Here is a 230686-nt window from a genome sequence, read left to right as displayed (position 1 = left end):
CAGCGATTGGCTGTTCAGCGAATAATCGAAGAAGTGAGAAAAAATGGTGACGAAGCGGTACGGTCTTTCACGAAGCAATTTGACGGTGTCTCTATTGAACAACCACTTGTGACGGAGGATGAAAAGACAAAAGCCTACGAACGTTTGGACCCGGAGATGATCCAAATCATCCAAACGGCGATCCGGAATATTCGAACATACCACGAGCGTCAGCTAACGTCCTCTTGGTTTTATCACCAAAAGGACGGCTCAATGCTAGGTCAGAAAGTAACACCGCTCGATGCGGTCGGTGTATATGTCCCAGGCGGAACGGCCGCCTATCCATCATCTGTTTTAATGAATGTGATCCCGGCACTTGTAGCAGGCGTTGAGCGAATTGTTCTTGTGACACCGCCAGGAAAAGACGGTCGTCTGTCTGACGCTGTACTAGTAGCAGCGAAGGAGCTGGGCATTTCAGAAATGTACAAAATGGGTGGTGCTCAGGCGATAGCTGCTCTTGCATATGGAACGGACAGTATCCAGCCTGTTGATAAAATCACCGGTCCAGGAAACATTTATGTAGCACTTGCCAAACGGGAAGTATTTGGTCAAGTAGACATTGATATGATTGCGGGCCCAAGTGAAATTGCTGTTTTAGCAGATGAAACGGCAACTGCACATGAGGTGGCAGCTGATTTGCTTTCACAGGCAGAGCATGATGCGTTGGCATCTAGTATTTTGGTGACACCATCTAAAGGATTGGCTGAAGCAGTGCAAGCAGAGGTGCAAGCGCAGCTGGACACTTTGCCAAGAAAATCAATCGCAGCACAATCTATTCAAGACCATGGTTATATTTATGTAACAGAATCTTTGGATCGTGCAGTTGATATCGTGAACCAGTTAGCCCCAGAGCATTTAGAAGTGCTGACTGCGTATCCAGAATCACTACTTGGTCAAATCAAGCATGCTGGAGCGATTTTCTTAGGGCGTTACAGCCCAGAGCCGGTAGGGGATTACTTCGCAGGACCGAACCATGTGCTGCCAACAAACGGGACAGCAAGATTCTCCAGTCCGCTTGGCGTCACGGATTTCCAAAAGAAAACGAGCATCATTTCATATAGCAAAGAAGCTTTTGAAACACATAGCGAAAGCATTGCAGCTTTTGCAAGATTAGAAGGGCTTGAAGCACATGCAAGATCGATTGAAGCGAGAAAGCGGGAGGAATCAGAATGAGACAGGCGGAAACAGCGAGACAGACAAATGAAACGAACATTTCGTTAGCGCTAGAGATTGATGGTGAAGGAAAAGCAGATATTCAAACAGATGTCCCTTTTATGACGCATATGCTCGACTTATTCACAAAGCACGGGCACTTTAACTTAACTGTAGATGCAAAAGGAGACACAGATGTCGATGATCACCACACAACAGAAGATATTGGCATCGTGCTTGGGCAGATGTTTAAAGAAGCGCTCGGTGATAAGAAAGGAATTAAGCGCTACGGCTCTAGTTTTGTTCCAATGGATGAAACACTCGCCCAAGTCGTCGTGGATTTAAGCAATCGTCCTCATTTGGAAATGAGAGCCGATTTCCCTAGTCAGAAGGTCGGCACCTTTGATACGGAGCTGGTTCATGAGTTTCTTTGGAAATTTGCCCTTGAAGCACGAATCAATCTTCATGTGATCGTTCACTATGGAACCAATACCCACCATATGATTGAAGCCATTTTTAAAGCGATGGCACGCGCCTTAGATGAAGCAACAACCATTGATCCGCGTGTGAAAGGGATTCCGTCGACAAAGGGGATGCTCTAATGATTGGCGTCATTGACTATGGAATGGGGAATTTGTTTAGCGTATCAAAAGCACTGGAACGAGCAGGGGCTTCTTATATCGTGTCTTCTGAAGTAGAGGAGCTGAAAAAGGCAGATGCGTATATTTTGCCAGGCGTCGGTTCGTTTCGTGATGCGATGCAGCTGTTAAGAGAGACAGGACTTGAGGCGTTTATCCACCAAGTCGTGCAGGAAGGAAAGCTGTTATTTGGCATTTGCCTAGGCATGCAGTTGTTGTTTGAAGAAAGTGAAGAAGCAGGTAAAACAAAAGGGTTAGGCCTTTTAAAAGGGCGTGTCGTTCTTTTGAAGGATCGTGATTCGGATGGACAAAGGCTGAAGGTGCCTCATATGGGCTGGAATGAGCTCACATTTCATCAGCCGTCACCATTATTTGACGGTGTGCCGGAAGGATTTGCATACTTTGTTCACTCTTATTATGTGAGCGGCATGAATCCAGAAGATCTATTGGCAAGTGCGCCCTATGGCGTTCAAGTACCTGCTGTTGTTGGGAAGGGGAATGTGTTTGGAACGCAGTTTCACCCTGAAAAAAGCAGTACAACAGGAATGGCACTGCTGAAACAGTTTATTCAATTAGCAAACGAACAGAGGGTGAGCAAATGAGTGATTTTACATTATATCCAGCAATTGATATGAGAAATGGCAAATGTGTACGACTTGTGCAAGGAGACTATGACCAAGAAACCATTTATGGAGATTCACCGTTAGACATGGCGAGACGGTTTGCAAATGAAGGAGCGAAATGGATACATCTCGTTGATTTAGATGGCGCAAAAGCAGGAAAACGCGTGAATCACGAGCATGTGCTGGCGATTGCTTCCTCATTAGATGTGAATGTCCAAATTGGCGGCGGCATTCGGACAGAAGAAGATGTTGCATTTTATTTAAACAATGGCGTATCGAGAGTCATTCTTGGCAGTTCAGCGGTGTCAAACCCGATTTTTGTGAAAAAAATGCTGGCGCAATATGGAGAGAAAATTGCCATTGGCATTGATGCACGAAACGGTTTTGTATCGACTGAAGGCTGGCTTGAAACGTCGGAAGTGAAGGCGGAGGAACTCGGTAAGGAACTGGCAAAGGAAGGCGCAGAGGTCTTCATTTTCACGGATATTCAAATGGATGGCATGCTGTCTGGTCCAAATGTGGAAAGTACGGTTCGATTAGCAGAAGCAACTGGCAAACAAGTCATTGCCTCAGGTGGTGTCAGTGCAGTAGGTGATCTGCAAAAGCTATCAGCACAAAAGCAGACAGGTGTGTCTGGTGCAATCATTGGCAAGGCGCTGTACACAAAGCAATTTACTTTAGCAGAAGCGTTTGAAGGGCTTGACAGCATATGATGACAAAACGAATCATTCCATGTCTTGATGTAAAGGAAGGGCGTGTGGTCAAAGGGATCCAATTTCTAGGGTTGAAGGATGCTGGTGATCCGGTCGAATTAGCGCAGATCTATGACGAGGAAGGTGCGGATGAACTCGTCTTTCTTGATATATCTGCCTCTCATGAAGGCCGAAAAACAATGGTGGATGTGGTCAAACAAGTGGCATCCACTCTCGCTATCCCATTCACGGTGGGCGGCGGGATTAACCATCTTGATGATATGAAGCGTATATTAAGAGCGGGGGCAGACAAGGTGTCTGTGAACACAGCGGCTGTTTTAAGACCGGAGCTAATAACAGAAGGAGCCGACTTTTTTGGTTCACAGTGTATAGTTGTTGCGATTGACGCGAAATACGATGAAGAGAAACAAGCATACATGGTCTATACGCACGGAGGACGCCGTCAAACGGATTTAGAAGTGAGTGACTGGGCGAAAGAAGCCGTGCGAAGAGGAGCAGGCGAGATCTTGCTGACTAGCATGGATGCCGATGGTGAGAAAACGGGCTTTGAGCATCGTTTGACGAGGCTTGTATCAGAAGCAGTCACAGTGCCAGTTATTGCTTCAGGAGGTGCTGGCAATGCGCAGCATATGCTGGAGGCTTTTACAAAAGGTGAAGCTGATGCCGCACTCGCAGCCTCTATTTTCCATTATAAAGAAACCTCCATTCAAGAAGTGAAGACATATTTGAAAGAACACGGGGTGAAGGTAAGATGAAACAGGCAAACGAATTAATCTTTAATGATGCAGGTCTCATTCCTGCCATTGTACAGGATGCTCAAAGCAAGGAAGTTCTTACTTTGGCGTATATGAATCAAGAATCCTATGAAAAAACATTAGAGACAGGGGAAACATGGTTTTTTAGCAGATCGAGAAATGAGCTTTGGCACAAAGGAGCTACATCTGGACACACCCAGCGTGTTACATCTATTCGCTATGACTGTGATCAAGATGCCCTGCTTGTTCTAGTGACACCAAGCGGCCCAGCCTGCCATACAGGCAGCTATAGCTGTTTTTCAGAAGATGGCGTGAAACAGCCAAGGGGAGAACAAGACCGCTTTGCCATTTTAAATGAACTGGAACAGGTCATTGCGAAACGGCAGATGGAAATGCCAGAAGGAGCTTATACGACCTATCTTTTTGAAAAAGGAGTCGACAAAATCCTGAAAAAGGTAGGGGAAGAAGCTTCTGAAGTGATCATTGCGGCGAAGAACCGTGATCAAGAAGAATTGAAATGGGAAACAGCAGATCTCCTGTATCACCTTCTTGTGTTATTACGTGAACAGCAGCTGCCTCTTGATGATGTATTAAAGGTATTGAAAAAGCGCCATCAAGGGGAATGAAAAGCTGGGGGTATCCCCGGCTTTTTGCTTTTAAATGAAAAACAAATCCTTCCTTTCCTTTTGTTCTATGTGACGACTCATGAAGTATGTTATACTACACACGGTACACTGTTCGAAATGGAGGGTATCGGTGAGTAAATACACTTCTCAAAATAATCACACACAAGTCGTCCAGCTATTCCAAGATGGGCATTACTTTTTTCATAAAGGTCTAAAAGCATATAGAGAAAGAAATCTGTCTAGGGCAAGTAAGCTGATACAGCGGGCCATCGTACTTGAGCCTGAAAATGTAGAAATGCTGTCGCAGCTTGCCATTATTTATACTGAAATGGGTCATTACCAACAATCAAATGAACTGCTTGATTTTATCCTTGAACACTTGGATGAGAATATGTCAGAGTGTCACTACTTTAAAGCCAATAATTATGCGAATCTCGGTTTATTTCAAGAGGCATATAGATGCGCCACTGCTTATGCTGCGCTGGAAGAAGACGGGGAATTTGCAGATGAAAATGACGATCTCCTCGATCTGCTTGATATGAGTGACGATGTTGATGAAGATTTCCCTTATGATCAGGATGATCTGATTGTAAAGCAGGATCAAGCCAACCATTTGCTAGAAAGCGGCAGGCTGGATGAAGCAATCGAGATGCTGGAACAGATGATTGTTGAGTATCCAGAGTTTTGGTCAGCGTATAATAATCTCGCTTTGGCCTATTTTTATTCTGGCCAAATCGATCAGGCAAAAGAAATGTTGAACCGGGTCCTTCATGAAAATCCCGGTAATCTGCATGCCCTTTGTAATCAGCTTGTTTTCTATCATTATGAAAAAGAAGAAGAAAAGGTCAATCTGTTAGCGAAGCAATTAACGCACGTGTATCCAATATTAAGTGAACAGCGTTATAAGCTTGGCGCAACATTTGCCCTTGTTGGAGAATTTGAATGGGCATTTAAATGGCTTTATTCTTTGTATAAAACAGGTTTCCAAGGTGATAGTACGTTTTTATACTGGCTGGCAAGTGCAGCCTATTATACGGGCCACAAAACGCTGGCGCAAACCGTCTGGGATAAGATGGTGGAAGAAGATATTGATGCAGATGAAATCAAGCCGTGGCAAGATAAACCAGAGGAGTCTGAGCCAATGGTTTCAATTGAGGAACGACTCACTGCCTACTATGTCAGCAAACAAAAAGGTGAACGTGACGTCTTGCAATCTGTTCTTGATTCCCGCGCTGCGAAAACGGCCTTTGAACAGCAGTTTATTGAGTTACTTTTATTTGAAGATCAAATGGAAGAACGATCGTTTTCAGAAGATGCGGTCTTCACAAAACAGGCGGCATCAGCTTTGGAAGAAGCGGTGCAGCCTGATAGCCACATGCCATATTTTTGGTTATTCCATATTATTCAGCAAGCACGCGCTTCAGGCGTAGAGAAGAAAAATGCCATTGCATGGGCAGCAGCTTCTTATTATCTATGGATGAATGAACAAGAAGAATCAGCTGTCAGCAAAAAAGAGATCGCAGCTTCTTTTCAGATCAGCGTTCAAACGCTGTCAAAATATGAGAATATTATTTGTGCGTTCATGGTTTGAATAGGTAAATAGATTCAGATAACAGCAGCATGGCCGAAAAGGTCATGCTTTTTTCTTGGATAAAAAGGTGGGATTTGCTAGGATTTGGCGAAGTATGACAATCTCGACATCTATTTGAAACATAAATGTAATAAAAATATTAGCTCATTTTGTCGATGTGTCATGTATAATGAAACTCGTGGATTAAAACAAAGACATATATTTAAATATTTTACTATACATAATGCAACACCTAGTGATAGAAACAATCTGGTCAACATCTGACTGAATCATCAGGAAGAAAGACACAGGAAGCACAGATTGGTCGCAGAGAATTTGCTGCTTTCTCATGTCGCTTGGGAAATTGTCAAAGGAGGAACTATACGTGAAAAAGTTTATTACTTTCGGTTTAGCTTCGGTGATTGGAGCGAGCGGTTTATTTATTCCATTTACTCATGAAGCAAATGCACAGAACTTTGAACAAAAGAAACAAGAACTAGACAGCAAGCAGTCAGAGGTAAACAAGAATCTTCAAAAGAAAAAAGAAGAGCTTTCAAAGCTTGAGGCAAAACAAGAGGCACTTGCGCTAAAGCTAAAAGAAATTGACGAAAAAGCTTTAAAAACAAGTGATCAAATCGAAGAAAAACAAAAAGAAAACGAAAAAACAAAAAAAGAAATCAAAGCACTGAAAAAAGAAATTGCTGATACAGAAAAACGTATCGAAGAAAGAAACGAATTCTTGAAAAAGCGTGTACGTGCGCTTCAAGAAAGCGGTGGTTCTACGAAATACATAGATGTATTACTAGGAGCAAAAAGCTTTAGCGATTTCATCAGCCGTGCAGGTGCTGTATCTACATTAATCAACGCAGACAGCGAAATCATTAAAGAACAAGAAAGAGACAAAGCAGAATTACAACAGTCTGAAAACGAATTAAATACAAAGCTTGAAGATGTTCAAAAGACGCTTGCAAAGCTTGAAACACTTCAAACAGACTTAAATAAACAGCTTGATGAGAAAGACAAGCTATTCAAGCAAGTGAAAAAGCAAAAAGGAAGTGCCTCTTCTCAAATCAGCGAGTTAAACACTGAGGCAAACAGCATTGCATCTGAAAAAGACGCAACAATCGCTGCTCAAAAACAAGCTGAAAAAGAAGCAAGAGAAGCTGCTCAAAAAGCAAAAGAAGAAAAAGCACAAAAACAACAGCAGCGTCAAGCTAGTGTTCAAGCAGAAGACAACAGCTCTAATAACGACAGCGGTTCTTCTTCAAATAACAGTGGATCTTCAAATAACAATAGCAGCAGTTCACCAAGCAAAAAGCCATCTTCTGGCGGTGGATCACCTGTCAGCAATAATGTAGGCGGAATCGAAGGTGCAATCAGCACGGGTTCTACGATTGTAGGACAATCTCCATATAAATGGGGCGGCGGCAGATCACAAGCCGATATTGACGCACGTCGTTTTGACTGTTCTTCATTCGTTCGCTGGGCATTTGCATCAGCAGGCATCAACCTTGGACCAGTTGGCGGTACAACAACAGATACGCTTGTAGGTAAAGGAAGAGCTGTAAGTGCATCTGACATGAAACGCGGAGACCTTGTGTTCTTTGATACGTATAAAGTAAATGGACACGTTGGTATTTACTTAGGAAACGGTACATTCTTGAACGATAATAGCTCTCGCGGTGTTTCAGTTGACTCTATGAGCAACGTTTACTGGAAAAAAGCATTCAATGGCGTTGTAAGAAGAGTCGTTGAATAAATCATTACTTACTATATAACCGTAAACAGGCTTCCTTAAACAGCAGTTTAAGGAAGCTTTTTCTTTTTTTGAAGATATGAGCAAATGATTCGCTTATTACCCGCAGATTTAATAGGATATGGGTAAGGAATAAAAGCTAAGAGTGGAAATGATGCTCTCTGTCATGAATGGAAGCATCACCCAAGGGCATTCTAATAAGAAATGCTAGCAGCAATTGAAGAGGGAGTGACAGTTGTGTCAGAAGAAAAAATCTACGATACGATCATCATTGGAGCGGGTCCTGCCGGAATGACAGCCGCTGTTTATACATCACGGGGAAATCTTTCAACACTGATGATTGAAAGAGGAATTCCAGGCGGCCAAATGGCGAATACGGAAGATGTCGAGAACTATCCGGGCTTTGAAAGCATCTTAGGGCCGGAACTTTCAAATAAAATGTTTGAGCATGCAAAGAAATTCGGTGCCGAGTATGCGTATGGCGATATTAAAGAAATTGTAGATGGTGAAGAGTACAAAACCGTCAAAGCTGGTTCAAAAGAATACAAAGGACGCTCTGTCATTATTGCGGCAGGTGCTGAATACAAAAAAATCGGTGCACCAGGCGAAAAAGAACTTGGCGGCCGCGGCGTATCATACTGCGCGGTATGTGACGGTGCCTTCTTTAAAAACAAAGAGCTTGTCGTGATTGGCGGAGGAGACTCAGCAGTAGAAGAGGGTGTTTACCTCACTCGCTTTGCATCTAAAGTCACTATTGTCCATAGACGCGACAAACTGCGTGCCCAAAGCATCTTACAAGCACGTGCATTTGATAATGAAAAAATCGACTTTATGTGGAACAAAACCGTTAAAGAAATCAATGAAGAGAACGGGAAAGTCGGCAGTGTGACATTAATTGATACCGTGACAGGTGAGGAAGAAGACTTCAAAACAGATGGCGTCTTTATCTACATCGGTATGCTGCCGCTGTCTAAACCATTTGAAAATCTAGGGATTACAAATGCAGAGGGCTACATTGAGACGAACGAAAGAATGGAAACAAAAGTTGAAGGAATCTTCGCAGCTGGAGACATTCGTGAGAAAACCCTTCGTCAAATCGTCACAGCAACAGGTGATGGAAGTATTGCAGCACAGAGTGCACAGCATTATGTAGAAGAGCTTGCTGAAAAGCTAAAAGCAATGAAATAAACAGCTGTCGTAAATCCTTAATATTGCGTCACGGGCTTTTAACTGGAATGTAACACGGGTGAAACAATTATCCGTTATGATGAAACTAGTAATTGACCCCCTTTTATAAGGAATACATGTTTGGCACGGATGTGAATCCGTGTCCTTTTTTTTGCTTAAAATCAGAAATTCACGAGATGTTCACAAATGACGCATGGAGAACCGTTAGATGTTGTAAAATAAAGAATAGAGAAAGTGCCCGTCACCATATTCATACGAAAACCTGTCTGTTTTCAGTGAAGAACGGGCATGTTCATTGTGGGAGTCATGATGAACCTGTATAATAAGAAAAAGACATAAAAGAGTAGGTGACAGCTGATGCAACGAGTAACCAATTGTGTGCTGCATCACGATGATCAAGTTCTCTTGCTGCAAAAGCCAAGACGAGGCTGGTGGGTAGCACCTGGCGGCAAAATGGAGAGCGGAGAATCGGTCAAGGATTCAGTCGTTCGAGAATTTAGAGAAGAAACAGGCATTTATATTTTAAATCCGCAGCTAAAAGGCGTGTTTACCTTTATCATAAAAGAAGGCGATCAAATCGTTCAAGAGTGGATGATGTTCACCTTTATGGCAGATTCCTTTACAGGAAAAAACGTATCAGAGTCGGAGGAAGGCATTTTAAAATGGCATGATGTAAAAGATGTGCCCAGCTTGCCGATGGCTCCAGGAGATTCCCATATTCTTGACTTCATGTTGAAAGGGAAAGGACTTCTCCACGGCACTTTTACGTATACACCAGATTTTGAGCTGATTGCTTATCGATTAGATCCTCAAGGAGACTAATAAATGAACCGTTTTCATAAAGAAGGAGAGGGAGCAGGCATGAATACGCACAAACAAGATGATATTCAGCTTGTGATTATTACAGGGATGTCAGGTGCGGGGAAAACCGTTGCCATCCAAAGCTTTGAAGACTTAGGTTACTTTTGTGTGGATAACTTACCGCCATCACTTTTACCGAAGTTTCTAGAGCTCATGAAGGAATCCAATTCAAAGATGAGCAAGGTGGCCCTTGTGATGGATTTGCGCGGACGCGAATTCTTTGATAGCTTAATTGCTGCCTTAGATGAGATGAGTGATATCGGCTGGATCACACCAAGGATTCTATTTTTAGATGCAAACGATAAGGTGCTTGTCTCAAGATATAAAGAAACGAGACGTTCTCATCCCCTTGCGACTACAGGTTTGCCGCTCGAAGGAATTGAAATGGAACGCGATCTGTTAGAAGAGTTAAAAGGCCGGGCTCAAATGATTTTTGATACATCGGATTTAAAACCCAAACAGCTTCGAGAAAAAATTGTTGCACACTTTGCCACGAGCCAAGGGCAGGTGTTTACAGTGAATGTGATGTCCTTCGGTTTTAAATACGGTCTGCCGATTGATGCTGATCTTGTATTTGATGTGAGATTTCTGCCGAATCCTTACTATATTGAGAGCATGCGTCCACAGACTGGAAACGATGAAGAAGTACGCTCCTATGTCATGAAGTGGAGTGAAACGCAAAAGTTCACAGAGAAATTAATCGACCTTCTCAGCTTTATGCTACCGTCCTATAAACGAGAAGGAAAAAGCCAACTTGTTATTGCCATTGGCTGTACAGGCGGACAGCATCGATCAGTGACGCTAGCGAACTACTTATCGGAGTATTTTAAAAATGACTACTATACACATGTCACTCACCGGGACATTGAAAAGAGAAGCAGAAAATAGATGACGACACTACCAAAGGTTGTCATTCTTGGCGGAGGCACTGGCTTATCTGTTTTACTTAGAGGATTAAAGACAAAGCCAGTGGACATTACCGCCATTGTGACGGTAGCTGATGATGGAGGCAGCTCAGGCAGACTGCGACATGATTTGAATATTCCGCCTCCAGGCGATATTCGAAATGTACTTGCGGCACTCTCTGATGTCGAACCGCTTGTAGAAGATTTATTTCAGCACCGTTTTAATAAAGGGAATGACTTAACAGGCCACTCTCTCGGCAACCTCATTCTTGCGGCTATGACGAATATAACCGGTGATTTTTTTCATGCCGTCACAGAAATGAGCAAGGTCTTAAATGTGAGAGGAAAAGTATTGCCAGCAGCGAATTCAAGTGTTGTTCTTCATGCGGAATTAGAAAATGGGCAAGTGGTAACAGGAGAATCAAAAATCCCAACCTATGGTGAGCGAATTAAACGAGTGTTCCTCACACCCGATACGATTGAGCCGCTCCCAGAATCGATTCAAGTCATTCGTGAAGCCGACTTGATCGTCCTTGGACCTGGCAGCTTGTATACAAGTATCTTGCCAAACTTGCTTGTACCGCATATTGGCGAAGAAGTGATTCGTTCTAAGGCGAAGAAAGTTTATATTTGCAATGTCATGACACAGCCGGGGGAAACGCTTTCCTACAGTGCAGCTGATCATGTGCAGGCATTAAACGATCATATGGACCGACCATTTATCGATACGATATTTGTGAACAATAAAGAAATTCCAGAAGAAATCAAAGCAAAATATGCAGAAGAACAGGCGCAGCCTGTACAATTCGACACAGATGTACTCAAAGCCATGGGACTAGAAGTCATCCCTGGGGAAATCATTACATATGACCAGCATGTGATTCGTCATGATACGTTGAAAGTAGCCGCGCTGCTTGTCGATCTGCTGCATCAGAAAAAATAGGAATGGGGGTGGCAAGGATGTCATTTGCATCCGAAACAAAAAAAGAGCTGACTAATCTGGAAGTGAAGGACTGCTGCACAAAAGCAGAGCTTTCTGCCCTCATCCGTATGAACGGTTCATTATCTTTTTCTAATCGAAAATTGATTTTAGATATACAGACAGAGAACGCAGCCATTGCAAGACGTATTTATACCCTTTTGAAAAAGAAATACGATGTGACTGTCGAGCTGCTCGTTCGTAAAAAAATGAGATTAAAAAAGAATAATGTGTATATTGTCAGACTGGTAGAACGAGCGAAAACCATTTTAGAGGATCTAAAGATATTAGGTGAACAATTTGTATTTGAACGCAACATTTCAGAAGAACTTGTGAAGAAAAGATGCTGCAAGCGTTCCTATATGAGAGGTGCTTTTTTAGCAGGAGGTTCTGTGAATAATCCAGAAACCTCTTCGTATCACCTTGAGATTTTTTCACTATACAAAGAACATAATGATGCCCTATGTGAGCTCATGAATCAATTCCATCTTAACAGTAAAACACTTGAACGCAAAAAAGGCTTTATCACATACATGAAGGAAGCGGAGAAAATTACGGAATTCTTAAGTGTTGTGGGTGCTCATAACTCATTGCTTCGTTTTGAAGATGTGCGCATCGTCCGAGATATGAGGAATTCAGTGAACCGGCTCGTCAATTGTGAAACAGCAAACTTGAATAAAACGATCGGTGCCTCACTGCGCCAGGTTGAAAATATTCAATTCATTGACGAAAAGATTGGACTAGACGCCCTGCCAGATAAGCTGCGTGAAATTGCGCAACTGCGTATTGACTACCAAGAAGTCACACTAAAGGAACTTGGCGAAATGGTGGAAAGCGGCAAGATCAGCAAATCAGGCATTAATCACCGTTTAAGAAAGCTAGATCAAATTGCAGAACAATTAAGAAACGGACAAGCTGTTACACTCAAATAGGGAAATAAAAAAGGGAGGCAGATCATATGGTGGAAAAAACGGTCACAATTCAGCTGAAAACGGGTTTGCAGGCACGTCCGGCTGCTTTGTTCGTTCAAGAAGCCAATCGTTTTGGTGCTGATATTTTTCTAGAGAAAGATGGGAAAAAGGTCAATGCGAAGAGTATTATGGGACTGATGAGTCTTGCGATTAGCTCTGGGGTCACCGTCAAACTAATAGCTGATGGAGCAGATGAACAAGAAGCCATCGATGCGTTAACGGATTTTATCAATCAAGAAAACTGAGTCTCTTTCAAGGGCTCAGTTTTTTTAGGAGGGAAAGCTGTGATTCAATCAGCCTTTTTACAGAAAATTGGATATGAAGCCGCGTCCATTACGTTTGATCAATTGCCAGATTTACTAAGGAAGATGGCTTATACCTTTCCTTTTGAAAATAGATCTGTGGTGGGTAAACACGCCTATGCTTTGGATCAAGAAGGTTTGAAGCATCATCTTCTGGAAGGCAGCAGAGGTGGGCTTTGCTATGACCTCAATCCGCTCTTATATTATGTCTTAAAAGAGGCAGGTCTCGCCGTAAAGCTCGTTCAAGGGACCGTATATAACAAAGAAGCAGAGAAGTGGGCACTGGATGGGACGCATGTAGCCATCGTCCTTCAACATCACCATGAGTGCTACCTCATTGATGCAGGATTTGGTGTGAATTTACCCCTTCAGCCCGTCCCTTTTACAGGTGAATGGGTGGAAGCACCGTCCCTTCGTTTTCACGTGAACGCAGAGGAAACAGAAAAAGGAACCCATCTACTCCAATTGGATAGGGGAGCAGGTGCTGAAACAGGTTATGCTTTCACATTAAAAGAAGTCGGTGAAGATACACTTGTGCAATTGCGGCATGAGATTTATGAAAATGAAGCCTCTCCTTTTAACAAAAGGCTGCTTGCATCCAAACTGACACCAACAGGTCGTGTGATCGTGACAGAGGATCATGTCACAATACATGAACAGGAAGAAGTATCGAAGAAATCACTCTCACAACCGTTTGAGGAGTACGTACAAAAACTGCTTCCGTAAACAATATGAAAAAAGACAGCCCTTTTGACTTAGGGCTGTCTTTTTCATTGATTAACGAATCCTCGTAAATGTCGCATAGTGATCGGTTGTTTTATAAATGAGCCAGTCACTTGAATACACAAGGCGGTCAGCATTACGGAAACCAGAGACGTAGTTGATGTCGGCTTCACGCCATGTACGGCCACTAGCGGATGGAAGGCGTCCCTCCCGATTAGAGAATACGTCTCCACCGATGCTTTTGCCCGGTGCGACTTCAGCTAAATTTCCCTTTGATGCCACCCATCCGAGGGCGCTCGCTTGTGATTTGGTGATGTAATTATCAGGTAGTCGTTTATAGCGGATTAAGTAATCTGCTACACCATCAAAGGTATTAATGACGGCAAGGGTACGAAGGTCTGGTGCAAGCTGTACGGAAGCAGTCTCATTTGTGGCTGTTGGTGTAAGTGGTGTTTCTGCATGGACTTGCTGCGGGATAAATCCAGAAAACAGAATGGCAGCAATCAGAGCGAACAGAGTAAAAATCGAACTTATTTTTTTCATCTTGATCCTCCTCAAAAGGAAATAGGATGCCGTCCTCTTGATGCTTGTCTACCTCATATTATAGCACCGGCATATGAAGAGAATGTAAAGAATCAGGAGATTGGAAAAAATGAGGCTTTTTGACCTACTGTCTCTAGATGACGTAAACAAAAAGACGCAGTTCCCTGCGCCTTTTTTCAATTAAGATGAGGCAAGCTCCTTCACAATATCAACAGGGGCTTTGCCGTCAATTCCATGAAGCACATTATGAATGGCTCGTTTCAGCATAAGATCTCTTGTCGTTTCAGTAGCGGAACCGATATGCGGGGCAAGCGTGACATTGTCCATCTCTTTGAAAGGATGATCTTCCTGAAGCGGTTCTTGCTCATACACATCCAGACCAGCTCCTTTAATCCACCCTTCCTGCAGTGCTTGAATGAGGCTTTTCTCATCGACGGTTTTTCCGCGGGAGATGTTCACGAATAAAGCTGTCGGCTTCATTAATTTCAATTCCCGCTCTCCTATCATATGGTACGTCTCATCCGTCAGTGGTGTGATTAACACAATGATATCAGCTTGCTTCAGCAAGTCATCCAGTGCACAATATACAGCGCCATATGCCGATTCGGCTTTCTCGTTCCGGCTCCGGTTGTGATAGAGGACGTTCATATCAAAACCATGAGCGGCTCGTTTGGCTACTTGCTCACCGATTCGTCCCATCCCAATGATCCCAAGCGTTTGATGATGGACGTCAATGCCGAATATATCTTCCTCTTGAACAAATTTTGTCCATTTTCCCTTGCGGATAAAACGATCAAGCTCGGCAATTCTCCTCGCAGAAGAGAGAATGAGCGAAAAGGCAAGATCAGCAACGGTATGATCGAGTGTATAAGGCGTGTGCGTACCAATCACGCCTCTTTGTCTCATGGCTTCTAGATCAAAATTGTCATAACCGACTGAATTATTGCTCACCACCTTGAGTTGGGGTGCATGATCTAATAAATCTTGATCAATTTACGTGCCAGATGTTAAAAGGCCATCAGCCTTCTGCAGCTTCTCAAATAATAGATCTCTTGGGATCGGGTCCTTTGACTGCCATACCTCGTATGTACAATGTGCCTTTAGCATGTCTTCAAAAGCGGCAGGTAAGGGTTTGGCGACAAAAATATGTGGTTTCATCATCAACTCGCTCCTTTCATATGGTCATCTTTCTCTTTTTATTATAAAGCAACCATTTTGGCAGTACACGTTTGAATATGAGCTGCTCAATATTTAATATACTGAAATAACGGAAAAGGAGAGATTTTTATAGTGAAAGAGTAAATGACATGGCCATCTGATGTCTTTTTACGATGTAGAAAAACGAGTGATTAGTAGATGAGTCATAGAAAAACGCTAGATGTTTCGAGAGATAATCTGACAAACTGGAAAAAAGATCGAGACTTTTTGATAGAAAATTTATTATATTTGCAGTGTATTAAACGGGATGGTCATTTTCTACTAAACCATTTCATCGTCTTTTGGTGAAATGAAAGCCATTGTTTGAAAGCAAAAGCCGCCTCTCCCCTGTGCTGAAGCGGAACAAAGAGCAAAATAGAGAAAATGCTTACATATTCTCTCATCGTTTTCTCATTTTTTTCTTTTTTTTCTATCATTTTTCTTCTCTATGCTTGAGAACACACAAGGGAAAAGGAGGCCAGGTAAGGCGTTACAATCACTTAAAAAAGATAGGAGATGACAGGATGGGATCAACATTAGAACAGATTCTTCAGCACAATGAAGACTTTGTGAAAGAGAGACAGTATGAGCCTTTCAAGACGGGAAAATTTCCTGAGAAGAAATTGGTTATATTAACTTGTATGGACACACGCCTGTTGGAATTATTACCCCAATCCATGGGGCTTCGTAACGGTGATGCGAAAATCATTAAAAATGCAGGAGCCATCGTCACACATCCATTTGGCAGTGTCATGCGGAGTATTTTACTAGCCATTTATGAGCTGAAAGCAGAGGAAGTATGCATTGTCGGACATCATGAATGCGGAATGGCAGGCCTTGCGGCAGACCCTTTACTTGAAAAGGCAAAAGCACGGGGAATTGAGGAAAAGTGTTTGAGCATTGTGAAAAGCGCAGGTGTCGATTTAAAGGGCTGGCTGACAGGCTTTGATTCAGTGGAAGAGAGCGTATCTCAAAGTGTGAAATTAGTCAAAGAGCACCCGCTCATGCCAAGTGATGTAGCTGTTCATGGACTAGTGATTCATCCGGCAACAGGAAAGCTGGATGTCGTTATAAAAGATAAACAGATTGACCCGCAATATACCTAAATCATCTACACATACTTGAAGGAGGCCAACACATACCATGCGTTTTTATGGAAGATTTGAAGGTTATGATTCATCAAAGTTTAGACGCGATTTAATCGCTGGGCTTGTCGTGGGCGTTGTGGCAATTCCTTTAGGCATGGCTTTTGCCATTGCATCTGGTGTCGGACCAGAATATGGATTATACACAGTCATCGTTGCCGGCATTTTGATTTCATTGTTTGGTGGTTCAAAGTATCAGATCGGCGGACCGACCGGGGCATTTGTTCCAATTTTATTCGGGATCGTCAGCCAGTACGGTATCGAAAACTTACTCATTGCTGGTTTTATGGCAGGCTGTATGCTTGTATTATTCGGAATATTCAAACTAGGAAAGCTCATGAAATTTATTCCTCGTCCGGTTATCATCGGCTTTACTGCTGGCATTGCTGTCATTATTTTTTCAGGACAGATTGCCAACTTCCTCGGATTAAAGGGTGTTGAAAAGCATGAAAGCTTTTTCCTCAATATGAGAGAAATCGTGGTCCATCTCGGTACCGCAAACAGTCTCGCCATTCTCACAGCGATTGTTGGGCTCATCGTGATTTTGGCGGCACAAAAATACATTCCCAAAATACCTGGTGCTCTATTAGGTCTACTCGTTTCAACATTTATAGCTGTTCTCTTTTTTCAAGGACAAGTTGAAACCATCGGCTCTGCATATGGCGAAATCCCTCGTCAGCTGCCAACTTTCGCTTTCCCTGAATTAACGATTGAAAAAATAATTTATCTGCTGCCGCCGGCTATTGTCATTGCGCTTTTGGGCGGCGTGGAGTCCATCTTGTCAGCTATGGTTGCTGATAATATGAAAGGCTCAAAGCATGACAGCAATAAAGAACTCGTCGGGCAAGGAATTGCCAATATGGCGGCGCCGCTTTTCGGAGGGATTCCAGCGACTGGAGCGATTGCTCGTACGGCAACAAACATTAAAAATGGTGGAGCAAGCCCCATTTCAGGAGTCGTGCATGGTGTCGTCGTCTTGCTCATCTTAATGTTATTTGCACCACATGCATCGATGATTCCGCTTGCTGCCATGGCACCGATTTTGATGTTTGTGGCGTGGAATATGAGTGAGAAAAAAGAGTTTATCAATATTGTCAAAGTGAAAAATGCGGATTCCCTTGTGCTTGTCGTGACCTTCCTGCTGACGGTCATCGGTGATTTGATTATTGGGGTGACTGCAGGTCTCACTTTAGCGTTTATCGCCTTTATCAAAAAAATGAGCCAGACAACAAATATCCACACAAATGTCGCTGTTCCTCAAATCGAAACGGCGGCTGCCTTAGAAAGGGAGACCGATCAGAAAGGGATTAGTATGTATTCGATTGAAGGGCCACTCTTTTTCGGTACAACCGATTCATTGGAAAATTCGATTTTGGATCATGTTCAGACAAAGCCGAAAACACTCATTTTGCTTATGAACAAAGTGAATTATATGGACACCTCAGCAGAAGCGGTTCTGATGAACATTTCCAATCGATTAAAGCATCACAATGGAAAATTGATGATTGTAGGGCTTCAATCACAGCCAAAAGAGCTTTTACATCGTACCGGTCTTTTCCATCACATTGGAAAGCAGCATTTCTTTGAACGAACGGATGATATTTCACCACAGCAGCTATAAAAGGATAAAAAAGCACGTGACATGTCGGTCACGTGCTTTTTACCTGCTCTTTTTCACTAGAAAACCGTTGTGTGAGTTTCTGTTGATGGGAAGAGAAGATCTCTTCTACTGTTACATTATAGAGATCAGCTAGAACTAGTAGATTTCCTAAGACATCCCCCATTTCTTCAATAAGGTCCTTTCTTAACGCGGTGTCCTCCTGTGTTTTCTCATCAGGTCGATCGCGTCCAATTTCGACCGCCCTGACTGCGCGAGCGAGTTCTCCTGTTTCTTCCATCAGGAAACCTAACCTGATAAACGGCCCGTATTCTGTCCAATTTCTCATTTTGTAGAAATCTTTGATCCATTTTTCCATTTCAGTTGTTTGCATTCTCTTTATACAGCTCCTTATATGGTGTTCACCTTCTAATTTTACACTATATATAGATGGAGTGGCTGTTTCTTTACAATGAATTATAGTAGAATGAGTGGGTGAAGAAATCATAGAGAGAGATGGAGCTGTTTTGATGAAAACGATTTGTGTGTTTGCTGGTTCGAATCCAGGTGTGAATGACATCTACAAACAAAAAGCTGTCGAGCTAGGGGCTTATATGGCAGAGCAAGGAATCCGTCTTGTATACGGTGGCTCACGAATTGGCTTAATGGGCGCTATAGCGGATGAGGTATTAAAAAACGGCGGGCAAGTGATCGGAGTCATGCCAAAAGGGCTTTTTAGAGGAGAGGTTGTGCATCAAGAGCTCACTGAACTCATTGAAGTCAAAGGAATGCATGAACGAAAAGCGAAAATGAGCGAGCTGGCCGATGGGTTTATTGCCATGCCAGGTGGTTTTGGTACATATGAAGAATTATTTGAGGTGCTATGCTGGGCGCAAATTGGCATCCATCAAAAGCCAATCGGATTGTATCATGTGAATCAGTATTTCAAACCGCTCCTCGACATGGTGACGTTCAGTGTACAGGAAGGTTTTTCGAATGAATCACACCTTCAATTGTTGCATGCCTCTGGAGAACCGGAAGAATTGATTTCACAGATGGCTTCCTATCAAACGCCGTCTCTTCAGCAGAAATGGACGGAGCTGTCTTAAAACAGATGCATAACAAAAAACCGCCTGTTCAAAGAGCAGACGGTTTGTTTTGTGATTATTTTTGTTCTTCTGAATTACGGGTCAAGACTTTGTCAATGAGTCCGTATTGAAGTGCTTCTTCCGCTGTTTTGAAGTTGTCACGATCTGTATCGCGCTCAATGACTTCAATTGGCTGACCAGTACGTTCAGCAAGTACTTGGTTCAGTTTATCGCGTAAAGAAAGGATTCGTTTTGCCGCAATTTCAATTTCTGTTGCTTGACCTTGCGCACCACCTAGTGGTTGGTGAATCATCACTTCACTATTTGGAAGGGCATAACGCTTACCTTTTTCACCAGCAGCAAGCAGGAACGCACCCATAGATGCAGCCATACCAATACAAATAGTTGATACCTTTGGTTTAATAAATTGCATCGTATCGTAAATGGCCATACCAGCTGTGATCGAACCGCCAGGGCTGTTAATGTAGATAGAGATATCTTTTTCTGGATCCTCGGCTTCTAAGAAGAGAAGCTGTGATACGATGGAGTTGGCAACATTGTCATCGATCGCAGAACCAAGCATGATAATACGGTCTTTTAAAAGACGAGAATAAATGTCGTAAGCTCTTTCCCCACGATTTGTTTGCTCAATGACTGTAGGTATTAAATTCATAATGTTCCTCCTTCACCTTTTAGGTAAGTATGTAATTCAATGATACATTTTTGGTCAATAAAGGTCAAACAAAACGCTGACCTAAAATCAAATACCCCTATCCATTTTCCCCAAAACTCTTCCACTTCAAACCATCATATGAGTATATGTATGGGAATGAAGAAAATGCATCGAAAGGGATAGCGATTAATCATTGCTTTCTTGCAGCATTTCCCTTATAATTTGATATGCTGACGTTCAAAAAACATATCGTGCGCTCGTAGCTCAGTTGGATAGAGCGGTGGTTTCCGGTACCACGTCTGCCGGGGGTTCGAATCCCTCCGAGCGCGTCTATAGGATCCGATAGGATTCGATTTATCATTTGTGAAAAAGCTAAAAACCCTTTGAAATAAAGGGTTTTTAGCTTTTTTTATGTGCGTGGAATTAAAAGTGAGTAAACGATAATGTTACGTTTTATACAAATTTTCCATTTGTGGATCTTTTGAGATGTGGAGAAAAGTAAGAAGCTGTCATGACAACATCCTTGTATGACAGAAAAAACGCCTTTGATGGGAAAGGTGTTTTATGAAAAGTTAAGTATACCGATTAGTCAAATTCCAAGAAAGGAAACAGGTTATGGCTTTGAAAGGGAAGTAAATCTTCATTATGAAAATGAAATCGGCGGAAAGGTTGCGCCTTCATTTGATTTTGAAGTTCCGACGAATATGGTCGATAGTTATTTGACATACAAGAAAAACGGAAACCGTTCTTTAGTTGAAATGGAAGAAACGAAGCACAGCAGTGAAATGAAGGGCGAAACATCAGTGTATGACATTACGTACGAGCTTCCACACATAAACGTTGAGCGTCACACAGGTCACCTTTTTGATGATGAACAGGTCGAGAAAAAAGACAAAAGAATCACGTATGATCTTATGAATGGGGGACGTAAGTTTTATAGCCCTATTTGGTCTTACATTGGGAAGTATGACATGAAACTCAAATCACAGCCTATTGGTGTGAATCTCGTTATGGTGGATGTGCAACAGCAATTAGAGCTATACGCTCATATGTATGCCCATATGGATTCAGAAACGAAAGAATATGACGAGGTTCTTTTGAAGCCAGTGTATGCAGATGATCCATTTCCGAATGGTTTGCCAGAGGGATGGACAAAAGAGGACATGGAATGGATAAAAAACAAATAACAGAGAGGAGATCGGGTTTTTAAAAAGGTATGTTGCATACATTACATGAAGGGATGTATTATATAGTAACTATATACAAAGTAAATGAGTTGCAACTATAGCAGTAGGCATACAACAAGTGTTATATTTATTTGGGTATGAAGATTTTTTTAGCTTTAGAAGGTATCCATAATTAAGATGTTATAAGGTTTAAGGTAAAGGTGAAATTAACATCTAAATGAGGTCAATAAAAAGAGTTATAGTGAAGGTATTTTGATTTTGAATGAGGAATACTTGATATTTAATATACACTAAAGGTGTGTTGAAAATTGATTATTTATGTTAAAGGAAATATTTTTGAAAGCCCTGCACAAGTTTTGGTTAATACAGTAAATACAGTAGGTGTTATGGGAAAAGGGATAGCTAAACAGTTTAAAGATATTTATCCTGAGATGTTTGAGCAATATCAAACTTTTTGCGAGAATAAAGATTTAGATATAGGGAAATTGTGGATTTATAAATCAAATCACAAATGGGTTTTAAATTTCCCTACAAAAAAGCATTGGAGATCGCCTTCAAAATTAGAATATATTGAGGCAGGATTACAAAAATTTGTTTCAACATATGAAGAAAAAGGTATAACATCTATTTCATTTCCACTCTTGGGGTGTGGCAATGGTGGATTGGACTGGGAAAATGATGTAAAGCCTTTAATGGAGCGTTATCTAAGACCACTTCCGATAGAAGTTTATATCCATCTATCAGATAACAATAAATCAAAGCCCGAACATAAAGAAATTCTTGAGACTAAGAAATGGTTACAAGGTATGCCAAAGTTTCTTAGTTATAGTGAAGTATGGGATGATTTACAGAATAGCGTTAATTTTGATCCTGATTTGAAAGTCAGAGGGGAAATGTGGCATGTATTCATGGATGAGATAAATGTCTTGAATGAGCTAGAAGAGGCAGAAAAGTCACCATGTATTATTTTGCAAACACAAGAAGTGAGGTATTTTTTAATACCTTATCATATTAAAGAGGTGTGGAGACTACTTAGAAAAGTAGGGTTTTGTTCAAAAAAAGATTTGCCAGAGGGTTTGCATGACTATGGTGGGGTCGTTTTGAACCTGTTAAATAGATTAGATTATATTGAACCTGTTGAAATAGCATTTAAATTTAGTGATGATGATGATTTTGTTAATGGAATACGAGTTATCCAACATAAAATGAAGGTTGGTTTTCAAAATAAAGAGGGGGAAACCGTAGTTGGCAAAGAATAAATCTGAATTCGCTCAAGTAATCGACGACCTAATTACTGGTAAAATACAAACTGGGTTACCTTCTCCGAAAATGAGTAGAATCCCTAAATATGTATATCATTTTACTGATATAGGGAATGCTGTAAATATTCTTAAGGAAGGGTTTATCTACTCGAGAAACTCAGCAATAAAAAAATCAATAATGAAGGTTGATAATGCAAGTGCAACAGTAATTCAAAATACAGAAAATAATCGCAAGGATTATGTGAGATTTTATTTTAGACCAAAAACACCAACTCAATATAGAAATGAGGGTGTGAGGGCTATTAATCAGATAAGTTCCGAATTAAAAGCTCATTGTCCGGTTCCGGTGTTTTTTTTGTTTGATAGTTATTCGATGCTCACCTTAGAGAATTCTTTTTTCACTTATGGTAATTTTGCTAATTACGATACTAAAATTTATAATGATTCCCTTTCTTTTAGAAATATGCCATTTAATTCTGTATATCATGAGAGTTACTATGATTCATCTGTTTATCCGGATATGATTAAATTTCACAGACATGCTGAACTAATTGTACCTGATAAATGCGATCTTACTTTTCTAAAGCGAATTGTTTGTAGAAGTGAGGCTGAAAAAGAGACATTTATTAATCTTTTAGATGAATCGTTAAAGTCAAAATTTAAACATCATATAATTGTAGATACTAAAGGATGGTTTTTTAATTCCACATGGACATTTATAGAAAGAGTAAATATGACAAGTGATAGGGTTACATTTAGTTTCAATGTTAATAAAGAAATGCCAGCTTTTAGTGCTAAATTTTATTTAAAAGATTTAGACAGTAATCAATTTGAAACATGGAGTCAAATTGATTATAGACCTATTGAATCTCAAACTCTTACTTTCTCTAAACCTTATAAACTTTATTCTACAATACTTACATTAGACGATCATATTGTTTACAAAGGGAATTACACGTCATCAGATTCTATTCCTTATTAAATACTATAGTCTGATTCGGTTCAAATGAAAACCCACAATTTTTGTGATTGTGGATTTTCATTATGAGAAAATTCCTTTTTTTCTAAAAAGTTTTTAACAATATTTAGTGTCGGTAATAATGATTTAAAGTGAAAATAGAAATATTTTTTGCACAAATTTTGCACGAGATAATATCAAAATATTGCTATAACAGTAATTAAAGACATAAACTATACGTTCTCCGAGCCCGTCTATAGTATCCGATAGGATTCGATTGATCATTTATGAAAGAAGCTGAAAACCCGTTGAAATAAAGGGTTTTTTTGTTTTTTATGAGTGGTGTTGTGTGAGTAAATTGAGAGGAACTCTTCACTATGTATCAGCATTTAAGTGAAGTAGTTCATTTTGTATCGAAAAACACAGATTACAATTGTTAAAAAGACAAATTTTCTTTATGATAGCGATCAAGTAAAGTTTAATTGGTGTAAAATCATTGCATCAACAATATTCTCAAAGCTTGTTCAACTAAAAGGGCAGAATTCCTTAATAAGGAGGCACTAATGAATTGTGAAAGTGTTTTACATCAAATTGAAGTAGCTGTTAAAACATTGATAAAAATAGTAAGTCAATTAGAAGAAGCTGATTTACAAAAAAGACCAACACCTCATAAGCAGTCTATCGGAGAGTTGCTGGAACACATTGCGATCATTTGTGAAGCTGACTGGCGTATTGCAAATGAGGCGACCCAAGAAGAGATGGAAACATTTTATGCTAATGTATCATATAAAACTGTAAAGTCGATAGAAAAAGGCTTAATGACTAATTTCCATTCATTAAAAAATAATTATATGAAATTATCGGACACAGAACTACTGTCTCGTACCACTTCCTATTGGGGTGTGACATATACAAGGTATGAATGGTTGTTAGAGATATTAGCACATGTTTATCATCATAGGGGACAATTACATGCTATGCTTGTTCACTGTTACAATCAAGACCCCAAAATTTTAATGTTTGAATGATGTTCTTCGACTAAAGGGTGTTTTTTCGTAAGAAGCACCGAATCCTGATATCACAGGCAGTGGTGTATGGAAGAAAAATAAAGCAGTAAAACAAGGACATGTTCTAACCTATTCAATCAAAGAATTTATCTATGCTGATCCAATCTCAATTGAAAAACAGTCTGCTGCGTTTAAACAAATGCTGCTCAAAAATTAATAGAAAAAAGACAAAGCACTTAAAAAGGAGGCTTTGTCTTTTTTTCTGCTATCCTCTTAAAAATACTAGCCCTAAGACTCATTTATCCCCTTTTCAGGCGTATTTGTTGAGCCTGATCACTGTATAAGATTAACATGGAAGGGAATTGACAATAAGGAGAGGATTCTTGTGGCGAAGGTTTTAATGATTACGTTCCCAGCTGAAGGACATGTGAACCCAATGTTAGGGATGATTAGAGCATTTGTTGATCGAGGTGATGAAGTGCATGTGGTCACAACTGAACATTATCAAAAACGGATCAAACGCTTAGGCGCTCACATACATATACATCCAGATTATATACGGACATTAAGTGTGGAGGAAGACGATTTGGAGTCCATGCAGCCATTTTTTCATGCCATGCTACAAACGTCATTAGACATTTTAGAAGTGGTGGAAACTCTTTCTCAACAGCATTCATTTGATTTGGTCTATTTTGATATGTTTGGAGCAGGTGAGCTTGTGCGGGATTACTTACAGATTCCAGGCATCGGTTCGAATCCTTCTTTTGTGCTGCAGGAGGCGCATTTTGATACACCTCTATACAGAAAAGATGAGAAGGCGGCTCATCTGTTAGAAGAAATACATGAACGTTTTGGCGTTCAGCCAAAGCATTTGATGCAATTCATGAAAAACCGCGGCGAACTGAATATGGTGTATACAAGTGAATATTTTCAGCCGTCTGTTGATGCATTGGATGATTCGTTTGTTTTCATTGGACCGAGTTTTCTAAAACGTGCTGACCAGCACGATTTCCCTTTAGAAGCGCTTGAGCGGGAGAAGGTTGTCTTTATTTCAATGGGAACGGTTCTTGGAGATACTGAAGCATTCTTTAATATGTGTATTGATGCCTTTGCCGACTTTGATGGAAAAGTGATTCTCGCAACTGGTGAAAAAATCGACATGTCTCTCCTAAAAGAAGCGCCATCTCATTTTCTCATCGAGCCTTATGTGCCGCAGCTTGAAGTCCTTGAACTGACAGATGTGTTTGTGACCCACGGCGGGATGAACAGTGTCAATGAAGGTATTCATTATCATGTTCCAATGGTTGTCATCCCGGTTGACAAAGATCAGCCGATGGTGGCAAAAAGACTGACGGATCTCTCTGCTGCTCGTGCACTCGATAAAGACCAGCTGACAGCAAGGCAGTTGAGAGATACTGTAGAGAGTGTACTCGGAAGTGACACATACCGTGCTGGGATTGAAAAGATTGAAGAAAGTTTCCAAACAGCAGGTGGAACAGAAAAAGCATTACGTGTCATTGATCAGTTTATGCAAGCGAAACAGATGCAATAGGTAAGGTGTTTACCCAAGGTGGCCAGCCTGTCTCAATAGGAAACCTACTTGACAAAAAATAACCAATCTTTTATCGTATACGTAATAAACGACGGAAGGGTGACCCAATGCAATGAAGTACTAATCCTATGACCTGTAAGCAAAATGAAAGAACGAAGGCAGTGAGCAAACGATATGTGTTGCTATGTTTGCTGCGTTTTCATTTTTTAGCTTCGGAATAGGATGGTACAGCTTGGGAATCAAAGATTGAAGTGATGGATACGGGGGATATGTGTGCTCATTTGATGAACCGCATGTCATTCTGTATCGATACGCTTATTTTTGTACACCATTTTGCCTCCTATTCTGAGAATGGGAGGCTTTTTCATGTCTCCTGATACGAAAGGAGAGGGTTGGATGTTACTGAGAGCCCACCAATTAAAAGTATTTCGAAAGGATCGTTTGTTATTTGATATAGAGGAGCTTGCCATTCATCAAGGGGACCGAATCGGCCTTGTAGGGACAAATGGCAGTGGGAAAACGACATTGCTTCATGTACTAGCGGGGAGGGAAAAACCAGACAGCGGCACATTTGCACACACTACAACTTGTACGCTGCTTCCTCAACTAAAGACAGGAGAGGGCAGACAAAGTGGCGGAGAGATGACTCAAGCTTATATTGAGAGAGCTTTAAGCCGGCCTTCTGCCCTTTTATTAGCCGATGAACCGACGACTCATTTAGATACGGAGCATATTGAGTGGCTAGAAGAAAAGCTTCGTCATCATCAAGGTGCTCTGATTGTCGTCTCGCATGACCGTGCTTTTTTAGATGCGTTATGTACAGACATTTGGGAATTGGAAGATGGGAAGCTCAAACTATACAAAGGCAACTACAGCGATTTTGCCCGACAAAAAGAACTCGAACATCGCCAGCACGTGGAGGCGTACGAGGTGTATACCCAAAAGAAAAAACAGTTAGAACATGCACTGCAAAAGAAAATGAAAAAAGCCGACAAAGCGACAAAGCCATCTCCAAAGCTGAAATCCTCGGGGCCTAAAATTGCAAAGCCTTATTATGCAAACAAGCAAAAAAAGCTTCAAAAAACAGCCAAATCTATTGAAACAAGAATGGAGAAATTAGAAAAGGTGGAGAAGGTAAAGGAAGTCCAGCCTCTTCAAATGACGCAGCACACCATGAAGGAAGTGGCAAGCCGCTCCATTTTTCGTGTCGAACATGTAGATGGCATGGCAGGAGATAAAGTCCTTTGGAAAAAGGCGAATGTTGAAGTGAGAGGCGGAGACAAAGTCGCGATCATTGGGAAGAATGGGAGCGGTAAAACGACATTTCTCCGAATGCTTGTAAACGGACATCCCGGGATTTTTTGTTCAGAAGCCGTGAAGATTGGTTATTTCAGCCAAGATCTTTCAGGACTGAATCTAGATGAATCGATCTTACAAAATGCACTGGAACAGGCGATTCAAGATGAGACGATCGTTCGCACCGTTTTAGCGAGACTTGGGTTTCGGGGAGACGATGTGTATAAGCTGACGAACGTATTAAGCGGCGGGGAACGGGTGAAGACGATGCTTGCAAAGTTGCTCGTCAGTGATGCCAATGTTCTGATGCTTGATGAACCGACGAACTTTTTAGACCTTGCGGCAGTAGAAGCGCTTGAAGGACTTTTAAAAGATTACCCGGGCACGATTGTGTTTGTCTCCCACGACAGGAGGCTCATTGAGCAGGTGGCTACTCGTATTCTTCATGTGCACGAGGGTACCATTGAACGCTTTGATGGCACCTATGAAGAATATAAACAAAAGGAAGAAAAGCCAGCTGCTACAAAGAAAGAAGAAGAGCTCCTGCTGATTGATATGCAGCTGTCTGAAGTGCTCAGTCGTTTAAGCATCGAGCCTTCTCGTGAGCTTGAAGAGACGTTTCAAGCATTGTTAAAAAGAAAGAAGTTGTTAGAGTCATAAAAAAAAGCCCCTGTGTTTACTGCACAGGGGTCTGTTCGTTTCGTTCTTTTTTCAATTGTTCAAGTTCGCTGACTGTGACAAGCTGGTAGCCTTGTTTGGTGAGTTCATGTATGATCTTCACTGCTGCTCGAGCAGAGCTGTCATAAATATCGTGCATGAGTACGGTTTTGCCATCTGCTGCATGTGAGAGAACATGTTTTGTGATCTGTTGGCTGTTGCGAATTTTCCAGTCTTCAGGATCGACATCCCACAATGAAACGTTCATGCCCACCGCTTGATTGATGTCGGAATTTGTTCCTCCATATGGCGGTCTAAAGTGCGTAGGAGTATAACCGCTGGCCTTTTCAATCAGCTTCTGCGTGTCTTTTACTTGTTTGACCGCTTCTTTTAGAGGGAGTCTCGTTAATAAAGGATGGTTATATGAATGGTTTCCGATCTCATTTCCGCCCTTTAAAATGTCGGCAAGCATCCCAGGATAATACTGAACCCTGCTTCCTAATACAAAAAAGGTGGCGTGTCCTTTATTTTCCTTCAGCGCTGCTAAAATGGTTGAAGTTGTGGCTGGGTTTGGACCATCATCAAATGTGAGTGCAATGGCTTTTTTATTCGGATCAAGCTTTGGCTTTTGCGGCAGCTTGACGGCTTTTCTTTTTGGATTCGGTTCTTTGATTTCATTCTGATTTTTGGTCTTATTCATATATTCCGGCTTCAAGATATCTTTTAGCAACGTCTTTTTGATCGCCAGCGTTTGCGGACCTAAGTCCTTTGCGGCTACTTGAGAAGCTGGGAAATAGAACTCTATATATTTCTCTTTTAAGGCGAATTGACTGAAGTTTTGATCAGTAGGGGCTGTTCCTTTTTGAAGGAGTGATAGATCCTTAGACAAGGTTTTATCTTTTTTAAGCTCCGTGTATGTAATATAGGATAATTTTTTCAAATAGTCCTTTTTTGGTTGAAATAAATCTTTTGTGTCAAGAAAGTCTTTTTTCTGAAAATCGAAATTGATTGTGACGTGATGAGTGGTCCCATTTTGCTGACCTGTATACGTGTAGGTCGTAAAATAAATGGCCGCAGATTGTTTTGCATAGTGCACCATGTCATAGTCAATATTCAGTTCAAACCGTTTGTTTTCATCAATGTCCTTTGCTTCACTAAATGTCTTTTTGAAATGCTCTAATGCTGAATTCGCATAGCTTTGAATCTTGTCATCTAGCTTTTTTTGATGAAAAAGTGGATAGTTCACCGCATATCTCATAAACTTCCCGTCATTTACAAGAGTGACAATTTCAACATTTTTATAATTCGTATCCTGCTTCACATTTTTCTTCTCTGTACCGCTTGCTTGCTGATTTTGAAAGAATGCAACTGCTCCAATGACGATGGCAAGCGCAAATAGGATGATACTCCATTTTCCCTTTACTGACACAACTTTCAATTCTCCTCTCATGACGGGTCATTCTTTATTTCTTTGACATCTGTTTGTAATATTTTTATAACAATTGACTTACTTTTGTAATTTTAGGGGATTTTCATGCGGAATGTCAACTATTTTCCTATTAAAATACTGTAAAAATTGATAGGTCTTTCAGAACGAGAAAAAGCAGAAGGAAAGAATTCTCTTATTTGCCGTCTACCAATACCTTCAATAATTAAAAAAATGAGCCGTACATTGATTTTTCAGAGGCTGACGGCTATAATTTTGATGATTATGATTCTCATTTTCAAACTGACTTTTAATGAAGAAAAGGATGACACCGATTTTGCCGGATAAGCGAACATCTCAACAAAAACGATCATCACCTATTTTGTTCTTTTTATTGTTTTTTCTCGCTGTCATTGGTTTATTGGCGGCTATGTTTTTGGCTGTTTCCTACGGTGCAAAGTCATTGTCTTTGCAAACGGTCTGGACAGCTGTGTTTGACTATCAGTCTCATGTGACAGAGCAGCAGATCATTCATGAATTAAGGCTTCCTCGTGTGCTAGGAGCGGCGCTTGTTGGAGCGGCGTTTGCTGTGGCAGGTGCGCTCATGCAAGGCATTACAAGAAATCCGCTGGCAGATGCGGGGATATTAGGCATTAACGGCGGTGCGATGTTTGTAGTCGCTCTCTGTTTTGCTTTTTTTCCAGGAATGCCTTATTCGGCATTGATGTTATTTTCTTTTTTTGGTGCCGTTCTCAGTACACTGCTGATCTTTGCCATTGGGGCGGCTGGCGGCGTGCTGACCCCACTTCGGCTCACTGTAGCTGGAGCTGTTGTTGCCGCATTGCTGCATGCGCTAAGCTCAGGTATCGCCATTTACTTTGATCTCAGTCAGGATCTGGCTTTTTGGTATGCAGGGGGTGTGGCAGGTGTCAAATGGCCGCAGCTGATGATCCTTGCTCCAGTCATTCTCATTGTCATCGTTTGGGCGATGTTATTAGGACGATCCCTCTCGTTATTATCACTTGGTGAAGATGTAGCTGCGAATTTAGGGGTGAAAACCCGGCAAGTGCGAATACTAGGTATGGCAGCTGCGGTTCTGTTGGCAGGCGTTTCTGTATCGGCGGTTGGGTCTATTGGGTTTGTCGGGCTTGTCATTCCGCATATTGCACGAAAGCTGGTTGGGGTCAATTATCGTTTCGTCATTCCGATGTCAGCGATTTTAGGCGCAATGCTTCTCGTCTTCGCTGATCTTGCCAGCCGGACAGTAAATCCGCCAAGAGAGCTTGCCATTGGCGTCATGGTGGCACTTGTTGGTGTTCCTTTCTTCTTATATATTGCCAGAAAAGAAGGGAGGAACCTGTCATGAAAGAGAAACGGCGTGCTCTTGTCGTGACAGCCGTTTTGCTTTGTCTGAGTGCGGCTGTCGTGCTGTATAGTTTAAATACCGGCACGCTGAAACTCAGTCCTCTCGTTGTCGTCAAAACGTTATTTGGCTTTGGAGATTTCCAAAGTGAGACGGTGCTGTTTGATTATCGTCTGCCTCGAATCGTCGTGACGATACTAGCTGGAATAGGTCTAGGCATCGCAGGTGGTATTTTGCAGAGTTTATCCCGCAATCCACTGGCCGATCCTGGGATTATTGGTCTGAATGCAGGAGCCGCATTCGGCTTAATCATCTTTGTGACGTATTTTCACGTACTAGAAGGAAATCCATCTTTACTCATTCCGCTCTTTACGTTTGGTGGAGGTCTGCTTGCGGCAGCAGTCATCGTTCTTCTTGCGTACGACAGGCATGAAGGGCTTGTGCCTATCCGGCTGATCCTTGTTGGAATTGCCGTAGCTGCGGGGTTTAGTGCATTGACGTTATATTTGTCATTGAAACTGGATGAAGATACATACACCTTCGCTTCAAGGTGGCTTGTGGGAAATGTATGGGGAAGAGACTGGATTCATGTGCTTGCGCTCCTACCTTGGATCGTATGTCTTGTCCCGCTTACGCTCATGCAGTCCAGCACACTCAATGCGTTAACGTTAGGTGATGCCGTCGCCTCAAGTGTAGGAGTACGTGTAGAGCGCAAACGACTTTTTCTTCTCACCTTAGCTGTTGGTCTAGCGAGTGCAAGTGTATCGATGACAGGCGGAATTGGTTTTATTGGCCTTGTTGCACCTCATTTGGCGAGGCGTCTTGTCGGCTCACTGCACCAATATTTTTTACCAGTGAGCGCCTTGCTTGGATTGTTGATTTTGGTCAGTGCTGATACACTCGGACGTTCCATATTTGCCCCAAATGCCATCCCAGCGGGTGTGGTTGTGGCTTTTATCGGAGCACCTTATTTTCTCTATTTACTAACAAAAACAAAATAAGAAAGAGGAACTCATCATGAAAAAAGTACTTGTGTTTGGTTTAACGCTCTGTTTCTTGATTCTGGCCGCTTGTGGTCAACAGGAAACAAAGAAGACAACAAATCAAGATGAAAACGGAACACCTAAGATTGCGTCCTTGTCGATTCATTTAACAAATGACTTATTAGCACTCGGGATAAAACCTGCTGGCTCTGTTGTAGGGGGAGACTTAAAAGATTTCCTTCCACATGCGAAAAAGCAGCTTAGCCAAACGAAAAAGCTGGGCATCGCAGCAGATCCTGATATGGAGTCATTGCTTGCTTTAAAACCAGATGTCATTTACGTCGATGAAGAACTGGCTGGACAAGACTTATCAAAATACAAGAAAATCGCCAAAACCGAAGTGTTTAATTTAAATGATGGCACATGGCGTGATCATTTGAAAAAAATCGGCAAGCTCGTCAATAAAGAAAAAGAAGCCGATCAATATATTAAGGACTACAATCAAGAAGCAAAAGAAGTCAAATCACTCATCCAGAAAAAGATTGGAAATGGAAAAGTGATGGCGATTCGTGTAACAGCAAAAGAGCTTCGAGTATTTAGTATGAAACGTCCGATGGGGCCAATTTTATACGATGATTTAGGACTGACACCTGTAGATGGTGTGAAAAAACTGGACAGCAAACGTCCATTTGAAGTCATTTCTCAAGAAGTGCTTCCTGACTTTGATGCAGATGCTATTTTTGTCGTCGTGAACCGTGATGATAAGGCGCAGCAGGCATTCAAACAGTTAGAGCAGACGCCGATTTGGAAAGGCCTAAAAGCCGTGAAGAAAAACCAAGTGTATCCGATTGCCGATCAGCCATGGTTAGATTATTCAGCTCTAGGCAACAAAATGGCAATGGATGAAGCAAAAAAGATGTTCTCTAAATAAACAGCACATAAATCAAGGCATCATTCCGCATCTAGGAATGATGTCTCTTTTTTTGATTCGTTCTTCTATTCATTCGCTTTTTGCATACATATGAGAGGGAACGAGCAGTATCGCCCGTATGAAAGGATAAGGGGAGGGGTTACAGTTGAAGGTTCAAAAAATTAGTGCAGGCACTATTGCGAGGCTTGTGCTGCTTTTATTGGCACTTGTGAACAGCGCTCTCACTGCTGCAGGAAAAAGCCCAATTCCAATTGATGAAGAAGGTGTGCAGCAATTCATTACGTTAGCCTTTCTTGGCATCACATCACTATGGGCCTATTGGAAGAACAATGATATTACGAAAAAAGCACGAACCAAAAAAGAAGAATAACAGAAAACAGAGCCTTTTCATGCAAAAAGGCTCTCAGCATGTAGAAAAACCCTCGCATTCGGTGTCAGTCCTGCGCGCTGGTGCTCACGAATGTCGAATTCGCTCCTAGACTGCAAAGGTTTTCTATCACGCTGAAAAGAAGACAAAGGGCTAAAATAAGTTCATTTTAGCCCTTTGTCCATAAACTGAAAAGAGCCTTTTCATATAAAAAGGCTCTATTTCATCGAAGCGACAAGCGCCTCTCCCCGCAAATTGGTTTGATCTCAGTGGCTTACGCCCGGTGTTCTCCTATATTGGTAAGAAACGCTTTCACTTCCTCGATGGTTAAGCCAATGGCCTTTGCTTCACTCATGAGACGCTTCCATTCTGACATATTTGAGTCGGTCAGCTTTCTATGATGGACATGTAACGTCTTTCCTTCCTGCTCCTTTCTGTAGGTTTGGAGCAGCTGATACAGTTCTTCTTTAGGCATGCCAGATTGGACGGCATGAACGATATGATCCCGCCACTCCTGTTCACCGCCCTCAGCGTAATGAAACATCATCGTTTCTGCATCAAACAGCTCTTGTAAATCAATGTCTAGTGATGAGGATACCTTTTTTAAAAACTGGACAGATGGATTACGATGGACACCACGCTCAATTTTACTCAAATACGATTTAGAGACATGGGCATCTTCAGCCAGCTGCTGGATTGAGTATCCTTTCCTCTTTCGGTAAATGCGTATCACCTTTCCTATCATTCGATATATGATCTCCCTTCTCCCCGGCGAATCGTTCTGCGACCTTTTCGTTCATTATAAGAAATAAATTGTTCTTTATAAAATTCAAAAACGTAAGAAACAGGAAGTAAACAAAAGAAAACGAACGATTTCGTTCTTTAAAAAGAACTATAAGACCTATTATGACATTTTTCTTTGCGGGTATTATCTTTTATAATCCAATCATTAACAAAAGGAAACCATATATAACCTTTTTATGATGAAATCGGGAGGTATCTATGAATGAGAATATAGGTTTTAAGCAGCTGTTTTCTGTCATAAAAGAGAAAATGGCCCTTCTGATCCTGATTGTCCTGATCGTAACGGGCATTTCAGCCTACTATCAGTTCTATGTCTCGACTCCTGTATATCAGGCAACCACTCAAATTCTTGTTCATAAACGAAGCAGTGATGCACAAGCGAATTTAAACGATATTCAGATGAACCTTCAATATACACGTACCTTTCAAGTCCTATTAAAAAGTCCAATCGTTATTGAAAAAGTAAAAGAAACACTCAATCTTACAGAATCGGCGGAAGGATTAAAACACAAAATTGCCACAAGTACAGAAAATGAGTCAGAGGTCATAAATATTTCTGTACAAGATGAGGACCGAGCGAAGGCAGTAGCCATTGCGAATACAGCCACAGAGGTGCTGCAAGAAGAAATCAAAAAAACCATGAATATGGATCGCATTAATGTTTTGTCTGAAGCCAAGCTGTCCAACACGATACTGATGAACTCACGTAAATTCGTTCACATCGTTCTGGCACTAGGCGCCTCTGTATTAGGGGGAATGACACTCATTTTCTTAATGAATTTACTCGATGATACGGTGAAACGAACACATCAAATAAGAGAAGAGATCGGATTGCCGTCGCTCGGCAGTGTCTATCAGATGCAGGCAGACAGGAGGGCAAAAAAAGACAAGCAGTCCGTCATAACGGGAGGACAGAACATTGATTTTTAAGAGGAAAAAACGAGAAAAAAGAGATTTATCCTGTATTTCTGTATTAAATCCTCACTCTGTCATTGCGGAACAATTCCGAACGATCCGAACGAACATCGAATTCACGTCGATTCAAACGAGGCTGAAGTCGATATTGGTCACATCCTCCTTGCCGAAGGAAGGAAAATCATTTACGGCTGCAAACTTGGCAGCTGTTTTTGCACAGCAGAAAAAACGGGTTTTGCTCATGGATGCTGATTTACGTAAACCAGCCATTCATGAATATTTTGATCTGAGTCCGCACACCGGATTGACCAATGTGCTATTAAATAATTGCAGTTTGGAAGAAGCCATTTTGCCTACACCGATTGAGCATTTAGAGCTGCTTCCGAGTGGGACCATTCCACCGAATCCCGCTGAGCTGCTTTCCTCCTCTGTGATGAAGCAGCTATTTTACGAGATTGAGCAGCAGTATGACATGGTGATTGTTGATTCCACACCGCTTCTGCCTGTAGCCGATGCCAAAATATTAGCAAACCGGACGGATGGAAGCATTCTTGTGGTTTTAAGCGGTAAAACGAAGATTGCCGCTGTGAAGAAATCAAAAGAAGTATTAGAGGGTACGACAGGGAAACTGCTTGGGGCGATGCTAAATGGCAAGAAAGTGAAAAAGGGAAGGCACTATATGTATTAAAGAGATTGATAGGTGATGTCTCCTAATCTTTAACAACGGAGGCACTCGATCCTGCTGTGGGCATGACATATGCCTTAGATGCTCGTCATCGGTAGTGGGATGTGAGGACGGGTTTGATGCCCATTTTACGTAAGAATAGTGATGTTTTAAAAAGGGGGAGGAGCGTTGACTTACGCCCAAAGATTATCAATCATCGTGGCACTAGACTCATATCTCATTTTAGTTGCCGTCTTTTTTGGCTTTCAATTTGTCCAAGAGGCAGCGTTAACCGTATATACATTTGAAATGCTCGTCATTTCTTCGCTCAGTCTACTGATCGGGCACCATTTGTTTTCGTATATTTTTCACGTGTACAAGCAAGTATGGGCTTATACAGGGGTTAGAGAGCTATTTTCTTTAATGAAGACTTTTGCGTGTTCATTTTTATTTTCCATGACGATGCTGTACATTTTTGTGCAGACATGGCCATTTCGCTTTTTATTTATTGTCTGGCTTTTCCATGTGTTATTCATCGGTGCATCACGAATGGCATCCAGGCTGTTTCATGATGGTGCCAAGCGGTTTCAAGTTGAAAAGGAGCGGGCACTAATCATTGGCGCTGGATCAGCCGGGACCATTATCGTTCGTCAGCTTCAGCAGTCGAGTGATGTACATATTGAGCCGGTCGCTTTCATTGATGATGACAAAACAAAGCATAAGCTTGAAATTATGGGGCTGCCTGTTCTTGGGGGAAAAGAACATATTCAAACGGCTGTTGCGATGATGGATATTCAAAAAATCATTATCGCTATTCCATCCAAAAGCAGTCACACATTAAAAGGACTATATAAGGAATGTGTAGCGACTGGAATCAAAACACAGATTATGCCGGAAATGGAACAGATTTTAAAAGGAACCCATGCGCTGAATCAATTGCGGGATGTACAGCCAGAGGATTTGCTTGGAAGAGAGCCGATTCAATTAGATACAAGCCGTCTATCCGTTCACCTAAAAGGAAAAACGATTATGGTGACAGGAGCTGGCGGGTCTATCGGGTCAGAAATCTGTCGTCAAATTTGTGTATTTTCCCCTCGGGCGATTGTGCTTGTGGGACATGGAGAATTTAGCATTCATTCTATTTTACTAGAGCTGAAAGAATTGTATGGAGACAGCATTAGTCTATATCCACAAATTGCGGATATTCAAGATAAACAAAAAATGAGTGAAATCGTTGGTCATTTTCAGCCGGATATGATTTATCATGCCGCTGCGCATAAACATGTCCCGCTCATGGAAATCAGCCCGAAAGAAGCGGTGAAAAACAATATTATCGGGACAAAAAATGTGGCAGAAGCTGCACATGAGCACGGAGTTGAAACATTTGTCCTCATCTCATCTGACAAAGCGGTCAACCCTGCCAATGTGATGGGAGCGACAAAGCGGTTTGCTGAAATGGTGATTATGCAAATGGGGGCAAGCAGTGAAACGAAATTTGTCGCCGTCCGGTTTGGGAATGTACTCGGAAGCAGGGGGAGCGTTATTCCGATCTTTAAAAAACAAATTGAAAGAGGCGGGCCAGTGACCGTCACGCACCCAGCCATGACAAGATATTTTATGACGATACCAGAAGCATCAAGGCTTGTTATTCAAGCTGGTGCACTAGCAGAAGGAAGGCAGATTTTTGTTTTAGATATGGGGGAGCCAGTCAAAATTGTCGACCTCGCAGAAAACCTCATTCACCTCTCAGGCTACACCACAGATCAGATTCCAATCACATTTACGGGGATTCGTCCCGGAGAGAAAATGTACGAGGAGCTACTCAACCAGCATGAAAAAGCACAGGAGCAAATTTTCCCGAAAATCCATATCGGCCATGCCTTGGATGGAGATCCGTATGTGCTGAACCGCTTTATTCACGAATTTAACATGATGAGTGACGATCAATTAAGACAGGCCTTGTTTGCCGCCATTGAGTCGCATGATGTATTGCCTGAACCGATGCAACGAGAGGAGGAGCCACTTGCTAATGAAGAAAAAAGTCTTGTTTTGCGCAACGGTTGATTATCATTTTAAGGCATTCCATCTCCCGTATTTCAGATGGTTTCAGGAACAAGGATGGGAAGTGCATACAGCGGCAAATGGCCAGCTGGAACTGCCATATGTGGATCAAGCGCATTCCATTCCGATTCAGCGTTCCCCTTTTCATTTGCACAACCGGCTTGCTTATGTGGAGCTGAAAAAGCTGTTAGAAAAAGAGCATTATCAGTTCATCCATTGTCACACACCGATGGGGAGTGTCATTGGCAGGCTAGCGGCCAAAGGGACGCGCAAAAAAGGGACGAAAGTTTTTTACACAGCGCATGGGTTTCACTTTTGGAAGGGGGCACCGCTTCAAAATTGGCTGCTTTATTATCCAGTTGAGAGGTGGCTCGTTCAATATACGGATGCACTCATCACCATTAATGGAGAAGACTATGAAAGAGCCGATCGTCTGTCAAAAGAGAAGGCGGCTGTGCATTATGTTCCCGGTATGGGTGTCGATATGAAGCGATTTGCACCAGTTGATGACAAAGAAAAAGACCGCCTTCGTAAAGCATATGGTTTTACCACGCAAGATTTTATCGTGCTGTGTGCTGGTGAATTAAATGACAATAAAAATCAAGGAATGCTCATCAAAGCTTGCGCGCAGGTGTATCGGAATATACCATATGTGAAAATTGTATTTGCTGGAGAAGGGACAAGTCGGTCGTCCTATGAAAAGTTGGTCTGTCAGCTGAATCTTGAGGAACATGTACAGTTTGCGGGATTTTGCAAACACATCGAAGATTGGATGCATCTGAGCGATGTCTGTGTATCAACCAGCTTGAGAGAAGGACTTGGGATGAATCTTCTTGAAGCGATGTCTGCTGAAAAGCCGGTGATTGCAACAGAAAATAGAGGGCATTGTGAGCTTGTCAAACATGGAGTGAACGGCTTTTTAGTCAAACCGCATGATGTGAATGGTTTAGCCGTTTATTTACAGCAGCTCTATCATAAAAAGGACCAGCTTCACCTAATGGGGAAAGCGGGACGTTCTATGGCTCACGCATTTGCACAGGAGCAGACGGTAAGTGCAATGGAGGAAATTTACACAACGTATATGGACCAAAAAGAGAAGGTGATGTGAGCATGCGTCAGCCGAAAGTATCGATTATCATGGGTGTTTACAATTGCCAAGAGACAGTAGAAGAAAGCATTGAATCGATTCTTCGTCAAACCTATGAAAACTGGGAGCTCATCATATGTGATGATGCATCAACAGATGGCACCTATGAAAAAGTGCTGCACTATACCATGCGTGATCCAGATAGAATTCGCCTCATTCAAAACGAACACAATCAAAGACTTGCCGCCAGTTTAAATCGTTGTCTCACTGAAGCGAATGGAGAACTGATTGCAAGACAGGATGGCGACGATATATCAGTGTCTACACGATTAGAAAAACAGGTTCATTTCCTCGAAGCACATCCAGAATATGATGTGGTTGGGACGGCGATGACGGTGTTTGATGAGTCAGGGGCGAAGGGCGTTCGAGCACTTGTCTCAGAGCCTGATCGAAGGGTGCTAGCAAGAGGAACGCCTTTTTGTCATGGGACGATTATGATGAGAGCGTCTGCCTACAAGGCTTTAAATGGCTATCGTTCTGTAAAAACAACTAGACGGATGGAAGATATCGATCTTTGGATTCGTTTTTTTGCTACGGGGAGAAAAGGCTTTAATCTGCAAGAGCCCTTATACCTTGTAAGGGAGGATGAAGCGGCCTTTCAGCGCCGGAAATTCCGATATTCAATGGACAATGCCTGGCTTGTGTTAAAAGCATGCAAGCAATTAAAATTGTCGCCGTTTGATTATCTCTTTGCGCTTAAGCCTGTCATCCGTGCCTGTATGTCACCAAAGATCATGAGGTTTTATCATCAGCGGAAACTTGGAGGATCTATGGTGAAAAGGAGGACGATTCGGGATGAGTGAGCCAAAGCGTGTACTTCATGTTGTGGGCGGAATGAACAGAGGCGGAGCAGAAACGATGATCATGAATATCTATCGTGCAATCGACCGGAATGTTCTTCAATTTGATTTCATTACCCACCGGGAGGATGTCTGTGATTACGATGAGGAAATTCGTCAGCTTGGCGGGCGGATTTTTTATGTCCCAAGTATTGGAGCGTCCTCTCCATGGACGTTTGTCAAAACGTTGACGAAGACGATTAAGCAAACGGGACCTTATCAGGCGGTGCATGCACATACAGATTTTCAAACGGGCTTTTCTGCCCTTGCTGCGAAACTGGCAGGTGTGAAGATACGCATTTGCCATTCACATAATACGGCTTGGAAACAGTCTCCTAGCCGGGTTGATCATTTGTTGCTCAAAGGATTTCGTCAATTGATCTTTGCCTTTTCTACGCAGCTCGTTGCATGCGGTGAAGATGCCGGTGCCTTTTTATTTGGACAAAAAAGAATGCACGATGGACGAGTGAACATTTTACCAAATGGGATTGATTTGGACCTTTTTTTTCAGTTGGAGCCAGAAGCGAAGGTGAAGATGAAAAAAGACCTCCATCTTCACGAGAGAAAACTGATCATTGGACATATTGGCCGATTTCATGAGCAGAAAAACCATGTTTTTTTCATCGAATTAGCGCAGACACTGAAAAAACAAGGGGTCTCCTTTCAGCTAGTTCTCATCGGAGATGGGCCGCTACGGCCAGTGGTTGAATCGTATGCAGTGAAAGCAGGATTAATGGAAGACATTGTGTTTACGGGCGTTGTCTCAGAGGTTCCGCAGTATATGGAAGCATTTGATGTGTTTGTGATGCCGTCTTTGTTTGAAGGTCTTCCTCTCGTATTAGTGGAAGCGCAAGCATCTGGACTCCCATGTGTGATTTCAGATCATATCACAAAGGAAGTCGATTTAGGTTGTGGGCTTGTGAAACGGAAATCCTTGCAAGATTCAGCACATGAGTGGATGAAAGCCATACTAGAAGCCTACCATGCAGATCCTCCTCTTCAGGAGACGATTATTTCTCAGCTTGGCCTTAGAGGATTTGATGTAAAACAGAACATCACCCGTGTGATGAATGTGTATGGATTGTAAGGAAGGATTGGCAGATGGCGGTTTATTTGGTGAACATGATCATGGTCTATTTATGGTCGAGCTTTGCTGCATTTTATGGCAGACGTGATGATACCATACAAAGCGGCTGGCGGCCGAACAAGCTTCTGGTGTTTTTTCCATTTTTATTTCTTTGTATTGTGGCGGGCATACGCTACAAAGTAGGAACTGATTTTGTAACCTATGGACAAATGTATGAGTTCTCCGTCAACTATGACAAGCCTTGGCATATTTTCGGATTCGGTGTAGACAAGGCCGCCACTGATCCGGGCTTTACATTGATCTTATGGATGCTCAATCAACTGTCACATGAGCCGCAAATCATGTATATCACAGTTGGGATCATCACCTATTTTTTTATTATCAAAACACTTGTGCGATATGGACGGCCATTTGAGCTTAGTATGCTGCTATTTCTCGGTACATTTCATTATTACGCTTCGTTTAATGGCATGCGGCAGTATATGGTGGCAGCGATTCTTTTTTATGCCATCCAGTTTGTCATCAAAGGTCAGTGGAAATGGTATTTTCCGCTCGTACTTGTATGCGCGCTATTTCATTCCTCGGCACTCATTATGATTCCAGTCTATTTCATCGTCAGAACAAAGGCGTGGTCTTGGATGATGCTTGTGTTATGTATGATTTTTCTAGGCTTAACTGCTCTGTATGACCGCTTTGTCTCCGTGTTTGTGGTGATGCTGCAAGGGAGTTCTTATGGTCATTACGAGGAGTGGCTGACAACGAATACGAATGGAATGAATGTGACGAAAATTGGTGTCTTGATTTTGCCGTTATTGCTTGCGTTCTTTTGTCGAAAACGACTTCGTGAGCTGACCCCAGAGAGTGATTATATTGTGAATTTTTGCTTGCTTGGATTTTTGTTTGGCATCCTTGCAACGAAGGATGTCATTTATGCAAGATTTCATATTTACTTTGGTCTGTATCAGCTCATTTTACTACCTTATTTCACACGGATTTTTGATCAGCGAACCAATTTCTTTATGTATATCGGAATTGCGGTTTGCTATATTTTGTACAGCATTATGCTGATGCCGTTTGATTCTTCTGTTTTACCGTACCGAACGATTTTTACAAAGTAGATTTGAAGAAAGGTGGGGCTTGCTGTCATGCCAGCTATCAGTCTATTGGTCGCAGTCTATAACACTAGTCAATATGTGGAGCAGTGTCTTCAATCGATTGCAGACCAAAGCTTTTCAGATATAGAGGTCATCCTCATTAACGATGGATCTACCGATCACAGTGGAGACATCCTTGAAGCGTTTGCTGCGCGTGATGAGCGATTTCGGGTGATTCACCAAACCAATCAAGGGCTGGGAGCGGTGAGGAACAGGGGCATAGAAGAAGCAACAGGAACGTATCTTGCCTTTGTTGATTCAGACGATGTTCTCGCTCCTCAATACTGTGAGGCTTTATATCAAAAAGCCGAAAACACCGGTGCTGATCTTGTTGTCAGTGAATATTGGATTCAATTTGAACAGTCAAAACGGATCATACCGACGACGCTGTTAGCTCAACAGGAAGCCGATAAGACAAGTTTAATAGAATCGTTATTACATGGTGAGATCACGGGATTCTCATGGAATAAGCTGTATCGGCGGGCGTTTATCGAAAAGCATCATATCCGTTTTCCGTTGAGAGGTGAGCTTGAGAATATTGAAGATCAATATGTCACGCTGCGCTGTTTTTCTTTATCACGTGTCATTGCCTTTGTTCATGAGCCGCTTTATTATTACCGGGTTCATTTGTCATCCATTGTCCAGCGATATCAAAAGCAGTATTTTCAGCATGGACTGGCGTTTTATGACGCGCAGCGTTTGTTTTTAAAAGAGCATGATGAGCTGACACCATATGAGAAAGCTTTTTATTTTTTTATCGTGAATCATACGCTGCATTGTATGCTCAATGAATGGAAGAGCCAAAATTCCCTTTCCTTTCAAAAAAAGCTTGGTCATATGCGTGAAATGGTGACACATGAAGCTTTTCAGAAGGCTGTGAAACAAGTGGAACCATCGAAGCTGACTGTGCGAAAGCGAATGATCTTATTCCTTGCTAGGATGCAGTGGGTGTATCCGCTCTCTGCCGCAGCTTCAAGCTATCAAAAATGGATTGAATATCAAACGAGAAAATCGGGGTGATGAGTGTGACATTGCAGCAATTAAAAGCACATGCCGCAGAGTGGCTGCTCTTAAAGGTCAAGTATCCACTTCAATATAGGTTGAGCCGCCAAAGACTGCCAGAGCTGCGTCATCAGAAGAAAATCATTCTCACGCTGCTACCGGCACATGACAACTTAGGTGATCATGCGATTGCCTATGCCAGCTGCTGTTTTCTACAAAAGCACTTTCCAGACTATCAAATCATAGAAGTAGACATGCAGGAGATGTATCGTCTAGCACGTCCGCTGAAGCACGCGCGGCACCCAGAGGACATTGTCTGTATCATCGGCGGGGGCAACATGGGCGATTTATATCGATATGAAGAATGGACAAGACAATTTATCATGAACGCCTTTAAGTCCTATCCTGTTATTCAGCTGCCCGCTACTGCTCATTTTACAGAAACAAAGAGAGGGAAAAGAGAAGAACGCCGCGCTATTCAAGCATATCAGCAACACCCGAGGCTTCTCTTGATGGCAAGAGATCAAACCACCTATCAATGGATGAAGAAGCATTTTCCTAATAAAGAGGTGTGGAAACAGCCTGATATGGTTCTGACATTAGACGAAACATCAAAGAGTCAAACCCGTAAAGGAGTGCTGTTTTGTCTGCGTGAGGATAAGGAGGCGTATCTCACGAAAGAGAAACGAGAACAACTGCAGGAGCATATCAAAGAAACGTATGATCAAGTTGGTTTTATCACAACGACCATTGGTAAGCGAGTGAATCGAACGACTCGTTTAGAGGAATTATCCACGCTATGGACGCAGTTGAGACAGGCACAAGTCGTCGTGACAGATCGACTGCATGGCATGATCTTTTGTGCGATCACACATACACCGTGTGTTGTCATCAGGTCGTTTGATCATAAAGTCATGGAAGGATATGAATGGGTAGAGCACTTGCCGTTTATGACCCTTTTGAAGGAACCAACGGAGGAAGCGGTGAAAAAGGCCATTCATCAGCATATGAAAACAAGCGGACAAAAGGGAGAGGAAGTTGGATGAAGGCCCTTAAACACTGCGTGAAATCACCATGAACCGTGCGTTTCTTTACAATGTCAGTGCAAATGTGATGACGTTTTTCTTGATGATGCTGATGTCTGTTTGTTTAACGCCTTACATTGTTCATACACTTGGAGTGGAAGCGTTTGGTCTGATTCATCTGACTCAAAATATGATCAATTATTTATCGGTCATTACGGCTTCATTAAGTGCTGTGGTGGTGCGTTTTTTTTCTGTTGCGGCTCATAAAGGAGAGATGGAACAAGCGCAGCGCTATCTCGCTTCCTATTTTGTCAGTTCTCTTTTTTTATCCATCTGTCTTTTTTTACTTTGTCTATTCATGTCTCAGCAGCTGGTTGACTGGCTTCATGTGCCTGCTCATCTTGCAAAAGATACACAGATCGCCTTTGTGTTAGGGGGTCTTTTATTTATGCTCAATTTCGTCATGTCTGGTATTGGGGCGGCACCGTTTTATGCGAACAAATTATATGTGTCGAGTGTTGGACAGGCCATTCAGATGTTTGGCAGGGCGCTTGTGATTGTACTGTTATTTACTGTGACGACACCAGCCATTTGGCATATTCCGCTTGCAGCCGTTATGGGGAGTTTCGCCGCTTTGGGAATGGGTCTCTATTATTTTAAGAAACTCATTCCTTGGTTTTCGTTTAAGTGGCGGTACGTTTCTTTATCTTCAAGTCTCACGCTGGTTCGATCAGGGGTGTGGCATTCATTTGAGCAAATGGGCATTTTGTTGTTTTTACAAATCGATTTATTGATGACCAACTTACTGATTGGGGCAGAAGCGACTGGACAGTATGCCGCCATTTTACAATTTCCATTATTATTGCGCACCCTTGCAGGGACACTTGCGGTTGTGTTTGCGCCAACGATCACAAAATTATATTCAAATCAAGACGAGCAGGGGCTCATTCAATACGCCGCCAATGCCATGAAATGGAGTGGTTTATTTGTGGCATTCCCCGCGGCTCTGTTAGGAGGTCTTGCCGGTCCGCTCATGCTGTTATGGCTTGGACCAGCCTTTGAGGAACTGAAATGGCTGCTGATAATTCATGCGGCTTATTTGTGTTTCACGTTGATGTTTTTACCGCTGACCTATGTACCGACTGCCTTTAACCGATTTAAAGTGCCGGCGGTTGTGACACTCATATTAGGCGGTTCCAATGTCCTGTTAGCCTATGGACTGACTCACCTACTTCAGCTTGGGTTATATGGCATTGCATCAGCAGGGGCCGTTGTTTTATTGATGAAAAATATCGTCTTTCTCCCATTGTATACAGCCAAGATCACGAAACAGAAAAGCACCATCTTTTACAAACATACAGTCGTTCCGCTGTTTGGGGCTCTGTTCATATGGGGGATCTGTGCCGGTATTCAGGCTGTGTATGATGTGACGAGATGGTGGGAGCTATTTTGTATTGGCGGAATATGTTTCGTTCTCTACTTAGGCTATTTGTATCAATTTGCAGGAACAAAACAAGAGCGGATACAGCTCATGCGTAAGGTGAAACAAGCTGCTATTGAACGATCTGTCTCTCGCTAGTGTGGAAAGGAGAAGCAATGATGAAAAGAATAATAGATGTGGTCGTGGCTTTGACCCTGCTCATCGCAGGCAGCCCCCTTTTCCTTCTCATCTATGGACTCATTCGGTGGAAAATCGGAGCGCCTGTGGTGTTTCGACAAGAACGGCCTGGTCTGTACGGACAGCCGTTTATGCTTTATAAATTTCGGACGATGACCGAGGAACGCGATGAACATGGCGTACTGCTTCCAGACCATCTTCGATTAACAAAAACCGGCGCCTTTATTCGTAAGCTCAGTCTTGATGAATTGCCGCAGCTTGTCAATGTACTCAAAGGGGAAATCAGTCTCGTTGGACCAAGACCGCTTTTAATGGAGTATTTACAAATGTACACAGAGGAGCAAGCGAAGCGTCATCTTGTGAAGCCTGGTATCACTGGATGGGCCCAGGTGAATGGGAGGAATACTCTCTCTTGGGAGGAGAAATTCACCTATGACCTCTGGTATGTAGAGCATCAATCGTTTTGGCTCGATATGAAAATCTTATGGATGACCTTGCTGAAAGTCATCAAAACAGAAGGGGTGCAGCAGCCAAATCATGCAACAGCTGAAAAATTCAAAGGAACCGATACGTAAAGAGCAGCCCATTGGCTTAATAGGGGCTGGCGGACACAGTAAGGTCATTCAGGAGTTGATTTTTTTGCATCCTGATTACTCATTGTGTGCTGTATTAGACGATCGATTTGAGGAGGCTGACACTCGAACCGGCATTCTGTATGGTCCGATTTCTATGAGTCAAAAGGTAAGAGATGAAATACCTGATATGCAATGGCTGATTGCCATTGGGCAAAACGAAATCAGACAGAGGATCAAAGAACGTCTCGCATTTGAAGAGAGGGCATTTGCCACACTGATTCATCCAGAGGCAGTTGTGAGCTCGTCAACGAAGGTTGGCCGAGGAACGGTTGTGATGGCAAGGGCTGTTGTGCAAGCAGATGCAGTAATTGGTGAGCATGCCATTATCAACACCGGTTCTATCGTGGAGCATGACTGCTTTCTCGAATCCTTTACGCACCTATCCCCGGGAGCCGTGCTCACCGGCTGTGTCTCTGTGCGAGAGGGTGCTCATATTGGAGCTGGGGCTGCTGTCATACCTGGCAGAACCATTGGAAGCTGGGCAGTGATCGGCGCAGGAGCGGCAGTGACCCGAGATATACATGATCAGAAAGTCGCCGTAGGCGTTCCTGCAATTGAGATCAAAGGTCGAAGAGAAGGTGGGAAATCATGAGAGACAGGAAACGAATCTACTTATCTCCTCCTCATATGAGTGGAAAAGAACAGAAGAAAATAGAGGAGGCATTTAAAAGCAATTGGATTGCACCATTAGGACCGCTTGTAAATGAATTTGAGCAAGTGGTCGCGGATTATGCAGGCGTGAAGAGTGGAGCAGCATTGTCTTCAGGAACAGCAGCCATTCACCTTGCCTTAAAACTCATTGGCGTTCAAAAGGGAGATATGGTCTTTTGTTCCACTCTCACATTTGTTGCCAGTGCAAATCCTATTTTATATGAACAAGCGACGCCTGTTTTTATTGATTCAGAAAAAGAGACATGGAATATGTGTCCGCTGGCGTTAGAGAAAGCCTTCGCTGAAACAAAACGACTTGGGAAAAGACCCCGTGCGGTTATTGTCGTTCATTTATACGGACAAAGTGCGAAAATGGATGAAATCATAGCGGTGTGTGAGGCATATGATGTGCCAATCATTGAAGATGCAGCTGAATCGTTAGGCAGTATATATAAAGGAAGAAAAAGCGGTTCAATGGGCAGGTTCGGTGTGTACTCTTTTAACGGAAATAAAATCATTACAACATCAGGAGGCGGAATGCTTGTCAGTGATGATGAAGCAACCATCGACCGCTGCCGATTTCTCGCGTCACAGGCAAGAGAACATGCCCTACACTATGAACATCAAGAGGAGGGATATAACTATCGGATGAGCAACCTACTCGCAGGTGTAGGAATTGCACAAATGGAAGTGTTAGAGGAGCGTGTTCAGCAAAAACGCCGCATTTTCGAGCGTTATCAAGATGCTTTAGCCGATATTGAAGGCCTTCAATTTATGCCAGAATATCAAGAAACCACATCAAACCGCTGGCTGACCACATTCACCATTGATCATCATGTACAGATGTCTCCAGTGGAGATGATAGATGCTTTAGAACAAAAGCAGATCGAAGCAAGGCGTGTATGGAAGCCACTGCATCAGCAGCCGCTCTTTCATGGTTGTCCTTTTTATACAACAGCCGATGAAGTCCCTGCATCTGAGTTGTTATTTGAGACAGGTCTTTGCCTGCCATCTGGTACAAGCATGACAGACGCGGAACAGGAGCTTGTCATTGATACACTTTACAACGCCCTGCAAAAGAAAGCATTATCCTCCACATAGGCTGCTCGTTCATCAGCAGCCTGCCTCTCTTTTTATCAATCCCTTATTTTATGGAATCATCATGACCTATGGCTTACTGTAGGGCGGTCCGGCTTTTTGATGATGTACAAATCGAAGCTGGATCAAAAGCTTTTCCTGCATGAAAAACACCCTTTGCAATCATGAGAAAGGGTGTTGTTTTTCGTCCATTTATTCGCTTTCTTTTTTCACCTTTTGGTACGCTTCATCGAGATGCTGAATTCGCTTCAAGACAACAGCATTTTTCGTCAATTGGTCCTGCACAAGTGTAGAAACCACCGACCGATAATAAGCGTTCATGGCATGAATCTTGTCTTCATGTTGATTCATGGCAATGTGCTGTTTTAAGTTATCAATAAAGTATGGAACGGAAAAAAGTTCAGACATGGAAATCACTCCTATTTCGTATATACGGTCCGTCAATCTTCATGTAAAATGATGAGAGGGAGGGGAGACAATGAGCCTTAAACTGCAACAAGAACTAGTATTAAAGCAGGTACTCACGCAAGAACTCAGGCAGGCGATTACGCTGCTGCAATTGAATTGTGCAGAGCTGGGTGAGTATCTTGATCAGTTAGCGCTTGAGAACCCTCTGATTGAGCGGAAAGACACGGACAGCTATCAACCAGTTTATCATAAAAGAACGCAAGATCGAATGACAGAGCCGTATCGTACGCATCAAAAAGAAAGCCTGCAAATGTATTTAAAGAGACAGGCCATTGATTTGAATTTAAGTGAAAAGAATCAAAGGATTTTTCAATTCATGATTGAGTCCATTGATTCCAATGGCTATTTAAATGAATCGGTTGACCAAATGGCCGCTGTTTTAAAGGCTTCGGCAGAAGAAGTAGAGGCCGTTCTTCATCAGCTTCAATCATTAGAGCCTGCCGGTATTGGCGCTAGATCATTGCAAGAATGCATCCTGCTCCAGCTTAGACGAAAAAAGGATCGCTGGTATGAAGCAGAGCTGATCATCGAAGGGCATTTCTTTCTTTTCGCAAGGAAGGCTTGGAAGGAAATCGCAGCTAAAACAGGTATGCCGTTGAAAACCCTGCAAGCCATACAAGATGAGGTGTCGCTTCTCGAACCAAGACCAGGCCTTCATTTCTCTTATGAAGACCAGGATGTGTATATAGAACCAGATGTGTTGATTACAGCTGCGGGAGGTCACATCACATTCGAGCTGAACCAGCGTGCTTTTCCGGATATTGAAATGAATGAAGGGTATTTCGCCATGATTCAAGATCAAAAGCGGCATGAAGCATATGCATATTTAAAGGAAAAGCATCAGCAGTACAATTGGCTTGTTCAAGCGCTGAAGCAGAGAAAACAAACGATGACAAATGTCGTTCGTGAGATTATCTTACAACAGACTGATTTTTTCCTGACAGGGAAGCATAAAATGAAACCGCTTACGATGAAGCGGGTTGCAGATATATTACAAGTGCATGAGTCGACAGTGAGTCGAACAGTCAAAGGGAAAATGGTGCAGACTCCTTATGGGTTAATGGAAATGAAACAGTTTTTCCAAGCGAAACTAGAAGGGCATTCGCTTGAAGAAGCATCCAGCTACACAGTGAAGACCCACATTGCAGAGCTGATTGAATCAGAAAATAAGAAAAAACCGTATTCGGATCAGCAAATCATGACGCAGCTTCAGCAAACCTTTGGTATCCGCGTCTCTCGCAGAACCATTGCCAAATATCGTGAACAAATGAACCTTCCGTCTTCCACGCTGCGGAAGCGATATGATTAAAAAGAAGCACATGCCAGAAACAATGGCACGTGCTTCTTTTTTGATGAGTGAAAGAGTGATAGAAGATTTCTTGAGAATTGAAAAAAGGGAAGACGTGTGATCTGAATTTTGGGGTAAAGTATAAGATAGGGCATGAGGCGATAGGGTAGACAACAGTGATGAGGTGAGACCAATTGAAATATAAACAAATCAAAACAAAAAAAATATATGAAGAAATTGCGGACGCATTAGTCGAATCCATTCGAACGGGGGAGCTTCTTCCGGGCGAAAAATTAGACTCGGTTCAAGCACTTTCTGAAAACTTTCAAGTCAGCCGTTCCGCTGTGAGAGAGGCGCTGTCCGCTCTGAAAGCGATCGGATTAATAGAGATGAAGCAAGGAGAAGGCACATATGTGAAGCAGTTCGATCCTGAGCAGCTCACATTTTGTTTATCTCCTGCTTTTTTGATGAAGCAGCAGGATATCGTGCAGCTTCTAGAAGTGAGATCAATCATTGAATCAGGTGCTGTCAAAAAGGCAGCATTGCTGCGGACAGACGAGGACCTCCATCGACTGCATGATGCACTTGAACAAATGAAGCGTGCAGAAGCGCATAAAGAAATTGGTGAAGAGGCAGACCTTACATTTCATCTTGCCATCGCTAAAGCCTCAAAGAATCATTTACTGGCGGCGTTAATGAATCAGGTCTCATCCTTATTAATTGAAACGATGCGGGAAACGAGAAAAATCGTGTTATTTTCAAGAAAAGCGTCCATACGTCAGCTTTACAAAGACCATGAACGTATTTATCAAGCTGTCATGGACAAGCAGCCAGAAGAAGCGGAGAGGGCGATGCTTACACATTTGGAAAAAGTAGAACAACTTCTTGGTGATGTGCTGCAAGAACAGGAAGGAAAGCCAGATATTCAATAAGCTGTGCCGAAAAACGGCACAGCTCTATTATTGAAGAGAAATATGCAATTTTTTCATTCGATATTGCAGACTTTGCCTGCTCATGCCCAATATCTTTGCAGTCTGTGAAATATTGTCGTCCATTTTATTTAAGTAATGGACGATGTATTGTTTTTCAAATCGTTCCATTTGGGTTTGGAAATCAGTTGTATGATCTGAGCTCGTGTAGACAAACGTATCAGTTGCAGCTGATAGATTAAGCGGACTCATCTGCATGTGTTCACTAGGACGTCCTTCTCCTTGCTTGAAACGGAAATGGTAAGGAAGGTGATGCATGCTTAAGTATGTTTCGTCCATCATCATATTCATTCCAGCCTCAATCACATGCTCCAGTTCTCTTACATTGCCCGGCCAATGATACGTTTGGAACAGGGCAAGTACCTCTTCATCAGCCGCCTTCACATTCATTTGAAACAGTTCATTATATTTTTGAATAAAATGCATGACAAATGTGGGGATGTCTTCTTTTCGCTCAGAGAGTGGCGGGATAAACAAGGTGACAATGCCAAGCCGGTAAAATAAATCCTTTCGCATCCGTCCACCTGCGATCGCATCCACAGGGTCCTCATTCATATTAGCAATCACTCTCACATCAATGGCGATTTCCTTTGTACTGCCTAACCTTCTTACACGTTTCTCTTGCAAGACGCGCAATAGTTTTGCTTGAAGAGCTGGGTGTAATGAGTTGATCTCATCTAAAAGCAGTGTACCTCCTTGTGCTTGTTCGAATAGACCGGGCTGATCTGTTGCCCCTGTAAAAGCCCCTTTTTGTGTTCCAAAAAGCATACTTTCAATGAGGTTATCAGGCAGTGCTGCACAATTCTGCGTAATAAATGGTCCAGATGAACGGCTGCTGCCATTATGAATGCTTTGTGCAAATAGCTCTTTCCCCGTCCCTGTCTCACCAACAATCAGCACATAAGAAGAGGTACGTGTGGCTCGTTTCGCATGTTCAATCACTTCTAAAAAGGCAGGACTCTCCCCAATGATTGAATCAAATGTAAAGCGTGTGTTTCCTTTTTTCTTCATATTGTGATGAATGAGCCGTTCCAGTTTCGTGACATCATTCGAAATTTCAACCGCCCCTTGAATCAAACCGTCTCGAACGAGCGGGTATGTATGGTTAATCGTTGTGATTTCTTTTCCATTGTAGTTGTGATACGTCTGCTTTGCATGAACCGTCTGTTTCCCGGTTCGCAGCGCTTGGACAAGTGTACTGTGCATCTCATCCTGAAACACAAAGAGGTCTAAGACATTTTTATAAAGGACATCAGAACGTTTTAAAGATTCGATCTCCATCATTTTTTTGTTATAAACAATGGTATTGCCATTTTCATCAATGGCGTGAACCCCAACATCAATTAAATCGAGCATTTGTTTATATAGATCAATCTCATTTTCGAGCTTTGCGGTATGCTGATCTTTTTTCACTTGCGCCACCTCCAGACATTACCTCTATTTTACATGAAAAATTTTGCGGTTTCCTCTAAAAAAATTTGCATATGCAAAATTATTTTGCGTTAAAGATGAGCACAATCCTAGATACAGAGCGATCACTAAGTTGGCATGATCCTTGCATAATATAAGAGTGAAGATGAACCCAATCAAAAGAGGCAAGCATATAGAAGGAGGAATACACGATGACACAGACAAAAGCATTGATTCATCAAACAGAACAATACGGTGCGGCGAACTATCATCCGTTGCCAATTGTGATTTCAGAGGCTGAGGGAGTGTGGGTGACTGATCCTGAGGGCAACCGCTACATGGATATGCTCAGTGCATATTCTGCAGTGAACCAAGGACATCGCCATCCCCGCATTATTGAAGCGCTTAAAACACAAGCTGACCGCGTGACACTTACATCAAGGGCCTTCCATAATGATCAGCTTGGTCCATGGTATGAGAAGATCTGCAAATTAACGAATAAAGAGATGGCATTGCCGATGAATACGGGTGCCGAGGCTGTGGAAACGGCGATAAAGGCAGCGAGACGATGGGGCTATGATGTCAAGGGAATCGAAGAGAATCGGGCAGAAATTATTGCATGTACCGGGAATTTTCATGGTCGTACAATGACGGCTGTGTCACTTTCTTCGGAAGCAGAATATCAAAGAGGTTTCGGTCCGATGCTTCCAGGCATAAAGCTCATCCCTTATGGAGATATTGAGGCGTTACGCGAAGCGATCACTCCGCAAACAGCGGCTTTTCTCTTTGAACCGATTCAAGGAGAAGCGGGCATTGTCATGCCGCCTGAGGGCTTTATAAAAGAGGCAAAAGCGATCTGTGAGAAAGAACATGTGTTATTGATCGCAGATGAAATTCAAGTGGGATTAGCGCGGACCGGCAAGATGTTTGCATGCGACTGGGAAGACATTGAGCCGGATATGCTGATTCTTGGTAAAGCACTTGGCGGTGGGGTATTCCCGATCTCATGTGTTGTCGCAAACCGTGATATTTTAGGTGTATTTAATCCAGGGTCTCACGGGTCTACCTTCGGCGGGAATCCTCTTGCGTGCGCAGTATCACTTGCTGCACTAGATGTTTTAATCGACGAGAAGCTTGCCGAGCGCTCACTGGAGCTTGGGCAATATTTCAAAGACAAACTATCACGCATTCAAAGTCCTGTGATTAAGGAAGTACGCGGGCGTGGACTATTTATTGGGATGGAACTGACTGAGGCAGCTAGACCTTATTGTGAGAAGCTCAAGCAAGCAGGGCTGTTATGCAAAGAAACCCATGAGACAGTGATTCGATTTGCACCGCCGCTTACCATTTCAAAAGAAGACTTGGATTGGGCAATTGCTCATATCCAAGCGTTATTTCAAGCATAAATGATCAAGGGAGAAGCCTTCAAATTCTCCCTTTCTCTTTCAATGAACGGCGAATTTTGTCAAAGGTTGATGAATAGAAGAGTGAAAGTGGGGAAGCGGATTTGAAGCCAGAACAGCATAATGAACTAGAGCGTTCCATGAAAAGCAGACATCTTTTTATGATTGCCTTAGGCGGGGTTATCGGAACAGGCCTTTTCCTTGGGTCAGGACTCATTATTCATCAAGCAGGCCCAGGGGGAGCCATTCTTTCGTTTATCATCGGCGGGTTGCTCATGTATTTGGTCATGCTCTGTCTCGGTGAATTAGCAGTGGCGATGCCGACAGCTGGTTCCTTTCAAGAGTATGCCACGAAGTATATTGGTCCATCCACGGGCTTTATGATCGGCTGGCTCTATTGGTTTAGCTGGGCATGTACGATCGGACTTGAATTTACATCAGCAGGGATTCTACTCCAAAGGTGGTTTCCTGATATCCCAGTTTGGCTTTGGTGTCTTGCCTTTAGCGTCATCTTATTTGCCATCAATGCCATCTCAGCTCGCAGCTTTGCTGAAACCGAGTTTTGGTTTTCAGCCATCAAGGTTGCTGCGATCTTATTGTTTATTATCATTGGAATTGGCGCAATTTTCGGAATGATTCATTTGAAAGGTGGGGAACCTGCCCCCCTATTTCGCCATTTGACGGATCATGGCGGACTTTTTCCTAATGGTGTTTTTGCGATTTTATTAACCATGGTCACAGTCAATTTCTCCTTTCAAGGAACAGAGCTTGTAGGGATTGCAGCAGGGGAGAGTGAAAATCCAGAAAAAACACTCCCACGCTCTATTCGGAATATTATTTGGCGGACGATGGTCTTTTTTGTTTTATCGATTGCGGTTCTTGCAGCGCTTCTGCCATGGCAGACCGCCGGCGCGGTGGATAGTCCGTTTGTTGTGGTGTTGGACAAGGTCGGCATACCATACGCTGCAGATATCATGAATTTTATTATCATTACAGCCGTCTTATCTGTAGCGAACTCTGGATTATATGCATCATCACGTATGCTTTGGGCGCTTTCAAAAGACGGGAAAGGACCTGTTTTCACGAAAAAATTATCCAAACGTAAAATCCCGATCAATGCCTTATTGGTGACAATGGGTGTATCCGCTCTATCACTGCTCACGAGTGTTGTAGCACCAAAAACGGTATATGTCTGGCTCATATCCATTTCGGGTATGGTGCTTGTCGTGGTTTGGATGTCGATTTGTTTATCCCAATACTTCTTTAGGAGACAATTCATAAAAGAGGGCGGAGATGTAAAGGATCTTGTCTTCCGAACGCCTTTTTATCCATTTGTGCCATTAGCAGGCTTTATCGCATTTGGCATTGTTCTTATCAGTTTATTCTTTATTGAGGATCAGCGGATTGGTCTTTATTGCGGAGTTCCATTTATGGCCGCCTGCTACATCATTTACTACCTCAAGATTAAACCGAAGGAAGATGCGAAACGGTTTAATGAAGAGAAAGAAACGATACCGAAAACATAAGCAGGCGGCTTTTGACCGCCTGCACCTTTTCAAAGACAAATGCATTCAATATAGAAGAAAATAAATAGTTTGAAAAAAATAAAATAGCGGAAAGCTAGATGACAAGCAGGTTATCGGTCAAAATGTGTCTATTTTTTGTCTAAATGTGTTTGTAAGAGTTGAAAATGCAAGATTATCCTGTTAAAATAATTAAAGAAAGCAGGGATTGATTTTTTTTGGCTGTGGCGGGACGTTTTTTGTCACAGTGGGACGTTTTTAGTCCAACGTGAAAAGAAAGGGTCGTTAGCCATGAATCGTTTATTGGAAGCTCAAAAAAAATTATTACCAGATCTTCTCACAGTTATGCAAAAGCGCTACGACATTTTGCAGTACATCAGATTAGCTGAACCAATTGGTCGTAGAAGTCTTGCGACAAGTCTTGGTCTCAGTGAACGTATCTTAAGAGCTGAAGTTCAGTTCTTAAAGGAACAAAATCTGCTGGATGTCAAAACGAGCGGTATGATGCTGACGACTGAAGGTCATGCTTTGCTTGAAATGCTTGAAGGAATGATGAAGGACGTTTTAGGTTTAACCTTTTTGGAAAATACATTAAAGAGGAAATTAGGCCTGGAAGAAGTCATCATTGTTTCTGGTGACAGCGATGAATCCCCGTGGGTGAAGCAAGAAATGGGAAGAGCTGCTGTCCAATGTATGAAAAAAAGGTTTACTGGAAATAATATCGTCGCCGTCACTGGCGGAACGACGATGGAAGCTGTTGCCGAAATGATGACCCCTGATGCCAAAAATCGCGACATGATGTTTGTCCCTGCGAGAGGCGGTCTTGGGGAGAATGTAAAAAATCAGGCAAACACCATTTGTGCCCACATGGCTGAAAAAGCTTCCGGTACTTACAAACTGCTGTTTGTTCCAGGACAGCTGTCAGAAGGTGCTTACTCTTCCATTATTGAAGAGCCGTCTGTCAAAGAAGTGCTTCAAACGATTAAATCATCCACGATGCTTATTCATGGAATCGGTGAAGCAAAAACAATGGCGATGAGACGAAACACACCCGCTGAAGATTTAAAAAAGATTGATGAGCATGACGCAGTGACAGAGGCTTTTGGCTATTACTTTAATCGTGATGGCGAGGTCGTCCACAAAGTGCACTCCGTCGGCATGCAGCTAGATGATTTAGAAAGCATTCCACACATCATTGCTGTTGCAGGTGGATCATCAAAGGCTGGGGCCATTGAAGCTTATTTCAAAAAACCCCGCCGAACGGTTCTCGTCACAGACGAAGGAGCCGCAAAAGAGTTATTAAGGGAGTCAATAGATCCCTCAATATAAAACATTGTGACCTATAAAAGGAGGAAACATCATGGCAGTAAAAGTCGGTATTAACGGATTTGGACGTATTGGACGTAACGTATTTCGTGCAGCATTAAACAATCCTGAAGTTGAGGTAGTAGCGGTTAACGATCTAACAGACGCTAACATGCTTGCACACCTTTTACAATATGACTCTGTTCACGGAAAACTAGATGCAGAGGTTTCTGTAGACGGTACGAACTTAGTAGTGAACGGTAAAACAATCGAAGTATCAGCTGAGCGTGACCCTGCGAAATTAAGCTGGGGTAAACAAGGCGTAGAAATCGTTGTTGAATCTACTGGATTCTTCACAAAACGTGCAGACGCTGCTAAACACTTAGAAGCTGGCGCTAAAAAAGTCATCATCTCTGCTCCTGCTAACGAAGAAGATATCACAATCGTTATGGGTGTAAACGAAGACAAATACGATGCAGCTAGCCACGATGTCATCTCTAATGCATCTTGTACAACAAACTGCTTAGCTCCATTTGCAAAAGTACTTAACGATAAATTTGGTATCAAACGCGGTATGATGACAACTGTTCACTCATACACAAATGACCAACAAATTCTTGATCTTCCGCACAAAGACTACCGTCGTGCTCGTGCAGCTGCGGAAAACATCATCCCAACTTCTACAGGTGCTGCGAAAGCTGTTTCACTTGTATTGCCTGAACTTAAAGGTAAATTAAACGGTGGCGCTATGCGTGTTCCAACACCTAACGTTTCTTTAGTTGATCTTGTTGCTGAATTAAATCAAGATGTGACAGCTGAAGACGTAAATGCAGCACTTAAAGAAGCGGCTGAAGGAGAACTTAAAGGAATCCTAGGCTACAGCGAAGAGCCATTAGTATCTGGTGACTACAATGGTAATGCAAACTCTTCAACAATCGATGCTCTTTCTACAATGGTAATGGAAGGCAGCATGGTGAAAGTCATTTCTTGGTACGATAACGAGAGTGGATATTCTCACCGCGTTGTTGACCTTGCAGCTTACATTGCAAAACAAGGTCTTTAATTTCTCACACTGAAGGAACTCACTTGGTTCTTTCCTAGAGACACGATATAATGAAGACGGACAAGGGAAGGGGAAGCATCCCTTTCCCTTTTTCTCTGTATTTATCCGTTCTGCACGATTTCTCGTTTTGATGAGGGCAAAATGGGAAAAGGATAAAGAGAGACTTGTCCAATGCGTAAGGAAACCAGAATAAAGGAGGATCTCCTGACGAGCATGAATAAGAAATCAGTAAAAGACATTGACGTAAAAGGTAAAGTTGTGTTCTGCCGCGTAGATTTTAACGTTCCAATGAAGGACGGAAAAGTGACGGATGATACTCGTATTCGCGCAGCATTACCAACGATTGAGTATTTAACAGGACAAGGCGCAAAGGTACTACTAGCTAGTCATTTGGGTCGTCCTAAAGGTCAAGTTACTGAAGAACTGCGTCTGACACCTGTAGCAAAACGTCTGCAAGAGCTTCTTGGACAAGAAGTGAAAAAAGCAGATGAAGCTTACGGCGACAACGTGAAAAAGCAAATCTCTGACTTAAAAGAAGGAGATGTGCTAGTGCTTGAAAACGTTCGTTTCTATCCTGGTGAAGAAAAGAACGATCCTGAATTATCAAAAGCGTTTGCTGATTTAGCCGATGTGTATGTCAATGATGCGTTTGGTGCTGCACACCGTGCACATGCATCCACAGCTGGTATTGCAGCGTATCTTCCGGCTGTTTCAGGCTTCCTCATGCAAAAAGAGCTTGAGGTTCTAGGAAAAGCCATTTCAAACCCTGATCGCCCATTTACAGCGATTATCGGTGGCGCAAAAGTAAAGGATAAGATCGGTGTGATTGAAAGTCTTCTTGATAAAGTGGACAACCTGATCATCGGCGGCGGACTTGCTTATACATTTGTCAAAGCACTTGGCCACGAAGTAGGGAAATCTCTATTAGAAGAAGACAAAGTAGATTTAGCGAAATCCTTTATGGACCGTGCAAAAGAAAAAGGCGTGAACTTCCTGATTCCAACAGATGTTCTGGTAGCCGACGACTTTTCAAATGATGCGAATACAAGCATTGTGCCAATCTCTGAAATTCCAAGTGATCTAGAAGCACTTGATATTGGAACAGAGACAAGAGAGAAGTATGCTGATGTCATTAAAAACAGCAAACTTGTTGTCTGGAACGGACCAATGGGTGTATTTGAAATCGATGCATTCGCTAAAGGAACAAAAGCAATCGCAGAAGCACTGGCAGAAGCAAAAGATACATATTCTGTCATTGGCGGTGGAGATTCAGCAGCAGCTGTTGAGAAATTTGGTCTTGCCGATCAGATGAGCCATATTTCTACAGGCGGCGGCGCTTCACTTGAATTTATGGAAGGCAAAGAACTTCCAGGTGTGACTGCATTAAACGATAAATAAGACCAAAACTGCTATAAGGAAGTGTCAATCATGAGAAAACCAATTATAGCTGGGAACTGGAAGATGAACAAAACACTTGGTGAAGCTGTAAGCTTCGTTGAAGAAGTCAAGTCATCTATTCCATCTCCTGACAAAGTGGAATCTATTGTCTGTGCACCAGCCCTTTTCCTAGAAAAGCTGAACAGCCTTTCTAACGGAACAGACCTTAAAATTGGTGCGCAAAACATGCACTTTGAAGAAAACGGTGCATTCACTGGTGAAATCAGCCCTGCTGCGCTTAAAGATCTTGGCATCGGCTACTCAGTGATCGGTCATTCAGAGCGCCGCGAATTCTTCGCTGAAACAGATGAAACAGTGAACAAAAAAGCACATGCTGCATTCAAGCATGGCATCGTTCCAATCATCTGTGTAGGTGAAACGCTTGAAGAGCGTGAAGCAGGCAAAACAAACGAACTTGTCGCTGATCAAGTGAAGAAAGCACTAGCTGGTTTAACGAAGCAGCAAGTCGCTGAATCTGTGATTGCCTATGAGCCAATCTGGGCGATCGGTACAGGTAAATCTTCTACAGCAAAAGATGCAAACGATGTTTGTGCGCACATTCGCCAAACGGTTGCAAGCGAATTTGGTCAAGAAGCGGCAGACAGCCTTCGCATTCAGTATGGCGGAAGCGTGAAACCTGCGAATATTAAAGAATATATGGCAGAATCCGATATTGACGGTGCTTTGGTAGGCGGCGCAAGCTTAGAACCTCAGTCTTTCGTTCAATTATTGGAGGAAGGTCAATATGAGTAAGAAACCAGCTGCATTAATCATCTTAGATGGATTCGGTTTAAGAGGCGAAACAGTCGGTAACGCTGTTGCCCAAGCAAAGAAACCGAACTTCGACCGCTACTGGAACGAATTCCCGCATCAAACCTTAACGGCTTCAGGTGAGGCAGTGGGTCTCCCAGAAGGTCAAATGGGGAACTCTGAAGTTGGGCATTTGAACATCGGTGCAGGACGCATCGTGTACCAAAGCTTAACAAGAGTGAATGTTGCCATTCGTGATGGGGAATTTGAGAAAAACGAAACGTTCCTAGATGCAATGACTTATGCAAAAGAAAATGACAAGGCCCTTCATCTATTCGGTCTCTTGTCAGACGGCGGTGTGCATAGCCACATCCAGCATCTTTTTGCCTTGCTGAAACTAGCGAAAAAAGAAGGCTTAACAAAAGTATACATTCACGGCTTCTTAGACGGACGTGATGTTGGTCAGAAGACAGCGAAAGTGTACTTAAAGCAGCTTGAAGAACAAATCAAAGAAATCGGTGTCGGAGAAGTCGCAACACTTTCTGGACGCTATTACTCAATGGACCGTGACAAGCGCTGGGATCGTGTGGAGAAAGCATATCGCGCGATGGCGTATGGTGAAGGCCCAAGTTATCAAAACATCTATGATGTCGTTGATGACTCCTATGAAAATGGAATCTACGATGAGTTCGTTATTCCATCTGTCATTACGAGAGAAAATGGTGAGCCGGTAGCAAAAGTAAACGACGGTGACTCTGTGATTTTCTATAACTTCCGTCCAGACCGTGCGATTCAAATTTCAAACACATTCACAAATGAAGATTTCCGCTCGTTTGACCGCGGAGAAGCACATCCGAAGGATTTACACTTCGTCTGCTTCACACACTTCAGTGAAACGGTAGATGGCTATGTGGCTTTCAAACCAGTGAATTTGGATAACACAGTAGGAGAAGTACTTTCTCAAAATGGATTGAAGCAGCTGCGGATTGCTGAAACAGAGAAATATCCTCACGTGACGTTCTTTATGAGCGGTGGGCGTGAAGAAGAATTTCCTGGAGAAGACCGCATCTTAATCAATTCACCAGATGTCGCAACCTATGACCTCAAGCCAGAAATGAGCGCTTATGAGGTAAAGGATGCACTTGTTGCAGACATCAATGCGGACAAGCATGATGCGATCATTCTGAACTTTGCTAACCCAGATATGGTGGGTCATTCAGGTATGCTTGAGCCAACAATCAAAGCCATTGAAGCAGTAGATGAGTGCTTAGGAGCTGTAGTCGACGCAATCCTAGCAAAAGGCGGACATGCCATCATCACGGCAGACCACGGTAACGCAGACGTGCTCATTACCGAAGAAGGAAAGCCGCATACTGCACATACGACAAACCCTGTTCCAGTCATCGTAACGAAAAAAGGGGCGACGCTTAGAGAAGGCGGCATTTTAGCCGATCTATCTCCAACGCTTTTAGACTTACTTGGTCTTGAAAAACCAAAAGAGATGACAGGAACATCATTGATTCAAAAATAACAAATTGATTCAAAAGGAGAGAAATTAAACATGCCATACATTGTTGACGTATATGCACGCGAAGTATTAGACTCTCGCGGTAACCCAACAGTTGAAGTAGAAGTTTACACAGAATCTGGCGGCTTTGGCCGTGCGCTTGTTCCAAGTGGTGCTTCTACTGGTGAATATGAAGCAGTAGAACTACGTGACGGAGACAAAGACCGTTACCTTGGAAAAGGTGTTCTGACAGCTGTAAACAACGTAAACGAAATCATTGCACCAGAGCTTTTAGGCTTTGATGTCACTGAACAAGTAGCAATTGACAAAATGTTAATCGAGCTTGACGGAACTGAAAACAAAGGGAAATTAGGCGCAAACGCAATCCTTGGCGTATCTATCGCTGTAGCACGTGCGGCTGCTGATTTCTTACAAATTCCACTTTACCAATACCTTGGTGGATTCAACTCCAAAACGCTTCCAGTACCGATGATGAACATCGTCAACGGCGGAGAGCATGCGGATAACAACGTAGACATTCAAGAATTCATGATTATGCCTGTAGGTGCACCGAACTTCCGTGAAGCACTTCGCATGGGCGCTCAAATCTTCCATAGCCTGAAATCTGTATTAAGCGCGAAAGGCTTAAACACAGCTGTAGGTGACGAAGGTGGATTCGCTCCAAACCTTGGTTCTAACGAAGAAGCACTTCAAACAATCGTAGAAGCGATTGAAAAAGCTGGTTTCAAACCAGGTGAAGAAGTGAAACTTGCGATGGATGCTGCATCTTCTGAGTTCTATAACAAAGAAGACGGTAAATATCATTTATCAGGCGAAGGTGTTGTGAAAACATCTGCTGAAATGGTTGACTGGTATGAAGATATGGTATCGAAATACCCAATCATCTCGATCGAAGACGGCCTTGATGAAAACGACTGGGAAGGTCACAAACTATTAACTGAGCGTCTTGGCAGCAAGGTTCAGCTAGTAGGAGACGACTTGTTCGTAACAAATACGAAGAAGCTTTCTGAAGGAATCAAAAACGGCGTTGGTAACTCAATCCTCATCAAAGTAAACCAAATCGGTACATTAACTGAAACATTTGATGCAATCGAAATGGCGAAACGTGCAGGCTATACAGCTGTTATCTCTCACCGTTCTGGTGAAACAGAAGACAGCACAATTGCAGACATTGCAGTTGCAACAAACGCTGGACAAATCAAAACAGGTGCTCCGTCTCGTACGGACCGTGTGGCGAAATACAACCAATTACTTCGCATCGAAGATCAATTGGCTGAAACAGCTCAATACCACGGCATTGCTACATTCTACAACTTGAATAAGTAATGTAAAGCAACGCGCTGCGTGCGCTCTTTTGAAAAGAGCGTATCGCAGCGCTTTTTTTTGTTGAAATAAAGATGCAAAGCTGGCTCAAGCGAATTAGCTCTGCTTCCTTTGTCATATCCTATTTTTGTAAAAAATCATCCTTCAGTCAGAGGAGAAACGATGAGCTTGACGATTTATAAGCATTAAATCATGAAAACTCTACTAAAAATATGATCTGAATTGAACTTATGCTATTTGCATGGGGGGTATCATTTTACATATATTAGGGGGTGATGAGATGCTGAATCCTTTTAGCCTTCGTTTACCAGTAGGCGTGTACATGTATGTCCTTCACCTACTGGCGGCATATGATGAAAGGAAGCAACGAATTCTAACTTCTAAGAACGTACAGAAAAATGCATTTTGGATTTATGTCCTTGCCGCTATTTTAGGCATTGTGACAGTTGCCGCTTTGATTTGGGCATGCAAAACATTTGGAAAAGGCTCGAAATTTTTAGGAGAGTTCAAGTTTTTAGGCCTGTATATTAAAATCAAATGCGGCTTCTAACAAATGGTGAGAACAGATGCGGGGTCATCTGTTCTATCTGAAATAAATGGAGGGACATGATGCTGACATTACACTTAACAGAAAAAACGTATAGCCGCACCTTTTCTCTCCGCGATATTCAGTTAAATGTAGAGAAAGGACGTATGCTTCTGCTTTTGGGGCATAATGGTGCAGGAAAGACCACGATGATTCAGCCTATGTTTGGCCTGACACCATTTACGGGTTTTGTCTCTTTGCATGGTAAACAGCTGAATTTTCAATCCTCAGCACATATCTCCTTTTTGAAAGAACATGTTTCCTATATTCCTGATGATCATGCTTTGTTTGATTATTTAACGCCGAGAGAATATTTTCATTTACTCCAGCTTCCAGACAAACGAAATGGACCTCGAGAAGAGGCCTTCGTCGATCTTTTTGAGCTGAAACCTTATATGGATCAGCCAATTGCCCAGTTGTCTCATGGCAATCAAAAGAAAACCCAAATCATTTCACAGCTCCTTAGGCCTTGTGATTATTATGTATTCGACGAGCCTACAAATGGACTTGATCCAGATATGATGATCATCTTAAAAAAGGTGCTCATGAAGCTGAGAGATCAAGGTGCAGGCATTCTCATTTCTACCCATCATTTGGGCTTTGGCGAGACATTGTATGATCACCTCATGACCTTAAGAAACGGTGATATCAAGCTGGATATGTCACGTCAAGAAACAAACAAAACATTCCCTCATCAAAAGCACTTGAGGATATTTATAAAGAAGTGAATCAAGATTACTATATGCAGGTGGAGAGGTTGCTCAATGACTTGGACACGACACGTTCTTCATAAAATAGAATGGGGCATGCTCACAACTAAAATCAAGCAGCTCGGCAAAAAATATCCTTTGCAGCTTCTCGCCGCAGCCGTTTTTATGTTGCTGATCTACTCCATATACGTTGTCATGAGCCTCGTTTTTTTATGCAAGTAGGGGAGAACGAACCAGTTGCTTTATACCTTCAATTTGTGAAAATGACCCTGCTGCTTTTGGGAGCAGGTATTGTCTTTTCCCGTCATAAAATGAAGCGTCAAGAGTATCAGTTCTTCTTTTTGAATAGTGCGATGCAAAGTGTCTCATTTGTCCTTTGTGTGTATTTCTTTCCGGTGCTGTTTTGTTTCATCATGCTTGGTCTGCTTTTTTTACCCATCCTATTAGGGCTGATCATTAGCGGCGTTACACTATCTTTGTATTGGATCATTGTGGTAGGGATCACTTGCTGTGGATTGGCACTCTATACGCTTGCTTCTTGGATGCTGATACGCATTGGTGTGAGCCATTTTATATCAAAAACAAAAGAGCATTTACTGTTGCAAACGCTCGGATTTGTGACGCTTGGTGCTTTCGTGTTTCTCCTTTTTCAAAAAGCGGTTGAGATGATTCACGTATGGCCGTCTATCTATCTTGTATTTATGATGATCTTTCTATGTGCAGGGTGGTTTTGGCTGAAGGGCTTGGCGGCTTGTTATGTCAATCGGATGTTTTTGCAGCTAAAGGTAGAGGTGAAGTCGTTTTCTTACCAAAAAATCAGATCGGATTCTTCATTTTTCACACATCTGCGGCAGGAGCTTGTTTATTTTAGCCGATCAGCTGTGTTTAAAGAACAAGGTATTTTGTTCCTGTTTCTTGTCTGTTTCACAATAGGTCTTCCATTGATCTTTACTCCGGCAGAGACTGACTGGCTGTTTGCTTTTATTGTGCAGTTTGCCTTAAAGGAGATCCTTATTATGCTTCCTCTGATGATTGGCAGGGAATATCATCTCCAAAAAAAAAACCCATCTTTGATTTTGTGGTGATGATCGATTGGAAGCACGTGTCGATTGTCCATGAGAAATTTTCACGGCCGGGTTTTAATGTGATGGTGGCACTTGCAGGTCCTGTGTTTCCAGTGATCTGCTCGGGTGTGCTTTTCTTCATGTGGGGGCATCCATTGACGCATCCATTGCTGCTTTTTTCTTTATTAAATACAGTGATGCTGCATCCAGCTTGCCCAGACGGGAAAAATGTCATCGCCAGTTTAAAAGAGATGAAAGGAGAGAACTAAATGGTTAAAGTATTTCATTCGTTTTCTAGCGGCTTAACGCTTGCGATGCTTTATGTGTTTGCTGTGTTTATGACGCCAGTATTTTTAATGTTGCTAGAGGTTCATCATGTTGAATCAAGTCCAACTCTCTTTGGTATGCCATTTTATATCATGAAAATTGAACAGTATCAATTCAGCTCAGAGGCAACGCTCTTTGGGTGCGTGGTCTGTTTTTTAGCGGGTGCCGCTCTCTACTTCTTGATTCAATATGTGATTCATGCAGTGAAAAAGAGCAGAACATAAAAAAAGCAGGCTGAATGAAGTCAGTCTGCTTGAAGAACGAGTGACAACCGCACCATATCCATACATTGAATACCGTTCTCATAAATCGGTTCATCATAGTGCTTCAGAAAGAAATCGTGGTCGATAGACGCCATGCGAAAACCGCATTTTTGATAAAGGGCGAGCTGCTGAATACTAGAGTTGCCTGTGCCAATTTCAATTGTATGAAAGCCAGCTGCCTGGGCTTCTGAAATAGCATGGCGGATCAGCTGCTTCCCAATTCCTCTACCTTGCCATGACTCCTTCACGGCGACATTCATGATTTCCACTGTCTGCTGAGACAGAGGCGTCAGAACATACACACCAATCATGTCCTGTTTATGAAAAGCAACATAACAAGAACCAGATTGTACATAGGCAAGGACTTTTTCAGTTGAAGGGTCAGCTAATAGTAAAAGATCCATAGGAACAGATTGATCATGAGACAATGGCCGAATCTGTATCAAATCATTTCATCCTCTCTATTCTTTGATATACCCTTGTTTAACACCCCAATCATATTGATCCTGCACCCATTGAGAAGGAGGATGATGGGTGACATTTGGGTCTTTTTTGACAGTTGCTTTCCTTGTCGTTTGTGCTGCCTGCTTATTCGCTTGAGCCGTTGCTTTCGCTGCTGCCAGTTCTTTTTGAAGCTGGTCTATTTTCAATTCAAGCGCTTTACGTTGTTTGATTTCTTTTTGATGCGCCTTCTTTTCTTTCTTCAGCTTGTTTGTGACGGTGGACAATTCCTTTTTTTGACCATCCATTTCATCTTTCATATCCGTTCCTTCTGACTTTAATTGTGTCAGCTGCTCATCATTCTTTCTCATTTCTTGCTGGTGTTTATTCTCTGCTGCGGTGAGCGACTGCTGCTGCCACACAATCCAGCCAGTTGCACCTAGGATGATCACAGACAAGACAATGATCGTGATGTTTTTTTTCATGTTCTATTCCCCTTTCATTAGACCTCTATTATCATCGGTTAAAATAAACCAGGTTTTAACAGAACAAGGGAATATTCGCATCAGATTAGCAGACACTATGAAAAAAGGAGGGTGTCTGTTGATTTCCTTTATGATTCATGTCATTGTGTCACTATTTGCTGTCTCAAACCCCATTGGAAACGTGCCTCTTTTCATCACTTTAACAGAAGGCTACTCAGAAAAAGAACGATCCCAGACGGCCAAAAAAGCGATTGTTGTGTCTTTTATGATTTTGATTGCCTTTCTTTTGGCAGGCAGGCTCATTTTCAAATTGTTTGGCATTGATATCCATGCACTCCGTATCGCCGGAGGTATTTTTATTTTTGGTATCGCTTACAATTTGCTAAATGCAAAAGAATCACATGTTCAAAACCCTCATTCGGATGAAAAGGCAGAAAGCAAGGAGAAGGCTGATGTTTCGGTGACCCCACTCGCCATTCCGATCATTGCAGGACCTGGTACAATTGCGACCGTCATGAGCTTAACCCCAGGAAGCCACCAAGTAACGCTTCATCTGCTTGCAATTCTTATTGGCATTGTGGTCGTACTTGCCATGACCTATTATGCATTTCATTATTCAAGTTTCATTATGCGAAAAATGGGGAAAACAGAGATGAATGTCGTGACACGATTAATGGGATTGATTCTAGCTGTTGTGGCAGTTGAGATGATTGGTGCAGGGATCAAAGGGATGTTCCCAATGCTGATGTCATAAGTGTATATAAAAAAGCTGTTTTTTTCTACAAAATTGTAAAATAGAACAGCTTTTTTTAAGGTTTTGGCACATGTTGAAATACTTCTTCACTTTCAAAGAACTCAATTAAACGGCTAATCCAGTCATAATAATCGAGACTTTCCTTGATTTCTGAAAGAAGAAGATTGATTTTATCTACTGTTTCTTCTGGCAGGTCATCTTGTTCAAGCAGCTCCAGCAATTCCTTGCATGTCTTCTTATGTGCCTTGCGATTTTTGCTGACAACACGTGACCAATTGGCTGCAAACAATGAAATAAAGGTTTGATATTGATCTTGCTCAACGTCATATAAATCTTTGCGTATTCCTTTTTCATAAACCTTTTCAGCAATATTCAAATCAAGCATTTCTCGAACGACTTGACTCATTCTTGTTTTGCTCATGCCGGTCGCCTCTGAGAGCTCACCGAGCGTCATTGGTTTACGGTTCATATGAATGATACCAAGCACTCTACCCACTGTGGCAGAAAGACCAAAGGCATTCATGTTCTCGGCAGCTTTTTCAATATAATGATCCTGTGCTTTTTGAATGGCGCCTAACGCTTGCTTGTCCATTCCCCGCTTCATCCCTTCACGACTGACAATTTGTAACACAATATATCATATACCTGTTTGTTGATGAAAACAATAAATATTGAGTATTTGCTCGTAAGTTGGAGGAAAAAGGAGGGATCGGTACATATCAGGCCGTTAACTGAAAATTTTAAATAAATCTTATGCAATACAAACACATCGTAAACTTTTTATTTTATAAAGTTTGCACTATAATAAATAAGGTGTAAATTTTCTGAAAATATATATCCGACTAATTGGAGGTGTCTCATTTGCTGAAACTAGAGAATGTATCTAAGACGTATAAAGGCGGAAAAAAAGCTGTCAAAAATATTGATTTAGAAATAGCAAAAGGAGAATTTATTTGTTTTATTGGACCGAGTGGCTGTGGTAAAACGACAACCATGAAGATGATTAACCGACTGATTGAACCTTCCTCAGGAAACATATTCATCGAGGGAGAAAACATTATGAAAAAAGATCCAGTCCAATTAAGAAGAGAAATTGGTTATGTGATTCAGCAAATTGGACTGTTCCCTCATATGACCATCGCACAAAACATTTCCCTTGTGCCGAAGCTGCTGAAGTGGCCGGAAGAAAAACGAAAAGAACGAGCGCGTGAATTGCTCAAACTCGTCGACATGGGGCCGGAATACTTAGAGCGTTACCCGCATGAACTCAGTGGAGGACAGCAGCAGCGTATCGGCGTTCTTCGCGCACTCGCAGCAGAACCCCCTTTAATCCTGATGGATGAACCATTTGGAGCACTTGACCCAATTACAAGAGATTCATTGCAGGAAGAATTTAAGAAACTGCAAAAAACGTTAAATAAAACAATCGTATTTGTCACACATGACATGGATGAAGCGATTAAACTTGCAGACCGCATTGTCATTTTAAAAGATGGAGAGATTGTCCAAGTGGGCACGCCTGATGATATTTTACGTAATCCTGCGAACGAATTCGTAGAAGAATTCATCGGGAAAGAACGTCTACTTCAGTCAAACCCGAATATGGAACGTGTGGAACAAATGATGAACACGTCCCCAGTCACAATTACCGTCGAAAAAACATTGACAGATGCCATCTTTATTATGAGAGAAAAGCGGGTTGATTCTCTGCTTGTCGTTGATGAAAATCATGTGCTGAAAGGCTATATCGACATTGAAACCATCGATGCAAACCGCAGAAAAGCAGCCTTCGTTGGCGATATTTTAAATACAGAATTTTATACAGTACAAGAAGGTGCACTTCTTAGAGATACTGTCCGAAAGATCTTAATACGCGGCATTAAATATGTACCGGTTGTCGATGCAAAAGGGCACTTAAAAGGCATCGTCACACGTGCAAGTCTTGTAGATGTCGTATATGACTCTATTTGGGGAGAAGATACCCCGGAGGCTGTCACTGAAATGAACTAAGGGAGGTGTACACATGGATCAAATCATCGATTTTCTTGAGAAAAATGGTGGGGAACTCCTCACAAAAATGTGGGAGCATTTATACATTTCTTTAATTGCCGTTGTGTTAGGCATTATCGTGGCCGTTCCTTTAGGCGTCATTCTTACACGAATGAAAAGAGGCGCCGGTTTTGTCATCGGCGTCGTGAATATCTTTCAAACACTCCCTAGTTTAGCGATTCTTGCATTTTTTATTCCTATTTTGGGAGTTGGAAAAATACCTGCGATCGTTGCGCTATTTTTCTATTCCGTTTTGCCTATTTTAAGAAATACGTATGCCGGTGTTCAAGGTGTGAACAAAAACTTGCTTGAATCTGGAAAAGGAATTGGCATGACGACATGGGAACAAATTCGTCTTGTTGAACTGCCGCTTGCTGCTCCGGTCATTATGGCAGGTGTCAGAACCTCAACGATTTATTTAATTGGGTGGACAACACTTGCTGCTTTTATCGGTGGAGGCGGTCTTGGTGACTACATTTTAATTGGGCTTCAGCTTTACCAGCCGGAATACATTATTGCGGGTGCAATCCCTGTCACTATTTTAGCGGTCATCATTGACCTTACATTGATGAAGCTTGAGAAAAAAGTAACACCAGAAGGCTTAAAAGGATTGAAGGAAGTTTCATAAGGAGTTGGCTCATGTGAAGAATCGAAAAACAAAATGGATCAGTGCACTGCTTGTCGGATGCTTGCTATTCATAAGTGGCTGTTCACTTCCTGGACTAGCCGGCTCTTCAGGGAGCACGCTGCGAATCGGTGCACAAAACTTTACAGAATCAGAAATTATGGCCTATATGGTGGGAGACATCATTGAGCATTACACAGATAAAAAGACAACCATTGTGAAGAATTTAGGCTCAAATACGGTGCAGCAAAAAGCAATGGAAAACGGTGATGTCGACATTTCAGCAACACGATATACAGGCACGGATTTAACAAGTACGCTAGGAATGGATGCAGAAAAAGATCCAAAGCGTGCAATGGAAATCGTCCAGAAAGAATTCAAAAAACGCTATGATTACAAATGGTTTGATTCCTATGGGTTTGATAATACGTATGCCTTTGCTGTGACGCAGAAGATGGCGAAGGAAAACAACCTAGAAACAGTCTCTGATTTAAAAAAGAATGCCAAAAATTATCGCTTCGGTGTGGATAATATTTGGCTGAAAAAGAAAGGTGACGGTTACGAAGGGTTTGTGAAAACATACGGAATTGAATTTGGAAGCACTTTTCCGATGCAGATCGGGCTAGTCTATGACGCATTGAAAAATGAAAAAATGGATATTGTGCTTGCCTATTCAACAGATGGCCGGATCAAAGCGTATAATCTCAAAATCTTAAAAGATGATAAACGATTCTTCCCACCATACGATGCATCACCAGTTGTCCCTGAGAAAGTATTAAAAGAAAATCCAGGACTGGACAAGGTGATCAACAGGTTGATTGGAAAAATCGATACCGAACAAATGCAAGAGCTCAATTATCAAGTCGATGGAGAACTAAAAGAACCAGCGACTGTTGCGAGAGATTTTCTAAAGAAACACAATTACTTTGAGTAAGATTGGGAGGTGTCAGAGCTGATGGACACACTGCAGCAATTATGGGCGTATTATCAACAGAACGGTTCATATGTGTTAGAAGAATTTTACCGGCATTTCCTCATGTCAGCGTATGGGGTATTGTTTGCGGCAATTGTCGGAATACCAGTCGGCATCTTTGTGGCGCATTACCGCAAACTGAGCAATTGGGTGTTCGCAATAACCAATGTCATTCAAACCATTCCAGCGTTAGCGATGCTTTCTGTGTTGATGCTTGTATTAGGACTTGGTGCAAATACAGTCATCTTATCACTCTTTTTATATTCGCTTCTGCCGATTATCCGTAACACGTACACAGGTATTGTCAGCATTGAGCATGCCTATTTAGAATCGGGGAAAGCGATGGGCATGACGAAATGGCAAGTGCTGAGAATGGTTGAATTACCGCTTGCTTTATCTGTCATTATGGCTGGTTTAAGAACCGCACTTGTGATCGCAATCGGTATTACAGCGATTGGGACATTTGTTGGTGCTGGAGGACTTGGTGATATTATCATCAGAGGATCAAACGCGACAAACGGAACAGCCATTATTTTAGCAGGTGCTATTCCAACTGCGCTCATGGCCATTATTGCCGACCTTGTCATGGGCTGGCTTGAACGCTATTTAAGCCCAACCAACAAGAAAAAAGAAAGCAAGGCATTAGCTGAAAAAAACATGACATCCGCATAAATGCTTGAAAAGACAAAACCTCCTCTACATCTGTAGGGGAGGTTTTTTTATCATGATTAGGCGGCTCACATCAGGAGACATTTATGATTCAAGTGTGATCCATTCAGAGGACCACTTCGCAATTTCCTCAAAAACGGGTGCAAGTGAGCGCCCCATATCAGTTAATGAATACTCAATACGCACGGGTGTTTCAGCAAAAACCTCCCGTTTTACAATGCCTGCTGCTTCCAGCTCTTTTAATCTCTCAGATAAAACCCTTCCGCTTAAATTGGTCAGAGCTGCTTCAATTTCACTAAAGCGCTGTGAACCTGAGAGAAGCTGAAAAACAATCAGTGCCACCCAGCGTTTACTTAATAACTCAACTGCTTTTTCAAACCGCGGGCACATATCAGATTGATTCATCTTTCTTCACTCCAATCTGAACCCATTATACCGTAATTCTGTTAAAAATCGGCGCAAAAAGCTTGTCAATGATCAAAACATTTTACGATGACGAACGGCTGTTTAGTAGAAATAACAAATAGCGATTTAAATCCTCTATTTCATGTTTAGAAAGGGTGGACCATATGTCCCCATTAAATATTTCAAGATCATCAAGTTCATATTGCTCTGCTGCTTCTTTTATTTGGGTAAAAGCCGTTTCTTCTTCCTTTATGACATAGGCAGAAGATGCTTCTTCAATATACCCTGCAGCCTGCATCATGTCCTCATAAGGTACCTTTAATGCACCTGCTAGTTTTTTAATTGTAGGAGGTTTCGGAATGCCGCGTTTCCCGTTTTCAATCCGAGAAATACCAGCAGCGCTGACCTCTGAATACATCGCTAATTGGTTCACCGATAGTTTCCTTTTCTCACGTAATGCTCTTAAATATGCACCGAAGTTCATCAACTCAAAACCTCACATGGTTAAAGATTAGTTATCTCTAGTGTACTCGATTTGTTGACTATTGGCAATAAGTGTACCATGAAAATATTGACATTAGTTAATGGTGGATGTATCTTATGTTTATGCCCCGCTATTTGTTCGCCTTTTTTTGGTTAATGAGCGTGAGAAAGTATTGATTCAGCTGGCTGATGTCTTGTGCGGTGAGTGTTTCCCATTGGTCTCCATCGAAAATAGGGAGATGTTCTACATCCTTTTGAAGCGCCGTTTGATAGATTTTTAATATGGATTCATATTTCGGTTTCATTTCATGCACTTTTTCCTGTTCAATATAACCGGCAAGCAGCATTAAATCCTCATAAGGCACCTTCAAAGCGCGTGCTAATTTTTTTATGGTTAAAGGCTTTGGCACACCACGCTTTCCATTCTCAATCCGAGAAATACCGGCAGCGCTTACGCCTGAATACATGGCGAGTTGATTGACAGACATCTTTCTATTCTCTCTTAAAATGCGTAATTGTTCACCAAAGTGATTCATGTCATCGAACCTCACATTTCAGTATATGACTTATTTTAGTATGATCATTGACCAAAGGAAATAGAAAGGGCGTAAAAGTGTTGACATAAGTTAATGAATCCGAGAGATGTGAGAATCCTACATGTTGTACATATTGATCCTATAGGAGGTTGTAATGATGGTCGAAAAGATTCAGATCAGGCGGGCTTTTGTGATGCAGTATATGATCGAAAACGATATGTCTTTAAATCAGCTCGCAGATGAAATTGGCATCTCTCCTGCCACACTCAGCAGGGTATTGAATGGTCACCGGAAGCCAGGACAGCTTGTCATTGGCAAAATGATTCATTACTTTGATAAAAAATTTGAAGATTTATTTTACTATGAAGATGTTGACAAAAGTCAATGAATGAAATCATTGTTTGATCATTAAGGAGGCGGCTTCATTGAAAAGAACTGGAATGGTAAGACACATCGATTCGCTTGGCAGAATTGTTCTGCCTTCAGAAATGCGAAAGGTACTCAATATAAAAGAAGAGCAGCTGTTAGAAATTTTCATCGAAGATCAAACCATTATGCTGAAAAAATATGATGCAGATAAGAGCTGCTTATTAACTGGCCAAATAACGAAATACAACAAAAGCTATGGAAATGGTAACGTCGTGCTGAGTCCTGAAGGAGCTGAAAGGTTGTTAGTAGAATTAAAACAGCTCTTAAAAGAAGAAGCAACTCGCTAAAAACGCTTTTTAACCTCAAAAATTGCATATAAAAAATGCTGCATACAATCCATTGGAGCGAAATTGAATCAAAATGACATATAAAGTCGACAATATATAGGAAATCTTTATTTTGATGTTTCGTGACATGCACCTTGTTTTCATGTAAAATAAAGTTATGTGTACCAGTTTGTCTGGAGGTGTTTTCATGCACGCATTTGTTATCACATTACTCGTAATTGTCAGTATCGCACTTATCATCGTTGTATTATTACAATCAAGTAAAAGTGCAGGACTGTCAGGCGCTATTTCAGGTGGAGCCGAGCAGCTTTTCGGTAAGCAAAAAGCGAGAGGTCTTGACTTGATTCTTCACCGATTAACTGTCATTTTGTCAGTGCTTTTCTTCATCTTAACACTTGCATTGGCATATTTAGGCGTGTAGGCGCGAGTAACAGAAGGTCTGATCTTTTTTCAGACCTTTTTTTATTATCAGCACTCTTTTGTGTTTGTTTCATACATACAAGTGGAAAATATAAACCATATCAGAAGGAAAGGAAGTCACATCATGAAAGTTGTTACACCAAAACCATTTACGTTTAAAGGTGGAGAAAAGGCGGTGCTTCTTCTTCACGGTTTTACTGGGAATACAGCCGATGTTCGCATGCTTGGGCGTTATTTGAATGAAAGAGGCTATACATGCCATGCACCTCAATACAAAGGACACGGTGTACCGCCAGAGGAGCTTGTTCATACAGGTCCTACAGATTGGTGGAAAGATGTAGAAGAAGGCTATCAATTTTTAAAAGACGAAGGTTATGAGGAAATTGCGGTCTGCGGACTATCCCTCGGAGGAGTTTTTTCATTGAAATTAGGTTACACTGTACCTGTAAAGGGAATTGTACCTATGTGTGCACCTATGTACATAAAAAGTGAAGAAGTCATGTACCAGGGTGTACTAGATTATGCCCGTAACTATAAAAAATTCGAGGGTAAGTCAGAGGATCAAATTGAGCAAGAGATGGAAGAGTTCAAGAAAACACCAATGGGTACACTCAAGGCTCTTCAAGAACTCATTGCAGATGTCAGAAACAATGTTGACATGATTTATTCACCTACTTTTGTTGTTCAGGCACGTCATGATCATATGATTAATACAGACAGTGCAAACATTATTTATAACGAAGTAGAGACAGATGAAAAACATTTAAAGTGGTATGAAGAATCGGGCCATGTTATCACGCTTGATAAAGAGCGGGAGAAGGTTCATCAGGATGTATATGCATTCTTAGAATCACTCGATTGGTCAATTTAAATATATAGGGGGTTAGAGTGTGCAAAAAGAAGAATTTATGGATGAATTACTTGCGTTTATGCAAGAAGAGGCGTACAAACCATTAACGGTACAGGAATTAGAAGTCATGATGGAAATTACCAATCCAGATGATTATAAAGAGCTCGTCAAAGCACTTGTGATATTAGAGGATCAGGGGCTTATCGTCCGTACCCGCAGCGACCGCTATGGTGTACCGGAAAAAATGAACTTGGTCAAAGGAAAGCTGTCTGCTCATGCAAAAGGATTTGCATTTGTGACACCAGAAGAGTTTGGACAGGATGATATTTTCATTCCGCCAAATGAGCTAGGCACAGCAATGAATGGTGACACCGTCATGGTTCGTGTCAGCCACAAATCAAATGGCACCAAAAAAGAAGGAACGGTCATCCGTATTCTGGAGCGTAATACTCAGACGGTTGTCGGTACCTATACAGAAACGAAAAGCTTTGGTTTTGTCATTCCTGATGATAAAAAAATCACAAACGATATCTTCATTCCAAAATCCGCTAAAAACGGAGCGGTTGAAGGTCATAAAGTCGTTGTCACGCTGACAAGCTATCCAGAAGGAAGAATGAGCGCAGAGGGTGAAGTGACGGAAATTCTCGGTCACAAAAATGACCCTGGCATCGATATTTTATCGATTATTCATAAACACGGTCTACCAGGTGAGTTTCCGGAAGAAGCGCTCCAGCAGGCAGTAGACACACCTGAAACGATCGATGAAAAAGACTTAGAGGGCAGGCGTGATCTGCGCAATGAAACGATCGTGACGATTGACGGTGCAGATGCAAAGGACTTAGATGATGCGGTAACCGTGCAAAAGCTCGATGATGGCAAATATAAGCTCGGCGTGCACATTGCAGACGTTTCTCATTATGTTACAGAGAATTCGCCGATTGATCAGGAAGCCTATGAGCGCGGAACGAGTGTGTATCTTGTAGACCGCGTTATTCCAATGATTCCTCATCGCCTGTCAAATGGCATTTGCTCATTGAATCCGAAGGTTGATCGTCTCACACTCTCTTGTGAAATGATCATTGATCGTAGTGGGAAAGTCGTCAAACACGAAATTTTCCAAAGTGTGATCAAAACGACGGAAAGAATGACCTATTCCGATGTGAATAAGATTTTAGTTGACCAAGATGAAGAGCTTTTAGACAAATACGAGCCGTTAGTACCAATGTTCCAAGAGATGGAGAAGCTTGCAGAAATTCTGCGTGACAAGCGAATGGAGCGCGGAGCAGTCGACTTTGACTTCAAGGAAGCAAAAGTACTTGTAGATGATGAAGGCGCAGCGAAAGACGTAGTCATTCGTGAGCGTTCTGTTGCAGAGAAATTAATTGAAGAATTCATGCTGGTGGCAAACGAAACAGTTGCCGAGCATTTCCACTGGATGAATGTTCCGTTCATTTACCGAATTCACGAAGAACCAAATCCTGAGAAGCTTCAGCGCTTTTTAGAGTTCGTGACGACGTTTGGTTACATTGTGAAAGGGACGTCAACGAACATTCACCCGCGTGCACTTCAAAGTGTACTTGATGCCGTCCGTGATCAGCCGGAAGAAGTCGTGATTCAAACTGTGATGCTTCGCTCAATGAAACAGGCGAAGTATGATCCAGAAAGCATTGGCCATTTTGGATTATCAACGGAATTCTATACACACTTCACATCACCGATCCGCCGTTACCCGGATTTAATCGTGCATAGGCTGATCAGAACCTATTTAATAGAGAAAAAGACAGACGAAGCGACCCTTGAAAAATGGGGTCAATTGCTGCCAGAAATCGCAGATCATGCATCTACAATGGAGCGCCGCTCTGTTGATGCTGAGCGCGAAACAGATGACCTGAAAAAGGCAGAGTATATGCTTGATAAAATCGGTGAAGAGTTTGATGGTATGATTAGTTCCGTCACGAATTTCGGACTATTCGTTGAACTGCCGAATACGATAGAAGGTCTTGTCCATGTGAGCTACATGACTGACGACTACTATCGTTTTGATGAACAGCACTTTGCTATGATCGGTGAACGTACAGGGAATGTATATCGCATCGGTGACGAAATTACTGTCAAAGTGGTGAGTGTGAATAAAGATGAGCATTCCATTGATTTTGAAATCGTCGGGATGAAAGGCACTCGCCGTAAATCACCAAAAGACTTCAAGTTCAAAAAACGGACAGATCCACCCGCCAAAAAAGGACGCGGAGGTCAAAAGGCCTCTGGGGAAAAAGGCAAAGAGGATAAAGGCGGCGACTGGTTTACAGGTCGTAAAAAGAAGAAAAAGAAAAAACGCGTTTTTGATAACGCACCGAAACAAAAGCGCAAAAAGAAAAAGTAACGTGACAAAAAGCAAATAGGGCACCATGCTCTATTTGCTTTTTGACCACGTGGCAGCAGCATTGTCGAAAGCTGGATTGTTTGATAAAATAATCCGTACGATTTGGACCGTGTCTGTGTCAAAAGGAGGGTGTACGCCAATGCCAAAGGGAGAGGGAAAGGTTGTTTCCCAAAACAAAAAAGCCAATCATGATTATTTTATAGAAGAAACATACGAAGCCGGCCTTGTATTACAAGGAACTGAAATCAAATCCATTCGAGCAGGAAAAGTGAATTTAAAAGATTCCTTTGCCAAAATCGAACGAGGAGAAGTGTTTCTTCACAATATGCACGTGAGCCCATACGAGCAGGGGAACCGTTATAACCATGATCCGCTCAGAACGAGAAAGCTGCTTCTTCATCGCAAGCAAATCAGCAAATTGATTGGTGCGACAAAGGAAGAGGGCTACTCACTTGTTCCCATTAAACTCTATTTGAAAAATGGCTTTGCCAAAGTGCTAATTGGAGTCGGTAAAGGGAAGAAGAAATATGATAAACGTGAAGATCTGAAGAAAAAAGATGCGAAACGTGAAATCGAGCGAGCTTTCCGTGACCGGCAAAAGCAATTCTAGACGCATGCAGATGGCTTGCTGAGAGCGAAAGCATTATGCTACAATATGTTATGCAGTAAACAATCATCGTCGTCTTTTTACAGAAACCACCAGTTGTTTGGAGCGATGAGATTGTTATAATAGTCATATACGGAAGCAGTTAAGCGAAAGAACGTTTCCATCCCGTATATCCCTTTTACAAGGGGACGTTACGGATTCGACAGGGATGGTTCGAGCTTAGGCTGCGAGCCGAGAGGCGATCTCGTTAACACGCACCTAAATGTAACTGGCAAAACTAAAAGTTTTAACCAAAACTTAGCACTAGCTGCCTAATAAGCGCAGCGAGCTCTTCCTGACATCGCCTATGTGTCTGTGAGGAGCCCAATGAAGTAGGCTACGCTTACGTTTTCGTCTGAGGACGTAAGAAGAGATCCATCAGACTAGCTCTCCAAGCGCCCGTCAGCAGGCATGAGGATGAGTGAACACGAAATATGTTGACTACGCTCGTAGACGCTTAAGTAATCGATGTCTCTGGACGTGGGTTCGACTCCCACCGTCTCCATATGATTTTAAAAAAGTGTCAAAACCCATGTTAGATAGGGGTTTTGACACTTTTTAAATACGTGAAATTTTATAGTTGCAATGAACTTTTGCTATATGTTGCTGTTACAAATATTATAGGAATTCATAATTTAGTTTCAGTTGTTTATATATAAGTGAACTTCGTTCAAGAATAGCTTGATTAACAAAAGTTAAAAATTCACTCAGATTATTTTCATCTTTGGTACTAACTGTTCCTTTAAAGTGATTGCGCCAAAATTCTTTTGGTTCACTGGTTAAATCTTTTGGGTTTTCTAAAAAGCTCTGCAAAAAATTCTTCTCCACAAAATTAGGCCAAGTTTTAAAACTTAAAATCCACTTAGCAGATTCAATAATATATTTTTTATACTTAAAAGTGTTATTGTTCATTGTGTTTTCTAAAAAAATCTCAATAGAATCATTACTATTCATAAAATCATTTAAAATTACTTTAATATGGTTCAAAGTTAGATCCCAATAATCATAGGTAGATTTATAACGTTTGCTATTAAAAGGAGAAAACCAATTTTTATTATTTTTGATGGCGTATACAGGTATAAAATTACCTACTGTGTGTGTTAATTTTGCATAATCTTTAAACATAGGATTGGATAAATCATATGTCTCCTTATAAAAGGCTTTGTAAGGAGTTACAAATGAATTCATTGTTTCTCCATTTGCCTCAACAAAATCTGTTTGTTTAGTATTCCAGAATTCAAATTGATTTCCCCATAAGCGTTTGTATATTTCGAGGGTCAAAGGTAATCTATCACAATCAGATTGGGAACCATAAATGTTACCTTTATATAGAATAATATTTGCAATAGGGTTTTTTTCATCATATATTAAATTTCTTAAATCAAAAACCTCTCTTTTGAAATCATAATTTATAAATTCTTCTTCTGAAAGTTCCATTAATTCATTAAAAGTCATTCGTAAGTTCTCCTTTATGTCCACTCTTTATTTATTAGAAGATTATCTAACTTCATTTTTTAACCTCTTTATTATACTTTCATATACTTCATCTAATTCATTTCACACTTAGAATTTAAAAATTATGAAGCCATTCGGCAATGTAGCTTCTTTCTCAACTTTCAGAAGCCGTCGTATCTAGTGTCTGGAAGATAGATGCTTAGGTTGTTTCTTATAGAATTTTTTATTAGAAAATTAGGAAGAATACCTAAATATACCTATTTTTTAACCGATGATAATTTGTAGGGAAATATCACCAGATAATGTTAGGGGGACAATTTAGATAAAAGAAAAAAGTTCGAATAGACCCTACAAAGCATATGATGAAACAACTAAAGTAGTTGACGAATTAGAAAAAGTCTCAAAGGATAAGGAGTAATTCATAAAAATGAAAACAAACAAAAAGACAATCATATCAGTATTTCTTTTAGTATTTACATTGATGATGGGTACAGCATGCGGTAAAAATGAATCAGCAAACGGTTCATCATCAAACAAAGCAGCAGCAAAACAAGAAAAAATAGAAAAAATGACTGATAGCGAATATGCATCATGGTATAAGGGATATCTAAAACGGTTTGAAGAAAGAATTATGTCTTTTGTTTTATCGTTGGTTCCTTTAGACGAGGTTTACGATAAAGAATGGGCTAGTGATGTTGAGACAAAGATTGATAGTATGAGAGAATTACTCAACGATGCCAAAGACAAAGAAGTTAAAGTTCCTGATACGTATAAAAAAGTAAACGAGTACTTGGTGAAAGCGGATGACAAATTTGAATCACTTTTCAAAGATATCTTAAAAGTAATCAAGCGAGATAAAGTCAGTGATGATGATTTAAGTTTCATGAATTCTAGAATGAAAAAAGCTTTAGAAGAAGTGGATAATGCTAAAAAAGAGATGAGTAAAATGAAAGACAATAAAGCAAATGAAAAACAAAAAGATAAATCAAATTCATAATTAAGTAAAGAAAAAGACGTCTGCTTTACAAAGCTCAGTGGGTTTTAAGAATAACGAGTTTAGTTCACAAAGTAAGAAGGATGCTACATACTGTCATCCTTCTTACTTTTCATGTAAGTTCCTCGAGGAAAACGAACCAACCGAACAAACAAAGGACAAACCACAATCAACGCCATCATCATCAAAAGCCCATCCGACATGATCTCCACAAATGTTGTCTGAATCACATAAACCGCAATCAGCAGCAAATAACTCATTAAAAATAACAGCCCAGATCGTTTCTTCTGAAATGGCTTCTCTAAAAGAATCAGCATAAACAAACCTGTCATGATGATCAAAAAAGTCATCTCCTATCAAGCCTCCTTTTCATTCATCTCCACATTGTACAGATATTTCACTTGCAACAATATGCTTTATCCTTAAATTAAGTAAGAAGTAATGAATAGATGGGGCACCACGACTAGTAAAATGACGAACGCTTTCCAAAAAACCGCCAACCAAATCAAAATCACATCTTCCCATTTGAGACGTCCTCATATATAGTAAGATTAGACTAGTTCTAAATAACTGAAATTGGGGCGTTTACATGGATTCGATTGTTTTACATTTTATTGTGATCATGAGTGTTTCTGGCATTCTGTCCGTAATATTATCAATCATTGCTCATGCAAATCGCCATCGGTATATTGGCTGTCAATTGTTTATGTATATGTCTGGAGCAACTGCGATTTATATTTTTGGACATACATTTGAATTATTGGCGCGCACCCCTCAAGAAATTACATTTTGGGTTAGTTTTCAATACATAGGTCTTCCGTTTATTGCACCGTTCAGCCTGATGATTGTGCTGCAGTTTACTGGTTTCCATCAATATGTAACAAAGCGCCGCGTGCTTCTCTTCTTGTTGATTCCAATTTTAACCACCATTCTGGTGTTCACCAACTCTTTTCATTCACTCTTTTACCGAAGCATCACGATGAATACAGTAGACGGGTTTTTATTAGCTGATTTCACCATTGGTTATTGGTATATCATTCATGGGGTCTATACATTTGGCTGTTCTATGCTCGCTATTTTTATGCTGCTTTGGTTTTTACGTGTGAAGAAAGAATATTTGAAACAGGTGCTGATCTTGCTCGTTGGAATATTATTACCGATCACGACCTCTTTTATCTATTTATTAGGTGTCACGCCTTTTCACATTGACCCAGTACCAGTGGTGATGTTTTTAACCAACGCACTCTACTTATGGGCGATTATGTCTTTTCATCTCTTTAAGCTCTCTCCCATTGCGATGGAGCGTGTGTTTGAACATATGTCAGAAGGTGTTCTTCTATTGGATCGATACCGAACACTGATTGATTATAACCCTGCGGCTGCATTGATCATTCCTGTGCTCGCTAAAAAGGGAATCGGCTATAAAATCGATGATATATTCTCAGGGATCATCAAAGAGCCAGCGTTTATACAGTGGCTGCGTTCTCCGAAGGATCATTCACAGTATGATTTAATGTGGGAAAAAGAGCAGCCCTTCTATTATCATCTCACTGCTTCTTCTCTTTTTAATAGAAGAGGCGAAGTCGAGGGCAGGCAAATTGTGATCAGCGATGTTACGGAGCAGCGACTATTGCAGGAAGAGCTGGAGCGTCGAGCGTATATTGATGGTTTGACGAATATCTTCAATCGGTCTTCCTTTATTGAACGAACGCAGATGTTATTGGAAGAGGATGCGCAGGATACTGCGATATTGCTATTTGATATTGATTTCTTTAAACAAATCAATGATACGCATGGACATCATATTGGAGACGAGGCGTTGCGTCATGTTGTGTCCATTTGTCAGCAGCATTTGAAGATGGATGATTTATTTGGCCGATATGGTGGAGAAGAGTTCGCCATTTGTCTGCCGCATCATTCATTTGAAGAGGCATGTCATATTGCGGAACAGATGAGACATTCATTTGAAGTGAGTTTCTTTCAGACAGATGAGAAAAAAGTAAGAGTGACAGCAAGCTTTGGCGTCGCCCATACAGCGAATGATCCCTCTATATTAGAAACGCTTCTATTTGAGGCAGATCAAGCCTTGTATATGTCAAAACGCCAAGGACGTAATCGGATTTATGCATCAACTGGTTCGGACTATATGCTATACCAAAAGCAGGATCTTCCGCCTGCTTCTCATTGACTGTTGTCCTTCATTTAGATATGATAAACATAACATTTGAACGGTTTCCTAAAGGGGAGTAGCTTTTACGGTTTGGTCGTCATTACAGAAACATCCGTTGTTTCTCGGCCATTCCGGCATGAACATGTTAGCCAGACCTTTGCCTATCACACATGAGGCAAAGGTCTGGCTTTTTTTAAGGTCTTTTTGCATCTGTGTGGTTGGAAGCTGGACAAATGAGGGGTTTCAACATACAGATGAAAGGATGATGGATCTTGAAACAATATGTGATGGCGTTTCTATTTACCGGTACGTTTTTGTTAAGTGGATGTTCAGGACTGCTAGACCAAGTAAACGATACAACGACATATGTCACTGAGGCAAATGAGTATGTGACAGATATTCAGCAATTCACAGAGGATTTTCCACAGCTTGCGGAAGAAGCTGTACAAGATGCTGCCAAAAGAGCAGATTTGACGCAGCAGCTGGAATCATTGAAAGCAGACATTCAAGAATTTAATGAACTCACAGCCCCATCAATAGCAGAAGACCTGCATGCACAAATCATAGAGAAAAATAAAGTGCTGTCAGAGGAGATTCAAACCTATTTACAGCAATTGAAAATGGACAACTTCAATGCTGCAGCTATTTTAGAGGATCAACAAGGGCTCATGAAGCAGCTTCAGCAATCGGTCAACCTTTTGCAAGATATTGAACAACTAACAAACTAGGATAAGCAAACGGTGATCACAGCATATCTTTGCCTTTTCAGGTGAAGATATGCTTTAATTGAATGTAACACAAGTATGATAGAAAAAAGGTGATCAGATGACAGAACATGAAGAAAGACATATCGCTTCGCCTAGAGCTGAGAAGGAAAAAGAGCAATTAATCAATCGCTTAAAACGAGTGGAAGGTCAAGTGCGAGGGATTCAGCAAATGATTGAAAACGATCGTTACTGCATAGATGTCGTGAATCAAATTTCTGCTGTCAATGCAGCTTTAAAAAAAGTGAGTCTTCAATTAATGGAAAAGCATACACATCACTGCGTAGCGGATGCCATTAAGAGCGGTAATGGGGATGAAGCCATTGAGGAGTTAATGAATGTCTTCACGAAGCTGACAAAATCGTAGCAAAATGCAGATCATTTATGTTTACAATGATACCCTACTAGGGTATAGTAAAAATAGAAAATGATTGATGGAGGCGATGAGAAGTGGAACAAGCAACACTACAAGTGCAAGGCATGTCTTGCGGACATTGTGTGAAAGCAGTCGAAGGAAATGTAGGAGAATTAGCAGGTGTTGAATCTGTGAAAGTCCATTTAGATAAGGGTCAGGTGGAGGTTTCCTTTCACCCAGATCAAATCACGTTACACCAGATCTCTGATGTCATTGAAGAACAGGGATATGATGTCGTATAAAATGAGCATACGTGCTGCATAAGACAGCACGTATTTTTTTAAAAATAACAATACCCCCATGGAGTATGTGGAGAGGTGAGATAAATGAAAAAAGAAATTGATTTTCAAATTACGGGAATGACTTGCGCCGCCTGTGCAGGCCGCATTGAAAAGGGCTTGAACAGGTTGGAAGGTGTGGACGACGCCAGTGTGAACTTTGCGCTTGAAACATCCCACATTGTGTATGAAACAGAACAACTTACAGCAGAGGATCTAAAACAAAAAATTCAATCTCTTGGCTATGATGTGGTGATGGAGCAAGCCGAATTTGATATAGAGGGAATGACATGTGCGGCTTGTGCAAACCGAATTGAGAAAAAAGTCAACCGGATGGATGGTATTGATCAAGGATCAGTGAACTTTGCGCTTGAGTCACTTCAGGTGACATATCATCCAGGGAAAATATCTCCAAGTGACATAAAAGAGGCTGTGAAATCCATTGGGTATTCATTAATTGAACCAGCCGAAGAGCATGCAGAGGAAGGGAAAAAAGACCATCGCCAAGTAGCGATTGAGAAACAAACGGCACGCTTTTTGTTCTCGATGATTTTGTCATTGCCTCTTCTTTGGGCAATGGTCAGTCATTTTTCTTTCACATCGTTTATTTGGTTGCCAGAAGCGTTTATGAATCCATGGGTTCAGCTCGCATTAGCAGCGCCCGTCCAGTTCATTGTCGGCTGGCCTTTTTATGTAGGTGCTTATAAAGCGTTGAAAAATAAAAGTGCCAATATGGATGTCCTTGTGGCACTAGGGACATCTGCTGCTTTTTTCTATAGTTTATATGAAAGTATTCAATCAGCGGTTCAAGGCACACATGAAGCGGCCCTCTATTATGAAACGAGTGCTGTGCTGATTACGTTGATTGTGCTCGGAAAGTTAATGGAAGCAAGAGCGAAAGGGAGATCATCAGAAGCGATTCAAAAACTGATGGGCTTACAAGCGAAAGAAGCTGTGATAGAGCGAGATGGAAAAGAAATGACCGTTCCTATTTCTGAAGTGAAAGTGAATGATCTTGTGTTCGTCAAGCCAGGTGAAAAAGTCCCGGTAGACGGAGAAATCATCGAAGGAACAACAGCGATCGACGAATCGATGATTACAGGAGAAAGTCTGCCAGTTGATAAAACCACAGGAGATACAGTCATCGGGGCAACCATCAATAAAAATGGATTTGTGAAAGTGAAAGCAACAAAAGTAGGAAAAGAAACGGCTCTTTCACAAATCATTCGAGTCGTCGAACAAGCGCAAGGCTCAAAAGCACCAATTCAAAGAATGGCAGATCAAATTTCAGGGATATTTGTCCCCATTGTTGTAGGATTGGCTGTGCTCACTTTTCTGATTTGGTATATCTTTGTTGATCCAGGAAATGTGACATCTGCACTTGAAACCTTTATAGCGGTCATCGTCATCGCATGTCCTTGTGCGCTTGGTCTTGCTACACCGACCTCTATTATGGCAGGCAGCGGCCGGGCAGCTGAATCAGGGATTCTGTTTAAAGGCGGAGAGCATTTAGAGATAACCCAATCACTAGATACAGTAGTGCTAGATAAAACAGGGACTGTGACAAAAGGGGAGCCGAGTCTTACAGATGTGATTGCGTCTGCCAATTGGACAGAAGATACGCTGCTTCAGTTAGCAGGATCGGCAGAACAGCAGTCAGAGCATCCACTTGCCAGAGCGATCACAGAAGGCATGAAGAATCGGGGTCTCCAAGCGGTCGAGGTAGAAGCCTTTCAAGCAGATCCTGGTCATGGAATTGAAGCAAGAGCTGCAGGACATGAGCTTTTGATTGGCACACGGAAGCTCCTAAAGAAACATCATATCAGCTGCGAAGCACTAGAAGCAGTTGTGACTGAGCTTGAAGAACAAGGAAAAACGGCGATGCTCATTGCCATTGACGGCGAGCCAGCAGGTATTGTCGCCGTTGCTGATACAATCAAATCGTCTTCTTCTCAAGCGGTCGCTCGTCTCAAAGAGCAAGGGATTCACGTCGTGATGATGACAGGAGATAACAAACGCACAGCAGAAGCAATTGCGAGTGAGGCAGGCATAGATCATGTCATTGCTGAAGTTCTTCCAGAGGAAAAAGCGGCTCATATTGCAGCGCTTCAGAAACAAGGAAAAAAAGTGGCGATGGTTGGAGACGGCATCAATGATGCCCCTGCCCTTGCAACAGCAAATATCGGGATGGCTGTCGGAACAGGTACAGATGTTGCCATGGAAGCGGCAGATATTACGCTCATGACAGGAGATCTCCATGCCATTGCAGATGCACTTGAATTTAGCAGAAAAACGATGAGAAACATTAAACAGAATCTATTTTGGGCACTTGCTTACAATTGTATTGGCATACCAGTCGCCGCATTTGGGTTCCTGGCACCATGGCTTGCAGGAGCGGCAATGGCCTTTAGTTCTGTATCGGTTGTGCTGAACGCACTAAGATTACAGCGATTGAAACCTGTCAGAGAGGGTGTGGCAAAATGAAGCTGAATGTCAAATGGGTGTGGACGTTGAGTGCTGTGATTTATGTAGCCTTTGTACTGATAGGCTATGCGATTTATGTCGAACTTTCTCCTCTTCAAGAGCCGCCAGCTGATCATATGCAACATGAGACTCCATCAGAAGCGAAGTCCTCGCATTCGGTGTAAGTCCTGCGCTTCGGTGCTCGCCCTTTCTAGACTTCAATGGATTTCTATCACAAAGAGCTAACATAAAGTTCATTTTAGCTCTTCTCAACAACCTGAGACTTCGCCAAAAGCGAAGTCTTTTTTTAACAATTTTATGGAAAAACCCACCTTTTAAAAGATTTTTCATAAAAAATCCACTTCTTTTTGTTCCTTTTTGTCGTTTTTTGTAGGTTCATCGTTAAGATGCGATTAGGCAACAAAGAAAGCGTTATCAAAAAAAGGGGGTCCACGTATGAAAAAGTTAGGGTTAGCTTCTCAAATACTCATCGCACTTGTTTTGGGTGTTGTCGTAGGAGCACTATTTTATCAAAATGAAACCGTTATTAATGTGTTAACGCCGATTGGCGATATATTCATCCACTTAATTAAAATGATCGTTCTTCCAATTGTTATTGCTGCATTGATTGTAGCCGTTGCAGGTGTAGGCGATATGAAAACCATCGGAAGACTCGGTGGGAAAACGATTCTTTACTTCGAAATTGTGACAACGATTGCATTAGCAGTTGGACTGCTTGCAGCAAACGTTTTCCATCCTGGTACAGGAATTGATATGAGTAACATGGAGAAAGGCGATATCTCTAAATATGAAGAGACATCTAAGTCTTCTGCCGAAAAAGCTAGTTTCTCTGAAACGATTGTGCATCTTGTGCCAACAAACGTGTTCCAATCCATTGCAGAAGGTGATCTATTACCAACAATCTTCTTTACAGTGTTATTCGGATTAGGAATTGCAGCAGTTGGAGACAAAGGAAAACCAGTGTTAGGATTTTTTGAGGGCATCCTCGAAGCGATGTTCTGGGTGACCAATAAAGTGATGAAGTTTGCACCATTTGGTGTATTCGCGCTCATCAGTGTGACGGTGATCAAATTCGGGGTCGGAGCGCTTCTCCCGCTAGGTAAACTGGTACTTGTCGTTTACGGCACAATGGCATTCTTCGTTATTGTCGTACTTGGCATTATCGCAAAATTAGCTGGAACAAGCGTCTTTACACTATTTAGAGTGTTAAAAGAAGAAATCATTCTTGCATTCTCAACAGCAAGTTCAGAAGCTGTATTGCCTAGATTAATGGATAAAATGGAGAAGTTCGGCTGCCCGAAAGCGATCACGTCGTTCGTTATCCCAACAGGCTATACCTTTAACTTAGATGGAAGTGCCATCTATCAATCCATTGCCGCCATATTTGTTGCACAAATGTACGGCATGCCTCTTTCCATCTATGAGCAAATTACGTTACTATTAATCTTAATGCTCACATCAAAAGGAATGGCTGGTGTACCAGGTGCATCGATCGTTGTTGTGATCACAACACTTGGAGCAATGGGACTTCCACTTGAAGGACTTGCCTTCATCGTTGGGATCGACCGTATCCTTGACATGGTTCGTACAACTGTTAACGTATTTGGTAACTCACTTGCAGCCATTGTCATGTCTAAGTGGGAAAAAGTGTTTGATCAAGAGAAATCGAAGAAGTATATTGAGGAATTAAAACAACAAACAAAAGCAGCGTAAAAGGAGATCTTTTCAAATGACGAAGCTACAGGACAAGCAAGTTCGTATCGAACGAGACTTTCTAGGTGAAAAGGAAGTAGACACTCAAGCGTATTATGGAATTCAAACATTACGTGCAGTAGAGAACTTTCCAATTACTGGCTACCATGTTCATGAGGAACTCATCAAAGCATTAGGGATTGTCAAAAAGGCAGCCGCACTTGCAAATATGGATACAAAGCGACTATATGCTGGTCTTGGAGAAAAAATTGTTCAAGCCGCAGATGAGGTTATTGAAGGAAAATGGAACAATCAATTTATTGTCGATCCAATTCAAGGCGGGGCTGGCACTTCAATGAATATGAATGCCAATGAAGTCATTGCAAACAGAGCGCTTGAACTACTAGGAAAGGAAAAAGGCGCTTATACTGAGCTAAGTCCAAACACGCATGTGAACATGTCGCAGTCAACAAACGACGTTTTCCCAACAGCGATTCATATTTCAACATTGAATATGATTGAAAAACTACTTTATACGATGGAAAACATGCATCAAGTCATGACAGAAAAAGCGCAAGAATTCGATCATGTCATCAAAATGGGACGTACGCATCTTCAGGACGCTGTTCCAATCAGACTTGGTCAAGAGTTTAGTGCATATGCAAAGGTTCTTGCTCGTGATATTAAACGAATCAAGCAGTCTAGACAGCATTTATATGAAGTCAATATGGGCGCAACAGCAGTTGGAACAGGACTGAATGCTGATCCTAAATATATTCGCCAGGTAGTTGGTTATCTAGCTGACATTAGCGGATTGCCGTTAGTTGGAGCAGAAGATTTGGTCGATGCTACGCAAAATACAGATGCTTATACAGAAGTATCAGCTGCACTGAAAGTATGTATGATGAATATGTCCAAAATGGCAAACGATATTCGTTTGATGGCTTCAGGTCCTAGAGCAGGCTTTGGTGAGCTGCACTTGCCGCCGAGACAGCCAGGTTCATCTATCATGCCAGGGAAAGTCAACCCAGTGATGCCTGAGGTCATGAACCAAGTGGCATTCCAAGTCATTGGAAATGACCACACGATCTGCCTTGCATCAGAGGCTGGTCAGCTTGAACTGAACGTCATGGAGCCAGTTTTAATATTCAACTTACTACAGTCTCTCAGCATGATGAAAAATGTATTTGAATCCTTTGTCGATAACTGCTTGCGTGACCTAAAAGCAGATGAATCTAGATTAAAAGAATATGTAGAAAAGAGTGCCGGTGTCATGACGGCGGTCAATCCGCATATTGGTTATGAAGCTGCTGCACGAATTGCGAGAGAAGCGATTCTTACAGGCGTATCTGTACGTGAGCTTTGTCTGCAAAATGATGTGTTATCAGAGGAAGAGCTTGATGTCATCTTAAATCCTTTTGAAATGACGAAACCAGGTATTGCTGGTGCATCACTTTTAGAAAAGGATCGTTTAGAAGATTAAGCGGCATCATGAGAAGCGCACACCGACAAATGTCCGGTGTGCGTTTTTTCATGGACTGTTTGTTTTTCTGAAGCTCACATAGTATACTATCGTCAATTATTAGGGATGTGACTGCGTTTGAATCTACTGAAAAAATGGTTGAATACAGAGCCTTATTTAATTATCATGCTCATTGTTCTGACTCCGATTGGGGGAGAGCTGAAATTTTATCCATTTGAGGATAGCTTTCGGGTCAGCTTTGGAACCGTTGTCTTTTTCTTTATCCTGCTTCAAATGAAAAAATTCCCGGCATGGGCAAGCGGTATCATTGCGGGGGGATCAGTGTTTGCATTTCGGGTGCTTCTTGATACCGCTGTATCAGGCCACTTAGCGCTGGAAGAGGCCGTTTCTTTAAGATTTCCTTCCCTGCTGTATTACGTCGTCTATGGTACGCTTTTTTATGTATTACAGGTCAGACGTTTCCGTGATAAGCCTTGGCTCATTGGGGCGACAGGGATTATCATGGAACTATGTGCAAGTGTAGTCGAAATGATTGCACTCAGGGGAGCCATTGATGAAATTTTAACAGTGAGAACGCTGTTTCAACTATTTGTATTGGCGATTTTCAGAAGCTCTTTTGTATTGGCTTGTTATACGATGATTCGATTATACGAAGAACAGGCGAGAGAGCGCCAAATGAAGAAGGAAAAGGAACACCTGTTGATGCTGCTGTCAAATCTTTATACGGAATCTACATATTTTTATAAAACCCTTGCACATGCTGAGCACATTACAGCTACTTCATATCAATTGTATCAATCTCTGCATCATGCAAAGGATACGGAATCATTAGATTTGAAAAAACTCGGAAAAACAGCCCTGCAAATTGCAGGTGAGGTACACGAAATCAAAAAGGATAATCAGCGGATTTTTTCTGCCTTATCAAAACTGATTCATGAGGAAAACTTTCAGGAGTATGCAAGTCCTGCTCATATCGCTGGACTTGTGATCCGCATCCATGAAAATTACGCGGAATCTCTTAAAAAACACATCGTTTTTCATTATGATGAAGATGGGCAGCATCCCGCTTATCACGTGTATACCATTCTATCTTTATTAAATAACATTGTATCCAATGCCGTTGAAGCCATTCCGGTGAATGGAGAGGTATCACTATCCATTTCACGGAAAGAGAATGATGTGATTTTTCAAATCAGTGACAACGGGCCAGGCATTAAAGAGCGTAACCATCATGTGATCTTTAAACCGGGCTTCACTTTAAAATACGACCAAGCCGGGAACCCATCAAGCGGCATCGGTCTTTCCTATGTGAAAGACACAGCCGAGAAGCTTGGCGGAAGTGTTGAAATGAAGAGTATCCCAAATCAACAAACGATGTTCACTTTAACGATACCAATTGATCAAGTCAGCAGAAAAGAGGGGAATGGGAGATGAGATTTTTTATTGTTGATGATGATGAAGCTGTTCGTTCTTCACTGGCACAGCTCATTGAAGATGAAGAGCTTGGCATTGTGGCAGGGGAAGCAGAGGATGGTGCTGAAGTAACAGCGAGCTACTTAAATGATTTGCATATTGATATCTTGTGTATTGATCTTCTGATGCCTGAAAGGGACGGTCTTGAGACGATTCGAGCGATCAAGGATGAATTTCATGGGAAATATTTAATGCTGTCACAGGTAGAAACAAAGGAACTCATCGGCCAGGCATATACGCTCGGTGTCGAGTATTATGTGACAAAGCCGATCAATCGGGTAGAGGTCTTAAGTGTGCTCCATCTCATGATTGAACGACTGCATTTAGAGCACTCGATTGAAAATATTCAGCATTCGCTCAAATCGGTCATGCAGTTCCAGCAGCGCGGACAGACAAAAACGAAGCAGCGCGGGAAAAGTCTTGCAGAGGCAGGTCAGTTTTTGCTCGCGGAGCTTGGGATTGTCGGTGAAAAGGGGTCTAAGGATTTACTAGATATGATTCTTTTCACAGATCAGTATTTAGCGTTACATGCCGATCAGCACGACTCTTTTCCTTCATTAAAAGTGATTTTCACTGGCATTACAGAGGATAAATTAAACGAACCTTTTACATCAGCAGACATCGCAAGAGAAGCAAAAGCAGCGGAACAGCGGGTAAGACGTGCGATCAACCAATCATTGAAACACATCGCCTCGCTCGGGTTAACCGATTTTTCTCACCCAACCTTTGAAAACTATGCATCAAAATTTTTCGATTTTACCATTGTGCGTAAGAAAATGAGTGAACTCACAAAAGAGACAAGTGGAAGAGAAGAGCACACACGTATCAATGTGAAGAAATTTGTACAGGTGCTCTATTACGAGGCGAAACGTATTTTTATGGAAGATTAAAAAGACATGCTCTCTATAAGGAGGGCATGTCTTTTTTTGTGATGGATTGAAGATGCATCTGCAGCACGGAGCGCATGAGCTGAGGCGGTAAACGATGGGGCTGTACGATTCCATTCAATGCAAGCCCATTGATGACCGCATAAAGCCGCTCAGTTTCTAATAAAAGATCGATATGATCTAGCAGTAGCTCATCCTCGTTCAATTTCATTAAGCAAAATTGAACGGTTTGAAAAAGCTCGTCATACATCTTTGCATTGAGCGGTTGTAAATCTGGTTCAGTCAGTGCCTTGACTGTAAAAGCCTGCCACACCTCCATTTCAAATATTCGTTCTTCGTCTAGTGGAAGAACCTGCTCCAATAAAGTGAATACATTTTCCTCTGTTGAACCGTTTAATGGAAGCTTAGCAATTCGCTCCTTCACTCTTTCCTGAATTAAATTCATGGAGAATAGAAATAATTCTTGCTGTGTGGAAAAATAATGACGCATAGAGCCGGCTGAAATGCCAGCTTCTACGGCTATTTTTCGTACAGAAGCGCTTTCCAATCCCTCTTGTTTAATCACTCTCATAGCAGCTTGAGCGACCTTTTGTTTTTGTTTATGGTGATCGACGATTTTTGGCATACCTTGATTTTAGCACAGCTATTGTTTTTTTAACACAGTTGTGTTATTTTTTATTTAATACAATCGTATTAAAAAAGGATGTGGGGAAAATTGGTCGGTTTATTGATTGTGGCATGTGAAATTGGTTTTTGGCTGTTTATTCTAATGGGCTTAACACTGCGTTATGTGTTTAAACAGAAAAAATGGGGTGCTTTCTTTCTTGTCTGTACGCCGGTTTTAGATCTCATCCTTCTTGCGGCTACTTATATAGATTTAAAGCAAGGGGCTGTGGCGAGCGTCATTCACGGGCTTGCGGCTGTTTATATTGGTGTGAGTCTGGCCTTTGGACATCAAATGGTGAAATGGGCGGATGCTAAGTTTGCTTATCGTTTTGCAGGAGGCCCTAAGCCGAAGGGAAAACCAAAGTACGGGAAGGAGCGGTCTTTGTATGAAATGGTGGGCTGGACGCGTCATTTCATCTCTTATGTCATCGGAGCGGGGCTATTATATGGATTGACCTATCTCATCCAAGCACCAGAACGAACGGAATCTCTGATGCAGCTTGTCAGTGTGTGGGGGATGGTCTTAACCATTGATTTCATCATTAGCATCAGCTACGTCATTTGGCCGAAAAAACACCCGGAAAATATAGCAGGATGACAAAAAAGACAGGCGGATTTACTCCACCTGTCTTTTCTTATGATGACAGTCCTTTATAAATGGTGTCAATATTCCATTTCATCATCTTATAGTAGCTGTCCCCATCTTCACCTTCTTTGCCAATAGAATCCGTAAATACTTTCCCCTTAATCGGAACTCCGGTTTCCTCAGATAGGCTTTCAAGGCTGCGCTTATCTACACTTGTTTCAAGAAAAAGGGCAGGAACTTGATGGTCTTTGACAAAATGAATGATGCGCTTCATTTGTCCAGGTGTCCCTTCACTTTCTGTGTTGATCTCCCAAATGTAGCCGGCTTTCAGTCCGTACGCATCCGCAAAATATTTGAATGCCCCTTCGCTTGTGACAAGGAGTTTTTTGTCTTTTGGGAGTTGATCAAACTTGTCTTTTGCTTCATCGTGAAGCGTTTGAAGCTTTTTGATATAGGTTTCAGCATTTTTCTCGTAATCCTCTTTATGCTCAGGATCTGCTTGAATGAGCGCATCTCTGGCATTTTGCGCATAAAGAATCCCATTCTCGACATTCAGCCATGCGTGTGGGTCCTGCTGGCTTTCAAGCCCTTTTGAAGACAAATGCTTCACTTTGACACCTTTACTCAGTTCGGCTACAGGTGCATCATCCCCGTCCTTGCCGCTCGATTCAAGCAGTTTTTGAAACCAGCCATTCCCTGTTTCAAGGTTCAAGCCATTAGATAGAATAAGGTCTGCATCCGTCGTATACTGAACATCCTTTGGCAGTGGGTCAAATTCATGTGGGTCTGTACCAATGGGAACAATGCTGTGAATAGAGACATGCTGTCCTCCTACTTCCTTCACAATGTCATAAAGAATGGAGTAGGTCGTGACAACTTTTAATTTACCGTCATCTTTTCCGGAACTTTTTTGCTGAGTAGAACAGCCTGCGATGACCAAAAGGGCAATACATACTGCGGTCAAACGGATTGCTAATACCTTCTTCATATATGTCCTCCTTTTACATAGACGCTTCCTTTTTTAACTGTGTTCGTTTTCGCTTCGATTTTAAGGATCTCCACAATATCCCTTGTTTCGGTGAAAAGATAAAGGCACTGCCGAATAATATGGTCGCGACCAGCACAATGGAAGCACCAGACGACAAGTTATACGTAAAGCTGAGCCCAAGTCCTACGACGGCTGAAACTGCTCCAAAAAAAGCAGATAAATAAATCATGATCCATAGCCGGTCTGTCAATAAATAAGCGGTGGCAGCTGGTGTAATAAGCATTGCAACAACAAGAATAATACCTACAGTTTGCAGGGATGCCACGGTCACTAAGGTCAATAAGGTCATGAGGAAATAATGGATCATGCGATTCGGTAAACCGTAAACCGAAGAAATCACTGGATCAAATGAACTAATGAGCAGTTCTTTGTAGAAAACAATGACAGCCAGTAAAATGAAAATGCCGATGCCAAGCGTGATCCACATATCAGATGAACGAACGGCTAGTACGTTTCCAAACAAGATATGATATAAATCGCTGGAACTTTTCAAAAATGTAATCAAAATGATCCCAATGGAAAAAAAAGCAGTGAATACGATCCCGATGGCAGAATCATTTTTAATGCGGCTGTTTTGACTGACATATCCGATGCCGATGGCTGTAAGTACACCAGTTAGAACCGCACCAAAGAAAAAGTTAATGCCGAGCATATAAGAGATGGCGACACCTGGAAGTACAGCGTGTGAAATCGCATCTCCCATCAAAGCCATTCCCCGTAAAATGATAAAGCAGCCAATGACGCCGCAGATGATCCCTACCATAACGGATGTAAATAACGCTTTTTGTAAAAACGCATATTCAAAAAGTCCGGTTAAGAATTCCATTACGCGTCTCCTCCTGCTGATTTTAAAAATGGCAGCTGTGTTTCGTATGCTTGGAGCATGACCTCAGGACGAAGAATATCATGGACAGGCCCTGCTTTGACCAGCTTCTTATTTAGAAGAACGAGATGGCTGAAGTAATCATCGGCTTTACTTAAGTCATGGTGGACGACCAGAATGGTTTTTCCTTCATCTCGTAATTCCTTCAAAATGCGGATCATCGTTTCTTCACTTGCCATATCAATTCCGACAAATGGTTCATCTAAACAAAAGAGCTGTGCGTTTTGAGCGAGTGCTCGCGCAAGGAAGACACGCTGCTGCTGACCGCCGGATAATTCCCCAATCTGTCTTTTGGCAAAGTCCTGCATCCCGACCTTTTCTAAGCAATGGTACGCATAGGCACGGTCCTCTTTTTTCGGTCGTTTGATCAATCCGAGCTTTGGGTATGTGCCAAGCAGTACGGTATCCAGTACATGGATAGGAAACGTCCAGTCTAGATCATTTCTTTGCGGTACATAGGCGATCTGTTTTCTCACTTGTTTAAAGGGTTGTTCAAAAAAACGAATGTCGCCTTGATCCTTTTCAATTAAATCCAAACATGCTTTCAATAAAGTCGATTTACCAGCACCATTTGGACCAATGATTCCAGTCATTGTTCCTTCCTGTATGGAAAGAGAGACGTTTTCTAGTGCATCCTGTCCGTGGTATGAGACATACAGGCGGTCGATTGTTAAAGCATATGACATCTCTTAAGGCCCCTTTCGATCATCAATTGCGTTTCCTAAAAATATATGCATACATTTAATAATTTTGACTAAAGGATGAAATGATTCTCTAACGCTAATTTGTTTCCTTAGGGAAACTTTCATCTTATTCTAATCGTATGTCCTTCTTTTGTAAAGAGAAATGCTGAATATTCCCATCAAGCGATCGTTTTTATGTTATGCAACGAAGAGGGGACATGAGCATGGATTATTGAAAATTCACGTGACATCCTTGAATACGAAAAATCTCAAACATTTGCTTATAAATGATTGACAGTTTGTAAGAACTCCTCATATAATAAGGGTAATTCAATATATGAATATGTGCTCATATATAATATCTACAGCAGCTGATAGGTTTGATTGAATCAGGGAAGGCTACTTATATAGAAAAAGGTGAGAACATGAAAAAGATGAAGGATGAATACGTATTAAGCGGTCTCGATTGTGGAAACTGTGCACGTAAAATTGAAACAGGTGTCAGCAAACTCGAAGGAGTGGAAGCCTGCTCAATTAATTTTGCGACGGGTACATTAACTGTGACACATGCTGATGCACAAGAAACGATGTCAAAGCGTATTGAAAAAACCGTTCAGTCCATTGAACCTCATGTGAGTGTATCACCAAAAGAAGAAGGACATCACCACGATCATGGAACAAAGAATTTAAAAACGATTGTACTGAAATTAATTGGTGGTGCAGTCATTGGAACAGCGGCTTATTTTATACCTGACAATGGCTTACTGAAGTTCATCATGTTTTTCGCCGCGTATTTACTAGTTGGCGGAGATGTTGTCTTGAAAGCACTGAAAAATATTGTGCGTGGTCAAGTATTTGATGAGAACTTCTTAATGACCATAGCTACAGTTGGTGCTTTTGTGATTCAGCAGTATCCTGAGGCACTTGCAGTCATGCTGTTTTACCAAATTGGTGAACTGTTCCAAGGGGCAGCTGTGAACCGCTCTAGAAAATCAATTAGCGAATTAATGAATATCCGTCCAGAATACGCAAACCTCAAAGTGGGTCAAGAAACAAAAAAGGTAAAGCCGGAAGAAGTCAAAGCTGGTGACCGTATTGTCGTCAAACCAGGTGAAAAAATTCCTTTGGATGGACGTGTGATAGACGGTTATTCTCTTGTGGATACCTCTGCACTAACTGGGGAGTCTGTTCCAAGAGATGTGGAAGCAGGAAAAGAAGTGCTTGCTGGATTTGTGAACCAAAACGGCATTCTTGAAATTGAAGTGCAAAAAGAGCTCAGTGAGTCAGCGGTTACGAAAATTTTGGATTTAGTCGAAAATGCAAGCAGCCGTAAAGCGCAGACAGAAAACTTTATCACAAAGTTCGCTAAATATTATACACCTGCTGTGGTCGTGCTAGCTTTATTGCTTGCCTTTGTACCACCGCTTCTCATCCCATCAGCTCAATTGTCTGATTGGGTGTACCGGGCACTTGTCTTTCTTGTCATTTCGTGTCCATGTGCTCTCGTTGTATCCATTCCATTAGGTTTCTTTGGCGGAATTGGTGCCGCATCAAAACGAGGCATTTTAGTGAAAGGCAGTAACTACTTAGAAGCCTTGAACTCTGTCCGCTATGCGGTGTTTGATAAAACAGGTACTTTGACAAAAGGGAACTTTACAGTTACTCATATCGAAGCAGCGAATGAGAAATGGTCAGAAGAGGAATTGCTTTCTTTTGCAGCGCTGGCAGAAGCGCATTCTTCGCATCCGATTGCAGAATCGATTAAGGCGGCTTACGGAGCGTCTCTTGATGAGAGCCAGATCGAATCTTACGAGGATATTGCGGGTCATGGGATCAAAGCGACAATTCGCGGAGCCCATGTATTGGCAGGTAACCATCGTCTTATGGAACGAGAGGGCATTGCTTTTGAAAAAGAAAAACGAAGCGGAACGGTTGTTTATTTAGCAATAGACGGTGAATTTGCGGGATCTATCTTGATTGCAGATGAAGTAAAAGACGATGCAGTTGAAGCGATATCTTCTCTAAAAGCTGCGGGCATTCAAACCGTGATGCTTACAGGGGATGCTGCGCAAGTAGGAAATGCAGTCGCACAGCAGATCGGCATTGACGAAGTTCACACTGAATTATTGCCACAGGATAAAGTCGCCAAAATCGAAGACATGTATGAGAAAAAAGCATCTCAAGACAAATTATTGTTTGTTGGTGATGGCATAAACGATACGCCGGTTTTGGCAAGAGCGGATATTGGTATTGCCATGGGTGGACTTGGTTCAGATGCAGCAGTTGAAGCGGCTGATATTGTGATTATGACAGATCAGCCATCGAAGGTAGCGGAAGCTATTGCTGTCGCTAAAAGAACGAGAGCCATCGTATGGCAGAATATTGCGTTTGCTCTTGGGGTGAAAGCCGTCTTTCTCATACTTGGTGCATTCGGTATTGCAACAATGTGGGAAGCCGTCTTCTCGGATGTTGGTGTCACTGTACTGGCTGTTTTAAATGCGATGAGGGTCATGAAATAAAATTGTAAGGAAAAATTCATGAATAGCGTCTTTCATAATAGACCCCCTCTTGTTAAAATAGAAGAAGTTGGATAATGGCATTTTCCTGAGCTGTTATCCTTTTTCTTTGTGAAGGAATGAATGAAAAAGATAAGGTAGGTGCTTTTGTGAGTAAAAAAAATAATCAATCTTCATCCATCAAGTTTGCAGTTATATTAACCATCATTGCAGCTCTTCTCATCGGTATTTTCGTTGTGATCGGTAACAACAACAGCCAAGAAGCACAAACAGTCGACAGTAAGCCGTCTATTAAAGGACAGCCTGTCATGGGAGATCAAAAGGCAAAAGTGCAAGTTGTCGAGTTTGGGGACTACAAATGTCCATCATGTAAATCATTTGAGACAGACATTTTCCCAAAATTGAAAGCAGACTACATAGATAATGGCGATGTATCCTTCTCATTTATTAACTTACCACTGCCTGTTCATGGGGACGGTGCGGTATTAGCAGCACTGGCTTCTGAAGAAGTGTGGAAAGAAGATCCGAAAAACTTCTGGGCATTTCATGAAGCGGTCTACAACGCACAACCAGATAGTGAAGCAGAATGGGTAACGCCAGCAAAGCTCACCGAATTGGCGAAGAAGACAACGAAAATTGATACGGACAAGCTGAAAGATAACCTATCAAAGAAAACATATCAGCCACAGCTGAACACAGATGATCAGCTGGTGAATCAATACAAAGTAAATGGAACACCAACTATTTTCATTAACAATAAACAAGTCCAAAACTTTTATGACTATGATGAAATCAAAGAATTAATTGATCAAGAGCTGAAAGGGAAAAAATCATGAAAAATAAACTGATTTACTTATACAGCGCTTGGATCGTCTCGATTGTGGCGACGATGAGCAGCCTGTATTTAAGTGAAGTAAAGAAGTTTATTCCATGTGATATGTGCTGGTTTCAGCGCATTTTCATGTATCCGCTTGTGCTTTTACTTGGAATTGCTACATTTCGTGGAGATGTCAAAGTGAAGTGCTACGTTCTCCCTTTGGCCGGGATTGGTGCTTGCTTTTCCATCTATCATTATATGGAACAAAAGATTCCAGGCTTTGCATCGATTCGTCCTTGTCTAAGCGGTATTCCCTGTTCCGTTGATTATCTGAACTGGTTTGGTTTTATCACCATTCCACTCTTAGCTCTCATTGCATTTATTCTGATCATCATTAGTATGCTGCTTTTAAATGCAAAAGAAGATTGAGGAGATAGCCTGCTTAAAAGCAGGCTATCAGCGTGTAGACAAACCCTCGCATTCGGTGTCATTCCTGTGCGCTGGTGCTCACGAATGTCAAATTCGCTCCAGTGCTCGTCTTTCCTAGACTGCAAAGGTTTTCTATCACGCTGAAAGTAGACAAAGGGCTAAAATCAAGATCATTTTATCCCTTTGTCAACAATCTGAGCCTGCTTAAAAGTAGGCTATTTTTTATTTTTGCAAAAAGATAAAATTTAAAGAAAATTTGTATTGCTTTTCATTTGTGTCAGATATACATTAAGGGGAGAGTGTTAGATGATCAGACAATGGTAAGGAGATAAGCGGAAAATGGCATGGGAAGTGTTAAGTATTATTGGCATTGTGGCATTCGCCATTAGTGGTGCGATTGTCGCAATGGAAGAAGAGTACGATATTCTTGGTGTGTACATTTTAGGAATTGTCACAGCATTTGGCGGGGGAGCGATTCGGAATCTATTAATTGGTCTTCCGGTGTCTGCTTTATGGTCACAGGGCAAAATGTTTACCATTGCCCTTGTATCCATTACGATCGTGTTCCTATTTCCAAAGCTTTTGCTCAAGCACTGGAGCACGTGGGGGAATTTCTCGGATGCGATCGGTTTAGCAGCCTTTGCGATTCAAGGCGCATTATTTGCTGTACAAAGAGAGCTCCCGCTCAGTGCGGTCATTGTGGCAGCCATTTTGACTGGAAGCGGCGGCGGCATTGTGCGTGATTTATTAGCAGGACGAAAGCCACTTGTGCTAAAAGCAGAGATTTACGCAGTATGGGCAGCCCTTGGCGGCTTACTCGTCGGACTCGGCTTAGCGCAAGGAGAGCTTGCTTTATATCTGCTGTTTGTCATCCTCGTCATATGCAGGGTTTGTTCCTACTTATTCAAATGGCGGCTTCCCGCTAGGTCTTATTTTTTAAATAAAGGGTAAAGAAAAGGGCGATGTCGCTCTTTTTTTTATGTGTTATTCGAGCTTGATGTCAGCAGGTCAAGCTGTTTTCGTGTAAAATAAAAGTAGGTTCTTTATTCATCATTGGAACAATACACGAGATGAAAATATTGTCATTTGACTGAATATGTAGATTCAGTCTTTTTTTGCCTAGATGGATTGTTATGTGTTGGTTTCGCTTTTTGCGGGATACTAATGAAACGCTCATGACCGAACGGATGGATCAGAAAGAAATGAACACATCTTTGCATGTAAGCAAAACATGACGGAAAAAATGAAATGGGAGGGACATGTACTAGTGGAGATTTTTTTGGCAGTGCTCGTACTACTAGCACTCATTGCATCATCTAATATTATCAATCGTTTTCTGCCCTTTATTCCAGTACCATTAATCCAAGTGGGTTTAGGGATATTGGTCGCAGCTTTTCCTTCAGGTTTACATATTTCTTTAAATCCTGAGCTATTCTTCGTTTTATTCATTGCACCGCTGTTATTTAATGATGGGAAGCGTACCCCAAGGGACGAGCTGTGGAAATTAAGAGCGCCCATTCTTCTATTAGCTTTAGGGCTCGTATTTGCGACGGTCATTGTCGCAGGATATACCATCCATTGGATGATTCCAAGCATACCACTTCCAGCTGCATTTGCGCTTGCAGCGATTTTATCACCGACAGATGTAGTGGCTGTAAGTGCCCTTTCCAGCCGTGTGAATATGCCGAAGGGGATCATGAGACTGCTGGAAGGCGAAGGGCTGATGAACGATGCGTCAGGACTTGTTGCTTTTAAATTTGCTATTGCAGCAACGGTTACAGGGGCATTTTCCATTGCAGAGGCATCCTTTAGCTTTGTTCTGATTGCTGCTGGCGGATTATTGACCGGATTTATTCTGTCGTTTTTTATCATTCGTTTCCGCTATTTTCTCCGCCGTTTAGGCATGGACGATGTCACAATGCACATCATCCTGCAAATCCTCACGCCGTTTGTGATTTATTTAGCAGCGGAAGAAATTGGCGTATCTGGCATTTTAGCCGTTGTTGCCGGTGGTGTGACACATGCCATCGAGCAAGACCGAATGGAAGCGAATTTAGCAAAGCTGCAAATTGCTTCTTCAAACACGTGGAATATTATTTTATTTATTTTAAATGGCCTTGTTTTCGTTTTACTTGGGTTACAAATTCCTGATGTATCGACTGTCATTTTCCAAGATGAAGCCTTTAATAATATGCAGGTCATCAGTTACATTTTAATCATTACATTCTGTCTGATGATTCTCAGATTCCTATGGGTATGGCTGTTCTGGGCAGGGAACTGGAGTGTATCGAAAAAGAAGAACGCGAAAAAACCGAAGCTGCGTGCTTCCATGCTGATGACATTCTCTGGTGTTCGTGGTGCTGTTACATTAGCGGGTGCTTTCTCCATCCCGTTTACGCTTGCAGACGGCTCACCATTCCCTGAGCGTCATTTAATTATTTTCCTCGCAGCAGGCGTCATTTTATGTACACTCATTTTAGCGAGTGTGCTACTGCCTATTTTATCGGAGAAAAAAGATAAGCAAGTGGATGTGGACTTAGATACAAAGATTCAGCACGCAAAACGGAAGCTGCTGAGAAGTGCCATTAAAACGTTAAAAGAAGGAATGAATGAGGACAATCGAGAAGTCTCCCTTGCACTCATCAATGATTTCCGAATGAAGCTACGAAATATTCAGCGGGAACCGTACCAGTTTGGTATGAGAAAACAAGAGAGAAAAATCAGACTGCATGGTATTAAAGCAGAACAGATGAAACTTCAGCAGTTGATTGAGGAAGAGAAAATCGACAAAGAAGAAGCATATGAGCTGCAAGAGAGATTTCATGAGCTGGAAATGCTCTATTCCAACTCCTTTAAAATTCGTTTCTCAAAAGTGAAGTTTCTGCGCTTACTACAATGGCTTCAATTGTGGCGTCCGCATCAGCGTATTTCGAGCGGCATATTAGAAAACGAGGAATCGTATAAACAAATCCGCAAGAAAACGGCTGAAGCTGCGGTGGATTCTATTAAGCACCATATGACCGAAGACAATCAACAAACGTGTCATCAAGTCATTGGGTTTTACAATCAAGTGATTTTCCGCTGTGAACATGGTCCTTCTTTCTTCCAGCAAAAGGATCGTACGTTTGACCGGAAGAAGAAAGAGCTTAACTTCCAAGCCGTACAGACGATTCGTAATGAAATCCAAACTTTATATGAAAATGGCGAAATCAATCGTGATATTGCTCATCATTTAAGGGAGTATATCAATGACATGGAAGCAGTCTTACTGACCAATACATGATGTTGTCATCTTCTCCCCTTTGTTTTATGATGAAAAAAAGAGACGAGCAGGGGGAGATGCAGGATGACATATTACGGAGCGATTGAAGCTGGGGGGACAAAGTTCTGCTGTGCCATTGGCAATGAGCATGGGGATATCATAGAGGAATTAACCATTCCAACAGAGCACCCGGAAAAAACCATCCAATCACTTATTCCATTTTTTCAGCAACATGAAATTGCAGCATTAGGGGTTGGTTCCTTTGGACCGATTTGTGTCCAGAAAGACGATCCTTCTTACGGTTACATCATGAATACGCCGAAAGTTGAATGGAAGCATTACCCGTTGATACCTGAGCTGGAGAAACAATTAGGTGTACCGGTGTCTTTTACGACAGATGTCAATGCCGCAGCATTAGGTGAACTGACAAAAGGGGCCGCCAAAGGGCTAAGCAGCTGTCTGTATATCACGGTCGGTACGGGGATTGGTGCCGGGGCTGTTGTGAAAAATGAGCTTCTCCACGGTCACTCACATCCAGAAATGGGACACATCCTGGTCAGGCAGCATGAATCAGATCAGTTTGCAGGTGTCTGCCCGGCGCATGGTACTTGCTTAGAAGGACTGGCGGCAGGACCAGCTATTGAGGCAAGGTGGGGAAAGCCAGCTAAAGAGCTTACCGAAGAAGAAGAAGTTTGGTCTCTTGAAGCAGATTATTTAGCACAGGCATTAATGCAATACACGCTGATATTAAGCCCAGAACGCATTATCATGGGTGGAGGCGTCATGAAGCAAAAACAGCTATTTCCGCTCATTCGAGAGAAGCTGGCTGCGTATGTCAATGATTATGTCGACATGCCGCCGCTTGATACATACATTGTCTCTCCTGGACTTGAGGACAAGGCAGGTATGACAGGTGCTTTGCTACTAGCGATTGAAGCGAAGAGAAACGCCTGATAATAGAGTTTTCAAACGCAACATGAGATAATGAAAAAGATGGAATCTATGAAAAGGTGGTTGTTAACATGGTCAAAAGCTTGAATGATACCGTAACACTAAATAACGGAGTAGAAATGCCATGGTTTGGTTTAGGTGTATTCAAAGTGGAGGACGGCAACCAAGTGGTTGATGCCGTAAAAGCAGCCATACGAAACGGTTATCGCAGCATTGATACGGCTGCCGTTTATAAAAACGAGACAGGCGTAGGGAAAGCCATTAAAGAATCTGGCGTAAAAAGAGAAGAATTGTTCATTACGTCAAAAGTATGGAACACAGATCAAGGATATGACAAAGCACTCGCTGCATGCGACGCAAGCTTAAACCGGCTCGGTCTTGATTACTTAGACCTCTATTTGATTCATTGGCCTGGACCAAATGCAGATACATTTAAAGAGACATGGCGTGCGCTTGAGAAGCTTTATAAAGATGGAAAAGTAAGAGCGATTGGTGTCAGCAACTTCTACGTGCAGCATTTAGAAGAGCTGTTAAAAGATGCGGAGGTTGTTCCAGCGGTGAATCAAGTGGAGTTTCATCCAAAACTGACACTTGTAGAATTACGACAATATGCGAAAGAAAAAGGCATTCAAATTGAAGCATGGTCTCCGCTGATGCAAGGAAAGCTTTTGGATCATGACGTATTAAAGGAAATTGCAGCACAATACAACAAATCTGTGGCTCAAGTGATCTTGCGTTGGGATCTGCAAAGCGGCGTTGTCACCATTCCAAAATCAATCAATGAAGATCGCATTAAACAAAATGCCGACATTTTTGACTTCGAGCTTTCACAAGAAGACATGGAAAAAATCAATGCACTTAATAATAACGAACGTGTCGGGTCTAATCCAGAAACGATGACGGTTGGGTTTGAATAAATAAAATTATCCCCTCAGCGTGTAGACAAACCCTCGCATATTTTGTCAGGGCGTGCTGGTGCTCACGAATGTCAAATTCGCTCTGCGCCAGTACTCGTCCTTCCTAGACTAGCAAAGGTTTTCTATCACGCTGAAAAGAAGACAAAGGGCTAAAATCAAGTTCATTTTAGCCCTTTGTCAACAATCTGAATCCCTTTCTCTTTTTGAGAAGGGGATTTTTTAATTCCTGCTTCGGCGAACAGCCAACAGCATGAGGAAAGACAGGATCACAATACAAATGGTCCAAGCCCACGCAAGTTCCATTCGTCCAGAATCAATCGCCACATAGATGGCTGTTGGGAGGGTTTGCGTTTTCCCAGGAATGTTGCCAGCGAACATTAAAGTCGCTCCAAATTCTCCTAACGCCCTTGCGAAACTTAAAACTGCACCAGAGAGAAGAGATGGCAGTGCGAGTGGGACGGTAATATAGGCAAAGACCTGGAAAGAATGCGCACCATCAACTTTTGCAGCACCTTCAATGTCTGACTCAATCGTAGAAAATCCAGCTTTCGCTGATTGATACATGAGCGGGAATGCGACAACTGTCGATGCAATGACTGCTGCCCAATAAGTGAAGATGACAGGCTGATGGAAGATCCATTCAATCGCTTGTCCAATCACACTGTTCTTCCCGAACGCAACGAGCAGCAGAAATCCTACGACCGTTGGCGGAAGGACAAGCGGCATCATGAGGAGCGTTTCCACGATCATTTTCCCTTTGAAAGATGTACGGGCCATCCAAAAACCAATGGACGTTCCTAAAACGACAGCCAATAACCCGCTGAAAGCAGCCACTTGTACGGACAGCCAGATAGGTGAAAGAAAATCTTCGGTCAGCATCGGCATTATTTCACTTGAAAGCCGTACTTTTTAAAAATCGCTGCGGCCGGATCTGATTGGAGATATTGAAAAAATGCTTTCGCCTCTTTCATGTGATCGGTCTGTTTTACAATGCCAACAGGATAAATGATGGGGGAATGCATGTCTTGATTTGCCTCATCTACTATCTTTACTTTGCGAGAAACGAGCGCGTCCGTCTTATACACGACACCAGCTTCCACATTTCCTGTTTCGACATAGTTTAATACTTGACGAACATCCTTGCCATAGACAGCGTTCTGTTTCACTTGGTCCCATATATTCAGTTTTGTGAAAATCTCTTTTGCATATGTACCAGCAGGAACAGATTCAGGTGTGCCAAGCGCTATCTTTCCTTTTATGTGATCAACATCGCGAAAGGTTTTGATAGAAGAGGAACCTTCTTTTGGCACGATGAGGACAAGCTCATTTTGTATGACATCCTTTGTATGATCCTGATCAATGTCGCCAGATTGAACAAGGTCATCAAAAGGCTCTTCAGCTGCTGAGAAGAAGAGATCCGCTTTTGCTCCTTGAGCGATTTGCTGTTTCAATGCGCCGGATGATCCGAAATTATTCGTGAGTGTCACATTTGGATGATCATCTTCATAGGCAGATTCAATCTCTTTCAAAGCATCCTGCAGGCTTGCCGCCGCTGAAATCACAAGTTCTGTCTTTTTGCTTTGATCTGATGACGTCGACTCCGTTTGACACCCAGTCAGGAGCAAACAGATGGTGACGTAGGTTAAGAATAAATATTTCATGATCACACCTCTTTATCATTCAACATCATGTGTATCCTATATTATAATCAAACTTATTTGACCATTCATAGGCTTTCAGGAAAAGAGAAAAGAAAAAGCCGCCAGAGGGCAGCTTTTAATGCTGATAAAAACGTAGTAAGTTCCCGTTGATCACTTTATCTGATAGAGACAGCTCTTTATTGGCTTTTTCTATATAAGGCTGGCATACTTCATCTTCTTCAACAGGTTGTTTTGTTTTTTGATCATAGCACGTGTTCTTTGTATAAAGATAATCATCCGTAATAAAGTTTCCATTTCTCAGCACAGCGAACGGTGTCCGTTCATTGGAGAAAAGATCATTTCCAAATTGAATGGCATCTTTTGATTCAATGCCGAGTAAATGAAGAAGTGTCGGTTTGACATCCATTTGACCGGCTGTTTCAGAAATGGTTTGAGGGGCCTCGTCTGTCACCCCAGGAATGTAAATCAAAAAAGGGACCCGCTGCAGTTTAACCGCATCAAACGGTGTGATTTCATCCTGCTTCAGCAGCTCTGCCATTGCCTCATGATGTGCTTCTGAAATGCCATAGTGGTCTCCCATCAGGACAAACATTGTATTTTCATATAGTCCTTCTTCTTTCATTCGTTCAAAGAACCTTTTGATGGCTTCATCTTGATAGCGGACGGTGGTCACATAGCGGTTTAAAATGGTGCTAGTCGAATCGTATTCATCAATGAACTGATCCTTTGGATCAATTTCAAATGGGAAGTGATTGGTTAAGGTAATAAACGTGCTGTAATAAGGCGTCTTCAGCTTTTTTAAATAATCGATGGATTGGTCAAAAAAGTCGATATCCTTTAAGCCCCAGCCAGTCGAATTCTGTTCATTGACATCAAATGAATCGACATCATAAAAGCGGTCAATCCCAAGAGATTCATACATCACATCACGATTCCAGAACGTTTTATTATTCGCATGAAATTGGACGGATTGATAATTCTCTTTTTTCAATTGCTTGTACAGTGTGTCATATTCGTTGTCACTCGCTGTGAAAAAGACAGCGCCACTGCTAGATGGATAGAGGGAGTTTGCGACGATAAACTCTGAGTCCGACGTTTTGCCTTGTTCTGTCTGCTGATAAAATTCATCAAAATAGAAGCTTTTTTTGGCAAGTTCATTTAAAAATGGTGTGATGTATTGTCCATTCACCTTTTGATTCATGACAAATTGCTGCGTTGATTCAAGTGAAATGAACACGACATTTTTGCCTTTAGCAAGTCCAAAGTAGTCTTCATTCGGTGCACTGTAATCAGCTTTTGTGTAGTTTGCCACTGTTGAAAGTGTATCTTCATCTGCAAAGGCTTTTTGTCCAATTCGTGCTGTTTGAGCGGCACCGTCATACAAATGGAATTGAAACAGCCCAAGGTTTCGTACAATGACTTCTCGATCATATGAGCTTGTCAAAAATCGAGGGTGGTCCATCAAAGCTGAGCTGACATGGAACAATAGCAAGCTGCAGCAAACCACATAGTATGTTTTGATTGTCTTAAAAGACGCTTTAGGTGATAACGGTTTCCGTTTTAAAAGCCATGCCAGCACCACAAAATCAATCAGCATGAGTATAAATAGCGGATGAAACAATTCAGTCATACTGCTGCCCATATCTCCCATGTTCTTTGCTTGAAATAAGACAGGAATGGTAATGAAATCAATATAAAAACCGTAAAAGATCGTATTCGATATCAAAATGGCTGTCAAAATAAAATTTGTGGTCAATAAAAAGACCTTTTGTTTCGTTTCATTTAAGAAAAGAGCAATCCCAAACAAAGGGAGCAAAAAGCTAAGTGGGTTGATCAAAAGCAGCCATTCGTGAAACAGATTGGCCGTTCGTATATGAAATCCGAATTGATAAATGATGTATGTTTTCATCCACATAAAGAGGATGGAGTACACTAAAAACCAGTGATTTTTGAAAAACGCTTTCATTTATGTAACTCCTCACCATTCTGTATTCAGCTGCAAGGCAAAAACACTTATCTTAAAACTACTAAAAAAATGAGGAATGATCAATTCATATCCTGCTTTTTTGCAAAACTCTTTTTTCTTTTTCTAAAACGGCAATGGGATGGATATTCCGCAAATGACAGCCATGTAATAGCAGGTGACAATGGTCAGAGCAGCTAGTACGACTTGTTCTCCTGTGCTGCCTGTTTTGACATAAAAGGGGAGACGTACTTTCATGGTTGCAGGGAACAAAAATTTAATACCGTTCACTGTGCCTGCATCAAGGATGAGGTGGCTTGCCATCCCAACTAGTAACCCGGTACTGAGGCTGTCATTTGGAATGTATGTTGTCGCAATAAAATAAATGATCAGCAGAAATAATAAACTATGTGTAAAGGTGCGGTGACCGAACACACTACTGATCAGTGTGGAAAGGAGCGGGAATTTCCTGCCGATTTTGCTTTTCGTATGACATAGATCTGGGATGAGGGCACCTACTGATCCAGCAGCAGCCATCGTCACTGGTTCGAATCCGTAATAATAGGCGACGGCTGTGGAGGCGGCAATTCCGCCCATAATATGTGTTTTTCCTGTCATGATGCGTACTCCTGTTCTGTTTTTTGTTCAAGTACTCACTATATCAAGGGTGAATCCATTCAGCAAGGCTTATTTCTAAAGAAAAATGGGATAAAATAGTTGGCTGTTTGGAAAAACATTCTATAATAAGAAGGAAGTCATGTTGACACTAACGATAAGGATGCGATTCGGATGAGTAATGCAGACATTTTAAAAGAAATTGTTCTTGTACATTATGAAGTCAGCCGTAAATTAAACCGCAAGTTACTTGAGTTAGAAAAAGACATCACGCCTCCACAGATATATGCTCTTTCTATATTGATACAAGGAAAAGTATCACATGCTGAAGAGCTCAAACAAAGACTCTCTCTCAACCCAGGTGCCGCTTCCATAGCCCTCAATAAATTATGTGAGCAAGGCTACATTCAGAGAGAACGGGACAAGGACGATCATTCCCTTGTCCGGCTAGAAGCCACGGAAAAAGGGCTGGCTATTTACGAAAAGCATACACGTCTTTTTGGAAAGGTGATTCAGCATATGATGTCAGACTTCACAGAGGAAGACTTAAAGACCTTTCTAACGTATTTGCAAAAAATGAGACAGACCTTTCACGATGAATGAACTGCTCCTCTTTGTATAATGCTGAGCGCTGTAGCACAAATTAAACAGGCAAAGGCATTTTATGAAAAGGGGGGAAATAGCGATGTCATTTTTCCAAAAGGATAAAAAGGCGAAAAGCGAGAAAGACCATCAGCAGGTTGATCAGCTGTTAGAAGAAGCAAGTAAAGAACTAGCAGGCGATCCGCTTCAGGAAGCTGTCCAAAAGAAGAAAAACAACCATCAATAAGCTGACAAAAAGGCGGAGAATCATTTCTCTGCCTTTTTTCTATGTTTTTCCCTTTGACAGATATGAGAATGTTTGATAACCTTCGTGTAGTAAAAATGAATAGAAATCCTCACGCTATGTCTCAGTGAGGTAGAGGTTGCGCGGATGATGAGTCACTCATGGGAGAGATGGAATCGTTGATCATGAGAAAAAAGGCATCAGCGCCGAAGTGTAGAGAGAGCTCCAACTTTCTTTATGCTGGGTCTGCATTGAACAAATGCAGGACTGCCACGTCTTTGAAGCGTGGAGGGCTATCCGGAGATCAAGGTGTATGTTTTGAAAAGCATGGACTTTTGTTCAGGCTTTTTTTTATGTTCTGATTGCCTAAGAAAAGGGTATGCTGGTAAGAAAGTGACCCAACATGAACATAAAGAATGCAAGTCATTGCTTCACAAATATATCAATGAAGATACTGCCGGGTCTGGTCCAAAGTGAATATAACGGAGGTACGAAAATGGAACAGACAAAAAAATGGGGTTTTTGGTTATTGACGGCTTTTGTCGTCGGAAATATGGTAGGTTCAGGCATCTTTATGCTGCCTAGTACACTTGCCCAGCATGCAAGTCCTTTAGGTGTGACGATGGCATGGCTTGTCACAGGTGGCGGCGTACTGATGATTGCCTTTGTGTTTGGACATTTGTCCATTCATAAACCGCAGCTGACAGCTGGACCACAAAGCTATGCAAGAGCGCTTTTTAAAGATCCGAAAAAAGGAAAAGCAGCCGGTTTTACAATGGTTTGGGGATATTGGGTGGCAAGCTGGATTAGTAATGTCGCCATTATCACAAGCCTAGCTGGTTATTTAACAACCTTTTTCCCAATTTTAACCGTGAAAACGGAGATCTTTACTTTTGGAAAAGAAGCGATCACACTTGGTCAGCTCACAACGTTTATCGTATGTACAATCCTTCTATGGGGGACTCATACGATTTTAATTACAAGCTTAAGTGCAGCAAGTAAGTTGAACTTTATTACGACCTTTTCAAAGGTGCTTGGATTCGTCCTTTTTATTGTCGCAGGCTTATTTGCATTCCAAACCGCATTATTTGAACATTATTACTTCCCTGTTGAAGCAGCAAGTGGTGAAGGAGTGCTCGGACTTGGAGGCCAAATTCATCATGCGGCCATCTCCACACTATGGGCATTTATCGGCATCGAATCTGCTGTCATTTTATCAGGAAGAGCTTCCTCGCAGCGTGATGTCAAACGTGCGACGATTACAGGACTTTTAATTGCACTGTCTATTTATATGATTATAACCTTGATTACAATGGGCGTTCTGCCGCATGATCAATTGCAAGGTTCTGATAAACCATTCGTAGACGTGCTTCAGCTCATTATCGGGCCGGCTGGCGGAATTGTCATGGCACTTCTTGCGATCATTTGTTTATTTGGTTCGATGCTTGGCTGGATTTTGCTTGGTTCTGAAGTCCCTTATCAAGCAGCAAAAGCTGGCGATTTCCCAGCAGTGTTTGCAAAAACAAACAAAAAAGGTAGTCCTGTTTTTGCTTTGACTGTCACAAATATCATGTCACAGCTGTTTATTTTCTCAGTCATGTCCCGTACGATTAATGAAGCCTTTACTTTCTTAACAACATCAGCGACACTTGCGTATCTCATTCCGTATATCGTGTCGTCGATCTACAGCTTTAAGGTCATCATGCAAGGTGACACATATGAGCTCCAAAAAGGAAACCGGACAAGAGACGGGATCATTGCGCTTGTGGCCATGGGGTATTCCGCTTGGGTCATTATTTCAGGCACAGCTGATTTAAAAACATTTGGTCTTGGTATTGGATTGTTCTTAGTTGGCATTTTACTCTACCCATTCATGTCCAAAAAATTTGCCAAAGGTACAGTTTAAAAAATACGTTTCTCCAGCATTGGAGAAACGTATTTTTTTATGAGGCAGATGTTAATCGATCCACAATAAATTCGAGCTGACCTTCTAGTGACACAGGGTCATTAAAGAAGTAACCGACTGTATCTGTTTCAAATACGCGTTTGTTTTGGACAGCAGGAAGTGATGCCCAGATGCTGCTTTTATATACTTGATCGCCATTACTTTTTGAACCGCTCCATGGGCTTGTGAAAATATAATCACCTGCAAATTCTGGAAGCTTTTCAAGAGAAATGTTTGCATAACCGACACCACTGTCGATGGCTTCTTTTTGGACGGCCTTCGGAGCTTTTAATTGCAGCTCGTCATAAATGATTTCACCACCGCGTGCAAAAGTGTTACCGAAAATGTAAATGCCCTTATCGAATGGTGATACGATCGAAACGGTTTTGTTTCCTACAGCTTTTGTTACCTTTGGTTTCACTTCAGCAATTTTGGCATCCCATTTTGTGATCCAATCCGTTGCTTTTTTTGATGTACCTGTCATTTTACCGAATTCTTTTAGCTGGTCTTTAAACGAATATTGATTGTATTGAATGGCAACTGTAGGTGCAATTTTTTTGTATTGATCAAATTTCTCATCTTCTCCCCAAGCAATGATCATATCCGGCTTCAAAGAGGCTACTTTCTCAACAGAGGGAGATTTTCCAATATTTTTCACTCCATCTGTTTTTCCTTTATAGAAAGGGTTTTTAAAGATGGGTGCAGTGGCAGCAATTGGGGTTTTGCCGAGTGTTACGAGATCTCCGTAATAGCTTTCCGCCAGAAGCACAATACGTTGTGGGTTTTGAGGCAGTTTCACTTCACCCTTTACATCTTGATAGGTGATCGTGTCATTTTTTTTGGCTCCCGATTCTTTATTGGAAGTGCTGCCGCAAGCAGCAGTAAAAATCATAAGGGTCATGAAGGAAATCAAAAGAAGTCCAGTTCGTTTTTTCACAAAAGTTCGCTCCTATTCAATTGTTTATGATAATGATTCTCATTCGCGATTATATCTTAACATGATAGAAGAAAAAATGCATCGGCTATTTTATGACCAAAATGAAAATGGTGAAATTCTCCCGGTTTTTTGATGAAAATAAAGAAATTTATCAGAACAAGGATTTCAAAACGTGAAGAAAGTGATATACTAGACTCCGAGATTGATAATCATTATCATTAATAACGAATAGATATGAACGGAAAGGAAGAGACTGGTTTTGGGCTCACAATCGAATAAACAGCTGTCAGCTAAAGATGATGCGATAGATATTGTGACAAAGCCTTTTGGTACAGCAGCTGTTGTCATCATAGGAATCATTGCTTTAGCATTCGGTCTTTTTTTATCAGTATCGCTAGGAGCGGCAAACATTCATTTACACACGGTATGGGAAGCCGTCTTTCATTTTGACTCACAACAAACCTCACATCAAATCATTAGGGAACTAAGGCTGCCGCGTACAGTTGGTGCCGCACTTGTCGGTGCCTTTTTAGCAGTATCGGGTGCCATCATGCAAGGCATGACAAGAAATGCGCTTGCGTCTCCTGAAATCATGGGTGTGACAAATGGCTCTGCATTTGCGATTGCCATTGCGTTTGCTTTTTTCCCAGGCCAATCTTCTTTTACATTAATTCTTTGGTCATTTTTGGGTGCAGCACTTGGCGCCTCTATTGTATTTGGGGTTGGAACCCTTTCAAAAGGGGGACTTACTCCTGTGAAGCTCGCATTAGCCGGTACGGCTGTTGGCGCACTTTTAAGCTCAATTTCCTCAGCGATTGCCATTCGATTTGACGTCGCGCAAGATATGAGTTTTTGGTACGCAGGCGGTGTGGCTGGTGTGAATTGGAGCAATATTAAGATCATTATTCCAGTTGCGGCTGTAGGACTGATCATCGCAATGATTCTTGCCCGCTCCATCACGGTTTTAAGCTTAGGTGATGAATTAGCAAAAGGGCTTGGACAATATACACGAACAGTCAAGGTACTTGGCATATTGGTCGTGATCCTTTTAACAGGTGCAGCCGTGTCAGTTGCAGGTTCTATTGGCTTTATCGGGCTTGTGATTCCTCATGTTACGCGTTTTTTGGTCGGCGTTGACTATCGCTGGATTATCCCTTGCTCAGCTATTTTAGGGGCAATTTTGCTTATTTATGCAGACATTGCGGCAAGGCTTGTCAATGCGCCGTTTGAAACGCCAGTTGGTGCCATTACAGCCATTATAGGCGTTCCTTTCTTCTTATATTTAGCGAGACGTGAAAGGAGCGGAATTTAAATGGAAATGGTGCAGCAGGCAAAGAAAAAGAAATACAAACGAACGATGGTCATGATCTTTTTAGCGATCGTGGCTGTGTTCCTGATTAGTTTAAATACCGGAGAGATACGGATTTCTCCGATGGATACATTCAAAACATTTTTTGGACTCGGAAGTGAAATGGATGAGCTTGTATTATTCGAGTTCAGACTTCCAAGGATGGTCATCGCTTTACTTGTTGGCGCTTCTATAGCTGTATCAGGAGCCATTTGGCAAGGTGTTTCTCAAAATGGTTTAGCTGATCCCGGCATTCTAGGTGTAAATGCGGGTGCAGGTTTTGCGGTTGTTTTGTTTATCTTTGCCTTTCAGGGCTCGATGTCGAACTTAGGTGATTTTACGATATTTGTACTGCCGCTTTTCGCTTTCGCAGGGGCAGCCTTTGCTGCATTTCTCATTTATGTGCTAGCGTGGAAAAAGGGCATTACGCCTGTTCGATTGATTTTAACTGGTATTGGGATCAATGCTGCATTTTCAGCAGCAATTGTGGTCATTCAATTAAAGATGAGCCCAAATGATTTTAACCAAGCCATTGTGTGGCTGTCAGGAAGTATTTGGGGCTCAAGCTGGACATATGTCTTATCAGTCGTGCCGTGGATGCTGATTTTTCTTGTATTAGCGATGGTGAGGGCACGCTACTTAAATATCATGAATTTGGGTGATCAGATATCTTATGGCTTAGGGATTTCAGTTCATAAAGAAAGAAGTTTTCTCATGCTGATTGCAGTTGCATTAGCCGGTGCAAGTGTCGCTGTTGCAGGGAGTATATCGTTCCTAGGGTTAGCGGCACCACACCTCGCAAGAAAGCTAGTTGGTCCGAAACATCAAGGAATGATACCGGCGTCCGCTATGATTGGTGCACTGCTGTTATTACTTGCAGATACACTTGGGCGTGTCATACTTGCTCCATCAGAGGTGCCCGTTGGACTTGTCGTTTCTGCCTTAGGCGCACCTTACTTCATTTACTTATTGATGAAAACGAACTAATGAGGAAGGAGAGTACAACAGATGAAATCACTTGAAACAGAAAAGCTTTGTATTGGCTATCATGACCGTTTGATTGTAGACGATTTAAATATCAGCATCCCAAAAGGCAAGGTGACCACATTAATTGGGCCGAATGGGTGCGGGAAGTCAACGATTTTAAAAACAATGTCTCGTATTATGAAATCCCATCAAGGTGCTGTTTATTTAAATGGCCAGGCTATCCATCAAACACCAACAAAAGAAATTTCAAAACAAATGGCCATCTTACCGCAGACACCTGAAGCACCAAGTGGTCTGACCGTTTATGAGCTTGTGTCATATGGACGTTTCCCACATCAAAATGGATTTGGCCGTTTATCAAATGAGGACAAACGAATCATCAGATGGGCACTTGAGGAGACGGGAATGATTGCATTTCATGACCGGCCAATTGAAGCACTCTCCGGTGGACAGCGTCAGCGTGTATGGATTGCGATGGCACTCGCTCAGGAAACAGAGCTGCTTTTATTAGACGAACCAACGACGTATTTAGATCTTGCTCATCAGCTGGAGATCCTTCAGCTATTAGAACGCTTAAACAGAGAGCAGGGCAGAACGGTGCTGATGGTGATTCATGACCTGAATCATGCTGCACGCTTTTCACATTATATGATTGCCCTCAATCAAGGGAAAGTCATTAAAGATGGTACGCCTCATGAGGTCATGACAAAAGAGGTGCTCAGTCAGGTGTTCCACATCGATGCAGAAATTGTTCTTGATCCGAGAACGAATAAGCCAATCTGTTTAACATATGACTTAATGAATCATGAAAGAAAGCTTGAAGCTGTGAACGGATAATAGATGGACAAAAAACTCGGTATGTATGACCGGGTTTTTTTGCATTTTTTGATATTACCTTGTTATGCCATTTTCTCCAGTCGATCTTTTTTCGCTTTTATGCAGAAAAGAGGTACTTTTTTACTTTGGACAATGGTAATATACGGTTAGAGATCATAGCTGGAAAGGAAAGAGATGCGTGGAAACAGCAAAAATATTGATTGCAGATGACGAAGAAGCAATTGTAAAAATGGTTGAACGCGTATTAAAAAAAGAAGGGTTTCAACATATTTATAAAGCCTATCATGCAGATGAAGCATTAGATATTGTCAAAAACGAGGACATCCACCTCTTACTTCTAGATGTGATGATGCCCGGTAAGTCAGGCTTTGATGTTCTGCCTGAAATCAGGAAAATGACGAAGGCACCGATTTTCTATTTAACAGCAAGAACGTCTGATGTAGACAAATTGACTGGATTTGCACAAGGTGCAGACGATTACATCACAAAGCCATTTAATCCGTTAGAACTAGTAGCTAGAATTAAGGCGCACTTAAACCGAACTTATATCTCCTTACAGGAGGAGCAAGATGATACTCAAAGTCGATTTGAATTTTCCCATTTCTCCTATCATCCTCATTCAGCCGAATTGAAAGTAAGAGGAGAGGTGACTGCATGCTCTGCTCAGCTTCTCTCCTTGCTGAAGTACTTTTGTGATCATCCGAATGTGGTTCTTTCAAAAGATCAAATTTATGAGAAAGTATGGGGCGTTCCATCATATGGTGATAACAACACCGTGATGGTTCATATTCGAAAGCTGAGAGAAAAGATCGAGTTAGATCCGAGTCAGCCAGAATATATTGTGACGATCCGTGGTATGGGCTATAAATTTATACCGCATCCAGCAAAGGTTATTAAATAATTTATGAATTTACGAACAAAACTCTTCTTTCACTTTGTTGGACAAATGTTTATTGTGATTGCCATTTTGGTGATCGGAAATACGTTCTCTGAAAATTTATATTTAACAAAACACTTCGAGAACATGGCTGAAACCGGTTTAACAAAAGCTGATGGAGATACACTCATGAGCTGGCTTTATTTTAACGAGGATGGAAAAATGGAAGCCGATGATCAGCTCAAACAAGCAGTAAGAAAACGAGATGGCTGGCTGCAAGTCATTGATTCAAAAAAGCATAACGTCTATAGCTACCATCGCCCTAAGACCATTCCAACATCCTATCAAAAGGATGAAATGATCAAAATCTTTGAAAAAAGACAATTTAAAGATTACAAGATGTATTTTTGGCCCATTGAGATTGATCAAAAAAGCTTTATCGTTTTGTATGGGTTTAAAACAAACAGCACAAAGGTAGCCAATTATTTGAAGCAGCATGAGAAAAATTTGGCTGCTCTCTCTCAATATTCAACTGAAACGAAAGAATTCTTGAAAAGAATGAATGGATCGGTGCATCTGTTCAATGATGAAGGGAAATATTTGAAGGGCATTCGAGCTAATAACAATTTGGAAAATAATGTAACGGATGTTGAACTGCTCAAATATCAATCAAAGCCTTGGGAGTTTAGAAGTGATCTCTCTTATATTAGAGTGAATAAAAACCTGTATATCATCATTTCTGTACCAAATAAAGTATATAGCCCAGACGAATTATACGATAAAGAAAGAGATGCTTTAAATCAATATAGAACCATCTTAATTGCAGGTCTTGCGCTCACGATTATTATCGTTATGACATTATGGTACTCGTATCGCTATGGGCTACCGATCTATCACATTATCCGCTGGCTGATTTTCTTATCAAGAAATAAATTGCAGGAGCCAACAAATAGAAAAGGTATTCCAGTAAGTAAAAATAAAAAGGGCCGTATTAAGCGGGAGTATCGGCTGTTTGAGGATATCCTTAAAACAATGGATCAGCTCACCAATACGTTAAAAGAGAATGAAGCAAACCGAAGAAAAATTCAAACCACAAGGGAAGAATGGATCGCAGGGCTGTCTCATGATCTAAAAACGCCTCTTAGCACGATTTACGGCTATGGATTAATGCTAGAATCAGATCAATACCAATGGTCCAAAGAAGAAGTCATGGAAATGGGACAAGTCATTCGTGAGAAATCAGAATACATGTCGACCTTGATTGAGGATTTAAACCTCACGTATCGATTGAAAAATGGTGCATTGCCTATTAATCGAAAACCTGTTGAGCTTGGGGAATTTTTAGCCTCCATTATGGACGAGTTTTCAAGAAGCACGCTTTCTGAAGATTATATGTCATCCTTTGAAGATCAAACAGAGGGTGTCATGTTTGAGATCGATAAAGCCTGGTTTAGACGAGTCATTGAGAACCTGCTGGCAAACGCAGTGAAGCATAACCAGAAAGGTACTCTTATTCAAGCTGTTCTATCTGAAACAAATGATGAAGTTCGGATCGAAATGAAAGATAACGGACGCGGAATGGAGCAAGAAACGGTGGATCATTTATTTAATCGTTACTATAGAGGGACAAATACGAATGATCCAACAAATGGAACAGGATTAGGACTGGCGATTGCAAAAGAGCTTGTCTTGCTGCACGATGGCGATATTCAAGTAGAAAGTGAATTAGGTCAAGGAACAACTATTGCGATTATCCTAAAGAAAACACCATCTGTAAAATAGCCAAAGAACGATTTTCTTTTCTAAAGGAGATCGTTTTTTCTTGTTTTAGGATTGAAATCGATTTTGTAAACGATTACAATAAAATTGTTAACGTGAACAAATTGATTTTCATCATTATAAGAGATGGGGGAGTTTGATGAAAGCCTTTTTAGATGAGCAGTTTTTATTAAACAGTCAAACGGCGGAAAAGCTATACCATGAGTTTGCAAAGAACCTTCCGATTATTGATTACCATTGTCATTTAAGTCCAAAAGAAATCTATGAAAATAAAACGTTCCAAAATATAACCGAAGCATGGCTTTACGGAGATCATTACAAATGGCGCGCCATGAGAGCAAATGGGATACCTGAAACACATATCACAGGAGATGCCTCAGATTATGAGAAATTTTTAGCATGGGCGAAAACCGTTCCGATGACGATTGGAAATCCTCTTTATCACTGGACCCACCTAGAGCTAAGACGGTATTTTGATGTTGAAGAACTGTTGAATGAAGAAAGCGCAGACATCATCTGGAAAAAAGTAAATAAAAAGTTGCAAGGAGACGGATTTGGTGCGAGAGATTTCATTGTGAAATCAAATGTTGAAACGGTTGTGACGACAGACGATCCGGTTGATTCGTTGATTTATCACCAACAACTGCGGGAAGAAGGCTTTTCTGTGCAAGTGCTGCCAGGGTTTCGGCCAGATAAGGTATTAGATATCACAAATGACTTGTTTATCGAGTATGTTCATCAGCTGGCAGAGGTTTCATCTATCCAGATCGAATCCTATCAAGACTTCATAAAAGCACTTCATATGCGAATCGATTTCTTTCATGAACAGGGCTGTTTGATTTCAGATCATGCCATCAATGAAATGACGTACGAAGACACGACGGAAGAAGAAGCTACGATCATTTTTCATAAAAGAATGTCTGGACATCCATTGACGGAAAAGGAGAAGGTTCAATTTAAAACGCACACATTCATTGAACTAGGTCAGGCATATGCTCAGCGGGGATGGGCGATGCAGCTTCATATCAATGCGCTCAGAAACAACAATTCAAAAATGTTTAAGCGGCTTGGACCAGATACCGGATATGATGCAATGAATGATGAAGACATTGCAAAACCCCTTTGCCGCGTATTAGATCGGTTAGAACAAGCACATGCATTGCCAAAAACCATCCTCTATTCCTTGAATCCAAGGGACAATGTGGTGATTTCAACGATAGCTGGAAGTTTTCAAGATGGAAAGACTCCTGGGAAAATGCAACATGGAACAGCCTGGTGGTTTAATGATACAAAGCAGGGAATGACAGAGCAGATGATGGCACTCTCCAGTATCGGACTGATCAGCCGATTTATTGGGATGCTGACAGATTCACGAAGCTTCCTGTCGTACACAAGACATGAATATTTCCGTAGACTGTTATGTGACATCATTGGAGATTGGGTGGAAAAAGGTGAAGCGCCTAATGATCTCAATTTGCTAGGGGGAATGGTAAAAGGAATCAGCTATGAAAATGCAAAGCAGTATTTTCAATTTGAACGGGCAAATGAGCTTCCGCATAAAAGCAAGATGATATGAACAAAAAGCAAGAATATGAAAGCGTTTTTATGATAAGATGATAAAAAATCATAAAAGGCGGAATAGCATGACAGTCACAATCAAAGATATAGCAAAATTGGCAAACGTTTCTCATACCACAGTATCAAGGGCTTTGAATAATAGTCCTTTTATTAAAGAGAAAACAAAACAAAACATCTTGTCGATTGCAAAACAGCTGAATTACTCACCGAATGTCCATGCCAGAGGCCTTGTCTCGCAAAAATCATTTACAATTGGTCTGTTTTTTACGAGTTTAACAGAAGGCACATCCTCAAGTTTCTTTGTTGATGCGTTAAAAGGCGTCAACAGTGTGATAACAGAAAACTATCATTTGGTTGTAAGAGGAATTGACGATTTTTACGATTACACAACCATTCATAAACAGCGGTATGATGGTATTTTGCTCATGAGCCAAAGCGAGCATGATGAAGCGTTTATCCATCATGTGAAAAAGCAAGGCATTCCCATTATTGTACTGAATCGCCGTGTAGAAAGTAATCAAGTGATGAATATATTAGCAGATGATGGTGAAGGTGCATACCAAGCTGCACACTATTTCATTCAGCAGGGGCATAAACAAATTGCCATTATTGAAGGGAAAGAAGGGTTTAAATCCACACAGGAAAGAAAAGCTGGTTTTTTGCAAGCACTCATTGACCATCATGTACCCATGAAGAAAGAATACATGATCACAGGCGACTATCATATGAAGAGCGGCTATGAATCAATGGAAGCCTTACTCACTCTTGATGATCCACCAACTGCCCTTTTTTGCTCAAACGATGACATGGCGATTGGTGCGATGAATGCATTGTTTGCAAAAGGTAAAAGGTGTCCTGATGATCTTTCTATTATCGGTTTTGATGATATTTCATTTTCATCTTATACAACGCCTGCCCTCACAACAGTCAAAAAGCCAATTGAAAAAATGTGTGCGCTTGGAGCAGAAGCCATCCTTTCAGTCATCAACGGTGAAAAGCAAGAAGACGATCATCTGGAAAAAGTGTATGTCCACACAGAGCTGATGATTAGAGATTCAGTAAAAAAGGTGCAGTAATCAGCATCTTTTAAATAAAAATGTTCACGTGTGCAAAAAATGCGGGGAGGAAAAGCGTTTGAGACGATTATCCAAAGATGTGTACCCAGTGGCTGAATATCCTGAAACCATTCTACAAATTGGCGAAGGGAACTTTATGCGGGGATTTATGAATTGGCAGATTCAGAAGCTAAACGACTGTACAGATTTTAAAGGAAGAGCAGTGGTTGTTCCTCCTCGAAAAGGATCAGTGACCGCTCTAAATGAACAAGATGGTTTGTACACTTTATGTATTCAAGGATTTCATGACCAAAAAGAAATGAACGAACGGATCGTCATTCAATCCATCAGCAGGGGAATCAGCACATATACAGATTATGAAGCCTTTTTACATGTAGCGGAAAGTCCTGATGTGCGTTTTGTCTTTTCTAATACAACAGAGGCAGGACTTGTGTTAAGAAAAGAGGACCGATTAGAAGATCGGCCGCAAGCAAGTTTTCCAGGAAAGCTGACAGCCTTCTTGTATCACCGCTTTAAAGCTTTTTCTGGAGATGAGAAAAAGGGCTTGATCATTTTACCTTGTGAATTGATTGAACAAAACGGTGATCGATTAAGAGAATATGTGATCACAATGGCAGCTGAGTGGAATCTTCCGCCTGATTTTGTGGCTTGGGTGAAGGAAGCCAACACGTTCTGTAATACGTTAGTTGATCGGATTGTCCCAGGTTTTTCTCAGGAAGCAGCGGAGACTGTTCAAAAAGAAGAGGGGTATATCGATGAATTGCTTGTCACGGCAGAATATTACCACCTGTTTGTCATTGAAGCACCTCCGTTTGTTCAAAAAGAGCTTCCTTTTCAAGATGCAGGGTTAAACGTACTTTTTGTGGAAGATATCGCTCCTTATCGAATGAGCAAGGTTCGCATTTTAAACGGTGCACATACAGCGATGGTGCCGATTGCATATTCGTGTGGCTTGGACACTGTCAAAAAAGCGGTGGATGATGAGCATGTTGGTGTGTTCATTCGCCGCATGCTTGAGAAGGAAGTGTTGCCAAGTTTGCCACTTCCTGAAGAAGAGCTACTTCTTTATACACAATCCGTTTGGGATCGATTCTGCAACCCTTTTGTCAAACATCAATTACTCGATATTGCCTTAAATGGTGTATCTAAATTTCGGGCACGTATTCTCCCGTCTCTTCTAGATTATATAGAGCTAAAAAAACAGTTGCCTACGAAGCTTATGTTCTCACTGAGCAGTTTGATTTATTTTTATCAAGTCCATGCAGATCAAATAAAGGATGATGAGTCTGTGATGACATTCATGAAGGAAGCATGGGAGGAAGTGGACCATTCCTATGAATTAATGGTCGATCCACTTCTTTCAAACGAAGTTTTATGGGGGATGGATTTGACGAGGATCGCAGGGCTGAAGGATGCAGTAGCCGAGCAGCTCACCTGCATACATGAAAATGGCATGAGAGCTGCTGTTCACCAAATACTTCAATATGAAAGTCAGGGGGAGAAGGCATGAGAGACTTTGTTGTGATTCATCCTTCAGATAATGTTGGCATCGCTTTAAAAGTGCTTGAGCAAGGCGAAGAGCTTCAGCACCAAGGTCATACAATCATTTTAAAAGAAACCGTTGCTAAAGGTCATAAATTTGCATTGGCTGAGATCAAAGAAAAAGAGAATATCATCAAATATGGCTACCCCATTGGTCATGCATCCACTGCGATTTCGACTGGAGAATGGGTGCATACGCACAATATCAAAACGAATTTATCAGGTAAGCTCGATTACGAATACCGCCCTTCTTTAACAGAAAACCCCTATGAAAAAACGAATCTGACATTCAAAGGGTATAAAAGAAAAAATGGCGCAAGTGGTATACGAAATGAGCTTTGGATTGTCCCAACAGTTGGGTGTGTCAATGGCATTGCCGATCAAATCATTCAAATATTTACCGCTGAAATGGGGGGAAACATCCATCCTTTTGAAACGGCGTTAGTATTAAAACACAATTATGGATGCTCACAACTTGGGGATGATCATGAAAACACAAAAACCATCTTACAAAATGCCGTAAAGCACCCAAATGCTGGAGGGGTTCTCGTTCTAGGGCTTGGCTGTGAAAACAATGATATTGAGGATTTTAAAGCTACATTAGGGGAGTATGACCAGACGAGGGTGAAATTTTTAAGAAGCCAAGAAGTAGGGGATGAGATTGAGACAGGTGTCGCTTTACTCAAGGAAATTTATGACGCAGCGAAAGAAGATCAGCGTGAAGACATTCCGTTATCTGAGCTGAAAATTGGCTTGAAATGCGGAGGATCAGATGGGTTTTCAGGCATTACCGCAAATCCACTTTTAGGTAGACTGTCCGATTTTATTGTGGCTCAAGGCGGAACCACCGTCTTAACAGAAGTGCCGGAAATGTTCGGGGCTGAAGAGATCTTAATGGAGAGAGCGGAATCAAAAGCGACATTCGACAATATTGTGCAGATGATCAATGATTTTAAACAATACTTTATGGATCATCGACAGCCAGTATATGAAAATCCTTCCCCGGGAAATAAAGCAGGAGGAATTTCGACATTAGAAGATAAATCTCTCGGCTGCACACAAAAAGCGGGTACTTCCGTTATAAAGGATGTTTTAACATACGGGGAGCTGCTAAAACGAAAAGGATTGAATTTATTAAGTGCGCCTGGGAATGACTTGGTTGCTTCATCTGCTCTCGCAGCGTCTGGCTGTCAGCTCGTCCTCTTTACAACAGGCAGAGGCACACCGTTTGGCACATTTGTTCCAACGATGAAGGTATCGACCAATACCGCTTTATATGAAACAAAAAAACATTGGATCGACTTTAATGCGGGGGAATTGCTTGAAGATGTACCAGAAGATGTGGTGCTAGAGAAATTCATTGCTACGGTGATTGATGTGGCGAGTGGAAAGCTGTTAAATCATGAAAAAAACAATTTTAGAGAGCTGGCCATTTTTAAAACAGGTGTGACACTTTAAGACGTTTGGGGGATAAGGAAATGTCTAAAAAACGGAATTTGATGTATGTGACAGCAGGAACAGTACTAACAGGAATTGGACTCGCACGTTTAGCAAAGCAAGGGAAAAAAGACAAGGAAACAAATGGCATAGATCATGTGTTAAAGCAGATAAAAGCGCCAAAGTTCCCAGATCGTGAATTCAATGTCATTCATTATGGTGCAGATAACAAAGGGATAGAGCTTTCGACAAATGCTATTCAGTCTGCCATCGATGATGCACATCGTTTGAAAGGAGGGCGTGTGCTGATTCCTGAAGGGACATTTTTGACAGGCGCTCTAGAATTGAAAAGCAATGTAGAGCTTCATCTTCATGAAAACGCCTATGTGACCTTCAGCCAAGATACACGTGATTATCTCCCGCTTGTTCTAACAAGATATGAAGGAATTGAGCTTTATAATTATTCACCACTTATTTATGCCCATCATGCAGAAAACATCGCGATTACAGGAGCAGGCACGCTGGACGGGAGAGGGGATGAACACCACTGGTGGCCTTGGAAGTATGGAACAAATGGTCAACCCTCTCAAGATCGGGATCGTCAGCTTCTTTTTGAAATGGCTGAAAAAAGAATACCAGTGGAAGAAAGAGTGTTTGGCGAAGGCCATTATTTAAGATCAAGCTTTATCCAGCCATACAATTGCCAAAACATTCTCATTGAAGGAGTAACAGTAAAGGATTCACCGATGTGGCAAGTCCATCCGGTGTTAAGTGAAAACGTCATCGTCCGTGGGGTGAATATCATCGGTCATGGCCCAAATACAGATGGTGTGAATCCAGAGTCGTGCCGACATGTGCTCATTGAAGATTGTTATTTTGATAATGGCGATGATTGTATTGCCATTAAATCGGGCAGAAATGAGGACGGCCGGAGAATCGGTGTTCCATCTGAAAACATCGTCATTCGTAGAAATACGATGCGTGATGGTCATGGCGGAGTAACGATCGGGAGTGAAATCTCTGGAGGCGTCAAGTATGTATATGCAGAGGATAATGTCATGGACAGTCCGAACCTCGACAGGGCATTGCGCATTAAGACCAACTCTGTCAGGGGCGGTACCATTGAACACATCTATTTTAAAAACAATCTAGTGAAGAGCTTAAAGCATGAGGTGGTCTGTATCGACATGATGTATGAGGAAGGGGATGCCGGTCCGCATAGGCCTGTAGTCCGTCATATTGAAGTAGAAGGATTAAAAAGCAGCGGAGGACGATATGGCGTGAAGATCGCCGCATACTCACATTCCCCGGTCACACACTTTAAAATGAAAGACTGTGTCATTGACGATGTCACGTACCCTCTTTCATTGGAACATGCAGTATCTCCTTCATTTCAGAAAGTTGTCATTAATGGTGAACATATCAATCAATAGCGGAAGTGAAAACAGCCACGTCAAAGGCTGTTTTTCTTTTATAAGGACAGACAAGACGTATTCGGAATCACATATACAACCTATCTTCACTGTAGTATAATATTCCCGAAATTAGAAAAGAATTGACGAAAGAGATGACGTCAAGCAGTACATAAAGCAGGGGGTTTATTGATGAAGAAGTTAACTGGTATTTGGCTATCATTGTTACTTGTGATCGGTGTTTTAGCAGGGTGTGCAGGTGCGGAAACGGACCAAAAAACAAACAGTTCAAAGCCTAAAGAGACAGTGGCTGCGGCATTTCCTGTATCCATCAAAGATGCAGCTGGTAAAACCGTTGAAATCAAAGAACAGCCTAAACGAATTGTTTCGTTAATTCCAAGTAATACAGAGGTTGCCTATGCCCTTGGTCTTGGAGATAAAATCGTTGGTAGATCAGACTTTGACAACTATCCAAAGGAAGTAGAAAAGGTGGAGAAGATTGGCGGTCTTGATTTCAATGTAGAGAAGGTTATTTCCTTAAAGCCTGATCTTGTCTTAGCACATGCATCACAAATGAGTTCAAAAGACGGATTTAAACAGCTTGAAGACGCAGGTATTCAAGTGCTGACTGTTAATGATGCAGCCTCTTTCAAAGATGTGTATAAGTCTATTAATATGATTGGTGAAGCAGCTGGCGTAAAAGAGGCATCAACGAAGCTTGTAGATGAGATGAAATCAAAACTGAATGACATCAAAAAACAAGCAGAATCCATCTCCAAAGACAAACAAAAAACAGTTTTTGTCGAAGTATCGGGTGCGCCTGAAATTTATACAACAGGTAAACAAACGTTTATGGACGAAATGTTGTCTGTCATTCATGCAAAAAATGCTGCTGGCGACCAAACAGGCTGGGTGCAAATGACGGAAGAATCAATTATTAAACGAAATCCTGATGCCATCGTTACGATTGATGGCGCAAGTTTAGCTGATCTGAAAAAAAGAGACGGCTGGAAGGCGATCAAAGCAGTCAAAGAAAAACAAGTCTTTCAATTGAATACGGATCTGGCATCAAGACCGGGACCGCGATTGGTTGAAGGAGTGGAGGCTCTTGCGAAAAGCATCTATCCTGACACGTTCAAATAAAATCATCATCTCATACACAGCAAGTGTTTTACTTCTTGTGGTGAGCATTGGAATGGGAATCTCATTTGGCAGTTTAGGGATTCCCATTCCTTCTATACTTCGGATTTTTGTTCATGAAGTATTTGGAATTCAGGCCGGAACCATTGATGCGATTGACCGCAATATTATGATGAATATCCGGCTGCCGAGAGTGATATTAGCGGCGTTAGTCGGAGCAGCTCTGGCGTTATCTGGTGCAGCCTTTCAAGGTTTATTAAAAAATCCCCTCGCTGACCCTTATACACTTGGGGTATCTCAAGGGGCATCTGTGGGGGCTGTAGCCACATTGTTTTTCAGTTTGCAGTTTCCTTTGCTTGGCAGTTTTACACTGCCTTTTTTGAGTATGACAACAGCGCTTGTCACACTATGTCTCGTCCTCTTTTTTGCCCGTATGGTTCACCGAGGAATGAGCATTTCTTCTTTAATTTTGACGGGGGTCATCTTTAGCTCTTTTTTAGGAGCCCTCATTTCATTAATGATTGCGTTAACAGGTGATGATTTAAAAGAGATTATTCATTGGCTTCTAGGCAGTGTGTCTATGAGAGGCTGGCGATATATTGCTCTTTTCCTTCCTTTTTTCCTCATTGGTACATTTGCACTGATCTTGATGGGAAGAGATTTAAATGTGATGACATATGGCGAAGAAAAGGCAAAACTGTTAGGGGTGCATGTGAAACGGAGCAAATATGTGGTGTTGCTTGCTGGTTCGATTCTGACTGGAAGTGCGGTGGCTGTGTCAGGAACGATCGGATTTGTAGGACTGGTGATTCCACATTTTATCCGTCTTTTATCCATTACGGATCATCGTCATTTGCTGCCTTTGTCGATGCTGAATGGTGCTTCCTTTCTCGTTTTAGCAGATGTGCTCTCTCGTACGATCATTGAACCGACTGAATTGCCTATTGGCATCATTACGGCGTTAATTGGTGCTCCTGTCTTTGGCATCATCCTCATCCGCAGATATAGAGGAGGGACGCATCTATGATTCAAGTGAAGGAAATTAGAGGGGGATATGGTGTAAAAGAGGTCATTCACGGCGTGAGTTTTGAAGTGGAGCGAGGGGAATTCCTCGGCATCCTTGGTCCAAATGGGAGCGGTAAGACGACGCTACTTAAAATGATCGCAGGTATTTTAGCACCTGAGAGCGGCCAAGTAACACTAAGTGGCCATCCAGTTCAATCCTACCGGCCAAAGGCACTTGCGCAAAAATTGGCGGTTCTTCCCCAGAAGACCGATCAAGCCTTTTCATTTACAGTGGAAGAAACGGTCCAGTTTGGGCGTTATCCTTATCAGAAAGGATGGCTACAATCTGTTACAAAAGAAGATATCGAGATTGTCAGCAAGGTGATGGACCAAACAGATATTGCTCAATTTAAGGATCAATCCATCCATGAGTTAAGCGGTGGAGAACAGCAGCGGGTTTACTTAGCTCAAGCGCTGGCTCAGTGCCCTGACTATTTATTGCTGGATGAACCAACCAGTTTTCTTGATTTAGCTTATCAAAAAGAGTTACTCGATTTGATTAAACAAGAGACCACTTCCTCTAACTTAACGGTGATCGGTGTGTTTCATGATGTGAACATTGCCAGTTTGTATTGTGACCGCCTGCTTTTGCTGAATGAAGGAAAGACGGACATGCTGGGAGAACCGCATCATGTGTTGACCACCGAACGGGTGAACCGGGTGTATGAAACAGATGTAACACCTCTCCAACATCCACTGCGGGCAAACCCTCAGCTGGTAATTGAACCTGCGTCCATCTCTGAACATTCAAGGCTGAACTTAGCGAATGGGTGGAAAACATATGGCGCAAACGGAATGACATTTTCTACTCATCAGCCATTGCGCATCCTTTCATCACATGAGAAAAGCGGGGGTTTCTTTTGGACACGGTCCCTTGGAACGGGAACTGAAGCACTCCATGACATGCTGGATGATGAGGAAGGGAATTTATTTCTTGGTCAATCTGATGGGCCGAAGCAATACGCCGCTGAAGATGATGATGAAGATGTCCTTCTTTATGGGATGCATCAAGAAGGAGAGCTGTCCGTTTGGCTTGTGCTGAAAGGAACGATATCAGATGGTGCGTCTGTCCAGCTAATGGGCGAGCTGATGCACTTCATTAAACAAGAGACAAGTATCCAGGTACATCATCTTTGTATCGCTGCTGCCAATGCAGAAGAAAAGGAGCATACTGCTCATTTACATGAAAGAGTCAGACTGAAAGTGAAGCATCTTCTTCATACATTGAATGCCATGAAAAAGTGAACCGGTTGGTTCACTTTTTTTGTTGAAAACATCAACATCTACTTATGTCACCCACTGAATATTTGAAAAAAACGAAAAAGATGTTGCTAAATAAATCATATTGCTTTTATAATAAGAATCATGAAAGCGTTTTAATAATTAGTTGTTTAAAAATGCAACAACTAGAAGGGGAGGATCATTTGAACATTCAGGGAATCATTCCAGCTATTTTGACACCGCTTACAGAAGAAGAGCATTTTCATCCAGAAGTGACAAAGCAACTTATTGATCATTTAATCGATTCAGGTGTGCACGGCATCTTTGCTTTAGGGACAAACGGCGAATTTCATTTGTTTTCAGAGGAAGAAAAGCTTCAAATTGCTGAAACTGTTGTAAAGGCTGCGGGCGGCAGGGTGCCTGTATACATGGGAGCAGGTGAGAATAGCACTGAGGCAACCATTAAGCTGTCAAACAAGTTCGCAGATTTAGGCGTAGATGTCTTGTCGGTTATCACCCCTTATTTTGTTGCGCCATCACAAGAGGAGCTGTATGAGCATTTTCGTCATATTTCAGAAAATGTGACCATCCCCATTTTACTTTATAACATTCCATCAAGAACAGGTGTGTCACTTGCGCCAGAGACGGTTGCAAGGCTCAGCGTCCTACCGAATGTGTTAGGTATTAAAGACAGTAGTGGAGATATTGCCAATATCAAAGCGTATCTCGATGTCACAAAGGATGAAGAGTTTGTCGTGCTTGCAGGAACGGATTCCCTCATTTTAGAGACATTGAAGCTAGGCGGAACAGGTGCAGTGGCGGCAACGGCAAATGTGCTTCCCAAAACCGTCGTTGGCATTTATGAATCGTTTCAGCAAGGAAATCTTGACCAAAGTGAGCAATGTCAGCAGCAGCTGCAGCCGTTAAGAGCGACATTCACATTAGGAACGTTACCAGCACCTTTGAAAAAAGCAGCTGAACTTTCAGGGATTCCTGTAGGTCCGCCAAAAAGCCCGGTCAAAGCATTATCCGACGAGGCTTTAGAAGCTGTGGTGAACATGATGGAGAATTATCGGATACAAGCAAAAGCAGCAAAGGAGTCGTGAAGAGATGACAATATCACATTATCACTTTCAAACGGCATCACACATTGTTTCTGGCGCCCACTCTCTAGAGCTCCTTGGGGAGAAACTAGAGCTATTAGGACTTAGCAAGTTGAGATCGATTTTTATTTTAACGCAGCCATCCATCGTGTCTCTTGGTTACGCTGATCAAATCAAAACAGAACTTGCGAAAAAAGGGATTGCGAGTGAGATCAGCACAGAGATTAAGCCTGAACCAACGGAAGAAAATATCGAGGACGTATTCCAGACATTTTTAAAAGGGGAGCATGAAGCCATTATTGGGATTGGTGGCGGGAGTGTGCTGGATGCGGCCAAAATATTAGCTGTTCTAAAGACGAATGATCAGCCAATTTCTGATCTCGTTGGCACGAACCTTGTTAAAAAAAGAGGAGTTCCAACGATTCTCATTCCAACAACCTCAGGTACGGGATCAGAAGTGACACCAAACGCGATTGTTACCTTTCCGGAAAAAGAATTAAAAATTGGCATGGTCAGCCCATACCTTTTGCCTGATCTTGTGATCTTAGATCCCGCACTGACACTCAAATTGCCAAAAGCCATTACCGCAGCTACAGGGATGGATGCGTTTACGCATGCGCTTGAATCGTATATTTCAAATAAAGCCAATCCATTTAGTGATATGTTTGCACTCGAATCGATGAGGCTCATTTCAGCAAGTATTCAGGAGGCCTATCATCACGGGGATAACATGACAGCAAGGGAGGATATGCTGGTTGGTGCCATGTATGGCGGGATGGCGCTCACAAGTGCCGGAACCGCTGCTGTTCATGCAATGGCTTATCCGTTAGGGGGGAAATACAAGATTTCACACGGTGTCGCTAATTCCATGCTGCTTCCTCATGTTACGGCGTTTAATGCAGACCATATCAAAGATCGTCTTGAAGATATTGCTAGAGTGATAGGGATCGAAGAGAAAGGATCAAAGCATACGCTTGCAGAGCAAGTGATTCGTCAAATTGAAGAGTGGACAGCGGATTTACACATTCCTCAACAACTCAAAGCCTTCGGTGTGTCAAAAGAAGATGTGCCGGCACTTGCTGAAGCTGCTTCGGAGGTGAAGAGATTAATGGATAACAACCCGAAGCCGATGTCTGTCTCTGATATTGAACAGGTCTATATGAAACTGCTCCACGTTTAACACTTCATACGTCACTGGGATGGGACATAAGAAGTTGCTTCATACGGCTTGCACACAAAGGGGGATTTTAAGTGAATGTCTTAAGCAGTTCTGTCATCACATTTATTTTAATCGTCATTATTCTCTATATTCTGTTTACGACCTGGCTGACGATGCGTTTCCGCAGTAAGTCTAACTCAGAATTTAACAATGCCGCTAAGTCACTTCCAGCTATTGTGGTCGGTATTTTGTTAATGAGTGAATTCATTGGAACGAAGTCAACTGTCGGAACAGCTGAATCTGCTTTTACACACGGGCTTTCCGCTTCATGGTCTGTTATCACAGTTGCTATTGCCTTTTTTATTTTTTCCTTTTTCTTAGTGGGAAAGTTTTATCGAACAGGACAATACACGATTTCAGGTATTATTGATCAAAAATTTGGAAAATCAACAAAGCTTGTTGTCTCTGTCATTATGATTGCAGCCCTGCTCTTAGTGAATCTAGGAAACTATTTAAGTGGTTCAGCTGCCATTGCATCTATTCTTGGCCTTCCTTTAATGACCTGTGCCATCATCACGGCGGTTGTGAGTACATTTTATTTTACTTTCGGAGGAATGAAGGGGGTTGCATGGGTCACGATCCTTCATTCAATTGTGAAGTATGCGGGGATTTTAATTACACTAGGGGTAGCCCTTTATTTAACAAAAGGCTTTGAGCCAATGAAACAAACATTACCCGACCATTTCTTTACATGGGATGGGACCATCGGTTGGGGAACGATTGGAGCTTGGTTTATAGGAAATATGGGGGCCATTTTTGCGACGCAGTTTATCATTCAAGCGATCACCTCGTCGAAAAGTGAGCGAGAAGCGAAAAAATCGACCCTGTATGCAGCACTCCTTTGTTTGCCGCTTGCCATTGCGATCGGGATCATCGGTATCTCAGCCCGTTATTTGTATCCAGACATTGACCCTATTTATGCTTTCCCTGTCTTTTTACAGCATATGAATCCGATTTTGACCGCTATTGTGGCAACGTCGCTTGTCGCATCCATTTTTGTTGGTGTCTCGACGGTTGCACTTGCTACAACCACGTTAATTATTGATGACTTTTATGTACCGAAAAAGAAACCATCACCAGAGCAGCGTATGAAGGTGACTCGGTATGTAGCTGTCATGGTTGGGATTGTGCCGCTTGTGGGGGTTGCACTTGCACCAGAGTTGCTGTCACTTTCCTTTTTTACACGAGCACTTCGAACATCGATTGCAGTTGTAGCAGCAATGGGCTTTTACTTGCCATACTTTAATTCAAATAGAGGAGCAACCATTGGTCTTGCCGCTTCAGGCATCGCCACGACGGTGTGGTATTTACTCGATAATCCATTTGGAATCGATAATATGTATGTGGCCATTATCATTCCTTTCCTAGTTCTGGTGATGGATCGATGGATCAGCCCGCCAGCTAAAAAGGATCAATCACTGAAAGGAGAATTATGATGACAAATGAAGACATCATGATCAAAATAGATGGAAAATTGCGACAAAATGAACAAGACGCAGCAAGAAAAGAAGCCTTTCTACCAACAGATTGCGTGCAAAACCATGCGGCTAATCTCATCGAGCTGGATAATGGAGATTTGCTGTGTGTATGGTTTGGCGGTACGCAAGAAGGAATTCCTGATATCTCTATCTATATGTCAAGGCTCAAGCTAGGAAGTAATCAATGGACGAAGGCTGTGAAGCTGTCTGATGATTCTACACGATCTGAACAAAATCCAGTTCTTTTTCAAGAGAAAGATGGCAGGCTGTGGCTGCTTTATACAGCACAACTTTCTGGCAATCAAGATACAGCTCTTGTGAGATATCGTTTATCGGAGGATAGAGGAGAGACTTGGGGAGAGATTGGTACTTTATTTGATCAGCCGGGGACGTTTATACGACAGCCTATTGTTGTATTGGATAATGATGATTGGCTCCTTCCGGTGTTCTATTGTAAAACGATTCCTGGCGTAAAATGGACAGGAAACCGTGATGTCAGTGCTGTGAAGATTTCCTCAGATCAAGGGAAGACCTGGGAAGAGGTCACTGTGCCAAACAGTACTGGCTGTGTTCATATGAATATCGGAAAATGTGCGGATGGTTCCCTGCTTGCCCTCTTTAGAAGCCGGTTTGCTGATTCGATTTATATGAGCCGTTCAGTGGATCATGGACGGACATGGTCTGAGCCAAGAGCAACAGAGCTGCCAAACAATAACTCATCCATTCAATTTACGGTGCTCCATAATGGTCATCTTGCCCTCGTTTATAACCATATCAATGCGGATGATCAAACAGAAAGAAGAGCGTCCTTGTATGATGAGATTGAGGATGAAGGCGATACACGAACGGCTGTTGATACAGAGGCGCGTCCAGCCTTTTGGGGAACACCGCGTGCGCCAATGACACTTGCCATCTCGACGGATGACGGTGCGACATGGCCCGTCAGACGTAACCTTGAAATTGGCGATGGATATGCCATGACAAACAACTCAAAGGACAAATTGAATCGAGAGTATTCCTATCCATCCATCACAGAAGGAAAAGATGGTAGTCTGCACATTGCGTTTACTTTTTACCGGCAGGCCATCAAGTATGTGTGTGTGAAAGAAGAATGGACTCATCACACGTCGTAACCGCAAGGGATCAGTGTTTCCGTGAATTGTAACCCTCATTTTCTTCATTTATAATTGATGTTTGGAGGGTTGTCTCAATTTGCTAACATTTGGACTCCCTCAACGTATGTCTCACGATGAAGAGATAAAAAATGGGGGGTCCTTTTCATGAGTATAAAAGTATTAGGTATTGCGCCGTATAAAGGATTAGGCGATGTATTAATCGACCTTGCCAAAGACGAAAAAAGCATCACATTCCAGCTTGAAGTCGGAGATCTTAGGTCTGGTGTTGCACTGGCAGAACAGGCCGAGGCTCAAGGAATGGATATTATTATGAGCCGCGGGGGGACAGCTGCGCTTATTCAAAAGCACGTCAACATTCCAGTGGTGGATATCCCTGTGTCAGGCTACGACTTGCTTCGTGCCCTCACGCTGATTAAAGATTACCAAGGGAAAAAAGCAGTAGTTGGATTTGAAAATATTACACAAGGTGTACGCACCATCGGAGAGTTATACGGGATCAAAATTGATATTTATACGATACAGCAAGAGGAAGAAGTGTGGGATCTTTTACAGCAGTTACAGGAACAAGGGACACAGGTTGTGCTGGGGGATGTGATTACAGATAAAGCGGCCAAGGAGTTGGGGATGCAAAGCATGCTCATTACCTCAGGACGTGAATCTGTCAAAGAAGCGTTTCATCAAGCAAAACAAATGTACCGTTTATATAAAGAGGCGACAGCTGAGCAGCGCCTCTTTCGTGAAATGATTGACCAGGAGTCAAAAGGGATGCTGATCATTGATCAGCACAATCAGCTTTATTTTATCAATCAGCAAATGAAAGAATGGACAGAAAAAGGGTTATTTGCACCGTTTACGTCTCATGTTGATGTGATGGCATGGTGCCCGGCGCTTGAACCAGCAGTAAAAGCGGTTCGAGAAGGAAAACAAAGTGGATATTCTCAAATCTCCTTTCAGCAGCAAGTGTGGCATGTCAAAGGAAGCTTGTTATCTAAAGGGGAGCTGTTTTTGACGATTGAGAAGCCTTCTGCTGTGATCAATAGAGAGGGTCAGCATATATGGACGCTGGCCGCACCTGTTCATTCAGCACATCCATTTGCTCTTTTTACTGAGCAGAGTTCAAATATGAAAGATGTGATTAAAAGAGCAAAAGCGTTCAGCCAAACAGATCGATCGATTTGTCTCTATGGTGAACAAGGAACTGGTAAATCAAGCCTTGCTTTCGCTATTCATCAAATGAGCGAGAGGAAAAATGAGAGCTTTATGACGGTGCATTGCAGCCGTTTGGCGGAACCAGATGATGTAAAAGCAATTCCGGTGCATCAAAAAGGGACGATCTTTCTGAAGGATATTGATCGTGTCCCAATGGCTATGCAGCCCATCATGGCCGAGCAGCTTAGTCATCATCAGCAGAACATTCGCTGGATGGCTGCATCTACAGTTGATTTGTTCAAATTGATGCAATCTGGGGCGTTTCATGAAGACCTATATACGTGTTTGCAGGAGCTCGTCATTCATGTCCCGCCGTTATCTGAACGGGCAGAAGATATTGAGGATATGAGCCGGTTATTTATAGCTGAATTAAATTCTCTTTATGGGACGCAGGTTGTTGGGCTGTCAGCAGAAGTGATTGCCGCCTTTCAAAACGAGCGATTTAGAGAAAATGTCCGGCAGTTCAAGCGGATTATGGAAGAACTGGTGCTGACAACAAAAAGTGGATATATCACGTTGAGTAAAGCAAAGCCGGCAATTGAGCAACTTGCTTCTGAGAATGAAGAAAAACAGCTGTCCAGCTATTTACATGGCACGCTTGACGAGATTGAAAGACGAATCATTCGGACGGTGCTGGAAGAAGAAAATATGAATCAATCAAAAGCAGCAAAGCGGCTAAATATTAACCGCACGACGCTGTGGAGAAAGCTAAAGGAATAATATGCAATGAGACCGAGGTGTCTAAATGACAAACGATCTATTAAAAAAAGGAGCGAACTTAGAGCAAAAGGTGATCATTGTGGCTGATGATTTAACAGGCGCAAGTGATACAGGTGTTCAATTTGTGAAGGCCGGTTTAAAAGCCTCTGTGCTGTTCCAGCCGTCACTTGAGGATATGAGCCGGTACAAGGAGGAAGATGTACTGATTGTCGATACAGACTCACGAAGTATGTCTTCTGAAAGAGCGTATAATGAGGTCAGTCAAGTGATTCAGCCGTTTCTACAAGGGGATTCGCACCTTTTCTTTAAAAAAATAGATTCAACGTTAAGAGGAAATATAGGAGTAGAGCTTCAGGCACTAATGGATCTTGGCCGGTTTGATGCGGCAGTCATTGCCCCCGCTTACCCCGATGCGAATAGATCTACGGCCTATGGGATTCATTATGTGGAGGGTGTGCCTGTTCATCTATCAGAAGCAGCGAAGGACCCAAAAACGCCTGTCCTGACATCCAGTATTTCAGACTTAATTGACGAGCAGACAAACATCAAGCCAAAACATCTTTCGCAGCAAGCGGTCTATTCAGAGCTAAACGAAACGAGTCATGACATTTCATCTTTATTAAAACATGGTCATCAATGGTTTGTGTGTGATGCAGAAACGAACCATGATTTAACACAGATCGTTGATTTGTTTATGAAGATCAATCAAAGAGTGCTTTGGGTCGGGTCAGCCGGACTCGCTGGCGCATTATCATCCTATATCGCGAAATACCACAATCTTTCTCATGCAAAAAAGCATGAATCTGTTCTCATCGTTTCAGGAAGTGCTTCTCAAAAAACAAATGAGCAGTTTGCTTTTTTAAGAGAAAAACACGATTGTCTCGAGGTGAAAGTGAACCCGTTGAATGTATTAAACGGCCGTGAAGCATGGGAAAGGAAATCAGTCATGGATCAGCTGCTCATGCGTCAGGATGAAGATATTCTCCTTTATACAGACGCAAGGCCAGAAATGGTTGAACAGATGTTGGCATACGGTGAAGCGAATGGTATGACAAGACAAGAAGTAGGAAGTACCTTATCTGTCTGTCTTGGTAAGATCACAAAAGACATTGTTGAATTAACAGGGGTAAAACGCCTTTTTTTAACTGGTGGAGATACGGCGCGTGCGATATGCCATGAGCTTGGAGCAGGCGGGATTCAGCTGTTGAAAGAAATTGAACCCGGCATCCCGCTTGGGCGGCTCGTTGATACGAGTGTATATGCGGTCACAAAAGCAGGGGCATATGGTCAAAAAGATTCTGTGCTCCATGCGGTTGAAGTGTTGAAAAACATAGAGGGGGTAGACGAATGGCAAAACCAATCATTGCTGTAACGATGGGAGATGCTTCTGGGGTTGGTCCTGAAATTATTTTAAAAGCCTTCCAGCAAAGCCGTTTACATGAAGAAGCCGTTCTATTTGTCATTGGAGACACCCATATATTAAATAGGGTGAAAGATTTTGTGAATACAGGTGTGGAGATTGTCAGTATTAAAGAACCGGAGGAAGCGGAACAAGTAAAAGCTGGTGCCGTTCCTTGTCTTGATCTTCATCTATTAACAAGCGATATTCCAGTAGGAGAGATTTCAAAAGAAGCAGGGAATGCCGCTTTTCGATATCTTGAAAAAGCCATTACACTTGCGAATGACCGTAGAATTGACGGCATTTGTACAGCACCGTTAAACAAGGAAGCACTTCATAAGGCTGGTCATATGTATCCAGGGCATACAGAAATTTTAGCTGACCTGACAGGTACGGACGATTATGCCATGATGCTGGCAGCTCCTAATTTAAAAGTGGTGCATGTGACGACACATATCGGATTAATGGATGCCATCTTAAAAATCAATCCTGAGCGTGTATACACAACGATTAAACTGGCTCATGATACCCTCGTTCGATCTGGTATCCCTGCACCTAGAATTGCTGTGTGCGGGATTAATCCGCATGCCGGGGAGAATGGTTTGTTTGGAAACGGTGAAGAAGAGGAGAAGATCATTCCAGCGGTAGAACGAGCACAGGATGAAGGGGTTCAAGTATTTGGCCCGCTACCAGCTGATACACTGTTCTTTAGGGCGACAAGAGGCGACTTTGATATCGTTGTGGCGATGTATCATGATCAAGGGCATGGACCAATCAAGGTGCTTGGCTTAGAATCAGGCGTGAACATTACAGTTGGATTGCCTATAATCCGTACAAGTGTCGATCATGGGACGGCATTTGATATTGCAGGAACAGGAAAGGCTGATTCTGCGAGTATGGAAGAAGCCATTCGGCAGGCAATCATGCTTTCTGGTACGAGAGAGAACCGATAGTAAAAGAGAAAGAGCCTTCCAATGGAGGCTCTCAGCGTGTAGACAAACCCTCGCATTCGGTGTCAGTCCTGCGCTTCGGTGCTCACGAATGTCAAATTCGCTCCGCGCCGATGCTCGTCCTTCCTAGACTGCAAAGGTTTTCTATCACGCTGAAAAGAAGACAAAGGGTTAAAATAAAGTTCATTTTAACCCTTTGTCAACAATCTGAGAGCCTTCCAATGGAGGCTCTTTCTTTAGTTCATATACGTTCCGCCATTCATATTGATGGTTTCCCCTGTGATGAAATCTGACTGATCAGAGGCTAAAAAGGTAACGGCGTTTGCGACTTGCTGCGGTGTTCCAATTGTTTTCAGAGGAATTCTTTCTAAAACAGATCTACGGTATTCATCACTCCACTGTTTGCTCATGTCTGTCTCAATTGGCCCAGGACAGACAGCATTTACATGAATGTGATGTGCTGCTAATTCTTTGGCAAGATGCATCGTTAAGTAATTGATACCTGCCTTTGAAACGCCGTAAGCGGGTGATGCATTGTGATGAGGGGTTTTGCCAGTAGTTGAACTCATGTTGACAATCTTCCCGCCTTGCTGTTTGATCATGTCAGGAATGACTGCTTGACACATGAGAAACGTACCCGTCAAATTAATATCAATTAGTCTTTTCCATTCATCAACAGATGTATCGACTGTTGATTTCCGCAAATTGATCCCAGCATTGTTGACCAATATATCAATCTGTCCGAAATGGTTTTTTGCCTTCTCAACGAGGGAGGCAGCTGTCGCTGGTAAACTAGCATCACCAGCGACAGAAACAGCGCGAGTCTCTTTTTTATTCAGAGAGGAGCAAACGTCTTGCAATAGCACTTCATTCGTTCCGTTCAGCACCACTTTAGCTCCTTCAGAGACAAATGCCTCCGCAATGGCGCGGCCAATCCCTCTGCTTGCACCTGTAATGATTGCTACTTTGTTTTGTAAAGTCATCTATCATCCCACCCATCTGTCATAATTAAAAAGCGCTTTCATTTATTATAAAATGTGATGTTTCATCATTCAACATATAAAGTGGAAATGAAGAGGTTTTGAATAAAAGTGTTTCATAATAAAACAAATACATCTTTTCCACTTCAGGGTATACTAAAAGGAACAAGCAATGGATAAGGGGGAACCTCAATGAAACTTTATACAAAAACCGGAGATCAAGGTCAAACAGGCTTGATTGGAGGGCGGGCTGATAAAGATGACGCAAGAGTAGAAGCGTACGGTACATTAGATGAGGCGAATAGTTTGATTGGACTAGCTCATGCAAACTTAAGGCAGCATGGCGAATTGTTTCAAGATATTCTATCTGAGCTGATGGTCATTCAGCATGAACTGTTTGACTGCGGAGGTGATTTAGCAGCGGTGAAACCACCGAAAGAAGGCAAGTTAACAGAAGAATCTGTCACAGTCCTTGAAAAGCGAATGGACGTGTATGTAGAAGAAGCCGCGCCGCTGACTAAATTTATTTTACCTGGGGGCCAGGAAGGTGCTGCCCTCTTACATGTAGCGCGAACAGTCGTCAGGAGAGCCGAGCGGCATATTGTGACACTCGCAAAGCAGGAGGAAATTCCAGCAGTTACGCTCACATATGTGAACCGTCTATCCGACTATTTATTTGCTGCCGCCCGTATTGTGAATCATCGGCTTGGTGAAGCGGATGTTGAATATGAACGAAGTGCAGACGTGTTTCGTTCTAAATGAGGAAAAGCACTCTTCTAGTCGAAGAGTGTTCAGCGTGTAGACAAACCCTCGCATTCTTTGTCAGTCCTGCGTGCCGGTGCTCACGAATGTCCAATTCGCTCTGCGCCAGTACTCGTTCTTCCTAGACTGCAAAGGTTTTCTATCACGCTGAAAAGAAGACAAAGGGCTAAAATCAAGTTCATTTTAGCCCTTTGTCAATAATCTGAGCACTCTTCTAGTCGAAGAGTGCTTTTTCTATAGATTCAACCGCTCAGTCTGAGCCATGTTACGACTCTGGTCGCAATCAAAGATCAATCTACGACACGTTTTGTCGGCTTCCTTTTTTGACTATAGTTAAAGCAAGGAGCAAGAAAGGAGGCATGAAGATGAAAATCACAAGTAAAACCATCATCGGTTCAATCCTGATGTTTATCGGTTTATCCATCTTCTTTGGTGGTTCATTGGGCGGGCTGATCCCGACTTTGATTGGGGCGTGGCTCATTTATGTAGGTGTCAAAAAATATGATAAAGGCAGTAAAACAACAGGGGTCATACTCTCTATTATCGGTGTATTGCTTGTCGCACAGTCGCTGCCATTTTTACTCGGAATCGCATTTGCTGGAGTACTTCTCTACTTTGGCTGGAAGATGATCAATGGTGAATCTGCAAAGGAATCATCCGGCAGAACAACATATATGGAGCCAAACACGGCACCGAACATGGAAGAATCTATGCACACGTCATTTGATCAAGAATGGGAAGACTTTTTAAAGAAAAAATAAAGGGAGGAATATGAAATGGTATTAAGAAGAGTACGTGATATGTTTGTTGCAACAGTCAATGAAGGCTTAGATAAATTGGAGAATCCGCGTGTCATGCTGAATCAATATGTTCGTGATATGGAGGACGATATTGCCAAAGCGAAGCATGCGATCATTAAACAGCAAACCATTCAGCAAGGTTTCTTGAGAAAAGCAGAAGAAACAGAAGAATTTGCTGATAAGCGAAAGAAACAGGCGGAGCTGGCGTTTCATGCAGGAGAAGAAGAACTTGCACGGAAAGCACTGACTGAAATGAAGTATTTTGAAGAAAAGCACAACGAATATCAAGAAGCCTATCAGCAATCTGTTAAACAGCTGAAAGAGCTGAAAGAACAGTTGCAGCATCTAGAAACAAAGCTGCGTGATGTTAAAGACAAGAAGCAAGCGCTGATTGCAAGAGCCAATGCCGCACAGGCAAAGCAGCATATGAATGAATCTATGAATAAGGTTGATAGTGAAAGTGCTTATAAAGAATTTCTACGCATGGAGAACCGTATAGAGGAAATGGAGACAAAAGCGGGCAGTTATGCACAATTTGGCGATCAGGGTGCATATGCTCATCTTGATTACGCTGATGAGGTTGAAAAGGAATGGCAAAAGCTTAAGCGATCAAAGCAGCTTGAGAAACAGCCGGCAAACTAATGGGAATGTGTCAAAACGGAAGAAAAACAGGATTTTTCTTCCGTTATTTGATTTCTTTCTGTTTCGCTTTTCCTTATAATAAAAAGGTCAAAGGATAAAGGGATGATATAAATGAAACGGTTCATTGGTCTAATTTGTATACTTGTTGGTGTTTTTTTGATGATTGGGATGCTTTTCAAAAATGGAGATCTCTTTCATTTGAGCTTTTCTCGTGATAAAGCGGTCACAACAGCTTCAGCGAAAAAGGATGAGGTTGAACTATTAGATATCTCTCTTTCTGGATTTCGCATCAAGGTGAAGCCGGAAGATCGTTCGGATATTTCTGTGATGGTTGTGAATGGAAAAGGGAAAATGTATGCGGAACAAACAGGCGGAACATTCAAAGTCCGTGCTGAAAATAAAGGATTTTTGTTTTTCTCTGCATTTGAAAAAGGAGAACTCTTAGTCAAAATTCCAACAGATTATCATAAAGATGTGAAAATAACAGGTGGAATCGGCGTGAGCGAAGTAAATGGCGAAGGAAAGCTGTCTCTTCAAGATGTGACGCTCAAATCAACGAGCGGAAACCTCACAGCTGAGAACTTCTCAGCAAATCGTGTGGAAATCAAAGCGACTTCTGGCAGACTTTCAGTGTCTCATATTGATGCGAAGGAAAGTGATATTGGTGCCACTTCTGGTCGTGCTGATATTCAAGATGTAAAAGGAAAGCTGCAATTAGGCATGACAAGCGGCAGGCTAACAGCAAGCTTTGATACAATTGATTCACCAGTCGACTTTCACATGACATCAGGCAGTGCGAAATTTAACTTGCCAGATGAGGGAGATTTCAAAGTCCAAGTGAAAAAAACGAGTGGACGTATTGATCATTCGTATGATTTTGACCAAGCGGATAGTGAAGGCCGAGGTTTTACCGGCACGCATGGGAAAGGGACACACTTAGTCGATATTGAGATGACAAGCGGAAACTTAAAATTGCGGTAAACAAACGTAAAAAGGAAGGAGGCGAGTCAACTGCGTTTTTCTAGAAATCAAATTTTAGGCATCATTGTGGTGATTTTCGGTATAAATCTTTTTCTCAAAATTATTGGGATTGGGGCAGACCTATTTTGGCCAGTGTTTTTTGCTCTAGCTGGTTATTGGTTGCACTCTCGATCTAAACGTTGGCTCGGTTCGGTTTCCTATATTTTTGCAGGCTTTCTCTTCTTGAAGTTTCTACTAAATATCACGTTTAGTTTGACTGGGTATTTATTTGCTGCCTTTTTGATCTATGCGGGCTATCGTTTATTGAAAAACAAACCTGTTTTTGATGTCGATAAAAAGGAATCATCAGACGATGGAAAGCCTTCACTGAAAGTCAATCTTGAAAAAGAGGGCGATCAGAAGAAAACAAAAAGCCAGACAAAGCCGCGCAAAGAACATGATTTCTTCATCGGTGAAGTCAGGCTGATGAAAAAACCATTTCAATTAAGCGATTTGACCATTTCAGGTTTTATTGGCGATGTCAAAATCGACTTATCAAAGGCCATCATTGCTGAGGAAGAGAGCACGATCGTCATTAGTGGGCTCATCGGAGATGTCGATATTTATGTACCTCAGGATATTGAAGTATGTGTGAGTGCTTCGGCTGCGATTGGTGATATGAAAATCATTGATGAAAAAAGAAGCGGGTTCGGCAGTAAAGTGTATGTCATGACAAATGATTATGATGAGAGTAAGCGAAAAGTGAAAATCTCCATTTCTCTCCTGATTGGGGATGTGGATGTGAGGTACTTATGAGGAAACTGCATTTAGGCATCCAGTGGCAATCTGTTCGTCTTGCAGTCGGTATCTCGCTTGGTGTTGTCATCATGACGACACTCCCGATGTTTTTTTATTACCAGCTTGATCCCATGATTTTGCTGTCTACGCGGTGGTTCGGCATCCCGTTTTTTTGTATTTTACTCATTATTAGTCTCGCCATTGGTGTATCAGCGGGGCATGTGTTTGGCTATCAGCATAAGAAGCGGCTGGATCAGCTTGTAGAGTCGATTTTGAAGTTTGAAAATGGGAATTTTGCCTATAGACTGCCTTCTCTAGGTGATGATGAAATTGGTTTGGCGGCAGATCAATTAAATGAAATGGCGAAACGAGTGGAAGGGCAAGTAGCCTCCTTACAAAAGCTTTCAAATGAGCGAGCTGAATGGCAGGTTCAAATGAAAAAATCGGTTGTCTCAGAAGAGCGTCAGCGTCTAGCGCGTGAGCTGCATGATGCAGTCAGCCAGCAGCTATTCGCCATTTCGATGATGACGTCTGCGATTCTTGAAGGGATGAAGGAAAAGGATGAAAAGATTTTAAAGCAAATGCGTCTTGTGGAACGAATGGCTGGCGATGCACAAAATGAGATGCGTGCACTCCTCCTGCATTTAAGACCGATCACCCTTGAAGGAAAAGACTTGAAAAAAGGCTTGATTGAGCTACTCAATGAATTTCAGGCAAAGCAGCCAATTGATATTGATTGGGAAATAGAAGATGATGCTCCGCTGTCTAAAGGGGTGGAGGACCATCTGTTCCGAATTGTGCAAGAAGCCCTTTCCAATGTGTTTAGGCATGCAAAGGCGACAAAGGTGACAGTACGTCTGCTTATTCGGAACCGTCAAGTTCAGTTGAAAATTATCGACAACGGGATTGGTTTTCAAACAGATCATGTGAAGACTGCTTCCTACGGACTTGAATCGATACGAGAAAGAACAAGTGAAGTAGGCGGTGTCGCAGAGATTATGTCATTTGAGGGAAAAGGCACACAAATTGATGTGAAGGTTCCCATTTTTGATGAAGGAAAAGGAGAGAACGTTCGATGATTCGAGTGCTTTTAATTGACGATCACGAAATGGTGAGAATGGGTCTTGCTGCTTTTTTAGAGGCACAGGCGGATATTGAAGTCATCGGTGAAGCGTCAGATGGACAAAAAGGTGTAGAACTAGCGGTTGAATTAAAGCCAGACGTGATTTTAATGGACCTTGTTATGGAAGGCATGGATGGCATCGAAGCAACGAAAAGAATTTGTCAAGAAATAGAGGATGCTCGGATTATTGTACTGACGAGCTTTATTGATGATGATAAAGTGTATCCAGTTATTGAGGCTGGTGCATTAAGCTATCTTTTAAAAACATCGAAAGCAGGAGAAATTGCTGATGCCATCAGGTCTGCGAGTATCGGCGAACCAAGACTTGAATCAAAAGTAGCTGGAAAGGTCATGAACAAACTCCGCCATTCATCAAATGGGTCCATTCTGCACGATTCGTTAACCGCAAGAGAGATGGAAATATTAAAGCTGATTGCCGATGGGAAATCGAATAAGGTCATTGCTGAGGAATTGTTTATTACCATCAAAACAGTCAAGACGCATATTACCAACATTCTTTCCAAGCTCGATGTAGAAGACCGCACACAAGCAGCCGTGTATGCACATCGCCATAAGTTGATTCAATAAAAAAACAGCTTTCAAATGAAAGCTGCTGGAACATGCGCAAAATTAGTCCTTCTGTCCTGTGATTGGACGTTCGGATAGTTGATGGAGCTCAGGAACTGGAAAAGCCTCCTGCTCCTCGGCCGATTTGTCTTCCAGGGTTTTCTTCAACTCGGAAAGCAGTTTGACGCTTTCCTTTGCCACTGCCGCTTTTTTCTCTTGCAAATCAATGATCTGTGAAAGTCCAACAAATAAACCGCCTCCAATCAGAAGGAGCGCAGGGGTTTGTCCATAATAAATCACGATCAAAAATGTGCTTGAAAAGCTGTCGGCTTCAATGAAGAAATCTTCTTTTGATTGCATGAATACCACGACTAACAGAAGTATTCCTAGAATCAAAAATAGAATGCCGGCCGAAAGTAAAGCTCGTTTCATGATTGACACCCTTTTTTTCTTACCATTTTAACATACTCTATAAGGATTGTGTTGCGCCCTTAGTCCCGAAGTCACGGATTTTCACATTTACCTTGTAACGAATATCGGATTCACTAAAAATGTCATCCCAATGTTTTGCTTCTTTTCGGAATTCCTTCGGATAGGCAATACTCGCTTTTTGATAAAATCCACAAATATCTGCTTTGATCTCATGCTGTAATTCCCCGATAAAATCTTTTACATTTTCCTCAAGTCGATGTGCCACGACTTTCTCAATTTCTTGGAGATATTTTTCATTAAATGCGTTTTCTCGTTCATTCCAATCCTCAGACAATCTTCCATCGAGTTCAACTGACACATCAAATTCATATTTGCCACTGGCTGCTTTATGGGTGTCGATGTTGTGTTTGATTTTAAAGATCTCAAAAGAATAAATGCTATGTTCATATTGGAATTCAATCACTCCGCCTTTAGCGTCTCCAGTCAACAGGTTGTAAGACTGCACTGCTAAAGGAGAAATGTTGGTGAGAAATCGTTTGTTCTGAATAATCGAGGCGCCGTCCAGCATTAATTTGCCCTGACTGACACTGACTTTCGGAATGGCAAAGGATACGTTGTTTTGCATGGCAGAAGAAATATCTCCTAAGGAAACGGGCTTGAACATACGAATGGTCGTTTTTGTATTCGAAGAAATATCGTATAAGGTGGAAGCGGCAGGCTGGCCGTCGTCATTGATTTTCAGCATATCTCCAGGTTTCTCAGAAGCCATAAAGACAAGGCTTCCTCTTCGTGTTTCATTGTCCCGAATGAATTGATTGATGACCAAATCGAAATTATTTTCATTGATAAGGTCTTGAGAAAACAAATAAACCCTCAGCTGCTGAGCAAAAATGCGGTGTGTTTTTAGGGCCGTCGTACGAAAAATTTGGTGTATGGAATCACCGCTTGTTTCAATAATCTTCGTCGGATCTTTCACGCTTGATTCTTGCTCAATTTTTTGCGGAACGAGCACCTGCATAGACAGCTTCAATTTATGTCCGTCATCTCCTTTATCTACAGCAAATCCAATTGCCATGTTGAGCTCCTCGATATTTGTACTATCCCAGCACCCGCATAATAGAATCAGTGAGAAGAGCGCAAGAACCGCTTTCTTTTTCATGCTGTTTTCCGCCTCCTTTTGAAAAATACGATGATAAATAAAAGAAACGGGAGTATACCAAATAGAAGAAAGAACAAGTTGTTTACGTAGGTTAAATAGTCTCGGACCGTATCAACATCTTTTGGGAATAGAGCGGCAAAGAAGATCACAATGCCCATCAAGGCGAGCGCGATTTTTTTAGGGAATTTAGTCAATTTGATGACTCCTATCGTAGCAAAAAACGTATATCCTACAAAGCTCGTATAAAGCTGGACAAGCCAAACAATCAGCAAAAAGGATTCAATCCGTTCAATAAAAATCCCCTGAATATCAAATGATTGAAATAAGGCAATGGTCGGCCACGTCAGAGTCGCCGTTTCTTTCACCGTGAGCGCACCAACCACAAGAATATAGGTGAAAATATAGATGATCGCAGGAATCAAAAAGCCGATGGAGCCATATGCAAAAGTGTGTTTTTGCGTATTCATATAGGCAGGCATGAAAAGCATCATTTCAATGCCGACAAACGAAATGGCCGAAGCATTCAAGGAATTGAAAACAGGGGAAATGCCCTCTCCTAAAACTGGTCGTAGGTTATCGAGCTTAAACTCTTGTACACTAAGTCCGTAGGCTACAAATAAGATGATGAGTGTGACAATCAGAAAAAAAGGGCACAGCCGGGCAAAATCTCCAATCCCCCCAATCACAAGATAAAAACCAACCAAAATAAAGCTGATCATCGTCACGGCTACCGGTGTGTTTTGAAGTAGAAAGAATTTCACCATCTCAGACATTGCTCGTACTTCATAGCTGGCAACGCCGAGAAAGTAAATAATAATCAACAGGTTGGCAAGTGAGCCAATCCATTTCCCAAGTCCTTCTTTTGTATAGTCATAGTAGGAAGAAAAGGAGACCTTTTTCATCATGAGCACATTGACAAAAATGAACACAATGTATATCACACTCATGAGTAAGAGTGCAATCCAGCCGTCAGGTGTAGGCGCAGCTTGAGCCATTGATCTTGGCAGAATCATCATACTTGCACCTAGTGTGGTATTGGCGATAATGGCACTTGCCTGATAGCTTGTGATCGACTCTTTATGATTGACCATGTCGTTCCCCTTTCTTTTGATTTTTCAAAGGCAATCTGATGATGGAATTGTCCTCATTTTTATAACTGAACACAAAATCTGGTGAAAAATATGGGGTGCCAAAGCTTTTTTGTCTTGTCAAATGAGTGAGTAAGACGAGCATAAACAGGACAAGTCCATATAAACCGAATGCAGCTGCAGTAAACATGGATACAAAGCGAAGGACACGAAATGATATCCCCATTCCATATTGAGGAAAGGTAAAGGATGCAAGTGCAATGACGCTGACAATAATGACCATAATGGAGCTGACGATATGGGCTTGTACGGCTGCCTGCCCAATGACAACACCGCCCACAAGTCCGATTGTTTGTCCAAGTGGATTAGGAAGCCTTAACCCAGCCTCTCGCAGCAGCTCAATGGTCATTTCCATGATGAGTGCTTCCACAATAGGAGGAAAGGGGACATTCTCTCGTGTGTTTGAGATGGAAATAGCTAAAGTTGTGGGCAAAAGACCTTGATGGAAGGACACAAGGGCAATATAAATGGCTGATAAAAACAATGTGAGAAAGATGGACGTAAAACGTAGCAAACGAATAAGAGAGGCGGCGATCCATCTTTCATAATAATCATCAGGTGACTGCATAATCGTCGCGAGGGAAGCAGGCACAATTAAGATAAAAGGCGAATGATCAACAAAGATGGCGACGCGCCCATTGTTTAAAGCAGATGCCACTTTATCAGGCCGTTCTGTGTTTTGAATTTGCGGAAAAGGAGAATACACATTGTCTTCAATGAGCTCCTCAAGAACGCCTGAGTCTTGAATATCATCAATGGTGACTTGTTTGAGACGCTTTTTTACCTCTTTTAAAACAGAGGGCTCAACGATACCATCAATGTACATGATCGATACTTGGGTGTATTTCTTTTCGCCGATTTTCATGTCTACTGTTTTGAGATCAGGGTTTTTCAAACGCTGTCTGACTAGAGCTAAGTTCGTGTTGATATCTTCAATGAAACCAATCTTTGGTCCTCTTACGACGGTTTCAGATGTAGCATCTCCTAAATTGCGTTTCTTCGTTCCGTGCGTTTCTAAAATATAAGCGTGCTGAAATCCATTAATCAGTACGACACAATGTCCTTGAAAAATAGCATCTACTAGTTCTTCAGAGGTTTTTACCGTACGGGTAGTCATCATCGATAAATTGGATTCTAGCTTCTCTTTTGTTAGAGAGGCATGATCTTGCAATAGTAGCTTTAAGAAGGTTTGAATCTGCATCGCTTCGTTCATTTCTTTAATGTATAAATAGTAGACAACCTGTCCATGAGGCAATGTTTTTTTCTCATGGATCAAATCATCCATGTCCTTTAACTGAGGGAGAATGACAGAGAGATTATCGTATAAGTGCTCTTTCAATGGAGTTTGATTCAAATGGATCACCCACCTCAATTTCTTTTTCTTAGCATTACCTGCTTGAAAAAACAATATTCTGTGTTACATTATTTTGTGGTATATGAAAGAATCACGGTGTTGGAGGAAAGAAGATGGCGCAAATTCGTTTAGCAGGAACAAAAGAGGAGATCGACCGTATTCTACAGTCGTTTGACAAGCATTATGAGGTGACTTATACGTCAAAAGATTACGGAAAAACAAATCCAAAATACAAATATTCCAAAGATGTTCGTGTTTATATTGAACTAAAATTAAAATAAAGATAAAATTTTAATTGAAAACGCTTAAAGGATTTTCGTTTTTTGTATAGAATAGAGTTGAGTGATGAAGCTATGGAGGGATACATAATGACAGAATTTAGAATCGAAAAAGATACAATGGGCGAAATCAAGGTGCCACAGGACAAGTTCTGGGGTGCACAAACACAACGAAGCAAAGAAAATTTCAAAATCGGTTCTGAGAAAATGCCAAAGGAAGTTGTGAATGCGTTTGCAATTTTGAAACGTAGCACAGCGATTGCGAACGAACGTCTAGGCAACTTAGAAAGTGAAAAAGCAGAAGCGATTGCTGCTGTATGTGATGACATCATCAGTGGAAAGTATGACGAGCATTTCCCGCTTGTTGTATGGCAAACAGGAAGTGGAACACAAAGTAACATGAACATGAACGAAGTCGTTGCAAATAGAGCAACTGCTTACTTGAAAGATAAAAATAGTGAATTCAGCATTCACCCGAATGACGATGTCAACCGCAGCCAAAGCTCAAATGATACATTCCCAACGGCTATGCACGTGGCAGCTGTATTAGCTGTGTACAAAAAGCTATTGCCTGCGATTGACCAGTTAAGAGCGACGCTTGATGAGAAAGCAAAAGCATACCAAGAGATCGTGAAAATTGGCCGTACGCATTTGCAAGATGCAACACCTCTTACAGTGGGCCAAGAGATTAGCGGCTGGGTGTACATGCTTGATCGTTCAAAAGAAATGATTTTAGAATCTACTGAAAAAATGAGAGAACTTGCCATTGGCGGAACAGCTGTTGGTACGGGAATTAACGCACATCCTGAGTTTGGTAAATACGTGGCAGAAGAAATCAGCCAGTTAACAGGTCAAACGTTCAATTCTTCACCAAACAAATTCCATGCGCTGACAAGCCATGATGAAATCACATATGCACACGGTGCGCTTAAAGCACTTGCAGCTGACTTAATGAAAATTGCCAATGATGTGAGATGGCTTGCAAGTGGTCCTCGCTGCGGAATTGGTGAATTGATCATTCCTGAAAATGAGCCAGGCAGCTCCATTATGCCAGGAAAGGTCAACCCAACTCAAAGTGAAGCTTTAACAATGATTGCCGCACAAATCATGGGGAATGATGCAACGATCGGTTTTGCCGCAAGCCAAGGAAACTTCGAGCTGAACGTATTTAAGCCGGTCATCATCTATAACTTCCTGCAGTCAGTTGAATTGCTTGCTGACGGTATGAACTCATTCCATGACAAGTGTGCCGTTGGAATTGAACCAAACCTAGAAACGATCGAGAAAAACCTAAACAATTCATTGATGCTTGTGACGGCACTCAACCCGCACATCGGATATGAGAATGCAGCGAAAATTGCGAAGCTTGCGCACAAAGAAGGATTAACACTAAAAGAAGCTGCCCTTCAATTAGAACTATTAACAGAAGAGCAGTTTGAAGAGTTTGTGAAACCAGAAGAAATGGTGACACCGAAAGCAAAATAATTAATTATTTATTATATTAAATTAAAAGACCTTTGGAAGCCTGAACAGGGATCTAAAGGTCTTTTATCATTTAATTAGAACGAACTATTTTTCAAATCCAAATCATGTTAACTTTTGTTTGTAAATGTGCTAGAATATTGTATTATGTGAACAAATATGGGAGTAATTTAACTCTTTTATCTAGAGGATTACAGTTTTTAAAATATTATGGGGGAAATAATCTTGGAAATTGAAATAAAGAATACAAAGACTTCTAAGACAATAGATATAGAATTTGATGAAAAAAAAGATCAGATTATATTAATAAATAAAAGTGACGAGTCTAAGGTGATAGAGTTAAAGGCGTGTATCGTAGGTGTAAATGAAAAAAAATGTTTATTAGATATAGACTTCTTGCACCATTATGATGAAGGTGAGTACTATTTTTGTATTTTAGATTTAAATAATGGTGAAAAGAAATCTCTTTATAACTATGATAATTTTAAGCACATATTTATATCTGACGTGAATCCGTTTTTAAATATGGAAATATTTTGTGGAGAAACGGACAACTTGTTAAGCTTGTCGTTAGTGAAAAATGGGGATTTAGTGAAAGTGGAAGCGGCAGATTTTACGAATAAAACTTTTAATGCGGTCTTAAATGTCGCGGGGAATCTTAACTTAGCATCCTTTAAAACATATTTACTCCTCAAAAAAAGAACTCATCCAAATTCTTATGGTAAATACAAAGATGATGTATTGGTAAAACAATTAAATTTACAACAAGATGTTGATTTATATTGGAAAGTGAATGCAAGTATTCCAGAAGTATTTTTGTCACAGGAAAAGATGCGAGAAATATATGATTTTTATATAAGGTTTACTGATGAGAAAAAAGAAATTGATATTAATCTCAAACTTTATAATAATAACTTTTCAGATCAATATAAATACGCTGAATTTGAAAGTTTGAATTATAAATTATTTAGAACAGTATATAATACACTCTCTTTAATAATAAAGATGGAAACAGAAGCTATCATCTCATCAATTGAACAAACTGATAACACCATCGTTATCTCTGGAGCAATTCTAATACCTTTAGAACAAGAGGAACATAAAGTTACGAGAATATCTTTATTAGCTTCGTTAGGTGAAAATGAATTTTTTAGCATTTGCCCCCAAGTAGAGAGCAACAATGGATTTTTCCAGTTTAACATTAATTCGGAAATGACCAAAGAGTATGAATTCTCTGAATGGAAAGAAATGTATGTTCGAATAGAGAGAGAAACCAACTTGTTTCGAGTACCTTTGAAATTTTTAGATTTTCATAAACAAAAGCAGCAATATTTGATTGGACAGAAATTATTTGAATTTAAAAAAAGAAATGATTTTAATAGTTTATTTAAATTAAAACAAGTAGTAGGTGCGAATAATGTTTATTAAAAAATTGTGGAAGCCTAAAAACTCCAGAATGATCTCTTTGGAGTCTTTTGACCTTAGTCAAACAAATTTAATAGAATTAAAAGTGAAGATTAATGAATCTATTAAGCGAGAGAAGTTAAATATGAATCAACTTCTTTTGCTTTTCCGTAATAGATATACAAAGCAAGAAGTGAAAGCAGAACCAAAAGAAATTCAAGAGAATGATAATATTTATATTACTTATATTATGAATAAGGAAAATTTTAGAGAAGTTGGATATTGGGACGCTTTTGTTGTTTCTAAAAAAAAAGAATATAGAATACATGATGCTATTACTTCAAAATATGAATTGAATTCTTATTTGGATAGAATCAGACAGCAAGAGATAACCTTTTATTCCACTATTAAAGAAAATTTATCGATTCGCATCTCTAAATTGGAATTTAATTTTCAAATAAACAAGGTAGCTTTTAAAAGTAATAATAGTATATTACTTTTTGAAGGACTTATAAAAAATATTGAATTAGAACAGATAAACGAGCTAAATATCATTTTGACTTCAGAAAACCGTACGTTATTTAATAAAAAAGTGACCATGACAAAAATTGAAGAGGTTAATAAATTTGAGATTGAACTTAATTTAGAGGAAATAAAAAATTCCATGAAAACACCTAAGAAAATCTCTTTTTATGCTGAAGTTTTGATGAAATCAGAAAAGCAGACAGTCCTTATAACAATGGATAGTAATACAATTTTACCAAATAAAACAGTATATTTTGAAAATAATATCATTAGCTTCGATCTCATTGAAAGGGAATTGAATAATAATGATTTTTTCTTAAGGATAGTGGAAGTGAAAGATCACTATGAATTAGAAAGTGTGTATTTTAAGGATGGTTTTTTGAGATTGGCTGGAGAATTAACTTCTAATTCTGTTGAGTTTAGTATTAATAATGTTTTATTTATCAATCGTTCAACTAAAGAAATAGTTGAAGTACCGATTAATAGAGAAACTTTGCATATTGACTTAGCATCACTAATAAAAACAAGTAAGTTAAGTGTGGGGATTTGGGATATTTTTGTTGCAACAAATGTTGATAATTTTAGAGTGGCTAAACGACTTGATGATATTATCAATAAACAATCGATCGTGTCGCTCCCGCAAAGTATGGTAGAAGACGAAAGTGATGAATTATTATCTGTTAAACCATATTATACTTTAAGTAACGAATTATCACTATTAATTCGCAAAGTGGCCACTCAAAAAGCAATTCAATCGTATATGATAGATCATAATAATCTACTAATAAAGGGGCTTTTACATTTTAATAGACCTTCGGATGGGCAAGTATTTGATGATCAATATCCAGCCTCTCTCTTTATCAAGTTTCCATATAAACAAGAAAGAGTGCAGTTAAAAGGACATGTAAAGTTATCTGAAAAGTCTAGAGCATCAACAGATTATTTGCTTGAGTTTAGGAGTGAAGAGGTACCTTTAGAAACGTTAAAAGAAATGATGGCTAATATTCATTTCGATCTTGTAAAATTAAAAATTTCTTTCAATGATTTTTTTATTGATGTACAACTTAATATTGATCCACAAAAAGAAGTTTTTTCAATGGAGGACAAAATAAGAGCAGGAAACTCAGTCTTTTCAAAACTGTTAAACAACAAATTTATTTATAAGATTTTCAATAAAATTTTACCTATTAATAAAAGGGCGATAGTTTTCCAAAGTTTTCATGGGAAAAGTTATTCTTGTAACCCAAGAGCCATTTATGAAGAAATGATTCAATCAGAAGGTGACAAATATAAATATATTTGGGTGTTGAATAATAGAAGACAAGAAATCACTTCTAATAAAAATACTATTATTGTAAAGCCTGGTTCTTTAATGTATTTTTATCATTTGGCGAGATCTAAATATTTTATAAATAATGGAAATTTCCCAGACGTATATACAAAAAAGAAGGGTACTTACCATATTCAGACTTGGCATGGTACGCCGTTAAAGAAACTTGGATTTGATATAAGTCCCAATTCGCCATCTTACAAAGAGAACACTTCGATTGACTTAATGAAGAGAAATAGCAGGTGGGATCTTGCTATTTCTCCTAATACATTTACTTCTGAAGTATATAAGAGTGCTTTCAAATACAAAAATAAAATAATTGAATCTGGTTATCCAAGAAATGATATTTTTTATCAAGAAAATAACAAAAAAATCATTGATATCAAATCGAAATTAGGAATTAAGTCAAACAAAAAAGTGATTCTATATGCTCCGACCTGGAGAGATTATGATTTTCATAATAATAAACAAACAGAACCTTTTCAATTCAAATTTGATATTGAGCGTTTTATTGAAAATTTTGGGGACGAGTATGTCTTATTAATAAGACTCCATTATAGAGATGCTTTACGTGCTCAGATTAGTAAGTATGAGGGTTTAGTTATTAATGTCTCAAATTATGATGATATTAAATATCTGTATTTGATATCCGATATATTAATTACCGATTACTCTTCTGTTATGTTTGATTTTGCTAACTCAAACAAACCAATTATTTTCTTTGCTTACGACATTGTCAGGTATTCCTCAGATTTAAGAGGGTTTTATTTTAATTTCAGGGAAAATGCACCTGGACCAATAGTTACTACAGAGCAGGAGTTATTTAAGGCAATTCATAACATTAAGCAAATAGAATTTTTATATAAAGATATATATGATCAATTTAAAAATAAATATTGTAATTTTGATAATGGGAATTCCTCGAAACTCGTAATAGAAGAAGTTTTCAGAAGGAGCGAAAAATGAAAAAATACTTTCTAGTTATGAATATATTTGGTATGGGAGGGACTGTAAGAACCGTTTTAAATACTGCAAATTACCTTGTAGACAAAGGGGAAGATATTGAAATTATTTCTTTATTTAAGAGACAAAGAAAAGAGTTTTTCTATATTGATCCTAGAATTAAAATTACGGTCTTACATGATGTGACTTCTTGGAATGGACAAAGAAAAAATATTAAAACTAAAATAGGTAATTTTCTACTTAAGAAGAGACCTGTCTTAATTCATCGTGAAGAAGAGGCACGCCACTTTTTTTCTTTAATGTCCGATTTTAAACTCTATTCGTTTATTAAAACAATAAAAGATGGAGTTTTGATATCTACTCGACCAAGCTTTAATCTATTTATTGCAAAGTATGCAAATAAAGGGGTTATATTAATCGGTCAAGAGCATTTGAATTTTTCAATCTACTCCAAAGATATGCAACAAGCGATGCTGAAATTTTATCCTAAACTAGACTATTTACTAACCTTAACTGATGATGATACAGCTGATTATGTGAAAATGTTTAAAAATACAAAACTTGTTGTGAAAAAACTAACTAATTCAATTCCTGATATAGGTGAACTGAAGTCACCATTAGATTCTAAAACAATTATAGCAGCCGGCCGTCTAGTCGAACAGAAAGGTTTTGACCTTTTAATCCAATCATTTAAACAAGTAATTAGGACACACCCAGATTGGAAATTGAAAATATTCGGTGTCGGGAAAGACAAGGCTTATTTAAATGAATTACTAATAAAAGAAGAACTGTTTAATCATGTGTATCTCATGGGCCCGACTGATAACATTCAAGAAGAATTATTAAAATCATCTATTTATGCTCTGAGTTCAAGATATGAAGGCTTTGGTATGGTCATAATTGAAGCAATGCAATGTGGCGTTCCAGTTGTTAGTTTCGACTGCCCAAAAGGTCCATCTGAAATAATAGATTCATATAATGATGGAATTCTTGTAGAGAATGGTAATATAGATCAATTAGCAGAAGCGATCAATTATTTAATTGAAAATCCACTAATTCGTAAAGAAATGGGTGAAAAAGCAAGTGAGAATGTAAAGAGATTCTCAACCAGCAACATAGGAAATAAATGGATTGATTTATTTGAAGAGATCGAGAAGTCTAGTATACACATTAGGAGTTGAATAGCTTGAATTATAAAGTATATATGCTTATGTTCGGAGGGATCCCAGCTAAACCAACCGGATTAGCTACCTCTGTCATTAGAAGAAGTAACGTCTTTTCCAAAAATAATATTGAAAACGAAATTCTCGTCCATAACTGGTATATAGACTATGATGAAAGTATTAATTATTTACAAGATCATAATAAATTACACCCTAAATCAAAAGTTAGGTTTATGTATAATGAATTGGCTGGAGACAGTCAAAGAGACAATCGGACAGTCATTAAACATAGTCCAGATGAGCTTGGGTGGGTAGCTGAAAAAGATGCTGACAAAGATAATGTTTATAGGTGTTTTAAAGATGGGCTTTATTTGAAATTTAAATGGTATGCGGAGGAAGGGCATTTAAAATTTATTGATTACCTACTCCCTAATTTCACAAGAGAGAAAAGAGAGTGGTATGACAGTAAAGGTTATGTTAGAAAGATTGAGTATATGGACTATTCAACAAACACTCCAGCTAGAATCACATATATAAATAAAAAAGGGAAATGTTATCTAAGTATATTAAAAAATCCAAAGAATAATAAAATAATTCAAATTCATTTGTTTGATGATTTAGGAGGTATAAAGGGGAAATTTTCAAATGAACTTGATCTAGTAGAGTATTGGTTAGAGAACTACGTTTTAACTATGTCAAATTCATATCAATATTTAATTTCAGAGTATGCAGTTAATAGACGTCCACTACAGCGTCTTGAAAATAAAACTGCAAATTTAAAAGTGATTTATACAATACATAGTTCTCATCTAGGTTCCCCCTATACTTTTGGAAGTGAAATTCGAAATGATTTAAGGGACTTTTTTAACCATCTCCATGAATATAGTGGTGTTGTATTCTTAACTGAAGAACAGAAACAAGATATTATTCGTGAATTTGGTGAAAGTAAAAAATACTATGCTATTCCTCATCACGCCCCAATTATTGACAAATCACACATAACTCGTGATCCTTATAAAGTTGTCACAGTTGGGAGATTTGAAAAAATGAAAAATCAGGATCATGTTATAAAAGCATTTCAGAGGGTGATAAAAAAAGTCCCTCAAGCTCGCCTTGAGTTATATGGAAGAGGTTCACAAGAGGAATATTTAAGATCTTTAATTAATGAATTGAATTTACAAAACTATGTTACGATAAAAGGTTTTTCTGATGATGTCTACAATGTTTTTTATCAATCTTCAATCTCTATTGTTCCATCTGATTATGAAGGTATCTGCCTATCTCTTATGGAAAGCATGTCAGCGGGATGTGTGCCTATCTCTTATGACTTTAAGTATGGACCCAAGGATGTTGTACAAAATGGACTTGATGGTTTAATTGTGCAGAAAGGAAATATTGAAGTATTATCTGAAGCAATTATTGATTTGTTATTGAATAGGGACAAAAGAGAGGCTATGTCGAGCGAGGCTACTAAGATTGTAGAGAGATTTAGTGAAGAAAGACTAGCTCAAGAATGGAAAGAACTTTTTGAAACGATTAGATAAAGATTATAAAAACAGGCTGTTAAATTTAGATTTAACAGCCTCAGATTGTAGAGAAACTCATGTTTTTCTACAATCTTCTTCATGTTCTGGCAGGCAGCTGTGAGAAGCACCTGCTCACTCACGTTTTGTATTCGCCTTAACCGGCAGTAGCGAAGACCATGCAGTTGTTTTGAATCTGCAAAGCTTCGCTCTGTTTTTTCTTTTCTTTTTTTATATAGCTCTTTTCCAGCGGCAGACAGACGATTTTGCTGATCTTTTCTTTATATTCCTCCCACACATGTCTTGAGATGACCTTTTGATGATTTTTAGATCTTGTGCAGTTTTCAAGGAAAGGACACGATGTACATTTTTTAGGATCTGATTTGTAGAACCTATAACCTTTTCGATCAGTGGTGGTATATAAAAGCTTTTCACCATTCGGGCATATGTAATGATCGTGTTCAAAATCATACTGGAATTTCCACTTCTCGAATAATCCTCTTGTTGGATGGAAACGTCTATGTGTGATGACACCAAAAATACCGCGATCAGATAAACCTTTACAGATTAGAGTTGTTAAATAACCAGAATCAAGGGCAACTGCGTCTACTTGAAAACCAAATTGTGCGATTTGGTGATCCAATCGTTCAAGATACGGAACGGAATCATGGACATTGCCAGGCGTGACATGGGCATCTGTGATGATATTGTACTCCATATTCGTTGTACGGTGGTCTAGGTAGAAAAGCCTTCCGGTTTGTTTTCACGATAAAGATAGCCACTTTCAGGATCAGTCGTACTTTGACGAATGTCTCTTTCCGTTTTTTACCTTTAAGGGCTTTTTTCCGTGTGCCACCCGATCTTCTTGGATCGCTTCTTTATATAGTTTTGGGTATCTTCTTCAATCGTTTTTCTCGTATATTTATGTTTATTGGCATTGGCTTTAAGATGAGTGGAGTCAGTAAAAAGAACGCGCCCTCCAACCATATCGTGATTGATGGCTTGAAGAACAATTTCATCGAAAATATCTTGAAAAATCGTTGTATCTTTAAAACGGGTACGACGATTCCAGCTAATGGTAGAGTGATGGGGAACGGGATCATTGATGTTTAAACCTAAAAACCATCTATACGCCATGTTATAGTAAATTTCTTTTTCAAGTTGTCTTTCAGAACGGATACGGTACAGGTATCCGATGAACATCATTTTGAACAAAATAAGTGGATCAAGTGAGGGATGACCTTTATTCTCACTATAATAGGGTTTTACTTTATCTACGATAAATGAAAAATCAATGTACTGATCAATTTTACGAAGCAGGTGATCCTCTTCGACCAGTTGATCTAGCAATACAAATTCGGCTTCATGTTGAGAAGAATTTCTAGTGTGGAACATGAGAAAAACACCTTCCTTTAGTATGCTTTTCTCTATTATAAAATGGGGTAGTGGAAAATTTAATGGAAAAATAAAGCTGTCGAGATTTTCTCGACAGCCTGTTTTTATTGTTAAAAAGATGGTTCCAATTTTACAAATAATTCTCTTTCAAAATACGCAAAAGTGATTCAGTGTGGCTTTGAAGTGGTGCATATAATTTCAACTGATACAGCATGCCTTTTACGATGACTTGTCTAGGTTTTTGTTTGTTTAATTCATTTTCTAAAATGCCGAGTGCTTCAAATAAGTCAGGCTCGTCCTTCACTTCATAGTGTTCTTCAGCCTGCTCTCTTAATTCTTTTAAAAGAGATTCTGTCAGCGGATCGAATGATCTTTCATAAATTGGCCCAAACCAATCGCTCGCTTGAACTACAGAGATGAGCGGAAGATCATGCCGCCTCATCATACCATTCATCAAATCATCGATACGGTGAATCATTGTTGCGGCAAGCTCCTCTGCTTCGAGCTGAAAATCATATAAAATGGCAAGCTCAAAGTAAACGTGACTCATGCCCTCAATCGTTAAACATAGATCAGCCATATAAGGAATGGCTGCATCTCCATACACTTGCTTAATGTTATCAATGTGCAACTGAATCGTCGCAAGTCGAATTTGCTTTGCGAGCTGCTGCGTTTCTTCGTTCAATGGGAGCGCCCTGTCGCTTAGCTGCATTTTAATAAAATCTTTTTGCTGCAAAATATTATCGTAATAGACAGTGAGCTGTTTCCGGTAGGCCTCTTTTGGTGTGCCGCCCTCTGTTTGAACCTCGTGAATCCGGGTAAATACCTTATCGTAATAGTAATGCAAGATCGAAATAAGCAGTGCTTCCTTCGATTTGAAATAAAGGTAAAACGCACCCTTTGACATGTGGCATTCATCTGCAATTTCCTGAACAGACGTTGTATTATAGCCTTTGCTGGCAAATAACTTCATACCAGCCTCAATAATCATTTTTTCTTTCTTTTTCAATATGAATGTCATCCTTTCTTACCGAGAGACAAATGTCTTAGGAAACGTGCGCAAAGAGATGTGACTTATCGGTCATAAACGACAAAACTTTTCAAAAATTAATCAGATTGTAACTTGTTTTTTACAGTGTAATTCTTTATATTATAAAGTAAGGTGACCAACCGGTCAAAAAATGTGAAAGGATGATGTTCCATGAGAGAAATTGATGATATGATTAGACGCTTGAAAACAAAAGGAATTCAAGTAGAAAAAGTCAAAATGCCGAAAGAGACAACCATTGAAAAGAAATGGATGTATCAAGCTGGGAAGAAAATCAAAGCCACATACCGTGATTTCAATGGGTATTCATTCATCTAAAAAAGACTGCGGTGTAAAACCTACAGCCTCTTCTTTGGAACAGTGATCGTATAGCGTACACCTAGTTCATCATTTTCAATTGATATGGACGCTTGATGCATTGAAAGAATTCGTTTGACAATGCTTAATCCAATGCCGAATTCGCCCTTTTTTCCCTTACTAAAAGGTTCGTATAGGCTGGATAGCATGTGTTCTTCAATTGGAGGGCCATCATTACGAATGACGATGCGAATTTGATCCTCTTCCTGCTTCATATGAATATCAATTTTATTTTTTGCGTAGCGAAGTTGATTTTCTAAAACATTTTCAAATAATTTGCTCCATTGTTCTGGATCGCCTTCAAGTGCAGCCTCATCATCTAAGTCCACGTTCCACTGCAATTCATTTTTCGACCAGCGTAAACGGTCAACCACTTCCAGCATTGTATTACTCACAAGGAAGGGAGAATGCGCCGGATGTTGTTTTGATAAATAATCAAGCTTTGTTAAATACAGCAAATCTTTGATTTTCTTCTCAAGCTTTTCGGCTTCGCCTTCAATCACTTCCACCGTTTGTTCAAGATCTCCTTTAGGGAAAATTCCATCTTTAATAGACTGCGTATAACCGCGGATGACCATCACAGGTGTTTTTAAGTCGTGTGATATATTTTGCAAAAGCGTTCGTTCTGTTTCATCCTTTTGAATGAGCTTTTGTCTCATTTCTTCAATCGTATGCCCCAGTTTGCCAATTTCATCTTGCCGGTCAACAATCACAGGATCGTCCCAGTCTTCTTGTGCAATGCGCTTGACGTGCTTTTCAAACGCGACGATTGGACGTGATAAGTAGCGGGCGAGCCAAATCGATGGAATCCAGCTTAGTAAAATAACCGTTCCTAAGATGAAAATCAGCTGTTTAAACAGTGTAAAGGACAAGTCATCTCGATAAGAATCGGGTGCATATGACAAGAGAATATATTGTGTATTGCCTGTTGAGACTTTTTTGATCACAAAAAAGATATGCTGGCCATTCACTTCTTCAGAATAGCGTTTTGTTGCGCTTTTTTGTTTTTTAACAAAGGACTGCACTTTTTCAATAAAGGCATGCGGGAAAAACTGAGCCATTTGATTTAATTCATCTGACGGAATCAGAATGTGCTGAACCGAGCGGTTTTCTGGTGTCGACTTTGGTGAGCCGTCTCGATTCAGAGGGTATTCTGTTAACACTTGCTGCTCGTTTTCGATGTTTTTATAAATTTCATTCGTAAAGAAGCTGCGTAATGTATTTGAAAATAAAATAATCAGGACAATCGAGATGGTGAGTAAAATGCCAGAGATGACAACCCAAATTTGAAAAGCGAGTGGTTTGTTCTTCATCCTTTTAGCATCCTATAGCCAAATCCATAAATGGTCTCGACTTTTAAGTCAGGCATTTTTTTGCGCAGCCGTCTGACAAGATCATCGACCACACGATCTGTCCCGAAGTAATCGTGCCCCCAGATCTTGACGAGGATATCTTCCCGGGAAAAGGCATGTCCTTGATGATGGGTAAATAAGAGCAGCAAATCAAATTCCTTAGACGTTAAGTTAATCAGCTGATCTCCTTCATACACCTCTCTTACGTCCTCATGAATGATATAGGAAGAAACGGGTGTGACGCTTTGCTGCGGTGTGTCACTGTTTTTATATACAAGCTCCAGCAGCTTTTGCACACGGATGATCAGCTCGCGCGGAAGAAAGGGTTTCGCAATATAATCACTGCTCCCGAGTTCTAAGCCAAGCACACGATCAATATCTGCATCACGTGCCGAAATAAAAATGACCGGTACGTCAGGCGAGGCTGCTTTGATTTCTTTAATGAGTGTGTAGCCGTCAGTATCAGGCAGCATAATATCTAAAATCCATAGATGCGGGGGCTTGTTCATTGCTTCGCGTGCCGCTTCTCCGGTTAAAAAAGAGGACACATTCCAATTTTCACTCTCTAAATATTTGGTTAACAGTTCATTTAAATTCTGCTCATCTTCAACTAAATAAATGGTGTACGACAAAGTCTTCCACATCCTCTCAACGTCATTATAACGGGATACAAAGGCGGCATGTCAACAATCACACGCTTTTTTCACAATTTCACATATTCTTCTCATCATTATCCCATAATGTTTGTTTATGATAAGCTCAAGGGAAAAAAGGGCATAGACAAAAGGCTAATGAATAGGTGCTTTTCACCAATGTGCACACCTTGCTTTTTTTCTATGAATAAGTATTATATAATTTGACATATTGTCATAAAGAATTTTTCAATGATATTGCCATTAAGAGGACATGAGTCCTGTCTAGACATATGAATGAAGCATTTCATGAAAATGATGCAAAGGAGTGCAAGCGATGGATTTCCGAAGAGAAGATGAAGAGAAAAAGATGAATGATCAAGAACACGCACATCAAGAGAATGAGAAACAAATAGAAGAACCAGAAAAAGAGAAAGAACTCGTTTTTCACCACCATGAAAACGAAGCATCTGCCTCTCAGGAGAGGGTGTCAAACGGGTCTCCTCAAGTGATTGATGACCGTTCGTCTAAAAAGGAGAAAAAACGGAAGGCTGCATGGCTGAGTCCGATTCTTGGAGGGATTATTGGAGGCGGTCTTGTGCTTGGCATTACACCGCTTTTACCGCAGTCACAAGATACAGCGGCAAACACTCAAACCCAAACAGCATCAAGCGAACCGGCTTCATCTGAAAATTTCTCAACAAAACAAATCACCAATGCGACGAATGTTGCTGATATGGTAGAAGATTTAGAGCCGACGATTGTAGGGGTCTCAAACTATCAATCTACACAAAACTCGTTCGGTCTTAGCGGTGATTCAACTGAAGCAGAAGCTGGAACGGGTTCTGGTGTCATCTTCAAAAAAGATGGCAAAAAAGCATACATTATCACAAATAACCATGTAGTCGAGGGTGCCAATAAATTAAAGGTCACACTATACGATGGAAAAACAAAAGATGCGAAGCTTGTCGGCAGTGACGTAATGACAGATTTAGCTGTCGTGGAAATAAATGCTGACGGCATTGATAAAGTTGCAAGCTTTGGAGATTCTTCTAAGCTTCGTGCTGGAGACAAAGTCATTGCAATCGGGAACCCGCTCGGTGCGCAGTTCTCTGGTACAGTAACAGAAGGGATTATTAGTGGTCTCGATCGTACCGTTGAAGCCAATACATCATCTGGAACTGTTGAGATGAATGTGCTTCAAACAGATGCAGCCATTAACCCTGGAAACAGTGGCGGTCCGCTGATCAATACAGACGGTCAAGTCATCGGCATCAACAGCTTGAAAATTAGCGAAAGCGGAGTAGAATCACTCGGATTTGCGATCCCAAGTAATGATGTAAAACCGATCGTAGATCAGCTGTTGAAAAATGGAAAAGTCGAACGTCCTTACCTTGGCGTACAAATGATTGACCTTGAGCAAGTGCCTGAAACGTATCAGGAAAATACACTTGGCCTATTTGATAAACAAATCGGTAAAGGCATTTATGTAAAAGATGTTTCAAAAGGATCTCCTGCACAAAAAGCAGGCTTGAAGTCTGGAGATGTCATCATCAAGTTCAAAGGAAAAGATGTAGCGAACAGCTCACAGCTGAAAGAAATCCTTTATAAAGAAACAAAAATTGGCGATAAAACGACTATGACTGTCATTCGTGATGGAAAGAACAAAAATCTTGATATTACCCTTGGGCAGTCTGATAACGAATAAAAGAAAACAGGTGGATAAACGATCCACCTGTTAGATTGTTGACAAAGGGCTAAAATGAACTTTATTTTAGCCCTTTGTCTTCTTTTTTCAGCGTGATAGAAAGCCTTTGCAGCCCTAGGAAGGACGAGTACTGGCGCGGAGCGAATTTGACATTCGTGATCACCAGCGCGCAGGACTGACAACGAATGCGAGGGTTTGTCTACACGCTGACAGGTGGATAAAAGATCCACCTGTTTTTTTGTGCCTATTTTTTTGAAGATAGTGTCCGTAAAATAATATTTTCCCATACATTCCAAGGCAGGAGCTGCTTTGCTATGAATGAAAGCCGAACACCTTTCCCGACAAGATACCTTAGCTTCTTTAGCCGCTTCTTCTCTGCAAGCGAAACCACAAGCTCTGCAACTTCGCCTGGATCTCCATAGTTGTTTTTTTGCGCCTCTATATAGGACATCATGTTTTCATAAATAGTTGTGTATTTAGAACCTGCTGCGGGTGGTGTCATTTGCTCATTCATGGAGGTGTTCCAAATGTTCGTTTGGAAAGAACCCGGCTCAATCAAAGCGGCCTGAATGCCAAACGCAGCCAGCTCAATTCGCAAACTCTCTGTATACCCCTCTAGCGCAAACTTTGACGATACATATGGAGAGAGTGCGGGCATTCCCATGAGTCCGCTGATACTGCTCATATTCAATATTTTTGCACCGCTCGTCATCAACGGAAGGACTGCTTGTGTCATTTCCATCACACCAAAGACATTCACTTCAAATTGCTCTCGGTACTGATCAACAGGCACCTCTTCAGCAAAACCAGCATAGGCCGTTCCCGCATTGTTCACAAGCAGGTGAATGGGAGCATAGGCATTAAGCCTTTTCTGAAATGCTTGAATGGACTGTGTATCTGTCACATCTAATGCTTCAATATGTATCGATTCGGATAAAGCGGCGTTCTTTACTTCTTCGGCAAGCTTTTTCGCATTGGTCTCCTGTCTTACGCCAGCAATCACAGTGTACCCTTGCTGAGCAAGACGCAGTGTGATGAGCTTTCCGAAACCGCTGTTGGCACCAGTCACAATGGCTGTTTTATTCATCATCCGGTTCTCCTTTTTGTTTTAATCTACCATAGTCTGCTGTTTTATTGAATAACGAAAAGGGGCTTGGAGAAGAATAAAAAACGATGCTATGAAATAGGAGGAAATACATGATGTGCTGGAAGAAGGCGGGACTGCTAGGAGTGCTGTTCTTTATGCTGTCTGGCTGTCGTTCAATCGAACCAATACAACATCCACATGAAGCAGAAGCTGAAAGTCTGTCAGCTGTTCAAATGAAGGAACTGCCATTTCAGCATTTGCAATTGCACGTACAATATGGACAAAAAAGCGAATTATATGAAGCTACCTATCGTCAAGCTGGTGGAAGAGAAGAAGCACTGATTCGAGATCATATGAATGGTGTCCGCTATGAAGGAGAAGAAGCTTTACGTGAAATGAAGATGAAGCTCAATGATATGTCGATTCCTAGTGCAAAGCTGAATGAAACATATGTCAATGAATTATTATCTGCTTTTAATTTAGATGATGATTATCAGCGGATACGAGTCGATATCAAGCTCGAAGATGGGACAAAACGTGCATTCGAAAAGAAAAAGTAAACGAGACTTTCTCATTTTTTAATTGAAAATGATTTTCAAGATCACTTAAATCTGATACACTAAATTGAGATAAGTGATCTTTGACGTCTACATAGACGATATTCAATATAAAAAATTTGGATGAGAAAAGGAGCGTTTGAGCGGAATGAGTGCCATTTCTACTGAAGGTTTAAGCTTAGGCTACGGAGAAACAATGATCATAGACGAACTAAATGTATCGATCCCTAAGGGTGAAATCACAGTATTTATTGGCAGCAATGGATGCGGTAAATCCACGCTACTTCGCTCTTTGGCCCGTCTCATGAAGCCAATGGGTGGTTCTGTCCTGCTTGAAGGTCATTCCATTGCCAAATTACCAACAAAGGAAGTGGCGAAACAGCTCGCCATTCTTCCGCAAGGACCGGAAGCGCCAGAAGGGTTAACGGTACATCAACTCGTCAAGCAAGGGCGATATCCTTATCAAAATTGGCTGAAGCAATGGTCAAAGCAAGATGAAGAAGCGGTAAATCGCGCACTGAAATCAACGAAGATGGAAGACCTTGCTGATCGAACGGTTGATTCATTATCAGGTGGACAAAGGCAGCGTGCATGGATTGCGATGACATTGGCACAGGAGACGGATATTATTCTATTAGATGAGCCAACAACGTATTTAGACATGACCCACCAAATTGAAATCCTTGATCTTCTTTTTGATTTAAATGAAAAAGAGCAGCGCACGATTGTCATGGTTCTGCATGACCTCAATCTCGCTTGCAGATATGCGCATCACCTTGTGGCCATTAAAGACAAGTCGATTTATGCAGAAGGAAGACCGGAAACTGTCATTAACTGTGATCTTGTGAAAAATGTCTTTGATATGAACTGCCAAGTAACAACAGATCCTTTATTCGGAACACCGTTATGTATTCCGCACGGCAGAGGACGCTGTATTGTCCAACAGGCACAAGCTGAGACATTTCTTGCTGCAAGATAATCGTATGTGAAAAGCCTGACATCTGTTACACGCAGAGTCAGGCTTTTTTCTGAAAAAAGGAGCGGAATACAAATGGGAAATGAATTAGATGAAAAGCTCGAAGGCCTGCTTGATAAATATACAGAACTGCTGCTTGGTGAAACGAATGAGGAACTGAAAAGAGATGTCTCGCAGTGGATCATCTATTCTCATATTGCCAAAAGCATGCCGCCTTTAGCCAAGCATTTTAATGACACGTATCCAGAGGCAAAAGAAGACATCAAAGAAACGATTCAGCGGATCAAGCAATTAAATGAAGCTCATCGTGCCAATAAAGACCGTTAAAAAACTGCCAGTACGAGCTGGCAGTTTTTCTTTATGACATGGGTGATGATCCGTACGGTGATTGATCTGTCAGTGTTTGCTGGAACTTCTGATGTGCCTGCTGGAGCTTCTGCTGGTCAGCGGCTTCGACAGAGTACCAGCCATATTTGAACATGACATCATATAAATGTCTTTGCGTTTTTTGTGTTTCTAGCGCAATTCGCTGAATATCTTGGTAAAGAGATTCATGGCTGAATTCATTGAGCGCTGTGTTATATCCGCTTGTCAAATATTTTTCAGTCGACAAAAGGTCTGTGACAAAGTCTCGATCGTTCATGTTTGTCGTTGTTGGAACCGGCGTTTGTGGATTCCCGATTTTTTGTTGGTTTTGCTGTTCCATGTCTGTTACCTCCTATTGCATAAAGCCAGAAGACTGGCCTTGCCCTGAGCTGCCTAAATGTTGAAGTATTTGTGTGTAATGCTGATGGTGCATTTGACCAACTTGATTGAGTTCTTGTTTCAATGTTTGATCCTGACAATGCTCGCCCATAAAGTGGGCCTTTTTCATCGCGATCAAATTCCAGTTCAGCATATCTTCTAGGTACAAGGAATCCTTTACTGAAATCACCTGTGGGGGCATATTCATTTGCTGGTTGTTCAAGATGTGTTCCTCCTTACGATTTCTTTTTATATTGCTGATTTTGACTGGTCTTTTTACCGCCTAGGTCTGCTTCTTGTGATGGACCTGCGTTTCCTTTCACACTTGCAGCACTTACGCCTGCTTTTGATGGGTTCTTTTGCAAACGAGACATGTGACATCACCTCCATTCTTACAATTCCCCCTCGTCTATAATTCATACGCTGTAAAGAAAGACGCATGAGAATGTGTAAATTTTTGAAATCTGCTATTGAACTGTTTCGGAAAATCTTTTAAGATAAAGAAAGAGGCATTGCTTTTTTTTGGACAAAAAATGAATGACTGTTCATTCAAAATGTTTAGGGGGATATTTATGGGCAAACATATTCGCAAGGCGGCTGTCATTGGTTCAGGTGTCATGGGCTCAGGCATTGCTGCACATCTAGCCAATATCGGGATACCAGTAACATTGCTAGATATTGTGCCACATGAACTGACAAAGGAAGAAACGGCAAAAAAGCTAACGCTTGATCACCCTAGTGTTCGGAATAGATTAAGCCAAGACGCAATGAAAAAATTGTTAAAGCAAAAGCCAGCACCTCTTACTTCAGCCAAAAACCTATCATACATCACACCCAGAAATCTCACAGATCACCTTTCCTTATTACACGATGCTGACTGGATCATTGAAGTCGTCACTGAAAAGCTCAGCATTAAACAACACGTATTCTCTCTCATCGACGAACACCGCAAAGAAGGCAGCATCGTATCCAGCAATACATCCGGTATTTCTGTTGAAAAAATGGCAGAAGGCCGATCAGCTGATTTTAAACGCCACTTTTTAGGCACTCACTTTTTTAACCCAGCTCGTTATTTAAAGCTGTTAGAAGTAATTCCTATTCAAGAAACAGATCCAGAAGTACTCTCATATATGAAAACATTTGGTGAAGATGTACTTGGCAAGGGTGTGGTCGAAGCAAAAGATACACCGAACTTTATTGCCAACCGAATTGGCACTTATGGGCTTCTTGTCACAGTGCGTGAAATGCTTGAGAACAAATACACGATCGGAGAGGTCGATTCTGTCACAGGTCCACTTATTGGCAGACCGAAAAGTGCGACCTTCCGCACACTTGATGTGGTGGGACTCGACACATTTTCTCATGTAGCCCGCAATGTGTATGAACAGGTAGAAGGAAAGGAAAAAGATATTTTTCAGCTGCCTGAGTTTATGGAAAGAATGCTCGAAAAAGGGTGGATCGGCAGCAAAGCAGGGCAAGGATTTTATCAAAAAAACGGAAAGACCATTTTAGAGCTTGATCCTGTCACACTCACATACGGAGAACGGACAAAGCTGAAGGATCCGGGCATTGACATTGCCAAGCAGCAAAAGGGGACAAAAGCGAAATTGAAAGCGCTTATTTATCAAGATGGCCGTGCTGGGCAATTGCTTTGGAATATGACCGCACCTGTTCTTCTTTATTCAGCTCATCTAAAAGGCGACATTGCGGATGATATTCAGTCCATCGATAACGCCATGAAATGGGGATTTGGCTGGCAGCATGGCCCGTTCGAGCTGTGGGATGCGATTGGCGTGAAAAAAGCCGTCAGTCGAATGGAAGCGGAAGGGCACAGCATCCCGACCTGGGTGCGAGATATGCTTTCACAAGGACATGACACATTCTATCAAGAAAATGCCGAAGGAGACCGTGCATTTTATCAGAATGGTGCTTATGAACAGGAAAAGGGAAACGACAAGAATATTTCGTTAGCTAGATTGAAAAAGAAACACGATGTCATTTTTAAAAATACAGGTGCAAGCTTGATCGATATCGGGGATGATGTTGTCTTGCTTGAATTTCATTCGAAAAGTAATGCCATTGGGCTTGATGTCATTGATATGATCAATCGTGCTGTAGATGAAACGGAAAAGAATTATAAAGGGCTGGTCATCGGTAACCAAGGAAAGAACTTCTGTGTTGGTGCGAATCTCGCCTTAATTTTAATGGAAGCACAGGACGACAACTTCTTTGAAATTGATTTTGTCATTCGCAGGTTCCAGCAGGCGATGATGAAGGTGAAGTATAGTGACCGTCCAGTTGTGGCTGCACCATTTGGTATGACACTTGGCGGAGGGACGGAGCTTTGTCTACCAGCAGCCGCTATCCAAGCGTCCAGTGAAACGTATATGGGGCTTGTCGAAGCGGGGGTCGGACTCATACCGGGCGGAGGCGGAAACAAAGAACTCTATATTCGCCATCTGCAAGGAGCGGAAAAGCCATCAGCAACTGCGATCCAAGATGCTACGCTACAAACCTTTGAAGCCATTGCGATGGCAAAGGTATCTACATCAGCAGAGGAAGCGCGTGATATGAAGATGCTCCGAGTGAATGACCGGATCAGCATGAATGGTGATCATTTAATCCATGATGCGAAACAACTCGTTCTTTCTCTTGATGAAGCGGGTTATCGTGCACCGCTGAAGCGAAAGGTGCCCGTGATGGGGGAAACAGGCTACGCAGCAATGGTGCTGGCTGCTGAAAACATGAGATTGTCTGGATACATTTCAGACCATGACATGACCATTGCGAAAAAACTAGCGCATGTCATTTCTGGCGGCAAATTGCCATTTGGTACAGAGGTGGATGAACAATACTTATTAGAGCTTGAAAGAGAAGCCTTTTTAAGTCTTGTAGGGGAAGTCAAATCTCAGGCACGCATGCAGCACATGCTCGTTAAAGGAAAACCTTTACGTAACTAGGGGGGAGTCAAAATGAGAGAAGCAGTGATTGTAGCTGGCGCAAGAACACCAGTAGGGAAAGCCAAAAAGGGATCATTAAAACATGTCAGACCTGATGATATGGGCGCATTGTGTGTAAAAGAAACGCTAAAGCGTGCCGGTGATTATGATGGAACAATCGATGATTTAATCATCGGATGTGCGACACCAGAAGCAGAGCAAGGACTAAATGTGGCCCGGAATATTGGGGCATTAGCAGGTTTGCCATATACAGTACCTGCTATCACCATTAACCGCTATTGCTCTTCTGGTCTGCAGTCAATTGCTTATGCAGGTGAACGAATTATGCTTGGGCAGGCAGAAACCATTTTGGCCGGAGGCGTCGAATCGATGTCGCAAGTCCCAATGATGGGTCACTCCATTCGTCCAAACGCTCTTTTGGCAGAGCAAGCGCCTGAATACTATATGAGCATGGGCCACACAGCGGAGCAAGTGGCGCAAAAGTATCAGGTCACACGACAAGATCAAGATGCTTTTGCGGTGAGGAGCCATCAAAAGGCAGCAAAGGCACTTCAAGAAGGGAAATTTTCAGATGAAATTGTTCCCGTTGATGTGACAGAAAGACGGGTAGGAGAGCAGCATCAACTAGAAGAACGCCAATTTACGTTCTCACAAGATGAAGGTGTAAGAGCCGGCACAACAGAGGAGGTTCTCTCAACGTTACGACCTGCCTTCTCAACAAAAGGCACAGTGACTGCAGGAAACTCTTCGCAGACGAGTGATGGAGCGGCATGTGTCATGATGATGGATCGCGAAAAAGCATCTTCTCTTTCTCTTCAGCCGCTCGCCAAGTTCAGAGCGTTTGCTGTTGGTGGTGTACCACCTGAAGTCATGGGAATTGGGCCGGTTGAAGCCATTCCGCGTGCGCTGAAAATCGCTGGTCTAGAGCTAAAGGACATCGGGCTGTTTGAATTAAATGAAGCATTTGCTTCTCAGGCGATTCAAGTCATTCGTCATCTAGGGATCGATGAAGAGAAGGTAAATGTCAACGGCGGCGCCATTGCATTAGGACATCCGCTAGGCTGTACAGGAACGAAACTCACGCTGTCCCTCATTCATGAAATGAAACGGCGAAATGAACAATTTGGTATTGTGACGATGTGTATCGGCGGGGGCATGGGAGCGGCAGGCATTTTTGAATTGATCTAAAGGGGGAAAACAGGATGAAAGCAATGGAAGATGTAAAAAAGGGTGGCAGTTTCTTAATAGATGAGACGAATTATGAGCATATCTTTACACCAGAGGATTTCTCAGATGAACATCAAATGATCGGGAAAACAACAGAAGATTACATTTTACAAGATGTCGTTCCGCACATCGATCAAATTGAAAATCATGAATTCGAGCATTCTGTTCGTCTCTTGAAAAAGGCTGGAGAGCTTGGCCTGCTTGGTGCGGATGTTCCTGAGGAATTTGGCGGGCTTGGGCTAGATAAAATCAGCTCAGCCATCATTACTGAAAAATTTGCAAGAGCAGGCAGCTTCTCTCTTTCTTACGGCGCCCATGTCGGGATCGGTTCTTTGCCGATCGTGCTGTTTGGCAATCAAGCGCAAAAGGAAAAGTACCTGCCAGGACTCGCCTCTGGAGAAACAATTGCGGCCTATGCCCTAACAGAGCCAGGGTCAGGTTCTGATGCGCTAGGTGCGAAAACAACGGCAGTCCTGAATGAAGCTGGAACACATTATGTCCTCAATGGGGAAAAACAATGGATCACAAACTCCGCATTTGCCGATGTGTTTGTCGTGTATGCGAAGATTGATGGTGAACACTTCTCTGCTTTCATCGTAGAAAAGGATTTTCCTGGAGTCAAAACAGGACCTGAAGAGAAAAAGATGGGCATTAAAGGGTCCTCGACGAGAACGTTAATCCTTGAAGATGCCGAAGTGCCAAAGGAGAATTTGCTTGGTGAAGCAGGCAGAGGTCATGTCATTGCCTTTAACATTTTGAACATTGGACGCTATAAACTGGCTGTAGGGACAATCGGTGCATCAAAACGAGTCATTCAATTATCGGCAGAGTATGCCAATCAGCGTAAGCAGTTTAAAACACCAATTTCTCAATTTAGCTTAATTGGCGAAAAAGCAGCCAACATGTCGGCAAAGCTTTATGCCATGGAAAGTGCTGTATACCGCACAGTCGGGTTATTTGAACAAAGAATGGGTCTGTTAAGTGACGAGGAGCAAAAGGATGGGAAACAAATTGCGCAATCCATTGCAGAATATGCGATTGAATGCTCTCTTTGTAAAGTGCTTGGCTCTGAAACGCTCGATTATATTGTGGATGAAGGTGTGCAGATTCACGGCGGATATGGTTTCATGCAAGAATACGAAGTCGAAAGAGCCTATCGTGACTCACGAATTAATCGTATTTTTGAAGGAACGAATGAAATTAACCGATTGCTTGTGCCAGGCACCTTCTTGAAGAAAGCGATGAAAGGAGAGCTTCCGCTTCTTCAAAAAGCGCAAACCCTTCAGGAAGAGCTAATGATGATGATGCCGGAAGAGCCGGGTGATCAGCCGCTTGATCAAGAGAAATACTTACTTGCCCATGCGAAAAAGATCGCCTTGATGGTGGCAGGTATGGCCGCGATGAAATATGGGAAAGCATTAGACAAAGAGCAAGAAATCCTTGTGAATATAGCAGATATCGTCAATGAACTCTTTGCTGCTGAGTCGGCGGTCTTGCGTACGGAAAAAGCAATCGCAGCATCAGGCACAGAAAAAAATGCACAAAAGCTTGCGTATACACAAATTTTCACACAGGAAGCCTTTTTAAAGATTGAAGCTCATGCGAAAGAATCATTGATTGCCATGGAAGAAGGAGATTCACTCCGTATGAGTCTGTCAGCCCTTCGCAAGCTGACAAGATTCACGCCAATGAATGTCATCGCGAAAAAGCGTGAGGTGGCGAAACGAATCTTTGAAGCAGAGAAATATATCGTATAAGACGGCTTAAAAGGTGCGGATATCATGTCGCACCTTTTTGTAAGCATACATTTAGGTTTTTCATATGTTTTGTGATAAAATGTTGTCACTATTTGCAGGAGGTGAAAATGGTGGCTTTAGATTTTTACGAATACCCATCTTGCGGTACATGCCGAAAAGCAAAGAAATGGCTGGAAGAACACAATAAAGACATCAACAGCATACATATCGTCGAAGAGACGCCTGATAAAGAAACATTAAAAGCCCTTTACGAAAAAAGCGGTTTAGAGCTGAAGAAATTTTTTAATACGAGCGGTCAGAAATACAGAGAGCTGCAGCTGAAAGATAAACTTCCTGCAATGTCAGAGGACGAGCAGCTTGAATTACTAGCGTCTAACGGAATGCTGATCAAGCGTCCAATTACAACAGACGGCAAACGAGTGACAGTTGGATTTAATGAAGATACATTTAAAAGCGTCTGGAAATGATGTAACTTTCATTCAGATTGTGGTATCTTCAATATAGATTGTAAGAAAAGACTGGAGGGGTATGAAATGAGCACACCAAAAGATTTACGTTATTCAGAAGAACACGAATGGGTCAAAGTAGAAGGAGATAAGGTGCGTATCGGTATTACGCATTTTGCTCAATCTGAGCTAGGCGATATCGTGTTCGTTGAGCTTCCTGAAGTAGGAGACAAAATTACAGCGGACGAGCCTTTCGGAAGTGTAGAATCAGTCAAAACAGTTTCTGAACTATACGCACCGATTAACGGCACAATCGTTGAAGTAAACGATGAGCTTGATGACAGCCCAGAGTTCGTCAACGACTCTCCATACGAAAAAGCTTGGATGATCGTAGTAGAGCCAGCGGATGCATCTGAAATCGAGAACTTAATGACTGCTGAGCAATATGAAGAAATGACAAAAGAAGACTAATTCATGTGAAATTGGACACTCTACCTTTATGGGGGGTGTCCAATTTGTCTTTTCAAAAAGAACAGGTGGATATAACAGAGCATGTCACTGGACGATTCAAAGAGAGTGGCATGGTGCTTTACCATCAAAACGAAGAGATTGGTACGATGATTAGTGAAAATCAATATGAATTAAAATCAGGTTATTCCTATGATCAAAACCGTTTTTATCGTCTGTCAGATACATTGACCCATGGGACTGAAAAATATGTAGACTGTGACGATGAAAATGGCTGGTGCTGATCACAGATAAGGCTGCAGTAAGTGCTGCAGCCTTTTTGTTGATCAATTGCCCAATCTTTACAACCTGAATGAAAGATTGTAATCTAAGGAAGAAGTGAATCAACGTCAAAAGGGCCGGGTGATCGTGATGAATGTCGAGATAGAAAAGGTCATCATTGTAGAAGGTAAATCAGATAAACAGAAGCTAAAAGAAGTCATAAGTGAACCTGTTACCATCATTTGCACCAATGGCACGATCAGTACATCGAAGCTGGATCAGCTTGTGGACGATTTATTCGGGAAAGACGTTTACATATTAGCAGACAGTGACGATGCTGGCGACAAACTGCGGAAGCAATTTCGAAAAGAATTCCCTGAAGCACTGCATCTTTTTGTCGACAGAACGTACCGCGAAGTGGCCGCTTCACCGTCAGCCCACATTGCATCTATTCTATTAGCTGCAAACATTGATGTTCATTCGAAATATTTATAAGGGTGACGTATATGAAAGAGATTGAAGAGCATGAATTCAAGGAGATAGAGGACGATTTATTTCTTTTGTACTTATATACACCATTTTGCGGAACATGCCAGCTGGCAAAGAAGATGCTGGCAGTGGTTGATGCCATGCAGCCGGAAGTTCCTTTTTATGAGAATAACTTAAATTACTCGCCAAGTTTTGCGAAAGCATTTGAGATCGAAAGTGTCCCTTGCTTTCTCCTGTTTAAAAAGGGTGAAATCGTGCAAAAAGGCTATGCCTTTCACTCCGTTCCATATCTTCACGAAATGATTGAAACCGCTAAATAAAGCGGTTTTTTGTCATATTTCAAGCAATTCATTTGAAAATTTGTCGAGCTATTTATAAAGGACAAGCCGATGTTTGTAGAGAAATGTTATGTATAACCAAATGACAGGGAGGTTATACATGTGGAAAATGTGAAAGCCCATGGAAGTGCAGGGCAGCGATTATTGTTAAAGCCGTTGCTCTCATCATCATCCTTGAAGATTACATTTGAGGCGGAAACGGACTCTTGTACATTGATTGTGGATGAACGTGGTGAAGTGAAGAAACTACCTGCAATTGAGTTATCGGATCTCATCTTTTATGGTGAGCGAAAAGAGATTTTGCAATTATTAGATGGAGACATGTCCTTACAGCAGCTGATCAGCAGAGGACAAGTGAAAGTGAAAGGCTCATTTCGAGCACTTCTTCGACTAGAAGCAGTACTTTGGCTGACGAACGGTTTTTTTCGAAAAATGATAACGTAGTCGTTTACTTGGAAATTAGCGATTTACAGCGTTGACATATCTCAGATAGCATGATATTCTACGTTAGTAAAAACATGAACATCACATAAAACAACATATTTTCTCTTATTAAGAGAGGTGGAGGGACGTGCCCTATGAAACCCGGCAACCGTCAGCATAGCTGAAATTGGTGCCAATTCACTCAAAGCCGCAATGCTTTGAAAGATGAGAGAAAGGCGTATTTGATATAAAAGGCCTTTCTGCTTGCGTTGCAGTTAGGTCTTTTTTACTGACCTTACGTCAGGCTAGCGTCATAACAGTCGGAAGAATAAATGAACGTATGTGATGGCAACCTATAGATTCAGCAAGAAAGCAGGTGAACAGACTGTGATCCATTTACAGAATGTATCAAAAACGTATCATTCAAAAAGCGGAAATGTTGATGCCGTGAAAGACGTCAACTTGGATATCGATAAAGGTGAAATATTCGGAATTATCGGGTATAGCGGCGCAGGGAAAAGTTCCCTGATTCGCCTATTAAACGGTCTGGAGCTGCCAACAGAAGGAATCGTTGAAGTGGCAGGCAACCGGATCAATGAAGTATCGAATGCGAAACTTCGGAAAGCAAGACAAGAAATCAGCATGATTTTCCAGCACTTTAACTTGCTCTGGTCAAGAACAGTGAGACAAAATATTATGTTCCCGCTCGAGATCGCAGGTGTACCAACATCAAAACGGAGAGCTCGTGCAAACGAACTGATTAAATTGGTCGGTTTAGAAGGAAAAGAAAATGCATATCCTTCTCAGCTCAGCGGCGGGCAAAAGCAGCGTGTAGGGATTGCGAGAGCATTAGCGAATGACCCAAAAGTTCTGCTATGTGACGAAGCGACATCTGCGCTTGATCCACAAACAACGGATTCCATCCTTGAGCTTTTAGCCGATATTAATAAACGACTTGGACTCACCATTGTATTGATCACACATGAAATGCACGTCATTCGCAAAATTTGTCATCGTGTGGCGGTGATGGAGAATGGCCGTATTGTCGAAGAAGGCGAAGTATTACGTGTCTTCAGACAGCCGAAAGAAGAAATGACGAAGCGATTCGTGAAACAGCTTGCTGAACCAGAAGAAGCAAAAGAAACGATCGAGCACGTCCTAGAGAGAGTAAAAGAAGGTCAGGTCGTCCGGTTGTCCTTTATCGGAGATTCTGCCGAACAGCCGCTGATCACGGAAATCATTCGATCCTTCAAGGTCGATGTGAACATCCTGCAAGGAAAGATTTCTCAAACGCAGGAAGGCGCGTTTGGAACACTCTTTATCCATATTAATGGAGACGAGAACGAAGTTGAAAAAGCCATCGCCTATATCCAAAGCAAACAGGTTGAAATCGAGGTGATGACACATGTTTGAGAAATGGTTTCCGAACGTTGATCTAGATGTCATTTGGGACGCGACGGGTGAAACAGTGTATATGACACTCATTTCATTGGCATTTGCCTTTGTGATCGGTATTATTCTTGGCCTACTGCTCTTCCTTACAGGAAAAGGCGGTCTTTGGGAAAATAAACCGATCAATGCTGTCATCGGCGCAGTCGTCAACATTTTCAGATCGATTCCTTTTATCATTTTAATTATTCTTTTACTAGGGTTTACGAAATTTTTAATGCATACAATTTTAGGCCCAAATGCAGCATTACCTGCCCTTGTCATTGGCTCAGCTCCTTTCTACGCACGTCTTGTTGAAATTGCACTGCGTGAAGTAGACAAAGGAGTCATTGAAGCAGCACGATCTATGGGAGCAAAAACGTCGACCATTATTTTCAAAGTATTGCTGCCAGAATCATTGCCAGCCCTTATTTCAGGAATTACTGTAACAGCGATTGCTCTGATTGGCTCTACTGCGATTGCAGGAGCAATTGGAGCAGGCGGACTGGGTGACCTTGCTTATGTGGAAGGATACCAATCTGGTAATACAGATGTCACACTTGTAGCCACTGTGTTTATTCTGATCATCGTCTTTATCATTCAAATAATCGGTGATTTGATTACAAATAAAATTGATAAACGTTAAGGGAGGAATTATTCATGAAGAAATTGATTTTAAGTGCACTATTTCTAGCATTTGCAGGCATTTTAGCTGCGTGCGGTTCATCAAATAACGCAAGCGATAACAAAACCATCACGGTTGCCGCTTCAAAAACACCACATGCCGAGATTCTTGAAGAAGCAAAACCACTTCTAAAAGAAAAAGGCTACGATCTAAAAGTGAAAGTACTGAGCGATTATAAAATGTACAACAAAGCATTAGCTGAAAAAGAAGTGGATGCAAACTTTTTCCAACATATCCCTTACTTAAACGAAGAAAATAAATCAAACAAAGATTACAACTTAGTGAGTGCTGGTGCCGTTCACCTTGAGCCTTTCGGTATCTACTCTAAGAAATACAAATCAGTAAAAGATATTCCAAACGACGGCACGATCATCATGACAAACAACGTAGCTGAGCAAGGACGTATGCTTGCCCTATTACAAAATGCTGGTGTGATCAAGCTTGATCCAAAAGTAGATACAATCAACGCAACAGTCAAAAACATCAAAGAAAACCCGAAGAACCTAAAATTCAAAAAAATCGCCCCTGAACTAACAGCGAAAGCTTATGAAAACAGTGAAGGCGATGCAGTATTTATCAACGTTAACTATGCCATCCAAAATAAATTGAATCCGAAAAAAGATTCAATTGAACTTGAGCAAACGAAAAACAACCCGTATGCAAACATCGTCGCTGTTCGCAAAGGTGACGAAAAATCAGAGAAGATCAAGGTATTAATGGAAGTTCTTCACTCTGATAAAATCAAAGAATTCATCGACAAAAAGTATGATGGTGCAGTATTGCCTGTATCTGAATAACAACTTGTAAACCTCGCTTTCATGAAAGCGAGGTTTCAACGTGTAGACAAACCCTCGCATTCGTTGTCAGGTCTGCGCTCCGGTGCTCACGAATGTCAAATTCGCTCTGCTCCGGTACTCGCCCTTCCTAGACTGCAAAGGTTTTCTATCACGCTGAAAAAAGAAGACAAAGGGCTAAATAAAGATCATTTTAGCCCTTTGTCAATCATCTGCAACCTCGCTTTCATCAAAGCGAGGTTTTTTTGTGTATTTTTTCAAATCTCGCTCATAATAAAAACGAACAAAAGACCTGAAGGGATGGAATGAAGATGAATGAACAACATATGAGCGGATCGATGCAGCAATCACTGACGGATTATAAAACGGCAATGGGTGAATTTCAGAAGAAAATGCCGGTGTTTGGCAAGAAATTCAATGAATTTACGGAGCAGTGCTTTCAGAGTGATTCCTTAACACAAAAAGAAAAACAAATGATTGCCCTCGGCATCAGCATTCATGCACAGGATGAATATTGCATGATCTATCATACAAAGGGAGCGCTCGATCAAGGCGCAACAGAAGAGAATTTGCTAGAGGTCGTCAGTGTGGCGACAGCGTTTGGCGGCGGTGCTGCGCTAAGTCAAGGCATCACAGTTGTTCAGCAATGTATCGATGAATTTGGAGGACAGACGCATTAAGGGAAGGATAAGATGGTATTTTTCCATCTCAGGGAGTTGAGTCGTTCTCAGCCGGTTGTGTGAGAAAATATGCCAGCATAGCGCGCTATATCCCTTTTGAGTGAAGCAGCGTGCCTTTGATACAATGAAGCTACACTCAAAGAAGGGAATGGTTTATTATTTGTTCGGACCATAGTACACTGGGATTGGATTATACCGCCGAGATGGAAAAGGCCATGCATAAAGCTCATGGCATGAGCTATGCAGAGTACGAAAGAGACCATGACTTAAGGATGAAAGTGGAATATAAACGAGAGCAGTCCTATCGAGATGAGAAAAGGCAGCTCGCAAAAATGAATATACAAGGCTATTAAATAGCTAAGGGACGGGGAGAATAGTTTCCCGTCCTTTCTTTATGAAAACTGTCTTTTCGACATAAATCCTTTTATCTACCTGTATTTTTTGTTAGAATTTTGAGAGCATCCTCTCACGCTTGTCGTGAATGTGTTGTATTCACTTTTAATTTGTTATAAAATTAGAATGAGAATAAATTGAGAATAATGATTATTTTGGAGGTATCGATATATGACTGCTTCGACATTAACAATTAAGGACTTGCACGTTGAGATTGAAGGGAAAGAAATCTTAAAAGGTGTAAACCTAGAAATAAAAGGTGGAGAATTCCACGCAGTAATGGGACCAAACGGAACAGGTAAATCTACTTTATCTGCTGCTATCATGGGCCACCCTAAGTATGAAGTGACAAAAGGCAGCATCTTGCTTGATGGCGAAGATGTTCTTGAAATGGAAGTAGATGAGCGCGCGCAAGCGGGTCTTTTCCTTGCAATGCAATATCCATCTGAAATTAGTGGTGTGACAAATGCAGACTTCCTTCGTTCGGCTATTAACGCACGCAGAGAAGAAGGCGATGAAATCTCTCTCATGAAATTCATCCGCAAAATGGACGAAAACATGGAATTCCTTGAAATGGACCCAGATATGGCACAGCGATACCTAAACGAAGGTTTCTCAGGCGGGGAGAAAAAACGCAACGAAATCCTTCAATTAATGATGATTGAACCAAAAATCGCCATTCTTGACGAAATCGATTCTGGTCTTGATATCGATGCGCTGAAAGTTGTTTCTAAAGGAATTAATAAAATGCGCGGCGAAAGCTTCGGCTGCTTAATGATCACTCACTATCAGCGTTTATTGAACTACATCACACCAGATCACGTTCATGTCATGATGCAAGGACGTATTGTGAAATCTGGCGGACCAGAACTCGCGCAGCGTCTAGAAGCAGAAGGTTATGACTGGATTAAAAAAGAGTTAGGAATTGAAGACGAAACTGTTGGTCAAGAAGCGTAAGCGTTAGGAGGATTATTGATGACATTAGAAACGAAATTATCAGTAGATCAAGATTATGTCAAAAGCTTCTCCGAGAAGCATCAGGAACCGGCATGGATGAGTTCCCTTCGCTTACAGGCTCTTGAAAAAGCAGAAGACCTTCCAATGCCAAAGCCTGACAAAACGAATATTTCTAAATGGAATTTAACCAATTTCAAACAGCATACAGTCGAAAGTGCGCCATTTGGATCTTTAGAAGAGCTTCCTGAAGAAGTGAAGTCTCTTATTGATTTAGAGGACACAGATAAGACAGTCTACATTCAGCGTGATCAAACGCCAGCATACTTGTCTCTTTCTACGGAAGCAAAAGACAAAGGTGTGATCTTCACCGATATCCATACAGCGATTCGCGAACATGGAGACCTAGTGAAGAAATATTTCATGACAGATGCAGTGAAAGTGGATGAGCACAAACTAACAGCTCTACATGCTGCTTTAGTGAATGGCGGAGCTTTCCTCTATGTACCCAAAAACGTAGAGCTTGAGGCACCCATTCAAGCCGTTTATCTTCATGAAAATGACGAAACAACGTTGTTCAACCATGTCATCGTTGTAGCAGACGATCATAGTGCTGTGACATATGTAGAAAACTACATCAGTACGGCAACACCAGAAGAAGCGATCTTCAATATCGTGTCTGAAGTCTTCACGGGTGCAAATGCCCGCGTCACTTACGGTGCAGTGGATAACCTTGCAGAAGGTGTGACAGTCTATGTGAATAGACGTGGTATGGCAAATGGTCGTGACAGTAAAATCGAATGGGCGCTTGGTCTGATGAATGATGGAGACGTTGTGTCTGAAAACATCACAAAGCTTATGGGCGACGGTACATTCGGTGATACGAAATCAGTTGTTGTTGGCCGCGGGAATCAAACGGAAAACTTCACAACAAGCATCATCCACTTCGGTAAAAACTCTGAAGGGTATATCTTGAAGCATGGTGTCATGAAGGATCAAGCATCTTCTATCTTTAACGGGATTGGTAAAATCGAGCATGGCGCAACGAAGTCAAATGCAGAGCAAGAATCTCGTGTTCTCATGCTGAGTGAGAAAGCACGCGGTGACGCTAACCCAATTCTTTTAATCGATGAAGATGATGTAACAGCAGGGCACGCTGCTTCTGTTGGGCGTGTTGATCCAATTCAACTTTATTACCTCATGAGCCGTGGGATTTCCAAAGAAGATGCAGAAAGACTTGTCATTTATGGCTTCTTAAATCCAGTCGTCAAAGAACTGCCGATTGAAGGAGTTAAAAAGCAGCTCGTTTCTGTGATTGAAAGGAAAGTAAAATAATGAATATCAAAGACGTTCGTGAGCAGTTTCCAATCCTTCATCAGCAAGTGAACGGACATGATTTGGTGTATTTGGACAGTGCAGCGACATCTCAAAAACCACGAGTTGTCATTGATGCAATGAATGAGTATTACCGGTCTTACAACTCGAACGTCCACCGGGGTGTTCATACCCTTGGCACAAGAGCAACGGACGCATACGAGGGTGCAAGAGAAAAAGTTCGAGCATTCATTGGCGCTTCTTCTGTCCAGGAGATTATTTTTACTAGAGGAACAACAACAGCACTGAACACAGTGGCAATCAGTTATGCTAGAGCAAACCTTAAAGAAGGCGATGAGATCGTCATTACGCATATGGAACATCATGCGAATATCATCCCTTGGCAGCAGGCAGCAAAAGCAACTGGCGCCACATTGAAATATATTCCGTTACAGGAAGACGGCACGCTGTCGCTTGAAGATGTGAAGCAAACCATCACACATCAAACGAAAATCGTTGCTGTCACACATGTCTCAAACGTATTAGGAACCATCAACCCAATTAAAGACATCGCAAAGATTGCTCACGATCACGGTGCAATTATCGTCGTCGATGGTGCCCAGAGCACCCCTCACATGCAAATTGATGTTCAGGACTTGGATTGCGACTTTTTCGCCTTCTCTGGGCATAAAATGTGTGGACCGACTGGCATTGGTGTTCTTTACGGGAAGAAGGACCTTTTGAATAATATGGAGCCTGCTGAGTTTGGCGGTGAAATGATCGACTTTGTGGATCTATATGATTCTACATGGAAAGAGCTGCCGTGGAAATTTGAAGCGGGAACACCGATTATTGCAGGAGCAATTGGGCTCGGAAAAGCGATTGATTTCTTAAATGACATCGGAATGGAGGAAGTCAGCCGTTACGAGCATCAGCTTGCGACTTATGCACTTGAGCGCTTTAAGGAGCTTGAAGGTGCCACGGTTTACGGACCGCAGCACCGAGCTGGACTTGTGACGTTTAACTTAGACGACGTCCATCCTCATGATGCCTCAACTGTTCTAGATACGGAAGGTGTCGCCATTCGTGCTGGACATCACTGTGCACAGCCGCTCATGAAATGGCTTGGTGTATCAGCGACTGCAAGAGCAAGCTTCTATCTGTACAATACAGAAGAGGAGATTGACGAGCTCATGGCAGCGCTCCGTAAGACAAAGGAGTATTTTACGAATGTCTTTTAATGTAAACTTAGACACACTGTACAGACAAGTGATTATGGATCATTATAAAAATCCGAGAAACAAAGGTGTGTTAAACGACAGCATTGTCGTCGATATGAACAACCCTACGTGTGGTGACCGCATTCGTCTCACGATGAAAATCGAAGACGAAAAAGTCATCGATGCGAAATTTGAAGGAGAAGGATGCTCGATTTCGATGGCATCTGCCTCTATGATGACGCAGGCGATTAAAGGGAAAGATATTGAAACAGCTTTGAAAATGTCTCAGATTTTCTCCGATATGATGCTAGGAAAAGAATACGACGATTCCATTGATCTTGGTGACATTGAGGCGCTGCAGGGAGTGGCAAAATTCCCAGCGCGCATCAAATGTGCAACATTATCCTGGAAGGCGCTTGAAAAAGGCGCATCTGCCGAAGATAACGGCAAATCATAAGATTGGAGTGAAAATGGATGGCTAAAAAAATGCCAGATGTTGGTGAATATAAATACGGCTTTTCTGATAAAGACGTTTCCATTTTCCGTTCAGAGCGCGGACTGACAAAAGAGATCGTTGAAGAAATTTCTCGTATGAAAGAAGAGCCTCAGTGGATGCTCGACTTCCGTTTGAAATCTCTTGAGCACTTTTACAACATGCCGATGCCACAATGGGGCGGAGATTTAAATGCATTAAACTTTGATGAAATTACGTACTACGTAAAACCATCAGAACGCTCTGAGCGTTCTTGGGATGAAGTACCAGAAGAAATCAAACAAACCTTTGATAAGCTTGGAATCCCTGAAGCAGAGCAAAAGTACTTAGCAGGTGTATCTGCTCAGTATGAATCTGAAGTTGTGTATCACAACATGAAGCAAGATCTTGAAGATCTAGGCATTGTGTTTAAAGATACAGACAGTGCATTAAAAGAGAACGAAGACATCTTCCGTGAGCACTGGGCAAAAGTCATTCCTCCGACTGACAACAAATTTGCTGCGCTTAACTCGGCTGTATGGTCTGGTGGTTCATTCATCTACGTACCAAAAGGCGTAAAAGTAGATACACCACTTCAAGCATACTTCCGAATCAACTCTGAGAACATGGGTCAGTTCGAACGTACACTGATCATCGTTGATGAAGGCGCACATGTGCATTACGTAGAAGGGTGTACAGCTCCAGTTTACACAACAAACTCACTTCATAGTGCGGTTGTTGAAATTATCGTGAAAAAAGGCGGCTACTGCCGTTATACAACGATTCAAAACTGGGCAAACAACGTCTTCAACCTTGTGACAAAACGTACAGTATGTGAAGAGAATGCAACAATGGAATGGATTGATGGAAACATCGGTTCTAAGCTGACAATGAAATACCCAGCGGTTATCCTAAAAGGTGAAGGCGCTCGTGGTATGACATTAAGTATTGCCCTAGCAGGTAAAGGTCAGCACCAAGATGCAGGTGCAAAAATGATTCACCTTGCACCAAACACATCTTCAACGATCGTATCGAAATCGATTTCCAAACAAGGCGGTAAAGTCACATACCGCGGAATCGTACACTTCGGACGCAAAGCAGAGGGTGCACGCTCAAACATCGAGTGTGATACACTCATCATGGATAACAAATCAACATCTGATACGATTCCTTACAATGAAATCTTAAACGACAACATTTCATTAGAGCACGAAGCGAAGGTATCAAAAGTATCAGAAGAGCAGCTATTCTACTTGATGAGCCGCGGAATTTCTGAAGAAGAAGCAACAGAAATGATCGTCATGGGCTTCATCGAACCATTCACAAAAGAACTGCCAATGGAATACGCCGTTGAAATGAACCGTTTGATTAAGTTTGAAATGGAAGGTAGTATAGGTTAACCGTTGATATACCGGGGATTAAAGGTGTTTAGGTATTACATTTTTATCAAGCACCCACAAAACACCCACAAAATTTAATTATTGAACATACCGCAGATACATTTCCATTGCTTGGTCCTCGATTTTTTTGGTGACATGGAGATACTTATCTGCGGTTGTTTTTATACTAGAATGCCCTAACCGTTCTGATACATATTTAATATTCACGCCAGCTTCTAAAAGGTGTACAGCATGAGGAGACAGAACGGGAAGATTTGCCCTTTTACAGACTTCTTTAAAATACTCTCTCACAACATTTGTTTTTAACCATTTGCCCTCATGTTGAAAGAACACAATGTTATTTTCCGGCTGAACATAATTGGTGTACATCAAAACGACTTCGTGTCTGTTAACTCGGTGTTTTTTTAATAACGATACTGTGTGATCATCAAGTTTTATTGTTCTGTAACTAGATTGTGTTTCAGGTGTTGAAATGTAAGGTTGAGTATTCAAGGGATATATAAGAGTTTTATCAATTGTTAACTCTCCATCTTTTAAATTTATATCATCCCATGTTAATGCGAGAGCCTCTCCAATCCGTAAACCTGTTCTTGCAATTAAAGTGAAAAGGACGTAATACTGAATTGAATGTGAATATTTTGCATTCTTAACAGGTGTTTTTACTTGATTTAAAAATCTTTCAGTTTGTGAAAGAGTGAAGAATTTTAATGCTTTTTTCTCCTCCTTCTTTTTAGGTATTTTTATATTGATTAACGGGTTTTCTCGAAGGATTCTAAAATCATGTACAGCTTCATTTAAAGCTGAATTCATTATACTGTGAATTCTTCTTATAGTTCCTTCGCTATATTTTTCAATCAATTCATTTAACCATTTTTGATATTCATTCCGTTCAATATCTCTTAAACGATAATGTTCCCATCTAGGTAGAATATTGATTCTGATAGTTCTTTCTTGTAAAGAGTAGGTAGTTTTTTTTTACGGATGGTTTTTTATATACTTCTAACCAAACGGGAAAGTACCCCCCGACTGTTTCGTTTGTTGAATCAAAACCAACATATGCAAGATCGTTTGCCGTTTTTTCCGCAGCGATCCTAGCTTCTTTTTTTGTTTTAAATCCCCTTTTTGATTTCTCTTTATACTTTTCCGTTCTTTTATCTTTATATCTAATTCTATATTCCCACGTACCGTTTTCGTGTTGTCTGAAACTAGCCAAGATAGTTCACTTCCTGCTTTTATTTTCAGATCCTCCCAAGAACACTTGTTCGTTTTTTGCTTAAAAAAATACTGCGGTAATTTTGTACAAATTCTTTCGGAATGCCATATTCTTTGAATTCACAATAAGTAATACCCCTTTGAACGGAAGAAAACAGTAAATGCATGGCGAAAAAGTTTGCTTCCAGTTCAATTTTTTCAGTTGAAAAGAAAGTGTTTCTTTTTAAAAAAGGAGTATTAGATTCATTATGAAGTAAAGCATGCCCTAGTTCGTGAGCGCAAAAACTAAAGCGATTCTCGAAAAGGTATATGGGGCAACAGTTATGCTCACACGATCAACTGATGTTTATATTGATCTGTCCCAAAGAGCAAGACTAGCAAATAATTGGGGAGCTGATTATTTTGCATCAATCCATATCAATGCAGCTGGCGGCACAGGTTTTGAGACGTATCGTTACGACAAATTATCTGCATCATCCGGCACGGGCAAGCAACAGAAAATCGTACATGATGCGATTTATAACAAAATCAAAGAAAAACTAGGAGACCGAGACCGAGGGACCAAGTCTAAAAACCTTGCTGTATTGAGAGAAACAAAAATGCCAGCGATTCTGACAGAGAATCTATTCATTGATCGTAAAGAAGATGCTGCGCTGCTCAAACAAGAATCTTTCCTTGACTTGTTGGCTGAGGGACACGCAGAAGGGATCGCGGCAGCCGAAGGTGTCATCTTCATCTAAAACAAGCCCTACACCAAAGGGCATTAAAATGGCCGTAGTGAAGCCGAATGCTGATGGGTGGCTATGGGTCTATGATAAGCCGAACTGGTCAGCAAAGCACAAAAAAGTAAAGCCGGGTGAAGCATTTACGATTGATAAGACTGTGACAGTTAACGGATCAAAAATGTATAAACTGAAATCAGGACTGTACATCACTGCTGCATCTAAATATGTCGAGGTTAAACAAAAGTAAAATGAAAAAGCCCTTCCTTGTTGGAGGGGCTTTCCTTTGTTATTCATCGCTGTCAAAGTCCCATAATTTTTGACCGTCTGCTAAATATACTGCACTTGGTGGGTCTTTATAAAGGGAAATTTCTACTAATGAGCTTTTTCCTGTACTTATCCAATCATATACACTGCTTTCATTATGAGTAGGGTGAGTAGGATGGATCAAAACTTCTATTACCCTAAATACAACTGCATAGTATTCTGTATAATTTACATCATCGTCTTCTAGGCCATTATCTGATTCATAAAGTGTGTCTGGTTTACCAATAATCTTTAATCCATTTTTCCACTCTAATATCAGTTCTTTCCCTCCATTTTCATCTAAAGTTTTTATTAAAGAGTTATATTCCATAGTTAATCATCCTTTTAATTCATTCTAATGGTTTTGCAGGGACTATATGAGCACCGTTTTTTGAATAATGTATAGTACCTCTTGTAGTCTCTAAATATTTCTCAGTTTTCATGTCATAGGCTTGTCCTATTTTTTGACCGAAATTTACAACTTCCCTTCCGTTTTCAAACATTTCTCCTTTACCAGCATATTTATCAAGCAATTCTTGTGCTTTTTTATTGTTGCCGTAAAACTTGTTCTCTGTCAAAGGCATGGAGCGTTTCGATGGTTTTTGAGATGTTTATCCATGCTTTTTGATAGCTTGCTTGAAAAGCAGATTCGTCCACGCTTGGTAAATCAATGATATGTTTGACCTTGCCAATGGCGCTATTGGTATCTGACACGATATCAGATATGGCTCGTTCGGCATTTTTTAAACCTTGATCAAGCTCATGTTCGAGAAACGATTGTGAGATAAAGCCATTTTCGTTTGATTCAAATGCGTGAAGTGCATTCTGAACCTTTTTGAGTGCGGCGCTATATTCTCCAAGGGTGACTTGAAAGAATTGCAAAAAAGGGATATGACACTCTGCATAAAACGCTCGAATAGCTTCCCCAGCTTCACCTTTTAGTGCGCCGTCCAGTGAAATGATTTGATTAATTTGACTTTCAAGAGATTTCATATGTTGTGATTGTTGTATTAACTGTGTCAGTGTTTGATCAATTGTATGGTGTAAGGCCTGAACATCTAACGTTTTCATGACATTCTCCTTAATGCTTGGTCGCAATCAATAGAGAGTTTACCATTATACGGAGAGTGATTGGGAAATAAATACTTAATTTCTATGAAAATGAAACAATTTACATAGGTGATAAAGACTAGATGTTGAAAAAACGATTGTGGAATAGTTTGAGAATTTCACTAAGAAGGTTAAAGGTAAACAAGAGTGGAAAGATCCTACATCTGGTTGGTCCATTTCAAGAGATTTTGGGAAAGGGAATTCTCATGGAGGAAGTTACTACAAATTAATGAATAAATCCGGAGAGCGTATAGCTACACTAAATAAAAGTGGTCGAGTATTAATAAAATAAGAATTGTACATAAAAGAATGAATGGAGAATGAGATATGGTTCACCTAGATTATTTACAAAGTGAATTCAATATTGATTTAATTAATGATTCCTTGGACGAGTTACCTCTAAGCCTTCATATTCAACTCGAAAAAGACATGTATCAGTTTAATGATCAAGGCAATTTAAATCCTCAATATTTTAATAAGGTTTATAATGTTGCAATAAGTATATTTGATGAACTTTTTGGGGAGAACGATTTATTGTTCGTCGTCACAATTGTTCGAAGCGAGCATTCATTACAGAGGCCGATAGGAGTATATAGTAAGTATTCAAAAAAAATTAATAAATATAGACTCAATGTAAAAAATTCTAAAGATGAGAATGGAAGAGTCATTCAGTATTCTTTAGAAACAAAAAAACAGCATATAGAGTACAAGAAAATAATCAAGGCTATATGTAATCAAGATTTTAAAAGTATGGCTCCGAGGTTCAATGACAAATATTGTAGTTATCCTGAAATAATCTTTATAAATAAAGATTTTATTTATCATATTTATGATGACAGAGGGGCATTCTTATTATTTAAGGATGAGAGAAAGTATGAGAAATTTAAAACAAAGTATAGTACTTTAATGGTAGGAGAAGATTATAATTAAAAGAAACTCTCTTATTGTTAGTTTCCTCTCACTATTAATAATTCATCTTGTTAGATACTTTGCTGACGAAAACAACTCTTATGATAGCTTACGTCTTTCGAAATTTAATGTTTAATTTTCGGAGGCTCATAGATAGTCTCTTAATTTAGGGAAGTGATTAATGATATGATAAGTGTTCTTGAAACATTTATGGATGAACCTTGGTGGATAATCAATGAAAGTATGTCGGAGTTTTTAAATGATGAATTAAAGAGAGAAGTTCATCCACATCACATTCTCTACGGAAAAAAGGCTATCGCAGTTGCGAAAAGGGAAGATAACGATGATGTCGTTTATTGGATAAGTGAACTAAAAAAATTCGCATTGGTTCATCTAACGTATTCCGTAGAAAACTCAAACCCATATCCAAAAACACAGTTGCTTACAATAGTTGAATTGGAGAAACATTGTAAAAATGTATCCGAGTTTTACTAAATATGTGCTGATTCAAAAGTAGAGGGAACCTTGACAATAAAGGTTCCCTCTTAATTTCATTCATTACCAACACTAAAGTTTAACAGAGCCATTATTTAAATAAACCATATCATGATTATCATTAAAGCCATGGAATGGGATATAGGGTTTGTTTCCTCATTTGCGTTTGACCGTATCGAGAAAACTTTTTCATCAAACTCTTTTCTAAATAATCATAAATACTTGCACTAAATAAATTAGTACTGTATAGTTCTAATTATGACAAAGGCAAAATTAATGAATCAAAAACGTGTGCTTGAAGTAGCTGCAACTTTATTTTTAGAAAAAGGGTTTGCTTATACAAGTATGGATGAATTGGTACGTGTAAGCAAAGTATCAAAGTCTAATGTGTATTATCACTTTTCTAATAAGGAGGAATTATTAGAAGGGGTCGTTGATTATTGGATTGATATGTATCAATCTGCAATGGATGACGTACTGTCTCAGACCCAATTTTCAGTTGAAGATCGTATTCAACTGTTTTTAAAGCAATTATCACAAGGCGTTCAGTCGAGAGAGTATAAGGGCGGCTGTCCATTTATTACTCTTTATATTCAAAGTCCTGCAAAGGCCACACAAATAAAAGAAAAAATAGGTCTTTTTTTTACAGGATTACAAGAGAAAGTTTCTCTATTACTGAAACAAGGGGTAGAGAATGGGGAATTAAGAGATACGATTCAGATTGATGAGGTGGCATCACTTTTTATGACAAATCTTGAAGGAGCGTTATTTATTTCAGAAACATTGAAGGATGCCACTGTCATCACAAAAACAGCAGATCATTTATTTAACTTGCTTCGATAAAGAAGCATTTTTTTTACATCAAATTAGTACTGTTTAGTACTAAAAAGGAGACCTCATATGAAAACAGTATTTTTAATTGGTGGAACAGGGTTTATCGGAAAGCAATTAGTCGAAGAATTAGCGAAAGAGGATGTGAACATTTTTCTTTTAGTAAGGTCGAAAAGTAAAGCAACACGCATTTTTCAAGAAAGAGGCATTTTAAAAAAGGGAGTGATGCACTTTGTTGAAGGTGATTTGACGAAAGTTGATTTGGGTCTAAGTCCTGAAGATCAGGAGAGGGTATTGAAAACGGATGTGATCATTCACGCAGGAGGCACGATGGATATTCAAGCAACCAGTAAAGAGGCAGCTTCTGTCTTTTTAAATGGCGCCAAACACATTAGTGAGTTAGCTAAAAGTATTCATCAATCGAAGGGGTTGCAACAATTTATTCATGTTGTCGGTTATATGAGTCCCTTTGATGATCAAAATAGCAAGGTTGCCATCGACGTGTTTGAAGAAGGAAACGATTACTTGAAAATAAAAAATCCTTATGAGAGAACAAAGTTTTTAGCAGATCTTTATATTCGTCAACAGGCATCAGCAGTAGGTTATCCGCTTTCTGTCATTAATCCGCCAACTGTCGTTGGTAGTAGTCAAACAGGGAGTACAGAACAAATTGCAGGATTGGGTTTGCTTGTAAAGAGTATGCGAAGAGGGCTCATGCCGGTGATTCCTGGAGGTAAGGACTATCGGTTACCACTTATTTCAAACGATGAGTTTGCGAAGTTTATTGTACAGGTTTTCAAGTTGGAGCAGCCGGCTATTCAAACATATACACTTGTTGAAGACAAAGAGCACGATCAGAACGTTGCTGGACTATTAAGTATGATGTCAGAAAGTATGAATATGAAGGCACCTAGCATCTCTGTCCCACTGCCACTGATGAAAGCTATCATGAAGAGTGGTGTAAGTAAACTCACAAACATTCCTTCTGACGGATTGAATTTTATGACAAAACGAACGTTCTCAAATGTTTCAGTGAAAAAAATAATGGGAGAAGATTGGTTTAAGAAGACGAGTGTCATGACATTTTTCCCTGCTGTAGTAGCTGATCTAGATTATCGAATGATGGCTCAAAATAGTGAGCACCAGCATTTATTTAAACGAACATTATGCGATAATAACACCCTTTACCAATTACAAGGAGAAGGGAAGCCGTTTATTTTATTACATGGTTTATTGAGTAATGGAGAAGATTTATTTCCTTTAGCACAGGAGCTTCATGAGAAAACAGGTCAACCTGTATGGATCTTGGACCTTCCAGGTTTGGGGCGTTCTCCATTTAAACGAGAGAAACATCTTCTAGATATCTATTTAAATGTAGTGAAAAAAGTAATAGAAAAAGCGACGAATGGTGCACATCTAATCGGCCATTCATTCGGTGCGTTTATCTTATTGGAAGCATTGGAACAAGGGTACATAGATAAGGAGTATTCCATCACTTTACTTCAGCCGCCTGTTGCTAAAAAAAATGCTAAATCGCTAAATGTTCCACAATGGATGAACAAATGGTCATTAAAATTAACAACTCCTAAAATGATAGAGCGTTATGTGTTAAGAAATGGTTTGTTTGAAAGCACGGAGAGTATCCCTGAACATTATATTGAAAAAATCAGAAAGAGCTTTACTTCTCCTAGAATTTTAAATACGACGGTTCAGCTTAACCATTTATTACTGAAAACCGATCAAGGTGACTTTAAAGAAGTCACAAAGGATCATCTTCACATGATTTGGGGGGAGTATGACAGAGGCTATTCTGCGCCATCACATCTTGGGAAGGTTGATTTTGTTCCGTATGGCCACCATTTCCCTCTTAGCCATCCGAGTGAAACGGCAGCATTAGTCATCAATAATATTTGTACTAGCAGATAGGAGTCACCCCAAAACGAAAAAATGAGAATGATGACAAGTGAGCAAAATTTTTCGTTCTGGGTCTTGAAAAAATAGAGGTTAACGAGGTGCATAAAACGCATCTAAGGTTTTCGTCATATCATCAGATGCAGATTTTAAGATAGTCCTTTGATCTAAAATCGCTGTTCCTTGTGCCCGGACAATATGAAATTGATGAAACCCCATCAAGTTTTGAAATATTTCTTTTAGGTAATGATGTGAAAATTCCAGTGGTGTGTACCGATCGTTATTTGTGAAAATTGAGCCACTTGCTTGAAGCAAAAGTACACGATAATCATCAGTCATCAGACCAACTGAACCCTCTTCTGTATACTTAAACGTTTCTCTAGCGATCAAAATATTATCTATATAATCTTTCATACGTGACGTCACATTGAAATTATGAACAGGTGATACAATCACGATTCGATGATGTGCTTTGAATTGAGCCAATAAAGCAGCAGAAGAAGCGGCGATTTTTTCCTCCGCAGCTGTTAATGATTGTTCAGATGCTTGCTTATCCCAAATACGTAGCAGCTGATCTTTTTCGATACGAGGAATTTCAGTTCCATATAAATGTAAAATGGAAGGCTCCTCATGAGGGAATCTTTTTTTAAACTGTTCTAAAAATAGTGTTTGCAGTTTGTTTGAATAACTTTCTTGATGAGTGAAATCAGGGTGTGCGTTAATAATGAATGTTTTCATATGCAGGCTCCTTTTCTTTTGATAAACTGAGTATAAAATATAAAGGTGACAAAACATGTCACCTTTTTCAGAAGGAAAATCAAATGAAAAAATCAGAACGCTTAAACCAAGAGCTTATTTTTTTAAGTGATAAATATTCATTTCAATTAAAAGATTTAGAAACTGAATTTGGCATTTCTAAACGTACGGCTTTAAGAGATATAGAAGAGCTAGAGTCCATGGGCTTAGCTTTTTATGTTGAAAATGGTAGACATGGAGGATATCGGCTCGTGAATCAATCTCCATTGGTTCCGATCTATTTTCAAATAGATGAAGTTCAAGCCATTTTTTTCGCTCTTAAAGCCTTAGATCTGTTGTCAGCAACACCGTTTAAAAAGTCTTACTCACAGATTCGCCAAAAACTGTTTGCTACAATGTCTGATGAGAGAAAACATCGGATCACGGAGATTTTGGATGTGATTCATTACTATCATGTCGCGCCAGTAAGTGAACAAAATCATTTGGATTTGATATTGCAGGCAATGATGGAAGATCAAATCGTGAAGATGACATACACTCAATATGAACATAAAAGGATCAGGCTACAATTTCTTGAGTTGTTTTATCGAAATGGGATTTGGTTTATCGAAGCATATGATGTTCAGAATAAAAAGTGGGGCATCTACAGATGTGATTGTATGACGGACATGATGATCGAAGAAGAAACGAAAGACACTTTTACGAAGGAAGAATTAAAAGCACTGCAGCTCGAGTACGAAAAAACCTATCATGATATCTCTTTTAAATGTCGATTAACGGAACAAGGGAAAGAGAAGTTTTTGAAGAATCATTATCCGAATATGAGATTGGAGACCATTGATGATACGCCTTATATTGTAGGGGGATACAACCAAGAAGAATTATCGTATATGACTCACTATTTGATCTCATTTGGGAAACATGTGAAAATTGAATACCCCGATGAATTAAAAGAAAGTTATTTGACTCAATTGCAAGAAATGATGGATCAATATATAAAATGAACGGATTGTATCTGAATCACAAAAACTCAACACATGAAAAAAGGCGAACTGTCGTAATTCGCCTTTTTCTATTACTTCGCCGCCTGAAATGTATTTGTTTTTGATTGGTCATTGACCTTCCCATACGTCAGCTGACGCCAGATAAATTCCATCGGTCCAGACTTAAATCGCTTTAACCATAACGTACTGAAAAGGACAAGGAAGGCATACACGCCAATTGCCATGAAGAACGTGCCAGCCGGTGAAAGATGATCGGCAAGTCCAGCTCCGTACTTGAGAAATAGCATTGTGCCAATAATGGAGTGAAGCAAATAACAGGTCAGGGACATTCGTCCGACTTTGGTGAACACCATTAAAGCACCTCGCAGCTGAGGAATGTGCAGAAACAGCATCGCAAGGGAACTCATATAAAACATACTGCCAGTCAATCCCCCATTTTGCTCAAGTGCAGAGACAATGTTCATCCATGGCGTATGTTCAAAAGAGTTGACCGCTGTCATAATCGTACTGGCTAGTGCGATAAGAAAAGCAATTGTACAAATCATCCAAATACGATTCCAAAGCGCTTTTTTCGTCTCCATGTTTTTGAAAAACGACATTTTCACAAAATACACACCAAGTAAAAACATGAAGAACATGGAATAGACGGTGGAAAATGAGCTCGAAGCCATCGTGAACATATCCGTCCACCGGTCACCTATCGATGCTAAATAAGTAAGACTGTTGTGACTGGTCAATTCAAAATCAGCAAAATCCGGCTTGCCTGATGATCCTGTACTGATGGTATTGAGCAGCATGGTGAAAAGAGGCGTGAGCAATTGAATCACAAAGAGTGTGATGAGCCAGTACTGGATGGTTTTGGCTGTGCGTTTGTAAAAGAAAAGCAGTAAAAAACCCGCGACAGCATAATAGGTTAAAATATCTCCAATCCATACAAACGTGACATGCAGAAGACCGATCCCTAAGAGAATGGTTAATCTGCGAGCAAACAACTTGTTCGGGCTGTCCACCTTTTGAGCGGCTCGATCCATAAATATCATAAAACCAACCCCGAATAGAAAAGAAAATAACGTAATGAATTTCCCCGAGGCAAACCAATTCACAATGTGGTGAAAACCATCATTAGACTCCATCTCAAATCCCTTGACCGAATCCACAATCAAAAAATAGTTGACCAAAATAATCCCCATTAAGGCGAATCCTCGTACGATGTCCAAGAAATGCACCCGTTCTTTGAGACTCATTGGTTGTCCGTGTTCTACCTTGTTTACATTCATATCTATGCTCCTTTTCGTGTATTGGATCTAAAGATAAATCCTTCAATGAATCAATATACAGGTCAATTCTTAATCATTTATGAAGATCCAATTTTTTGAAAATAAATGTGACAACTTGATGGCAATTGATCATATTCATAAACACTTAAGATTTATGGTGTATCTTTTCACATAGTTAGATGATATATAGTAATAACATATAAGAATGAACATCATGAAGGATGAGGTGATTGAGACATGACCCATCGAATATTAGTTGTAGAGGATGATCAGGAGATCGGTGATCTTTTGCAGGAATCTCTGACACGTGCAGGGTATGAGGTGCTGAGAGCCATGAATGGCAAGCAGGCATTGTATGTTGTAGATGATTCGCTTGATTTGGTGATTTTGGATGTTATGATGCCAGGTATCTCTGGGATCGAAACGTGCCAGCAAATAAGAGCCACCTCAAATGTGCCAATTTTATTTTTGACCGCCAGATCTAGTACATGGGATAAAACCGAAGGACTACTCGCTGGCGGAGATGATTATATGACAAAACCTTTTTCAGAAGAGGAGCTTCACGCTAGGGTCATGGCGCAATTGCGCAGATATACCATCTATCAGGAAAAAAAGGAACAGGAAGAAACCTATTTAGTTGGCGGTAGCCTGAAGGTGAGTGAGGAATTTAATGAAGTGTGGAAAAGTGGGCAGCAAATCAAGTTATCTGATTTAGAATATCGGATATTAAAACTGCTCATGAACAAACGAAACAAAATATTTTCTGCTCAAAATATTTATGAAAGCGTGTGGGGCCAGCCTTATTTTTATTGTTCAAACAATACGGTCATGGTGCATATCCGAAAGCTGCGTGCCAAAATTGAAGATGACCCGGCTCGTCCCGTGTATATCAAAACAGAATGGGGGAGAGGATACCGGTTTGGCACATCGTAAATATACGCTGACCAAAAAGCTGTCACTGCTCATTTTGGTCGCTGCTATCGTAAGTGGTGTTGTCTTTTTGACACTGCAAAAGATCACCGATCACCTGATCGAAGGATATTTGAGTTCAGATGAGTATGATCAGGCAGAGTCAGCCAGATACATTCAAACATTCAGCCGCTACGTTTCAGAACATGAGCTGACTTCAACGGATCGAAAAGCATTCGGTGAGTGGGTGAAAAAAGAAGATTATATTAATCTCACTGTTTACAAGGATGAAGTGCTTCAATATGACTCGATTTACTCTGCCGCTGACGAATCGGCCTATGGGAAAGAAAAGGTGACCGACTACGCAAAGCGTCATTCTTACCCGGTTCAATTTAGCGACGGAGAAGGTAGGGTTATGGTAGACGGGTTTTACTCTTCTCGATATCACGATCTCGCCTTTACACTAGAACTGCTTGGTGCAACACTCATTTTTCTTCTGATTGTGCTTGTTGGCATTCGCCGAAGCCTACGTTACTTGCAAACGATCCGTGAAGAGATTCATATTCTTGAAGGCGGTGAGCTCGATTATGAGATGACAGTGAAGGGGCATGATGAATTGGCCATGATTGCAAAGAGCATTGAGGATTTAAGAACAGCCTTTTTGGACAAGCTTCAGGCCATTGATGATCTGCAGGAAGAGAGCCGCAGTTTAGTGACCGAAATGTCGCATGATATGAGGACCCCGCTGACATCACTCATCATGAATCTGGAATTTGCGAAAAAAGAGGAGGCTCTAGCGGATACCCGCAAGGAGCAATATATAACGAGTGCGTATGGAAAAGCCCTGCAATTAAAGAATCTGTCTGACAATCTATTTGCCTATTTCCTGCTAGATAAAGAGCACGAGTCAGAGCTTGAAACCGTTGCAGTGAAAGAAGTGATTTATGATCTTCTATCAGATCAGGTCGCCCTGCTGCATCAGGAGAATTTCACGGTCCATATTGTAGGCGAAATGCCGGATAGCTATATTAACGTAAACGTCGAGGAACTTGGCAGAGTGTTTGATAATGTGATGTCAAATTTACGTAAATACGCAGATCCTGAAAAGAACATTCAGATCACTTTTTTATCCGACCAAGATGTCTTTGAAATCCATGTGAGCAATGCGATAAAAAAGACAGACATCATACCGGAAAGCAATGGACTCGGAGAACGAAGCATCAAGCGGATGATGTCCCGAATGCATGGACAGTTTGAAAGTGGAGAAAAGAACGATACCTACTACATCGTGCTGCGATTTTGGAATACCAAAATGTAGAGAGCAAAAACAACATCATGGAATGGGGAACAATCTGATGAAACGATTCAACAATTTCCAAAAGGTACCTGATCTTCTGCAAGCCCTTCTGAATATCTGCCTGTTCTTTCTAGCGATTGCGCTAAGCGTACTCTTAATTAGTGAAACATGGTACATCGTACAATTCGTCTATAAAACAGTGTTTAACAAAGGAGAAAGCTATTATGGAATGCTTGGCGAGCTGCTGATCTTCTTTATGTATTTTGAGTTTATTGCCTTAATTATTAAATACTTTAAATCCAACTTTCATTTTCCGCTACGTTATTTTATTTATATTGGCATCACAGCTGTCATCCGTTTGATTATCATTGATCATGAACAGGCCGTATCGACATTCTGGTGGGCACTGGCCATTCTTGCGATGACCTGTGCACTCTTTATCGCGAGCAAAAGAGATACTGCTCATGAGCATGAGGAAGTGAAGTGAGGAAGAAGAAGGACGAGTGGTCAACACCCGTCTTTTTTGTGTTTAAATGAACAGTTTTTGAATATGTGTTGATTAATGAACAATGATTGAAAGGTTGACAATTGATGATGATGGATCTAGAAAATATAATGTAAATAGACAGGTGTTCATAAATGAATAGATGTATAGAAAAAGTATTCTGTCCAAAGCAGTTAACGGATTCACAAGTTCTTATGTTATGCTTTAGAAAAAGAGAAACCATTCTTTTCCTAGACATTGATTGTCATCATTCTATCTATAGGGGTCGATCGTATGCGAAGTATTCAAAGTTTGTTTGTTGAATGGTTACTTGTACTTACAAAGAAGAAACTGAATGTTGAGGGGTATTTAGAGGAACGAAGAATGGCGAATCAATTACCTTATGTGCTGCCTGAGAAGTTGAAAAAGAAATATCACATCACCAAAAGCAGCGCGTTTTCAGTCGATACGTACATGTTGAAATCAGATGTGCAGCCAGATGATCATCAGGTGCTATTTTTACATGGAGGAGGCTATATTGAGCAGCCGCTCGTATGGCATTGGCGTTTCTTGGATCGATTGACGAAGCAATTAAATAGTACGGTGTATGTGCCAGTTTACCCTAAAGCACCGAATCATCAGTATATGGATGCAATCGAGAGTGTTCTCCCAGTTTACCAAGCTCTTTTAGAAAAAGGAACACCAGAAAAAATCGTCATCATGGGTGATTCTGCTGGCGGCGGTTTATCGTTGGCCTTTGCTCAATACTTAGCAAAAAAAGGTCTTCCGCAGCCTGGAAACTTGATTCTATTATCACCATGGCTTGATGTGACATTAAGTAATCCTGATATCGCTAAAATGGTTCCAAAAGAGCCAATGCTCAACCTAGATTTACTAATCGAATCGGGCAAAGCCTATGCAGGTGATACAGATGAAACACATCATTTGATCAGTCCAATCTATGGAGAAATCAAATCGTTAGGACGAATTTCTGTTTTTATTGGCACTCATGAATTCTTTCTCCCAGATGCCCGGAAATTCAAAGAGATGGCAGACAAGCAGGGTGTTCCCATCAATTATATCGAATACCCAAAAATGAATCACGTCTTTCCTGTCTTCCCTATTCCCGAAGCGAACCAAGCGTTAAAACAAATTGTCGCTATTATTGAGAGTAAGACGTTCCCTTTGAGGGACATGACAAAATAGGATGCGAACATGAGGATGGCCAGCAATGCTCTAGCCATTCTCGTGTCTAGTTGGGGGTCAAAAGTTAATTATGAACGAAACAGAACCGTTCTCATTTACAAGTATGCAGGAAGTAGCTCCTGTAGCTATTCCAGAAAGACAGTTCATTCAATCACATGACGGCATACGTCTTGCTTATTATCCGTTTTTATCAGAAACAAACACGCAGACCAATGTGATCATCATTCATGGTGGAGGCGCTCACAGCTTGGCTGGTTATGAGCATATCGCCTATACATTGCAACATGATTTTCACGTGAATGTGTTTCTGCTGGATTTGAGAGGCCACGGATATTCTGAAGGAAAGAAGGGGGATACACCCAAAGTCACTGACGTGTGGCAAGATATTTCGCAAGTTGTGGATGTCATCAAACAGCAGCACGAAGGAGCACTTTATCTTTGTGGTCATTCCTCTGGAGCTGGATTGCTGCTTCAATATCTATCTTGGGATGAAAAAAGAAAAGTAGACGGTTACTTTTTTATTGCTCCTGAATTTGGCTACAAATCTGACACAGCGAAGTCTAATCAAGTCCCTTTTGCCACAGTTCAAGTTTGGAAATTCGTGCTATCTGCGATGACAAAAGGAAGGCTGATGGGGCATTCAGAAGCTGTACGATTTCACTACCCAGCATGGGTAATTGAACAAGATCCACTTCTTTTAACAGGCATCACCATCAATATGTCTCTTGCCTTAACGCCATCTGCACCTCAAAAACAATTTGCAAGGCTGGACCAGCCTTATGGCATGTTTGTTGGAAGCGAGGATGAGTTATACGACGTAGACAAATTTCATCCATATCTGGCGCTTCCAAATCAGCAGGTGAAAAATCAATCTGTTTACCAAGTGATAGAAAACCATACTCATTTGTCCATTTTACTAGAATCGGGAAAAAAGATTGGGCGTACCATCCAAATGTGGAAAAGTTCCAATTAACCTGAACAACTAGTCAACACTCTACCTTTTTCTTAAAAATTTACATTGACACCATCCTTTTCTATGATAAAATCATAGTGTGATAATGAGAATCGTTATCAAACGATATGACTACATATAGAATGGATAGGTGAGGTACATGTTCAAAAAATCTTTTTGGTCGCTATTAGTTGTGCTCTCCATCGTATTACTTGCGGCTTGTGGCAGTAATAGCAGTGAAGGCAAGTCAGATAGTAATGAGAAAACAAGAACCGTTGAAAGCGCTATCGGTTCAACTGAAATTAAAGGATCGCCTAAACGTGTAGTGACGTTGTATCAAGGAGCAACTGATGCAGCCGTCGCTATGGGCATTAAACCAGTGGGTGTTGTAGAATCTTGGCTTGAAGCACCTACGTATAAATATTTAAGAGATGATTTAAAGGGTGTCAAAATTGTTGGGCAGGAAACACAACCAAACTTAGAAGAAATTGAAAAGCTGAAGCCAGATTTGATCATTGCATCAAAAATCCGTCACGAGCAAATTTTTGATCAGCTGAAAGAAATCGCTCCAACTGTTGCAACAGAAACAGTGTTCACTTTTAAAGACACAGTGAATTTAATGGGTGAAGCGTTAAACAAGCAAGACAAATCAAAAGAATTGCTGACGAAGTGGGATGACCGCGTCGCTGACTTCAAAGAAAAAGCAAAGAAAGACATTAAAAACTGGCCAATGAGTGTGTCTGTGGTGAACTTCCGTGCAGATCATGCAAGAATCTATCAAACTGGGTTTGCAGGTTCAATTTTAACAGAGCTAGGCTTTGAAGGTCCTAAAAATGTCAAAGATAAAAAGCAAGATATCATTACACTTACAGACAAAGAGAGCATTCCACAAATGGATGCAGATGTGATCTATTACTTCATGGATGATCAGGATAAAGCAGTTGAAAAAGCATATAAAGAGTGGACAAGTCATCCTTTATGGAAGCAGCTTGATGCAGTGAAAGCGAAACAAGTGCATAAAGTTGATGAAATCACTTGGAACATGGCTGGCGGTATCACCGCTGCAAACATGATGCTTGATGATATTTATGATCGTCTAGGGCTTGATAAATAAGTGTAGCAGAGGAGAAAATGTGAAAAACCATTTTCTCCTTTTTCCATAACAGATTGAAAGCGGGAATCAGATGAGAAGTTTATTAAAAAAGGATTCGAGCAAGGCACTGCTATTTGCTGGATTCATCGTGTTGATGTTGGTCTTTTTTATGCTCAGTATTTCTCTTGGGCAAACCTCAATTTCCCTCAAAGCCACCATCCATGCGTTTCTTCAGTTTGATGAGTCAGATCCAAACAGTGTGATTGTCATGACATCCAGATTATCAAGAGCTTTAATTGCGACGGTTGTTGGATCAAGTCTAGCGATTTCAGGTGCACTCATGCAGGCATTGACGAGAAATCCGCTGGCTGCACCAGATCTTTTAGGTATTAATGCAGGTGGACTCTTTTTTATTGTGATTTCGATTGTTTTCTTTTCTACCGAGTCGTTAACAGGTTATATGTGGACGGCCTTTTTAGGCGCTGCCATTGCAGGTATGCTTGTTTTTCTTCTAGGCTCCATTGGAAGAGACGGACTGACACCGGTCAAAATTGTACTCGCAGGTGCTGCGATATCTGCTCTGTTTGCGTCCTTTACTCAAGGACTTTTAATCGTGAATGAACAGTCCATTCAAAGCATCCTGTTCTGGATGGCTGGTTCAGTGTCAGGAAGAAGTATAGATATGCTGCTGCCTGTGCTGCCTTATATTCTTGGGGCGACTGTGGTGGCGCTGCTTCTTGGCCGCTCGATCAATGTCCTTTTATCGGGTGATGATATTGCGAAAGGGCTTGGCCAGCGTACGTTGCTTTTGAAGATGACGATGGGGGTACTTGTCGTCTTTTTAGCAGGAGGTTCCGTCGCTGTCGCAGGATCCATTGGATTTGTTGGTTTTCTTGTGCCGCATATTGTGAAAAAGCTTGTTGGACCTGACCACCGCTGGGTACTGCCGTATTGTGCCGTTGTAGGGGCGTCGCTTTTACTTGTCGCAGATCTTGCCGCTCGTTTTCTGATCATGCCGCAGGAAGTACCGATTGGTGTCATGACGGCGGTAGCTGGAGCGCCTCTATTTGTTTATCTCGTGCGCAAGGGGTTGAAGACAGGTGGCTAAAACATATACAGTGCGTTCAAAGGGCGGGCGCATTTCATTTCAATTTTCAAAGCGGACGTTTTTGATTTTACTATTATTGACAGGCGTTGCCTTTGGTTTATTTATTCTGAGCCTTTGTATGGGCAGCCGCTTTATTCCGCCTACTGATGTGCTGCTGCATATCTTCGGACAAGGTGAGGGAAATACGTTTGTATTAAATACGTTGAGGATTCCAAGGACCCTGCTTGCGATTTTAGTGGGAGCGGCACTTGCGGTATCGGGGCTTATTTTACAAGGTCTCATTCGAAATCCACTTGCATCGCCTGACATCATAGGAATTACGAGCGGTGCGTCGTTTGGCGCCATTATGTTCATCGTCTTTTGGATGGGCACTGTGCCTATTGCTTATCAGTCGTTGTGGGCAATTGCAGGCGCTTTTGCGGTATCATGCCTCATTTATTTGCTTTCATGGAAAAAAGGCGTCAAGCCGATCACGCTCGTCTTGATGGGGATTGGGATTTCCGCCATTATGAAGGCGTGTGTGACGTTTACTCTTGTGCTCAGCGATACGATGACCACGACCAAGTCATACATCTGGCTGACGGGCAGTTTATATGGTTCTACAATGAAGGACGTCATCGCAATGCTTCCTTGGGTATTGATTATTTTACCGATTGTCATGGTGCTGGCAAGAACGATGAATGTAAAGGAGCTTGGAGATGATCTTGCAACAGGTCTCGGGGTGAAAGTACAGGCAAAAAGGTTATTCTTTCTACTGATGAGTGTGACATTAGCCGGTATTGCCGTTGCATTCGCAGGTGGTATTGAATTTGTTGGACTGATGGCGCCACATGTGGCAAGGATGATCATCGGTCGTTCCTTTATTGCGCTTGTTCCAGCATCTGCGCTTGTTGGAAGTATTCTCGTGATGCTGGCAGACTTAGTTGCGAGAACGGCTTTTCTCCCGTTAGATGTCCCGGCAGGTGTTTTTACGGCGGCAATTGGTGCACCGTTCTTTATTTATTTGTTATATCAACAGCGAAATCGTTAAACGAAAGATGGGGGTTTTGATATGAAGCCAGAGTGGGTTGAGAGAGAATTACTTGATTTCGGGGTACACATCACAAATGGACCAATGACATCTGATCGCACACTTGCTGCGCTTTTTTCAGAAGCATCTATCAGACGTTTATTAGAAGCTGAAAAGGAAGCGATGCATGCACCGAATATAGCAGTGGCGGCGTCCATGTTTTCAAAACGCTATGCCTATTTAGCTGTTAGTTCTACTTTGTACTTGATGACGATGTATGATGCTGTCTACCGGTTTTCACCAGAGGCGTGTGTCTTTAGAGAAGATCGTAAAATTGAGCTAGATGAAACGCTCTGTTCATTTGTTCAGTTAGAAGGAGATCGTCATGAGTGGAGAGAACAGGTCATCCGCACGCTATTTACGCAGTGTGTCACACCACTTTTAGATGTATTGAAACGTACTTCAAGACTTCCGTATTCGATTTTATGGGAAAATGTAGCGGTACGTATCAATTCTCTTTACCGTAGCATGATGCGAGAAACGGAAGAGCCTAAAATGAAAGAGCGCGTACGGGAGGATTATCTGTTTCTGAAGAAGGCATCGGGTGATCTTTTCGGAGCGAAGCAAAATCCTTTTCAGCACAGCTTAAATTTAGATGAAAGTTTGCTAGACACATCAAATCGAAAGACTTGCTGTATGTATTATAAGCTTGAGAAGAAATCGGAAAGTCTTGATTATTGTCTCGTCTGTCCGCTAAAGTAAAAAAACACCTTATCCAAGGTGTTTTTTTATTAGATTCGATTTTTCTTAAATATTTATGTATAAATTTAAATATGATATTTATGTTATATTGTTTCATTATATAATCATTTATGGAAGGAACTGATATGAAAAAAGTTATCATATATATCATCTTTATTTTCATCATCATCATTGGCTTGTTCTTCATTCAACCACTTAAAAACCACATCTCTTTTCTTAAAGTAAAAAGTACAAATCTTACTGAATTAAAGGTGGGAGAATTGAAATTGGGATTAATAAAGAGAAACTATAGTGAAAACGAGTGGATTAAAACTTCAAATTCAAATTATTTTAAAGTGAATAATAGAAAAGAAATAGTGGCAATCTCTTTAGAAAATAATCAAAGTAATATAAACAACACAATAAATATTCATTCAACTAAAAAAGATGTCTATAATTATCTAGGTGAAAATTATTATCGTAGAAATGACGATCAGGGATATGAAATTTTAGGCTATAAGGATTCAAAGCATGATATCAAAATAGAATTTTTCTGTTTAGATCGCAATGTAGAAAGAATTATTATTAGTAAATTGGGGGAATAAACATAACATAATGATCAGAATCTTTATAAGATGAGAAGTGTGTTTGATGTTGTATGATCATCTTTTATAGAGATAGTAATGGAAAGAGGCACTGCTTGTTCATAGCAGTGCCTCTCTTTTTTATTCCCAAATATCGCTTACCCATTCAGGGTGATCAATAAAAGGATTGCGATTGTGCTGGTACGTTTGATAGATGATTTCGTTACGATTCCGTTCGATTTGATCGACTGGATCTTGCTTGTGCCATTTCAATAGGACAGACATTTTGCCGTGAAGAGGGGCGCTTCCATTATTCACTTTGTTGTTCAATTCTAAATCTGGGAAGCGGTCATCGCCTTCATATCGGACGGCCATATAAAAGAGCATTCTTGCTACATCTCCTTTCACCCGGCTATGAGGTTCAAATGAGTCGCTGTCGTAGAAGTTGCCCGGCGCTCCCTTGTATTCATTTCCGCCTATATCAAAATCTAAATTTCCTCGTGTGCTATTCGTTTGTACGTCTGTTGCCCGAAGGTGGTGGAGATCTGTACCAGGTCCCTGGCTCGTCCCAAAATTGCCGTGAGATTTAGCCCACACATGCTCCCGGTTCCACTGTCCCACGTTTCCTCCATTTGCTTGCTTTGACCTGGAGATACCGCTATAGAGCAAAAGCACATTGCTTGGATTTTTTGGATCTTCATCCGTTTTCTTTAATGCATCCCAAACCTGGCTGTAGGATAGCTGCGTATGATCATCAATAATATCGTGTAATGCTTTCTTAAGAGCAGGCCCAGATTTGCCAGCAGCAGATTGGTAATAGGAATCAATTTGACTTGAAGCAGTTGTTTTCGCATGTTGAGCAGATGTTTCGGTTTGTAGCTGTAACGGGGAAAAGGTGATGGTTTGACTCGGTTCATTCAGAGTAAAGCCTTGAGCATTTGCAACGGGAGGCAGCGGAGCGGCAAATGTACCGAAAATCATGATTCCGGCGGCCACAGTTCCAAATAAAGATCTTTTCATTCTATTTCCTCCTTCATAGGGAATGTATACTCTTTAGTTCTATCATATTGCCATAAAGAAATAAATGGATGTATCGTAAATTTTATGTAACCAATTCGTAAGAAAAGAGATTGCTATTTTATCAGCATTGCTGTATAAGTGGGCATATAAGGATGGACACAGCAAGGGAGAGGATGGATAACGTGAAAGAACTGCATACACCTTCTAGAACCATTATGACACCAGGACCTGTCGAAGTAGATCCGAGAGTCCTTCGGGTGATGAGTACACCAATTCTTGGTCAATTTGACCCTGCATTTACAGAGATCATGAATGAAACGATGACCTTATTACGATCACTTTTTCAAACAGAAAATGAATGGGCTTATCCAATTGATGGGACGTCCCGCTCAGGACTTGAAGCTGTGCTTGCCAGTGTGATCGAGCCCGGAGATGTGATGCTCGTTCCGGTCTTTGGACGCTTCGGTCATTTGCTGATTGAAATTGGACAGCGCTATGGTGCTGAGGTACATACAATGGAATGTGAATGGGGAACGGTTTTTAAGCAAGACGACATCATCGCAGAGATGCATCAAGTCAAGCCGAAAATTGTTGCGATGGTTCATGGTGAAACATCTACCGGAAGAATACAGCCGCTTGAGAAAATTGGTGAAGCATGCCGAGCGCTTGATGCGCTTTTTATTGTAGACGCTGTGGCGACAATTGGTGGTGTCGAGGTCAAGGTAGACGAATGGAAAATCGATGCGGCAATTGGGGGCTCGCAGAAATGCTTGTCTGTTCCATCAGGGATGTCACCGATCACATATAATGAACGAGTGGCAGACGTCGTACAATCGAGAAAGAAAGTAGAAAAAGGGATTGCAACTCAGGACGAACTGCAAAAACAGGTAGACATTTCTCCAATCAAAAGCAATTACTTTGATCTAAGCCAGCTGCAAGATTATTGGAGCCCGAGGCGCTTAAATCATCATACAGAAGCGACAACGATGCTTTATGCACTGAGAGAAGGGGTTCGACTTGTGCTAGAAGAAGGTCTGGAGGAACGTTTTCAACGCCACTTGTTTCATGAAAAGGCTTTAATGGCAGGACTTGAAGCGATGGGGCTTGAATTATTTGGTGATCCAGACTGCAAAATGCCGGTCGTGACGTGTATCGTCATTCCAAATGATATCGACGGAGAAGCGGTCCGGGCTGATCTTCTTCATCATTTTGGAATTGAAATTGCGAGTTCATTTGGACCGCTTGCAGGACGGATATGGAGAATTGGCTCAATGGGCTATAGCTGCCGAAAGGAAAATATTCTATTTGTTTTAGCAGGCCTTGAAGCCATCTTGATGAAATACGGCGCAGCCATCAATTGTGGCGCTGGGTTACAGGCGGCTCTTTCCATCTATGAACAAGCTGAATAAAAAAGGGATACTCAAAATACTCGCCACCAGCGGGTATTTTTTATTTGGGAAAAAACGCTGTTTTTTGAAAAACTAGACTTATAGAGAGCGATATCGCTATACTGAAGAAGTTCTTATCATTTTTGTCATCATTTTCATTTATTTTGAAGAAAGAGGTTTTAATATGAAAAAAATGGGCAGATTGTACATTTTGATGCTCAATATTTTTATTGCCATGCTTGGATTTGGTCTGATCGTTCCTGTCATGCCAAGTTATATTGAAGCCTTTGGCGCAACTGGGAAAACACTTGGTTTCCTCGTTGCTGCAACTGGCCTCACACAATTTGCTTTATCACCCGTCGCTGGAGCGCTGACTGATCGATTTGGACGCAGAAAATTGATTATTGCCGGGATTGCCGGCTTTACGATTGCCCAGTTTATTTTTGCATTTGCGGATCAGCTTTGGATGCTGTTTGTGTCTCGGTTTTTTGGTGGTGCTGCCGGAGCTTTACTCATGCCCGCCATGTTTGCATACATCGCTGATATCACAAGTGAGAAGGATCGAGGGAAAGGAATGGGGCTATTTAGTGCAGCAATGACGTTAGGCTTTGTCATTGGACCAGGCGTAGGCGGTTATTTGGTTGAGTTTGGGATTGCTTTTCCTTTCCTCATCGCTGGTTCCTTTGCAGCTCTGTCGACGCTGTTGTCTTTCTTGTTCTTACCTGAAACTTTAACAAAGGAAAAGCAGGAAGAAGCACGATTGAATAAAGAGCTTCATTTCAATCCTTTTACGCAGATGATTCAGGCTTTAAAAACACCATATGGTTTTTTGTTTATCTTGGCCTTTGTTTTGAATTTCGGAATCATTCATTTTGAATCGATTTTTGGCTTATATGTGGACCAAAAACATGGCTTTACACCGAAGGATATTGCATTTGTCATTACGGTAGCTGGACTTGCGGGTGTCATCGTTCAAGGTGCTTTAGTAAATACCTTTGTGAAACGATTTGGCGAAATGCGTGTCGTCCGTTATGCCCTTTTAGCTGCGGCGTTTATGCTGATCGCCTGCCGCTTTGCCCCTTCCTTTTGGCTGATTTTTACGGGCTCCATTTTGTTTTTATCGGCCACCTCGTTTGTTCGTCCAGCTCTCAATACATTACTATCTAAAATGGCAGGGAATCAGCAGGGGGTAGCAGGCGGCCTCAATACCTCCTTTATGAGCCTTGCGAATATCGTCGGGCCAAGTCTTGCGGGTATTTTATTTGATGTGAATATTGAGCTGCCATTTATGTTTGGAACGCTGGTGCTTTGTATGAGTTTCATTGCTTCTATTTTATGGGCGAAAAAAGCGCAGCAACATTCCCATGCCGTATCGTAAAGGCAGCATAGAAAAAACCGATCAGCACAAATGGATCGGTTTTTTTCGTCATCGCTCATACTTCACGACTGGTGATTTTTCTTTATGCAGCGCATGAATCAATGCATCGTCCACATGCAAATGCTCCTTCACTAATTGAGGAGGGGTTAAGGCCATCCATTGGTTCAATGAAATATCAGCAAATCGATCGCTTTTAAACATTTCTAGAAACCAAAGGCTCGTTTGCCCAATATTTTGTATGTAATGCCCCATTCCGAAAGGAACATAACCAACATCACCTGCTCTGTAATTAAAGGTGCGAGCTGTCCCGCCTGCTCCAAAAACCGTCATTTTGGCTGTACCGGTTAAATAGTATTGCCACTCATCATTATTCGGGTGCCAGTGCATTTCTCTCATCCCGCCAGGTTTTACCTCCACAAGTGCAGCAGCAATGGTTTTAGATACTGGAAAATTGCGTGAGTCGACGATTCGCACGGTTCCCCCAGAGGTCACGATTGGTTTTTGACGAAGGAGCTGGTGGGTAAATGGCGGTTTGATGCCGCCGTATGGATCAGAGACGGTTTGGCTTTCAATGGATGCCGGTGAAGAGCCTTGAAACATATAGCGCTGTTTATGTGGAATGCGGTCAAACAGCTTGATTGGCACGCCGAAATTAGCAGAAAGAATGTCTTTTGGTGTATGAGCAAACCAGTCTGTGATGGTGAACGTATCAAATTCAGAAAAAGCACCATCATCAAACACAAGGAGAAACTCACAGCCATCCTCAAGACCTTGAATGGAGTGCGGAATACCGGGCGGGAAATACCACAAGTCTCCTTCTTCTACATCAGCGATCATATTCCGTCCTTCTGCATCTACAGATGTGATCCGGGCTTTGCCTAAAATCATATATGCCCATTCCGCCTGCTTATGCCAATGAAGCTCACGAACACCTCCGCGCGTAAGCCGCATGTTCACACCAGCAATCGTTGTTGAAACAGGCAGCTCTCGCTCGGTAATTTCCCTCGACCAGCCGCCATGATTCAAGTGCATATGTGTATCAGAATATGAAAATTTTAAATTAGGAATCGTCCCCGCATCCGTTTTAGGGGGAACGAACATATCTGGGTTCTCCATATCGCGCAGAACGTCTCGCGGGCCTAAATCGGTTGCGCCGGCCCCATCGTCTCGAATCGGTTGCGGGATGTGACGAATCTCCTCATCCATTTGACACCACTCCTTGTCATTCACATTTCTCCTCCAAAATATATGAGGCGTAAGAAAAAAAGATTCAATTGGAATCGGCTGAAAGGTGCTTTTGAATCCGCAAAGCTAATCGCAAGCGCAATGTTGCGTCAGGATCTTTTAGGCTGATCTGGAGCAGTTCTTCACATTTCTCCAGTCGATATATCACGGTGTTGCGATGAACAGATAAACGTTTGGCTGCTTCTGAAATATGGCAATGTGTTTCGACATAAACAGATAAGGTGTGGAGAAGGTTTGGATCGACTTGTGATTGTTCATATAATGGGTGGAGATACCGCTCATAGAATGTTGTTAAATCTTTTGGTGGGATGAGCTTCAGTAAATCTGACACATCTTTTGCTTGATAGAACTGAATATATTCAGCTCGTAATGAGAGCAGGCCTGATTGCAGAGCATGGGCAGCTTCACTGAATCCTTTTGGCAGATCGGTGATGAGATAACCGCTTAAGCTTACACCAAAGGAAATGGTGGCATTCACATGCTGTTTAATAAGGATCTGCATTTGTTTTAAAAAAGAGCAGATCGATTTGTTCATTGCCTGCCAGCCGCCAGTCTCTTCTATAAGGAAGATGCCGATATCTCCTTTGACAAAAAGAAAGGCGGGAAATGGACAGTGCGAAAGGGTGCTTTCAAGTAAAGCAAACACATCATCTACAAGGGTTTGCTGCTTAAGGAAACAAGTGAAATGACTGCTCTGATCAAGTTGACAGACGATACATAAATAGGGAATCGTTGTGTTTAATCCAAACATGCGTGCCAGACAGGCAACATCTTGTTCTGAGGAAATCGTGCCCTCCATCCATTTGCGAAACCATTCATTTTTGGCTCGCTTTGTCGATTGCTTGATGGCATGTTGTTTGATGCGTGAAATGGACATGGCATGTACAGCTTGTTCAATTATCAAATGCAGCCCCATGTCGTCTTGAGGATGAATGAAGGCGGGAACGACTAAATAATCATAAGCTTGTTCGTTTATATAGATAGGAAAAACAGAAACGCTTTCTTTTGAATGAACCATAGAAAAATAATGCTGCTGCGTACTGTGAAACAAGCGGAGCATTTGTATCCAATCTGGATTTGTCATACCTTGGGGTGAGGTGAAAAGAATACGTCCATACTGATTGATCAAATAGACAGGCTGATGAATTCTTTGGGCCACTTTTTGAAATGCTTCAACATGATGATCGACAATGTTCATATCCACTCATTCTCCTTTTTTTTAGAGCTGAAGCCTTTGGTGAAGATGAATAAAAAAATGGACAATCGCTGTCAAAGTCTCTGATATCAATTTTATGTTATCAGCTCCATTCAATTTAGATAGAAAGTTGTGATGTAATATCACAAAAAAGATGGCAGGGCAAAATCACGTCACATCAGTCATCTTCATTCAGAAAAATGAGTAAATATGATATGTTGTAGACAGAAGAATTTCTTTCAGAAAGATGGGTATCCCAAGAAACAAAGACTTTCAATGGGAAAATCCGTTTAGACAAGCAAGTGGCAAGAGGTGAGATAGATGATTTATATCGGATTAACTGGCTGGGGAGATCATGACAGTCTGTACCCGCCGAGAATCGGCAGCTCTCAAAAGCTGTTTCACTACGCATCAACGTTCCCCATTGTGGAACTGGATGCAAGCTTTTATGCTGTTCAGCCTGAGCGGAACCATGAAAAATGGATAAAAGATACGCCAGACGCCTTTCAATTTGTTGTGAAAGCATATCAAGGAATGACCGGGCATCAAAGAGGCGAGATCCCGTTTGCTTCAAAGGAAGAAATGTTTGACGCCTTTATTCTTTCACTGACTCCTCTCATTCGAGCAGGGAAACTGGCGATGGTTCTGTTTCAATTTCCACCATGGTTTGATTGCAAAAAGGAGCACGTCCACTATTTAAGATGGTGTAAGGAGAAGATGGGGGACATTCCTTGTGCACTCGAATTCCGAAACCGAACTTGGTTTTCAGACGAGTTTTATGAACAAACCTTATCCTTTATGGAGAAAGAAGGGTGGATTCATTCCGTCTGTGATGAACCGCAAGTCGGAGAAGGGTCTATACCGCCAGTCATAAAAGCCACACACCGTGACAAAACATTGGTCCGTTTCCACGGAAGAAATAAACAAGGCTGGCTTCACCCGGCAGATCATGAGAACTGGCGTGAAGTTCGTTACTTATATTTATATAATGAAGCTGAACTAAAGGAATGGAAAAAGAACCTCGACATCCTGCATCAACAATCGAAAGATGTATATGTCGTATTTAATAATAACTCAGGCGGAGATGCGGCAGCGAATGGCCAGCAAATGATTGATTTGCTGGATTTGACGTATTCAAGCTTATCCCCGAAGCAGTTAGATTTATTTAGTTAAACGAGAGCTGGGGCTTTCAATTTGAACGAGACGGTTCAGTGACAACTTGAGGGAGAGATCAACATGCTGCAGAAGCTATGGTTATATCATACAAACGACTTGCACAGCCACTTTGAAAACTGGCCAAAAATCGCAGCTTATATTGAAGAAAAGCGTCAAGTTCACGATCAGATGCTCTTATTTGATATTGGCGATCATATGGATCGAGTAAACCTTGTATCAGAAGCGGATTATGGAAAAGTGAATGTCAAACTTCTCAATCAGCTTGGCTATGATGGAATCACAATTGGTAATAATGAAGGCATTACGTTGCCTCATGAGCAGCTCGACCAATTGTACAAAGACGCGCAATTCCCGGTGATTTTATCTAATTTATTTGAAAAAGGCAAAAGACCATCGTGGGCAAAGCCTTATGAAGTGATCACGTTGAACAATGGACTGAAGATCGCCGTCTTAGGGGTGACCATTGCGTATACACCTGTCTATGAAAAGCTGGGCTGGGACATTACAGACCCATTTGAGAGCATACGGGAGATGCTACAAGAAGTGAAAGGACAAGCCGATGTCATTGTTCTTCTTTCCCATCTAGGCATCATCCATGATCGAGAGGTAGCCCATGACTTCCCGGAAATCGACATCATCTTAGGCTCACATACGCATCATCTTTTAGAACAGGGCGAGATGGATAATGGCGTTCTTCTTGCATGTGCTGAAAAGTATGGGCATTATATTGGCTGTGTCGAGCTGACCATTGACACAGCGAGTAGCGAGCTTATCGAGAAAAAAGCGACGGTGCAATCAGTGGACCAGCTGATCAGTGAATCCGATGAAGCGATCACGACTTTACAGAAAGCAGAAAGACGAGCGAAGTCACTCATGCAGGAAAAAGTGACATCCATTAAATCAAAGCTCGAAACAAAGTGGTTTGATGACTCCCAGCTTCCGCAACTTTTAACAGATGCCATTAAAGAATGGTGCGAGGCAGATATCGGCATGATGAATGCTGGGATGGTGCTTGATTCATTAGAGGCTGGCATCGTCACAAGAGAAGACATTCACCGGATATGCCCGCATCCCATTAATCCAATCAGGGTGACACTTACTGGGAAGCAATTGGTCGAAACAGTGTCTCGTGGCTGTGAAGAAAAAATGGAACAGCTACGCATCAAAGGCTTTGGGTTTAGAGGCGAACTGATGGGGAAAATGCTATACAGCGGTCTGACTTATACATTAGAAGAGGGCGAAGCCAAACGAGTAAAAGAGGTCTATGTAAACGATCAACTCGTCAAAGAAGATGATTCCTATACGGTTGGCACAGTGGATATGTATACACTTGGCTCTCTTTTTCCCCATATACGTGACCATGAACACATTGAATATTTCATGCCGGAATTTTTACGTGATGTCCTGAGCTGGCGATTGAAGGACGCAAAGTGAAATCCGCTCCAGCCTAACAACACTTGCCCTCCCTTCACATAGATTGTGTTGAAGGGAGTGAAAGGATATGGTGAATTTAACACCTATTACAATTGATGGCCATTCCTTTACAGCCGTCACCGTCAAACTGCCAAAGACCAATTTCATGGCAGTGACAAATGAGCATGGTTATATTATGTGCGGTGCACTTGATGTCGGGCTCCTAAATGAAAAGCTTGCAGATAGAGGAATCATCGCAGGAAGAGCAGTCGGTGTAAGAACCATCGAGCAATTGCTGGATGCACCTTTAGAATCTGTGACATATGCCGCTGAGTCGCTCGGCATTCATGCTGGCACAATTGGAAGAGATGCATTATTAAAAATGGTGAAATAAAATGAACAGATGATTCCTATCCCCCCGCCTGTCTGCATACACTTGTAATGGAGAAGGGGGGATTTTTTATTGAGATTGAACCGCCGTTATCGCCCCTATAAAAAGGGCCCTCTGCCATTTCGTTATGTCATGCTGCTTGCCATATTATTTTTTGTGCTCTCAACTGTCATTAGCCTATTCTTCATCAATCGTTCCATTAAACCAACTTTGATTCACATTGCTGAACTAGAAACAGAACGAATCGCCAATCATCTTATCCAATATTCTGTTCAGGATTTTGCAGATGATCAGGAGAATATGAAGGATATGGTTGTGATGAATACAAGTGAGAACGGAAAAGTGACAACTATCGACTTCAATGCGCAAGCAACATCGAAAGCAATGGCTGACCTGTCACGTCACCTTCAAAAAAATCTAGAGGACATTGAAAAGGGGAATTTTCAAAAAGAGGCAAAAGAAGCATTAAAGGATCAAACAGATGGACATGACGGCATTATATATAACATTCCGCTTGGGCAAGCGTCCGGAAATGCACTTATCGCCAACCTAGGACCAAAAGTGCCTGTACGATTCAGTGTCATTGGTGACCCGCATACGGACGTTGAAAAAAACATTAAGCCTTATGGCATCAACAATGCCTTGATTGATATTAGTGTGCTCATTGAGGTGAAGGTGAGAGTCATCATCCCATTCGCCTCAGAAACCATCGTCGTCAAAAACTCCGTGCCTGTCTCCATTCAAGCCGTTCAAGGAGATGTCCCAGATTATTATAATGGCAGCGGAACAAATTCAGGCGCTCCATCGATTGTTCTGCCAGAAAAAAAGGAGAAGAAAGAATAACAGCCCAATGGACGAATTGGGCTGTTTTTTTCATACGCTGTGATTGCATATAGTGTTTTTGTGATGAACGTTTTGTTGTTACGAAACAGACAGTCTTGTCCTTGCATCATTTTCATCGGTGATATAGGTCACGTCTTCAAATCCACATTCAACTGCATTCTTGTATAGCCATTCGAGTGTTCCCTTATTTTTGCAATAGATCGTGACATAGGAGCAATCGGCCACTAAAAGAACAAGCTCGCATTGGCTTTCAATAAATTCTTCATAGGTCTTAATATGAGACAATGTCCCTTTTGGATATGCTTGTAAATCGGCGAAAATCATATAATACGTCTTGTTTTCAATGAGGTGTTTGAGTTCTATACCGTCCATTTCTGTTTTACCTTCAGGAAAAAGTTCGTCATCTTTTTGGCCATCAACTAGTATATTCGAGTCTTCGGTATCGATTCGCCAGCTGAATTTGGTGATGTCGATCGGTTTTAGCACTTCTCCAAGGAAGACTCCGTATTCATTTGGAATGGTAAAGGTCATTCCTCTTTTCAAAAAACAACCCCCTAACTCTTTGTGAAGTAATTATTCATTGGATGCGATGCTTAGCCTTTTTTTATGTGATCTGTTCATCTTATCCTAATTAACCACTTGATTCCATACGGATCACGTGCCATGATAAATGTTCATTGTTTTCCTTTTTTGAATAGTGTAGCTATCCTGAAGGCTGATTTTTCACGATCGTCAGTTATGAAAGTGAGAGGAGGATTTGATTGATATGAAGAAAATTCATGTAAGCGGGTTTTGTTTTTTAGTATTTGCCATTGTATTTAGTGCTAAGTATATGTCAGCATCGATATTATTAGCTGGGAGTGACAGTTTGAGTGTCGACTTATTTAGAGGGATGTTTGACATGATTCCACTTGAAGTAACAGTTGTGTATCTCCTTTTTTTCATCATGGGTATTCTTTTTTTAGTTTTAGGATTGAAAGAGAAGCATAAGCAGTAACAGTAGACAAGTGATGACCGGGGAAATGTTGATACATATCAAAAGGAGAAGCAAGCGGTATCGCTAAACTTCTCCTTTTATTTATCGACGTTTCCGCTCGGCTCTTTCCCATGCCCTTAAATGAGGGTAAGGATCAAACGACCATTCAGTTCGTCCATTGTCTTTATACATGCCATAATGAAGGTGTGGCGGGAATTTTCCTGCTGTGCCAGGTGGACCGTAACCGGAGCTTCCGACTGATCCGATGACTTGACCAGGTTCTACAATCTGCCCAGCTTTGAGTCCTTTTGCAAAGCCATTTAAGTGGGCAAAATAATGATAATGATTATGAATATCTCGAATGCCGATCCGCCAGCCGCCAAAGCGATTCCAGCCTTTCATTTCAATCACGCCGTACGATGTCGCACGAACAGGAAGACCGTAATGAGCAAAAAGATCAGTGCCCTCATGAATTCTTCTGCCTCCAAAGCCTCTCGCATCACCCCATGTACTCCTGTAGCTGTAGTCAGCGCCAACCGGAAGAGGAAACGCATGCTTTCCAAGGTCAAGATGGCCGTAATGCTTATAGAGCTTCATAAAAGATGAAATAATTCCAACGGTTTGATCACGTCCATAATAATCCCACAGCGCAATTTTTAATTGATCGATGCTGCTGCCGTAATGGAGCAAGTATTGAGCAAACGTGAACAGGACATCTTCATCGTTATCGATTTCCGCTTTTCCATCCCCATTACCATCAAGCCCAATACCGTCAAAAACTTTAATGCTTAATGGAGAGGTATCCTGCTTATTGGGGTTTTCTGGTCCCATCCACATTTCCCGGGGAATGTAGATGCCAATCACACCTGTTTGTTTTGGTAAATCTCTTCTGCTTTTGCGTATATTGTGTTCATACTGATCAACCGCAGCAAGTACATACCACGGGATCTGTGTGGTGATGGCGATCTTTTCATACAGTGCCATTCGCTGTTTTAATTCATCGGGCTGTTTGTTTGCCCCTTGTGCATGGACTGATGCGGGAATCATTGAAAGAGCGATGATGATGGCTAAAACCACTTTCACAAACGTCCATCTCCTTTCTTCGAACATACCTTCTACCGTTTAGTGTGGTTTGAACACGTTATTTCATAAGAAGAAAATGTTAGTAATTTTCTTCTGTTATTTTAGGAGTCTTTTGGGTATTTTTGCAGCTCATTCCCTTGTTGTTCAATCTGTACTATGTTAAAGTGTCTAAAGAAAAGGCCTTAGGCCGAAGATTCAATTTTTTGCGGCAACAGCTGCATCCATCGTATATAGCAGGAAGATTATTGTATATGCACCTTTAACGAATTCATATGGAGATGATGGAATTGGCAAAGAAGGAAGAGCACGTAAGAAAACCGGACTGGCTTAAAATTAAGCTGAATACGAATGAAAACTATACCGGTTTGAAAAAAATGATGCGGGAAAACAACCTGCATACCGTTTGTGAGGAAGCGAAATGTCCGAATATTCACGAATGCTGGGCAGTGAGAAGAACTGCTACATTTATGATCCTCGGATCTGTTTGTACGCGCGCATGCCGTTTCTGTGCGGTGAAAACCGGACTTCCTACTGAGTTAGACTTGCAAGAGCCAGAACGCGTGGCAGATTCAGTGGCTTTGATGAATTTAAAGCACGCTGTTATAACAGCGGTTGCAAGGGATGACCAAAAAGATGGCGGAGCAGGCGTATTTGCTGAAACTGTTCGTGCCATTAGAAGAAAAAGTCCATTCACAACAATTGAAGTTCTCCCTTCAGACATGGGTGGCAATTATGATAATTTGAAAACGTTAATGGATACACGCCCTGATATTTTAAATCACAATATTGAAACAGTACGCAGGTTAACACCAAGAGTTCGTGCGCGGGCTACATACGATCGTTCATTGGAATTCTTGCGTCGTGCAAAAGAAATGCAGCCTGACATTCCAACGAAATCAAGCATTATGATTGGACTCGGTGAAACGAAGGAAGAAATCATTGAAGTTATGGATGATCTTCTTGCCAATAACGTCGACATCATGGCAATTGGTCAGTATTTACAACCTTCGAAAAAGCATTTGAAAGTGCAAAAATACTACCATCCAGATGAGTTTGCAGAGCTGAAGGAAATTGCCATGTCAAAAGGCTTTAGCCACTGTGAAGCTGGACCGCTTGTCCGTTCTTCTTATCATGCAGACGAACAAGTAAACGAAGCGTCTAAGAAGCGTCAGGCGCAAGCATAACAAAGAAAACGCCAGAGCTCTCTGGCGTTTTTTCTCGTATTAATTTTGGCCGTAAGGTGCGTTTCGTCTCATGGTCCGATCGGAATTCGTCATGCCATTGGCATCTTCTTTCGTTGAAATATCTCCGCCTTGAGGAGAGTATTTCATTTGTTGAATCGTTTTCGTTAAAATTTGATCAAAATCACGTGAGTTGGTTTGAAGACGTGAAAAATTGGCAATGGATTGAAAGTGCTCTGGGTTATCAGAGACGTACACATGATAATAACGAGGGAGAACAGAAACCGCTGTTTTTTTCACTTGATCGGCTGATTCATCTCGGTTTTTGTTGCCTGTTCGATACACAATGAGGGCATCCTCGTCTGTGACAAGTGTTGCTGCATCCTTTATATTTGGCAGCTGGATGGCTAAACTTGTAATCACGTGGGCAAGGTGCTCACGATTTAAAGCAGGGGTTCTTTCCTTCTGATCGGTTACTTGCTGGCGCTGATAACGAACATAGCCTGCTCGATTCGTATCTGCTTCTGGCATGTTGGAATTATTTCCTTCATGACGATCAGACAGGCGGATTGTCTTGCTGGAAGAATCTTCATCCACTTGCCGGTTCATGCCTGATTGAAAGCCGCACCCGCCTAAAAGCATGCATAGGAGAATAGTGGCTGTCAGTTGTTTCATCATAAATGTGACCTCCTTTTTTCTTTAGCTTCGGCTAAATCGGAAAAAACATGCTTTAGCAATTGATGGAGTTGTTCCAATGAATTATCATTAAAGGTGGATCGTTTAAAAAGAGGTGAGAAGATGATCGTCATTCAGAATGCTACCTTTGATCTTGTCAGAGAAATCAAAGACGGCTTTGATGAGGAAGCGTTTAAAGCAAGGTACTCAGATATTTTAAATAAGTATGATTATATTGTGGGGGATTGGGGCTATAACCAGCTTAGGCTGAAGGGGTTTTTTGATGACCAAAACCAAAAGGCCACATTCGATACAAAAATCAGTACACTCGATGAATACATTTATGAATACTGTAATTTTGGCTGTGCCTATTTTGTCTTAAAGCGGATTAGAAAATAACGCAAAGGGGAGCGTCATGATGTATTTCGTAGACAGAAAGAAGATTGAAGAGACATTACGTTTTTTTGAGGAGCAATATGATTTGATGCGCAGTCATCAAACATGGTCAAGCCCTTTAGAAAAAAAAGCGCTGGAACGAATTGTTCATTTGCTCGTCGAATGTATTCTTGATACAGGAAATGATATGATTGACGGCTTTATCATGCGGGACCCAGGAAGCTATGACGACATCATGGATATTCTTGTGGACGAAAAAGTTGTACCAACAGAAGAAGGCACTCACCTGAAAAAACTGGTCTCGTGCCGTAAAACACTTGTTCAGCAATACCAAGAAGTGGTTCATCACGATTTGTTGCAGGTCATCAGTGAGGTAGAACAGGCGCTGCAAGTCTTCCCGAATCGAATTCGCACTTACTTGGAGCAAGAGCTTGGACCAGTATCAGCGTTTAAATAAACCATTGGAGTTGTATGCAGCATGAAATACAAAGGCTATTTAATTGATTTAGACGGGACGATGTATAAAGGAACAGAAAAGATTGAAGAGGCGGGGCAATTTGTTCACAAGTTAAATGAGTTGAACATCCCTTATTTGTTTGTCACGAATAACTCTTCGCGCACACCGAAGCAAGTAGCAGAGAAACTGGTTTCATTCGATATTCCAGCAACGGAAGACCAAGTCTTTACAACAAGTATGGCGACGGCAAACTATATCGCAGAACAAAAGAAAGATGCCTCGGTGTATGTGATCGGAGAAGAAGGAATTCAGCAGGCCATCGAAGAAAAAGGCTTGTCGTTTGGTCAAGAAGACGCTGATTTCGTTGTCGTTGGAATAGACCGCGGTATTACATATGAAAAACTAGCGGTAGGAGCCATTGCGATCCGTCAAGGTGCACAATTTGTTTCAACAAATGGAGATATTGCCATTCCGACAGAAAGAGGGCTGTTACCTGGAAATGGATCGTTAACATCTGTGCTGACGGTTACGACAACAGTGGAGCCAACATTTATCGGGAAGCCAGAGTCTATCATTATGGAACAGGCCATGCGGGTGCTCGGGACAGATGTGTCAGAGACGCTCATGGTGGGCGATAACTATGATACCGATATTATGGCAGGGATGAATGCAGGGATGGATACACTGCTTGTCCATACAGGCGTCACGACAAAAGAGCTGCTTCAGAAATATGACAAACAGCCAACCTATGTCATTGATTCATTATCTGAGTGGATTGAACGATTATCTTAATGAAAAGAGGACAAGCGTCAGACGCACGTCCTCTTTTGTGTTTTATTCTGCATTTCTCGCACTATGTGCAAGTCTGCTTGATGCTGCCGCAGCAATAGCACCGACAATGTCATCTAAAAAGGTGTGGCATTCGCCTGAGGATTTATCGTTGAGTTTCCCAAGAATCCCTGGTTTTTCTTTATCGATATATCCGTAATTCGTAAAGCCGATGGAGCCATAAATATTAACGATGGCAAAGGATAAAATTTCATCCACACCATATAGACTTTCATCTGTTTCAAGAATGGATTGCAGCGGTTCTGTCAGCTTTTTTTGCTCAGCGAGAACATCTAGTTCAACGCCTGTTAAGATGGCATTTTGGACTTCACGTTTTGCGATGACACGTTCCACATTGTGGATGCACTCTGTCATGTCTAAGCCAGGATGATATTTTTCCTGTAAAAAGAAGACAAGGTCTGCTATATCTTGAATGGTTACGCCTCGTTCTTGTAAACGGCGTCTTGCTGTTTTTTCTACTTCGTTCATCTCATGATGATGCGGCATGTTCCTCACCCAATCCTCGTAATTTGTCCACAACGTGTGAAATAGCTTCGGATAGTAAATAGTATTCATAAATCCCTCAACCTGCGACTACGATATGATAAGAGACTGATTTTATGAACGCAGGTGAAATCATGAAAGAAACCATTTATCACACATTTGGTATTGATGTGCGTCAATTTATGCCATATGGCAGTTATCAGAGCTTTCAAACGGCGAAAGCTCTCTTCATCATTGTTCCCGTGTCTCATTTGCGAGAAGAAGAACTCACAGAGCTTTATCATATCAGTCAGTATTTACTGAATGACGGTGACCCATACGTTGCCGTGTTTGAATTAACAAACGAAGAGAAACCGACTTTTACCCATGGAAAAGAACTGTACGCTCTATTAAAGGCAGCACCGCGGGTTACAAGCCGCTCATTTCAGCACGCATCAGAGCTGGCGGCCTTTCATGTCAGGGGGAGAGGATTTCCTTATGAGGTGTCTGAAACAAAACGTGTCGGAGCTTGGAAGGAATTATGGGCAAAACGGTTAGACCAGCTGGAAGGCTTTTGGATGCAGCAAATGCATCAAAAACCACTTGAACGATTTGAAAAGAAATTCATTGAATCCTTTCCGTATTATCTCGGATTAACGGAAAATGCCATTCAATATTTAGTGGATACAGAGCTTGATGATGAACCAAAAGAATGTGATTCAGGAACTGTTTGTCATCAGCGCTTTTCACGTATGACCTGGCCACATGAGCAGCCGCTTCGTTTACCTGTTGACTGGGTATTTGACCATCCAACAAGAGACATCGCAGAATATTTAAGAGAAACCTTTGTCCAGCATAAGGAGGATTTAATTGAAGAGGGATTTTCCTTTTTGCAGCAATATGAGCAGGTTACGCCTCTTTCATCATTTTCAAAGCGACTTTTATACAGCCGTCTTCTGTTTCCGCTTCATTATTTTGAAATTGTCGAAGGTTATTATATGTCAGGAGAAAATGAAAAATCTTATTATGAAGAACGATTAGATTACGTTTTAAATGATGCGAACCGCTACGAATATTTTCTCAAGGTGTTTCAAGAATTGAGTGCTATGCGCAGCGGTGGGCATCTCATTCCTCCTGTTGGATGGATTCATCAATCCGCTGATTTGAAGTTTCAGTGAACAGACGAAACGTCTCTTTTCTCTTGAGGCGTTTTTCGTTATGCTTAAAGAAATCAACCAAAGGAGTGTTCTTCTTGACGAAACCTTATGTCTATATCACAAGAAAGCTTGATGAAACAACACTTACACCATTAAAAGAAGTCGCTCATATTGATATGTGGACGAGCGAGGATGAGCCGTGTCCAAGAGAAGAGTTAGAAAAACAAGCGGCTCAAGCAGATGGGCTGCTCACGATGCTGTCAGATCAAGTAGATGAGGCACTTTTATCAAATGCTCCAAATCTAAAAGTGGTCGCGAATCTTGCGGTCGGCTATGACAATATTGATCTAAAGGCAGCTAAAAAGCACGGGATCACGGTATGTCATACACCGGACGTCTTAACAGAATCGACGGCTGATTTAGCCTTTGCGCTTTTGATGGCGTCAGCAAGACGAATTGTCGAAGCGAGTGATTGGATTAAGGATGGGAACTGGACAGGCTGGGGGCCGCTTCTTCTAGCCGGTGCTGATGTGCATCATAACACGTTAGGGATTGTCGGAATGGGCAGTATTGGAACCGCACTGGCCAAGCGGGCAAAAGGTTTTGATATGAATGTTCTGTATCATAATCGTTCAAGAAAGCCAGAAGCAGAAGCGCAACTAGGTGTGACCTATGCCGCATTTGATGAGCTGCTTACGCAGTCTGATTTCATCGTTTGTTTGACGCCTTTAACGCCTGAAACGAAAGAAATGTTTAATAAGAAAGCATTTGAGAAGATGAAGAATACGGCTTACTTCATCAACGTTTCCAGAGGGCAGACGGTAGACGAAGATGCTTTATATGATGCTGTCACGACAGGAAAAATTGCAGGAGCAGGGCTGGATGTATTTAGCAAGGAGCCAGTCAGCCCAGATCACCCGTTAACGACATTAGCAAATGTGACAGTGCTTCCTCATATCGGAAGTGCAAGTGTTGAAACGAGAAAAAACATGATGCATTTATGTGCTGAAAATATTGCGCTTGTCCTGCAAGATCAGCAAGCCAAAACGCCAGTTCAGGCGTAATCTCAAGCTCCCCGGCTTCGGGAGCTTTTCTCACAAAAATATTTTGAAAATATAGAATCTTGATATAAATAGCTGTTAAGCGGTTTCATCCTCATATTCTCTTATTTTATTACCTTGTCAAAATGAGGATACCCCTTTATAATGTGTGTACATTGAATGTCTGTGTTAGGTTAACAAATGTCCTTTTAGAGAGGACATTTACGGAGAAAGGTGGAATTTCAGGTGAAGGCAATTCGAGTTGGACTACTAGGATTAGGAACAGTGGGGAGCGGTGTCGTTAAGATTATTCAAGATCATCAGGATAAATTAATGCACCAGATCGGCTGTCCGGTATTAATACAAAAAGTGCTTGTGAGCAATCCCGATAAAAAAAGAGATGTGGATGTGGCAAGAGAGGTCTTCACAACTGAAGTATACGATGTGATTCGAGATCCAGAGATCGACGTCATTATTGAAGTGATGGGCGGCATTGAAGAGACAAAACAATATTTAATAGATGCACTAAATGAGAAGAAGCATGTCATTACAGCCAATAAGGATTTAATGGCGCTATATGGCACAGAGCTTTTACATGTAGCAAAAGAAAACGGCTGTGACCTTTACTATGAAGCAAGTGTCGCAGGTGGGATTCCGATTTTGCGTACACTAGAGGAAGGTTTAGCCTCTGACCGCATCACAAAAATGATGGGAATCGTGAACGGGACAACGAACTTTATTTTAACAAAAATGAATGTCGATAAAAGTGCGTATGAAGATGTATTAAAAGAAGCACAGGATCTTGGCTTTGCAGAAGCAGATCCGACGGCGGACGTAGAAGGGCTAGATGCGGCAAGAAAGATGGCCATCCTGGCAAGACTCGGCTTTTCCATGAATGTAGACTTAGAGGATGTGAAAGTGAAAGGCATCTCTGACATCTCGGACGAGGACATTAATTTCAGTAAACGTTTTGGCTATACAATGAAGCTGATTGGAATTGCTCAAAGGGACGGAGAGAAAGTGGAGGTCAGCGTACAGCCAACTTTACTTCCTGATCATCACCCGTTATCTTCCGTCAACAATGAATTTAATGCTGTCTATGTTTACGGAAGTGCTGTCGGAGAAACGATGTTTTACGGACCTGGAGCAGGCAGTCTGCCAACGGCAACAGCTGTAGTCTCAGATTTAGTCGCTGTTATGAAAAACATGCGTCTTGGTGTGAATGGCAGTGGATTTATTGCACCGCAATTTGAGAAGAAAATCAAATCATCATCCGAAGTATTTGCTCAGCAATTTTTAAGAATACATGTGAGAGATCAAGTCGGGGCTTTCTCCCGCATTACATCGATTTTTTCTGAAAGAGGCATCAGCTTTGAAAAGATCCTTCAGCTTCCTGTCAAAGGGCATGATGAGCTTGCTGAAATTGTGATTATTACACATCAGACATCAGAAGAAGATTTCTCAAATATCCTGCAAACATTAAACGATCTCGACGTGGTGGTTCAAGTGAAGAGCACGTACCGAGTAGAAGGGAACGGTTTAAGCTGATGAAGTGGAATGGACTCATTGAAGAATTTCAAGAATTTTTACCAGTAAACGAACACACACCTAAACTAACATTAAATGAAGGAAACACACCGCTGATTCATCTCGCAAAGCTATCTGAAAAGCTTGGGATTGAACTTCATGTGAAAACAGAAGGCGTCAACCCTACAGGTTCTTTTAAGGATCGCGGGATGGTCATGGCCGTCGCAAAGGCAAAAGAAGAAGGCAATGATACGATCATGTGTGCATCGACAGGGAATACGTCTGCAGCAGCAGCAGCTTATGCGGCGCGCGCTGATATGAAATGTATTGTCATCATTCCAGATGGAAAAATCGCCTTCGGTAAGCTGGCGCAGGCTGTCATGTACGGAGCAGAGATTATTGCCATTGACGGCAACTTTGATGATGCGCTGAAAATTGTCCGCAGCATCTGTGAAAAAGCACCGATTGCACTTGTTAACTCCGTCAATCCATACCGAATTGAAGGACAAAAAACAGCTGCATTTGAAATCTGTGAGCAGCTAGGCGGCGCTGCGCCGGACGTACTGGCGATTCCTGTTGGAAATGCGGGGAATATTACAGCGTACTGGAAAGGCTTCAAAGAATATCATGAGAAAAAAGGCACGGGACTGCCAGTCATGCGTGGTTTTGAAGCAGAAGGAGCTGCAGCCATCGTTAGAAATGAAGTCATTGAGCAGCCAGAAACAGTCGCAACAGCCATTCGCATCGGAAACCCTGCAAGCTGGAAGCAAGCTGTAGCAGCGGCAGATGAATCAAACGGGAAAATTGATGAAGTGACAGATGAAGAAATTCTTCATGCCTATCAATTGATCGCACGTGAAGAAGGTGTGTTTGCAGAGCCAGGCTCTTGTGCATCAATTGCAGGTGTACTCAAACAAGTGAAATCTGGAGAAATTAAGCCAGGCAGTAAAGTCGTCGCTGTACTAACAGGAAACGGATTAAAAGATCCGAATACGGCGATTGATATTTCACACATCAAACCGGTCACGCTGGATGCAGATGAAGATCAAATTCTGGAACATTTAGAAAAGGCCGCACGCGTATGAGTAACGCCTCCATGCTTTTTTCAATCACAGTACCGGGAAGCACTGCCAACTTAGGACCAGGCTTTGACTCAGTCGGAATGGCGCTCAGCCGCTATTTAAAGCTATCGGTCTATGACCATGATAGCTGGCTGTTTGAAGCAGAAACAGATGTCGTGTCTGGTATTCCATCAGGCACCGATAACCTGATCTACCAAACAGCTAAAAAGGTCGCAGATGACTTTGGAAAAACACTCCCGCCTGTTCATGTCAAAGTGTGGAGTGATATTCCATTAGCAAGGGGGCTGGGCAGCAGCGCTGCTGCCATTGTCGCCGCTATTGAGCTCGCCAATCAGTTGCTTGAATTAAAGATGACCGATGATCAGAAGCTCTTTTTTGCAAGTGAGGTAGAAGGTCATCCAGATAATGCGGGTGCCTCTTTATTCGGTGGTTTACTCATCGGTCTTCATGAAGAAGACAAGACACATGCCGTTAAAGTACAGCATGTGGATGTAGATGTCGTCGTCGTGATTCCTTTTTATGAAGTGCTCACAAAGGATGCCCGTGATGTCCTGCCAGAGGATTTTTCCTATAAACAGGCCGTAAGTGCGAGTGCAGTGAGTAACGTCCTTGTCGCCGCCTTAATGACGCAGAACTGGCCGCTTGTAGGGGAAATGATGAATAAAGATTTATTTCATCAGCCATACCGCACGATGCTTGTCCCAGAGCTGTCCAAGGTGGAGCACGTTGCTTCATTAAAAGGCGCGTATGGAACGGCATTAAGCGGTGCTGGGCCGACTATTTTGACCTTAGTGGAAAAAGGGAAGGGAGAAGCGCTGAAAAAGCAGCTTGCTCAAAATTTCCCGCATTGTGAAGTGGATGTGCTGACGGTGCCGGTAGAAGGTGTCGTCGTCGAGCATCATTCTGTGAATCAAATGAAGAACGTGCTGTGAAGACGCACGTTCTTTTTCTTGTTTTTCATAACAAAAGCAGGGATTATTATTTAGAGAAGCGAACTATTTTTTGATACATAAAAGGGGGCGATCTATTGATGAAGAAATTGATAACAGCAGAGGATTTAACACAAATCGTGTCTGTTTCTCATCCAGTTTATTCACCAGATGGAAAAAAGGCTGTTTTTACAAAAGTAACGGTGAATGAAAAAAAGGATGATTACAATATTCATTTATGGGTTCGAGATGAAGAGACAGGGGAGCTGTCTCAATGGACATTTGATGATGGGAAGCATCATCAGCCAACATGGTCAAAAGACGGAAAGCAGCTTGCGTTTATTTTGCAGAAGCCAAAGGAAGTCCCTCAGCTCGCACTTATTCAGAGCGATGGCGGCGGAATTCGTACCTTAACGAATATTCCTTACGGCGTCTCTCAACCTGTATTTTCACCGGATGGAGCTTTTATTTATGCAGCGGTCTCATTAAAACAAGAAGAATCTGTTCATGATGAAAAAAAGGAAGAGTGCGATGACTTTGCTCCGGCCGTATATGATGATTTGACTTATAAAGCAGATGGCAGAGGCTTTTTAGACGGGCGTCTGACGCAAATTGTAAAAATCGATGTCCGTTCCGGCGAGGTAGAGGTGGTTACGAGTGAGCCCCATCATCATGTGAATCATGTCATCTCTCCTTGCGGGAAGTGGCTTGCGTATATTCAATCAAATCCTCAGACGTTTTACATAAGTGATATCTGTCTCCTTTCCTTAGAGGACGGTACATCCAAGAAAATCACCCAATCAACAGGCGCTTACACGACTGTATCATTTTCTCCAAATGGAGAAAGCCTTTTGTACATTGGACACGAACGTGAATTTGAAAATGCGACCATCCTGTCATTGTGGCTGCATGACCTGAAGGAGAAAAAGACCGTTCAATTGTCAGAAATGCTCGATATGTATGTAGGAAACTGTATGGCAGGGGATAGTGTTATGGGTGAGGCCAATCAGCTTCCACAATGGACAAAGGATAGTCAGGGGTTTTATGCGCTTGTTTCTGATCAAGGGAGTACCGGAATTTATTATTTCTCTATTGAAGGCTTAGCCTATCCCGTTCGTTTAGAGGCAGAACATGTGACGAATTTCAGTCTTCATCCAGACGAATCAAAAATGCTGATCAGCCGTCTTTCATCTGTCTCGCCTAGTGAACTGTATGAGCTGACTTTAGGGGAATCCTCACTCAAGCAAATCACGTTTGAGCATGATGACTTTCTAAAGGAACATGTCATATCCGAACCTGAACCAATTTCTTTCCAGTCAAAAGAAGGAGACGTTGTACATGGCTGGTTGATGAAGCCTGCTCAGATGGAAGAGGGGAAGACATATCCATTAATCTTAGAAATTCATGGCGGGCCGCATGCGATGTACGGTCATACGTATTTTCATGAATTTCAAATGCTCGCCGCTGAAGGGTATGCGATTGTGTACATCAATCCTCATGGCAGTCATGGATACGGACAGATGTTTACAGACCGAGTAAGAGGCAGCTATGGTGATGTTGATTATGAGGATGTCATGCTGGCTGTTGATCATGTGCTCGAAGCCTATGACTTTCTTGATGAAACAAGGCTTGGCGTAACAGGCGGCAGCTATGGCGGTTTTATGACCAACTGGATTGTCGGACAGACAGACCGTTTCCGTGCAGCTGTTACACAGCGTTCCATCTCAAATTGGATTAGCTTTTATGGCATCAGTGATATCGGTTATTTCTTTACAAAATGGCAGATTGATGGGGATATTTATGACTCTGTTGATAAGCTATGGGATCGTTCGCCGCTAAAGTATGTAAAACAGGTGAATACACCGCTTCTGATCCTGCACAGTGATGAAGACTACCGCTGCCCAGTCGATCAAGGAGAACAGCTTTTTGTGGCATTAAAGGAGCTTGGAAAAGACACGAGATTAGTCAAATTCCCGAAGGCCTCTCATGATTTATCGAGAAGCGGCCACCCTGGGCAGCGTATTCAAAGACTGACCTTTATTCAAGAATGGTTTAGAGAGAAGTTATCCTAATTAAAAAACGGCCCTGATTGGGTCGTTTCAGCGTGTAGACAAACCCTCGCATTCGGTGTCAGTCCTGCGTTCCGGTGCTCACGAATGTCAAATTCGCTCCGCGCCAGTACTCGTCCTTCCTAGACTGCAAAGGTTTTCTATCACACTGAAAACAAGACAAAGGGCTAAAATTAGCCCTTTGTCAACAATTAAAAAACGGCCCAGTAAGGGCCGTTTTCATGTCATATATGAATTAGAAAACCTGTTCAACTTCTACAACGCCAGGTACTTCTTCTAATAATGCGCGCTCAATACCGGCTTTCAATGTAATGGTTGAACTTGGGCAGCTGCCGCATGCACCAAGAAGGCGTAATTTCACAATGCCATCTTCAATGTCTACAAGCTCACAGTCTCCACCATCACGTAATAGAAATGGACGAAGTTTGTCCAGTACTTCCTGTACTTGGTCTTTCATTTCGACTTCAGTCATTAGATATAATCGCTCCTTTCACAACATATCACCATTATATTCATCTGGACGATAAAAATCTATTGATTGGTTTCAAAGTTTCCTTCTCATTATAGCACAATCTCATCTTGAAACAAAAAGTGATTTTGACTTTTTTCATACAGAAAATTCAGCTAAAATAAAGAAAGAATGGGGGGCTTGTCAAATGAACAAAACCGTTGACCTTTATGTATATGGAAGAGATGTCCTGTGCGCTAGCTGCGTGAATCTGCCTTCTTCAAAAGATACATTTGAGTGGCTAGATGCAGCATTAAAACGAAAATATCCAAATCAGCCGTTTCGCATCACATATATCGATATTGAGCACCCGCCTGAAAACGAACGCCAAAAAGAATTATCTGAACGAATTCTTGATGATGAATTCTTTTATCCGCTTGTCCTTGTTGAGGATCAAATTGTAGGAGAGGGCAATCCGAAATTAAAAGATATTTATCAAGAAATGGAGAAATACGGGTATGAAGAGAGCAGTGAATGAGCTGTTCTTTTTTTAGAAAAAATAATCGAACAAATGTTCCTTTTTAGGTTGATTTAGAACGTTTGTTCGTATATAATGAGAAGAAAGGAGCGTGAGCATCATGAATTATTTACTAAAACAATCTCTTCATCAACAAATACCGATTGATATGATTTATATGAAGAAAAATGGAGAGTGCTCGAAACGAAAAATCATTGTACATCGTCAAACTGAACAGTTCATACAAGCGTATTGTTTATCGAAGAAGACGATCAGAACGTTTCGTAAAGACTGCATCCTTGCGCTTGCTCCTATCAAAGTGAACCATCCATCGGCACATGCCGTTTCATAATAAAAGCTCCTTCATTAGAAGGAGCTTTGAGAAAAAATTCACATCATTTTATCCATTGTGATGCTTGTACATCCAAAGAAGTCCAGATTTTAAGAGTCTTGGAACACGACCAACAAGCGGGCGATCCGCTACTAAGCCAAAGCCGGCTTTTTTTCCTAAAGAGCCGAGTACGCCTTTTAACTTAAACTGCGGGTAAGCCTCAGGAAGCGGCTCGTTCTTCCAGCGTTTCTGTAGAGATTGCACAATTTGCTCTGCCTGTGCCTCGGCAAGCTGTGCACTTGGTGCGTGCGGCAAGCTTGCGCAGTCACCTACGACATAGACATGCTCATCTCCAGGGAGATTGTGATGAGGAGTTAAGACGACACGGCCTTGGGCATCTTTTTCAACATCCATATCTCGCACGACTTTACTTGGCTGAATTCCTGCTGTCCACACGATGACATCTGCTTCAATGGCATCGTCATGGTTGTACACAACTCCTTCTTCAACCTTCGTAATATTGGCGCAGTTAATGATCTTTACATCATTTTCTTCAAACCATTTTTGTACATATAAACTTAATCTTTTTGGGAAACTGGAAAGAATCAGTTCTCCGCGGTCAAAAAGAATGATGTTTAAATCAGAACGGCTTTCACGCAGTTCACTGGC

Annotated in this window: 232 protein-coding genes, 1 tRNA gene, 1 other RNA gene, 5 pseudogenes and 2 riboswitches (2 of these 241 cut by a window edge); of the genes and pseudogenes, 184 read left to right on the top strand and 55 right to left on the bottom strand. The window is 41.4% G+C overall.

Features of this window, described 5'->3' with window-relative positions; genetic code table 11:
- From hisD to NSQ64_RS17635, 15 genes are all read left to right on the top strand, one after another.
- A protein-coding gene (gene hisD / locus NSQ64_RS17705) for a histidinol dehydrogenase (RefSeq protein ID WP_341017591.1) crosses the window boundary here: on the top strand, positions 1 to 1212 show its 3' portion. It extends 78 nt beyond the left edge of the window; only the last 1212 of its 1290 coding nucleotides appear in the window; its start codon lies off the left edge, out of view; the stop codon is at positions 1210 to 1212.
- On the top strand, positions 1209 to 1793 hold the full coding sequence (gene hisB, locus NSQ64_RS17700; protein WP_017368110.1) for an imidazoleglycerol-phosphate dehydratase HisB: 585 nt from the start codon (positions 1209 to 1211) through the stop codon (positions 1791 to 1793). The genes hisD and hisB overlap by 4 nt, the downstream gene beginning before the upstream one ends.
- Positions 1793 to 2431: an imidazole glycerol phosphate synthase subunit HisH gene (gene hisH / locus NSQ64_RS17695; RefSeq protein ID WP_135009651.1), complete on the top strand. Its 639-nt coding sequence runs from the start codon at positions 1793 to 1795 to the stop codon at positions 2429 to 2431. Before hisB ends, hisH begins: the two co-directional genes overlap by 1 nt.
- Positions 2428 to 3165, top strand: coding sequence for a 1-(5-phosphoribosyl)-5-[(5-phosphoribosylamino)methylideneamino]imidazole-4-carboxamide isomerase (gene hisA, locus NSQ64_RS17690; RefSeq protein ID WP_039169085.1), 738 nt, complete (start codon positions 2428 to 2430; stop codon positions 3163 to 3165). The genes hisH and hisA overlap by 4 nt, the downstream gene beginning before the upstream one ends.
- Positions 3162 to 3920, top strand: a complete 759-nt coding sequence (gene hisF, locus NSQ64_RS17685) for an imidazole glycerol phosphate synthase subunit HisF (RefSeq protein WP_024719884.1) — start codon at positions 3162 to 3164, stop codon at positions 3918 to 3920. The genes hisA and hisF overlap by 4 nt, the downstream gene beginning before the upstream one ends.
- Positions 3917 to 4546, top strand: a complete 630-nt coding sequence (hisIE, locus tag NSQ64_RS17680) for a bifunctional phosphoribosyl-AMP cyclohydrolase/phosphoribosyl-ATP diphosphatase HisIE (RefSeq protein ID WP_138279041.1) — start codon at positions 3917 to 3919, stop codon at positions 4544 to 4546. The genes hisF and hisIE overlap by 4 nt, the downstream gene beginning before the upstream one ends.
- Positions 4547 to 4676: 130 nt before the next feature.
- Entirely contained in the window at positions 4677 to 6137 is a 1461-nt protein-coding gene (locus NSQ64_RS17675; protein WP_301231725.1) for a tetratricopeptide repeat protein, read from the top strand.
- A 364-nt stretch (positions 6138 to 6501) separates the two neighbouring features.
- Entirely contained in the window at positions 6502 to 7875 is a 1374-nt protein-coding gene (locus NSQ64_RS17670; RefSeq protein WP_341017584.1) for a C40 family peptidase, read from the top strand.
- Between the two features lie 234 nt (positions 7876 to 8109).
- A complete protein-coding gene (gene trxB / locus NSQ64_RS17665; protein ID WP_029575420.1) occupies positions 8110 to 9060 on the top strand; it encodes a thioredoxin-disulfide reductase in 951 nt (316 codons plus the stop codon).
- A 357-nt stretch (positions 9061 to 9417) separates the two neighbouring features.
- Positions 9418 to 9882, top strand: a complete 465-nt coding sequence (locus NSQ64_RS17660) for an 8-oxo-dGTP diphosphatase (RefSeq protein ID WP_058336954.1) — start codon at positions 9418 to 9420, stop codon at positions 9880 to 9882.
- A 39-nt stretch (positions 9883 to 9921) separates the two neighbouring features.
- Positions 9922 to 10809 (top strand): RNase adapter RapZ, encoded by an 888-nt coding sequence (gene rapZ / locus NSQ64_RS17655; RefSeq protein WP_024719879.1) that lies wholly within the window; start codon positions 9922 to 9924, stop codon positions 10807 to 10809.
- On the top strand, positions 10810 to 11769 hold the full coding sequence (locus NSQ64_RS17650; RefSeq protein ID WP_008348128.1) for a gluconeogenesis factor YvcK family protein: 960 nt from the start codon (positions 10810 to 10812) through the stop codon (positions 11767 to 11769).
- 17 nt (positions 11770 to 11786) lie between these two features.
- Positions 11787 to 12737 (top strand): DNA-binding protein WhiA, encoded by a 951-nt coding sequence (whiA, locus tag NSQ64_RS17645; protein ID WP_008348125.1) that lies wholly within the window; start codon positions 11787 to 11789, stop codon positions 12735 to 12737.
- 26 nt (positions 12738 to 12763) lie between these two features.
- Positions 12764 to 13021 carry an HPr family phosphocarrier protein gene (locus NSQ64_RS17640; protein ID WP_008348124.1) on the top strand — a complete coding sequence of 86 codons (258 nt, stop codon included), beginning with the start codon at positions 12764 to 12766 and terminating at the stop codon, positions 13019 to 13021.
- Between the two features lie 39 nt (positions 13022 to 13060).
- Positions 13061 to 13804, top strand: coding sequence for an arylamine N-acetyltransferase family protein (locus NSQ64_RS17635; protein ID WP_341017580.1), 744 nt, complete (start codon positions 13061 to 13063; stop codon positions 13802 to 13804).
- Positions 13805 to 13855: 51 nt separating this feature from the next.
- On the opposite strand, the pseudogene NSQ64_RS17630 reads toward NSQ64_RS17635, so the two are convergent.
- Together NSQ64_RS17630 and NSQ64_RS17625 are read right to left on the bottom strand one after the other, a co-directional pair.
- Positions 13856 to 14182, bottom strand: a pseudogene (locus NSQ64_RS17630) (ribonuclease); the annotation flags it as partial.
- A 342-nt stretch (positions 14183 to 14524) separates the two neighbouring features.
- Positions 14525 to 15502: pseudogene (locus NSQ64_RS17625) on the bottom strand (2-hydroxyacid dehydrogenase).
- Between the two features lie 563 nt (positions 15503 to 16065).
- On the opposite strand from NSQ64_RS17625, the gene NSQ64_RS17620 reads away from it, so the two are divergent.
- Both NSQ64_RS17620 and NSQ64_RS17615 read left to right on the top strand, forming a co-directional pair.
- Complete coding sequence (locus NSQ64_RS17620) at positions 16066 to 16647, top strand: beta-class carbonic anhydrase (protein WP_096881889.1); 582 nt, start codon at positions 16066 to 16068, stop codon at positions 16645 to 16647.
- A 37-nt stretch (positions 16648 to 16684) separates the two neighbouring features.
- A complete protein-coding gene (locus NSQ64_RS17615; RefSeq protein ID WP_341017577.1) occupies positions 16685 to 18307 on the top strand; it encodes a SulP family inorganic anion transporter in 1623 nt (540 codons plus the stop codon).
- Positions 18308 to 18335: 28 nt separating this feature from the next.
- Here the strand turns inward: NSQ64_RS17615 and NSQ64_RS17610 are convergent, their stop codons facing one another.
- A complete protein-coding gene (locus NSQ64_RS17610) occupies positions 18336 to 18677 on the bottom strand; it encodes a MazG-like family protein (RefSeq protein WP_341017575.1) in 342 nt (113 codons plus the stop codon).
- Positions 18678 to 18813: 136 nt separating this feature from the next.
- On the opposite strand from NSQ64_RS17610, the gene NSQ64_RS17605 reads away from it, so the two are divergent.
- Entirely contained in the window at positions 18814 to 19392 is a 579-nt protein-coding gene (locus tag NSQ64_RS17605; RefSeq protein WP_341017572.1) for an LOG family protein, read from the top strand.
- Positions 19393 to 19447: 55 nt separating this feature from the next.
- Here NSQ64_RS17605 and clpP read toward each other — a convergent pair whose 3' ends face one another.
- The gene (gene clpP / locus NSQ64_RS17600) at positions 19448 to 20044 is read right to left on the bottom strand and encodes an ATP-dependent Clp endopeptidase proteolytic subunit ClpP (RefSeq protein ID WP_024719872.1); all 597 of its coding nucleotides are present in this window, start codon (positions 20042 to 20044) and stop codon (positions 19448 to 19450) included.
- A 253-nt stretch (positions 20045 to 20297) separates the two neighbouring features.
- Between clpP and NSQ64_RS17595 the strand changes: the two genes are divergently transcribed.
- The 7 genes from NSQ64_RS17595 to abc-f all read left to right on the top strand — a co-directional run bounded on the left by NSQ64_RS17595 (position 20298) and on the right by abc-f (position 27966).
- Positions 20298 to 20373 (top strand) — tRNA-Arg (locus NSQ64_RS17595).
- A gap of 219 nt (positions 20374 to 20592) precedes the next feature.
- On the top strand, positions 20593 to 21231 hold the full coding sequence (locus NSQ64_RS17590; RefSeq protein ID WP_341017569.1) for a hypothetical protein: 639 nt from the start codon (positions 20593 to 20595) through the stop codon (positions 21229 to 21231).
- A 308-nt stretch (positions 21232 to 21539) separates the two neighbouring features.
- Complete coding sequence (locus tag NSQ64_RS17585; RefSeq protein ID WP_341017567.1) at positions 21540 to 22490, top strand: macro domain-containing protein; 951 nt, start codon at positions 21540 to 21542, stop codon at positions 22488 to 22490.
- On the top strand, positions 22477 to 23475 hold the full coding sequence (locus tag NSQ64_RS17580) for a DUF4433 domain-containing protein (protein ID WP_341017565.1): 999 nt from the start codon (positions 22477 to 22479) through the stop codon (positions 23473 to 23475). Before NSQ64_RS17585 ends, NSQ64_RS17580 begins: the two co-directional genes overlap by 14 nt.
- Positions 23476 to 24014: 539 nt before the next feature.
- On the top strand, positions 24015 to 24479 hold the full coding sequence (locus NSQ64_RS17575; protein WP_058336952.1) for a DinB family protein: 465 nt from the start codon (positions 24015 to 24017) through the stop codon (positions 24477 to 24479).
- Between the two features lie 364 nt (positions 24480 to 24843).
- On the top strand, positions 24844 to 26010 hold the full coding sequence (locus NSQ64_RS17570) for a macrolide family glycosyltransferase (RefSeq protein ID WP_160757986.1): 1167 nt from the start codon (positions 24844 to 24846) through the stop codon (positions 26008 to 26010).
- A 396-nt stretch (positions 26011 to 26406) separates the two neighbouring features.
- Complete coding sequence (gene abc-f, locus NSQ64_RS17565; RefSeq protein ID WP_341018361.1) at positions 26407 to 27966, top strand: ribosomal protection-like ABC-F family protein; 1560 nt, start codon at positions 26407 to 26409, stop codon at positions 27964 to 27966.
- A gap of 16 nt (positions 27967 to 27982) precedes the next feature.
- Here abc-f and NSQ64_RS17560 read toward each other — a convergent pair whose 3' ends face one another.
- Complete coding sequence (locus NSQ64_RS17560) at positions 27983 to 29392, bottom strand: polysaccharide deacetylase family protein (RefSeq protein ID WP_341017559.1); 1410 nt, start codon at positions 29390 to 29392, stop codon at positions 27983 to 27985.
- Between the two features lie 310 nt (positions 29393 to 29702).
- On the opposite strand from NSQ64_RS17560, the gene NSQ64_RS17555 reads away from it, so the two are divergent.
- The 4 genes from NSQ64_RS17555 (at position 29703) to NSQ64_RS17540 (ending at position 33036) form a co-directional block, all read left to right on the top strand.
- On the top strand, positions 29703 to 30755 hold the full coding sequence (locus NSQ64_RS17555; RefSeq protein ID WP_038475387.1) for a FecCD family ABC transporter permease: 1053 nt from the start codon (positions 29703 to 29705) through the stop codon (positions 30753 to 30755).
- A complete protein-coding gene (locus NSQ64_RS17550; protein ID WP_025208010.1) occupies positions 30752 to 31753 on the top strand; it encodes a FecCD family ABC transporter permease in 1002 nt (333 codons plus the stop codon). Before NSQ64_RS17555 ends, NSQ64_RS17550 begins: the two co-directional genes overlap by 4 nt.
- 16 nt (positions 31754 to 31769) lie before the next feature.
- Positions 31770 to 32666, top strand: a complete 897-nt coding sequence (locus NSQ64_RS17545; RefSeq protein ID WP_007500130.1) for an iron-hydroxamate ABC transporter substrate-binding protein — start codon at positions 31770 to 31772, stop codon at positions 32664 to 32666.
- 145 nt (positions 32667 to 32811) lie between these two features.
- Complete coding sequence (locus tag NSQ64_RS17540) at positions 32812 to 33036, top strand: phage holin (RefSeq protein WP_008347764.1); 225 nt, start codon at positions 32812 to 32814, stop codon at positions 33034 to 33036.
- 271 nt (positions 33037 to 33307) lie between these two features.
- Here NSQ64_RS17540 and slrR read toward each other — a convergent pair whose 3' ends face one another.
- A complete protein-coding gene (gene slrR / locus NSQ64_RS17535) occupies positions 33308 to 33778 on the bottom strand; it encodes an HTH-type transcriptional regulator SlrR (RefSeq protein ID WP_341017554.1) in 471 nt (156 codons plus the stop codon).
- Between the two features lie 257 nt (positions 33779 to 34035).
- Here slrR and NSQ64_RS17530 point away from each other — a divergent pair, with 257 nt between their 5' ends.
- The 13 genes from NSQ64_RS17530 (at position 34036) to NSQ64_RS17470 (ending at position 47736) form a co-directional block, all read left to right on the top strand.
- Complete coding sequence (locus NSQ64_RS17530) at positions 34036 to 34767, top strand: YveK family protein (protein ID WP_024719858.1); 732 nt, start codon at positions 34036 to 34038, stop codon at positions 34765 to 34767.
- Positions 34757 to 35440, top strand: a complete 684-nt coding sequence (locus tag NSQ64_RS17525; RefSeq protein ID WP_008347761.1) for a CpsD/CapB family tyrosine-protein kinase — start codon at positions 34757 to 34759, stop codon at positions 35438 to 35440. Before NSQ64_RS17530 ends, NSQ64_RS17525 begins: the two co-directional genes overlap by 11 nt.
- 165 nt (positions 35441 to 35605) lie before the next feature.
- Positions 35606 to 37480: a polysaccharide biosynthesis protein gene (locus NSQ64_RS17520; RefSeq protein ID WP_341017551.1), complete on the top strand. Its 1875-nt coding sequence runs from the start codon at positions 35606 to 35608 to the stop codon at positions 37478 to 37480.
- Complete coding sequence (locus tag NSQ64_RS17515) at positions 37446 to 38585, top strand: glycosyltransferase family 4 protein (protein ID WP_341017548.1); 1140 nt, start codon at positions 37446 to 37448, stop codon at positions 38583 to 38585. Before NSQ64_RS17520 ends, NSQ64_RS17515 begins: the two co-directional genes overlap by 35 nt.
- A gap of 2 nt (positions 38586 to 38587) precedes the next feature.
- Complete coding sequence (locus tag NSQ64_RS17510) at positions 38588 to 39427, top strand: glycosyltransferase family 2 protein (protein ID WP_326377674.1); 840 nt, start codon at positions 38588 to 38590, stop codon at positions 39425 to 39427.
- On the top strand, positions 39420 to 40550 hold the full coding sequence (locus NSQ64_RS17505) for a glycosyltransferase family 1 protein (RefSeq protein ID WP_341017543.1): 1131 nt from the start codon (positions 39420 to 39422) through the stop codon (positions 40548 to 40550). Before NSQ64_RS17510 ends, NSQ64_RS17505 begins: the two co-directional genes overlap by 8 nt.
- A 14-nt stretch (positions 40551 to 40564) precedes the next feature.
- Complete coding sequence (locus tag NSQ64_RS17500; RefSeq protein ID WP_024719852.1) at positions 40565 to 41668, top strand: EpsG family protein; 1104 nt, start codon at positions 40565 to 40567, stop codon at positions 41666 to 41668.
- 27 nt (positions 41669 to 41695) lie between these two features.
- On the top strand, positions 41696 to 42724 hold the full coding sequence (locus NSQ64_RS17495; RefSeq protein WP_045034024.1) for a glycosyltransferase family 2 protein: 1029 nt from the start codon (positions 41696 to 41698) through the stop codon (positions 42722 to 42724).
- Positions 42724 to 43752 carry a polysaccharide pyruvyl transferase family protein gene (locus NSQ64_RS17490; RefSeq protein WP_341017537.1) on the top strand — a complete coding sequence of 343 codons (1029 nt, stop codon included), beginning with the start codon at positions 42724 to 42726 and terminating at the stop codon, positions 43750 to 43752. The genes NSQ64_RS17495 and NSQ64_RS17490 overlap by 1 nt, the downstream gene beginning before the upstream one ends.
- Positions 43753 to 43780: 28 nt before the next feature.
- A complete protein-coding gene (locus NSQ64_RS17485; protein ID WP_341017535.1) occupies positions 43781 to 45310 on the top strand; it encodes an MATE family efflux transporter in 1530 nt (509 codons plus the stop codon).
- A gap of 20 nt (positions 45311 to 45330) precedes the next feature.
- Positions 45331 to 45924, top strand: coding sequence for a sugar transferase (locus NSQ64_RS17480; protein ID WP_017359198.1), 594 nt, complete (start codon positions 45331 to 45333; stop codon positions 45922 to 45924).
- Positions 45887 to 46576, top strand: coding sequence for an acetyltransferase (locus NSQ64_RS17475; RefSeq protein WP_341017532.1), 690 nt, complete (start codon positions 45887 to 45889; stop codon positions 46574 to 46576). The genes NSQ64_RS17480 and NSQ64_RS17475 overlap by 38 nt, the downstream gene beginning before the upstream one ends.
- Positions 46573 to 47736, top strand: a complete 1164-nt coding sequence (locus NSQ64_RS17470; RefSeq protein WP_341017529.1) for a DegT/DnrJ/EryC1/StrS family aminotransferase — start codon at positions 46573 to 46575, stop codon at positions 47734 to 47736. Before NSQ64_RS17475 ends, NSQ64_RS17470 begins: the two co-directional genes overlap by 4 nt.
- A gap of 189 nt (positions 47737 to 47925) precedes the next feature.
- Here NSQ64_RS17470 and yvfG read toward each other — a convergent pair whose 3' ends face one another.
- Entirely contained in the window at positions 47926 to 48141 is a 216-nt protein-coding gene (gene yvfG / locus NSQ64_RS17465; protein WP_017359206.1) for a protein YvfG, read from the bottom strand.
- A gap of 70 nt (positions 48142 to 48211) precedes the next feature.
- Here yvfG and rpoN point away from each other — a divergent pair, with 70 nt between their 5' ends.
- Both rpoN and NSQ64_RS17455 read left to right on the top strand, forming a co-directional pair.
- A complete protein-coding gene (rpoN, locus tag NSQ64_RS17460; RefSeq protein ID WP_138279020.1) occupies positions 48212 to 49510 on the top strand; it encodes an RNA polymerase factor sigma-54 in 1299 nt (432 codons plus the stop codon).
- 173 nt (positions 49511 to 49683) lie between these two features.
- Complete coding sequence (locus NSQ64_RS17455; protein WP_341017525.1) at positions 49684 to 50421, top strand: FadR/GntR family transcriptional regulator; 738 nt, start codon at positions 49684 to 49686, stop codon at positions 50419 to 50421.
- Between the two features lie 27 nt (positions 50422 to 50448).
- On the opposite strand, the gene NSQ64_RS17450 is transcribed toward NSQ64_RS17455, so the two are convergent.
- Entirely contained in the window at positions 50449 to 51891 is a 1443-nt protein-coding gene (locus tag NSQ64_RS17450) for a sigma-54 interaction domain-containing protein (RefSeq protein WP_341017522.1), read from the bottom strand.
- Positions 51892 to 52100: 209 nt separating this feature from the next.
- Between NSQ64_RS17450 and NSQ64_RS17445 the strand changes: the two genes are divergently transcribed.
- The 13 genes from NSQ64_RS17445 (at position 52101) to NSQ64_RS17385 (ending at position 65131) form a co-directional block, all read left to right on the top strand.
- Positions 52101 to 53294: an ornithine--oxo-acid transaminase gene (locus NSQ64_RS17445; protein WP_045034035.1), complete on the top strand. Its 1194-nt coding sequence runs from the start codon at positions 52101 to 52103 to the stop codon at positions 53292 to 53294.
- 137 nt (positions 53295 to 53431) lie between these two features.
- Positions 53432 to 54817, top strand: a complete 1386-nt coding sequence (locus NSQ64_RS17440; RefSeq protein ID WP_047945706.1) for an amino acid permease — start codon at positions 53432 to 53434, stop codon at positions 54815 to 54817.
- A 288-nt stretch (positions 54818 to 55105) separates the two neighbouring features.
- Entirely contained in the window at positions 55106 to 56143 is a 1038-nt protein-coding gene (locus NSQ64_RS17435; RefSeq protein WP_008347711.1) for a sugar-binding transcriptional regulator, read from the top strand.
- Positions 56144 to 56174: 31 nt separating this feature from the next.
- Positions 56175 to 57182 carry a type I glyceraldehyde-3-phosphate dehydrogenase gene (gene gap / locus NSQ64_RS17430; RefSeq protein ID WP_007500174.1) on the top strand — a complete coding sequence of 336 codons (1008 nt, stop codon included), beginning with the start codon at positions 56175 to 56177 and terminating at the stop codon, positions 57180 to 57182.
- Positions 57183 to 57395: 213 nt separating this feature from the next.
- A complete protein-coding gene (locus tag NSQ64_RS17425) occupies positions 57396 to 58580 on the top strand; it encodes a phosphoglycerate kinase (protein WP_017359212.1) in 1185 nt (394 codons plus the stop codon).
- 30 nt (positions 58581 to 58610) lie between these two features.
- Positions 58611 to 59372, top strand: a complete 762-nt coding sequence (gene tpiA / locus NSQ64_RS17420) for a triose-phosphate isomerase (protein WP_017359213.1) — start codon at positions 58611 to 58613, stop codon at positions 59370 to 59372.
- Positions 59365 to 60900, top strand: coding sequence for a 2,3-bisphosphoglycerate-independent phosphoglycerate mutase (gene gpmI / locus NSQ64_RS17415; protein ID WP_017359214.1), 1536 nt, complete (start codon positions 59365 to 59367; stop codon positions 60898 to 60900). The genes tpiA and gpmI overlap by 8 nt, the downstream gene beginning before the upstream one ends.
- 30 nt (positions 60901 to 60930) lie before the next feature.
- Entirely contained in the window at positions 60931 to 62223 is a 1293-nt protein-coding gene (gene eno / locus NSQ64_RS17410) for a phosphopyruvate hydratase (protein WP_003212752.1), read from the top strand.
- Positions 62224 to 62500: 277 nt separating this feature from the next.
- Complete coding sequence (locus NSQ64_RS17405; protein WP_341017516.1) at positions 62501 to 62770, top strand: hypothetical protein; 270 nt, start codon at positions 62501 to 62503, stop codon at positions 62768 to 62770.
- 59 nt (positions 62771 to 62829) lie between these two features.
- Positions 62830 to 63534 (top strand): ABC transporter ATP-binding protein, encoded by a 705-nt coding sequence (locus NSQ64_RS17400; RefSeq protein WP_341017512.1) that lies wholly within the window; start codon positions 62830 to 62832, stop codon positions 63532 to 63534.
- Between the two features lie 194 nt (positions 63535 to 63728).
- Positions 63729 to 64601: a hypothetical protein gene (locus NSQ64_RS17395; RefSeq protein WP_341017510.1), complete on the top strand. Its 873-nt coding sequence runs from the start codon at positions 63729 to 63731 to the stop codon at positions 64599 to 64601.
- Positions 64601 to 64849 carry a hypothetical protein gene (locus NSQ64_RS17390; RefSeq protein WP_341017507.1) on the top strand — a complete coding sequence of 83 codons (249 nt, stop codon included), beginning with the start codon at positions 64601 to 64603 and terminating at the stop codon, positions 64847 to 64849. Before NSQ64_RS17395 ends, NSQ64_RS17390 begins: the two co-directional genes overlap by 1 nt.
- Complete coding sequence (locus NSQ64_RS17385) at positions 64850 to 65131, top strand: hypothetical protein (protein ID WP_008347692.1); 282 nt, start codon at positions 64850 to 64852, stop codon at positions 65129 to 65131.
- Positions 65132 to 65151: 20 nt separating this feature from the next.
- Here the strand turns inward: NSQ64_RS17385 and NSQ64_RS17380 are convergent, their stop codons facing one another.
- Entirely contained in the window at positions 65152 to 65616 is a 465-nt protein-coding gene (locus NSQ64_RS17380; RefSeq protein ID WP_024719836.1) for a GNAT family N-acetyltransferase, read from the bottom strand.
- A gap of 15 nt (positions 65617 to 65631) precedes the next feature.
- Entirely contained in the window at positions 65632 to 66096 is a 465-nt protein-coding gene (locus tag NSQ64_RS17375; protein ID WP_144666068.1) for a hypothetical protein, read from the bottom strand.
- 118 nt (positions 66097 to 66214) lie between these two features.
- On the opposite strand from NSQ64_RS17375, the gene NSQ64_RS17370 reads away from it, so the two are divergent.
- Positions 66215 to 66850 (top strand): MarC family protein, encoded by a 636-nt coding sequence (locus NSQ64_RS17370; RefSeq protein WP_024719834.1) that lies wholly within the window; start codon positions 66215 to 66217, stop codon positions 66848 to 66850.
- A 55-nt stretch (positions 66851 to 66905) separates the two neighbouring features.
- On the opposite strand, the gene NSQ64_RS17365 is transcribed toward NSQ64_RS17370, so the two are convergent.
- Positions 66906 to 67442: a GbsR/MarR family transcriptional regulator gene (locus NSQ64_RS17365; RefSeq protein ID WP_017359221.1), complete on the bottom strand. Its 537-nt coding sequence runs from the start codon at positions 67440 to 67442 to the stop codon at positions 66906 to 66908.
- Between the two features lie 269 nt (positions 67443 to 67711).
- Between NSQ64_RS17365 and NSQ64_RS17360 the strand changes: the two genes are divergently transcribed.
- From NSQ64_RS17360 to NSQ64_RS17345, 4 genes are read left to right on the top strand one after another with little or no spacing between them, the layout of a single operon-like run.
- Complete coding sequence (locus NSQ64_RS17360) at positions 67712 to 68860, top strand: betaine/proline/choline family ABC transporter ATP-binding protein (protein ID WP_135009680.1); 1149 nt, start codon at positions 67712 to 67714, stop codon at positions 68858 to 68860.
- 13 nt (positions 68861 to 68873) lie between these two features.
- Entirely contained in the window at positions 68874 to 69527 is a 654-nt protein-coding gene (locus NSQ64_RS17355) for an ABC transporter permease (RefSeq protein ID WP_341017502.1), read from the top strand.
- A 13-nt stretch (positions 69528 to 69540) separates the two neighbouring features.
- Entirely contained in the window at positions 69541 to 70458 is a 918-nt protein-coding gene (locus NSQ64_RS17350; RefSeq protein ID WP_144666065.1) for an osmoprotectant ABC transporter substrate-binding protein, read from the top strand.
- A 21-nt stretch (positions 70459 to 70479) separates the two neighbouring features.
- On the top strand, positions 70480 to 71169 hold the full coding sequence (locus NSQ64_RS17345) for an ABC transporter permease (protein WP_008347676.1): 690 nt from the start codon (positions 70480 to 70482) through the stop codon (positions 71167 to 71169).
- An 81-nt stretch (positions 71170 to 71250) separates the two neighbouring features.
- Here the strand turns inward: NSQ64_RS17345 and NSQ64_RS17340 are convergent, their stop codons facing one another.
- From NSQ64_RS17340 to NSQ64_RS17330, 3 genes are all read right to left on the bottom strand, one after another.
- The gene (locus tag NSQ64_RS17340; RefSeq protein ID WP_007500199.1) at positions 71251 to 71571 is read right to left on the bottom strand and encodes a winged helix-turn-helix transcriptional regulator; all 321 of its coding nucleotides are present in this window, start codon (positions 71569 to 71571) and stop codon (positions 71251 to 71253) included.
- 82 nt (positions 71572 to 71653) lie between these two features.
- Entirely contained in the window at positions 71654 to 72055 is a 402-nt protein-coding gene (locus NSQ64_RS17335) for a helix-turn-helix domain-containing protein (RefSeq protein ID WP_008347673.1), read from the bottom strand.
- A 130-nt stretch (positions 72056 to 72185) separates the two neighbouring features.
- Positions 72186 to 72590: a helix-turn-helix domain-containing protein gene (locus NSQ64_RS17330; RefSeq protein WP_007500204.1), complete on the bottom strand. Its 405-nt coding sequence runs from the start codon at positions 72588 to 72590 to the stop codon at positions 72186 to 72188.
- A gap of 154 nt (positions 72591 to 72744) precedes the next feature.
- Between NSQ64_RS17330 and NSQ64_RS17325 the strand changes: the two genes are divergently transcribed.
- The 7 genes from NSQ64_RS17325 (at position 72745) to ssrA (ending at position 78110) form a co-directional block, all read left to right on the top strand.
- Complete coding sequence (locus NSQ64_RS17325; RefSeq protein WP_008347669.1) at positions 72745 to 72978, top strand: helix-turn-helix domain-containing protein; 234 nt, start codon at positions 72745 to 72747, stop codon at positions 72976 to 72978.
- Between the two features lie 37 nt (positions 72979 to 73015).
- A complete protein-coding gene (locus NSQ64_RS17320) occupies positions 73016 to 73306 on the top strand; it encodes an AbrB/MazE/SpoVT family DNA-binding domain-containing protein (protein WP_008347666.1) in 291 nt (96 codons plus the stop codon).
- Between the two features lie 187 nt (positions 73307 to 73493).
- Positions 73494 to 73727 carry a preprotein translocase subunit SecG gene (gene secG / locus NSQ64_RS17315; protein WP_003212746.1) on the top strand — a complete coding sequence of 78 codons (234 nt, stop codon included), beginning with the start codon at positions 73494 to 73496 and terminating at the stop codon, positions 73725 to 73727.
- 123 nt (positions 73728 to 73850) lie between these two features.
- Positions 73851 to 74597, top strand: coding sequence for an alpha/beta hydrolase (locus tag NSQ64_RS17310; protein WP_008347663.1), 747 nt, complete (start codon positions 73851 to 73853; stop codon positions 74595 to 74597).
- Positions 74598 to 74616: 19 nt separating this feature from the next.
- Positions 74617 to 76956, top strand: a complete 2340-nt coding sequence (gene rnr / locus NSQ64_RS17305) for a ribonuclease R (RefSeq protein ID WP_024719828.1) — start codon at positions 74617 to 74619, stop codon at positions 76954 to 76956.
- Between the two features lie 139 nt (positions 76957 to 77095).
- Entirely contained in the window at positions 77096 to 77566 is a 471-nt protein-coding gene (gene smpB / locus NSQ64_RS17300; RefSeq protein WP_008347658.1) for an SsrA-binding protein SmpB, read from the top strand.
- Between the two features lie 181 nt (positions 77567 to 77747).
- Positions 77748 to 78110: a transfer-messenger RNA gene (ssrA, locus tag NSQ64_RS17295) on the top strand.
- A gap of 110 nt (positions 78111 to 78220) precedes the next feature.
- Here the strand turns inward: ssrA and NSQ64_RS17290 are convergent.
- Positions 78221 to 79057, bottom strand: coding sequence for a hypothetical protein (locus tag NSQ64_RS17290; RefSeq protein ID WP_057079077.1), 837 nt, complete (start codon positions 79055 to 79057; stop codon positions 78221 to 78223).
- A 427-nt stretch (positions 79058 to 79484) separates the two neighbouring features.
- On the opposite strand from NSQ64_RS17290, the gene NSQ64_RS17285 reads away from it, so the two are divergent.
- Positions 79485 to 80054, top strand: coding sequence for a hypothetical protein (locus tag NSQ64_RS17285; protein WP_268418468.1), 570 nt, complete (start codon positions 79485 to 79487; stop codon positions 80052 to 80054).
- An 83-nt stretch (positions 80055 to 80137) separates the two neighbouring features.
- Here NSQ64_RS17285 and NSQ64_RS17280 read toward each other — a convergent pair whose 3' ends face one another.
- Positions 80138 to 80401 (bottom strand): hypothetical protein, encoded by a 264-nt coding sequence (locus NSQ64_RS17280; RefSeq protein WP_341017491.1) that lies wholly within the window; start codon positions 80399 to 80401, stop codon positions 80138 to 80140.
- Between the two features lie 239 nt (positions 80402 to 80640).
- Between NSQ64_RS17280 and NSQ64_RS17275 the strand changes: the two genes are divergently transcribed.
- The 10 genes from NSQ64_RS17275 to NSQ64_RS17230 all read left to right on the top strand — a co-directional run bounded on the left by NSQ64_RS17275 (position 80641) and on the right by NSQ64_RS17230 (position 91700).
- Positions 80641 to 82239 (top strand): histidine kinase N-terminal 7TM domain-containing diguanylate cyclase, encoded by a 1599-nt coding sequence (locus NSQ64_RS17275; RefSeq protein ID WP_073412728.1) that lies wholly within the window; start codon positions 80641 to 80643, stop codon positions 82237 to 82239.
- Between the two features lie 254 nt (positions 82240 to 82493).
- Positions 82494 to 82949 (top strand): DUF6376 family protein, encoded by a 456-nt coding sequence (locus NSQ64_RS17270; protein ID WP_341017488.1) that lies wholly within the window; start codon positions 82494 to 82496, stop codon positions 82947 to 82949.
- A gap of 97 nt (positions 82950 to 83046) precedes the next feature.
- Positions 83047 to 83352 carry a metal-sensing transcriptional repressor gene (locus tag NSQ64_RS17265; RefSeq protein WP_017359234.1) on the top strand — a complete coding sequence of 102 codons (306 nt, stop codon included), beginning with the start codon at positions 83047 to 83049 and terminating at the stop codon, positions 83350 to 83352.
- A gap of 83 nt (positions 83353 to 83435) precedes the next feature.
- Positions 83436 to 83642: a copper chaperone CopZ gene (gene copZ / locus NSQ64_RS17260; protein WP_017368060.1), complete on the top strand. Its 207-nt coding sequence runs from the start codon at positions 83436 to 83438 to the stop codon at positions 83640 to 83642.
- An 84-nt stretch (positions 83643 to 83726) separates the two neighbouring features.
- Complete coding sequence (locus NSQ64_RS17255) at positions 83727 to 86162, top strand: heavy metal translocating P-type ATPase (protein WP_341017486.1); 2436 nt, start codon at positions 83727 to 83729, stop codon at positions 86160 to 86162.
- Complete coding sequence (locus tag NSQ64_RS17250) at positions 86159 to 86326, top strand: hypothetical protein (RefSeq protein WP_341017484.1); 168 nt, start codon at positions 86159 to 86161, stop codon at positions 86324 to 86326. Before NSQ64_RS17255 ends, NSQ64_RS17250 begins: the two co-directional genes overlap by 4 nt.
- Positions 86327 to 86597: 271 nt before the next feature.
- Positions 86598 to 87875, top strand: coding sequence for a cation:dicarboxylate symporter family transporter (locus NSQ64_RS17245; protein ID WP_007500222.1), 1278 nt, complete (start codon positions 86598 to 86600; stop codon positions 87873 to 87875).
- A 16-nt stretch (positions 87876 to 87891) separates the two neighbouring features.
- Positions 87892 to 89337: an aspartate ammonia-lyase gene (gene aspA, locus NSQ64_RS17240; protein ID WP_035701391.1), complete on the top strand. Its 1446-nt coding sequence runs from the start codon at positions 87892 to 87894 to the stop codon at positions 89335 to 89337.
- A 117-nt stretch (positions 89338 to 89454) separates the two neighbouring features.
- Positions 89455 to 90771: a sensor histidine kinase gene (locus tag NSQ64_RS17235; RefSeq protein WP_341017481.1), complete on the top strand. Its 1317-nt coding sequence runs from the start codon at positions 89455 to 89457 to the stop codon at positions 90769 to 90771.
- A complete protein-coding gene (locus tag NSQ64_RS17230) occupies positions 90768 to 91700 on the top strand; it encodes a response regulator (RefSeq protein ID WP_039168273.1) in 933 nt (310 codons plus the stop codon). Before NSQ64_RS17235 ends, NSQ64_RS17230 begins: the two co-directional genes overlap by 4 nt.
- Positions 91701 to 91713: 13 nt before the next feature.
- Here NSQ64_RS17230 and NSQ64_RS17225 read toward each other — a convergent pair whose 3' ends face one another.
- A complete protein-coding gene (locus NSQ64_RS17225) occupies positions 91714 to 92322 on the bottom strand; it encodes a TetR/AcrR family transcriptional regulator (RefSeq protein WP_041091908.1) in 609 nt (202 codons plus the stop codon).
- A gap of 90 nt (positions 92323 to 92412) precedes the next feature.
- Here NSQ64_RS17225 and NSQ64_RS17220 point away from each other — a divergent pair, with 90 nt between their 5' ends.
- Complete coding sequence (locus NSQ64_RS17220) at positions 92413 to 92961, top strand: hypothetical protein (protein ID WP_047945414.1); 549 nt, start codon at positions 92413 to 92415, stop codon at positions 92959 to 92961.
- Positions 92962 to 92998: 37 nt separating this feature from the next.
- Here NSQ64_RS17220 and NSQ64_RS17215 read toward each other — a convergent pair whose 3' ends face one another.
- From NSQ64_RS17215 to NSQ64_RS17205, 3 genes are read right to left on the bottom strand one after another with little or no spacing between them, the layout of a single operon-like run.
- Positions 92999 to 93937 (bottom strand): metal ABC transporter substrate-binding protein, encoded by a 939-nt coding sequence (locus tag NSQ64_RS17215; RefSeq protein ID WP_341017477.1) that lies wholly within the window; start codon positions 93935 to 93937, stop codon positions 92999 to 93001.
- Positions 93938 to 93950: 13 nt separating this feature from the next.
- Positions 93951 to 94823 carry a metal ABC transporter permease gene (locus NSQ64_RS17210; RefSeq protein ID WP_007500236.1) on the bottom strand — a complete coding sequence of 291 codons (873 nt, stop codon included), beginning with the start codon at positions 94821 to 94823 and terminating at the stop codon, positions 93951 to 93953.
- Positions 94823 to 95566 (bottom strand): metal ABC transporter ATP-binding protein, encoded by a 744-nt coding sequence (locus tag NSQ64_RS17205; protein ID WP_019743627.1) that lies wholly within the window; start codon positions 95564 to 95566, stop codon positions 94823 to 94825. Before NSQ64_RS17205 ends, NSQ64_RS17210 begins: the two co-directional genes overlap by 1 nt.
- A gap of 422 nt (positions 95567 to 95988) precedes the next feature.
- Between NSQ64_RS17205 and NSQ64_RS17200 the strand changes: the two genes are divergently transcribed.
- The 7 genes from NSQ64_RS17200 (at position 95989) to NSQ64_RS17170 (ending at position 104455) form a co-directional block, all read left to right on the top strand.
- Complete coding sequence (locus tag NSQ64_RS17200; protein WP_341017475.1) at positions 95989 to 98082, top strand: heavy metal translocating P-type ATPase; 2094 nt, start codon at positions 95989 to 95991, stop codon at positions 98080 to 98082.
- A gap of 146 nt (positions 98083 to 98228) precedes the next feature.
- Positions 98229 to 98915: a DsbA family protein gene (locus NSQ64_RS17195; protein WP_396466467.1), complete on the top strand. Its 687-nt coding sequence runs from the start codon at positions 98229 to 98231 to the stop codon at positions 98913 to 98915.
- A complete protein-coding gene (locus NSQ64_RS17190) occupies positions 98912 to 99325 on the top strand; it encodes a disulfide oxidoreductase (RefSeq protein ID WP_144666044.1) in 414 nt (137 codons plus the stop codon). The genes NSQ64_RS17195 and NSQ64_RS17190 overlap by 4 nt, the downstream gene beginning before the upstream one ends.
- A 339-nt stretch (positions 99326 to 99664) precedes the next feature.
- Positions 99665 to 100276 carry a trimeric intracellular cation channel family protein gene (locus NSQ64_RS17185; RefSeq protein WP_007500242.1) on the top strand — a complete coding sequence of 204 codons (612 nt, stop codon included), beginning with the start codon at positions 99665 to 99667 and terminating at the stop codon, positions 100274 to 100276.
- A gap of 316 nt (positions 100277 to 100592) precedes the next feature.
- Positions 100593 to 102608 carry a Na+/H+ antiporter gene (locus NSQ64_RS17180; RefSeq protein ID WP_024719813.1) on the top strand — a complete coding sequence of 672 codons (2016 nt, stop codon included), beginning with the start codon at positions 100593 to 100595 and terminating at the stop codon, positions 102606 to 102608.
- 63 nt (positions 102609 to 102671) lie between these two features.
- On the top strand, positions 102672 to 103541 hold the full coding sequence (locus tag NSQ64_RS17175) for an ROK family protein (RefSeq protein WP_035389396.1): 870 nt from the start codon (positions 102672 to 102674) through the stop codon (positions 103539 to 103541).
- Positions 103542 to 103609: 68 nt separating this feature from the next.
- Positions 103610 to 104455 (top strand): aldo/keto reductase, encoded by an 846-nt coding sequence (locus tag NSQ64_RS17170; RefSeq protein WP_041507765.1) that lies wholly within the window; start codon positions 103610 to 103612, stop codon positions 104453 to 104455.
- 219 nt (positions 104456 to 104674) lie between these two features.
- On the opposite strand, the gene modB is transcribed toward NSQ64_RS17170, so the two are convergent.
- The 4 genes from modB to NSQ64_RS17150 all read right to left on the bottom strand — a co-directional run bounded on the left by modB (position 104675) and on the right by NSQ64_RS17150 (position 108697).
- Positions 104675 to 105340 carry a molybdate ABC transporter permease subunit gene (gene modB / locus NSQ64_RS17165; protein ID WP_041507764.1) on the bottom strand — a complete coding sequence of 222 codons (666 nt, stop codon included), beginning with the start codon at positions 105338 to 105340 and terminating at the stop codon, positions 104675 to 104677.
- Entirely contained in the window at positions 105340 to 106116 is a 777-nt protein-coding gene (gene modA, locus NSQ64_RS17160; RefSeq protein ID WP_041091903.1) for a molybdate ABC transporter substrate-binding protein, read from the bottom strand. The genes modB and modA overlap by 1 nt, the downstream gene beginning before the upstream one ends.
- Before the next feature lie 115 nt (positions 106117 to 106231).
- Positions 106232 to 108082: an LTA synthase family protein gene (locus NSQ64_RS17155; protein ID WP_268382981.1), complete on the bottom strand. Its 1851-nt coding sequence runs from the start codon at positions 108080 to 108082 to the stop codon at positions 106232 to 106234.
- 123 nt (positions 108083 to 108205) lie between these two features.
- Complete coding sequence (locus NSQ64_RS17150; RefSeq protein WP_008347118.1) at positions 108206 to 108697, bottom strand: metal-dependent hydrolase; 492 nt, start codon at positions 108695 to 108697, stop codon at positions 108206 to 108208.
- Positions 108698 to 108868: 171 nt separating this feature from the next.
- On the opposite strand from NSQ64_RS17150, the gene NSQ64_RS17145 reads away from it, so the two are divergent.
- The 3 genes from NSQ64_RS17145 to NSQ64_RS17135 all read left to right on the top strand — a co-directional run bounded on the left by NSQ64_RS17145 (position 108869) and on the right by NSQ64_RS17135 (position 111426).
- Complete coding sequence (locus tag NSQ64_RS17145) at positions 108869 to 109297, top strand: MarR family winged helix-turn-helix transcriptional regulator (RefSeq protein WP_007500254.1); 429 nt, start codon at positions 108869 to 108871, stop codon at positions 109295 to 109297.
- Between the two features lie 82 nt (positions 109298 to 109379).
- Complete coding sequence (sspJ, locus tag NSQ64_RS17140; RefSeq protein ID WP_008347117.1) at positions 109380 to 109523, top strand: small acid-soluble spore protein SspJ; 144 nt, start codon at positions 109380 to 109382, stop codon at positions 109521 to 109523.
- Positions 109524 to 109645: 122 nt separating this feature from the next.
- Positions 109646 to 109824, top strand: a riboswitch (Lysine riboswitch).
- Between the two features lie 192 nt (positions 109825 to 110016).
- Entirely contained in the window at positions 110017 to 111426 is a 1410-nt protein-coding gene (locus NSQ64_RS17135) for an amino acid permease (RefSeq protein WP_035701368.1), read from the top strand.
- 37 nt (positions 111427 to 111463) lie between these two features.
- Here the strand turns inward: NSQ64_RS17135 and NSQ64_RS17130 are convergent, their stop codons facing one another.
- Positions 111464 to 112402: an iron-hydroxamate ABC transporter substrate-binding protein gene (locus NSQ64_RS17130; protein WP_041507762.1), complete on the bottom strand. Its 939-nt coding sequence runs from the start codon at positions 112400 to 112402 to the stop codon at positions 111464 to 111466.
- A gap of 259 nt (positions 112403 to 112661) precedes the next feature.
- Between NSQ64_RS17130 and NSQ64_RS17125 the strand changes: the two genes are divergently transcribed.
- The 20 genes from NSQ64_RS17125 to pdxA all read left to right on the top strand — a co-directional run bounded on the left by NSQ64_RS17125 (position 112662) and on the right by pdxA (position 137918).
- Positions 112662 to 113714 (top strand): FecCD family ABC transporter permease, encoded by a 1053-nt coding sequence (locus NSQ64_RS17125; protein ID WP_008347113.1) that lies wholly within the window; start codon positions 112662 to 112664, stop codon positions 113712 to 113714.
- On the top strand, positions 113715 to 114737 hold the full coding sequence (locus tag NSQ64_RS17120) for a FecCD family ABC transporter permease (protein ID WP_007500263.1): 1023 nt from the start codon (positions 113715 to 113717) through the stop codon (positions 114735 to 114737). It abuts the gene before it with no gap.
- 21 nt (positions 114738 to 114758) lie between these two features.
- Positions 114759 to 115574, top strand: coding sequence for an ABC transporter ATP-binding protein (locus NSQ64_RS17115; protein WP_017368048.1), 816 nt, complete (start codon positions 114759 to 114761; stop codon positions 115572 to 115574).
- Between the two features lie 178 nt (positions 115575 to 115752).
- Entirely contained in the window at positions 115753 to 116475 is a 723-nt protein-coding gene (locus NSQ64_RS17110; RefSeq protein WP_268358446.1) for a response regulator transcription factor, read from the top strand.
- 3 nt (positions 116476 to 116478) lie between these two features.
- On the top strand, positions 116479 to 118233 hold the full coding sequence (locus NSQ64_RS17105; RefSeq protein WP_341017461.1) for a HAMP domain-containing sensor histidine kinase: 1755 nt from the start codon (positions 116479 to 116481) through the stop codon (positions 118231 to 118233).
- 136 nt (positions 118234 to 118369) lie between these two features.
- Positions 118370 to 119806, top strand: a complete 1437-nt coding sequence (gene uxaC / locus NSQ64_RS17100) for a glucuronate isomerase (RefSeq protein ID WP_341017459.1) — start codon at positions 118370 to 118372, stop codon at positions 119804 to 119806.
- A 67-nt stretch (positions 119807 to 119873) separates the two neighbouring features.
- A complete protein-coding gene (locus NSQ64_RS17095; protein ID WP_326116659.1) occupies positions 119874 to 120884 on the top strand; it encodes a LacI family DNA-binding transcriptional regulator in 1011 nt (336 codons plus the stop codon).
- Between the two features lie 58 nt (positions 120885 to 120942).
- Positions 120943 to 122394, top strand: a complete 1452-nt coding sequence (locus tag NSQ64_RS17090) for a tagaturonate reductase (RefSeq protein WP_341017455.1) — start codon at positions 120943 to 120945, stop codon at positions 122392 to 122394.
- Complete coding sequence (locus NSQ64_RS17085; protein ID WP_341017453.1) at positions 122391 to 123884, top strand: UxaA family hydrolase; 1494 nt, start codon at positions 122391 to 122393, stop codon at positions 123882 to 123884. The genes NSQ64_RS17090 and NSQ64_RS17085 overlap by 4 nt, the downstream gene beginning before the upstream one ends.
- 20 nt (positions 123885 to 123904) lie before the next feature.
- Positions 123905 to 125296: a glycoside hydrolase family 28 protein gene (locus tag NSQ64_RS17080; protein WP_096881846.1), complete on the top strand. Its 1392-nt coding sequence runs from the start codon at positions 123905 to 123907 to the stop codon at positions 125294 to 125296.
- A gap of 171 nt (positions 125297 to 125467) precedes the next feature.
- On the top strand, positions 125468 to 126418 hold the full coding sequence (locus NSQ64_RS17075) for an ABC transporter substrate-binding protein (RefSeq protein ID WP_251210451.1): 951 nt from the start codon (positions 125468 to 125470) through the stop codon (positions 126416 to 126418).
- Entirely contained in the window at positions 126384 to 127442 is a 1059-nt protein-coding gene (locus NSQ64_RS17070; RefSeq protein ID WP_341017450.1) for a FecCD family ABC transporter permease, read from the top strand. Before NSQ64_RS17075 ends, NSQ64_RS17070 begins: the two co-directional genes overlap by 35 nt.
- Positions 127439 to 128725 (top strand): heme ABC transporter ATP-binding protein, encoded by a 1287-nt coding sequence (locus NSQ64_RS17065; RefSeq protein WP_341017448.1) that lies wholly within the window; start codon positions 127439 to 127441, stop codon positions 128723 to 128725. The genes NSQ64_RS17070 and NSQ64_RS17065 overlap by 4 nt, the downstream gene beginning before the upstream one ends.
- A 179-nt stretch (positions 128726 to 128904) precedes the next feature.
- The gene (gene dapA / locus NSQ64_RS17060) at positions 128905 to 129807 is read left to right on the top strand and encodes a 4-hydroxy-tetrahydrodipicolinate synthase (protein ID WP_144666013.1); all 903 of its coding nucleotides are present in this window, start codon (positions 128905 to 128907) and stop codon (positions 129805 to 129807) included.
- 4 nt (positions 129808 to 129811) lie between these two features.
- Positions 129812 to 130984, top strand: a complete 1173-nt coding sequence (locus tag NSQ64_RS17055; protein WP_268363719.1) for an iron-containing alcohol dehydrogenase — start codon at positions 129812 to 129814, stop codon at positions 130982 to 130984.
- 71 nt (positions 130985 to 131055) lie between these two features.
- Complete coding sequence (locus NSQ64_RS17050) at positions 131056 to 132459, top strand: sodium:solute symporter family protein (RefSeq protein ID WP_341017444.1); 1404 nt, start codon at positions 131056 to 131058, stop codon at positions 132457 to 132459.
- Positions 132459 to 133634, top strand: coding sequence for a sialidase family protein (locus NSQ64_RS17045; RefSeq protein ID WP_268383003.1), 1176 nt, complete (start codon positions 132459 to 132461; stop codon positions 133632 to 133634). Before NSQ64_RS17050 ends, NSQ64_RS17045 begins: the two co-directional genes overlap by 1 nt.
- A gap of 147 nt (positions 133635 to 133781) precedes the next feature.
- A complete protein-coding gene (locus NSQ64_RS17040) occupies positions 133782 to 135566 on the top strand; it encodes a sigma-54-dependent Fis family transcriptional regulator (protein ID WP_160758010.1) in 1785 nt (594 codons plus the stop codon).
- 25 nt (positions 135567 to 135591) lie between these two features.
- Positions 135592 to 136938, top strand: a complete 1347-nt coding sequence (locus tag NSQ64_RS17035; protein ID WP_341017438.1) for a four-carbon acid sugar kinase family protein — start codon at positions 135592 to 135594, stop codon at positions 136936 to 136938.
- The gene (gene pdxA / locus NSQ64_RS17030) at positions 136914 to 137918 is read left to right on the top strand and encodes a 4-hydroxythreonine-4-phosphate dehydrogenase PdxA (protein ID WP_341017436.1); all 1005 of its coding nucleotides are present in this window, start codon (positions 136914 to 136916) and stop codon (positions 137916 to 137918) included. The genes NSQ64_RS17035 and pdxA overlap by 25 nt, the downstream gene beginning before the upstream one ends.
- A 233-nt stretch (positions 137919 to 138151) precedes the next feature.
- Here the strand turns inward: pdxA and NSQ64_RS17025 are convergent, their stop codons facing one another.
- Positions 138152 to 138898, bottom strand: coding sequence for an SDR family NAD(P)-dependent oxidoreductase (locus tag NSQ64_RS17025; RefSeq protein ID WP_039168189.1), 747 nt, complete (start codon positions 138896 to 138898; stop codon positions 138152 to 138154).
- Positions 138899 to 139087: 189 nt separating this feature from the next.
- Here NSQ64_RS17025 and NSQ64_RS17020 point away from each other — a divergent pair, with 189 nt between their 5' ends.
- From NSQ64_RS17020 to NSQ64_RS16990, 7 genes are all read left to right on the top strand, one after another.
- On the top strand, positions 139088 to 139657 hold the full coding sequence (locus NSQ64_RS17020) for a cob(I)yrinic acid a,c-diamide adenosyltransferase (RefSeq protein ID WP_268383012.1): 570 nt from the start codon (positions 139088 to 139090) through the stop codon (positions 139655 to 139657).
- 365 nt (positions 139658 to 140022) lie between these two features.
- Positions 140023 to 140418 (top strand): hypothetical protein, encoded by a 396-nt coding sequence (locus tag NSQ64_RS17015; RefSeq protein ID WP_024719792.1) that lies wholly within the window; start codon positions 140023 to 140025, stop codon positions 140416 to 140418.
- Between the two features lie 15 nt (positions 140419 to 140433).
- Positions 140434 to 141099 (top strand): stress responsive protein LiaH, encoded by a 666-nt coding sequence (gene liaH, locus NSQ64_RS17010; RefSeq protein ID WP_096881837.1) that lies wholly within the window; start codon positions 140434 to 140436, stop codon positions 141097 to 141099.
- Between the two features lie 111 nt (positions 141100 to 141210).
- Positions 141211 to 142080, top strand: coding sequence for a LiaG family protein (gene liaG / locus NSQ64_RS17005; RefSeq protein WP_341017432.1), 870 nt, complete (start codon positions 141211 to 141213; stop codon positions 142078 to 142080).
- Between the two features lie 30 nt (positions 142081 to 142110).
- Positions 142111 to 142875: a cell wall-active antibiotics response protein LiaF gene (gene liaF / locus NSQ64_RS17000; protein WP_007500301.1), complete on the top strand. Its 765-nt coding sequence runs from the start codon at positions 142111 to 142113 to the stop codon at positions 142873 to 142875.
- Positions 142872 to 143936 carry a two-component system sensor histidine kinase LiaS gene (liaS, locus tag NSQ64_RS16995; RefSeq protein WP_007500303.1) on the top strand — a complete coding sequence of 355 codons (1065 nt, stop codon included), beginning with the start codon at positions 142872 to 142874 and terminating at the stop codon, positions 143934 to 143936. The genes liaF and liaS overlap by 4 nt, the downstream gene beginning before the upstream one ends.
- The gene (locus tag NSQ64_RS16990; RefSeq protein WP_007500305.1) at positions 143933 to 144568 is read left to right on the top strand and encodes a response regulator; all 636 of its coding nucleotides are present in this window, start codon (positions 143933 to 143935) and stop codon (positions 144566 to 144568) included. The genes liaS and NSQ64_RS16990 overlap by 4 nt, the downstream gene beginning before the upstream one ends.
- Before the next feature lie 42 nt (positions 144569 to 144610).
- On the opposite strand, the gene NSQ64_RS16985 is transcribed toward NSQ64_RS16990, so the two are convergent.
- From NSQ64_RS16985 to NSQ64_RS16970, 4 genes are read right to left on the bottom strand one after another with little or no spacing between them, the layout of a single operon-like run.
- On the bottom strand, positions 144611 to 144979 hold the full coding sequence (locus NSQ64_RS16985) for a hypothetical protein (protein ID WP_041091878.1): 369 nt from the start codon (positions 144977 to 144979) through the stop codon (positions 144611 to 144613).
- 37 nt (positions 144980 to 145016) lie between these two features.
- Positions 145017 to 146138, bottom strand: a complete 1122-nt coding sequence (locus tag NSQ64_RS16980) for a Ger(x)C family spore germination protein (protein WP_072367962.1) — start codon at positions 146136 to 146138, stop codon at positions 145017 to 145019.
- The gene (locus NSQ64_RS16975) at positions 146135 to 147229 is read right to left on the bottom strand and encodes a GerAB/ArcD/ProY family transporter (protein ID WP_008347081.1); all 1095 of its coding nucleotides are present in this window, start codon (positions 147227 to 147229) and stop codon (positions 146135 to 146137) included. Before NSQ64_RS16975 ends, NSQ64_RS16980 begins: the two co-directional genes overlap by 4 nt.
- On the bottom strand, positions 147216 to 148640 hold the full coding sequence (locus NSQ64_RS16970; RefSeq protein WP_341017428.1) for a spore germination protein: 1425 nt from the start codon (positions 148638 to 148640) through the stop codon (positions 147216 to 147218). The genes NSQ64_RS16975 and NSQ64_RS16970 overlap by 14 nt, the downstream gene beginning before the upstream one ends.
- Positions 148641 to 148753: 113 nt before the next feature.
- Between NSQ64_RS16970 and NSQ64_RS16965 the strand changes: the two genes are divergently transcribed.
- From NSQ64_RS16965 to NSQ64_RS16940, 6 genes are all read left to right on the top strand, one after another.
- Complete coding sequence (locus tag NSQ64_RS16965; RefSeq protein WP_003213147.1) at positions 148754 to 148921, top strand: YvzF family protein; 168 nt, start codon at positions 148754 to 148756, stop codon at positions 148919 to 148921.
- 87 nt (positions 148922 to 149008) lie between these two features.
- Complete coding sequence (gene fumC / locus NSQ64_RS16960; RefSeq protein ID WP_017359275.1) at positions 149009 to 150403, top strand: class II fumarate hydratase; 1395 nt, start codon at positions 149009 to 149011, stop codon at positions 150401 to 150403.
- Positions 150404 to 150625: 222 nt separating this feature from the next.
- Positions 150626 to 151828, top strand: a complete 1203-nt coding sequence (locus NSQ64_RS16955) for a hypothetical protein (RefSeq protein ID WP_341017425.1) — start codon at positions 150626 to 150628, stop codon at positions 151826 to 151828.
- A complete protein-coding gene (locus tag NSQ64_RS16950) occupies positions 151818 to 154625 on the top strand; it encodes a CDP-glycerol glycerophosphotransferase family protein (protein ID WP_341017424.1) in 2808 nt (935 codons plus the stop codon). The genes NSQ64_RS16955 and NSQ64_RS16950 overlap by 11 nt, the downstream gene beginning before the upstream one ends.
- Positions 154622 to 155803: a glycosyltransferase family 4 protein gene (locus NSQ64_RS16945; protein WP_268358400.1), complete on the top strand. Its 1182-nt coding sequence runs from the start codon at positions 154622 to 154624 to the stop codon at positions 155801 to 155803. Before NSQ64_RS16950 ends, NSQ64_RS16945 begins: the two co-directional genes overlap by 4 nt.
- A 5-nt stretch (positions 155804 to 155808) precedes the next feature.
- Positions 155809 to 157329, top strand: coding sequence for a glycosyltransferase (locus NSQ64_RS16940; protein ID WP_341017421.1), 1521 nt, complete (start codon positions 155809 to 155811; stop codon positions 157327 to 157329).
- On the opposite strand, the pseudogene NSQ64_RS16935 reads toward NSQ64_RS16940, so the two are convergent.
- A pseudogene (locus tag NSQ64_RS16935) lies at positions 157293 to 158703 on the bottom strand (IS1182 family transposase). The gene NSQ64_RS16940 and the pseudogene NSQ64_RS16935 overlap by 37 nt on opposite strands.
- A 130-nt stretch (positions 158704 to 158833) precedes the next feature.
- A complete protein-coding gene (locus NSQ64_RS16930; RefSeq protein WP_268383028.1) occupies positions 158834 to 159712 on the bottom strand; it encodes a TetR/AcrR family transcriptional regulator in 879 nt (292 codons plus the stop codon).
- A gap of 192 nt (positions 159713 to 159904) precedes the next feature.
- On the opposite strand from NSQ64_RS16930, the gene spxO reads away from it, so the two are divergent.
- Positions 159905 to 160069 carry an anti-adapter protein SpxO gene (gene spxO / locus NSQ64_RS16925; RefSeq protein WP_096881830.1) on the top strand — a complete coding sequence of 55 codons (165 nt, stop codon included), beginning with the start codon at positions 159905 to 159907 and terminating at the stop codon, positions 160067 to 160069.
- Between the two features lie 20 nt (positions 160070 to 160089).
- Here the strand turns inward: spxO and NSQ64_RS16920 are convergent, their stop codons facing one another.
- Both NSQ64_RS16920 and NSQ64_RS16915 read right to left on the bottom strand, forming a co-directional pair.
- A complete protein-coding gene (locus NSQ64_RS16920; protein WP_065461027.1) occupies positions 160090 to 161421 on the bottom strand; it encodes a HAMP domain-containing sensor histidine kinase in 1332 nt (443 codons plus the stop codon).
- Positions 161418 to 162092 carry a response regulator transcription factor gene (locus NSQ64_RS16915; protein WP_017359278.1) on the bottom strand — a complete coding sequence of 225 codons (675 nt, stop codon included), beginning with the start codon at positions 162090 to 162092 and terminating at the stop codon, positions 161418 to 161420. Before NSQ64_RS16915 ends, NSQ64_RS16920 begins: the two co-directional genes overlap by 4 nt.
- A gap of 337 nt (positions 162093 to 162429) precedes the next feature.
- On the opposite strand from NSQ64_RS16915, the gene NSQ64_RS16910 reads away from it, so the two are divergent.
- Positions 162430 to 163800, top strand: a complete 1371-nt coding sequence (locus tag NSQ64_RS16910) for a S1C family serine protease (RefSeq protein ID WP_017359279.1) — start codon at positions 162430 to 162432, stop codon at positions 163798 to 163800.
- A gap of 244 nt (positions 163801 to 164044) precedes the next feature.
- Here the strand turns inward: NSQ64_RS16910 and NSQ64_RS16905 are convergent, their stop codons facing one another.
- Positions 164045 to 164887 carry an oxidoreductase gene (locus tag NSQ64_RS16905; RefSeq protein ID WP_144665985.1) on the bottom strand — a complete coding sequence of 281 codons (843 nt, stop codon included), beginning with the start codon at positions 164885 to 164887 and terminating at the stop codon, positions 164045 to 164047.
- Between the two features lie 113 nt (positions 164888 to 165000).
- Between NSQ64_RS16905 and NSQ64_RS16900 the strand changes: the two genes are divergently transcribed.
- The 3 genes from NSQ64_RS16900 (at position 165001) to NSQ64_RS16890 (ending at position 166747) form a co-directional block, all read left to right on the top strand.
- Positions 165001 to 165447: a YusW family protein gene (locus NSQ64_RS16900; RefSeq protein ID WP_171465740.1), complete on the top strand. Its 447-nt coding sequence runs from the start codon at positions 165001 to 165003 to the stop codon at positions 165445 to 165447.
- Between the two features lie 145 nt (positions 165448 to 165592).
- Complete coding sequence (locus NSQ64_RS16895) at positions 165593 to 166423, top strand: ABC transporter ATP-binding protein (protein ID WP_008347057.1); 831 nt, start codon at positions 165593 to 165595, stop codon at positions 166421 to 166423.
- A 72-nt stretch (positions 166424 to 166495) separates the two neighbouring features.
- Positions 166496 to 166747: a YusU family protein gene (locus NSQ64_RS16890; protein WP_017359282.1), complete on the top strand. Its 252-nt coding sequence runs from the start codon at positions 166496 to 166498 to the stop codon at positions 166745 to 166747.
- A 31-nt stretch (positions 166748 to 166778) separates the two neighbouring features.
- Here the strand turns inward: NSQ64_RS16890 and NSQ64_RS16885 are convergent, their stop codons facing one another.
- The 3 genes from NSQ64_RS16885 to NSQ64_RS16875 are packed head-to-tail and all read right to left on the bottom strand — an operon-like array spanning position 166779 to position 167538.
- Entirely contained in the window at positions 166779 to 167126 is a 348-nt protein-coding gene (locus tag NSQ64_RS16885; protein WP_341017414.1) for a spore coat protein, read from the bottom strand.
- Positions 167127 to 167138: 12 nt separating this feature from the next.
- Positions 167139 to 167390 (bottom strand): hypothetical protein, encoded by a 252-nt coding sequence (locus NSQ64_RS16880; protein WP_341018358.1) that lies wholly within the window; start codon positions 167388 to 167390, stop codon positions 167139 to 167141.
- Between the two features lie 10 nt (positions 167391 to 167400).
- Positions 167401 to 167538 (bottom strand): YuzL family protein, encoded by a 138-nt coding sequence (locus NSQ64_RS16875; RefSeq protein WP_008347049.1) that lies wholly within the window; start codon positions 167536 to 167538, stop codon positions 167401 to 167403.
- Positions 167539 to 167736: 198 nt separating this feature from the next.
- Between NSQ64_RS16875 and NSQ64_RS16870 the strand changes: the two genes are divergently transcribed.
- From NSQ64_RS16870 to sufB, 19 genes are all read left to right on the top strand, one after another.
- Positions 167737 to 170124, top strand: coding sequence for a 3-hydroxyacyl-CoA dehydrogenase/enoyl-CoA hydratase family protein (locus NSQ64_RS16870; protein WP_268383041.1), 2388 nt, complete (start codon positions 167737 to 167739; stop codon positions 170122 to 170124).
- Positions 170125 to 170136: 12 nt separating this feature from the next.
- On the top strand, positions 170137 to 171312 hold the full coding sequence (locus tag NSQ64_RS16865) for an acetyl-CoA C-acetyltransferase (RefSeq protein WP_098680603.1): 1176 nt from the start codon (positions 170137 to 170139) through the stop codon (positions 171310 to 171312).
- A gap of 14 nt (positions 171313 to 171326) precedes the next feature.
- Entirely contained in the window at positions 171327 to 173108 is a 1782-nt protein-coding gene (locus NSQ64_RS16860) for an acyl-CoA dehydrogenase family protein (protein ID WP_046344434.1), read from the top strand.
- A 110-nt stretch (positions 173109 to 173218) separates the two neighbouring features.
- Positions 173219 to 173575, top strand: a complete 357-nt coding sequence (locus NSQ64_RS16855) for an arsenate reductase family protein (RefSeq protein WP_008356673.1) — start codon at positions 173219 to 173221, stop codon at positions 173573 to 173575.
- A gap of 66 nt (positions 173576 to 173641) precedes the next feature.
- On the top strand, positions 173642 to 174025 hold the full coding sequence (gcvH, locus tag NSQ64_RS16850; RefSeq protein WP_008347039.1) for a glycine cleavage system protein GcvH: 384 nt from the start codon (positions 173642 to 173644) through the stop codon (positions 174023 to 174025).
- A gap of 44 nt (positions 174026 to 174069) precedes the next feature.
- A complete protein-coding gene (locus NSQ64_RS16845; protein ID WP_008347037.1) occupies positions 174070 to 174306 on the top strand; it encodes a YusG family protein in 237 nt (78 codons plus the stop codon).
- Positions 174307 to 174433: 127 nt separating this feature from the next.
- Positions 174434 to 174778, top strand: coding sequence for a toprim domain-containing protein (locus tag NSQ64_RS16840; RefSeq protein WP_008347035.1), 345 nt, complete (start codon positions 174434 to 174436; stop codon positions 174776 to 174778).
- An 11-nt stretch (positions 174779 to 174789) separates the two neighbouring features.
- The gene (locus NSQ64_RS16835) at positions 174790 to 175092 is read left to right on the top strand and encodes a thioredoxin family protein (RefSeq protein ID WP_007500346.1); all 303 of its coding nucleotides are present in this window, start codon (positions 174790 to 174792) and stop codon (positions 175090 to 175092) included.
- 120 nt (positions 175093 to 175212) lie between these two features.
- Complete coding sequence (locus NSQ64_RS16830) at positions 175213 to 175554, top strand: SCP2 sterol-binding domain-containing protein (RefSeq protein WP_008347033.1); 342 nt, start codon at positions 175213 to 175215, stop codon at positions 175552 to 175554.
- A gap of 102 nt (positions 175555 to 175656) precedes the next feature.
- Positions 175657 to 175765, top strand: a riboswitch (SAM riboswitch).
- 155 nt (positions 175766 to 175920) lie between these two features.
- Positions 175921 to 176946 (top strand): methionine ABC transporter ATP-binding protein, encoded by a 1026-nt coding sequence (locus tag NSQ64_RS16825; protein WP_024719778.1) that lies wholly within the window; start codon positions 175921 to 175923, stop codon positions 176944 to 176946.
- Positions 176939 to 177607, top strand: coding sequence for a methionine ABC transporter permease (locus NSQ64_RS16820; RefSeq protein WP_017368014.1), 669 nt, complete (start codon positions 176939 to 176941; stop codon positions 177605 to 177607). Before NSQ64_RS16825 ends, NSQ64_RS16820 begins: the two co-directional genes overlap by 8 nt.
- 14 nt (positions 177608 to 177621) lie before the next feature.
- Complete coding sequence (gene metQ / locus NSQ64_RS16815) at positions 177622 to 178443, top strand: methionine ABC transporter substrate-binding lipoprotein MetQ (RefSeq protein ID WP_268383045.1); 822 nt, start codon at positions 177622 to 177624, stop codon at positions 178441 to 178443.
- 308 nt (positions 178444 to 178751) lie between these two features.
- The gene (locus NSQ64_RS16810; RefSeq protein WP_024719777.1) at positions 178752 to 179120 is read left to right on the top strand and encodes a carboxymuconolactone decarboxylase family protein; all 369 of its coding nucleotides are present in this window, start codon (positions 178752 to 178754) and stop codon (positions 179118 to 179120) included.
- A 215-nt stretch (positions 179121 to 179335) separates the two neighbouring features.
- Positions 179336 to 179473, top strand: a complete 138-nt coding sequence (locus NSQ64_RS16805) for a hypothetical protein (protein ID WP_162835676.1) — start codon at positions 179336 to 179338, stop codon at positions 179471 to 179473.
- Between the two features lie 211 nt (positions 179474 to 179684).
- Complete coding sequence (gene sufC, locus NSQ64_RS16800) at positions 179685 to 180470, top strand: Fe-S cluster assembly ATPase SufC (RefSeq protein WP_007500355.1); 786 nt, start codon at positions 179685 to 179687, stop codon at positions 180468 to 180470.
- Positions 180471 to 180488: 18 nt separating this feature from the next.
- Positions 180489 to 181802: a Fe-S cluster assembly protein SufD gene (gene sufD / locus NSQ64_RS16795; RefSeq protein ID WP_008347022.1), complete on the top strand. Its 1314-nt coding sequence runs from the start codon at positions 180489 to 180491 to the stop codon at positions 181800 to 181802.
- Positions 181802 to 183022 (top strand): cysteine desulfurase, encoded by a 1221-nt coding sequence (locus tag NSQ64_RS16790; RefSeq protein ID WP_035389339.1) that lies wholly within the window; start codon positions 181802 to 181804, stop codon positions 183020 to 183022. The genes sufD and NSQ64_RS16790 overlap by 1 nt, the downstream gene beginning before the upstream one ends.
- Positions 183012 to 183458, top strand: a complete 447-nt coding sequence (sufU, locus tag NSQ64_RS16785) for a Fe-S cluster assembly sulfur transfer protein SufU (RefSeq protein WP_008347017.1) — start codon at positions 183012 to 183014, stop codon at positions 183456 to 183458. Before NSQ64_RS16790 ends, sufU begins: the two co-directional genes overlap by 11 nt.
- Positions 183459 to 183475: 17 nt before the next feature.
- Positions 183476 to 184873, top strand: a complete 1398-nt coding sequence (sufB, locus tag NSQ64_RS16780) for a Fe-S cluster assembly protein SufB (RefSeq protein ID WP_007500362.1) — start codon at positions 183476 to 183478, stop codon at positions 184871 to 184873.
- A gap of 78 nt (positions 184874 to 184951) precedes the next feature.
- Here sufB and NSQ64_RS16775 read toward each other — a convergent pair whose 3' ends face one another.
- The 3 genes from NSQ64_RS16775 to NSQ64_RS16765 form a co-directional block, all read right to left on the bottom strand.
- A complete protein-coding gene (locus NSQ64_RS16775) occupies positions 184952 to 185731 on the bottom strand; it encodes a site-specific integrase (RefSeq protein ID WP_341017402.1) in 780 nt (259 codons plus the stop codon).
- A 61-nt stretch (positions 185732 to 185792) separates the two neighbouring features.
- Positions 185793 to 186086, bottom strand: coding sequence for an Arm DNA-binding domain-containing protein (locus NSQ64_RS16770; protein WP_268383053.1), 294 nt, complete (start codon positions 186084 to 186086; stop codon positions 185793 to 185795).
- 25 nt (positions 186087 to 186111) lie between these two features.
- Positions 186112 to 186396 (bottom strand): ImmA/IrrE family metallo-endopeptidase, encoded by a 285-nt coding sequence (locus NSQ64_RS16765; protein ID WP_445684658.1) that lies wholly within the window; start codon positions 186394 to 186396, stop codon positions 186112 to 186114.
- On the opposite strand from NSQ64_RS16765, the gene NSQ64_RS16760 reads away from it, so the two are divergent.
- Both NSQ64_RS16760 and NSQ64_RS16755 read left to right on the top strand, forming a co-directional pair.
- Positions 186358 to 186825, top strand: a complete 468-nt coding sequence (locus NSQ64_RS16760; protein ID WP_412055232.1) for an N-acetylmuramoyl-L-alanine amidase — start codon at positions 186358 to 186360, stop codon at positions 186823 to 186825. The genes NSQ64_RS16765 and NSQ64_RS16760 overlap by 39 nt on opposite strands.
- A 28-nt stretch (positions 186826 to 186853) precedes the next feature.
- Positions 186854 to 187057 carry a DUF5776 domain-containing protein gene (locus NSQ64_RS16755; RefSeq protein ID WP_234900733.1) on the top strand — a complete coding sequence of 68 codons (204 nt, stop codon included), beginning with the start codon at positions 186854 to 186856 and terminating at the stop codon, positions 187055 to 187057.
- Positions 187058 to 187096: 39 nt separating this feature from the next.
- Here NSQ64_RS16755 and NSQ64_RS16750 read toward each other — a convergent pair whose 3' ends face one another.
- The 3 genes and pseudogenes from NSQ64_RS16750 to NSQ64_RS16740 form a co-directional block, all read right to left on the bottom strand.
- Positions 187097 to 187444, bottom strand: coding sequence for a hypothetical protein (locus tag NSQ64_RS16750; protein WP_171465738.1), 348 nt, complete (start codon positions 187442 to 187444; stop codon positions 187097 to 187099).
- Positions 187445 to 187463: 19 nt separating this feature from the next.
- Complete coding sequence (locus tag NSQ64_RS16745) at positions 187464 to 187646, bottom strand: polymorphic toxin type 50 domain-containing protein (protein ID WP_268383057.1); 183 nt, start codon at positions 187644 to 187646, stop codon at positions 187464 to 187466.
- A 31-nt stretch (positions 187647 to 187677) separates the two neighbouring features.
- Positions 187678 to 188184 (bottom strand): annotated as a pseudogene (locus NSQ64_RS16740) (T7SS effector LXG polymorphic toxin); the annotation flags it as partial.
- A 366-nt stretch (positions 188185 to 188550) separates the two neighbouring features.
- Between NSQ64_RS16740 and NSQ64_RS16735 the strand changes: the two are divergent.
- The 4 genes from NSQ64_RS16735 (at position 188551) to NSQ64_RS16720 (ending at position 192384) form a co-directional block, all read left to right on the top strand.
- The gene (locus NSQ64_RS16735; RefSeq protein ID WP_341017393.1) at positions 188551 to 189153 is read left to right on the top strand and encodes a DUF3885 domain-containing protein; all 603 of its coding nucleotides are present in this window, start codon (positions 188551 to 188553) and stop codon (positions 189151 to 189153) included.
- Positions 189154 to 189318: 165 nt separating this feature from the next.
- Entirely contained in the window at positions 189319 to 189627 is a 309-nt protein-coding gene (locus NSQ64_RS16730) for a hypothetical protein (protein WP_341017391.1), read from the top strand.
- Between the two features lie 276 nt (positions 189628 to 189903).
- Entirely contained in the window at positions 189904 to 190470 is a 567-nt protein-coding gene (locus NSQ64_RS16725; protein WP_268361637.1) for a TetR/AcrR family transcriptional regulator, read from the top strand.
- Between the two features lie 57 nt (positions 190471 to 190527).
- Positions 190528 to 192384, top strand: a complete 1857-nt coding sequence (locus NSQ64_RS16720; RefSeq protein ID WP_341017389.1) for an alpha/beta fold hydrolase — start codon at positions 190528 to 190530, stop codon at positions 192382 to 192384.
- A 78-nt stretch (positions 192385 to 192462) separates the two neighbouring features.
- Here NSQ64_RS16720 and NSQ64_RS16715 read toward each other — a convergent pair whose 3' ends face one another.
- Positions 192463 to 193107, bottom strand: a complete 645-nt coding sequence (locus tag NSQ64_RS16715; RefSeq protein WP_135009705.1) for an FMN-dependent NADH-azoreductase — start codon at positions 193105 to 193107, stop codon at positions 192463 to 192465.
- Positions 193108 to 193190: 83 nt separating this feature from the next.
- On the opposite strand from NSQ64_RS16715, the gene NSQ64_RS16710 reads away from it, so the two are divergent.
- Positions 193191 to 194129, top strand: a complete 939-nt coding sequence (locus NSQ64_RS16710; RefSeq protein ID WP_341017386.1) for a helix-turn-helix transcriptional regulator — start codon at positions 193191 to 193193, stop codon at positions 194127 to 194129.
- Between the two features lie 71 nt (positions 194130 to 194200).
- Here NSQ64_RS16710 and NSQ64_RS16705 read toward each other — a convergent pair whose 3' ends face one another.
- Positions 194201 to 195406: a DUF418 domain-containing protein gene (locus tag NSQ64_RS16705; protein ID WP_341017382.1), complete on the bottom strand. Its 1206-nt coding sequence runs from the start codon at positions 195404 to 195406 to the stop codon at positions 194201 to 194203.
- Between the two features lie 237 nt (positions 195407 to 195643).
- Between NSQ64_RS16705 and NSQ64_RS16700 the strand changes: the two genes are divergently transcribed.
- The 10 genes from NSQ64_RS16700 (at position 195644) to NSQ64_RS16655 (ending at position 204810) form a co-directional block, all read left to right on the top strand.
- A complete protein-coding gene (locus NSQ64_RS16700; RefSeq protein ID WP_046344423.1) occupies positions 195644 to 196339 on the top strand; it encodes a response regulator transcription factor in 696 nt (231 codons plus the stop codon).
- On the top strand, positions 196326 to 197633 hold the full coding sequence (locus NSQ64_RS16695) for a HAMP domain-containing sensor histidine kinase (RefSeq protein WP_341017378.1): 1308 nt from the start codon (positions 196326 to 196328) through the stop codon (positions 197631 to 197633). Before NSQ64_RS16700 ends, NSQ64_RS16695 begins: the two co-directional genes overlap by 14 nt.
- Positions 197634 to 197670: 37 nt before the next feature.
- A complete protein-coding gene (gene psiE, locus NSQ64_RS16690; RefSeq protein WP_024719769.1) occupies positions 197671 to 198099 on the top strand; it encodes a phosphate-starvation-inducible protein PsiE in 429 nt (142 codons plus the stop codon).
- A gap of 291 nt (positions 198100 to 198390) precedes the next feature.
- A complete protein-coding gene (locus tag NSQ64_RS16685; RefSeq protein ID WP_045034561.1) occupies positions 198391 to 199302 on the top strand; it encodes an alpha/beta hydrolase in 912 nt (303 codons plus the stop codon).
- A gap of 70 nt (positions 199303 to 199372) precedes the next feature.
- The gene (locus tag NSQ64_RS16680) at positions 199373 to 200275 is read left to right on the top strand and encodes an alpha/beta hydrolase (protein ID WP_281201486.1); all 903 of its coding nucleotides are present in this window, start codon (positions 199373 to 199375) and stop codon (positions 200273 to 200275) included.
- A gap of 139 nt (positions 200276 to 200414) precedes the next feature.
- Positions 200415 to 201368, top strand: coding sequence for an ABC transporter substrate-binding protein (locus tag NSQ64_RS16675; protein WP_007500381.1), 954 nt, complete (start codon positions 200415 to 200417; stop codon positions 201366 to 201368).
- 70 nt (positions 201369 to 201438) lie between these two features.
- On the top strand, positions 201439 to 202455 hold the full coding sequence (locus NSQ64_RS16670) for a FecCD family ABC transporter permease (protein WP_007500383.1): 1017 nt from the start codon (positions 201439 to 201441) through the stop codon (positions 202453 to 202455).
- Positions 202448 to 203485: a FecCD family ABC transporter permease gene (locus tag NSQ64_RS16665; protein ID WP_041091855.1), complete on the top strand. Its 1038-nt coding sequence runs from the start codon at positions 202448 to 202450 to the stop codon at positions 203483 to 203485. The genes NSQ64_RS16670 and NSQ64_RS16665 overlap by 8 nt, the downstream gene beginning before the upstream one ends.
- A gap of 21 nt (positions 203486 to 203506) precedes the next feature.
- On the top strand, positions 203507 to 204226 hold the full coding sequence (locus NSQ64_RS16660) for an IucA/IucC family C-terminal-domain containing protein (protein ID WP_341017366.1): 720 nt from the start codon (positions 203507 to 203509) through the stop codon (positions 204224 to 204226).
- Positions 204227 to 204351: 125 nt separating this feature from the next.
- Positions 204352 to 204810, top strand: coding sequence for a hypothetical protein (locus NSQ64_RS16655; protein WP_268383091.1), 459 nt, complete (start codon positions 204352 to 204354; stop codon positions 204808 to 204810).
- Positions 204811 to 204930: 120 nt separating this feature from the next.
- Here the strand turns inward: NSQ64_RS16655 and NSQ64_RS16650 are convergent, their stop codons facing one another.
- The gene (locus NSQ64_RS16650) at positions 204931 to 205809 is read right to left on the bottom strand and encodes an endonuclease I family protein (protein WP_341017359.1); all 879 of its coding nucleotides are present in this window, start codon (positions 205807 to 205809) and stop codon (positions 204931 to 204933) included.
- A 173-nt stretch (positions 205810 to 205982) separates the two neighbouring features.
- On the opposite strand from NSQ64_RS16650, the gene NSQ64_RS16645 reads away from it, so the two are divergent.
- Entirely contained in the window at positions 205983 to 207218 is a 1236-nt protein-coding gene (locus tag NSQ64_RS16645; protein ID WP_096882173.1) for a pyridoxal-phosphate-dependent aminotransferase family protein, read from the top strand.
- A 163-nt stretch (positions 207219 to 207381) separates the two neighbouring features.
- The gene (locus tag NSQ64_RS16640) at positions 207382 to 208575 is read left to right on the top strand and encodes an MFS transporter (RefSeq protein ID WP_008346860.1); all 1194 of its coding nucleotides are present in this window, start codon (positions 207382 to 207384) and stop codon (positions 208573 to 208575) included.
- A gap of 48 nt (positions 208576 to 208623) precedes the next feature.
- Here the strand turns inward: NSQ64_RS16640 and NSQ64_RS16635 are convergent, their stop codons facing one another.
- Both NSQ64_RS16635 and NSQ64_RS16630 read right to left on the bottom strand, forming a co-directional pair.
- Complete coding sequence (locus tag NSQ64_RS16635) at positions 208624 to 209781, bottom strand: oxalate decarboxylase family bicupin (RefSeq protein WP_007500396.1); 1158 nt, start codon at positions 209779 to 209781, stop codon at positions 208624 to 208626.
- 64 nt (positions 209782 to 209845) lie between these two features.
- The gene (locus tag NSQ64_RS16630; protein WP_341017354.1) at positions 209846 to 211018 is read right to left on the bottom strand and encodes a PucR family transcriptional regulator; all 1173 of its coding nucleotides are present in this window, start codon (positions 211016 to 211018) and stop codon (positions 209846 to 209848) included.
- Positions 211019 to 211336: 318 nt separating this feature from the next.
- Between NSQ64_RS16630 and NSQ64_RS16625 the strand changes: the two genes are divergently transcribed.
- From NSQ64_RS16625 to yunB, 4 genes are all read left to right on the top strand, one after another.
- Entirely contained in the window at positions 211337 to 212188 is an 852-nt protein-coding gene (locus tag NSQ64_RS16625; RefSeq protein WP_008346854.1) for a DUF72 domain-containing protein, read from the top strand.
- Positions 212189 to 212251: 63 nt separating this feature from the next.
- Positions 212252 to 213625 carry a bifunctional metallophosphatase/5'-nucleotidase gene (locus NSQ64_RS16620; protein ID WP_341017351.1) on the top strand — a complete coding sequence of 458 codons (1374 nt, stop codon included), beginning with the start codon at positions 212252 to 212254 and terminating at the stop codon, positions 213623 to 213625.
- Between the two features lie 67 nt (positions 213626 to 213692).
- Positions 213693 to 213998 (top strand): YunC family protein, encoded by a 306-nt coding sequence (locus NSQ64_RS16615; protein WP_007500404.1) that lies wholly within the window; start codon positions 213693 to 213695, stop codon positions 213996 to 213998.
- Between the two features lie 69 nt (positions 213999 to 214067).
- Positions 214068 to 214838, top strand: coding sequence for a sporulation protein YunB (yunB, locus tag NSQ64_RS16610; RefSeq protein ID WP_007500406.1), 771 nt, complete (start codon positions 214068 to 214070; stop codon positions 214836 to 214838).
- Between the two features lie 78 nt (positions 214839 to 214916).
- Here the strand turns inward: yunB and NSQ64_RS16605 are convergent, their stop codons facing one another.
- Positions 214917 to 215381, bottom strand: coding sequence for a DUF2691 family protein (locus NSQ64_RS16605; RefSeq protein WP_341017348.1), 465 nt, complete (start codon positions 215379 to 215381; stop codon positions 214917 to 214919).
- A 223-nt stretch (positions 215382 to 215604) separates the two neighbouring features.
- Here NSQ64_RS16605 and NSQ64_RS16600 point away from each other — a divergent pair, with 223 nt between their 5' ends.
- Positions 215605 to 215835 (top strand): hypothetical protein, encoded by a 231-nt coding sequence (locus tag NSQ64_RS16600; RefSeq protein WP_008346846.1) that lies wholly within the window; start codon positions 215605 to 215607, stop codon positions 215833 to 215835.
- A gap of 81 nt (positions 215836 to 215916) precedes the next feature.
- Here the strand turns inward: NSQ64_RS16600 and NSQ64_RS16595 are convergent, their stop codons facing one another.
- On the bottom strand, positions 215917 to 216861 hold the full coding sequence (locus tag NSQ64_RS16595; protein WP_341018354.1) for a M23 family metallopeptidase: 945 nt from the start codon (positions 216859 to 216861) through the stop codon (positions 215917 to 215919).
- Between the two features lie 323 nt (positions 216862 to 217184).
- Between NSQ64_RS16595 and lipA the strand changes: the two genes are divergently transcribed.
- Positions 217185 to 218081: a lipoyl synthase gene (gene lipA / locus NSQ64_RS16590; protein ID WP_008360456.1), complete on the top strand. Its 897-nt coding sequence runs from the start codon at positions 217185 to 217187 to the stop codon at positions 218079 to 218081.
- Between the two features lie 39 nt (positions 218082 to 218120).
- Here the strand turns inward: lipA and NSQ64_RS16585 are convergent, their stop codons facing one another.
- Entirely contained in the window at positions 218121 to 218756 is a 636-nt protein-coding gene (locus NSQ64_RS16585) for a YhcN/YlaJ family sporulation lipoprotein (protein WP_007500413.1), read from the bottom strand.
- Between the two features lie 120 nt (positions 218757 to 218876).
- On the opposite strand from NSQ64_RS16585, the gene NSQ64_RS16580 reads away from it, so the two are divergent.
- The 3 genes from NSQ64_RS16580 to NSQ64_RS16570 are packed head-to-tail and all read left to right on the top strand — an operon-like array spanning position 218877 to position 220398.
- The gene (locus tag NSQ64_RS16580; RefSeq protein ID WP_008346837.1) at positions 218877 to 219152 is read left to right on the top strand and encodes a YutD family protein; all 276 of its coding nucleotides are present in this window, start codon (positions 218877 to 218879) and stop codon (positions 219150 to 219152) included.
- Between the two features lie 19 nt (positions 219153 to 219171).
- Positions 219172 to 219606: a DUF86 domain-containing protein gene (locus NSQ64_RS16575; RefSeq protein WP_024719757.1), complete on the top strand. Its 435-nt coding sequence runs from the start codon at positions 219172 to 219174 to the stop codon at positions 219604 to 219606.
- A gap of 21 nt (positions 219607 to 219627) precedes the next feature.
- Positions 219628 to 220398, top strand: a complete 771-nt coding sequence (locus tag NSQ64_RS16570; protein WP_341017344.1) for a TIGR01457 family HAD-type hydrolase — start codon at positions 219628 to 219630, stop codon at positions 220396 to 220398.
- Between the two features lie 42 nt (positions 220399 to 220440).
- Here the strand turns inward: NSQ64_RS16570 and NSQ64_RS16565 are convergent, their stop codons facing one another.
- Positions 220441 to 220941, bottom strand: coding sequence for a phosphatidylglycerophosphatase A family protein (locus NSQ64_RS16565; RefSeq protein WP_024719755.1), 501 nt, complete (start codon positions 220939 to 220941; stop codon positions 220441 to 220443).
- Positions 220942 to 221054: 113 nt separating this feature from the next.
- Between NSQ64_RS16565 and yutH the strand changes: the two genes are divergently transcribed.
- The 6 genes from yutH (at position 221055) to NSQ64_RS16535 (ending at position 228724) form a co-directional block, all read left to right on the top strand.
- Positions 221055 to 222095: a spore coat putative kinase YutH gene (gene yutH, locus NSQ64_RS16560; protein ID WP_035389301.1), complete on the top strand. Its 1041-nt coding sequence runs from the start codon at positions 221055 to 221057 to the stop codon at positions 222093 to 222095.
- Between the two features lie 74 nt (positions 222096 to 222169).
- The gene (locus NSQ64_RS16555) at positions 222170 to 223138 is read left to right on the top strand and encodes a 2-hydroxyacid dehydrogenase (protein ID WP_341017341.1); all 969 of its coding nucleotides are present in this window, start codon (positions 222170 to 222172) and stop codon (positions 223136 to 223138) included.
- Positions 223139 to 223360: 222 nt separating this feature from the next.
- On the top strand, positions 223361 to 224662 hold the full coding sequence (locus tag NSQ64_RS16550; protein WP_024719752.1) for a homoserine dehydrogenase: 1302 nt from the start codon (positions 223361 to 223363) through the stop codon (positions 224660 to 224662).
- The gene (thrC, locus tag NSQ64_RS16545; RefSeq protein WP_024719751.1) at positions 224662 to 225726 is read left to right on the top strand and encodes a threonine synthase; all 1065 of its coding nucleotides are present in this window, start codon (positions 224662 to 224664) and stop codon (positions 225724 to 225726) included. Before NSQ64_RS16550 ends, thrC begins: the two co-directional genes overlap by 1 nt.
- Complete coding sequence (gene thrB / locus NSQ64_RS16540) at positions 225723 to 226655, top strand: homoserine kinase (RefSeq protein WP_007500423.1); 933 nt, start codon at positions 225723 to 225725, stop codon at positions 226653 to 226655. The genes thrC and thrB overlap by 4 nt, the downstream gene beginning before the upstream one ends.
- 98 nt (positions 226656 to 226753) lie before the next feature.
- Complete coding sequence (locus NSQ64_RS16535) at positions 226754 to 228724, top strand: S9 family peptidase (protein ID WP_144665916.1); 1971 nt, start codon at positions 226754 to 226756, stop codon at positions 228722 to 228724.
- Between the two features lie 232 nt (positions 228725 to 228956).
- Here the strand turns inward: NSQ64_RS16535 and NSQ64_RS16530 are convergent.
- Positions 228957 to 229256: pseudogene (locus NSQ64_RS16530) on the bottom strand (NifU family protein).
- 121 nt (positions 229257 to 229377) lie between these two features.
- Here NSQ64_RS16530 and NSQ64_RS16525 point away from each other — a divergent pair.
- Both NSQ64_RS16525 and NSQ64_RS16520 read left to right on the top strand, forming a co-directional pair.
- Positions 229378 to 229707: a YuzD family protein gene (locus NSQ64_RS16525; RefSeq protein WP_008346819.1), complete on the top strand. Its 330-nt coding sequence runs from the start codon at positions 229378 to 229380 to the stop codon at positions 229705 to 229707.
- 100 nt (positions 229708 to 229807) lie between these two features.
- A complete protein-coding gene (locus tag NSQ64_RS16520) occupies positions 229808 to 230038 on the top strand; it encodes a WYL domain-containing protein (RefSeq protein WP_008346816.1) in 231 nt (76 codons plus the stop codon).
- Between the two features lie 48 nt (positions 230039 to 230086).
- On the opposite strand, the gene NSQ64_RS16515 is transcribed toward NSQ64_RS16520, so the two are convergent.
- Positions 230087 to 230686, bottom strand: partial view of an NAD(P)/FAD-dependent oxidoreductase gene (locus NSQ64_RS16515; protein WP_039168948.1) — the 3' portion only. 468 nt of this gene lie beyond the right edge of the window; only the last 600 of its 1068 coding nucleotides appear in the window; its start codon lies off the right edge, out of view; it ends in the stop codon at positions 230087 to 230089.

This window comes from Bacillus sp. FSL W8-0183 (genome assembly GCF_038006825.1).
In the GTDB taxonomy this organism is placed as follows: domain Bacteria; phylum Bacillota; class Bacilli; order Bacillales; family Bacillaceae; genus Bacillus; species Bacillus altitudinis.
This window is presented reverse-complemented; position numbering and strand designations above follow the sequence as displayed.

Bases quoted from the DNA above. Each gene is read 5' to 3' on its own strand.
- hisB (WP_017368110.1), top strand. From the start codon at position 1,209: ATGAGACAGGCGGAAACAGCGAGACAGACAAATGAAACGAACATTTCG.
- hisH (WP_135009651.1), top strand. From the start codon at position 1,793: ATGATTGGCGTCATTGACTATGGAATGGGGAATTTGTTTAGCGTATCA.
- hisA (WP_039169085.1), top strand. From the start codon at position 2,428: ATGAGTGATTTTACATTATATCCAGCAATTGATATGAGAAATGGCAAA.
- hisF (WP_024719884.1), top strand. From the start codon at position 3,162: ATGATGACAAAACGAATCATTCCATGTCTTGATGTAAAGGAAGGGCGT.
- hisIE (WP_138279041.1), top strand. From the start codon at position 3,917: ATGAAACAGGCAAACGAATTAATCTTTAATGATGCAGGTCTCATTCCT.
- NSQ64_RS17660 (WP_058336954.1), top strand. From the start codon at position 9,418: ATGCAACGAGTAACCAATTGTGTGCTGCATCACGATGATCAAGTTCTC.
- rapZ (WP_024719879.1), top strand. From the start codon at position 9,922: ATGAATACGCACAAACAAGATGATATTCAGCTTGTGATTATTACAGGG.
- NSQ64_RS17650 (WP_008348128.1), top strand. From the start codon at position 10,810: ATGACGACACTACCAAAGGTTGTCATTCTTGGCGGAGGCACTGGCTTA.
- whiA (WP_008348125.1), top strand. From the start codon at position 11,787: ATGTCATTTGCATCCGAAACAAAAAAAGAGCTGACTAATCTGGAAGTG.
- NSQ64_RS17640 (WP_008348124.1), top strand. From the start codon at position 12,764: ATGGTGGAAAAAACGGTCACAATTCAGCTGAAAACGGGTTTGCAGGCA.
- NSQ64_RS17620 (WP_096881889.1), top strand. From the start codon at position 16,066: ATGGGATCAACATTAGAACAGATTCTTCAGCACAATGAAGACTTTGTG.
- NSQ64_RS17615 (WP_341017577.1), top strand. From the start codon at position 16,685: ATGCGTTTTTATGGAAGATTTGAAGGTTATGATTCATCAAAGTTTAGA.
- NSQ64_RS17610 (WP_341017575.1), bottom strand. From the start codon at position 18,677: ATGCAAACAACTGAAATGGAAAAATGGATCAAAGATTTCTACAAAATG.
- NSQ64_RS17605 (WP_341017572.1), top strand. From the start codon at position 18,814: ATGAAAACGATTTGTGTGTTTGCTGGTTCGAATCCAGGTGTGAATGAC.
- clpP (WP_024719872.1), bottom strand. From the start codon at position 20,044: ATGAATTTAATACCTACAGTCATTGAGCAAACAAATCGTGGGGAAAGA.
- NSQ64_RS17590 (WP_341017569.1), top strand. From the start codon at position 20,593: ATGGGAAAGGTGTTTTATGAAAAGTTAAGTATACCGATTAGTCAAATT.
- NSQ64_RS17575 (WP_058336952.1), top strand. From the start codon at position 24,015: ATGAATTGTGAAAGTGTTTTACATCAAATTGAAGTAGCTGTTAAAACA.
- abc-f (WP_341018361.1), top strand. From the start codon at position 26,407: ATGTTACTGAGAGCCCACCAATTAAAAGTATTTCGAAAGGATCGTTTG.
- NSQ64_RS17555 (WP_038475387.1), top strand. From the start codon at position 29,703: ATGAAGAAAAGGATGACACCGATTTTGCCGGATAAGCGAACATCTCAA.
- NSQ64_RS17550 (WP_025208010.1), top strand. From the start codon at position 30,752: ATGAAAGAGAAACGGCGTGCTCTTGTCGTGACAGCCGTTTTGCTTTGT.
- NSQ64_RS17545 (WP_007500130.1), top strand. From the start codon at position 31,770: ATGAAAAAAGTACTTGTGTTTGGTTTAACGCTCTGTTTCTTGATTCTG.
- slrR (WP_341017554.1), bottom strand. From the start codon at position 33,778: ATGATAGGAAAGGTGATACGCATTTACCGAAAGAGGAAAGGATACTCA.
- NSQ64_RS17530 (WP_024719858.1), top strand. From the start codon at position 34,036: ATGAATGAGAATATAGGTTTTAAGCAGCTGTTTTCTGTCATAAAAGAG.
- NSQ64_RS17515 (WP_341017548.1), top strand. From the start codon at position 37,446: ATGAAGAAAAAAGTCTTGTTTTGCGCAACGGTTGATTATCATTTTAAG.
- NSQ64_RS17510 (WP_326377674.1), top strand. From the start codon at position 38,588: ATGCGTCAGCCGAAAGTATCGATTATCATGGGTGTTTACAATTGCCAA.
- NSQ64_RS17505 (WP_341017543.1), top strand. From the start codon at position 39,420: ATGAGTGAGCCAAAGCGTGTACTTCATGTTGTGGGCGGAATGAACAGA.
- NSQ64_RS17500 (WP_024719852.1), top strand. From the start codon at position 40,565: ATGGCGGTTTATTTGGTGAACATGATCATGGTCTATTTATGGTCGAGC.
- NSQ64_RS17495 (WP_045034024.1), top strand. From the start codon at position 41,696: ATGCCAGCTATCAGTCTATTGGTCGCAGTCTATAACACTAGTCAATAT.
- NSQ64_RS17490 (WP_341017537.1), top strand. From the start codon at position 42,724: ATGAGTGTGACATTGCAGCAATTAAAAGCACATGCCGCAGAGTGGCTG.
- NSQ64_RS17485 (WP_341017535.1), top strand. From the start codon at position 43,781: ATGAACCGTGCGTTTCTTTACAATGTCAGTGCAAATGTGATGACGTTT.
- NSQ64_RS17480 (WP_017359198.1), top strand. From the start codon at position 45,331: ATGAAAAGAATAATAGATGTGGTCGTGGCTTTGACCCTGCTCATCGCA.
- NSQ64_RS17475 (WP_341017532.1), top strand. From the start codon at position 45,887: ATGCAACAGCTGAAAAATTCAAAGGAACCGATACGTAAAGAGCAGCCC.
- NSQ64_RS17470 (WP_341017529.1), top strand. From the start codon at position 46,573: ATGAGAGACAGGAAACGAATCTACTTATCTCCTCCTCATATGAGTGGA.
- yvfG (WP_017359206.1), bottom strand. From the start codon at position 48,141: ATGTCTGAACTTTTTTCCGTTCCATACTTTATTGATAACTTAAAACAG.
- rpoN (WP_138279020.1), top strand. From the start codon at position 48,212: ATGAGCCTTAAACTGCAACAAGAACTAGTATTAAAGCAGGTACTCACG.
- NSQ64_RS17445 (WP_045034035.1), top strand. From the start codon at position 52,101: ATGACACAGACAAAAGCATTGATTCATCAAACAGAACAATACGGTGCG.
- NSQ64_RS17440 (WP_047945706.1), top strand. From the start codon at position 53,432: ATGAAAAGCAGACATCTTTTTATGATTGCCTTAGGCGGGGTTATCGGA.
- NSQ64_RS17435 (WP_008347711.1), top strand. From the start codon at position 55,106: ATGAATCGTTTATTGGAAGCTCAAAAAAAATTATTACCAGATCTTCTC.
- gap (WP_007500174.1), top strand. From the start codon at position 56,175: ATGGCAGTAAAAGTCGGTATTAACGGATTTGGACGTATTGGACGTAAC.
- NSQ64_RS17425 (WP_017359212.1), top strand. From the start codon at position 57,396: ATGAATAAGAAATCAGTAAAAGACATTGACGTAAAAGGTAAAGTTGTG.
- tpiA (WP_017359213.1), top strand. From the start codon at position 58,611: ATGAGAAAACCAATTATAGCTGGGAACTGGAAGATGAACAAAACACTT.
- gpmI (WP_017359214.1), top strand. From the start codon at position 59,365: ATGAGTAAGAAACCAGCTGCATTAATCATCTTAGATGGATTCGGTTTA.
- eno (WP_003212752.1), top strand. From the start codon at position 60,931: ATGCCATACATTGTTGACGTATATGCACGCGAAGTATTAGACTCTCGC.
- NSQ64_RS17405 (WP_341017516.1), top strand. From the start codon at position 62,501: ATGCTGAATCCTTTTAGCCTTCGTTTACCAGTAGGCGTGTACATGTAT.
- NSQ64_RS17400 (WP_341017512.1), top strand. From the start codon at position 62,830: ATGCTGACATTACACTTAACAGAAAAAACGTATAGCCGCACCTTTTCT.
- NSQ64_RS17395 (WP_341017510.1), top strand. From the start codon at position 63,729: ATGCAAGTAGGGGAGAACGAACCAGTTGCTTTATACCTTCAATTTGTG.
- NSQ64_RS17390 (WP_341017507.1), top strand. From the start codon at position 64,601: ATGATCGATTGGAAGCACGTGTCGATTGTCCATGAGAAATTTTCACGG.
- NSQ64_RS17385 (WP_008347692.1), top strand. From the start codon at position 64,850: ATGGTTAAAGTATTTCATTCGTTTTCTAGCGGCTTAACGCTTGCGATG.
- NSQ64_RS17375 (WP_144666068.1), bottom strand. From the start codon at position 66,096: ATGAAAAAAAACATCACGATCATTGTCTTGTCTGTGATCATCCTAGGT.
- NSQ64_RS17365 (WP_017359221.1), bottom strand. From the start codon at position 67,442: ATGGACAAGCAAGCGTTAGGCGCCATTCAAAAAGCACAGGATCATTAT.
- NSQ64_RS17355 (WP_341017502.1), top strand. From the start codon at position 68,874: ATGGATCAAATCATCGATTTTCTTGAGAAAAATGGTGGGGAACTCCTC.
- NSQ64_RS17345 (WP_008347676.1), top strand. From the start codon at position 70,480: ATGGACACACTGCAGCAATTATGGGCGTATTATCAACAGAACGGTTCA.
- NSQ64_RS17340 (WP_007500199.1), bottom strand. From the start codon at position 71,571: ATGAATCAATCTGATATGTGCCCGCGGTTTGAAAAAGCAGTTGAGTTA.
- NSQ64_RS17335 (WP_008347673.1), bottom strand. From the start codon at position 72,055: ATGAACTTCGGTGCATATTTAAGAGCATTACGTGAGAAAAGGAAACTA.
- NSQ64_RS17330 (WP_007500204.1), bottom strand. From the start codon at position 72,590: ATGAATCACTTTGGTGAACAATTACGCATTTTAAGAGAGAATAGAAAG.
- NSQ64_RS17325 (WP_008347669.1), top strand. From the start codon at position 72,745: ATGATGGTCGAAAAGATTCAGATCAGGCGGGCTTTTGTGATGCAGTAT.
- secG (WP_003212746.1), top strand. From the start codon at position 73,494: ATGCACGCATTTGTTATCACATTACTCGTAATTGTCAGTATCGCACTT.
- NSQ64_RS17310 (WP_008347663.1), top strand. From the start codon at position 73,851: ATGAAAGTTGTTACACCAAAACCATTTACGTTTAAAGGTGGAGAAAAG.
- smpB (WP_008347658.1), top strand. From the start codon at position 77,096: ATGCCAAAGGGAGAGGGAAAGGTTGTTTCCCAAAACAAAAAAGCCAAT.
- NSQ64_RS17290 (WP_057079077.1), bottom strand. From the start codon at position 79,057: ATGACTTTTAATGAATTAATGGAACTTTCAGAAGAAGAATTTATAAAT.
- NSQ64_RS17285 (WP_268418468.1), top strand. From the start codon at position 79,485: ATGAAAACAAACAAAAAGACAATCATATCAGTATTTCTTTTAGTATTT.
- NSQ64_RS17280 (WP_341017491.1), bottom strand. From the start codon at position 80,401: ATGACTTTTTTGATCATCATGACAGGTTTGTTTATGCTGATTCTTTTA.
- NSQ64_RS17275 (WP_073412728.1), top strand. From the start codon at position 80,641: ATGGATTCGATTGTTTTACATTTTATTGTGATCATGAGTGTTTCTGGC.
- NSQ64_RS17265 (WP_017359234.1), top strand. From the start codon at position 83,047: ATGACAGAACATGAAGAAAGACATATCGCTTCGCCTAGAGCTGAGAAG.
- NSQ64_RS17255 (WP_341017486.1), top strand. From the start codon at position 83,727: ATGAAAAAAGAAATTGATTTTCAAATTACGGGAATGACTTGCGCCGCC.
- NSQ64_RS17250 (WP_341017484.1), top strand. From the start codon at position 86,159: ATGAAGCTGAATGTCAAATGGGTGTGGACGTTGAGTGCTGTGATTTAT.
- NSQ64_RS17245 (WP_007500222.1), top strand. From the start codon at position 86,598: ATGAAAAAGTTAGGGTTAGCTTCTCAAATACTCATCGCACTTGTTTTG.
- aspA (WP_035701391.1), top strand. From the start codon at position 87,892: ATGACGAAGCTACAGGACAAGCAAGTTCGTATCGAACGAGACTTTCTA.
- NSQ64_RS17230 (WP_039168273.1), top strand. From the start codon at position 90,768: ATGAGATTTTTTATTGTTGATGATGATGAAGCTGTTCGTTCTTCACTG.
- NSQ64_RS17225 (WP_041091908.1), bottom strand. From the start codon at position 92,322: ATGCCAAAAATCGTCGATCACCATAAACAAAAACAAAAGGTCGCTCAA.
- NSQ64_RS17215 (WP_341017477.1), bottom strand. From the start codon at position 93,937: ATGAAGAAGGTATTAGCAATCCGTTTGACCGCAGTATGTATTGCCCTT.
- NSQ64_RS17210 (WP_007500236.1), bottom strand. From the start codon at position 94,823: ATGGAATTCTTAACCGGACTTTTTGAATATGCGTTTTTACAAAAAGCG.
- NSQ64_RS17205 (WP_019743627.1), bottom strand. From the start codon at position 95,566: ATGTCATATGCTTTAACAATCGACCGCCTGTATGTCTCATACCACGGA.
- NSQ64_RS17200 (WP_341017475.1), top strand. From the start codon at position 95,989: ATGAAAAAGATGAAGGATGAATACGTATTAAGCGGTCTCGATTGTGGA.
- NSQ64_RS17190 (WP_144666044.1), top strand. From the start codon at position 98,912: ATGAAAAATAAACTGATTTACTTATACAGCGCTTGGATCGTCTCGATT.
- NSQ64_RS17185 (WP_007500242.1), top strand. From the start codon at position 99,665: ATGGCATGGGAAGTGTTAAGTATTATTGGCATTGTGGCATTCGCCATT.
- NSQ64_RS17175 (WP_035389396.1), top strand. From the start codon at position 102,672: ATGACATATTACGGAGCGATTGAAGCTGGGGGGACAAAGTTCTGCTGT.
- NSQ64_RS17170 (WP_041507765.1), top strand. From the start codon at position 103,610: ATGGTCAAAAGCTTGAATGATACCGTAACACTAAATAACGGAGTAGAA.
- modB (WP_041507764.1), bottom strand. From the start codon at position 105,340: ATGCCGATGCTGACCGAAGATTTTCTTTCACCTATCTGGCTGTCCGTA.
- modA (WP_041091903.1), bottom strand. From the start codon at position 106,116: ATGAAATATTTATTCTTAACCTACGTCACCATCTGTTTGCTCCTGACT.
- NSQ64_RS17155 (WP_268382981.1), bottom strand. From the start codon at position 108,082: ATGAAAGCGTTTTTCAAAAATCACTGGTTTTTAGTGTACTCCATCCTC.
- NSQ64_RS17150 (WP_008347118.1), bottom strand. From the start codon at position 108,697: ATGACAGGAAAAACACATATTATGGGCGGAATTGCCGCCTCCACAGCC.
- NSQ64_RS17145 (WP_007500254.1), top strand. From the start codon at position 108,869: ATGAGTAATGCAGACATTTTAAAAGAAATTGTTCTTGTACATTATGAA.
- sspJ (WP_008347117.1), top strand. From the start codon at position 109,380: ATGTCATTTTTCCAAAAGGATAAAAAGGCGAAAAGCGAGAAAGACCAT.
- NSQ64_RS17135 (WP_035701368.1), top strand. From the start codon at position 110,017: ATGGAACAGACAAAAAAATGGGGTTTTTGGTTATTGACGGCTTTTGTC.
- NSQ64_RS17120 (WP_007500263.1), top strand. From the start codon at position 113,715: ATGGAAATGGTGCAGCAGGCAAAGAAAAAGAAATACAAACGAACGATG.
- NSQ64_RS17115 (WP_017368048.1), top strand. From the start codon at position 114,759: ATGAAATCACTTGAAACAGAAAAGCTTTGTATTGGCTATCATGACCGT.
- NSQ64_RS17105 (WP_341017461.1), top strand. From the start codon at position 116,479: ATGAATTTACGAACAAAACTCTTCTTTCACTTTGTTGGACAAATGTTT.
- uxaC (WP_341017459.1), top strand. From the start codon at position 118,370: ATGAAAGCCTTTTTAGATGAGCAGTTTTTATTAAACAGTCAAACGGCG.
- NSQ64_RS17095 (WP_326116659.1), top strand. From the start codon at position 119,874: ATGACAGTCACAATCAAAGATATAGCAAAATTGGCAAACGTTTCTCAT.
- NSQ64_RS17085 (WP_341017453.1), top strand. From the start codon at position 122,391: ATGAGAGACTTTGTTGTGATTCATCCTTCAGATAATGTTGGCATCGCT.
- NSQ64_RS17080 (WP_096881846.1), top strand. From the start codon at position 123,905: ATGTCTAAAAAACGGAATTTGATGTATGTGACAGCAGGAACAGTACTA.
- NSQ64_RS17075 (WP_251210451.1), top strand. From the start codon at position 125,468: ATGAAGAAGTTAACTGGTATTTGGCTATCATTGTTACTTGTGATCGGT.
- NSQ64_RS17065 (WP_341017448.1), top strand. From the start codon at position 127,439: ATGATTCAAGTGAAGGAAATTAGAGGGGGATATGGTGTAAAAGAGGTC.
- NSQ64_RS17055 (WP_268363719.1), top strand. From the start codon at position 129,812: ATGACAATATCACATTATCACTTTCAAACGGCATCACACATTGTTTCT.
- NSQ64_RS17045 (WP_268383003.1), top strand. From the start codon at position 132,459: ATGACAAATGAAGACATCATGATCAAAATAGATGGAAAATTGCGACAA.
- NSQ64_RS17040 (WP_160758010.1), top strand. From the start codon at position 133,782: ATGAGTATAAAAGTATTAGGTATTGCGCCGTATAAAGGATTAGGCGAT.
- NSQ64_RS17035 (WP_341017438.1), top strand. From the start codon at position 135,592: ATGACAAACGATCTATTAAAAAAAGGAGCGAACTTAGAGCAAAAGGTG.
- pdxA (WP_341017436.1), top strand. From the start codon at position 136,914: ATGGCAAAACCAATCATTGCTGTAACGATGGGAGATGCTTCTGGGGTT.
- NSQ64_RS17025 (WP_039168189.1), bottom strand. From the start codon at position 138,898: ATGACTTTACAAAACAAAGTAGCAATCATTACAGGTGCAAGCAGAGGG.
- NSQ64_RS17020 (WP_268383012.1), top strand. From the start codon at position 139,088: ATGAAACTTTATACAAAAACCGGAGATCAAGGTCAAACAGGCTTGATT.
- NSQ64_RS17015 (WP_024719792.1), top strand. From the start codon at position 140,023: ATGAAAATCACAAGTAAAACCATCATCGGTTCAATCCTGATGTTTATC.
- liaH (WP_096881837.1), top strand. From the start codon at position 140,434: ATGGTATTAAGAAGAGTACGTGATATGTTTGTTGCAACAGTCAATGAA.
- liaG (WP_341017432.1), top strand. From the start codon at position 141,211: ATGAAACGGTTCATTGGTCTAATTTGTATACTTGTTGGTGTTTTTTTG.
- liaS (WP_007500303.1), top strand. From the start codon at position 142,872: ATGAGGAAACTGCATTTAGGCATCCAGTGGCAATCTGTTCGTCTTGCA.
- NSQ64_RS16990 (WP_007500305.1), top strand. From the start codon at position 143,933: ATGATTCGAGTGCTTTTAATTGACGATCACGAAATGGTGAGAATGGGT.
- NSQ64_RS16985 (WP_041091878.1), bottom strand. From the start codon at position 144,979: ATGAAACGAGCTTTACTTTCGGCCGGCATTCTATTTTTGATTCTAGGA.
- NSQ64_RS16980 (WP_072367962.1), bottom strand. From the start codon at position 146,138: ATGAAAAAGAAAGCGGTTCTTGCGCTCTTCTCACTGATTCTATTATGC.
- NSQ64_RS16975 (WP_008347081.1), bottom strand. From the start codon at position 147,229: ATGGTCAATCATAAAGAGTCGATCACAAGCTATCAGGCAAGTGCCATT.
- NSQ64_RS16965 (WP_003213147.1), top strand. From the start codon at position 148,754: ATGGCGCAAATTCGTTTAGCAGGAACAAAAGAGGAGATCGACCGTATT.
- fumC (WP_017359275.1), top strand. From the start codon at position 149,009: ATGACAGAATTTAGAATCGAAAAAGATACAATGGGCGAAATCAAGGTG.
- NSQ64_RS16950 (WP_341017424.1), top strand. From the start codon at position 151,818: ATGTTTATTAAAAAATTGTGGAAGCCTAAAAACTCCAGAATGATCTCT.
- NSQ64_RS16945 (WP_268358400.1), top strand. From the start codon at position 154,622: ATGAAAAAATACTTTCTAGTTATGAATATATTTGGTATGGGAGGGACT.
- spxO (WP_096881830.1), top strand. From the start codon at position 159,905: ATGAGAGAAATTGATGATATGATTAGACGCTTGAAAACAAAAGGAATT.
- NSQ64_RS16920 (WP_065461027.1), bottom strand. From the start codon at position 161,421: ATGAAGAACAAACCACTCGCTTTTCAAATTTGGGTTGTCATCTCTGGC.
- NSQ64_RS16910 (WP_017359279.1), top strand. From the start codon at position 162,430: ATGGATTTCCGAAGAGAAGATGAAGAGAAAAAGATGAATGATCAAGAA.
- NSQ64_RS16905 (WP_144665985.1), bottom strand. From the start codon at position 164,887: ATGAATAAAACAGCCATTGTGACTGGTGCCAACAGCGGTTTCGGAAAG.
- NSQ64_RS16900 (WP_171465740.1), top strand. From the start codon at position 165,001: ATGTGCTGGAAGAAGGCGGGACTGCTAGGAGTGCTGTTCTTTATGCTG.
- NSQ64_RS16895 (WP_008347057.1), top strand. From the start codon at position 165,593: ATGAGTGCCATTTCTACTGAAGGTTTAAGCTTAGGCTACGGAGAAACA.
- NSQ64_RS16890 (WP_017359282.1), top strand. From the start codon at position 166,496: ATGGGAAATGAATTAGATGAAAAGCTCGAAGGCCTGCTTGATAAATAT.
- NSQ64_RS16885 (WP_341017414.1), bottom strand. From the start codon at position 167,126: ATGGAACAGCAAAACCAACAAAAAATCGGGAATCCACAAACGCCGGTT.
- NSQ64_RS16875 (WP_008347049.1), bottom strand. From the start codon at position 167,538: ATGTCTCGTTTGCAAAAGAACCCATCAAAAGCAGGCGTAAGTGCTGCA.
- NSQ64_RS16870 (WP_268383041.1), top strand. From the start codon at position 167,737: ATGGGCAAACATATTCGCAAGGCGGCTGTCATTGGTTCAGGTGTCATG.
- NSQ64_RS16865 (WP_098680603.1), top strand. From the start codon at position 170,137: ATGAGAGAAGCAGTGATTGTAGCTGGCGCAAGAACACCAGTAGGGAAA.
- NSQ64_RS16860 (WP_046344434.1), top strand. From the start codon at position 171,327: ATGAAAGCAATGGAAGATGTAAAAAAGGGTGGCAGTTTCTTAATAGAT.
- gcvH (WP_008347039.1), top strand. From the start codon at position 173,642: ATGAGCACACCAAAAGATTTACGTTATTCAGAAGAACACGAATGGGTC.
- NSQ64_RS16840 (WP_008347035.1), top strand. From the start codon at position 174,434: ATGAATGTCGAGATAGAAAAGGTCATCATTGTAGAAGGTAAATCAGAT.
- NSQ64_RS16835 (WP_007500346.1), top strand. From the start codon at position 174,790: ATGAAAGAGATTGAAGAGCATGAATTCAAGGAGATAGAGGACGATTTA.
- NSQ64_RS16820 (WP_017368014.1), top strand. From the start codon at position 176,939: ATGTTTGAGAAATGGTTTCCGAACGTTGATCTAGATGTCATTTGGGAC.
- metQ (WP_268383045.1), top strand. From the start codon at position 177,622: ATGAAGAAATTGATTTTAAGTGCACTATTTCTAGCATTTGCAGGCATT.
- NSQ64_RS16810 (WP_024719777.1), top strand. From the start codon at position 178,752: ATGAATGAACAACATATGAGCGGATCGATGCAGCAATCACTGACGGAT.
- NSQ64_RS16805 (WP_162835676.1), top strand. From the start codon at position 179,336: ATGCATAAAGCTCATGGCATGAGCTATGCAGAGTACGAAAGAGACCAT.
- sufC (WP_007500355.1), top strand. From the start codon at position 179,685: ATGACTGCTTCGACATTAACAATTAAGGACTTGCACGTTGAGATTGAA.
- sufD (WP_008347022.1), top strand. From the start codon at position 180,489: ATGACATTAGAAACGAAATTATCAGTAGATCAAGATTATGTCAAAAGC.
- NSQ64_RS16790 (WP_035389339.1), top strand. From the start codon at position 181,802: ATGAATATCAAAGACGTTCGTGAGCAGTTTCCAATCCTTCATCAGCAA.
- sufU (WP_008347017.1), top strand. From the start codon at position 183,012: ATGTCTTTTAATGTAAACTTAGACACACTGTACAGACAAGTGATTATG.
- sufB (WP_007500362.1), top strand. From the start codon at position 183,476: ATGGCTAAAAAAATGCCAGATGTTGGTGAATATAAATACGGCTTTTCT.
- NSQ64_RS16755 (WP_234900733.1), top strand. From the start codon at position 186,854: ATGGCCGTAGTGAAGCCGAATGCTGATGGGTGGCTATGGGTCTATGAT.
- NSQ64_RS16750 (WP_171465738.1), bottom strand. From the start codon at position 187,444: ATGGAATATAACTCTTTAATAAAAACTTTAGATGAAAATGGAGGGAAA.
- NSQ64_RS16735 (WP_341017393.1), top strand. From the start codon at position 188,551: ATGGTTCACCTAGATTATTTACAAAGTGAATTCAATATTGATTTAATT.
- NSQ64_RS16730 (WP_341017391.1), top strand. From the start codon at position 189,319: ATGATAAGTGTTCTTGAAACATTTATGGATGAACCTTGGTGGATAATC.
- NSQ64_RS16725 (WP_268361637.1), top strand. From the start codon at position 189,904: ATGAATCAAAAACGTGTGCTTGAAGTAGCTGCAACTTTATTTTTAGAA.
- NSQ64_RS16720 (WP_341017389.1), top strand. From the start codon at position 190,528: ATGAAAACAGTATTTTTAATTGGTGGAACAGGGTTTATCGGAAAGCAA.
- NSQ64_RS16715 (WP_135009705.1), bottom strand. From the start codon at position 193,107: ATGAAAACATTCATTATTAACGCACACCCTGATTTCACTCATCAAGAA.
- NSQ64_RS16710 (WP_341017386.1), top strand. From the start codon at position 193,191: ATGAAAAAATCAGAACGCTTAAACCAAGAGCTTATTTTTTTAAGTGAT.
- NSQ64_RS16705 (WP_341017382.1), bottom strand. From the start codon at position 195,406: ATGAATGTAAACAAGGTAGAACACGGACAACCAATGAGTCTCAAAGAA.
- NSQ64_RS16700 (WP_046344423.1), top strand. From the start codon at position 195,644: ATGACCCATCGAATATTAGTTGTAGAGGATGATCAGGAGATCGGTGAT.
- psiE (WP_024719769.1), top strand. From the start codon at position 197,671: ATGAAACGATTCAACAATTTCCAAAAGGTACCTGATCTTCTGCAAGCC.
- NSQ64_RS16685 (WP_045034561.1), top strand. From the start codon at position 198,391: ATGCGAAGTATTCAAAGTTTGTTTGTTGAATGGTTACTTGTACTTACA.
- NSQ64_RS16680 (WP_281201486.1), top strand. From the start codon at position 199,373: ATGAACGAAACAGAACCGTTCTCATTTACAAGTATGCAGGAAGTAGCT.
- NSQ64_RS16675 (WP_007500381.1), top strand. From the start codon at position 200,415: ATGTTCAAAAAATCTTTTTGGTCGCTATTAGTTGTGCTCTCCATCGTA.
- NSQ64_RS16670 (WP_007500383.1), top strand. From the start codon at position 201,439: ATGAGAAGTTTATTAAAAAAGGATTCGAGCAAGGCACTGCTATTTGCT.
- NSQ64_RS16660 (WP_341017366.1), top strand. From the start codon at position 203,507: ATGAAGCCAGAGTGGGTTGAGAGAGAATTACTTGATTTCGGGGTACAC.
- NSQ64_RS16655 (WP_268383091.1), top strand. From the start codon at position 204,352: ATGAAAAAAGTTATCATATATATCATCTTTATTTTCATCATCATCATT.
- NSQ64_RS16650 (WP_341017359.1), bottom strand. From the start codon at position 205,809: ATGAAAAGATCTTTATTTGGAACTGTGGCCGCCGGAATCATGATTTTC.
- NSQ64_RS16645 (WP_096882173.1), top strand. From the start codon at position 205,983: ATGGATAACGTGAAAGAACTGCATACACCTTCTAGAACCATTATGACA.
- NSQ64_RS16640 (WP_008346860.1), top strand. From the start codon at position 207,382: ATGAAAAAAATGGGCAGATTGTACATTTTGATGCTCAATATTTTTATT.
- NSQ64_RS16635 (WP_007500396.1), bottom strand. From the start codon at position 209,781: ATGGATGAGGAGATTCGTCACATCCCGCAACCGATTCGAGACGATGGG.
- NSQ64_RS16630 (WP_341017354.1), bottom strand. From the start codon at position 211,018: ATGAACATTGTCGATCATCATGTTGAAGCATTTCAAAAAGTGGCCCAA.
- NSQ64_RS16625 (WP_008346854.1), top strand. From the start codon at position 211,337: ATGATTTATATCGGATTAACTGGCTGGGGAGATCATGACAGTCTGTAC.
- NSQ64_RS16620 (WP_341017351.1), top strand. From the start codon at position 212,252: ATGCTGCAGAAGCTATGGTTATATCATACAAACGACTTGCACAGCCAC.
- NSQ64_RS16615 (WP_007500404.1), top strand. From the start codon at position 213,693: ATGGTGAATTTAACACCTATTACAATTGATGGCCATTCCTTTACAGCC.
- NSQ64_RS16600 (WP_008346846.1), top strand. From the start codon at position 215,605: ATGAAGAAAATTCATGTAAGCGGGTTTTGTTTTTTAGTATTTGCCATT.
- NSQ64_RS16595 (WP_341018354.1), bottom strand. From the start codon at position 216,861: ATGATTCCCGCATCAGTCCATGCACAAGGGGCAAACAAACAGCCCGAT.
- NSQ64_RS16585 (WP_007500413.1), bottom strand. From the start codon at position 218,756: ATGATGAAACAACTGACAGCCACTATTCTCCTATGCATGCTTTTAGGC.
- NSQ64_RS16580 (WP_008346837.1), top strand. From the start codon at position 218,877: ATGATCGTCATTCAGAATGCTACCTTTGATCTTGTCAGAGAAATCAAA.
- NSQ64_RS16575 (WP_024719757.1), top strand. From the start codon at position 219,172: ATGTATTTCGTAGACAGAAAGAAGATTGAAGAGACATTACGTTTTTTT.
- NSQ64_RS16570 (WP_341017344.1), top strand. From the start codon at position 219,628: ATGAAATACAAAGGCTATTTAATTGATTTAGACGGGACGATGTATAAA.
- NSQ64_RS16565 (WP_024719755.1), bottom strand. From the start codon at position 220,941: ATGCCGCATCATCATGAGATGAACGAAGTAGAAAAAACAGCAAGACGC.
- yutH (WP_035389301.1), top strand. From the start codon at position 221,055: ATGAACGCAGGTGAAATCATGAAAGAAACCATTTATCACACATTTGGT.
- thrC (WP_024719751.1), top strand. From the start codon at position 224,662: ATGAAGTGGAATGGACTCATTGAAGAATTTCAAGAATTTTTACCAGTA.
- thrB (WP_007500423.1), top strand. From the start codon at position 225,723: ATGAGTAACGCCTCCATGCTTTTTTCAATCACAGTACCGGGAAGCACT.
- NSQ64_RS16535 (WP_144665916.1), top strand. From the start codon at position 226,754: ATGAAGAAATTGATAACAGCAGAGGATTTAACACAAATCGTGTCTGTT.
- NSQ64_RS16525 (WP_008346819.1), top strand. From the start codon at position 229,378: ATGAACAAAACCGTTGACCTTTATGTATATGGAAGAGATGTCCTGTGC.
- NSQ64_RS16520 (WP_008346816.1), top strand. From the start codon at position 229,808: ATGAATTATTTACTAAAACAATCTCTTCATCAACAAATACCGATTGAT.